This window comes from Klebsiella sp. G-Nf4 (assembly GCF_002810615.1).
GTDB classification, from domain to species: Bacteria; Pseudomonadota; Gammaproteobacteria; order Enterobacterales; family Enterobacteriaceae; genus Klebsiella; species Klebsiella variicola.
On the sequence record NZ_PION01000003.1, the window covers coordinates 1 to 228,432 of the forward strand.

The 228,432-nt window shown below is 58.2% G+C and carries 211 protein-coding genes, 1 other RNA gene, 7 pseudogenes and 1 riboswitch (1 of these 220 only partly in view); of the genes and pseudogenes, 82 read left to right on the forward strand and 137 right to left on the reverse strand.

The genetic code is table 11. From position 1 onward, the window contains the following. Positions 1 to 91 precede the first annotated feature (91 nt). Positions 92 to 223: non-coding RNA, RtT sRNA (locus tag CWM57_RS08235), on the forward strand. 158 nt (positions 224 to 381) lie between these two features. On the opposite strand, the gene CWM57_RS08240 is transcribed toward CWM57_RS08235, so the two are convergent. After that, positions 382 to 825 (reverse strand): Lrp/AsnC family transcriptional regulator, encoded by a 444-nt coding sequence (locus tag CWM57_RS08240; RefSeq protein WP_074385532.1) that lies wholly within the window; start codon positions 823 to 825, stop codon positions 382 to 384. Between the two features lie 107 nt (positions 826 to 932). On the opposite strand from CWM57_RS08240, the gene CWM57_RS08245 reads away from it, so the two are divergent. Further along, positions 933 to 1,829 (forward strand): DMT family transporter, encoded by an 897-nt coding sequence (locus CWM57_RS08245; RefSeq protein ID WP_012541354.1) that lies wholly within the window; start codon positions 933 to 935, stop codon positions 1,827 to 1,829. Here the strand turns inward: CWM57_RS08245 and narI are convergent. From narI to CWM57_RS08270, 5 genes are all read right to left on the reverse strand, one after another. Further along, positions 1,826 to 2,503: a respiratory nitrate reductase subunit gamma gene (gene narI, locus CWM57_RS08250; protein ID WP_100675428.1), complete on the reverse strand. Its 678-nt coding sequence runs from the start codon at positions 2,501 to 2,503 to the stop codon at positions 1,826 to 1,828. The genes CWM57_RS08245 and narI overlap by 4 nt on opposite strands. Continuing rightward, complete coding sequence (narJ, locus tag CWM57_RS08255) at positions 2,503 to 3,213, reverse strand: nitrate reductase molybdenum cofactor assembly chaperone (RefSeq protein ID WP_100675427.1); 711 nt, start codon at positions 3,211 to 3,213, stop codon at positions 2,503 to 2,505. The genes narI and narJ overlap by 1 nt, the downstream gene beginning before the upstream one ends. Beyond that, complete coding sequence (gene narH, locus CWM57_RS08260) at positions 3,210 to 4,745, reverse strand: nitrate reductase subunit beta (protein ID WP_061154198.1); 1,536 nt, start codon at positions 4,743 to 4,745, stop codon at positions 3,210 to 3,212. The genes narJ and narH overlap by 4 nt, the downstream gene beginning before the upstream one ends. Then, positions 4,742 to 8,485: a nitrate reductase subunit alpha gene (locus CWM57_RS08265; protein ID WP_100675426.1), complete on the reverse strand. Its 3,744-nt coding sequence runs from the start codon at positions 8,483 to 8,485 to the stop codon at positions 4,742 to 4,744. The genes narH and CWM57_RS08265 overlap by 4 nt, the downstream gene beginning before the upstream one ends. A 405-nt stretch (positions 8,486 to 8,890) precedes the next feature. Beyond that, positions 8,891 to 10,279: a NarK family nitrate/nitrite MFS transporter gene (locus tag CWM57_RS08270; RefSeq protein ID WP_061154196.1), complete on the reverse strand. Its 1,389-nt coding sequence runs from the start codon at positions 10,277 to 10,279 to the stop codon at positions 8,891 to 8,893. A 311-nt stretch (positions 10,280 to 10,590) separates the two neighbouring features. Here CWM57_RS08270 and narX point away from each other — a divergent pair, with 311 nt between their 5' ends. Together narX and narL are read left to right on the forward strand one after the other, a co-directional pair. After that, on the forward strand, positions 10,591 to 12,369 hold the full coding sequence (narX, locus tag CWM57_RS08275; RefSeq protein ID WP_100630687.1) for a nitrate/nitrite two-component system sensor histidine kinase NarX: 1,779 nt from the start codon (positions 10,591 to 10,593) through the stop codon (positions 12,367 to 12,369). Between the two features lie 10 nt (positions 12,370 to 12,379). After that, positions 12,380 to 13,030 carry a two-component system response regulator NarL gene (gene narL / locus CWM57_RS08280; protein ID WP_002910198.1) on the forward strand — a complete coding sequence of 217 codons (651 nt, stop codon included), beginning with the start codon at positions 12,380 to 12,382 and terminating at the stop codon, positions 13,028 to 13,030. Here narL and CWM57_RS08285 read toward each other — a convergent pair. From CWM57_RS08285 to nasR, 7 genes are all read right to left on the reverse strand, one after another. Continuing rightward, positions 13,027 to 14,409: a YchO/YchP family invasin gene (locus tag CWM57_RS08285; RefSeq protein ID WP_100675425.1), complete on the reverse strand. Its 1,383-nt coding sequence runs from the start codon at positions 14,407 to 14,409 to the stop codon at positions 13,027 to 13,029. The two genes, narL and CWM57_RS08285, sit on opposite strands and share 4 nt — an antisense overlap. 151 nt (positions 14,410 to 14,560) lie before the next feature. Beyond that, a complete protein-coding gene (locus CWM57_RS08290; protein WP_100675424.1) occupies positions 14,561 to 17,167 on the reverse strand; it encodes a nitrate reductase in 2,607 nt (868 codons plus the stop codon). Further along, positions 17,167 to 21,234 carry a nitrite reductase large subunit NirB gene (gene nirB, locus CWM57_RS08295; RefSeq protein WP_100675423.1) on the reverse strand — a complete coding sequence of 1,356 codons (4,068 nt, stop codon included), beginning with the start codon at positions 21,232 to 21,234 and terminating at the stop codon, positions 17,167 to 17,169. Before nirB ends, CWM57_RS08290 begins: the two co-directional genes overlap by 1 nt. A gap of 10 nt (positions 21,235 to 21,244) precedes the next feature. Beyond that, entirely contained in the window at positions 21,245 to 22,033 is a 789-nt protein-coding gene (locus CWM57_RS08300; protein WP_004145418.1) for an ABC transporter ATP-binding protein, read from the reverse strand. Between the two features lie 9 nt (positions 22,034 to 22,042). Then, positions 22,043 to 22,927 (reverse strand): nitrate ABC transporter permease, encoded by an 885-nt coding sequence (ntrB, locus tag CWM57_RS08305; RefSeq protein WP_023290141.1) that lies wholly within the window; start codon positions 22,925 to 22,927, stop codon positions 22,043 to 22,045. Position 22,928: 1 nt separating this feature from the next. Further along, positions 22,929 to 24,185, reverse strand: a complete 1,257-nt coding sequence (locus tag CWM57_RS08310; RefSeq protein ID WP_032733486.1) for a CmpA/NrtA family ABC transporter substrate-binding protein — start codon at positions 24,183 to 24,185, stop codon at positions 22,929 to 22,931. Between the two features lie 242 nt (positions 24,186 to 24,427). After that, on the reverse strand, positions 24,428 to 25,609 hold the full coding sequence (nasR, locus tag CWM57_RS08315) for a nitrate regulatory protein NasR (protein ID WP_100675422.1): 1,182 nt from the start codon (positions 25,607 to 25,609) through the stop codon (positions 24,428 to 24,430). A 68-nt stretch (positions 25,610 to 25,677) separates the two neighbouring features. On the opposite strand from nasR, the gene CWM57_RS08320 reads away from it, so the two are divergent. Both CWM57_RS08320 and CWM57_RS08325 read left to right on the forward strand, forming a co-directional pair. Next, on the forward strand, positions 25,678 to 26,031 hold the full coding sequence (locus CWM57_RS08320; protein WP_074385522.1) for a DsrE/DsrF/TusD sulfur relay family protein: 354 nt from the start codon (positions 25,678 to 25,680) through the stop codon (positions 26,029 to 26,031). Between the two features lie 238 nt (positions 26,032 to 26,269). Continuing rightward, on the forward strand, positions 26,270 to 26,512 hold the full coding sequence (locus tag CWM57_RS08325) for a DUF1883 domain-containing protein (RefSeq protein WP_002910387.1): 243 nt from the start codon (positions 26,270 to 26,272) through the stop codon (positions 26,510 to 26,512). 56 nt (positions 26,513 to 26,568) lie between these two features. Here the strand turns inward: CWM57_RS08325 and CWM57_RS08330 are convergent, their stop codons facing one another. Together CWM57_RS08330 and chaB are read right to left on the reverse strand one after the other, a co-directional pair. Further along, the gene (locus CWM57_RS08330) at positions 26,569 to 27,249 is read right to left on the reverse strand and encodes a gamma-glutamylcyclotransferase (protein WP_074385521.1); all 681 of its coding nucleotides are present in this window, start codon (positions 27,247 to 27,249) and stop codon (positions 26,569 to 26,571) included. 136 nt (positions 27,250 to 27,385) lie between these two features. After that, positions 27,386 to 27,616, reverse strand: a complete 231-nt coding sequence (gene chaB / locus CWM57_RS08335; protein ID WP_008804392.1) for a putative cation transport regulator ChaB — start codon at positions 27,614 to 27,616, stop codon at positions 27,386 to 27,388. Between the two features lie 263 nt (positions 27,617 to 27,879). Between chaB and chaA the strand changes: the two genes are divergently transcribed. Further along, positions 27,880 to 28,980, forward strand: a complete 1,101-nt coding sequence (gene chaA, locus CWM57_RS08340) for a sodium-potassium/proton antiporter ChaA (protein WP_074385520.1) — start codon at positions 27,880 to 27,882, stop codon at positions 28,978 to 28,980. Positions 28,981 to 29,065: 85 nt separating this feature from the next. On the opposite strand, the gene kdsA is transcribed toward chaA, so the two are convergent. The 6 genes from kdsA to hemA are packed head-to-tail and all read right to left on the reverse strand — an operon-like array spanning position 29,066 to position 34,397. After that, positions 29,066 to 29,920 (reverse strand): 3-deoxy-8-phosphooctulonate synthase, encoded by an 855-nt coding sequence (kdsA, locus tag CWM57_RS08345; protein ID WP_061154187.1) that lies wholly within the window; start codon positions 29,918 to 29,920, stop codon positions 29,066 to 29,068. 39 nt (positions 29,921 to 29,959) lie between these two features. After that, positions 29,960 to 30,772, reverse strand: a complete 813-nt coding sequence (gene sirB1 / locus CWM57_RS08350) for an invasion regulator SirB1 (RefSeq protein WP_074385519.1) — start codon at positions 30,770 to 30,772, stop codon at positions 29,960 to 29,962. 3 nt (positions 30,773 to 30,775) lie between these two features. Beyond that, positions 30,776 to 31,168: an invasion regulator SirB2 gene (gene sirB2, locus CWM57_RS08355; protein WP_008804389.1), complete on the reverse strand. Its 393-nt coding sequence runs from the start codon at positions 31,166 to 31,168 to the stop codon at positions 30,776 to 30,778. Beyond that, the gene (gene prmC, locus CWM57_RS08360; protein WP_100675421.1) at positions 31,168 to 32,016 is read right to left on the reverse strand and encodes a peptide chain release factor N(5)-glutamine methyltransferase; all 849 of its coding nucleotides are present in this window, start codon (positions 32,014 to 32,016) and stop codon (positions 31,168 to 31,170) included. The genes sirB2 and prmC overlap by 1 nt, the downstream gene beginning before the upstream one ends. Further along, complete coding sequence (prfA, locus tag CWM57_RS08365) at positions 32,016 to 33,098, reverse strand: peptide chain release factor 1 (RefSeq protein WP_061154184.1); 1,083 nt, start codon at positions 33,096 to 33,098, stop codon at positions 32,016 to 32,018. The genes prmC and prfA overlap by 1 nt, the downstream gene beginning before the upstream one ends. A 42-nt stretch (positions 33,099 to 33,140) precedes the next feature. Beyond that, on the reverse strand, positions 33,141 to 34,397 hold the full coding sequence (hemA, locus tag CWM57_RS08370; RefSeq protein ID WP_012541339.1) for a glutamyl-tRNA reductase: 1,257 nt from the start codon (positions 34,395 to 34,397) through the stop codon (positions 33,141 to 33,143). A gap of 271 nt (positions 34,398 to 34,668) precedes the next feature. On the opposite strand from hemA, the gene lolB reads away from it, so the two are divergent. From lolB to dauA, 4 genes are all read left to right on the forward strand, one after another. Continuing rightward, positions 34,669 to 35,280, forward strand: a complete 612-nt coding sequence (gene lolB, locus CWM57_RS08375; RefSeq protein WP_008804385.1) for a lipoprotein insertase outer membrane protein LolB — start codon at positions 34,669 to 34,671, stop codon at positions 35,278 to 35,280. After that, positions 35,280 to 36,128 (forward strand): 4-(cytidine 5'-diphospho)-2-C-methyl-D-erythritol kinase, encoded by an 849-nt coding sequence (gene ispE / locus CWM57_RS08380; protein WP_162678277.1) that lies wholly within the window; start codon positions 35,280 to 35,282, stop codon positions 36,126 to 36,128. Before lolB ends, ispE begins: the two co-directional genes overlap by 1 nt. Positions 36,129 to 36,311: 183 nt before the next feature. Then, complete coding sequence (gene prs, locus CWM57_RS08390; RefSeq protein ID WP_002910407.1) at positions 36,312 to 37,259, forward strand: ribose-phosphate diphosphokinase; 948 nt, start codon at positions 36,312 to 36,314, stop codon at positions 37,257 to 37,259. Between the two features lie 250 nt (positions 37,260 to 37,509). Next, a complete protein-coding gene (gene dauA, locus CWM57_RS08395) occupies positions 37,510 to 39,189 on the forward strand; it encodes a C4-dicarboxylic acid transporter DauA (protein WP_071787626.1) in 1,680 nt (559 codons plus the stop codon). A 215-nt stretch (positions 39,190 to 39,404) separates the two neighbouring features. Here the strand turns inward: dauA and ychH are convergent, their stop codons facing one another. Next, complete coding sequence (gene ychH / locus CWM57_RS08400; RefSeq protein WP_002910437.1) at positions 39,405 to 39,680, reverse strand: stress-induced protein YchH; 276 nt, start codon at positions 39,678 to 39,680, stop codon at positions 39,405 to 39,407. A gap of 272 nt (positions 39,681 to 39,952) precedes the next feature. Here ychH and pth point away from each other — a divergent pair, with 272 nt between their 5' ends. Beyond that, positions 39,953 to 40,537, forward strand: a complete 585-nt coding sequence (gene pth, locus CWM57_RS08405; protein ID WP_004180389.1) for an aminoacyl-tRNA hydrolase — start codon at positions 39,953 to 39,955, stop codon at positions 40,535 to 40,537. 117 nt (positions 40,538 to 40,654) lie between these two features. Then, positions 40,655 to 41,749, forward strand: coding sequence for a redox-regulated ATPase YchF (gene ychF / locus CWM57_RS08410; protein ID WP_008804380.1), 1,095 nt, complete (start codon positions 40,655 to 40,657; stop codon positions 41,747 to 41,749). An 82-nt stretch (positions 41,750 to 41,831) separates the two neighbouring features. Here ychF and CWM57_RS08415 read toward each other — a convergent pair whose 3' ends face one another. The 25 genes and pseudogenes from CWM57_RS08415 to tssK all read right to left on the reverse strand — a co-directional run bounded on the left by CWM57_RS08415 (position 41,832) and on the right by tssK (position 66,620). After that, a complete protein-coding gene (locus CWM57_RS08415) occupies positions 41,832 to 42,161 on the reverse strand; it encodes a DUF1869 domain-containing protein (protein ID WP_100675420.1) in 330 nt (109 codons plus the stop codon). 83 nt (positions 42,162 to 42,244) lie between these two features. Beyond that, positions 42,245 to 43,159, reverse strand: coding sequence for a sugar ABC transporter substrate-binding protein (locus CWM57_RS08420; RefSeq protein WP_061154179.1), 915 nt, complete (start codon positions 43,157 to 43,159; stop codon positions 42,245 to 42,247). Positions 43,160 to 43,290: 131 nt separating this feature from the next. Then, complete coding sequence (locus tag CWM57_RS08425) at positions 43,291 to 44,694, reverse strand: VasL domain-containing protein (RefSeq protein WP_100675419.1); 1,404 nt, start codon at positions 44,692 to 44,694, stop codon at positions 43,291 to 43,293. A 19-nt stretch (positions 44,695 to 44,713) separates the two neighbouring features. After that, entirely contained in the window at positions 44,714 to 45,157 is a 444-nt protein-coding gene (gene tssE / locus CWM57_RS08430; protein ID WP_074385511.1) for a type VI secretion system baseplate subunit TssE, read from the reverse strand. 2 nt (positions 45,158 to 45,159) lie between these two features. Beyond that, on the reverse strand, positions 45,160 to 45,696 hold the full coding sequence (gene tssJ / locus CWM57_RS08435) for a type VI secretion system lipoprotein TssJ (RefSeq protein WP_100675767.1): 537 nt from the start codon (positions 45,694 to 45,696) through the stop codon (positions 45,160 to 45,162). Continuing rightward, complete coding sequence (gene tssG, locus CWM57_RS08440) at positions 45,677 to 46,693, reverse strand: type VI secretion system baseplate subunit TssG (RefSeq protein WP_165784171.1); 1,017 nt, start codon at positions 46,691 to 46,693, stop codon at positions 45,677 to 45,679. The genes tssJ and tssG overlap by 20 nt, the downstream gene beginning before the upstream one ends. Positions 46,694 to 46,722: 29 nt before the next feature. Then, positions 46,723 to 48,486 carry a type VI secretion system baseplate subunit TssF gene (gene tssF, locus CWM57_RS08445; RefSeq protein WP_074385508.1) on the reverse strand — a complete coding sequence of 588 codons (1,764 nt, stop codon included), beginning with the start codon at positions 48,484 to 48,486 and terminating at the stop codon, positions 46,723 to 46,725. A gap of 133 nt (positions 48,487 to 48,619) precedes the next feature. After that, entirely contained in the window at positions 48,620 to 52,030 is a 3,411-nt protein-coding gene (locus tag CWM57_RS08450) for an ImcF-related family protein (protein WP_100675417.1), read from the reverse strand. Continuing rightward, a complete protein-coding gene (locus CWM57_RS08455) occupies positions 52,014 to 53,141 on the reverse strand; it encodes a type VI secretion protein (RefSeq protein ID WP_100675416.1) in 1,128 nt (375 codons plus the stop codon). The genes CWM57_RS08450 and CWM57_RS08455 overlap by 17 nt, the downstream gene beginning before the upstream one ends. 3 nt (positions 53,142 to 53,144) lie before the next feature. Further along, positions 53,145 to 53,411 (reverse strand): PAAR domain-containing protein, encoded by a 267-nt coding sequence (locus CWM57_RS08460; RefSeq protein ID WP_008804370.1) that lies wholly within the window; start codon positions 53,409 to 53,411, stop codon positions 53,145 to 53,147. Positions 53,412 to 53,708: 297 nt separating this feature from the next. Next, entirely contained in the window at positions 53,709 to 53,966 is a 258-nt protein-coding gene (locus CWM57_RS28300) for a DUF6392 family protein (RefSeq protein WP_100675415.1), read from the reverse strand. A 52-nt stretch (positions 53,967 to 54,018) separates the two neighbouring features. Further along, positions 54,019 to 54,159, reverse strand: coding sequence for a DUF6392 family protein (locus tag CWM57_RS28305; protein WP_157847514.1), 141 nt, complete (start codon positions 54,157 to 54,159; stop codon positions 54,019 to 54,021). A gap of 114 nt (positions 54,160 to 54,273) precedes the next feature. Beyond that, positions 54,274 to 54,501 (reverse strand): DUF6392 family protein, encoded by a 228-nt coding sequence (locus tag CWM57_RS08470; RefSeq protein WP_165784161.1) that lies wholly within the window; start codon positions 54,499 to 54,501, stop codon positions 54,274 to 54,276. A gap of 133 nt (positions 54,502 to 54,634) precedes the next feature. Beyond that, the gene (locus tag CWM57_RS08475) at positions 54,635 to 55,528 is read right to left on the reverse strand and encodes a formylglycine-generating enzyme family protein (RefSeq protein ID WP_100675414.1); all 894 of its coding nucleotides are present in this window, start codon (positions 55,526 to 55,528) and stop codon (positions 54,635 to 54,637) included. A gap of 21 nt (positions 55,529 to 55,549) precedes the next feature. Further along, a complete protein-coding gene (locus CWM57_RS27530) occupies positions 55,550 to 55,666 on the reverse strand; it encodes a hypothetical protein (RefSeq protein WP_004217423.1) in 117 nt (38 codons plus the stop codon). Positions 55,667 to 55,711: 45 nt separating this feature from the next. Then, positions 55,712 to 56,605 carry a formylglycine-generating enzyme family protein gene (locus tag CWM57_RS08480; RefSeq protein ID WP_100675413.1) on the reverse strand — a complete coding sequence of 298 codons (894 nt, stop codon included), beginning with the start codon at positions 56,603 to 56,605 and terminating at the stop codon, positions 55,712 to 55,714. 21 nt (positions 56,606 to 56,626) lie between these two features. Further along, a complete protein-coding gene (locus CWM57_RS27535; RefSeq protein WP_004217423.1) occupies positions 56,627 to 56,743 on the reverse strand; it encodes a hypothetical protein in 117 nt (38 codons plus the stop codon). A gap of 45 nt (positions 56,744 to 56,788) precedes the next feature. After that, positions 56,789 to 57,679 (reverse strand): formylglycine-generating enzyme family protein, encoded by an 891-nt coding sequence (locus CWM57_RS08485; RefSeq protein ID WP_074385502.1) that lies wholly within the window; start codon positions 57,677 to 57,679, stop codon positions 56,789 to 56,791. 21 nt (positions 57,680 to 57,700) lie between these two features. Then, a pseudogene (locus CWM57_RS28140) lies at positions 57,701 to 57,781 on the reverse strand (hypothetical protein); the annotation flags it as partial. A 215-nt stretch (positions 57,782 to 57,996) separates the two neighbouring features. Beyond that, positions 57,997 to 59,059, reverse strand: a pseudogene (locus CWM57_RS08490) (hypothetical protein). A 921-nt stretch (positions 59,060 to 59,980) separates the two neighbouring features. Beyond that, complete coding sequence (locus tag CWM57_RS08495; RefSeq protein WP_100675412.1) at positions 59,981 to 62,467, reverse strand: DUF2345 domain-containing protein; 2,487 nt, start codon at positions 62,465 to 62,467, stop codon at positions 59,981 to 59,983. A gap of 150 nt (positions 62,468 to 62,617) precedes the next feature. Further along, positions 62,618 to 62,742, reverse strand: a pseudogene (locus tag CWM57_RS28145) (hypothetical protein). 186 nt (positions 62,743 to 62,928) lie between these two features. Further along, positions 62,929 to 64,626 (reverse strand): OmpA family protein, encoded by a 1,698-nt coding sequence (locus CWM57_RS08500; protein ID WP_100675411.1) that lies wholly within the window; start codon positions 64,624 to 64,626, stop codon positions 62,929 to 62,931. A gap of 3 nt (positions 64,627 to 64,629) precedes the next feature. Further along, the gene (gene tssL / locus CWM57_RS08505) at positions 64,630 to 65,283 is read right to left on the reverse strand and encodes a type VI secretion system protein TssL, short form (RefSeq protein WP_012541320.1); all 654 of its coding nucleotides are present in this window, start codon (positions 65,281 to 65,283) and stop codon (positions 64,630 to 64,632) included. Next, positions 65,280 to 66,620, reverse strand: a complete 1,341-nt coding sequence (tssK, locus tag CWM57_RS08510; RefSeq protein ID WP_100675410.1) for a type VI secretion system baseplate subunit TssK — start codon at positions 66,618 to 66,620, stop codon at positions 65,280 to 65,282. Before tssK ends, tssL begins: the two co-directional genes overlap by 4 nt. A 629-nt stretch (positions 66,621 to 67,249) precedes the next feature. Here tssK and CWM57_RS08515 point away from each other — a divergent pair. Beyond that, positions 67,250 to 67,579: a gamma-glutamylcyclotransferase family protein gene (locus CWM57_RS08515; RefSeq protein WP_100630697.1), complete on the forward strand. Its 330-nt coding sequence runs from the start codon at positions 67,250 to 67,252 to the stop codon at positions 67,577 to 67,579. A gap of 57 nt (positions 67,580 to 67,636) precedes the next feature. Here CWM57_RS08515 and CWM57_RS08520 read toward each other — a convergent pair whose 3' ends face one another. From CWM57_RS08520 to dgoR, 6 genes are all read right to left on the reverse strand, one after another. Further along, positions 67,637 to 68,584 (reverse strand): 2-hydroxyacid dehydrogenase, encoded by a 948-nt coding sequence (locus tag CWM57_RS08520; protein ID WP_008804356.1) that lies wholly within the window; start codon positions 68,582 to 68,584, stop codon positions 67,637 to 67,639. Next, a complete protein-coding gene (locus CWM57_RS08525) occupies positions 68,581 to 69,894 on the reverse strand; it encodes an MFS transporter (protein WP_061154175.1) in 1,314 nt (437 codons plus the stop codon). Before CWM57_RS08525 ends, CWM57_RS08520 begins: the two co-directional genes overlap by 4 nt. Before the next feature lie 94 nt (positions 69,895 to 69,988). Next, positions 69,989 to 71,137, reverse strand: a complete 1,149-nt coding sequence (gene dgoD, locus CWM57_RS08530; RefSeq protein ID WP_023322864.1) for a galactonate dehydratase — start codon at positions 71,135 to 71,137, stop codon at positions 69,989 to 69,991. After that, positions 71,134 to 71,751, reverse strand: a complete 618-nt coding sequence (locus CWM57_RS08535; protein ID WP_023340379.1) for a 2-dehydro-3-deoxy-6-phosphogalactonate aldolase — start codon at positions 71,749 to 71,751, stop codon at positions 71,134 to 71,136. Before CWM57_RS08535 ends, dgoD begins: the two co-directional genes overlap by 4 nt. Next, positions 71,696 to 72,613, reverse strand: a complete 918-nt coding sequence (locus tag CWM57_RS08540) for a 2-dehydro-3-deoxygalactonokinase (RefSeq protein ID WP_012541312.1) — start codon at positions 72,611 to 72,613, stop codon at positions 71,696 to 71,698. The genes CWM57_RS08535 and CWM57_RS08540 overlap by 56 nt, the downstream gene beginning before the upstream one ends. After that, positions 72,610 to 73,299 (reverse strand): D-galactonate utilization transcriptional regulator DgoR, encoded by a 690-nt coding sequence (gene dgoR / locus CWM57_RS08545; protein ID WP_100675409.1) that lies wholly within the window; start codon positions 73,297 to 73,299, stop codon positions 72,610 to 72,612. Before dgoR ends, CWM57_RS08540 begins: the two co-directional genes overlap by 4 nt. A gap of 368 nt (positions 73,300 to 73,667) precedes the next feature. Here dgoR and CWM57_RS08550 point away from each other — a divergent pair, with 368 nt between their 5' ends. Further along, positions 73,668 to 74,207 (forward strand): DUF2058 domain-containing protein, encoded by a 540-nt coding sequence (locus CWM57_RS08550; protein ID WP_012967804.1) that lies wholly within the window; start codon positions 73,668 to 73,670, stop codon positions 74,205 to 74,207. A 25-nt stretch (positions 74,208 to 74,232) separates the two neighbouring features. Here CWM57_RS08550 and CWM57_RS08555 read toward each other — a convergent pair whose 3' ends face one another. Next, positions 74,233 to 74,931, reverse strand: coding sequence for an RluA family pseudouridine synthase (locus CWM57_RS08555; RefSeq protein WP_100675408.1), 699 nt, complete (start codon positions 74,929 to 74,931; stop codon positions 74,233 to 74,235). A gap of 190 nt (positions 74,932 to 75,121) precedes the next feature. Here CWM57_RS08555 and CWM57_RS08560 point away from each other — a divergent pair, with 190 nt between their 5' ends. Beyond that, positions 75,122 to 75,604 (forward strand): cold-shock protein, encoded by a 483-nt coding sequence (locus CWM57_RS08560; protein ID WP_012541308.1) that lies wholly within the window; start codon positions 75,122 to 75,124, stop codon positions 75,602 to 75,604. Between the two features lie 112 nt (positions 75,605 to 75,716). After that, complete coding sequence (locus CWM57_RS08565) at positions 75,717 to 76,616, forward strand: LysR family transcriptional regulator (protein ID WP_100675407.1); 900 nt, start codon at positions 75,717 to 75,719, stop codon at positions 76,614 to 76,616. Here CWM57_RS08565 and CWM57_RS08570 read toward each other — a convergent pair. From CWM57_RS08570 to CWM57_RS08580, 3 genes are all read right to left on the reverse strand, one after another. Further along, positions 76,591 to 77,400 carry a substrate-binding domain-containing protein gene (locus CWM57_RS08570; protein ID WP_165784162.1) on the reverse strand — a complete coding sequence of 270 codons (810 nt, stop codon included), beginning with the start codon at positions 77,398 to 77,400 and terminating at the stop codon, positions 76,591 to 76,593. The two genes, CWM57_RS08565 and CWM57_RS08570, sit on opposite strands and share 26 nt — an antisense overlap. Positions 77,401 to 77,411: 11 nt before the next feature. After that, the gene (locus CWM57_RS08575) at positions 77,412 to 78,707 is read right to left on the reverse strand and encodes an MFS transporter (RefSeq protein ID WP_074386166.1); all 1,296 of its coding nucleotides are present in this window, start codon (positions 78,705 to 78,707) and stop codon (positions 77,412 to 77,414) included. A 305-nt stretch (positions 78,708 to 79,012) separates the two neighbouring features. After that, complete coding sequence (locus CWM57_RS08580; protein ID WP_012541307.1) at positions 79,013 to 79,945, reverse strand: LysR family transcriptional regulator; 933 nt, start codon at positions 79,943 to 79,945, stop codon at positions 79,013 to 79,015. Positions 79,946 to 80,045: 100 nt separating this feature from the next. Between CWM57_RS08580 and CWM57_RS08585 the strand changes: the two genes are divergently transcribed. After that, positions 80,046 to 80,522 carry a GNAT family N-acetyltransferase gene (locus CWM57_RS08585; RefSeq protein ID WP_012541306.1) on the forward strand — a complete coding sequence of 159 codons (477 nt, stop codon included), beginning with the start codon at positions 80,046 to 80,048 and terminating at the stop codon, positions 80,520 to 80,522. Positions 80,523 to 80,571: 49 nt separating this feature from the next. Here CWM57_RS08585 and pckA read toward each other — a convergent pair whose 3' ends face one another. Continuing rightward, entirely contained in the window at positions 80,572 to 82,215 is a 1,644-nt protein-coding gene (pckA, locus tag CWM57_RS08590) for a phosphoenolpyruvate carboxykinase (ATP) (RefSeq protein ID WP_012541305.1), read from the reverse strand. A 283-nt stretch (positions 82,216 to 82,498) separates the two neighbouring features. Between pckA and CWM57_RS08595 the strand changes: the two genes are divergently transcribed. Next, the gene (locus CWM57_RS08595; protein ID WP_008804342.1) at positions 82,499 to 83,392 is read left to right on the forward strand and encodes a LysR substrate-binding domain-containing protein; all 894 of its coding nucleotides are present in this window, start codon (positions 82,499 to 82,501) and stop codon (positions 83,390 to 83,392) included. Positions 83,393 to 83,397: 5 nt separating this feature from the next. Here the strand turns inward: CWM57_RS08595 and CWM57_RS08600 are convergent, their stop codons facing one another. From CWM57_RS08600 to CWM57_RS08620, 5 genes are all read right to left on the reverse strand, one after another. Beyond that, complete coding sequence (locus CWM57_RS08600; RefSeq protein ID WP_023290181.1) at positions 83,398 to 84,117, reverse strand: ABC transporter ATP-binding protein; 720 nt, start codon at positions 84,115 to 84,117, stop codon at positions 83,398 to 83,400. Beyond that, positions 84,114 to 84,989: an ABC transporter ATP-binding protein gene (locus CWM57_RS08605; RefSeq protein ID WP_061154166.1), complete on the reverse strand. Its 876-nt coding sequence runs from the start codon at positions 84,987 to 84,989 to the stop codon at positions 84,114 to 84,116. Before CWM57_RS08605 ends, CWM57_RS08600 begins: the two co-directional genes overlap by 4 nt. Beyond that, the gene (gene livM, locus CWM57_RS08610) at positions 84,986 to 86,272 is read right to left on the reverse strand and encodes a high-affinity branched-chain amino acid ABC transporter permease LivM (RefSeq protein WP_074385495.1); all 1,287 of its coding nucleotides are present in this window, start codon (positions 86,270 to 86,272) and stop codon (positions 84,986 to 84,988) included. Before livM ends, CWM57_RS08605 begins: the two co-directional genes overlap by 4 nt. A gap of 9 nt (positions 86,273 to 86,281) precedes the next feature. Further along, positions 86,282 to 87,196, reverse strand: a complete 915-nt coding sequence (locus CWM57_RS08615) for an ABC transporter permease subunit (protein WP_004175489.1) — start codon at positions 87,194 to 87,196, stop codon at positions 86,282 to 86,284. Positions 87,197 to 87,305: 109 nt separating this feature from the next. Then, positions 87,306 to 88,364: a branched-chain amino acid ABC transporter substrate-binding protein gene (locus tag CWM57_RS08620; protein WP_162494489.1), complete on the reverse strand. Its 1,059-nt coding sequence runs from the start codon at positions 88,362 to 88,364 to the stop codon at positions 87,306 to 87,308. A gap of 289 nt (positions 88,365 to 88,653) precedes the next feature. Here CWM57_RS08620 and CWM57_RS27545 point away from each other — a divergent pair, with 289 nt between their 5' ends. Then, a complete protein-coding gene (locus CWM57_RS27545) occupies positions 88,654 to 88,800 on the forward strand; it encodes a hypothetical protein (protein WP_004225356.1) in 147 nt (48 codons plus the stop codon). Positions 88,801 to 88,851: 51 nt separating this feature from the next. On the opposite strand, the gene pflB is transcribed toward CWM57_RS27545, so the two are convergent. The 5 genes from pflB to tdcA form a co-directional block, all read right to left on the reverse strand. Further along, entirely contained in the window at positions 88,852 to 91,146 is a 2,295-nt protein-coding gene (pflB, locus tag CWM57_RS08625) for a formate C-acetyltransferase (protein WP_100675766.1), read from the reverse strand. Between the two features lie 28 nt (positions 91,147 to 91,174). After that, positions 91,175 to 92,380 carry a propionate kinase gene (tdcD, locus tag CWM57_RS08630; protein WP_074385494.1) on the reverse strand — a complete coding sequence of 402 codons (1,206 nt, stop codon included), beginning with the start codon at positions 92,378 to 92,380 and terminating at the stop codon, positions 91,175 to 91,177. A gap of 27 nt (positions 92,381 to 92,407) precedes the next feature. Continuing rightward, on the reverse strand, positions 92,408 to 93,739 hold the full coding sequence (gene tdcC / locus CWM57_RS08635) for a threonine/serine transporter TdcC (RefSeq protein ID WP_004200322.1): 1,332 nt from the start codon (positions 93,737 to 93,739) through the stop codon (positions 92,408 to 92,410). A gap of 25 nt (positions 93,740 to 93,764) precedes the next feature. After that, positions 93,765 to 94,754 (reverse strand): bifunctional threonine ammonia-lyase/L-serine ammonia-lyase TdcB, encoded by a 990-nt coding sequence (tdcB, locus tag CWM57_RS08640; protein WP_002910762.1) that lies wholly within the window; start codon positions 94,752 to 94,754, stop codon positions 93,765 to 93,767. A 93-nt stretch (positions 94,755 to 94,847) separates the two neighbouring features. Continuing rightward, positions 94,848 to 95,786 (reverse strand): transcriptional regulator TdcA, encoded by a 939-nt coding sequence (tdcA, locus tag CWM57_RS08645; protein ID WP_100630704.1) that lies wholly within the window; start codon positions 95,784 to 95,786, stop codon positions 94,848 to 94,850. 756 nt (positions 95,787 to 96,542) lie between these two features. On the opposite strand from tdcA, the gene CWM57_RS08650 reads away from it, so the two are divergent. Genes CWM57_RS08650 through CWM57_RS08670 form a run of 5 tightly spaced genes read left to right on the forward strand, consistent with a single transcriptional unit; the run spans position 96,543 to position 101,256 of the window. Further along, positions 96,543 to 97,631: an ABC transporter ATP-binding protein gene (locus tag CWM57_RS08650; RefSeq protein WP_100675406.1), complete on the forward strand. Its 1,089-nt coding sequence runs from the start codon at positions 96,543 to 96,545 to the stop codon at positions 97,629 to 97,631. Further along, positions 97,624 to 98,253, forward strand: a complete 630-nt coding sequence (locus CWM57_RS08655) for an ABC transporter permease (protein WP_074385493.1) — start codon at positions 97,624 to 97,626, stop codon at positions 98,251 to 98,253. Before CWM57_RS08650 ends, CWM57_RS08655 begins: the two co-directional genes overlap by 8 nt. Beyond that, positions 98,253 to 98,921 carry an ABC transporter permease gene (locus tag CWM57_RS08660; protein WP_004203269.1) on the forward strand — a complete coding sequence of 223 codons (669 nt, stop codon included), beginning with the start codon at positions 98,253 to 98,255 and terminating at the stop codon, positions 98,919 to 98,921. The genes CWM57_RS08655 and CWM57_RS08660 overlap by 1 nt, the downstream gene beginning before the upstream one ends. A gap of 60 nt (positions 98,922 to 98,981) precedes the next feature. Next, positions 98,982 to 99,881 carry an ABC transporter substrate-binding protein gene (locus tag CWM57_RS08665; RefSeq protein WP_100675405.1) on the forward strand — a complete coding sequence of 300 codons (900 nt, stop codon included), beginning with the start codon at positions 98,982 to 98,984 and terminating at the stop codon, positions 99,879 to 99,881. 58 nt (positions 99,882 to 99,939) lie between these two features. Next, positions 99,940 to 101,256, forward strand: a complete 1,317-nt coding sequence (locus CWM57_RS08670) for an LLM class flavin-dependent oxidoreductase (RefSeq protein ID WP_227520638.1) — start codon at positions 99,940 to 99,942, stop codon at positions 101,254 to 101,256. 47 nt (positions 101,257 to 101,303) lie between these two features. Here the strand turns inward: CWM57_RS08670 and CWM57_RS08675 are convergent, their stop codons facing one another. The 3 genes from CWM57_RS08675 to CWM57_RS08685 all read right to left on the reverse strand — a co-directional run bounded on the left by CWM57_RS08675 (position 101,304) and on the right by CWM57_RS08685 (position 104,366). Further along, positions 101,304 to 102,104 carry a phosphate/phosphite/phosphonate ABC transporter substrate-binding protein gene (locus CWM57_RS08675; RefSeq protein WP_042947078.1) on the reverse strand — a complete coding sequence of 267 codons (801 nt, stop codon included), beginning with the start codon at positions 102,102 to 102,104 and terminating at the stop codon, positions 101,304 to 101,306. Then, on the reverse strand, positions 102,097 to 103,083 hold the full coding sequence (locus tag CWM57_RS08680; protein WP_165784163.1) for a fatty acid desaturase: 987 nt from the start codon (positions 103,081 to 103,083) through the stop codon (positions 102,097 to 102,099). The genes CWM57_RS08675 and CWM57_RS08680 overlap by 8 nt, the downstream gene beginning before the upstream one ends. A 74-nt stretch (positions 103,084 to 103,157) precedes the next feature. Continuing rightward, positions 103,158 to 104,366, reverse strand: a complete 1,209-nt coding sequence (locus CWM57_RS08685; RefSeq protein WP_100675404.1) for an ROK family transcriptional regulator — start codon at positions 104,364 to 104,366, stop codon at positions 103,158 to 103,160. 214 nt (positions 104,367 to 104,580) lie between these two features. On the opposite strand from CWM57_RS08685, the gene CWM57_RS08690 reads away from it, so the two are divergent. From CWM57_RS08690 to CWM57_RS08710, 5 genes are read left to right on the forward strand one after another with little or no spacing between them, the layout of a single operon-like run. Beyond that, positions 104,581 to 105,825: an extracellular solute-binding protein gene (locus tag CWM57_RS08690; RefSeq protein WP_008804325.1), complete on the forward strand. Its 1,245-nt coding sequence runs from the start codon at positions 104,581 to 104,583 to the stop codon at positions 105,823 to 105,825. 9 nt (positions 105,826 to 105,834) lie between these two features. After that, positions 105,835 to 106,743 (forward strand): carbohydrate ABC transporter permease, encoded by a 909-nt coding sequence (locus CWM57_RS08695; RefSeq protein ID WP_012541290.1) that lies wholly within the window; start codon positions 105,835 to 105,837, stop codon positions 106,741 to 106,743. Further along, positions 106,733 to 107,572: a carbohydrate ABC transporter permease gene (locus CWM57_RS08700; RefSeq protein ID WP_008804323.1), complete on the forward strand. Its 840-nt coding sequence runs from the start codon at positions 106,733 to 106,735 to the stop codon at positions 107,570 to 107,572. Before CWM57_RS08695 ends, CWM57_RS08700 begins: the two co-directional genes overlap by 11 nt. 2 nt (positions 107,573 to 107,574) lie before the next feature. Continuing rightward, positions 107,575 to 108,537: a carbohydrate kinase family protein gene (locus CWM57_RS08705; protein ID WP_100675403.1), complete on the forward strand. Its 963-nt coding sequence runs from the start codon at positions 107,575 to 107,577 to the stop codon at positions 108,535 to 108,537. After that, the gene (locus CWM57_RS08710; protein ID WP_100675402.1) at positions 108,524 to 109,609 is read left to right on the forward strand and encodes an ABC transporter ATP-binding protein; all 1,086 of its coding nucleotides are present in this window, start codon (positions 108,524 to 108,526) and stop codon (positions 109,607 to 109,609) included. Before CWM57_RS08705 ends, CWM57_RS08710 begins: the two co-directional genes overlap by 14 nt. A 61-nt stretch (positions 109,610 to 109,670) precedes the next feature. Here CWM57_RS08710 and CWM57_RS08715 read toward each other — a convergent pair whose 3' ends face one another. The 5 genes from CWM57_RS08715 to CWM57_RS08735 form a co-directional block, all read right to left on the reverse strand. Next, positions 109,671 to 110,417, reverse strand: a complete 747-nt coding sequence (locus CWM57_RS08715) for a proteasome-type protease (protein ID WP_100675401.1) — start codon at positions 110,415 to 110,417, stop codon at positions 109,671 to 109,673. A gap of 16 nt (positions 110,418 to 110,433) precedes the next feature. Next, positions 110,434 to 111,249, reverse strand: coding sequence for a transglutaminase family protein (locus CWM57_RS08720; protein WP_061154154.1), 816 nt, complete (start codon positions 111,247 to 111,249; stop codon positions 110,434 to 110,436). Then, the gene (locus CWM57_RS08725) at positions 111,246 to 112,175 is read right to left on the reverse strand and encodes an alpha-E domain-containing protein (RefSeq protein WP_002910835.1); all 930 of its coding nucleotides are present in this window, start codon (positions 112,173 to 112,175) and stop codon (positions 111,246 to 111,248) included. The genes CWM57_RS08720 and CWM57_RS08725 overlap by 4 nt, the downstream gene beginning before the upstream one ends. After that, entirely contained in the window at positions 112,169 to 113,608 is a 1,440-nt protein-coding gene (locus CWM57_RS08730) for a circularly permuted type 2 ATP-grasp protein (RefSeq protein WP_004180417.1), read from the reverse strand. The genes CWM57_RS08725 and CWM57_RS08730 overlap by 7 nt, the downstream gene beginning before the upstream one ends. A gap of 182 nt (positions 113,609 to 113,790) precedes the next feature. Further along, positions 113,791 to 114,705 (reverse strand): alpha/beta hydrolase, encoded by a 915-nt coding sequence (locus CWM57_RS08735; RefSeq protein ID WP_100675400.1) that lies wholly within the window; start codon positions 114,703 to 114,705, stop codon positions 113,791 to 113,793. A gap of 197 nt (positions 114,706 to 114,902) precedes the next feature. Between CWM57_RS08735 and CWM57_RS08740 the strand changes: the two genes are divergently transcribed. Further along, positions 114,903 to 116,636 (forward strand): alpha,alpha-trehalase, encoded by a 1,734-nt coding sequence (locus tag CWM57_RS08740; RefSeq protein ID WP_100630709.1) that lies wholly within the window; start codon positions 114,903 to 114,905, stop codon positions 116,634 to 116,636. A 260-nt stretch (positions 116,637 to 116,896) separates the two neighbouring features. Continuing rightward, positions 116,897 to 119,017: a TonB-dependent siderophore receptor gene (locus CWM57_RS08745; RefSeq protein WP_100675399.1), complete on the forward strand. Its 2,121-nt coding sequence runs from the start codon at positions 116,897 to 116,899 to the stop codon at positions 119,015 to 119,017. A 48-nt stretch (positions 119,018 to 119,065) separates the two neighbouring features. On the opposite strand, the gene emtA is transcribed toward CWM57_RS08745, so the two are convergent. Continuing rightward, entirely contained in the window at positions 119,066 to 119,677 is a 612-nt protein-coding gene (emtA, locus tag CWM57_RS08750) for a membrane-bound lytic murein transglycosylase EmtA (RefSeq protein WP_008804313.1), read from the reverse strand. Between the two features lie 175 nt (positions 119,678 to 119,852). On the opposite strand from emtA, the gene ldcA reads away from it, so the two are divergent. Both ldcA and CWM57_RS08760 read left to right on the forward strand, forming a co-directional pair. Beyond that, positions 119,853 to 120,767, forward strand: coding sequence for a muramoyltetrapeptide carboxypeptidase (gene ldcA, locus CWM57_RS08755; RefSeq protein WP_100675398.1), 915 nt, complete (start codon positions 119,853 to 119,855; stop codon positions 120,765 to 120,767). A 92-nt stretch (positions 120,768 to 120,859) separates the two neighbouring features. Continuing rightward, a complete protein-coding gene (locus CWM57_RS08760; protein ID WP_074385480.1) occupies positions 120,860 to 122,593 on the forward strand; it encodes a potassium/proton antiporter in 1,734 nt (577 codons plus the stop codon). A 16-nt stretch (positions 122,594 to 122,609) separates the two neighbouring features. On the opposite strand, the gene dadX is transcribed toward CWM57_RS08760, so the two are convergent. The 3 genes and pseudogenes from dadX to CWM57_RS27550 form a co-directional block, all read right to left on the reverse strand. After that, a complete protein-coding gene (gene dadX, locus CWM57_RS08765) occupies positions 122,610 to 123,680 on the reverse strand; it encodes a catabolic alanine racemase DadX (protein WP_022065918.1) in 1,071 nt (356 codons plus the stop codon). A gap of 9 nt (positions 123,681 to 123,689) precedes the next feature. Next, entirely contained in the window at positions 123,690 to 124,988 is a 1,299-nt protein-coding gene (locus tag CWM57_RS08770; RefSeq protein WP_008804309.1) for a D-amino acid dehydrogenase, read from the reverse strand. A gap of 98 nt (positions 124,989 to 125,086) precedes the next feature. After that, positions 125,087 to 125,221, reverse strand: a pseudogene (locus CWM57_RS27550) (hypothetical protein); the annotation flags it as partial. Between the two features lie 88 nt (positions 125,222 to 125,309). Here CWM57_RS27550 and CWM57_RS08775 point away from each other — a divergent pair. After that, positions 125,310 to 126,842, forward strand: a complete 1,533-nt coding sequence (locus CWM57_RS08775) for a SpoVR family protein (protein ID WP_004203310.1) — start codon at positions 125,310 to 125,312, stop codon at positions 126,840 to 126,842. A gap of 74 nt (positions 126,843 to 126,916) precedes the next feature. Here CWM57_RS08775 and fadR read toward each other — a convergent pair whose 3' ends face one another. Beyond that, on the reverse strand, positions 126,917 to 127,636 hold the full coding sequence (gene fadR, locus CWM57_RS08780; RefSeq protein ID WP_012541278.1) for a fatty acid metabolism transcriptional regulator FadR: 720 nt from the start codon (positions 127,634 to 127,636) through the stop codon (positions 126,917 to 126,919). Between the two features lie 249 nt (positions 127,637 to 127,885). On the opposite strand from fadR, the gene nhaB reads away from it, so the two are divergent. Further along, positions 127,886 to 129,436 (forward strand): sodium/proton antiporter NhaB, encoded by a 1,551-nt coding sequence (gene nhaB / locus CWM57_RS08785; protein ID WP_074385478.1) that lies wholly within the window; start codon positions 127,886 to 127,888, stop codon positions 129,434 to 129,436. Positions 129,437 to 129,564: 128 nt separating this feature from the next. Next, positions 129,565 to 130,095 carry a disulfide bond formation protein DsbB gene (gene dsbB, locus CWM57_RS08790; protein WP_074385477.1) on the forward strand — a complete coding sequence of 177 codons (531 nt, stop codon included), beginning with the start codon at positions 129,565 to 129,567 and terminating at the stop codon, positions 130,093 to 130,095. Positions 130,096 to 130,228: 133 nt separating this feature from the next. On the opposite strand, the gene CWM57_RS08795 is transcribed toward dsbB, so the two are convergent. The 3 genes from CWM57_RS08795 to CWM57_RS08805 form a co-directional block, all read right to left on the reverse strand. Next, entirely contained in the window at positions 130,229 to 130,675 is a 447-nt protein-coding gene (locus tag CWM57_RS08795; protein WP_061154143.1) for a YcgN family cysteine cluster protein, read from the reverse strand. A 94-nt stretch (positions 130,676 to 130,769) separates the two neighbouring features. Continuing rightward, complete coding sequence (locus CWM57_RS08800; RefSeq protein WP_012967776.1) at positions 130,770 to 131,429, reverse strand: fumarylacetoacetate hydrolase family protein; 660 nt, start codon at positions 131,427 to 131,429, stop codon at positions 130,770 to 130,772. 16 nt (positions 131,430 to 131,445) lie between these two features. Then, positions 131,446 to 131,727, reverse strand: coding sequence for a YcgL domain-containing protein (locus CWM57_RS08805; RefSeq protein WP_004203320.1), 282 nt, complete (start codon positions 131,725 to 131,727; stop codon positions 131,446 to 131,448). Between the two features lie 126 nt (positions 131,728 to 131,853). Here CWM57_RS08805 and minC point away from each other — a divergent pair, with 126 nt between their 5' ends. The 3 genes from minC to minE are packed head-to-tail and all read left to right on the forward strand — an operon-like array spanning position 131,854 to position 133,664. Continuing rightward, on the forward strand, positions 131,854 to 132,555 hold the full coding sequence (gene minC / locus CWM57_RS08810; RefSeq protein WP_008804301.1) for a septum site-determining protein MinC: 702 nt from the start codon (positions 131,854 to 131,856) through the stop codon (positions 132,553 to 132,555). Between the two features lie 23 nt (positions 132,556 to 132,578). Further along, positions 132,579 to 133,391 (forward strand): septum site-determining protein MinD, encoded by an 813-nt coding sequence (gene minD / locus CWM57_RS08815; RefSeq protein ID WP_008804300.1) that lies wholly within the window; start codon positions 132,579 to 132,581, stop codon positions 133,389 to 133,391. Between the two features lie 3 nt (positions 133,392 to 133,394). Further along, positions 133,395 to 133,664: a cell division topological specificity factor MinE gene (gene minE, locus CWM57_RS08820; protein WP_004103270.1), complete on the forward strand. Its 270-nt coding sequence runs from the start codon at positions 133,395 to 133,397 to the stop codon at positions 133,662 to 133,664. Between the two features lie 77 nt (positions 133,665 to 133,741). Here minE and rnd read toward each other — a convergent pair whose 3' ends face one another. The 5 genes from rnd to CWM57_RS08845 form a co-directional block, all read right to left on the reverse strand. Next, entirely contained in the window at positions 133,742 to 134,857 is a 1,116-nt protein-coding gene (rnd, locus tag CWM57_RS08825) for a ribonuclease D (RefSeq protein ID WP_162678272.1), read from the reverse strand. A gap of 81 nt (positions 134,858 to 134,938) precedes the next feature. Next, positions 134,939 to 136,624, reverse strand: coding sequence for a long-chain-fatty-acid--CoA ligase FadD (gene fadD / locus CWM57_RS08830; RefSeq protein ID WP_074386165.1), 1,686 nt, complete (start codon positions 136,622 to 136,624; stop codon positions 134,939 to 134,941). Positions 136,625 to 136,829: 205 nt separating this feature from the next. Then, positions 136,830 to 137,411, reverse strand: coding sequence for a Slp family lipoprotein (locus tag CWM57_RS08835; protein ID WP_008804297.1), 582 nt, complete (start codon positions 137,409 to 137,411; stop codon positions 136,830 to 136,832). 38 nt (positions 137,412 to 137,449) lie between these two features. Further along, positions 137,450 to 138,145 carry a tRNA (adenosine(37)-N6)-threonylcarbamoyltransferase complex dimerization subunit type 1 TsaB gene (gene tsaB, locus CWM57_RS08840; protein ID WP_008804296.1) on the reverse strand — a complete coding sequence of 232 codons (696 nt, stop codon included), beginning with the start codon at positions 138,143 to 138,145 and terminating at the stop codon, positions 137,450 to 137,452. A gap of 145 nt (positions 138,146 to 138,290) precedes the next feature. Then, entirely contained in the window at positions 138,291 to 140,201 is a 1,911-nt protein-coding gene (locus tag CWM57_RS08845) for an ATP-dependent DNA helicase (protein WP_061154139.1), read from the reverse strand. Between the two features lie 131 nt (positions 140,202 to 140,332). On the opposite strand from CWM57_RS08845, the gene CWM57_RS08850 reads away from it, so the two are divergent. Then, entirely contained in the window at positions 140,333 to 140,677 is a 345-nt protein-coding gene (locus tag CWM57_RS08850; RefSeq protein ID WP_061156348.1) for a RidA family protein, read from the forward strand. Here the strand turns inward: CWM57_RS08850 and CWM57_RS08855 are convergent, their stop codons facing one another. After that, positions 140,678 to 140,875 carry a YoaH family protein gene (locus CWM57_RS08855; protein ID WP_100630713.1) on the reverse strand — a complete coding sequence of 66 codons (198 nt, stop codon included), beginning with the start codon at positions 140,873 to 140,875 and terminating at the stop codon, positions 140,678 to 140,680. A gap of 88 nt (positions 140,876 to 140,963) precedes the next feature. On the opposite strand from CWM57_RS08855, the gene pabB reads away from it, so the two are divergent. From pabB to CWM57_RS08875, 4 genes are all read left to right on the forward strand, one after another. After that, complete coding sequence (gene pabB / locus CWM57_RS08860; RefSeq protein WP_074385473.1) at positions 140,964 to 142,319, forward strand: aminodeoxychorismate synthase component 1; 1,356 nt, start codon at positions 140,964 to 140,966, stop codon at positions 142,317 to 142,319. 3 nt (positions 142,320 to 142,322) lie between these two features. Beyond that, the gene (locus tag CWM57_RS08865; RefSeq protein WP_008804292.1) at positions 142,323 to 142,901 is read left to right on the forward strand and encodes a CoA pyrophosphatase; all 579 of its coding nucleotides are present in this window, start codon (positions 142,323 to 142,325) and stop codon (positions 142,899 to 142,901) included. A 162-nt stretch (positions 142,902 to 143,063) separates the two neighbouring features. Continuing rightward, positions 143,064 to 144,428 carry an L-serine ammonia-lyase gene (sdaA, locus tag CWM57_RS08870; RefSeq protein ID WP_100630714.1) on the forward strand — a complete coding sequence of 455 codons (1,365 nt, stop codon included), beginning with the start codon at positions 143,064 to 143,066 and terminating at the stop codon, positions 144,426 to 144,428. Positions 144,429 to 144,610: 182 nt separating this feature from the next. Further along, positions 144,611 to 146,182 (forward strand): EAL domain-containing protein, encoded by a 1,572-nt coding sequence (locus tag CWM57_RS08875; RefSeq protein ID WP_100675397.1) that lies wholly within the window; start codon positions 144,611 to 144,613, stop codon positions 146,180 to 146,182. 33 nt (positions 146,183 to 146,215) lie between these two features. Here CWM57_RS08875 and yoaE read toward each other — a convergent pair whose 3' ends face one another. Continuing rightward, positions 146,216 to 147,775, reverse strand: coding sequence for a CNNM family cation transport protein YoaE (gene yoaE / locus CWM57_RS08880; protein ID WP_061154129.1), 1,560 nt, complete (start codon positions 147,773 to 147,775; stop codon positions 146,216 to 146,218). A gap of 446 nt (positions 147,776 to 148,221) precedes the next feature. Between yoaE and manX the strand changes: the two genes are divergently transcribed. The 5 genes from manX (at position 148,222) to mntP (ending at position 152,421) form a co-directional block, all read left to right on the forward strand. Next, positions 148,222 to 149,193, forward strand: a complete 972-nt coding sequence (gene manX, locus CWM57_RS08885) for a PTS mannose transporter subunit IIAB (RefSeq protein ID WP_061154128.1) — start codon at positions 148,222 to 148,224, stop codon at positions 149,191 to 149,193. Positions 149,194 to 149,249: 56 nt separating this feature from the next. Continuing rightward, positions 149,250 to 150,050, forward strand: a complete 801-nt coding sequence (locus tag CWM57_RS08890; RefSeq protein WP_004203359.1) for a PTS mannose/fructose/sorbose transporter subunit IIC — start codon at positions 149,250 to 149,252, stop codon at positions 150,048 to 150,050. Between the two features lie 12 nt (positions 150,051 to 150,062). Then, positions 150,063 to 150,914 carry a PTS mannose transporter subunit IID gene (locus CWM57_RS08895; RefSeq protein ID WP_061154127.1) on the forward strand — a complete coding sequence of 284 codons (852 nt, stop codon included), beginning with the start codon at positions 150,063 to 150,065 and terminating at the stop codon, positions 150,912 to 150,914. A gap of 62 nt (positions 150,915 to 150,976) precedes the next feature. After that, entirely contained in the window at positions 150,977 to 151,435 is a 459-nt protein-coding gene (locus CWM57_RS08900; RefSeq protein WP_061154126.1) for a DUF986 family protein, read from the forward strand. Positions 151,436 to 151,634: 199 nt separating this feature from the next. Further along, a riboswitch (yybP-ykoY riboswitch) is annotated at positions 151,635 to 151,737 on the forward strand. Positions 151,738 to 151,854: 117 nt separating this feature from the next. Beyond that, positions 151,855 to 152,421 carry a manganese efflux pump MntP gene (gene mntP, locus CWM57_RS08905; protein ID WP_061154125.1) on the forward strand — a complete coding sequence of 189 codons (567 nt, stop codon included), beginning with the start codon at positions 151,855 to 151,857 and terminating at the stop codon, positions 152,419 to 152,421. A 3-nt stretch (positions 152,422 to 152,424) separates the two neighbouring features. Here the strand turns inward: mntP and rlmA are convergent, their stop codons facing one another. The 7 genes and pseudogenes from rlmA to mgrB form a co-directional block, all read right to left on the reverse strand. Further along, the gene (rlmA, locus tag CWM57_RS08910; RefSeq protein WP_100675396.1) at positions 152,425 to 153,219 is read right to left on the reverse strand and encodes a 23S rRNA (guanine(745)-N(1))-methyltransferase; all 795 of its coding nucleotides are present in this window, start codon (positions 153,217 to 153,219) and stop codon (positions 152,425 to 152,427) included. A gap of 61 nt (positions 153,220 to 153,280) precedes the next feature. Next, positions 153,281 to 155,029 (reverse strand): peptidoglycan glycosyltransferase FtsI, encoded by a 1,749-nt coding sequence (gene ftsI / locus CWM57_RS08915; RefSeq protein WP_061154123.1) that lies wholly within the window; start codon positions 155,027 to 155,029, stop codon positions 153,281 to 153,283. A gap of 187 nt (positions 155,030 to 155,216) precedes the next feature. Beyond that, a complete protein-coding gene (gene cspE / locus CWM57_RS08920) occupies positions 155,217 to 155,426 on the reverse strand; it encodes a transcription antiterminator/RNA stability regulator CspE (protein ID WP_001062678.1) in 210 nt (69 codons plus the stop codon). Positions 155,427 to 155,511: 85 nt separating this feature from the next. Continuing rightward, positions 155,512 to 155,583 (reverse strand): annotated as a pseudogene (locus CWM57_RS08925) (DUF2627 domain-containing protein); the annotation flags it as partial. 97 nt (positions 155,584 to 155,680) lie between these two features. Further along, entirely contained in the window at positions 155,681 to 155,890 is a 210-nt protein-coding gene (locus CWM57_RS27560; protein WP_165784164.1) for a hypothetical protein, read from the reverse strand. A 284-nt stretch (positions 155,891 to 156,174) separates the two neighbouring features. Beyond that, complete coding sequence (locus tag CWM57_RS08940) at positions 156,175 to 156,465, reverse strand: YebO family protein (RefSeq protein WP_100675394.1); 291 nt, start codon at positions 156,463 to 156,465, stop codon at positions 156,175 to 156,177. A gap of 74 nt (positions 156,466 to 156,539) precedes the next feature. Then, on the reverse strand, positions 156,540 to 156,683 hold the full coding sequence (gene mgrB, locus CWM57_RS08945) for a PhoP/PhoQ regulator MgrB (RefSeq protein ID WP_002911375.1): 144 nt from the start codon (positions 156,681 to 156,683) through the stop codon (positions 156,540 to 156,542). Between the two features lie 159 nt (positions 156,684 to 156,842). Between mgrB and CWM57_RS08950 the strand changes: the two genes are divergently transcribed. Next, positions 156,843 to 157,082 carry a YobH family protein gene (locus CWM57_RS08950; RefSeq protein WP_008804283.1) on the forward strand — a complete coding sequence of 80 codons (240 nt, stop codon included), beginning with the start codon at positions 156,843 to 156,845 and terminating at the stop codon, positions 157,080 to 157,082. A 58-nt stretch (positions 157,083 to 157,140) separates the two neighbouring features. On the opposite strand, the gene kdgR is transcribed toward CWM57_RS08950, so the two are convergent. Next, the gene (kdgR, locus tag CWM57_RS08955) at positions 157,141 to 157,932 is read right to left on the reverse strand and encodes a DNA-binding transcriptional regulator KdgR (protein WP_100675393.1); all 792 of its coding nucleotides are present in this window, start codon (positions 157,930 to 157,932) and stop codon (positions 157,141 to 157,143) included. A 177-nt stretch (positions 157,933 to 158,109) separates the two neighbouring features. Here kdgR and CWM57_RS08965 point away from each other — a divergent pair, with 177 nt between their 5' ends. Beyond that, a complete protein-coding gene (locus CWM57_RS08965) occupies positions 158,110 to 159,480 on the forward strand; it encodes an MFS transporter (protein ID WP_074385468.1) in 1,371 nt (456 codons plus the stop codon). Between the two features lie 69 nt (positions 159,481 to 159,549). On the opposite strand, the gene htpX is transcribed toward CWM57_RS08965, so the two are convergent. The 4 genes and pseudogenes from htpX to CWM57_RS08985 all read right to left on the reverse strand — a co-directional run bounded on the left by htpX (position 159,550) and on the right by CWM57_RS08985 (position 164,006). After that, complete coding sequence (htpX, locus tag CWM57_RS08970) at positions 159,550 to 160,434, reverse strand: protease HtpX (protein WP_008804280.1); 885 nt, start codon at positions 160,432 to 160,434, stop codon at positions 159,550 to 159,552. A 234-nt stretch (positions 160,435 to 160,668) separates the two neighbouring features. Beyond that, positions 160,669 to 162,717 carry a carboxy terminal-processing peptidase gene (gene prc / locus CWM57_RS08975; RefSeq protein WP_061154119.1) on the reverse strand — a complete coding sequence of 683 codons (2,049 nt, stop codon included), beginning with the start codon at positions 162,715 to 162,717 and terminating at the stop codon, positions 160,669 to 160,671. 19 nt (positions 162,718 to 162,736) lie between these two features. Beyond that, on the reverse strand, positions 162,737 to 163,411 hold the full coding sequence (gene proQ / locus CWM57_RS08980) for an RNA chaperone ProQ (protein WP_032741230.1): 675 nt from the start codon (positions 163,409 to 163,411) through the stop codon (positions 162,737 to 162,739). A gap of 81 nt (positions 163,412 to 163,492) precedes the next feature. Beyond that, positions 163,493 to 164,006 (reverse strand): annotated as a pseudogene (locus CWM57_RS08985) (GAF domain-containing protein). Positions 164,007 to 164,138: 132 nt separating this feature from the next. Here CWM57_RS08985 and yebS point away from each other — a divergent pair. The 5 genes from yebS to CWM57_RS09010 all read left to right on the forward strand — a co-directional run bounded on the left by yebS (position 164,139) and on the right by CWM57_RS09010 (position 170,231). Beyond that, positions 164,139 to 165,422 (forward strand): membrane integrity lipid transport subunit YebS, encoded by a 1,284-nt coding sequence (gene yebS / locus CWM57_RS08990; RefSeq protein WP_074385466.1) that lies wholly within the window; start codon positions 164,139 to 164,141, stop codon positions 165,420 to 165,422. Beyond that, a complete protein-coding gene (locus tag CWM57_RS08995; protein ID WP_061154116.1) occupies positions 165,391 to 168,024 on the forward strand; it encodes a PqiB family protein in 2,634 nt (877 codons plus the stop codon). The genes yebS and CWM57_RS08995 overlap by 32 nt, the downstream gene beginning before the upstream one ends. Before the next feature lie 129 nt (positions 168,025 to 168,153). Continuing rightward, positions 168,154 to 169,587: a 16S rRNA (cytosine(1407)-C(5))-methyltransferase RsmF gene (gene rsmF, locus CWM57_RS09000; RefSeq protein WP_100675392.1), complete on the forward strand. Its 1,434-nt coding sequence runs from the start codon at positions 168,154 to 168,156 to the stop codon at positions 169,585 to 169,587. 115 nt (positions 169,588 to 169,702) lie between these two features. Further along, on the forward strand, positions 169,703 to 169,942 hold the full coding sequence (locus CWM57_RS09005; protein WP_002911393.1) for a YebV family protein: 240 nt from the start codon (positions 169,703 to 169,705) through the stop codon (positions 169,940 to 169,942). 97 nt (positions 169,943 to 170,039) lie between these two features. After that, positions 170,040 to 170,231 carry a YebW family protein gene (locus tag CWM57_RS09010; protein ID WP_002911395.1) on the forward strand — a complete coding sequence of 64 codons (192 nt, stop codon included), beginning with the start codon at positions 170,040 to 170,042 and terminating at the stop codon, positions 170,229 to 170,231. Here CWM57_RS09010 and pphA read toward each other — a convergent pair. Next, positions 170,228 to 170,881, reverse strand: coding sequence for a protein-serine/threonine phosphatase (gene pphA / locus CWM57_RS09015; protein ID WP_100675391.1), 654 nt, complete (start codon positions 170,879 to 170,881; stop codon positions 170,228 to 170,230). The two genes, CWM57_RS09010 and pphA, sit on opposite strands and share 4 nt — an antisense overlap. Before the next feature lie 156 nt (positions 170,882 to 171,037). Here pphA and CWM57_RS09020 point away from each other — a divergent pair, with 156 nt between their 5' ends. Together CWM57_RS09020 and CWM57_RS27565 are read left to right on the forward strand one after the other, a co-directional pair. After that, positions 171,038 to 172,006 carry a VirK/YbjX family protein gene (locus tag CWM57_RS09020; protein WP_077268376.1) on the forward strand — a complete coding sequence of 323 codons (969 nt, stop codon included), beginning with the start codon at positions 171,038 to 171,040 and terminating at the stop codon, positions 172,004 to 172,006. Between the two features lie 103 nt (positions 172,007 to 172,109). Continuing rightward, positions 172,110 to 172,253: an Ecr family regulatory small membrane protein gene (locus CWM57_RS27565; RefSeq protein WP_142667623.1), complete on the forward strand. Its 144-nt coding sequence runs from the start codon at positions 172,110 to 172,112 to the stop codon at positions 172,251 to 172,253. Between the two features lie 641 nt (positions 172,254 to 172,894). On the opposite strand, the gene CWM57_RS09030 is transcribed toward CWM57_RS27565, so the two are convergent. Genes CWM57_RS09030 through yobA form a run of 3 tightly spaced genes read right to left on the reverse strand, consistent with a single transcriptional unit; the run spans position 172,895 to position 174,497 of the window. Then, positions 172,895 to 173,233 (reverse strand): YebY family protein, encoded by a 339-nt coding sequence (locus CWM57_RS09030; RefSeq protein ID WP_008804271.1) that lies wholly within the window; start codon positions 173,231 to 173,233, stop codon positions 172,895 to 172,897. Positions 173,234 to 173,249: 16 nt separating this feature from the next. Then, on the reverse strand, positions 173,250 to 174,119 hold the full coding sequence (copD, locus tag CWM57_RS09035) for a copper homeostasis membrane protein CopD (RefSeq protein WP_100675390.1): 870 nt from the start codon (positions 174,117 to 174,119) through the stop codon (positions 173,250 to 173,252). A 3-nt stretch (positions 174,120 to 174,122) separates the two neighbouring features. After that, on the reverse strand, positions 174,123 to 174,497 hold the full coding sequence (yobA, locus tag CWM57_RS09040) for a CopC domain-containing protein YobA (RefSeq protein ID WP_074385461.1): 375 nt from the start codon (positions 174,495 to 174,497) through the stop codon (positions 174,123 to 174,125). 113 nt (positions 174,498 to 174,610) lie between these two features. On the opposite strand from yobA, the gene CWM57_RS09045 reads away from it, so the two are divergent. Both CWM57_RS09045 and exoX read left to right on the forward strand, forming a co-directional pair. Further along, a complete protein-coding gene (locus CWM57_RS09045) occupies positions 174,611 to 174,841 on the forward strand; it encodes a DNA polymerase III subunit theta (protein WP_012541260.1) in 231 nt (76 codons plus the stop codon). A 78-nt stretch (positions 174,842 to 174,919) separates the two neighbouring features. Then, positions 174,920 to 175,579 (forward strand): exodeoxyribonuclease X, encoded by a 660-nt coding sequence (exoX, locus tag CWM57_RS09050; RefSeq protein ID WP_074385460.1) that lies wholly within the window; start codon positions 174,920 to 174,922, stop codon positions 175,577 to 175,579. A gap of 3 nt (positions 175,580 to 175,582) precedes the next feature. On the opposite strand, the gene ptrB is transcribed toward exoX, so the two are convergent. The 3 genes from ptrB to CWM57_RS09065 form a co-directional block, all read right to left on the reverse strand. Continuing rightward, entirely contained in the window at positions 175,583 to 177,643 is a 2,061-nt protein-coding gene (ptrB, locus tag CWM57_RS09055) for an oligopeptidase B (RefSeq protein WP_100675389.1), read from the reverse strand. Positions 177,644 to 177,763: 120 nt separating this feature from the next. Next, entirely contained in the window at positions 177,764 to 178,426 is a 663-nt protein-coding gene (locus CWM57_RS09060; protein WP_100675388.1) for a tellurite resistance TerB family protein, read from the reverse strand. Between the two features lie 149 nt (positions 178,427 to 178,575). After that, positions 178,576 to 178,923 carry a YebG family protein gene (locus tag CWM57_RS09065; RefSeq protein WP_100675387.1) on the reverse strand — a complete coding sequence of 116 codons (348 nt, stop codon included), beginning with the start codon at positions 178,921 to 178,923 and terminating at the stop codon, positions 178,576 to 178,578. 135 nt (positions 178,924 to 179,058) lie between these two features. Here CWM57_RS09065 and purT point away from each other — a divergent pair, with 135 nt between their 5' ends. Further along, the gene (gene purT, locus CWM57_RS09070; protein ID WP_100675386.1) at positions 179,059 to 180,237 is read left to right on the forward strand and encodes a formate-dependent phosphoribosylglycinamide formyltransferase; all 1,179 of its coding nucleotides are present in this window, start codon (positions 179,059 to 179,061) and stop codon (positions 180,235 to 180,237) included. 57 nt (positions 180,238 to 180,294) lie between these two features. Here the strand turns inward: purT and CWM57_RS09075 are convergent, their stop codons facing one another. From CWM57_RS09075 to CWM57_RS09090, 4 genes are all read right to left on the reverse strand, one after another. After that, positions 180,295 to 180,936 (reverse strand): bifunctional 4-hydroxy-2-oxoglutarate aldolase/2-dehydro-3-deoxy-phosphogluconate aldolase, encoded by a 642-nt coding sequence (locus tag CWM57_RS09075; protein ID WP_002911423.1) that lies wholly within the window; start codon positions 180,934 to 180,936, stop codon positions 180,295 to 180,297. Between the two features lie 38 nt (positions 180,937 to 180,974). Next, positions 180,975 to 182,786 carry a phosphogluconate dehydratase gene (gene edd, locus CWM57_RS09080; protein ID WP_100675385.1) on the reverse strand — a complete coding sequence of 604 codons (1,812 nt, stop codon included), beginning with the start codon at positions 182,784 to 182,786 and terminating at the stop codon, positions 180,975 to 180,977. 222 nt (positions 182,787 to 183,008) lie between these two features. Next, on the reverse strand, positions 183,009 to 184,484 hold the full coding sequence (gene zwf / locus CWM57_RS09085; protein WP_008804260.1) for a glucose-6-phosphate dehydrogenase: 1,476 nt from the start codon (positions 184,482 to 184,484) through the stop codon (positions 183,009 to 183,011). A 10-nt stretch (positions 184,485 to 184,494) separates the two neighbouring features. After that, complete coding sequence (locus tag CWM57_RS09090) at positions 184,495 to 184,644, reverse strand: hypothetical protein (protein ID WP_004145554.1); 150 nt, start codon at positions 184,642 to 184,644, stop codon at positions 184,495 to 184,497. A gap of 159 nt (positions 184,645 to 184,803) precedes the next feature. Between CWM57_RS09090 and CWM57_RS09100 the strand changes: the two genes are divergently transcribed. After that, the gene (locus CWM57_RS09100) at positions 184,804 to 185,709 is read left to right on the forward strand and encodes a MurR/RpiR family transcriptional regulator (RefSeq protein ID WP_162677299.1); all 906 of its coding nucleotides are present in this window, start codon (positions 184,804 to 184,806) and stop codon (positions 185,707 to 185,709) included. A gap of 125 nt (positions 185,710 to 185,834) precedes the next feature. Continuing rightward, positions 185,835 to 187,277, forward strand: coding sequence for a pyruvate kinase (gene pyk, locus CWM57_RS09105; RefSeq protein ID WP_074385455.1), 1,443 nt, complete (start codon positions 185,835 to 185,837; stop codon positions 187,275 to 187,277). A 62-nt stretch (positions 187,278 to 187,339) separates the two neighbouring features. Here pyk and CWM57_RS09110 read toward each other — a convergent pair whose 3' ends face one another. Then, positions 187,340 to 188,674, reverse strand: a complete 1,335-nt coding sequence (locus tag CWM57_RS09110) for a 2-hydroxycarboxylate transporter family protein (protein ID WP_100675384.1) — start codon at positions 188,672 to 188,674, stop codon at positions 187,340 to 187,342. A 419-nt stretch (positions 188,675 to 189,093) separates the two neighbouring features. Between CWM57_RS09110 and CWM57_RS09115 the strand changes: the two genes are divergently transcribed. The 3 genes from CWM57_RS09115 (at position 189,094) to dcuR (ending at position 192,570) form a co-directional block, all read left to right on the forward strand. Beyond that, complete coding sequence (locus tag CWM57_RS09115; protein ID WP_061154102.1) at positions 189,094 to 190,041, forward strand: AEC family transporter; 948 nt, start codon at positions 189,094 to 189,096, stop codon at positions 190,039 to 190,041. A gap of 62 nt (positions 190,042 to 190,103) precedes the next feature. Beyond that, positions 190,104 to 191,789 carry an NAD-dependent malic enzyme gene (locus CWM57_RS09120; RefSeq protein WP_100675383.1) on the forward strand — a complete coding sequence of 562 codons (1,686 nt, stop codon included), beginning with the start codon at positions 190,104 to 190,106 and terminating at the stop codon, positions 191,787 to 191,789. Positions 191,790 to 191,853: 64 nt separating this feature from the next. Further along, a complete protein-coding gene (dcuR, locus tag CWM57_RS09125) occupies positions 191,854 to 192,570 on the forward strand; it encodes a two-component system response regulator DcuR (protein ID WP_100630724.1) in 717 nt (238 codons plus the stop codon). Positions 192,571 to 192,600: 30 nt separating this feature from the next. On the opposite strand, the gene lpxM is transcribed toward dcuR, so the two are convergent. The 3 genes from lpxM to znuA all read right to left on the reverse strand — a co-directional run bounded on the left by lpxM (position 192,601) and on the right by znuA (position 195,969). Next, positions 192,601 to 193,572: a lauroyl-Kdo(2)-lipid IV(A) myristoyltransferase gene (gene lpxM, locus CWM57_RS09130; RefSeq protein WP_008804253.1), complete on the reverse strand. Its 972-nt coding sequence runs from the start codon at positions 193,570 to 193,572 to the stop codon at positions 192,601 to 192,603. A 117-nt stretch (positions 193,573 to 193,689) separates the two neighbouring features. After that, complete coding sequence (gene mepM / locus CWM57_RS09135) at positions 193,690 to 195,009, reverse strand: murein DD-endopeptidase MepM (RefSeq protein WP_061154098.1); 1,320 nt, start codon at positions 195,007 to 195,009, stop codon at positions 193,690 to 193,692. Between the two features lie 15 nt (positions 195,010 to 195,024). Continuing rightward, on the reverse strand, positions 195,025 to 195,969 hold the full coding sequence (znuA, locus tag CWM57_RS09140; RefSeq protein ID WP_074385451.1) for a zinc ABC transporter substrate-binding protein ZnuA: 945 nt from the start codon (positions 195,967 to 195,969) through the stop codon (positions 195,025 to 195,027). A 110-nt stretch (positions 195,970 to 196,079) separates the two neighbouring features. Between znuA and znuC the strand changes: the two genes are divergently transcribed. After that, positions 196,080 to 196,799, forward strand: a complete 720-nt coding sequence (znuC, locus tag CWM57_RS09145) for a zinc ABC transporter ATP-binding protein ZnuC (RefSeq protein WP_228958578.1) — start codon at positions 196,080 to 196,082, stop codon at positions 196,797 to 196,799. Then, positions 196,799 to 197,584 carry a zinc ABC transporter permease subunit ZnuB gene (znuB, locus tag CWM57_RS09150; protein ID WP_100675382.1) on the forward strand — a complete coding sequence of 262 codons (786 nt, stop codon included), beginning with the start codon at positions 196,799 to 196,801 and terminating at the stop codon, positions 197,582 to 197,584. The genes znuC and znuB overlap by 1 nt, the downstream gene beginning before the upstream one ends. 63 nt (positions 197,585 to 197,647) lie before the next feature. Here the strand turns inward: znuB and ruvB are convergent, their stop codons facing one another. From ruvB to aspS, 6 genes are all read right to left on the reverse strand, one after another. Then, positions 197,648 to 198,658, reverse strand: coding sequence for a Holliday junction branch migration DNA helicase RuvB (gene ruvB, locus CWM57_RS09155; RefSeq protein WP_061154095.1), 1,011 nt, complete (start codon positions 198,656 to 198,658; stop codon positions 197,648 to 197,650). An 8-nt stretch (positions 198,659 to 198,666) separates the two neighbouring features. Beyond that, a complete protein-coding gene (gene ruvA, locus CWM57_RS09160; RefSeq protein WP_002911454.1) occupies positions 198,667 to 199,278 on the reverse strand; it encodes a Holliday junction branch migration protein RuvA in 612 nt (203 codons plus the stop codon). A gap of 79 nt (positions 199,279 to 199,357) precedes the next feature. Further along, positions 199,358 to 199,879 (reverse strand): crossover junction endodeoxyribonuclease RuvC, encoded by a 522-nt coding sequence (gene ruvC / locus CWM57_RS09165; protein WP_061154094.1) that lies wholly within the window; start codon positions 199,877 to 199,879, stop codon positions 199,358 to 199,360. A gap of 34 nt (positions 199,880 to 199,913) precedes the next feature. Beyond that, the gene (locus tag CWM57_RS09170) at positions 199,914 to 200,654 is read right to left on the reverse strand and encodes a YebC/PmpR family DNA-binding transcriptional regulator (RefSeq protein ID WP_061154093.1); all 741 of its coding nucleotides are present in this window, start codon (positions 200,652 to 200,654) and stop codon (positions 199,914 to 199,916) included. A 27-nt stretch (positions 200,655 to 200,681) separates the two neighbouring features. After that, entirely contained in the window at positions 200,682 to 201,125 is a 444-nt protein-coding gene (gene nudB / locus CWM57_RS09175) for a dihydroneopterin triphosphate diphosphatase (protein ID WP_002911477.1), read from the reverse strand. Position 201,126: 1 nt separating this feature from the next. Further along, on the reverse strand, positions 201,127 to 202,914 hold the full coding sequence (aspS, locus tag CWM57_RS09180; RefSeq protein WP_061154091.1) for an aspartate--tRNA ligase: 1,788 nt from the start codon (positions 202,912 to 202,914) through the stop codon (positions 201,127 to 201,129). Positions 202,915 to 203,181: 267 nt separating this feature from the next. On the opposite strand from aspS, the gene CWM57_RS09185 reads away from it, so the two are divergent. The 5 genes from CWM57_RS09185 to cmoB are packed head-to-tail and all read left to right on the forward strand — an operon-like array spanning position 203,182 to position 206,795. Next, positions 203,182 to 203,748, forward strand: coding sequence for a hydrolase (locus CWM57_RS09185; RefSeq protein WP_100630728.1), 567 nt, complete (start codon positions 203,182 to 203,184; stop codon positions 203,746 to 203,748). Continuing rightward, positions 203,745 to 204,563: a DUF72 domain-containing protein gene (locus tag CWM57_RS09190; RefSeq protein WP_100675381.1), complete on the forward strand. Its 819-nt coding sequence runs from the start codon at positions 203,745 to 203,747 to the stop codon at positions 204,561 to 204,563. Before CWM57_RS09185 ends, CWM57_RS09190 begins: the two co-directional genes overlap by 4 nt. A gap of 52 nt (positions 204,564 to 204,615) precedes the next feature. Next, entirely contained in the window at positions 204,616 to 205,011 is a 396-nt protein-coding gene (locus CWM57_RS09195; protein ID WP_008804243.1) for an MAPEG family protein, read from the forward strand. Positions 205,012 to 205,050: 39 nt separating this feature from the next. Further along, the gene (gene cmoA / locus CWM57_RS09200) at positions 205,051 to 205,794 is read left to right on the forward strand and encodes a carboxy-S-adenosyl-L-methionine synthase CmoA (RefSeq protein WP_061154088.1); all 744 of its coding nucleotides are present in this window, start codon (positions 205,051 to 205,053) and stop codon (positions 205,792 to 205,794) included. After that, positions 205,791 to 206,795, forward strand: coding sequence for a tRNA 5-methoxyuridine(34)/uridine 5-oxyacetic acid(34) synthase CmoB (gene cmoB, locus CWM57_RS09205; protein ID WP_100630731.1), 1,005 nt, complete (start codon positions 205,791 to 205,793; stop codon positions 206,793 to 206,795). Before cmoA ends, cmoB begins: the two co-directional genes overlap by 4 nt. 81 nt (positions 206,796 to 206,876) lie before the next feature. Here cmoB and cutC read toward each other — a convergent pair whose 3' ends face one another. Together cutC and CWM57_RS09215 are read right to left on the reverse strand one after the other, a co-directional pair. Continuing rightward, positions 206,877 to 207,620 carry a copper homeostasis protein CutC gene (gene cutC / locus CWM57_RS09210; RefSeq protein WP_074385445.1) on the reverse strand — a complete coding sequence of 248 codons (744 nt, stop codon included), beginning with the start codon at positions 207,618 to 207,620 and terminating at the stop codon, positions 206,877 to 206,879. A 76-nt stretch (positions 207,621 to 207,696) separates the two neighbouring features. Then, entirely contained in the window at positions 207,697 to 208,266 is a 570-nt protein-coding gene (locus CWM57_RS09215; RefSeq protein ID WP_008804239.1) for a VOC family protein, read from the reverse strand. A 235-nt stretch (positions 208,267 to 208,501) separates the two neighbouring features. Here CWM57_RS09215 and argS point away from each other — a divergent pair, with 235 nt between their 5' ends. Further along, positions 208,502 to 210,235: an arginine--tRNA ligase gene (argS, locus tag CWM57_RS09220; RefSeq protein WP_061154085.1), complete on the forward strand. Its 1,734-nt coding sequence runs from the start codon at positions 208,502 to 208,504 to the stop codon at positions 210,233 to 210,235. Positions 210,236 to 210,296: 61 nt separating this feature from the next. Here the strand turns inward: argS and CWM57_RS09225 are convergent, their stop codons facing one another. After that, a complete protein-coding gene (locus CWM57_RS09225) occupies positions 210,297 to 211,436 on the reverse strand; it encodes a glycoside hydrolase family 105 protein (protein WP_061154084.1) in 1,140 nt (379 codons plus the stop codon). A gap of 4 nt (positions 211,437 to 211,440) precedes the next feature. Then, positions 211,441 to 213,024 (reverse strand): MFS transporter, encoded by a 1,584-nt coding sequence (locus CWM57_RS09230; RefSeq protein WP_061154083.1) that lies wholly within the window; start codon positions 213,022 to 213,024, stop codon positions 211,441 to 211,443. Positions 213,025 to 213,376: 352 nt separating this feature from the next. Between CWM57_RS09230 and uspC the strand changes: the two genes are divergently transcribed. After that, positions 213,377 to 213,805, forward strand: coding sequence for a universal stress protein UspC (uspC, locus tag CWM57_RS09235; protein WP_008804235.1), 429 nt, complete (start codon positions 213,377 to 213,379; stop codon positions 213,803 to 213,805). 23 nt (positions 213,806 to 213,828) lie between these two features. Here uspC and otsA read toward each other — a convergent pair whose 3' ends face one another. The 5 genes from otsA to CWM57_RS09260 all read right to left on the reverse strand — a co-directional run bounded on the left by otsA (position 213,829) and on the right by CWM57_RS09260 (position 219,728). After that, positions 213,829 to 215,253 (reverse strand): alpha,alpha-trehalose-phosphate synthase, encoded by a 1,425-nt coding sequence (gene otsA / locus CWM57_RS09240; RefSeq protein ID WP_074385444.1) that lies wholly within the window; start codon positions 215,251 to 215,253, stop codon positions 213,829 to 213,831. After that, positions 215,228 to 216,016, reverse strand: a complete 789-nt coding sequence (gene otsB / locus CWM57_RS09245) for a trehalose-phosphatase (RefSeq protein WP_061154081.1) — start codon at positions 216,014 to 216,016, stop codon at positions 215,228 to 215,230. Before otsB ends, otsA begins: the two co-directional genes overlap by 26 nt. A gap of 161 nt (positions 216,017 to 216,177) precedes the next feature. Beyond that, a complete protein-coding gene (araH, locus tag CWM57_RS09250; protein ID WP_004203438.1) occupies positions 216,178 to 217,158 on the reverse strand; it encodes an L-arabinose ABC transporter permease AraH in 981 nt (326 codons plus the stop codon). A 14-nt stretch (positions 217,159 to 217,172) separates the two neighbouring features. Continuing rightward, a complete protein-coding gene (gene araG, locus CWM57_RS09255) occupies positions 217,173 to 218,687 on the reverse strand; it encodes an L-arabinose ABC transporter ATP-binding protein AraG (RefSeq protein ID WP_100675380.1) in 1,515 nt (504 codons plus the stop codon). Positions 218,688 to 218,747: 60 nt separating this feature from the next. Beyond that, on the reverse strand, positions 218,748 to 219,728 hold the full coding sequence (locus CWM57_RS09260; RefSeq protein WP_002911518.1) for an arabinose ABC transporter substrate-binding protein: 981 nt from the start codon (positions 219,726 to 219,728) through the stop codon (positions 218,748 to 218,750). Between the two features lie 890 nt (positions 219,729 to 220,618). Here CWM57_RS09260 and CWM57_RS09265 point away from each other — a divergent pair. Then, positions 220,619 to 221,128, forward strand: coding sequence for a non-heme ferritin-like protein (locus CWM57_RS09265; RefSeq protein ID WP_100630736.1), 510 nt, complete (start codon positions 220,619 to 220,621; stop codon positions 221,126 to 221,128). A gap of 293 nt (positions 221,129 to 221,421) precedes the next feature. Continuing rightward, positions 221,422 to 222,933 (forward strand): MFS transporter, encoded by a 1,512-nt coding sequence (locus CWM57_RS09270; RefSeq protein WP_165784173.1) that lies wholly within the window; start codon positions 221,422 to 221,424, stop codon positions 222,931 to 222,933. A gap of 37 nt (positions 222,934 to 222,970) precedes the next feature. Here CWM57_RS09270 and CWM57_RS09275 read toward each other — a convergent pair whose 3' ends face one another. Then, entirely contained in the window at positions 222,971 to 223,222 is a 252-nt protein-coding gene (locus CWM57_RS09275) for a DUF2766 family protein (RefSeq protein WP_002911524.1), read from the reverse strand. 150 nt (positions 223,223 to 223,372) lie between these two features. Between CWM57_RS09275 and CWM57_RS09280 the strand changes: the two genes are divergently transcribed. Further along, the gene (locus tag CWM57_RS09280; RefSeq protein WP_100675379.1) at positions 223,373 to 224,794 is read left to right on the forward strand and encodes an MFS transporter; all 1,422 of its coding nucleotides are present in this window, start codon (positions 223,373 to 223,375) and stop codon (positions 224,792 to 224,794) included. Positions 224,795 to 224,831: 37 nt separating this feature from the next. On the opposite strand, the gene CWM57_RS09285 is transcribed toward CWM57_RS09280, so the two are convergent. Next, positions 224,832 to 225,470 (reverse strand): RpiB/LacA/LacB family sugar-phosphate isomerase, encoded by a 639-nt coding sequence (locus tag CWM57_RS09285; RefSeq protein WP_061154076.1) that lies wholly within the window; start codon positions 225,468 to 225,470, stop codon positions 224,832 to 224,834. 243 nt (positions 225,471 to 225,713) lie between these two features. Between CWM57_RS09285 and CWM57_RS28150 the strand changes: the two are divergent. Further along, positions 225,714 to 225,824: pseudogene (locus tag CWM57_RS28150) on the forward strand (hypothetical protein); the annotation flags it as partial. A gap of 56 nt (positions 225,825 to 225,880) precedes the next feature. After that, on the forward strand, positions 225,881 to 226,378 hold the full coding sequence (gene ftnA / locus CWM57_RS09295; protein WP_008804225.1) for a non-heme ferritin: 498 nt from the start codon (positions 225,881 to 225,883) through the stop codon (positions 226,376 to 226,378). 36 nt (positions 226,379 to 226,414) lie between these two features. Here ftnA and CWM57_RS09300 read toward each other — a convergent pair whose 3' ends face one another. Then, a complete protein-coding gene (locus CWM57_RS09300) occupies positions 226,415 to 226,654 on the reverse strand; it encodes a YecH family metal-binding protein (protein WP_061154075.1) in 240 nt (79 codons plus the stop codon). Positions 226,655 to 226,844: 190 nt separating this feature from the next. Between CWM57_RS09300 and tyrP the strand changes: the two genes are divergently transcribed. Continuing rightward, entirely contained in the window at positions 226,845 to 228,056 is a 1,212-nt protein-coding gene (tyrP, locus tag CWM57_RS09305; protein WP_074385438.1) for a tyrosine transporter TyrP, read from the forward strand. A 26-nt stretch (positions 228,057 to 228,082) separates the two neighbouring features. Here the strand turns inward: tyrP and CWM57_RS09310 are convergent, their stop codons facing one another. After that, positions 228,083 to 228,432: the 3' portion of a YecA family protein gene (locus CWM57_RS09310; RefSeq protein ID WP_100675378.1), read on the reverse strand. Its footprint extends 319 nt past the window's final position; only the last 350 of its 669 coding nucleotides appear in the window; the start codon falls outside the window, past its right edge; its stop codon occupies positions 228,083 to 228,085.

The following is a 228,432-nucleotide window of genomic DNA, read 5'->3' on the forward strand; positions in this document are numbered from 1 at the left end:
AGTTATCCTTCCCCCACTACTGTTGCACTCTCTTCAGCCACCTGTGCTGCTATCTCCTCGCTCGCGCTTCGCTTAGCGAGGCTACACGCTATATTCTACCCCACGGGGAAGGATGAGAAGCTTCGACTAAGGTTCGACTCGAGCGTAGCGAGAGAACGTTGCCGCAGGCAACGGCCCGAAGGGCGAGGCGCTTTAGCGCCGAGTTATCCTTCCCCCACCACCATCCTCTTAAAAAACACCTCAATCCAATTACTCTACGATATTCTATATTCTGCCCTACGGGTTGTACTGCTACCTCCTCGCTCGCGCTTCGCTTAGCGAGGCTACAGGTGGTGCCGTTTGGTAGCCCGGACAGGTGCGCAGCACCGTCTCCGGGAAAACTCACAGCGGTGGCAACCGCCGTTTTACCGGCGAGCTTTTCACCACCGAGGTGTTACACTGCGCATACTCGGCCAGACCGTCCAGCAGGGTATCCAGCTGGGCAATATCGCGCACCACGAGGCGCATCACGAAACAATCTTCCCCGGTCACTTTGTCACTTTCAATGCATTCCGGCATCGCCTGGATATATTTATCCACTTTCTGCAGCAGCCCAGGCAGCGGCCGGACCCGCACCAGCGCCTGGAGGCTGTAGCCCAGCGCGGCGAGATTCACCTGCGCCCCATAGCCCTGAATGACGCCTCGCTCCTCCAGGCGCTTCACCCGCTCGGCCGTGCTCGGCGAGGTCAGCCCCACTCGCGCGCTTAATACCTTTAGCGAGACTCTGGCATCCTGAGTCAGGCAAGTGAGGATCGCCCGGTCAATTTCATCAAGTACGTCATTCATGTTTTTCACCTAATTATAAAAGGCATTCGCCTCTTTCTACCTTAATTCAGCCATATCACCCTGTCAGGGTTTTTCGCACAATAACTGAAAAATGGTGGAGGTGAAAAATGCAACTTACCCGCGGCGTCTGGCAAATGAGCCTGGCAATGATAATCTCCGGCTCGATCGGCGCGTTCGTGCTGCTCTCTGGTTTGCCGGTGATGGATGTGGTGTTCTGGCGCTGCCTGATTGGCGCGCTAACCTTGCTGGTGTTTATCGTGTTAAGCGGCCAGCCCTTCAGCCGGCTAACGCGTTTCACTCTCGCTCTGGCGGTGATTGGCGGCGCGGCGCTGGTCGTCAACTGGCTGCTGCTGTTTGCCGCCTATTCGCGGATCTCAATCGGTATGGCCACCGTGGTCTATAACACCCAGCCGTTTATGCTGGTACTGATGGGGATGGTGCTGGGGGAACGGGTCAGCGCCGTGAAATGGGGATGGCTACTGCTGGCCTTTGGCGGCGTAGTGATCCTGTTGTCAAGCGAGCTGACGTCCGCGCATGGAGAGGGGCTCACTACCGGCGTTTTGCTGGCGCTGGGCGCGGCATTCTTCTATGCCCTGACCGCCATCATCGCGCGCAAACTGCATCCGCTCCCCGCACAGCATATCGCCTTCATTCAGGTTCTCGTTGGCGTCGTGATGCTGCTGCCGCTGGTGCATGCCCCCGAATGGACGGCCAGCTTCCCCTGGCGCTACCTGCTGATCCTCGGCATCGTCCATACCGGGATCATGTATCAGCTTTTATATAGCGCGATACAGAAACTGCCGACGCCCATTACCGGTTCGCTCTCCTTTATTTATCCGCTGGTGGCAATGGTGGTCGACTATCTGGTCTTCCACCATGCGTTGACCCCTGTGCAGTTGATTGGCGGGATGCTTATTCTGTTTGCCGCCGCAGGCAATAACCTCGGCTGGGGCGAAAAAAAACCCCGCCGCGGCGGGGTCAGTGAGCAGTCGCGGGCCAGTTAGCGACGGGCGCGGACAATCTGGTATTTGCGCGTCAGATATTCGACCGGCGCGCTCCAGATATGAACCAGACGGGAGAACGGGAACAGCAGGAACAGCGTCATCCCCAGCACCAGGTGAACGCGGAAAATAAACGCCACGCCATCCAGATGCTGTGATGCACCGCCGTGGAACGTCACCACCGACTGCGCCCAGCCAACCAGCTTCATCATTTCACTGCCGTCCATATGCTGGGCTGAGAATGGGATCGTCAGCAGGCCGAGCGCACACTGCACCATCAGCAACGAAAGGATCAGAATATCCGCTCCGGTGGTGGTGGCGCGAACGCGCGGGCTGAGCAGACGACGCTTGAGCAGCAGTAACCCACCCACCAGGGTCATCACGCCGCAGGCGCCGCCGGCGATCATCGCCATCTTCTGCTTGACGTCGATCGGCAGAAAGGACTCATACATCCAGTGCGGGGTCAGCATGCCGAGGAAGTGGCCGGCGAAAATACCCAGGATGCCGATATGGAACAGGTTCGATGCCAGGTTCATCCCCTTACGGTCCAGCATCTGGCTGGAGGCGGCGCGCCAGGTGTACTGGCCATAGTCATAGCGCAACCAGCTGCCGAACAGAAACACCGAGCCCGCAATGTACGGATAAATGTCAAAGAAGAACATATTCAGGAAGTGCATTATTGCTGTCCTCCGTTAGAGATATTCAGATATTGCGGGGCCACGGCTCCGGCAAAACGACGCTGGTGAGCGGAGATCTCCGACTCGCCGCAGCCCTGGTCGGCAAAGAATTTGACCTGTTCTTCTTCCCAGACTGCGTCCAGCGCCTGCGGCGTATCGTCGCGCGCCTCGTCGGCAATCTTCTCCGCCACCTTCTGACTGTCGACCTGGGTATTGGCCAGCTTCAGCAACAGCTCGAACAGCACCGCATAGCGACTTTCGCGCTGCTGCAAGCGTGCGCTGAGCAAGCCGAGGATCGGCGCAACGTCCCGCAGGCCGCCGAGCGCTTCCTCTTCCGGCAGTTGCGCCAGATACTCCAGATACAGCGGCAGGTGATCCGGCAGCTCATGGCTATCCAGCAGCAGACCGTGGCGCTCATACTGCGTCATCAGGTCCACCATCGCCTGCCCGCGGTCGCGGGATTCGCCGTGCACGTGTTCAAACAGCAGCAGCGAGGTAGCGCGGCCGCGGTCAAACAGTTCGCTATACGCCGACTGGGCGTCCAGCGGATCCTGAGCCACTAGATCGCGCAGGAAAACACCCAGCGCGTGGGCATCCTCTTTGCTGAGTTTCTCTGATGACGCGAGCGCCTCGAACATCTCTTGCTGATGCTGCCATAAGGCAGCGTCAGGGTATTCGAGCAGACGCGACATAATCACGAGTTCAATCATGCGTGCGGCTCCGTTTTGCTGGTGACGTCAATCGCGTCGATACGACGGCTGTTGAACAGGTTGAACTGGCTATCAGAGCCGTGGCAACCATCGCCGAAGGTAAAGCCGCAGCCGCTCTTCTCCGGGAAGGCATCGCGAGCCTGTTCACGATGGCTGCTCGGCACCACGAAACGATCTTCATAGTTAGCGATGGCCAGATAGCGGTACATCTCCTGGGCCTGCGCTTCGCTCAGCCCCACCTCTTCCAGCGCGCGGGTATCGACGACGCCGTCAACGGTTTCCGCACGCTTATAATGACGCATCGCCAGCATGCGTTTCAGGGCCAGCAGGACCGGCTGGGTATCGCCCGCGGTCAGCAGGTTCGCCAGATATTGCACCGGAATACGCAGGCTTTCCACGTCCGGCAGAATACCGTTGCTACCCAGTTCGCCAGCGTCCGCAGCCGACTGAATTGGCGACAGCGGCGGCACGTACCAGACCATTGGCAGGGTGCGATATTCCGGGTGCAGCGGCAGGGCCAGCTTCCAGTCCATCGCCATTTTGTAGACCGGCGACTGCTGCGCGGCCTCAATAACGCCCTGCGGAACGCCATCTTTTAACGCCTGTTCAATCACTTTTGGATCGTTTGGATCGAGGAACACGTCCAGCTGGCGCTGATACAGATCTTTCTCGTTCTCAGTACTGGCGGCGTTTTCAATCGCGTCCGCGTCGTACAGCAGGACCCCGAGATAGCGGATACGGCCCACGCAGGTTTCGGAGCACACCGTCGGCATTCCGGATTCAATACGCGGGTAACAGAAGATGCATTTCTCGGACTTCCCGCTCTTCCAGTTGAAATAGATCTTCTTGTACGGGCAGCCGGTGATACACATCCGCCAGCCGCGGCACTTGTCCTGGTCGATCAGGACGATACCGTCCTCTTCACGCTTATAGATGGCGCCACTCGGGCAGGTCGCGACGCAGGCCGGGTTCAGGCAGTGCTCGCACAAGCGCGGCAAATACATCATGAAGGTGTTTTCGAACTGACCGTACATCGCCTTCTGCATGTTGTCGAAGTTCTGATCTTTGGCGCGTTTTTCGAACTCGCCGCCGAGGATCTCTTCCCAGTTCGGACCGCTGGTGATCTTGTCCATCCGCTGGCCGGTGATCAGCGAGCGCGGGCGGGCGATCGGCTGATGTTTGCTTTCCGGCGCGTTATGCAGATTCTGGTAGTCATAATCAAACGGCTCGTAGTAATCATCGATCCCCGGCAGATGTGGGTTGGCGAAGATTTTACCCAGCAGCATCGCGCGATTGCCCATGCGCGGCTGCAGTTTACCGTTGATTTTGCGGATCCAGCCGCCCTTCCATTTTTCCTGGTTTTCCCAGTCGTTCGGGAAGCCAACGCCAGGTTTGCTCTCCACGTTGTTGAACCAGGCGTATTCCATCCCTTCCCGGCTGGTCCAGACGTTTTTACAGGTCACCGAACAGGTATGGCAGCCGATGCACTTATCGAGATTCAGCACCATGCCGACTTGTGAACGAATTTTCATTTTACGCTCTCCTGTACCTGGTCGTTGCCTTCGCCGTCTAACCAGTTAATGTTCTTCATCTTACGTACCACTACAAACTCATCGCGGTTGGAGCCGACGGTACCGTAGTAGTTAAAGCCATAGGCCAGGTGGCCGTAGCCGCCGATCATGTGGGTCGGTTTTGGCGTAATACGGGTGACGGAGTTGTGGATCCCCCCGCGCTGACCGGTGATTTCAGAGCCCGGCAGGTTCACGATGCGTTCCTGGGCGTGATACATCATGGTCATCCCGGCCGGTACACGCTGGCTCACCACCGCGCGCGCCGTCAGGGCGCCGTTGGCGTTAAACACTTCGATCCAGTCGTTATCTTCGATACCCAGATCTTTCGCATCCGCTTCGCTCATCCAGACGATCGGCCCGCCGCGCGACAGGGTCAGCATCAGCAGGTTATCGCTGTAGGTCGAGTGGATACCCCATTTCTGGTGCGGGGTCAGGAAGTTCAGCGCCTTCTCCGGGTTGCCGTTGGACTTCTCGCCCATCACCGCTTTCACCGAACGGGTGTCGATTGGCGGACGATAGACCAGCAGGCTTTCACCAAAGTCGCGCATCCACTGATGATCCTGATACAGCGACTGACGGCCGGACAGCGTACGCCACGGGATCAGCTCGTGAACGTTGGTATAACCGGCGTTATAGGAGACATGCTCGTCTTCCAGGCCAGACCAGGTCGGGCTGGAGATAATCTTCCGCGGCTGCGCCTGAATATCGCGGAAGCGGATCTTCTCATCTTCTTTGTTCAGAGCCAGGTGCGCGTGCTCGCGACCGGTGATCTCGCTCAGCGCTTTCCACGCCTTCACCGCCACCTGACCGTTGGTCTCCGGCGCCAGGGTGAGGATCATTTCCGCGGCGTCGATGGCCGTTTCCAGCTTCGGCTGGCCTTTCGCCGGGCCTTCGGCCTTGGTGTAGTTGAGCTTACGCAGCAGATCCATCTCGCTCTGGGTGTTCCAGGCGATGCCTTTCCCGCCGTTGCCGATGGTTTCCAGCAGCGGGCCGATCGAGGTGAAACGTTCGTAAGTCGCCGGGTAATCACGCTCAACCGGAATAATATGCGGCGCGGTTTTCCCTGGGATCAGGTCGCATTCGCCTTTTTTCCAGTCTTTCACGTCAAACGGCTGCGCCATTTCCGCGGCGGAATCGTGTTGAATCGGCAGCGTAACGACGTCGGTTTCTTTGCCGAGGTGGCCGACGCAGACTTCAGAGAATTTCTTCGCGATACCTTTATAGATATCCCAGTCGCTCTTTGATTCCCAGGTCGGGTCAACGGCGGCCGACAGCGGGTGAATAAACGGATGCATGTCCGAAGTATTCATGTCGTCTTTTTCGTACCAGGTGGCGGTCGGCAGCACGATGTCGGAATAGAGACAGGTGCTCGACAGACGGAAGTCGAGGGTCACCACCAGATCCAGTTTGCCGTCGAGGCCGTTATCCCGCCATTCGACTTCTTCCGGCTTCACGCCGCCCTGCTTGCCAAGGTCTTTGCCCTGAATGCCGTTCTCGGTACCCAGCAGGTACTTGAGCATATACTCATGGCCTTTACCGGAGGAGCCGAGCAGGTTGGAGCGCCAGATAAACAGGTTACGCGGGTGGTTTTTGCCGTTTTCCGGCTGCTCGGCCGCAAAGCGAATCGAGCCCTCTTGCAACGACTTCACGGTGTAATCGACCGGGGTCATGCCGGCTTTTTTCGCTTCATCAGCGATACGCAGCGGGTTCACCCCTAACTGCGGCGCAGACGGCAGCCAGCCCATGCGCTCTGCGCGCACGTTAAAGTCGATCAGGTGGCCGCTGTAACGGGATTTATCCGCCATCGGCGACAGCAGTTCCTGCGCAGTCACAGTTTCATAGCGCCACTGACTGGAGTGGTTATAGAAGTACGAAGTACTGTTCATGTGGCGTGCCGGACGCTGCCAGTCGAGGGCGAACGCCAGCGGCTGCCAGCCGGTCTGCGGACGCAGTTTTTCCTGGCCCACATAGTGCGCCCAACCGCCGCCGCTCTGACCGACGCAGCCGCAGAAGATCAGCATATTGATCAGGCCGCGGTAGTTCATGTCGAGGTGGAACCAGTGGTTGAGGCCCGCCCCGACAATAATCATCGAGCGACCATGGGTCTTATCAGCGTTATCGGCAAATTCGCGTGCAGTGCGGATGATATGCGCGCGGGAGACACCGGTGATCTTTTCCGCCCAGGCCGGGGTGTAGGCTTTCACTTCATCGTAGCCGGTGGCACAGTTATCATCGTTCAGACCGCGTTCCAGGCCGTAGTTCGCCATGGTCAGATCGTAAACGGTGGTCACCAGCGCGGTGGAACCATCGGCCAGTTGCAGGCGTTTTACCGGCAGTTTGTGCAGCAGAATGTTTTCGAGGTCGACTTTGTTGAAATGCTCAGAACCTTCGCCGCCGAAGTACGGGAAGCCGACGTTCGCGACCTCGTCATGGCTACCCAGCAGGCTCAGACGCAGCTCAATCTCTTCGCCAGTTTTACCGTCGCGCTGTTCGAGGTTCCATTTGCCTTTGTCGCCCCAGCGGAATCCGAGGGAACCGTTCGGTACGGTCATGTCGCCCTTCTCGTCAAAGGCGACGGTTTTCCATTCCGGATTGTTTTCCTGACCAAGGGAATCCACGAGGTCGGCCGCGCGCAGCGTGCGGCCGGCGGCGTAATAACCGTCGCGCTCCTCAAGCATCACCAGCATCGGCATGTCGGTATAGCGGCGAACATAATCGGTGAAGTACTGGCTCGGCTTATCGAGATGGAACTCGCGCAGCATCACATGGCCCATCGCCAGCGCCATCGCGGCATCGGTACCCTGCTTCGGCGCCAGCCACAGATCGCAGAGTTTGGCGATTTCGGCGTAGTCCGGAGTGATCGCCACGGTTTTGGTGCCTTTGTAGCGGACTTCGGTAAAGAAGTGGGCATCCGGGGTACGGGTCTGCGGCACGTTGGAGCCCCAGGCGATAATGTAGCTGGAGTTATACCAGTCCGCCGATTCGGGGACGTCGGTCTGTTCGCCCCAGGTCATCGGCGAAGCTGGCGGCAGGTCGCAGTACCAGTCGTAGAAGCTCAGGCAGGTACCGCCGATCAGCGACAGATAACGGGCGCCGGAGGCGTAGGAGACCATCGACATCGCCGGGATCGGCGAGAAGCCGGCCACGCGGTCCGGACCGTAAGTTTTCACGGTATAGACGTTGGAGGCGGCAATCAGCTCATTCACTTCCTGCCAGGAGGAGCGGACAAACCCGCCGCGACCGCGAGCCTGTTTGAAGCTTTTGGCTTTATCGGCATCTTCAATAATCGAGGCCCATGCCTCAACCGGATCGCTATGCTGAACTTTCGCTTCCCGCCACATCTTCATCAGACGTTTACGCATCAGCGGATATTTCAGGCGGTTAGCGCTGTACAGATACCAGGAGTAGCTGGCGCCGCGCGGGCAGCCGCGTGGTTCGTGGTTTGGCAGATCCGGACGGGTGCGCGGGTAGTCAGTCTGCTGCGTTTCCCAGGTCACCAGACCGTTTTTCACATAAATCTTCCAGCTGCATGAGCCGGTGCAGTTGACACCGTGAGTGGAACGCACAATTTTGTCATGCTGCCAACGTTGACGGTATCCATCCTCCCAGTCCCGGTTGGTGTTTAGAAGCTGGCCGTGCCCATCGGCAAAGGTTTCACCCTTCTGTTTGAAGTAGCGAAACCGGTCCAGGAATTTACTCATCGGGTTTCTCCTGATATGGAGCCTGACGGCTCTCTGATAAATCGACATTGCTGGATTTGCAGCGAAGGTAACGCTATGAAAGAGGGCGAGAATTGATGGCGATCAATCCGGACTGGCTTGCTAAAGCGGAGGGAAACTGCAATTACCACCAAGGTGGTAGGAAACTCAATTTTTTAACTTAATGTTTTTTAATGTTTTTTAACGAAAAATGGGTCGCCTGGCTCGAGATTGTTCACCGGGGAGGTATTAAGGGGTAGAGCGGTGACGCTGGCAAGCAGTCCCTTCCCGGCTCAGTGGCCAAAACGAATAAAACCGCCCATTAGTATGTTGTAACTAATTAAGCCAGTAAAAAAAGGCGCCTCCTTTGGGAGTACGCCTTTACGAAGCGACATCGACTATGGCGGATTACTGACGCTTACGGCCGTATACCGCCCAGGTGATCACCACGCAGGCAATATAGAAGACGAGGAAGATTTTCATCGCGCCGGCCGGCGAGCCGGTCAGATCCAGCGAAATGCCGAACGCTTTCGGGATAAAGAAGCCGCCGATGGCGCCTATCGCCGAGATAAAGCCCAGCGCTGCCGCGGTATCGGTCGCCGCCTCGCGCATCGCCTGCGCTTCGCTACCCCCCTGGGCCTTCACGCGGTCCATGGTCAGCTTACGGAAGATCACGGAGATCATCTGGAAGGTGGAGGCGCTCCCCAGCCCGGCGGTCAGGAACAGCACCATGAACACCGCGAAGAAGGCGATGAAGTTGCCGCCCTGGCCGTTAGTCGGCAGGGTCAGGAACAGCAGCGCGCAGAAGACAGCCATCACCACGAAGTTGACCAGCGTCACGCGAGTCCCGCCGAGACGATCGGAGATCGCCCCGCCCATCGAACGCGCCAGCGCGCCAATAAAGGGGCCGAAGAAGGCGTAGTGCAGGATCTGCACGTCCGGGAACTGGGTTTTCGACAGCATGGCGAAGCCGGCGGAGAATCCGATGAAGGAGCCGAAGGTGGCCAGATAGAGCAGCGCCATGATCCACAGATGCAGGCGTTTGAGCACAGGCAGCTGTTCGCTCAGCGAGGCTTTAGAAGCCGACAGGTCATTCATAAAGAACCACGCCGCCAGAGTGAAAATAATCAGGAAAGGTACCCAGATCCACGCGGCGTTTTCCAGATACAGCATTGAGCCGTCAGGCTGCTCGCTGCCGGTCCCGCCAAAAATGGCAAACACAGAGACCGACACCACCAGCGGTGCGACCAGCTGCATCACGCTGACGCCCATATTACCGAGGCCGCCGTTGACGCCGAGCGCCCCGCCCTGCTTCGCTTTCGGGAAGAAGAAGCTGATGTTGGCCATACTGGAGGCAAAGTTGGCCCCGGCGAAGCCGCACAACAACGAGATAATCACGAAGACGCTAAACGGCGTGGAAGTATCCTGGACCGCAAAGCCCAGCCAGACGCACGGAATAATCATGATCCCGGTGCTGAACGCCGTCCAGCGACGGCCGCCGAACAGCGGCACCATAAAGGCGTAAGGCACGCGCAATAAGGCGCCAGACAGCGCCGGCAGCGCGGTCAGCATAAACAGCTGATCGGTCGTAAACTGAAAGCCCACTTTGTTGAGATTAACGGCGACGGCGCTGAACAACATCCATACGCAGAACGCCAGTAACAGACAGGGAACGGAGATCCATAGATTACGGCTCGCCACACGGTGACCGCGCTGTTGCCAGAATTCAGGATCTTCAGGGCGCCAGTCGGTAATGACCGAGCGGTTAGCCTTCTCCGGTAGGGAAGATTGACTCATAGATACCTCTGATTATTCATATTTCCTGCCGCTACCTTAGGGGTTGCCCGGGGCGGTAAGTTGATATAAATCAAAGGAAAAGCGCGCACTAATTTGTGCAAAAATAAACCATGCTCCGAAGTGAGTAGAGAATGGTGAGGAAAAAAGTGTGGTTTATCACGCGGCTGCCGGGTTGCGTATAACCCCACCCCCAATAGCGCCTACCACCGACAATTAAGGAGTAACTCTTTAGGGGTATGGGTATACTCCAGGGGATAGCCGAGAATAAGCGCCACTCCCGGAGAGATCACCGGTCAGGAGCCACGCATTCCATGTTAAAACGTCTTTTTACTCCGCTGACGCTGGTCAATCAACTGGCGTTAATCGTGCTGCTCGCCACCATTATTGGCGTCGCCGGCATGGCGATCTCCGCGCGCCTGGTGAACGGCGTCCAGGGCAGCGCCCACGCGATTAACAAGGCCGGTTCATTGCGTATGCAAAGCTACCGGCTGCTGGCGGCGATCCCGCTGAATGAAAACGATCAAAAGCTGGTGGCGGACATGACCGCCACCGTCTTCAGCCCCGAGCTGCAAAATTCCGCCCGCCGCGACGGCCAGGAACAACAGTTAAAAGCGCTGCAGCAATACTGGCAGCAGGCGCTGGCCCCCGGCATGCAGCGTGCGGTTAACCAGGCGGAAGTGGCCCAGGATGTCGCCGACTTTGTCGATCGTATCGACCAGCTGGTCACGGCATTCGACCACACCACCGAGCAGCGTATCGAGCGGGTAGTCTGGATCCATCGCATCCTCGCCATTGGTATGGCGCTGCTGCTGATTTTTACCATCATCTGGTTACGCGCCCGCCTGCTGCGGCCGTGGAAACAGCTGCTGGGCATGGCGCGGGCGGTCAGCCAACGCGATTTCACCCAGCGGGCGCACATCAGCGGGCGTAACGAAATGGCGACCCTCGGCATGGCGCTGAATAACATGTCGGAAGAGCTGGCGGAAAGCTACGCCGTGCTCGAGCGGCGGGTGCAGGAGAAGACTGCCGGGCTGGAACAGAAGAACGAGATCCTCGCTTTCTTATGGCAGGCCAATCGCCGGCTGCATGCCAGCGCCCCGCTCTGCGAGAGGATTTCACCGGTACTGAATGGCCTGCAGGGGCTGACGCTGCTGCGCGATATCGAGGTACGGGTTTACGACCTGGAAGACGAAGATAATCACCAGGAGTTTACCTGCCACTCGGATTATGAATGTGATGATAAAGGCTGCTACCTCTGTCCACGCAATCTGCCGCCTCTACCGGATGGCGGAACAACGCTGAAGTGGCGGCTATCGGATGCGCATAATCAGTACGGCATTCTGCTGGCGACGCTGCCGGTTGGCCGCCATCTCAGCCACGATCAGCAGCAACTGGTGGATACCCTGGTGGAACAACTGACCAGTACCCTGGCGCTGGACCGTCATCAGGAGAAACAGCAGCAGCTGATCGTCATGGAAGAGCGGGCCACTATCGCCCGCGAGCTGCACGACTCCATCGCCCAGTCGCTGTCCTGTATGAAGATGCAGGTCAGCTGTCTGCAGATGCAGGGCGACGCCTTACCGGCGGAGAGCCGCCAGCTGCTGGGGCAGATTCGCAACGAGCTGAATACCTCCTGGGCCCAGCTGCGGGAGCTGTTAACCACCTTCCGCCTGCAGCTGACCGAGGCGGGCCTGCGCCCGGCGCTGGAGGCCAGCTGTCAGGAGTACAGCGCCCACTTCGGATTTACGGTACAGCTTGATTATCAGCTTCCGCCGCGCTTTGTACCGTCGCATCAGGCCATTCACCTGCTGCAGATCGCCCGCGAAGCGTTAAGCAACGCCCTGAAGCATGCCAGCGCGACCGAAGTAACCGTGACGGTGTCACAACGCGATAATCAGGTCCGTCTGGTGGTGGCGGATAACGGCCGCGGCGTGCCGGATCACGCCGAGCGGAGTAACCATTACGGTTTAATTATTATGCGGGATCGCGCCCAGAGCTTGCGCGGTGACTGTCAGGTACGACGCCGGGAAACCGGTGGAACCGAAGTGATCGTCACGTTTATCCCGGAAAAAACGTTTTCCATCCAATAAGGAGACCCCCATGAGTCAACAGGAACGGGCAACCATCCTTCTCATTGACGACCATCCGATGCTGCGCACCGGCGTGAAACAGTTGATCAGCATGGCGCCGGACATCCAGGTGATTGGCGAGGCCAGCAATGGCGCGCAAGGTATCGAGCTGGCGGAATCGCTGGATCCGGACCTGATCCTGCTCGACCTCAATATGCCGGGCATGAATGGCCTGGAAACGCTGGACAAACTGCGTGAGAAATCGCTTTCTGGCCGGGTGGTGGTCTTCAGCGTCTCCAACCATGAAGAGGACGTTGTCACCGCCCTGAAGCGCGGCGCCGATGGCTATCTGCTGAAAGATATGGAGCCGGAAGATCTGCTGAAAGCGCTGCAGCAGGCCGCCGCCGGAGAGATGGTATTAAGCGAAGCGTTAACCCCGGTGCTGGCCGCCAGCCTGCGCGCTAACCGCGCCACCTCCGATCGCGACATCAGCCAGCTGACCCCGCGCGAGCGCGACATCCTCAAGCTGATCGCCCAGGGACTGCCGAACAAAATGATCGCCCGTCGCCTGGATATCACCGAAAGCACCGTCAAAGTACACGTGAAGCACATGCTGAAGAAAATGAAGCTCAAATCCCGGGTGGAAGCCGCGGTATGGGTCCACCAGGAGCGAATTTTCTAAGGCGAGTCCGTCCAGGAGACGCCTGGCGTGGTGAACTTGACCAGCGGCTCGGTCAGCGCCAGAGCGATCTCATTGGAGGAGACGCGCTGCCCCTGTTTATCCTCCACCACCACCGACAGGCGCCAGCGGTTCGCGGCGCCCGGTTCACTGTTCCACACCGGCATGATCACGCTCCAGCCATCCGGGCTGGCGCCATCCACCGGCGGCGTCAGGCTAAGCGCCTGGGTGTCACCCTGCCAGTGCAGCGCCTTGATACCGTGCAGGCTATGGATCTGCAGCTTCAGTTGCACCGTCTCTCCGGACTGCAGATCCCAGGGCGGCGTGGCCAGATAGACTGTCAGATTTTTGCGCTGACGATACTCCACCACCGGCAGATTATCCCGCTCCGGACTATCGAAGCGGCTCCCGCGCAGTGAGTTGCTGATCGCTACCTCGTCTGCGGCCAGCTGCTGCTTAAGGGGTACGCCAAAGCGGTAGTTTAGCTTCAGGCCCACATTGTTCTGGCTGACGCCATTTTCCCCCTGCTTATGCTTAGCGGTAACGGTGACCAGCGGGACCGGGGTGTAATTTAGCCCAACGGAGACGGCCACCGGATTATGGTAGCCGGTGCCGGTGTGAAAAAGATCGACGCTATCGCCGAAGTACTGTTCGACGCTGACGCTGGTATTAATGTGCTGGTAGAACGGTAGCCGCGCCTGGGCGGTGACGTCATACCCCGCGGCCATCCGCTGCTCCTGGGTCTGATTATCGCGCAGTTGCCAGTCGCCCAGCGGATGGTAGTAGTTTGCCGACAGCCGGAGATATTCTCCCCACGCCTCCGCGCCGACGCTGCCGCGCGCCAGGCTTTCGCTCAGCACTTTGTCGTAAAACGAGTTATAGCCCAGCAGCCAGCCACCGACCCGCCAGCGCTGGCCAAGTCCAATGTTGCCCACCAGATCGTTCTCGCGCCGGGTCACCGAATACTGGTTCCAGGTCAGGTAACGGTCGTTATCCTGCAACGGCACAAACCAGCTCCCTTTACTGCCGGTGAACTTACCCTCTTTATCGACCAGCAGGTCGACATTGGCGTTGCCCCATGATGACAGCCAGCTCTCCAGCTCATGGCTCACTTCATTGCCGATTTTGCTGATGGCGAACAGCTGCGCCTGCTCGCCTGCCGTCAGTCCGTTATCGCTCATGCTGGCCTCGCCAAACTTCTTCGCCACTTCGGCAAAGTGCCGGGCATCGTCATCGACCTGGGGAGCAATCCCCATATCGGGCAGCGGATCTTGCGCTGGCGTGGGGCGAGTGGTGTCGCTGGCGGTCAGCGCCCAGACGGGAACGCCCGGCAGCAGCAGGAGACAGGTCAACGTTGGCAACAAACGGAAGGACACAGGCATCAACAGATTTTGAGCAGGCTCACAAAAATGGGAAGAAGTGTTAGTTTATCGTGTTTTCCCTGCTCCCGCAGCCCTGTGGGCAATTCCAGGAATATGCTGAAACCGGTTGGGCAACATATCACCCAACCGGCGCCGTCACTGCGTGCCACCGTTACGCCTGGGTTCGGGTTCGTTGCGCCGCCAGCAGCGCGTTAAGCTCCGGCACGCAGGAGCCGCAGTTGGTCCCGCATTTCAGCTTCGCCCCCAACGCCCCAACGCTGGCGCAGCCGCTGGCGATAGCCTCGCTAATTGACCGTTCCCCCACGCCAAAGCAGCTGCAGACGATCCGCCCCCGCGGGGCGACGGCGGCGCCCGGTCGGCCGCTAAGCAACGCATGTCGCTGGACGGCATCGGACGGCGGCGCGGCAAAGGCGGCGCTTATCCATGCGCTATCCACCACCGGCTCGCGCGCATCGCTCCACCAGCCGAGCATCAGCCTCCCCTGATGCCAGGCCAGCAGGTTCCATACCACGCCGCCTTCAGCCACCTGTAGCTGCCAGCCGCGCTGCGCGCACCACGCGCTGATCCACTGTCGGGCAGACGCCTCCCCAGCCAGCGAATAGTGCAGCACGCCAGGCGCTGCCCGCCGCCGCCAGTGCCAGGCCGCTGGAAACGGCAGCGGTTCGCGACAAAGCAGCTCGCTGTGCCAGGAAGGTTGCCAGGCGGCGATGGCCACCGCCGCCTGTTTACTTTCCGGCTGGCCGGAATACGGGTCCGTGACGGCGGCCAGCAGGTTATTCACCCGCCCCTGACGGGCAAACTGATTGTTCCAGTGCATCGGAACAAACAGCGAGCCGGGGCGCTGCCCTTCACTGATCGTCACTTTCGCCACCATCACCCCATGCCGCGACCAGATCCGCGCCAGCCCGTCGGCGGGAAGCTGGTAGCGAACGGCATCCTGCGGCGCCACCTCCACCACCGGCTCCGCGATGTGCTGCATCAGCCGCGGCACCGTGCCGGTGCGGGTCATGGTGTGCCACTGATCGCGGATCCGCCCGCTGTTGAGGATCAGCGGATAAAAACCATCGGTTGTCGCCCGGGTCGGTTGAGGCGTCACCGGCACCATCCGCAGCCTGCCATCGCCATGCCAGCCGCGCGCGATATCCCAGGCGGCCTCGCTGCGGCTGACCGGCCAGCGCACCGGCGCCATGGCGTCCCACGCCTCACGGCTGAGATCCGCCAGCGCGCCGATATCAAAGGCCCGCTGACCGTCGTTTTCGAAACCGGACAGCGCCGCATGCTCGCGGAAGACGTCATGCGGATGCTGCCAGGCAAACGCCTCGCGATACCCCAGCGCCTGCCCCACTCTGGCGATGATCCACCAGTCCGCTTTCGCCTCCCCCGGCGGCGGCAGAAAGCTGCGCTGACGGGAGATCCGCCGCTCCGAGTTGGTGACCGTGCCATTCTTCTCGCCCCAGGCCAGCGCCGGAAAGCGGATGTGGGCGAAACGTCCGGTATCGGTCTGGGCGGCGACATCCGAGACGATCACCAGCGGACAGGCGGCCAGCGCCTGGCTCACCGCGTGGCTGTCAGGGAGCGACACCACCGGGTTGGTACCCATGATCCAGACCGCTTTGACCTCGCCGCGGCCAATGGCGGCAAACAGCTCCACGGCGGTCAGCCCCGGGGTCTGCGCCAGCCGTTCCGTCCCCCAGAAGCGGGCCAGCCGCTGCAGATCGTCTGGCACAAAATCCATGTGCGCCGCCAGCATCGTCGCCAGCCCGCCGACTTCGCGGCCGCCCATGGCGTTGGGTTGACCGGTCAGCGAAAAGGGGCCACAGCCGCGGCGGCTATACTTCCCGCTGGCCAGATGGACGTTGATGATTGCGTTACATTTGTCGCTGCCGCTGGCGGATTGATTGATTCCCATGGTGTAGAGGGTGATCGCCCGCGGGGCGGCGATGAACTCGCGATAGAAGGCCGCCACCTCATCGGCAGCCAGGCCGCAAAAATCCGCCACCTTCGCCACGTCCCAGCCACTCGCCTCGGCCAGCGCCTGCGAGCCATCGCGAAAGCCATCAACGCAGGCACCGGCTTGCACCAGGGCGTTAAGTAATCCCACAAACAACCCACCATCGCTTCCCGGGGCCAGCGCCAGATGGCGGTCGGCGATCTCGCAGGTGGCGGTGCGTCGGGGGTCGATCACCACGATCCGCAGCCGGGGATTATCCCGCTTCGCCTGTGCCAGCCGCTGGAACAGCACCGGATGCGCCCAGGCGGCGTTCGAGCCGACCAGCACCACCAGATCGCTGTTTTCCACATCCTCATAGCTACAGGGCACCACATCGGCGCCAAAGGCCCGCTTGTAGCCGGTCACCGCTGACGACATGCACAGCCGCGAATTGGTATCGATGTTCGCCGCGCCGATAAACCCCTTCATCAGCTTATTGGCGGCATAGTAATCCTCCGTTAACAGCTGGCCGGAGGCGTAAAAGGCCACCGCCTGCGGGCCGTGCTGGTCGATGACCTGTTGCAGGCGCGCAGCGGCCTCCGCCAGCGCCTGAGGCCAGGCTACCTGTTGGCCGTCGACCTCCGGCGCCAGCAGCCGCCCCGCCAGGCCCGTGGTCTCCCCTAATGCCGCCCCTTTGACGCACAGGCGGCCGAGGTTCGCCGGATGCTGATCGTCGCCGCGCACGCTCACCTGCCCCGCGTCATCCACGCTCGCCAGTACGCCGCAGCCCACACCACAGTAAGGACAGGTCGTTCGGATGGTCTGCATCAGGAGGCCTCCGCGCGCGCCAGCAGCTGCTGGCTGCCCACCCACACTTTGCCGTTTTCCACTTTTACCGGCCAGGCGCGTACCGCCTGTTCACTGCCGTCGCACGGCCAGCCGTCGCGCAGGCGAATCCGCTGTTTGTACAGTGGGGAGATCACCACCGGCTCGCCGCCGACGTCCCCTAACAGCCCGCGTGACAGGACGTTGGCCGCGCTGCCCGGCTCGCGGTTGTCCAGGGCGTAGACCCGATCGCCGAAGCGGAACAGGGCAATCTGCCGCTCCCCTAAGCGGGCGCCGATCCCCGCCTGCGCCGGGATGGCGTCAAGGTCGCATACCGCCTGCCACGGCCGGGATGGGAGTTCGCCTTCGGGCAACGTCTCAGTCAGCAACAGCTGCGGCTGACCACGCAGCTCGTGGCGCTGCACCGCCTCGTCCGGCTGGTCGCTGTTCACGAAGGAGCGGAACAGCGCCAGACGCTGCGGATCGTTGAGGGTGGTCTGCCACTCGCACTGGTAGCTGTCGACGATCCTGGCCATCTCCTGCTCCAGCTCCTCGCCAAGGCCGAGACTATCCTCCAGCACCACCTGCCGCAGATAGGCGACGCCGCCCTCCAGGTTATCCATCCAGGTGCTGGTCCGCTGCAGGCGATCGGCGGTACGGATATAGAACATCAGCAGACGATCGATGCTGCGGATCAGCGTCGCTTCGTCGAGATCGCTGGCAAACAGGTCGGCGTGACGCGGTTTCATCCCGCCGTTGCCGCAGACGTACAGATTCCAGCCTTTATCGGTGGCAATCACCCCGATATCTTTCCCCTGGGCTTCGGCACATTCGCGGGTGCAGCCGGAGACCGCCATCTTGATTTTGTGCGGGGCGCGCAGCCCTTTATAGCGATGCTCGAGCCGCACGGCGAGCCCGGTGGAGTCCTGCACGCCGTAGCGACACCAGGTTGAGCCGACGCAGGATTTCACCGTGCGCAGCGACTTGCCGTAGGCATGGCCGGTTTCAAACCCGGCGTCGGCCAGCTCGCGCCAGATAGCCGGCAGCTGTTCCAGCCGCGCGCCAAACAGATCGATACGCTGGCCACCGGTCACTTTGCTGTAGAGCTGGTAACGTTTGGCGATCTGCCCGATGGCGATCAGCCCGTCCGGCGTCACTTCCCCCGCCGCCATCCGCGGCACCACCGAATAGGTTCCGTCCTTCTGAATGTTGGCGAAATAGCGGTCGTTGGTATCCTGCAGCGGCAGGTGCGCCGGCTTCAGCAGGTACTCGTTCCAGCAGGAGGCCAGCACCGAGGCCACCAGCGGTTTGCAGACATCACAGCCGTGTCCCTGGCCGTAGCGGCTAATCAGCTGCTCGAAGGTATGGATATGGTTGACCCGCACCAGATGGTAGATCTCCTGGCGCGACCACGGGAAATGCTCGCAAACGTCTTTTTTCACTTCGACGCCCTGCTCCGCCAGCTGGTACTCCATCACCTGTTTCACCAGCGCGCTACAGCCGCCGCAGCCGGTGGCCGCTCTGGTGCAGCTTTTTATCGCCGCCATATCCCCCGCCCCATGGTTCACCGCCTGGCAGATATCGCCTTTGCTGACGTTATGGCAGGAGCAGATCGGCGCGCTGTCCGGTAGCGCCGCGACGCCGAGCGCCTTCGGTGCGGCGCCCTCCAGCGCGGGCAGGATCAGGCTCTCCGGACGCGGCGGCAGCGCCATGCCGTTCAGCATCATCTGCAGCAGCGTGGCATAGTCGCTGGCCTCCCCCACCAGCACACCGCCAAGCAGGGTTTTGCCGTCCTGACTGACGACGATTTTTTTGTAAACCTGCTGCGGACCGTCGGTCCATTGATAGCTCTGACAGCCCGGCGCACGCCCCTGCGCATCGCCAAATGAGGCCACGTCGACCCCCAGCAGCTTCAGTTTGGTACTCATGTCGGCGCCGCTAAAGCAGGCGTCTTCTCCTGCGAGGGTGGCCGCGGCGATACGCGCCATCTGATAGCCCGGCGCCACCAGTCCGTAAATTTTATTGTCCCACAGGGCGCATTCGCCTATCGCCAGCACGTCCGGGTCAGAGGTGCGGCACTGGCCGTCGATGTGAATACCCCCGCGTTCGCCCACCTGCAGCGCGCAGCCGCGGGCCAGCGCGTCCTGCGGACGGATCCCCGCCGAGAAGACCACCATGTCGGTCCGCAGCGCGCCGCCGTCGGCAAAGTTCAGCCGCAGGCCGTCGGCCTCACGCACGATGGCGGTGGTCGCTTTGCTGGTATGCACTCCCACGCCGAGGGCGACGATCTTCTCCCGGAGCATCGCCGCCCCGCCGTTATCCAGCTGGACGGCCATCAGGTTCGGGGCAAACTCCACCACGTGCGTGTCCAGCCCCAGCTGTTTCAGGGCGTTGGCCGCCTCCAGCCCGAGCAGGCCGCCGCCGATCACCACCCCGGTCTTCGCCGCGGCGGCATGGGCGGCGATACGGTCGAGATCGTCAAGGGTGCGGTAGACAAAGCACCCCTCGAGATCGTTGCCAGGGATCGGCGGAACAAAGGGATACGAGCCCGTCGCCAGCACCAGTTTATCCCAGTGGGTTTCATGCCCCTCGGCGTCCCGCACCAACCGCGCGTCGCGGTCGATCGTCGCCACCGCCTCGCCGAGGCGGAGTTCGATGCCGTGCTGGTGAAAGAAATCATCGGCCACCAGCGACAGCGATTGAGCGCTGCGCCCGGCGAAATATTCGGAGAGATGCACCCGGTCGTAGGCGGCGTAACGCTCTTCGCCAAACACCACGATTCGATATTGCTGATGCAGGTTGCGGCTCACGCATTGTTCGAGAAAATGGTGGCCGACCATGCCATGTCCCACCAGCACTAATACAGGTTTCGTCATCGTCATTATTCCTGCAGCCTGCGGCTGCGTTGAAGAGGGGTCAAAAAGCCAGTCCGCGGTGGCGGGCTCGTCGCTGTCCAGGCGCGCGGTGAGCGCGGCGGCGGCGGTGCAGTCGCCCATCAGCAGCACGCCGCGCAGGCGGCCGTCGCGCAACAGCAGGCGACGGTAGTGGCGATCGATGGGGTCCCAGCTGGTATAGATGTCATCCTGTTCGCCGGCCTGCTGCTCCCCAGCGCCAAAGAGTTCAATGCCGGTAACCTTCAGGCGGGTCCCGGCGTCCTGCCAGACAAAGCCCTCGCCGGGGGCGCCGCACAGGCGATCCGCCAGTACTTCGGCCTGGCGCAGGCAGGGAGCTACCAGCCCCCAAGTCTGGCCGTCAATTTCGCAACATTCCCCGATGGCGCTGATCCCCGGCAGCGAGGCGGCCATCTGGCGGTCAACCACGATCCCCCGCTGGCACAGCACGCCGCTCTGCGCCGCCAGACGGCTGTCGGGCTGCACGCCGGCGGCCAGCACCACTCTGGCGGCGCGGAAAGCGCGCCCGTCCGCCAGCCGCACACCATCCTCTTCGATGGCGGCGATCCGGCATTCCAGCACGCAGCGGATGCCGCGCGCTTCAAGCTGCTGCCTGAGCTCATCGGCGGCAAAAGCGTCGGTCAGCGGCGCCATTAATCCGCTGCCGCGATGCAGAAGAGTGACCTCCCCGCCATGGCGACGCAGCGCCGCCGCCGCTTCCACACCGAGTACTCCGCCGCCAATCACCACCGCCGGCCCGGGTATCGCCAGAATTCGTTCCACGTCCACCAGGGTGCGGAAGGGGATAACCTGCGGACGATCACGGCCCGGCAGCGGCGGGATAAAGGGCCGCGAACCGGTGGCGAACACCAGCTCGTCCCACGGCAGCCAGGTTTCCGCGATGCGCAGCCGCCGTTGCTCAACATCGACTTCATCGACCGCCTCGCCGGATCGCAGGCACACCCCGTGCCGGGTGTACCACTCCGCCGGCAGCAACGGGAGCTGCGCCGCCGTTTTTTCGCCAGCCAGCAGCGGCGAGAGCTGAATGCGGTTATAGGCCGGGTGCGGCTCGTCGCCGACGACGGTAATGGCAAACCGCGCGGGGTCGCGCTCAACCAGTCGCTGCACCAGTCGGGTGGCCGCCATGCCGTTACCGATCACCACCAGTCGCCGCGTCATGACCGCCCCCTTACGCCGCTTTCGGCTGTTTTTCATACAAAAAATGCAGGATCTGCTGACGCAGATGGTGATACCGGCTGTCGTCCGCCAGCTGAACGCGGTGACGCGGACGCGGCAGATCGACCGCGAGGATCTCACCGACCGTCGCCGCCGGACCGTTGGTCATCATCAGCACCCGATCCGAGAGCAGCACCGCTTCATCAACGTCGTGGGTGATCATGACGATGGTGGTATTAAGCTCCTGCTGAATATGCATCACCGTGTCCTGAAGGTGAGCGCGGGTCAGCGCGTCCAGGGCGCCGAAGGGCTCATCAAGCAACAGCACCTTCGGCTTCATCGCCAGCGCCCGGGCGATACCGACCCGCTGCTTCATGCCGCCGGAGATCTCCCCGGGACGTTTGTGCAGCGCATGCCCCATCTGCACGCGTGCCAGGTTGTGTTCGATCCACTCCCGGCGCTCACTCTTGCTCATGGTGCGACGGAACACCTGATCCACCGCCAGCGCCACATTATCGAAACAGCTCAGCCACGGCAGCAGCGAGTGGTTCTGGAAAACCACCGCCCGCTCCGGCCCGGGCCCGGCGATTTCCCGGTTATCACACAGCAGTCCGCCCTCGGTGGGCGTCGTGATCCCGGCGATCAGATTCAGCAGGGTCGATTTTCCGCAGCCCGAGTGGCCAATCAGACTGATGGTCTCCCCTTCGACGATATCGAAGGAGACATTCTGCAGCGCCAGGAACTCGCCGCTGGCGGTGTTAAAGCGCTGGCTGACGGCCTGCACCTGAATTAATGGTTTCATGTTGGCTCCTTATTTTTCCTGCCAGCTAAAGCGGCGGGCGAGCAGCATCAGACCCTGCTCCAGCAGCAGGCCGACGACGCCGATAATGACGATGGCGATGATGATGTTTTCCACATTGAGGTTGTTCCACTCGTTCCAGATCCAGAAGCCGATCCCCAGCCCGCCGGTGAGCATTTCCGCCGCCACGATCACCAGCCAGGCGATGCCGATGGAGAGACGCACGCCGGTGAGCACCGCCGGCAGCACCGCCGGAAAGAGAATTTTGCGCATCACCGTCCACTCCGAGAGCTGGAGGACTCGGGCGACATTGAGATAGTCCTGCGGGATCCGCCGCACGCCTTCCGCGGTGTTGATCACCATCGGCCAGATGGAGCAGATAAAAATGGTCCAGCTGGAGGCCGGCTCCGCCTTCTGGAACAGCAGCAGGCCAATCGGCAGCCAGGCCAGCGGGCTGACCGGGCGCAGCAGGGCAATCAGCGGATTAAACATGCGGGCGAAGAACAGCGAACGGCCGATCAAAAACCCCAGCGGAATGCCCGCCAGCGCCGCCAGGCCGAAGCCCACCGCTACGCGCTGCAGGGAGGCCAGCACGTTCCAGCCGATGCCCATGTCATTGGGCCCGTCCTGATAGAACGGATCGGCAAACAGCGTCAGCGCCGAGTCCAGCGTGCTCAGCGGCGTGGGAAAGCCTTTGCTGTGCATCGCCGCCAGCTGCCAGGCCAGCAGCAGCACCCCCAACCCCAACAGCGGGGGCAGCAAGCGCTGAGTGAGCTCACGCAACCAACGCGTGACGGTTGGCGTGGTACGCCGGACCTGCACCGGCGGCAGGATAATCACTTCGCCAGGCGCGTTCTCCACGCTGACGACCGGTTGCTTACGTTGTGCCTGCTTCATCTCATGCCCCCTTACGTTGAATGGCAAAATGGCGGGCGTAGCCTTCCGGGTCGGACCCGTTCCAGACCGTACCGTCCATCAGTGTGCTGCTGCGCATCGTGGCTGCCGGTGCGCTGATCCCGCCGACCGCCTGGGCGGCAGCCTGCCAGACGTCGATGCGGTTAATGCGTGACGCCACCGCGAGGTAATCCGGAGCCTGCTTCAGCAGTCCCCAGCGGCGGAACTGGGTGAGGAACCACATTCCGTCCGACAGCCAGGGGAAACTGACCTCGCCCCCGGCCCAGAAGCGCATCGGATGGGCATCCTGCCAGCGGCGGCCGAGGCCGTTGTCATACTCCCCAAGCATCCGGCCGGTGAGGTACTGCTCCTTGGTATTGAGCCAGCCGCGTCTGGCGAGCAGGCGGGCCGTCTCCTGAGTGTTCTCCGGCGAGGCGGCGATCCAGCGCTGCGCCTCCATCAGGGCCGCCACCAGCGCGCGGGCGGTGTTCGGGTTGCGTTCCACCCAGTCGCGACGGGTGCCCAGCACCTTTTCCGGATGCTCGGGCCAGATATCCTGGGAAGTGGCCGCGGTGAAGCCAATGCGGTCGTTAATGGCGCGGGCGTTCCACGGCTCGCCGACGCAAAAGCCGCTCATATTGCCGATGCGCATGTTCATCACCATCTGCGGCGGCGGCACCACGACGGTGCGCACATCGTTAAAGGGATCGATGCCGGCGCTCGCCAGCCAGTAGTAGAGCCACATGGCATGGGTGCCGGTGGGAAAGGTATGGGCGAAGGTGTAGCTGCCCGGCGCGCTGCGGTCGATCAGCCGTTTCAGCCCGCCGAGGTCGGTTACCCCTTTCTCCTGCAACTCGCCGGAGAGGGTAATCGCCTGGCCATTACGGTTGAGGGTCATCAAATTAGCCATCGCCTGCGGCTTGCTGGCGATCCCCAGTTCAAGACCGTACAGCAGGCCGTAGAGAATATGTGCCGCGTCCAGTTCGCCGGCCACCAGCTTGTCGCGCACCGCCGCCCAGCTGGCTTCCTTACTCGCCACCAGGGTGATGCCATACTTTTTGTCAAACCCCTTCGCCGCGGCGATGGCCAGCGGCGCGCAATCGGTCAGCGGAATAAATCCGACCCGCACGCGGGTTTGCTCCGGTTTGTCCGATCCGCCGGCCCATGCGGCCTGCATCACACCCGGCAGCAGCATCGCGCCGCCCAGCGCGGCCCCTGCCTGCAGCAAGCGCCGCCGGGAAATTGAAAACTTGTCGCTCATATCCGCTCCACCACGCGCAAAAAAAAAGCGCCCGACAGTGCATACGCACTGCAGGACGCCTTTATCCACGGACACCCGAACCGCCATTGGTTCGTTGTCCGGACTTTTATTCACTCAATAAGTAATGCAAACGGGATGCCAGCTTTGGCAATGGCGCGCTGGCGGGCTTTTTCCCAACGTTGGCCGGTTTTTCACGTAAAAGTGCACCGCCGGCAGGCAAAGAATGCCCATCGATTGTGCATCTACTCCTTTGGTGTTAGCGGCCAAATCGCCTTCACCATCAGCAGCGCGCGGGCTATCTCAACCATGCGCTGGTTTTTGTCCATGGCCATCTTGCGCAGCGTCTGCCAGGCCTGCTCCTCCTGCATTCCCTGGTGCGTCATCAGCAGGCTTTTCGCTTTTTCTATCAGCTTGCGTTCTTCGAGCGCGTCTTTCAGCGAGGCCAGCTGGCTGGAGAGCTGCTGTAGCTCATAGGCCTGCTGGCGCACCAGCGGCAGCAGCTGTTTATCCAGATGCGGCGTCAGGGTATCGACTTCCTCGCCGGGCAGCCAGCCAGGCGCGTCGTCCACTAACAGCGTGTCGGTGGCGTTCAGTAGATCGTCGATCAATTGCTCTTCCACTTCGCGCAGGTGTTCAAGCCGCTGGGTTTGCAGGCCAAACCAGCGCAGCGCCGTTTCCCCGCCGTCAGCGGCCGGCTGGCGGGTGCAGGCGATCCGCCGCAGCTGCTCAATGTCCAGGCCGGCCTGGCATTGGGTGATAAACAGCTGGACGGTCGCCGGGCTGCCCAGCGCCTGAAAGCTGTCGAAGCAGGGCTGCTGACCGTCAATACGGTCCACCAGCTGCTGGCGCAGGCTGTCGCTGAACTCGCCGCGGGTAAAGCCCAGAGCGCCCAGCGCGCGCTCCTGACCCACCAGCTCTTTACCCTGCATAAAGCTGTACAGCGCGACCATGCGGCCGGCCACCGGCGGATCGTCAATGCTGTCATTGAGCTGCGGGACGATGTTCAGCAGATGGCGGATGACACGGCTGAACTGCTCCGTCGCGGCTTCCGCGGCAATCTGCCGGCGGGCGATCTGCTCACGCAGCGCCGGAAGCTGCAGCAGATCGCCAACCGCCCTGGCAATACGCCAGCACAGCGCGCTGCCGGCGACCGTACGTGCTCGTTCGAGGCTGGCATAGAACAGCGCTAACCGCTCATCAACCAGCGCCCCGCCCGCCCGACACTCCGCCGCATACAGTTGGCCGCCCGAGCAAAGAAAAATATTCGACGCCCCGCGCTCACACTGCAGCATATGCACCAGCGCGCTGAGCTGGCTGGCCAGTTCCCCCAGTTGGCTAAGCTGCTGAAGCTGTTGTTTTTGCAGGCGACGCGCCAGCTGTAGCCAGGCTGTCACATCGTCCGCGTGACCAGTCGTATTATTCATACCCCTCCTCCGGGTTAACGCTTTATACTGCGGTAAAGCAATAACCGTGCCTTTAAGAAGGAGTTTGTATGCAACGTATTGTGATTATCGCCAACGGCGCCGCCTATGGCAGCGAATCCTTGTTCAACAGCCTGCGCCTGGCCATTGCCCTGCGCGAGAAACAGTCCGACCTCGATCTCAAGCTGTTTCTGATGTCTGATGCCGTCACCGCCGGGCTGCGCGGGCAGAAGCCGGCGGAAGGATACAATGTGCAGCAGATGCTGGAGATCCTCACCGCCCAGCAGGTGCCGGTGAAGCTGTGCAAAACCTGCGCGGACGGTCGCGGCGTCAGCGCGCTACCGCTGATTGACGGCGTAGAGGTTGGTACCCTGGTTGAGCTGGCCCAGTGGACGCTGGCGGCAGATAAAGTGCTGACCTTCTGAAGATAGGCTGTCGAACGGGATGAAATGTCACGTATTGGCGCTTGAAGAGGCAAAAAAAACGTTAGCTGAATGCTTTCAGGAACAACGTCATTTTTGTTTAATCTTTATCCCTTTTTTTGATCAAAATCAGCATCCCGACCCGCGGCGTTTGATGTGATGCACAGAGCAAAGTGTGAACAATATCACGCGAGGACTGGGTGGGCAGGATGCTGTAGCGGGACAGAGACGGGGTACAAAAATGGCGATGGTTAAAGCAAGTTTGACGTTGTTTGGTGGTGACACACTGGTAGTGCGGTGCTCAGAGCGCTGCCATATTCATCTCATGAGCGCGAAGGTTCCGGGCGACAGCCATGCGGATATTCTGAGCGTGCAGGATCGGGACAGCGCCTATCTGACGGTGCCCTACAGCGGCACATGGAACGTGCTTATCGACAGTCACAGCCAGTCACTGGAGCACTCCATCAGCTACGTTCCGGCCTGACCGTCACTTCCAGAACTTACGCCCGGCCATGCCGGGCGTTTTTCTTTTCCGCGCACTCAGGCCAGGCCTGGCGTCGGACTCTCGCCCAACAGCGCGCGTACGCTGGCCACGAGGTCATCAAGACTGGCATCGTGCATACCCAGCGTGCTCAACGCCTGCTCAAGTGAAAAAAGGTACTGGGCGTTGGTGCCGAGCGGGCCGCTGGCCCGGGCGATCAGCGGGGCGATAACCTGGGCACTGGTATCCGGTTCAAACAGCGGATGGCGCGGATCCATAATAAACACCAGGGCATTCACCGTCCGTCCGTCGTCCAGCTCCAGCTTGCACCAGGTGGGCAGATAGCAGCCGGTGATCATCTCCCGCTTCCACAGCAGGGTCAGCTCTTCTTCCAGCGTGTCGTCAGGCAGACGATAGGCAACGCCGGTGGTCCGGCCGCCCTCTTTGAGAGCCAGCATACGTCCCGGCTGGCAGGCGCTACCGCGCCCGGCGGTCAACCGCAGGCAAAACGCACGGTGCCAGCCCGGCAGCGTGCCGGTGCAGGACTCGCGATAATTGAGCGCCGGGTTCCAGATAAGCGAACCGTAGCCAAAGATCCATACTGAGCCATCATCCGGACGACAGGCCAGCGTCGCCGCCAGCGAGGCTGCACGTTGTTCTGCCGACCAGAGTAGCGATTCCTCAATAGCGCCAAACGCTGTCTTACAATCCGCATTCATTAAGAAATCACGAGTTAACACTGTTTACTACCTCCGCCACTGCCCGCTTCCCGGCGTTCATCTCATGCATCCGTCAATATTGCTGAAATATTATCCAGCTTTATCTTTCAATAAGCAATGCGCGGGGCGCTGGCAAGCATAAAAGCGGCGTCAGCAATTATTTTTTCTTATGCCACTTATCGTCATCGCCTTTCTCGTAGCTGTTCTTCACCGCCGCCCAGGCGACTTTGTGCGCCGTCTCTTCGCGGCTGGCGTCATCGCGCCGCTCATCTTTATCTTTATATTGATCCCAGGCGCTGTTAAACGCTTCTTTATAAATTTCCTGCGCATGAGCAGGCAGAACATGCTGAACGCTGTCGGGGAGTTCTTGTTTATTGCGATAGGGCATACTGACCTCCTGTTTGAGCATTAAATTTAAGTCTGGTACGCAAGCGGCTGGCTATCAACGTCAAAATGAGTAGAAAAATTATTTTAGTAATTATCTGAATAGTAAGAACTAAATAGTGGTAAACATAAATTATAATAAACTAATCAAGATATCACTCGATACCCGTAAATTTAAGTAAAAAACCAGCGGCAATTTATCAAAATCTGTTACTTTATCGCCCTACGTTTTTATAATTATAACACCTGCATAAATGGAGATGGTTCATGACCCATGCACATGAGGCGGTAAAAACCCGCCATAAGGAGTCTTCCCTCGTCTTTCCGGTGCTGGCGCTGGCGGTGCTGTTTTTCTGGGGAAACAGCCAGTCACTGCCAGTGGTTATCGCGATTAATATCCTCGCGCTGGTCGGTATTTTAAGCAGCGCTTTCAGCGTGGTCCGCCACGCCGACGTCCTCGCCCACCGCCTGGGCGAACCCTATGGCTCCCTGATTTTAAGCCTGTCGGTGGTTATCCTTGAGGTCAGTCTGATCTCCGCCTTAATGGCCACCGGCGACGCCGCGCCGACCCTGATGCGCGATACGCTCTACTCCATTATCATGATCGTCACTGGCGGTCTGGTCGGTTTCTCCCTGCTGCTGGGTGGGCGTAAATTCGCCACCCAATATATGAATCTGTTCGGCATTAAGCAGTATCTTATCGCCCTGTTTCCGCTGGCGATTATCGTGCTGGTCTTTCCAATGGCGCTGCCGGGCGCAAACTTCAGTATCGGGCAATCACTGCTGGTAGCGGTGATCTCGGCGGCCATGTACGGCGTTTTCCTGCTGATTCAAACCAAAACCCATCAGAGTCTGTTTGTTTATGAGCATGAAGACGACGGCGACGATGACGACCCGCATCATGGTAAACCGTCCGCCCACAGCAGCGGGTGGCATACTATCTGGCTGCTGGTGCACCTGGTGGCGGTGATCGCAGTCACTAAAATGAACGCCAATCCGCTGGAAACGCTGTTGACCAGTATGAATGCCCCGGTGGCCTTTACCGGCTTCCTGGTGGCCCTGCTGATCCTGTCGCCGGAAGGCCTTGGTGCCCTCAAAGCGGTGCTCAACAATCAGGTACAGCGAGCGATGAACCTGTTCTTCGGCTCCGTGCTGGCTACCATCTCGCTGACGGTGCCGGTGGTCACCCTCATTGCCTTCCTGACCGGCAATGAGCTGCGCTTCGGCCTCGGCGCCCCGGAGATGGTGGTGATGGTCGCCTCGCTGGTGCTGTGCCATATCTCCTTCTCCACCGGGCGCACCAATGTACTGAACGGCGCGGCCCACCTGGCCCTGTTCGCCGCCTATCTGATGACCATTTTCGCCTGACCCGCTTTCCCGCCCGGCGGAGTCCGGGCGAAAAAAAACCTGCCGGTTTTGACGCCGGCAGGTTTTTTCATTGACGCAGTCAGGCTTACTTGCTGGTATCCAGCTCGTCGAAGCTTTTCACCAGATCGTCAATCGCTTTCATCTGCTTGAGGAACGGCTCCAGTTTATCCAGCGGCAGCGCGGACGGGCCGTCGCATTTCGCGTGCTCCGGATCCGGATGCGCTTCGATAAACAGACCGGCGATACCTACCGCCATACCGGCGCGAGCCAGTTCGCTCACCTGCGCACGGCGGCCACCGGAAGCAGCGCCAAACGGGTCGCGACACTGCAGCGCGTGGGTGACGTCAAAAATGACCGGCGAGTTGTTGGAGGCTTTCTTCATCACGCCGAAGCCGAGCATATCCACGACCAGGTTGTCGTAACCGAAGTTAGCGCCGCGGTCACACAGAATCACTTTGTCGTTACCGCCTTCGATAAACTTATCGACGATGTTGCCCATCTGGCCCGGGCTGACGAACTGCGGCTTCTTGACGTTGATCACCGCCCCGGTCTTGGCCATCGCTTCCACCAGATCAGTCTGGCGCGCGAGGAAGGCCGGGAGCTGGATCACGTCCACCACGTCAGCCACCGGCTGCGCCTGGCTGGCTTCATGAACGTCGGTGATGATTTTCACGCCAAAGGTCTGCTTCAGCTCCTGGAAAATCTTCATCCCTTCTTCCAGACCCGGACCACGATAGGAGTGGATGGAGGAACGGTTGGCTTTATCAAAGGAGGCTTTGAAAACGTAGGGGATGCCAAGCTTCTGCGTAACGGTCACGTAATGTTCACAGATGCGCATCGCCAGATCGCGAGACTCCAGCACGTTCATCCCGCCGAACAGCACGAACGGCAGGTCGTTTGCTACGTTGATATCACCAATGCTAACCACTTTTTGTTTCATAAGTTCGCCTTATCAGGGTGTAACCGGAATGGTTCCAGACTAATGCAATGTAATTTGTTTGTGCGAAATCGTGTTGATCTGTGCGCGGATCATCTCGCTGATCGGATCTTCCGGACACTGCTCAACGAAATAGCTTAGATCCAGCAGCGCCACGTGATCGCAGTCCAGCTGGGCGTATATCAGCCCACGATCGCGGATCTCGTACGGATCTTCCGGGTTAAACTGCAGCAGCGCCTCACTGGCGCGCAGGGCCAGCTCCATCTGCCGCTCTTCCATCAGCGCCGACTTCAGGGTATCCAGCAGTTTGCGGATCACTTCGGCGTTGTCGGCTTCGTCGAGATCTTCATTAAACAGTTCCGCCACCGGCCCGATGTTGCCCTTCAGCCATACCTCCAGGGTATGTTCGTCAAGGGTATCTCCGTTAAACGGATTAATCAGCCACATCTCTTCGCTGGTTTCCGGGTCCGCACGCAGCAGCATCTGGGTCGGGAAGATCACCGGCACCACGGGTAACCCCAGGCGCTGAGCGATCCACAGCAGGATGGCACCTAACGATACCGCGCTGCCCTGGCGGTTGATCAGCACTTTATCCAGCCACAATGCGTCGGAAAGACGATAAATGCCCTGCGAAGCGCCAAAGCCCCACTCTTTGTAAAACAGCGCCAGCAAGCGTTCTATCTGGCGTTCCTGGTCCCACGAAGTCGCAATCTCTTCCTGCGCCAGGCGCAGCAGCCGCTGCAGCTCTTCCTCGACAAAATGCGTCGGAAAATCGTCGCGGACCTGCTCAGAAATGAGGACCATGCCATCACATAATGGCGCTTTGTTAAATTCGAAATCCGCTAATGACCCCATGCCCTACCCCAGTATCGGTATTCTTGTGATGGCGAGTTGAATGATAATAAACAACACCACCAGCGCCAGCAGAAACGCGATAAAGCGGCTCTGCTGACTGCGCGGACGACGTCGGCCCAGCGCGATAAAACCTAATGCGATGTAAATGATAACGCCAAACAGCTTTTCAGTCAGCCATGCGCCGTCTTCGGTGAACGGCAGGTAGTGCGTTATCGCCATTAAACCCGCACCGCTGAGAAACAGCAGCGTATCGCTGCAGTGCGGCGCAATTCGCACCCACCGCTGGTTCAGCAGCGGGCTCTGGTGATACATCCACCAGTAACGTAAAACGAACAATCCTACCGACACCACCACGCTGGCGATGTGCAGGTAGAGGACAGCCGTGAATAAGTTCATCAGCCAACGTTCTCCATGTCGGGTAAGTGTCCGAGAGTCAGACGTTCATTGTCGCCATAGTCGCGACAAGTTGAGACGTCGAGATAGCCCGCTTCGCGGAACAGGGCGCGAACTGCCTCGCCCTGGGTCCAGCCATGCTCCAGCAGCATCCAGCCGCCGGGCTGCAGATACTGCCGCCCCTCGCGGATAATCTGCGCCAGATCGGCCAGCCCCTGGTCGGCAGCGACCAGCGCCGTCAACGGCTCAAAGCGCACATCACCCTCGGCGAGATGCGGGTCGGCGGCGTCGATATAGGGTGGATTACTGACGATCATGGCGAAACGCTGCCCGGCCAGCGCGCTAAACCAGTCGCTTTGCCGTATCGTCACGTTAGCGATGCCCAGATGGGCGGCATTGCGCAATGCCAGCGCCACGGCGTCCGGCATCACATCCACCGCGGTGACCTCACAGTCCGGACGCTCGCTGGCCAGCGCCAGGGCAATGGCGCCGGTCCCGGTGCCAAGATCGAGAATACGGCACGGCGCGGCAGGCAGTCGCGCCAGCGCTTGCTCCACCAGACACTCGGTATCCGGACGGGGGATCAGCGTCGCCGGGGAGACAAACAGCGGCAGCGACCAGAACTCACGCTGCCCAACCAGATGGGCGATGGGTTCCCCGCGCTGGCGACGCTGCAGGAGCGCCTCCAGCGTCGTCGCTTCGTCAGCAGACAGCATCGTTTCGCCGAAGGCCAAAATCCAGGTGCGCGCCCGGCCGGTAACATGTCCCAGCAGGATCTCGGCATCGCGTCGCGGGCTGTCGCTTTCACGTAGCCGGGCAATCGCCTGCTGCAGCCAGGCCTGAAAGGTCATCATTCCTGCTCGGACAGCGCCGCCAGCTGATCGGCCTGATATTCCTGAACAATCGGCTCAATCAGCATATCGAGTTTGCCTTCCATGGTTTCATCCAGACGGTAAAGCGTCAGGTTGATGCGGTGGTCGGTCACGCGCCCCTGTGGGAAGTTGTAAGTACGGTTGCGGTCGCTACGATCGCCGCTGCCCAGCAGGTTACGGCGCGTGGAGGCTTCCGCCTGCTGACGCTTGGCCACTTCGGCGGCGCGGATACGCGCCCCCAGTACAGACAACGCCTTGGCTTTGTTTTTATGCTGGGAACGTTCGTCCTGACACTCCACCACGATGCCGGTCGGCAGGTGAGTAATACGGATAGCCGAGTCGGTGGTGTTGACGTGCTGACCGCCCGCGCCGGAGGAGCGGAAGGTATCGATGCGCAGATCCGCCGGGTTAATGTCCGGCATTTCGGCTTCCGGCAGCTCCGGCATCACCGCCACGGTGCAGGCGGAGGTGTGGATACGCCCCTGCGATTCGGTGGCCGGCACACGCTGCACGCGATGGCCGCCAGATTCAAATTTCAGCCGACCATAAACGCCGTCGCCGCTGAATTTGGCGATCACCTCTTTGAAACCACCGTGTTCACCTTCGTTGGCGCTGAGGATTTCCACCTGCCAGCGGCGCGATTCGGCGTAGCGGCTGTACATGCGGAACAGATCGCCGGCAAACAGCGCCGCTTCGTCACCGCCGGTTCCGGCGCGCACTTCCACGAAAGCGTTACGCTCGTCATCGGGATCTTTCGGCAGCAGCAGCACCTGCAGCTGTTGCTCCAGCTGGTCGCCTTTATCTTTGGCGTCACGCAGCTCTTCCTGCGCCATTTCGCGCATTTCCGGATCGTCGAGCATCATCTGCGCAGTTTCGATATCCTCCTGCACCTGACGCCAGTCGGTATAACAGCGCGCCACATCGCTCAGTTGAGCGTATTCCCGCGACAACGCGCGGAATTTATCCTGATCGGCAATCGTCGCGGCATCGCCGAGCAGCGCCTGCACTTCTTCATGGCGCTCGTACAACGCTTCCAGTTTGGCAACAATAGAAGACTTCATAGGCGTGAATTCACCCTGTCCTGAAAATAAGAGAAAGGTGCGCTATTCCAGCCCGAGGCTGTTGCGCAGAATATGCAGGCGTTCGTCGTCCCCGTCACGGGCGGCCTGCTGAAGAGATTTGGTTGGCGCGTGGATCAGGCGGTTGGTCAGCTTACGCGCCAGATCCTGCATAATTTCCTGGGCATCACCGCCCTGCTCCAGCGCGGCCAGCGCCTTCGCCGTCAGTTCCTCACGGACCTGCTCAGACTGAGAACGGTATTCGCGAATGGTCTCGCTGGCGCTCTGCGCGCGCAGCCAGGCCATAAATTCGCTGGTTTCCTGCTCGACGATCGATTCCGCCTGCACCGCCGCGGCCTTACGCTGCGCCAGGTTGTGCTGAATGATGTTTTGCAGATCGTCGACGCTGTAGAGGTAGGCGTTGGCCAGCTTGCCGACCTCTGGTTCGACATCGCGCGGGACGGCGATATCCACCAGCAGCATCGGCTGGTTACGCCGCGCCTTAAGCGCGCGCTCCACCATACCTTTGCCGATGATCGGCAGCGGGCTGGCGGTGGAGCTGATAATAATGTCGGCCTCTTTCAGCCGTTCGTCGATATCGCTGAGGGCAATCACCTCGGCGCCCACTTCGTCCGCCAGCGCCTGGGCGCGTTCGCGGGTGCGGTTGGCAATCACCATTTTGCGCACGTGATGTTCGCGAAGATGGCGCGCCACCAGTTCGATGGTTTCACCGGCGCCGACCAGTAACACGGTGACGCTGGAGAGCGATTCAAAGATTTGCCGCGCCAGGGTACAGGCGGCGAACGCGACGGAAACGGCGCTGGCGCCGATATCGGTTTCGGTACGCACACGCTTTGCCACCGAGAACGATTTCTGGAACATCCGCTCCAGTTCGCTGACGTTAAGATGACCGCGGCTGGAATCAGCAAACGCTTTTTTCACCTGGCCGAGGATCTGCGGCTCGCCCAGCACCAGCGAATCGAGGCCGCTGGCGACGCGCATCAGATGGCTGACGGCGTCGTTATCCTGGTGCCAGTAGAGGCTCTTACGCAGGTCTTCTTCGTTGAGGCCGTGATAGTTGCACAGCCAGCGGATCAGCGCTTCCTGCAGATTGTCCTGCTCTTCGACGCTGAGATAGAGTTCCGTGCGGTTGCAGGTCGACAGCACTACCCCACCCTGCACCATCGGCTGAGCCAGCAAGCTCTCCAGCGCCTGATCGAGCGTTTCCGGCGAAAACGTCACACGTTCTCGCAGGTCGACCGGCGCTGTTTTGTGATTGATGCCAAGAGCTAAAAGGGTCATTGTGAGGGAGTAGTACCAGCGTTGCTAAGGTTAGTCTGAGTGCATCATACAGGATGCGCGTAATCAATAAAAGAGAGGCTCCCCTTTTGGAGTAATAGCCAAAGCAAGACCGCCATTAACGTTAATTTTTTGATTTCAGACAACTTGAACGTAGACGCTATCGCCCGGCGACGCTAGCATTAAGGGTTATAAATGTAACCTGCTACACAAATCGGCCCGCTGTTCCCCTGCCGCCGTTTTTCCCTGTAGACATCAAGGATTTGTCATCATTATGAATCGACTGTTCCGCTTGCTGCCGCTGGCCAGCCTCGTCCTCACCGCCTGTTCTCTTCATACGCCGCAAGGGCCTGGCAAAAGCCCGGATTCGCCGCAGTGGCGTCAGCACCAGCAGGCTGTTCGCAGCCTCAACCAGTTCCAGACTCGCGGGGCGTTTGCCTATCTTTCCGATGAGCAAAAAGTCTATGCTCGCTTCTTCTGGCAACAGACCGGCCAGGACCGCTATCGCCTGCTGCTGACCAACCCGCTGGGCAGCACCGAGCTGTCGCTGACCGCGCAGCCAGGCAGCGTGCAGCTGATCGATAACAAAGGCCAGACCTACACCGCCACCGATGCCGAAGAGATGATCGGCCGCCTGACCGGGATGCCGATCCCGCTGAACAGCCTGCGCCAGTGGATCATCGGCCTGCCGGGCGACGCCACCGACTATTCGCTGGACGATCAGTACCGTCTGCGTGAACTTAACTACACGCAAAATGGCAAAACCTGGCACGTCACCTACGGCGGCTACACCAGCGATACCCAGCCAGCCCTGCCGTCTAATGTCGAGCTGAACAATGGCGCTCAGCGCATCAAGCTGAAGATGGATAACTGGATCGTGAAATGATGAGCCGCTGGCCCTCTCCTGCAAAACTGAATCTGTTTTTATATATCACCGGCCAGCGAGCCGATGGTTACCATACCCTGCAGACGCTGTTTCAGTTTCTCGACTATGGCGACACCTTGACCATCGAACCGCGAACTGACGGTCAACTGCGCCTGCTGACGCCGGTGGCCGGCGTGCCGGACGAGGAGAACCTGATCGTTCGCGCCGCGCGTCTGCTGATGCGTGCCGCCAGCGAAAGCGACCGCCTGCCGGCGGGGAGCGGCGCCGATATCAGTGTCGACAAGCGCCTGCCGATGGGCGGCGGTCTGGGCGGCGGCTCATCCAATGCCGCCACCGTGCTGGTGGCGCTCAACCATCTGTGGGGCTGCGGTCTCTCGGAAGAGGAGCTGGCGACCCTGGGCCTTCAGCTGGGGGCCGATGTGCCGGTCTTCGTGCGCGGTCATGCCGCCTTTGCCGAGGGGGTCGGTGAAATTCTGACGCCGGTGGATCCCGAGGAAAAATGGTACCTGGTAGCCCACCCGGGGGTCAGTATTCCGACGCCCGTCATTTTTCGCGACCCGGAGCTACCACGAAATACCCCGCGCCGGTCAATTAATACGTTATTAAATTGTGAATTCAGCAACGATTGCGAGCTTATCGCAAGAAAACGTTTTCGCGAGGTTGATGCAGCGCTTTCCTGGCTGTTAGAATATGCGCCGTCACGCCTGACCGGCACAGGGGCCTGTGTGTTTGCTGAATTTAACACCGAATCCGCTGCCCGTCAGGTGCTGGACACTGCCCCGGCATGGCTAAATGGCTTTGTAGCGCGCGGAGTTAACCTCTCGCCGCTCAAGCAGGCCCTGCTCTGAATCCTGCGCCGTGATGGCGCAACGATAACGAGTCAACCGGGGAAATTGAGTTACGGTGACAACGTCACCCTGTTCCAGACGTTGCATCGTGCTCTTTAAATACACCGACTGGATCGAATGGCGCCAGCCCGCACATTATTGGCCCACTCATCCACCACTGGACGCATGCCTGAGGTTCTTCTCGTGCCTGATATGAAGCTTTTTGCTGGTAACGCCACCCCGGAACTAGCACAACGTATTGCCAACCGCCTGTACACTTCTCTTGGCGACGCCGCTGTAGGTCGTTTTAGCGACGGCGAAGTCAGCGTACAAATCAATGAAAACGTACGCGGTGGTGATATTTTCATCATCCAGTCCACTTGTGCTCCCACCAATGACAACCTGATGGAACTGGTTGTTATGGTTGATGCTCTGCGTCGTGCTTCGGCAGGTCGTATCACCGCCGTTATCCCTTACTTCGGTTATGCTCGCCAGGACCGTCGTGTTCGTTCTGCTCGTGTGCCAATCACCGCGAAAGTGGTGGCGGATTTCCTGTCCAGCGTCGGCGTTGACCGCGTGCTGACCGTTGACCTGCACGCAGAACAGATCCAGGGCTTCTTCGATGTGCCAGTTGATAACGTGTTCGGCAGCCCAATCCTGCTGGAAGATATGCTGCAGCTGAACCTGGACAACCCGATTGTGGTTTCTCCGGACATCGGCGGCGTCGTGCGTGCCCGCGCTATCGCTAAACTGCTGAATGACACCGATATGGCTATCATCGACAAGCGCCGTCCGCGCGCCAACGTCTCCCAGGTGATGCATATCATCGGCGACGTGGCTGGTCGTGACTGCGTGATGGTCGACGATATGATCGACACCGGCGGCACCCTGTGTAAAGCGGCAGAAGCGCTGAAAGAGCGTGGCGCGAAACGCGTATTCGCTTACGCAACGCACCCGATCTTCTCCGGCAACGCTATCCAGAACATCAAAAACTCTGTGATTGATGAATTTGTCGTCTGCGATACCATTCCGCTGGCACCAGAAATTAAAGCGCTGGATAAAGTGCGTACTCTGACGCTCTCCGGTATGCTGGCTGAAGCTATTCGCCGTATCAGCAATGAAGAATCTATCTCTGCTATGTTCGAACATTAATCGAGCCGAGCATAAAAACCCGCTGCGGCGGGTTTTTTTGTCTCTGAATTTTTAATTCTTCCACAAAATCATTCGGCATGCGTCAAGGCGGCAAGTGAATGAATCCCCGGGAGCGTACAGGCAGTACGTGACCGAGGTAAATGAACCCAGCCAACACAGAGGCATCCCGAAGGATGACGTGGAAATGACCAATGCCTCCTTCACCTGCCATTTAGTTGACAGATGATGCGCTCATGGATGAAACATTATTGTGAACAGATTATTTTCCTCACATGTGATGCCTTTCCGCGCCCTCATCGACGCTTGTTGGAAAGAAAAGTACACCACGGCCCGCTTCACGCGTGATCTGATCGCCGGGATCACCGTCGGGATCATTGCGATTCCGCTGGCGATGGCGCTGGCGATTGGCAGTGGTGTGCCGCCGCAGTACGGCCTCTATACCTCCGCGGTGGCAGGGATTGTGATCGCCTTAACCGGCGGGTCGCGCTTTAGCGTTTCCGGCCCAACCGCCGCCTTTGTGGTGATCCTCTATCCGGTCTCACAACAGTTTGGCCTGGCGGGGCTGCTGGTGGCGACGCTGATGTCGGGGATCTTTTTAATCCTCTTTGGCCTGGCGCGCTTTGGTCGTCTGATCGAATATATCCCGCTGTCGGTCACCCTCGGTTTCACCTCCGGGATCGGTATCACCATTGGTACCATGCAGATTAAAGATTTCCTCGGTCTGCAGATGCCCCATGTGCCGGAGCATTATCTGCAGAAAGTGGCAGCGCTGGCGATGGCCCTGCCAACGATTAACCCCGGCGATGCCGCCATCGGCGTCGTCACCCTTGGCACCTTGATCCTCTGGCCGCGGCTGGGTATTCGTCTGCCGGGCCACCTTCCGGCGCTGCTGGCCGGCTGCGCGGTGATGCTGGTGGTTAATTTGCTCGGCGGCGATGTCGCCACAATTGGCTCGCAGTTCCACTATCAGCTGGCGGATGGCACTCAGGGCAACGGCATTCCACAGCTGCTGCCGCAGCTGGTACTCCCCTGGGATATGCCGGGCTCAAACTTTACCCTGAGCTGGGCCTCGCTGCAGGCTCTTCTACCTGCCGCCTTCTCCATGGCGATGCTCGGGGCCATTGAATCTCTGCTGTGCGCGGTGGTGCTCGATGGCATGACCGGTACCAAGCACAAAGCCAACAGCGAGCTGATTGGCCAGGGGCTGGGCAACATTGTCGCGCCGTTCTTCGGCGGGATCACTGCCACCGCGGCGATTGCCCGCTCGGCGGCGAACGTCCGCGCCGGCGCCACATCGCCGGTGGCCGCCGTGATCCACGCCCTGCTGGTGATCCTGGCGCTGCTGATCCTCGCCCCGCTGCTCTCCTGGCTGCCGCTGTCGGCGATGGCCGCCCTGCTGCTGATGGTGGCATGGAACATGAGCGAGGCGCATAAAGTCATCAATCTGCTGCGCCACGCGCCGAAAGACGACATCGTGGTGATGCTGATGTGCATGTCGCTGACGGTACTGTTTGATATGGTGATTGCTATCAGCGTCGGGATCGTACTGGCCTCGCTGTTGTTTATGCGTCGTATCGCACGCATGACCCATCTGGCACCAGTCAACGTCGAGGTGCCAGACGATGTGCTGGTGCTGCGGGTGATTGGCCCACTGTTCTTTGCCGCCGCCGAGGGCTTGTTCAACGACCTGGAGACCCGGATCGCCGGCAAGCGCATCGTGGTGCTGAAATGGGACGCGGTGCCGGTTCTCGACGCCGGTGGTCTGGATGCCTTCCAGCGCTTTGTGAACAAACTGCCGGAAGGCTGTGAGCTGCGCGTATCTAACCTCGAGTTTCAGCCGCTGCGCACCTTAGCGCGCGCCGGCGTCAAGCCGCTGCCCGGACGTCTGAGCTTCTACCCCGATCGTCAGGCCGCGCTGGCTGACCTGTGATCCCCCGACGGCAGGCCTCTGCGCCTGCCGCCGCCTGATATAACGCCATGATCAAGCATAAAACCGGGCGCAATATTTGTCTGCGGGCAACATTGGTAACGACGATATCTGGACAAAACAGGGTGTAAGGCGACGGGAACAAAACGAAGATGAAAGAAACGAAAACATGAAGATGCATCGGCCGTTACCGGCCGATGCGGAAAATCATTTTGCGGTTAGCTGTGGCGATGCTGATTACGACGGCAGCGTTTATCATAGTGGCGCACCCACCAGTAGCGGTCGCTGACCTGCTCGTGGCCGCCAATACGGGCACCGGCCAGCCAGAGCACGGCGCCAACGAAGATGCTTAAGATTGCGCCATGCGCAAAGAATTGCGGCAGGTTAAGCTGCGGAAGCTGGTTCAGAATGGAGTAACCTACCCCCACAACCATCACCACCAACCCTAACCCCATGAGTACGTTACCGAGTAACGAAGCGTTTTTGCGTTTCATGTGTCACCTCCGGACTTTGGGTTGCCAGGGAATATCCCCAAATCTTATAGGTGTAGTATAGACAGGGTCCCTGCCCTGGAGTGCGCCCACGATCACATTAGTGAACACCGATTAGACAAATATTTACAAATAAGCCTCTGAACAATATCAAATTCTAATGATTCAGGTGGGTAATCATCAATGCTGGTATTGTCTCGTGGGCAGAACTTTGTCAAGCGCGCCCGCAGACAGTACACTACGCGGCAGAGAATGCCCCATGCAGGATAGAAAACGTGACCATTAAACTGATTGTCGGCCTGGCCAACCCCGGTGCGGAATATGCCGCCACCCGGCACAACGCTGGCGCCTGGTATGTGGATTTACTGGCGGATCGCCATCGTGCGCCGCTGCGCGAAGAGAGCAAGTTCTTCGGCTACACCTCGCGCATCAATCTGGCGGGCGAGGACGTTCGCCTGCTGGTTCCTACGACGTTTATGAACCTCAGCGGTAAAGCGGTGGCTGCAATGGCGACCTTTTATCGCATTAACCCGGATGAAATTCTGGTCGCCCATGATGAGCTGGATTTGCCGCCGGGGGTGGCGAAATTCAAGCTTGGCGGTGGCCATGGCGGCCACAACGGCCTGAAGGACATCATCAGTAAGCTCGGCAATAACCCGAACTTTCACCGCTTACGCGTCGGGATCGGCCATCCGGGTGACAAAAACAAGGTTGTCGGCTTTGTACTCGGCAAACCGCCGGCCAGCGAGCAGAAACTGATTGATGATGCCGTCGACGAAGCGGCGCGCTGCACCGAAATCTGGTTAAAGGACGGGCTGACCAAAGCTACCAACCGCTTACATGCCTTTAAGGCGCAATAAGCCGTTGTCGTGCGGCATTTTTGTCGCGCACCGTGTATAATAGGCAAAGCTATTCAATTTTCTGCAATCTGTTGCTTATAACAGATTGATTATCCAAAGATTAAGGTGATTTAAATCATGGGATTCAAATGCGGTATCGTCGGTTTGCCCAACGTCGGCAAATCCACCCTGTTCAATGCGCTCACCAAAGCGGGTATTGAAGCGGCCAACTTCCCCTTCTGTACCATTGAGCCGAACACCGGTGTCGTACCGATGCCCGATCCGCGTCTGGACAAGCTGGCTGAAATCGTCAAACCGCAGCGCATTCTGCCGACGACGATGGAATTCGTTGATATCGCGGGCCTGGTGAAAGGCGCGTCCAAAGGCGAAGGTCTTGGCAACCAGTTTCTGACCAACATCCGTGAAACCGAAGCCATCGGCCACGTAGTTCGCTGCTTTGAAAACGACAACATTATCCACGTTAACAACAAAGTGGATCCGGCTGACGACATCGACGTTATCAACACCGAGCTGGCACTCTCCGATCTGGACACCTGCGAGCGCGCTATCCACCGTGTGCAGAAGAAAGCTAAAGGCGGCGATAAAGACGCTAAAGCTGAGCTGGCGGCGCTGGAAAAATGCCTGCCGCAGCTGGAAAATGCCGGCATGCTGCGTTCACTGAAAAACCTGACCGACGAAGACAAAGCGGCAATTAAATACCTCAGTTTCCTGACGCTGAAGCCGACCATGTATATCGCCAACGTCAATGAAGACGGCTTTGAGAATAACCCTTATCTCGATAAAGTCCGTGAAATTGCCGCCGCCGAAGGTTCTGTGGTCGTCGCCGTTTGCGCCGCCGTTGAGTCCGATATTGCCGAGCTGGACGACGCTGACCGCGACGAGTTTATGGCCGAGCTGGGTCTCGAAGAGCCAGGCCTCAACCGCGTGATCCGCGCCGGTTACGAGCTGCTGAATCTGCAGACCTACTTCACCGCAGGCGTGAAGGAAGTTCGCGCATGGACCATCCCGGTCGGGGCAACTGCGCCGCAGGCGGCCGGTAAGATCCACACTGACTTCGAAAAAGGTTTTATCCGCGCGCAGACCATCGCCTATGAAGACTTTATTACCTACAAGGGCGAACAGGGTGCAAAAGAAGCCGGTAAAATGCGTGCAGAAGGCAAAGACTACATCGTGAAAGATGGCGATGTGATGAACTTCCTGTTCAACGTCTGATCCCGCTGGCTGGCGTTTTCGCCACCACCGCGCCATAAAAAATCCACGCAGCGGCGTGGATTTTTTTTTCCCGGACGGCACGCTACTCCACAATATGGGTCTCTTCAGCCGCCTCATAGCCATCAACGATCTGCACAATTTTCTTTAACTCGCCCTCGATGAAAGCCGGGGTGGAGCTTTCCCCTGAGGCCGGGTGATGAAGCTCGACCGAGATGCCGCTGGCGGCATTGGTCAGTGACAAGCTGATCTCCTGCTGGCCCGCCGCTGACGATGGCCGCCCGATTTGCTGTACGATGGTCGCCGCCGCCGCGCGCGTATCAACTTCCGCGAGATGCCCCCACCTCATTTCAACATGTCCCTGCTGCCCTGCCTTTATCACCTGCAGCGTATAGCCGCTTCTTGCCGTTGCCATGTCTTTTCCTCCGGTTTCGTTGCCCGGGCGTCACATTATCAGCCCGGTTTTATCAGCAAAGTTCGTTCACGTGCGCCTTGCCGTTAATGACTCTTTTCCACATAGGTCTGCATGTTTTCTTTGGTCACTAACTCAAACGGGATCCAGACATGAGACTCGACTTTTTCTCCTTTAATCAGCTTCAGCGCTACCGCTAAGGCCGTTTTGCCCTGACCGACGGCGTCCTGGAAGACCGTCACCTGGATCTTATCGCTGGCCAGGGCTTTCAGCCCGTCCGGCGTGGCGTCGATCCCACCGATCAACAGCTTCTTCTGGCTCTTCTCCAGCGCCATCGCCGCGCCAATCGCCATCTCGTCGTTGTTCGCCGCCACAATATCAATCGCTTCCCCGTTGCCTGTCCAGTTCTGCATCAGATCCATTCCCTCGCTGCGGGAATAGTTGGCCGGCTGTTTCTGCACCACTTTCATTGCCGGATACTTGGCAACCACCTGCTCCACGTCTTTGGTTCGCTGCAGCGCGCCGGCGTCAGTGAGATTGCCGATCATGATGGCGACATTGCCTTTGTAGTTCGCCAGCTTCGCCAGCGCCTCCATCTGCAATGTACCGGACTCCCGCTCGTCCGAACCGACAAACACCACGCCAGGCGGTAACGATTTATCACCCGGCGTCCGGTTCACATACACCAGCGGCATTTTGGCCTGCTGCGCCATCTTCGTCAGCTGCGGGGTGCTGGCGGAGTCCACCGGGTCGACGATAATCGCGTCCACGCCGGAGGCAATGAAGCTTTGCACCTGGTCGGCCTGGCGTCCGGTGTCGCCGCGGGCGTCTTCAAACTGCACGTCGACATGACGGGCGCGGGCCTCTTTCTCAATGGACTGGCGGATAATGGTGAGAAAGTTTTGATCGAAGTAAGCCATTGAGACGCCGATCTTCTCCGCCAAAGCCGAGGCGGAACTGGCCAGTAACCCCACTAACAGGATGATTTTACAGTGCTTCATAGCATACCCTCAGAGGCCGAAATGAAATTTTCAATATAAACACAAATGGTATATTTAAATCATTTTCAGACTACGAAGGGCGTTCTGTTCTTGCAATAAGGATGTAAAGAAAATGTTGCCATGCGCACACTTTATTTCACCGCCTCACTCACCGGGGGCCCATCGGTAGGGGGGATCGCCGCGGGCGGCGACTGCTTTCGCTTCAGCAGGGCATACTCCACTATCAACTGTTGCAGATGCAGCTTCGCGAGGCTTTCCCGGGCGGCAGGCCAGGGTTGATCAACGGGAACCGCGGCCAGCTGGCGCAGCTGCTCCTCCAGCGGAACGGCGCGGTTAAACGACTGCATGATGGCAAACACTGCGGTTTTCAGTTCGCTCACCGTGAGGTATCTCCCCTTCTGTTCGTCGAGGGCATTGAGCTGGCCGGCGAGCCGCTGCAGCTGCTGCATTCCCTCGGACCAGCCGGTGAGGTTTTCCGCGGGCAATGCGGCAGCGCTCAACTGCTGCCGCCACTGCTGCGCCAGCGGTTGTGCTTGATCCGGCCAGCGGCTCAGAGCCTGCCGGACCAGCTGGTCGCCGTAGCTTACCGCCCAGTCCGGCGCCAGGCGGGCGAGCTCGCCAAGCTGGCGCTGCGTCTGAGGCAGATCCACCGGCATCAGGGGAGATGCCCCCGGCAGGCCCGGTATCACATTTTGGGTCACCGAAATGGGCGGTAAATCGGACTGACGCAACGCCAGCCATCCACCGACGGCGATGCCCGTCACCGCCAGCATGGTGACCATCCCGGCGACAAACGGCTTCCAGCGCGGCGCGGGTGCCGGAGAAGACGCCACCACTGGCGCGGGCCGCTTTGCAGGTAAAGGCGGCGCAAGCGGCTCAGCCTTTGGTCTACGTTTTAGTTCTGGCACTGGTTCAACCTTTGCCGCATCCTCTTCGCTGACCAGAGCGCCGGGAAGTTCCGCGTCAGACACCGCCACCGGCGGCGCGGTGGGGAGCGCTGGCGCAGGGTCGAGATTCTCGAAGCGGCTTACCGTGCTGTGCAACAGCGCCCGCAGGTCGCTCAGCGGGTTTTCAGGCGCGATCTCAAGGTGCTGGAGCACTGCGTCGAAGCTTTGCAGCGAACGTTCAGCCTGACCAAGCGACTCGAGATCCGCCGGGGCGAGACTCAGCGTGCGGATCACCTGCCGCAGCCGCTTGCTCAGGGTGCGGAAGATCTCTGTCCGGGCCGGGAGCGCCTGCGGCCACAGGTTTTTACCCTGGTGGGCCAGCAGCGACTCCATCAGCGACAGCCCCTCGTGGATCCCTGCCAGCCCGCCCAGCCGGGCGCGGGCCAGCGTATACCAGGCGACAGTCTGCAGATCCGCGCCGTGATGCTCTAGCAGCGAGCGGGCAAGCTGCTCGGCATACGGCCAGTTAATATCCGGCCGCGCCGGGTGGCTGAGCTTGTTCATTTCCGCACGCAGAGCAATAAAATCAGCCAGCGTGCGCGGGTCGCCACCGGTTTTATAGTGGCGGTCGTGGTGTGTTGTCATCATGATGTCTTTCAGCGAGAGATTAGAGGGCGGAGCGGGCGTCAAGGTACTGCTGGCGTTTGAGGTGGCGGATCAACACCCTGCCCTCGGGCATAAACTCCGTGCCGTAACGCACCAGGCCAATATCCTTCAGCTCCGCATCAATGGCATAGCGCAGTTCGCCGGGCGCATGCTGATCGAGCATCACCACCGCGATCCGCTGCAGGCGCGGTTCGTATTTCAGCAATACCGCCGACAACGTGCTCATCAGCTGGTGCGCCGACGCCGGCATGCCCTGGAGGATAGCGGTCATATCCGGCAGGCCGTAGTCCGGCAGATGCGCCAGCGTTCCAGCCCGACAGTTGAGGATGCGCTGCATGTTATCGAGCACCGACAGGATGACCTGATCCGTTTCGCTGACAGTATTCAGGTCAATCCCGCCGGCGAAATTGCCGTACAGGATGTCATACAGGGAGGGACGAGGCATTTTCACTTCTCCTTAAGCGGGTGCAGCGTCAGTTGATTTTGGCTGGCTTCGATAATGCGCGGCTTCGCCGGGTCAAGATCGTCCCGGGTGAGTACCAGCCGCCAGCTGTTTTGCGTCAGGTCTGGATCGATAAACATGGCCGCCACCGCCACAAACTGCGCGCGGGTTTCCATGGGCATATCGACGGTCACCGATTCGCCCGGGCGCAGGCGAACATCTTTTTCCGCCACCCGGTCCGCCTGTAGCGCCTGACCATCGCCGGCAAACAGCGACGGGTAGTCAGTATTGTCAAACGCCTGCCGGTCCTTAAGCTGGTAAATACGCACCACCGTCGCCAGGGAGGCGCCTTTGGCGTTGTTATTCACGCCTTCCCGGGCGCGAAGATCCAGATGCAGGGTTTTCACCTGGGGGTAAAAAATGGACTGGGTCACGGAAACGGCGCCGTCTTTTACGGTCTGCGTCAGGCCGCAGCCGGTTAAGACGGTAACCATGAGGAATGCCAGCAACCTGGCGGAGGGTTTAACTGCGGTAATCACCATCTTCATCGCTCTCCCTGCGGTGGATATTTTCCCGGACGCGCTGATAGCGCCCCAGATAAATCGTGATCCTGTCGTCAGCCTGTTTCTGCGCATCCAGCGGACGTAACACAGCGGTACGGCCAAGCTGGACGGCATGCGCCTGCTGGCAGCAAAGTTGCGCATCCGGCAGTAAATGGCGGGCGACGCAAAGCTGTAGCCGCACGTCGAGATGAGATCCGAGCCAGACGTGCAGGAGCGCCATCAGGTCGCTGAACAGTTCGCCGCCGGGCAGCCAGCCGCGGACCTCATCAGGCTTTTCCGTCGCCAGCTGCAGCAACACCTGACTGTTCACATCCGTGGCGTGGGTTCCCATCACTGGCCTATGTTGCAGGCTAACCGGCTGGCGGACGCTCATCGTTAATGGCTGCGACAAGGGGATACGGCACGGATCGTGGTGGTACACCGTCGCCCGGGTCCCCGGGGCCAGGAGCGCCACCAGCGCCTCCATACCTTCCCCGGATCTCCCCGGCAGTATCATCACCGGCAGCAGCGCCAGAAATCGCGACAGCGGCGCTGCGGCAACGGCGGCACATCCCGGTATGCCCAGCCCCGCCAGGCCCAGCAGATACTGCGAGGTGTTGTCCGTGCCCCCCGCCCGAAAGGTTGCCGGGTAGGAATATTTGCGCCAGATACGGTAATACTGGGCGATCAGACGATGGTTAAAGATATCGAGGAAATCCTCGGTCGCCTCGACGCCTTCCCGCCGTTGCGCAATGTCATCGCTATAGTGGGTCGGCAGCGGGGATTCCACGCCGTAGAGCCCCATAAAAGCAACGCGCACCGCCGGCGGTCGGGGCGGTTCAGGAGCGTCCATTCCACGGATTTCGCCGGCCGGGAAACCCATCCCCGGATGCGGGCGAAAGCGTATGGGCTCATCACCCAACTGCCAGTCGCTGCCGATGACCGGCGCCTTCGGCTGGATCTTCTCCAGCAACTGGCAGAAGCGGTAAAAATTCATGTACGGCAACTGAGGCCGGAGCTGCGCCATCAGCCGGGCAGGCGCAGACTGTGATTCTCTTTCCACCGGATACATTTCCCTTCAGGTTGAACGATGAGCGTTAGCTGGTTGAACTGATTCATATCGGCATACAGCGCGAAAAAGCGGTTGAGCATGTCGCCAAACAGGTGGACATCGCCCGCGCCGGTAAATCCGCTACCGTCGAGCGTCACTTCGATATCCAGCCCGCGCAGCAGGAATCCCTGTTCGAAACGCTGAATTCGGTGATGGCTGACCGCCAGAATAGCGTCCAGACGACGGTTATTGAGCTCATCCTCCCGCCAGTTGTAGAGCGACAGCGTACCGCGCAGTACCTCGGCGCTGCTCATCATGTTGAGAAAACGGGTGCCCAGATGGCTCATGACCCGCCAGTGGTAGCGGTCTTCCGCCGGGGGATATACCGGCAATGTGGGCTTACAGAGATTGCGGACGGTAAGCGGCGTGGCTGATATCGACTCACAGCGATCCAGCAGCGTGCTCTGTAGCGCCCGGCGCGGCAGCTGGCCGTTAGTGCCGGTGATGCGCAAGGAGACCGTTTCCCGCGCCAGCGCCCGGTCGGCCTCCCATTGCTGTCCGCCGAGGATAAGCCAGGTGTCGTGCATACCGGTAACGCCCCGCTTGACGCGGGTGTGGTAGTAGCGCTCCGGCGCATGGCGACGCATCATTCCCCCCTGGTGACGAAAGCGGGTGAAAGGCACATAGCGCGCCTCCCCGGTGCGCCCGGAGCCGGTCACGCTGTCGACAGAATAGATTTCGGTATGCCCGTCCTGCAGGCGCTTCGGACGCAGGAGGTATTCGCTCTCCAGCCCGCTGATGGTCAACGGATCGGCCTCAAGGGTAAACAGGTTAATCACTGGCACACAGTGCAGGCGCAGGCTGCTTGCGCTGACGGGTAAATCGCTTTGCCAGACCTCGCTGAACACCACCTCAAGCGTGAAATGCGATATCCCCGCCGGCAGGGTGATGTTTTCCAGGCCATTTAGCTGCACGAACATAAATTTTTCGCGAAAGGTGAAATACTCGAGCAGCAACTGATAGCCGCTGAAAGCGCTCTCCCCCTTCGGCCATAAACGATCCTCCTCGCTGAATCCCCCCGGGGAAAAATAGCCGTCGAGGCTTATCCGCTCTGTCTGACCCGGCAGGCGCAGGAACAGCGCGGCCTGGCGTCGGGTCAGCCACTGATGGAGGGCGCTGCCGGTAACGGCGTCTTCCCCCAGGTACAGCGGCAGGCGGCGGAGATCGGTCTGCGACCAGTCCGCCAGCTCGCTACAGGTGAAGCGTAGCCGCAGGACCGAACGTCCGTCCGGCTCCGCCGTCATCACCGCCTCCTCTATCGCCAGCGGATTAAGCGTCAGATCGCGGGTGGTTCGGTACCGGCACACGGTATTTTTCGGCCCCAGTGGGCGGGAGCTTATCTCAAACCCGGCGGGCACCGTTTCCGCCATCTTCATCGCCGGCAGCGTTGGGGTCAGCGCCACGATCGATAACGACGGAATGGTGCGCAAATAGTGCGGCCACAGCATGCTGACCAGCCCCTCGGTCAGCTCCGGCAGATCATCATCAATTTTTTCGCGCAAGCGACCTACGGAAAAGGCAAAGCCTTCAAACAGGCGCTCAACGTAAGGGTCCGGCGTACCGGCTTTATCGAGATCCAGCATCGCCGCCCGATCGGGGTGAGCCTGCGCGAACGCTTTTGCCGCCTCGCGCAGGTAGCGCATTTCAGCGTCAAAATATCGCAGGGTTAAATCGTCCATTATGAATATTCCATTATTCGTCTACAGGGAGACACGCAGCATGGCTGCGCGGTCAGATTAGTTGGCCGCCGGGCGGCCATGAGCAGAGGAGGCCTGGCGTTGCAGGTCAACGCCAATCAGTGAGGGAGAAGGTTCAGTATCCCTCTTCGCCGGGTATATCGTCGGTCAGCGGAACACGCTCAGCAGGCGCGCGCACGCTGAATATCGTCTCCGGTAGCGTAAAGTTTCGCAGGGCCAACAGCGCCAGCGGTCCTTCCCCCGCCTCGGTACGCAGGGTGTAGTTCAGCAACAAACCATCCGGCGCTTTCCAGCTCAGGCTCCAGCTGCTGCTCGTTCCGGGATAAGCGCTGACTACCGCCTTATCCAGCAGTCGGATCCACCCCCAGGCGCCCGGGAAATCGCCATACTGGCGGGTGCCCGCCCGGGTACTGATCCAGCTCAGACTGGCGCCCGGCGCTTCGGTGTCGGCGGGCCAGCTGAACCGCCGCCAGGTCGGCATCTGGTTCATATAGACAAGTTTCTGACTGTCGATGACCAGCTCCGTCTGCATCACGCCGTCCGCGGTGCCGGGGCGAAGCGCAAAATGCAATCCCGCTTCGCCGTTGGCGAACGCGACGTCGGAGAGATGGCTCAGGGTATTCATCGCCTGCAGAAAGGCCGGGTTAAATGTCAGTCCCTGAGCATTGATACTGTCCGCCATCCAGCGGCTCCCCTCTTTATGCAGCACACCGTTCAGCCGGGTCTGCAGAAAGCGGGCGATGCGCCCGGTCTCGCTATTAAGATATTTTGCCAGCAGCGGTAGAGAGACTTCACTGCTGGTATTTTTAAAGGGGTAGCGACCGCCAAAAGCGCTATTCCAGTCCTCCACCACCGCGCTGCGCCACTGGGCGTTGAGACTTTCCGCCGCCGGGGTCAGCACCTGCTGCCAGGCCTGCTCCATCGGGCGAACAAACAGCGTCTGCCCAAAACCACTCCACTGCTGGCCCAGTCCCGCCGCCACCAGGCTGCCGTAGTCGCGCGTTTCGGTTAAATCCACGGCCTTGCCCTGGAACACCGTCTGCGCAAGCAGGCGGGTCATCGCCTGCGGGTCGGTGGCGTTGGTGACCTGCTGCAGGCGCAGACGCACCTGGGTGACGCGGGTCAGGAAGGTCTGCAGGCTAAGACGGCTGGTGGGCGTCCCGCCGTCGCGATTGTCCAGCAGCGCCAGTACGGGCCCGAAGGTAGCATCCAGAGGACCGCGCGCGCCGGACCGTTGATCGATGGCGGGCGGGTTGTCACGGTTGAACAGCTGCCTGGCCGATTTGACCAGCGAATCGGCGATGGCTTCCCCGGTCTGGCCGGTTCGCCCCTGCACGCTCAGGGTGTTCATCAGCGCCACCAGCGGCGACTGGCGCACATCGGCCATCAGGGTCAGCTGGTCAATGGCATCAGAGAGGGTCGCCGCGCGCTGCCAGCGCAGACTGTTGAGAAAATCCAGCCAGGCGCCGCTGAAATCAGCGAAATAACGCTCCGCCAGCCTGGCTCGCAGAGCTTCCGGCGACGTCGACTGCGCGGCAGTCTGCTTCGTATCGCTCAACACCCAGTCCATTTCATCGCGGCGCTCCGCGACCACTTTCTCAATGGCCGGCTGCACGGCCTGCTCCCAGGCCTGACGGGTAAATATTCCCGGCACCACCTCATCAGTGCTGAACAGACGCGAAGCATCGGTGTCCGCAGTCATATCCGCCAGGCGCATATCGGCATACTGATTCGCCACCTGCGCGAGCATCTTCTGGTAAAGCGTGGACTCACTGTTGCGCTGGCCCATCTGTCGAATTAACCGTGTGCGCACCTGGCTGACCAGACCGTCATCGACAGGCAGACGCCACTGCGGATGCGACACCAGACTGGCGGCATAAAATGCCAGCAGCGAAGGGCCGCTACCCTGCCAGACGCCGTCCGCCACGCCGGAACGCTGCGGCCGCTCGCGCATCAACGCTCCCGCAAACCACGCAGCATCCATTCTCTCCGGGCGGGCCAGCATCAGGTACAGTTTCAACTGGTCGTAAGCGGTCTTCGTCATCGTCTCACGCAGCGGGCTGTCCGGCGGCAGCTGTGCGAAGGCGTTCAGCTGCCGCTGAAGGTGCGCTGCTGCCGCATCGCGCAGCAGCGGCTGCGCCATCTCCCCGTAGCGCGGGAACAGCGCCGCCAGCAGGTCATCATTCTGGCTGAGACCACCGCGGGCATACCACGGCGCGCCGTGCTGTGAGCGGTATTCCAGTTGAGAAAGCGTTTTCTGTAACGCGGAGAGCGCATGCAGGCGTACGGCCAGCGGCTGTTTCCCCGCCGATACCTGCTGCACCTGCTGCTGTGCGGTCGCCACCAGCTCGCGGTTGGCGATAAAAGAGACCAGCAGAGTGGCGGCCCAAAGTAACATCAGGGCGGCGGCGGCCACGCTCATCCCACGCATCCAGTTGACTCCCTGTTTGCGCGGACGTAGACCGGCTGGCAACCACAGCACAGAGTCTGGTATCGTTTCCCAGCGGTTATCCCGTCCCCAGTGATGACTGACACTGCGACCAGCCTCTACTGACGCCTCACTAAATACCACCCCGGCCAGCGGCAATGGTCTGTATGGATTAAGCAGTATCGATAACGATTCCACCACCGCTTCCGCTTCCCGAGTCAACTGGTCGGCCAGCGCGAGTAAAAAATTGTGCTGTGGTTGCCCGCATATCTGCTGGATGCCCTGCTCTATCAGTAACGGCGCCAGGGCAGTGAACTGTTCGGCAACTATTTGCGGCGTACAACCTGCGGGTAACAGGCAGCCTACAGGCTGAGTGATACGTCCATTTTTTTCGTTGCCCCCCTCATACAGCGACCAGACGTATAGGGGAAGTTTCCAGCCAAGAGCTTCGTAGCGTAGCTTCAGAGAGTGAGACACATTGTCCATTTCATCTGGCGTGAGCCTGGGCTTCGTTCTGTTCATCGTTGTCAAAACGCCGTCAAAGCCCGATGTTACCCACACCATACCATCAGCCGGGCGATAACGCAGTTTACGCAGCGCTGTGAACCAGGCGTTATCTACCGCTGCCCCAGGGTCTCCCCCCCACAGCAATAATGTACCCTGATCTTCTTGCCAGAGTTCCTGCGTGAGCTTTGGGGTCAGTTGTTCTACGTCTCTGACTGAGCCAATTATCAGCAGAATACGGACTTTGCGGGACCAGGCGCGTCCATACTGATAGCGTAGAATCTGGTGAATTTCCCCCACCGTAATATGATGGGGAGGTGTCAGCGCCACGCGCCCTTCTTCGCCGGGTAAGACGTTGGCCTGCTGCGACTGCCGGCGATATAAACTCTCCTTCACACGGCGGGACATTGCAGGAAGATAAAAAACAAATACCAACGCCAGACAGACCAGGACAAACGCCAGTACCTGCTCGCCCCGCGTATTGATATTCAGCATGCCGCCATAGCGGGTGATCCCCCACCATATTGCAGCCATCCCGGCCAACGTAAGCCCGGCCAGGCCAAACCGGCCCAGGCCATTACCCGGTATATTCATCTTCACTCCCTGTGGTGATGGTACTGATAAAATGTTCCTGTTCGCTGGAAAATAACGCCAGCAGGGGCTGTTTACGGAGGCTGACCAGATCGGCTGCCAGCGCGGTCAGGAGCCAGGGCGCTGCGGGTCCCGGAATACCGCACCATTTTTCCAGCAGCGCGATATCTTCAGCTTTCCATGGGGTATGCATTTTGCCGCCCTGCGTGATAAGCGCGGCGCTTCTTTCCGTCCATTTTTTTGCGTCCCCGATAACGGAGGGCGTCTGGCAGGCGACAGTCTGGGTTTCCAGAAACAGGGTGATATCGTCTTCAAAGTTCGTCATATCTAAGGGCATAGGACGTAACAGCCGTGATGAGTGCGGCAGAGGGTATTTTTGCGCCACATCATCGCTGGTCAGCAGCAGCACGGCCAGCCCGTCGGAGTATGCTGTACCACCGTTGAGCTGGATGACCAGGAGTAGATTGACCGTCAGTACAGGCTGCTTCAGGCGCTCCTCCACTTCCGACAGTGAGAATGAGCGGCCAGGAATGTGTTCTTTCCAGAGATTACTGAAACTGCTGGTCAGCTCAGGCGAGGGATTATCCGTGATCAGGGTGACATGCAGCGGTAGCTCTTCCGGTAGGCACTGCACGCGCTCTTCTATACTGGTCAGCAGCGCATGCATCGCACTCAACTGCACGGGCTCTTCTGCCGGAAGGTAATTAATCCTGCGGGTAAGTCCGTATTGCTGAGGCCGCTCACTCCCCCAATGCGCCGCAGAAGTATGATCCGGCAACAGCACTGCACTGCCCAGAACGGCCAGCCAGCGCCCGGCCCAGTCTTCCCACCTCTGCTGTCCGTATTCCGCCTCTTTCAGCAAGAACTGATGCGCTTTCAGATCCCTGTCCCGCAGGTAGCAACGCAGACAAAAAATCAGCAACCAGCATCCTGCAGGCATCAGGGATACCCACCAGATATTTATCACTGAGAGAATTTTTACGGTGCCGGAAGCATGGAGGATAAAGAGCAGGATACCGATAATCGCCATCAGTACACCGGCAAACAGCCATCGGGTCAGTGAAGGAGCCGATGGCTGCTCCATGGTCAATGCTTTTGTTCGTACCCAGCCCATTTTTTATCCTATCGCGCATTCCGGCGCGCCGGAAATCACCTGGCAACCGCACTGACATTTGCAGCCATCGACCACGATGGCTTTATCATCGGAAGACCATTCCGGCGCTCCCTCAATAATGGCATTAGTGCCATGTCCCGGAATCGGGCAGCTGACTTTATCCCCCACCAGCGCTACGGGCTTTCCATTTACAATCATGGCGGAGGATGCGGAAATAACAGCACCGCCGTGCGTGGTTTTATCGCCGAGTAATACAAAACCTTTGGACATTGAATTTCCTTTTATATATCAGCGATACAGTAATTGTTAATTAGAATACTCAATCGCATCTATTTCAACCTAAAGAGTGAGGCAATAACATTTAATAACAGACAAAAACCGGCTACTCCTATCAAAGAAAGAATAATAAACATAAAATAATATCTGGAATATCTGCACGCCTCTCTTTACTTAATATATACTTCTTCCCCCAGGTGATATCCCCTACATTAATAACTTTTCACTTCGAACGCCAATTGCCAGACGACCTTATACTCGCGAGATCCGCCTTAATTTCTATTGCATGCTCTATACAATAAAAAATACACTAACAACAAAATAATCAGAATTATAAGAAAATAAAACAGACATTTTCTGATTAGGTGGCAACAGTGGGTATACCTCGCTAATACGACGACTATAGCTCTCTATCGTTTTGCGTTCGCCATAACCTATGGGAGATCCGAAGCGTTCGCGCATCCATCGCTGCGTCATTACTGATTCAAGACTAAATGGCAGCGGATTAGGAAATAGCCAAGCCGTTTTTTTTTCATCTTCTAACCGCAAAGTCACTTCCTCAAGATTTTTTCTAGTTATTGATAAAAGATAAAAATATTCCTTACCGCCTCATATCCAGCCTGAAAATATCATCACCAACAGTAATCGTTGGTTTTGTTTTGTAGGGAATTAAACCTTGTTCATAAATATCCTGATAAGGTTTACCTAATTGCTTCACAAGTGTTTCGATATCAATATTCATTTGCCACAAAGTCGCTTTTTCTCCAGCGCAATATGAATCTCCTTTGCTCGCTTCAGTGGATAAAAAGTCACGGTTTCTGCAAATAAATCATTGTTATAGATAAATCCGACAGAACTATTTTGATGAGGCATAGGTAAGGTATATATCTCCTCCCCCCCTATAAGCAGTCATAACAATTTTTGCTTCAACGTAAACCATCGGAAATCCTAGATAAGCCCGCACCCACTGCTGAATCATAACTCGTTCCAGACCAAACGGCATAGGATTAGGAAACAGCCAGTCAGTTTTGGCTTCATCTTCAAACCTTAACATTACTTCTTTCAGATTTTTAATGAGCACCACTTTTTTCCGTTGACAATCATCGTTGATGATGATGAAATAATTTCACTACTGTACATGATTTTACCATCCATTAGAAAAAAACCTTATATGTTGAACGCCACCGATTTTTTAAAATAAGATATAGCATCACACATTATTTATTAACGACACAACGAAATACATACTGCGGACCAACACCATATTTTTCATAGTCATCGTCTTTATCGATCTTCGGAACTGGCAATTTTGATTGCCTGAACATGGTTAAAGCGTACTGTCTGTCGCCGCCAATATATCCACGCAGGACTTTTTTAGTACCCTGCGCAGGCCCCTGAGGATCGTTTACCGGAGAATGAGAGTAATAATCTGCTGCATACCAGTCATTAGTCCATTCAGAGCCACTAAGCCCCATATCATACAGACCCAGGGGGTTTGGGGGATATTTGCCTACCGGGTAAAATGGGAAACCAAAACCATCTGTATATTTATCTAATTCATCTTTACCCGGAACATTTTTTCCAGGTAAATAGTCACCATTATTTGTTGGAAACTGAAAATATTGACCTCTGGATCTTGCTGCATATTCCCATTGCGCCTCTGTTGGTAAATCAATCTTTTTACCAGACTCCTTACCTAACCACTGACAATAGTCTTTTGCCTGTTGCCAGGTAACACCAACAGAATAATATCCTTTTTGCAAGGATGGATAATTTTTTAAAAAAATATGGATGGGTGCTTTTTTTACCCCTGTTATCTGCAAATATTTATTATAATCATCATTGGTGATTTTGTATTTTGATATCGAAAAATCGCTTAATACAACCTTATGCAATACCTTATCATCCTGGTTTATGCTGAAAGGCAGTTTTTCACCGACTAACGGCCCAAAATCCCCCATTAAGAACTCGCCGCCCTTAACGGGAACCATGTCAGAAAGCGACTTAGCAACAAGCGCTTCAGACAAGGTTTCACGCTTGCCAGTACTCTTCTGGTCGCACCCGAGCAGTAAACTGGCAGCAACAGAAGCAACTACGATTAATTTTCTCATCTTATCACCTAAGCCTTTGCATCAGGCAGTCATTGTCCCCGTCGGGTGCTGGTCGTCGATCATGGCCAGATATTCTGACATCAGGCTATCCGGGACAGGTTTAAATAGTCTCTCCGGTTTATTGGAACATTCATTCAACGTTGTTGCTCCGGTTAAAATGATATATGTCACCACCAAACGACATTATTTATTGATGACGCAACGGAAAACATACTGCGGACCAACACCATATTTTTCATAATCATCGTCTTTATTGATCTTTGGAACTGGCAAATCTGATTGTCTGAACACGGTTAAAGCGTATTGTCTGTCACCGCCAACATTCCCGCGGAGGACTTTTTCGGTCCCCTTTACGGGTCCCTGAGGATCGTTTACCGGAGAATGAGAGTAATAATCTGACGCATACCAGTCATTGGTCCATTCTGAGCCACTAAGTCCCATATCATACAGACCCAGGGGGTTTGGGGGATATTTCCCCACTGGATAAATAGGAATACCTGCTCCATCAGTATATTCACTCAGCTCATCCTGGCTGGGGATGTTTTTACCGGGCAGGAACTCACCATTATTCGTTGCAAACGGAATGTATTGCCCTCTGGATCTTGCTGCATATTCCCATTGTGCTTCTGTCGGTAAATCAATATTTTTATCGGACTCCTTACCTAGCCACTGACAATAATCTTTTGCCTGTTGCCAGGTCACACCAACAGAGTAATCACCTTTTTGCAAGGATGGGTACTCTTTTACCAGAATATTAATGGGAGGTTTTTTTATTCCTGTTATCTGCAGATATTTATTATAATCATCGTTGGTAACTTTAAACTTTGATATCGAAAAATCGCTTAATACAACCTTATGTAATACCTTATCATCCTGGTTTATGCTGAAAGGCAGTTTTTCACCGACTAATGGGCCAAAATCCCCCATTAAGAACTCGCCGCCCTTAACGGGAACCATGTTAGAAAGCGACTTAGCAACAAGCGCTTCAGACAAGGTTTCACGCTTGCCAGTACTCTTCTGGTCGCACCCGAGCAGTAAACTGGCGGCAACAGTAGCAACTACGATTAATTTTCTCATCTTATCACCTAAGCCTTTGCATCAGGCAGTCATTGTGCCCGTCGGGTGCTGGTCGTCGATCATGGCAAGATATTCTGACATGAGGCTATCCGGGACAGGTTTAAATAGTCTCTCCGGTTTATTGGAACATTCATTCAACGTTGTTGCTCCGGTTAAAATGATATATGTCACCACCAAACGACATTATTTATTGATGACGCAACGGAAAACATACTGCGGACCAACACCATATTTTTCATAGTCACCATCAACTTCTTCTGGGAGTGGTGAAGCAGATTGTCTAAACATAGTCAATGCGTACTGTCTGTCACCGCCAACATTCCCGCGCAGGACTTTTTTAGTACCCTGCGCAGGCCCCTGAGGATCGTTTACCGGAGAATGAGAGTAATAATCTGCTGCATACCAGTCATTGGTCCATTCAGAGCCACTGAGTCCCATATCATACAGACCTAAGGGGTTTGGCGGGAACTTCCCTATTGGATAAAAAGGAAGCCCAATACCATCAGTATAACTATCCAGTTCGTCCTGGTTCGGGAAATTTTTCCCGGGTAAAAGCTCACCATTGTTGGTAGCAAACGGAAGATACTGCCCTCTGGATCTTGCTGCATACTCCCATTGCGCCTCTGTCGGCAAATCAATTTTTTTACCGGACTCCTTACCTAACCACTGACAATAGTCTTTTGCCTGTTGCCAGGTCACATTTGCTGAATAATCATCGGATAATAAAGATGGATGATTTTTCATAAATGGACCTACCGGCAGTGCTCTTTTATTAGTAAGTTTTGTATACTCTTTATAATTCTTATTAATAACCTTATATTTTGATATTAAAAAATCACTTAACACAACCTTATGTAATACCTTATCATCCTGGTTTATGCTGAAAGGCAGTTTTTCACCGACTAACGGTCCAAAATCTCCCATTAAAAATTCGCCGCCCTGTACGGCGACCATGTCAGAAAGCGACTTAGCAACAAGCGCTTCAGACAAGGTTTTACGCTTTTCAGTACTCTTCTGGTCGCACCCGAGCAGTAAACTGGCGGCAACAGAAGCAACTACGATTAATTTTCTCATCTTATCACCTCAGCCATTGCATCAGGCAGTCATTGTCCCCGTCGGGTGCTGGTCGTCGATCATGGCAAGATATTCTGACATAAGGATGTCAGGAATGGGTTTAAATGGCTCATCCGGGTCAACAAAAACCGGGAGGTTATTATGCAATAAGGTGAGCTTTTCGCCATAATTGGTGTAGAAAAAAAATTTGTGTTCCCCGATACCTAAAAAGTTAATCACATCTTTTTCATTCAGTTCTTTATTACCTTTCTTCTCCCCTGGCGACAACGTCAAATGCTGCATAACATTGTTATAATCTGCCTGACTTTGTACCCACTTCAGTGCCATAAACACCGCTTGCTTTCGCCTCTTGAGAGGACCGAGCTTCCAACTGTTAACGGAAAAAAAATCATTATTTTGATTGCGAGGGTCAAGCCAGTCCACCCAATTCTGATCAATTAATGTGGCAATCACTGCCCCTTTTGTTTCTGGAGGAGTATATTTTAGCTGATCCGGATTAGACAAAATACTATACATTAAATCAATTCGTTTTCCCTCATCACTAATCTGATTACTCAAGTTAACTAACACTCTAGTTACATCGATGTACATCGCATCAATTGCCTGTATCCCTTGCGCAGCCATAATAATAGGAATTGCACATAAAGATCGAAAGGCATCCCCTGCCATCATCTGCTCAAGCTTCTGATAATCAACATTCCTTAGCATAAGCATAAAACTCTTCATAAAAGCCGCAAAGCTGCTGCCATCAACTTCAAAACCGACTTCCCCTTTGGCCCCCACTCCCCAACATAAAGCCGCTTTACAGTAAATACGAAAACGTCCCTGAATATAGGTGATATAAAAAACCCCACTTCCCCCAGCGCCTGCCTGCACCGTCATCCCCGCTTCCAGTTTGGCTATCGCGGCAAACTTCTTCTCTTTATTGACAATGGGTTTGTTATCTTTCTCGACACCTATAGCTACTGGCGTATCATCAGGATGCGGGTCAAACCACTCAATGGCACCACTGATATTACCTCCCGCCTGAGCACCAACAAAAACACCAATTTCACCTCCCCCCTGTGCTTCAGGTATCGTTGAGGTCTTTAAATTCACCTGCTGCTGTCCTGGCAACGGTGGAGCAGTCAGGGTTGCAGGACGGCCTTTAATGCTATAGCCCTTTCCCATTTCTCCACTCCAGTCTACTGTCACCCCTAATTCAATTGCAGCACTGGCACCAACGCTACCTGACAATACCAGTTTCATGGCAAAACGCAGCGCTCCCATATTACAGACACCATCCGGTGTCTGTGGCGTCACTTTTTTCGCCGGAAATAAAAGGCTGACACCTAACCTGTCCGGCAGGTACAGGGCCATTTCGGCCTTCGCCTCCCCCAGTGCAAAACTGGCATGACCTTCAATTTTGCCCTCCAGTTTTTTTTCTGACGGATTATATTCCGCTGATGCACCCGCTCCATGGCTGTAGCGCAATAGTTGAGCCTGCGCGCTGATATCAACATACTGGTGATATACAGATTCGTCGACTTTACCATCCCCCTTTGGCCAGGTCAGAGATTTGTTCATTTCCTCTGCCCAGTGACTGACAATAACATTCGTATCGTCAACAAGATCGAATTTCAGTGAAACAGGTACGTTACTTAGTTGTTTTTTTAGTTCTGCTGTATCTATTTTTCCCTGACGTATGGTTTTATTAACCTGATTACCATTCGAATCCTGAGAAACAATAGTTTTGTTTTTATATTTTATGAAACTGGCTTCACCACTTTCTTTATCAACTTCGCTGAGCTTATATGTTCGCCACTGGTGTTTTATTTTATCGGAACGCACATAAGTTATCTTGAACCCTTTCACTGTGTTATTTTTAAGCGGAATAAGTTCCATTATACCAATGGCAGTATCTTTCATTTTATCATTAAGCAATTCCCCCTCCGGAGGATTCGCTGTTAGTGACATAAGCTCTTTCCGCAAAGCCTGATTTGCTTTGTTTAAGGCTTCATAGGCTTTAGTGATTTCACTTTCAAATTTTCTTGCTGGCACTCTGCCTGCCTGAGTGATTGCTTCAAAATTAATATCATCAAGATTTTTTTGCGCCTGTTTCTGAGTTTCAAGCAAGCCAGACAGAAAATCATGCTCCTGTTCGATAATTTTAGTATCTGAAGCCTCCAGAAAAAGCAATGTTGCGCTACCTGGGTGAAAATAACATTCTGGGCCATATTTTCCTTTTACAACCGTTCCCGTCCCTTGTACCGATGTTTTACTTTTCTCTTCTCCGGTAGCCATATGCTATTCCTTCATTCTTTAAAGTAATTCTATATGCAGGGCATCAGGCAGGGCAGTATAAACTGCAACAGTTTTACCTTCCGCATCGGTCCTGCCTTCAAATACTTTACCTTCACCGGTTGTTATCCTGTACCGGGTAAAAGGTAAAATCTCCCCGGACTCTTCATCTTTTGCAGTAAAAAACTCACTGAAACCGACGGGAAGCTCAGGTTTGTTTGCATCATAATCAGCTGCGCCCATTTTCTGCACATTGGCCGATTTCAGCAGAATATTCCCAGGGCAGCCCAGCTCGATATTGCCACCACTTAGCCTGATATACGCTCCCGCACAGTTCACCACCAGTTCCTCCGCCGCCGTGATTTCTACTCGCCCTTCCACGCTGGTCATGGTGATATCCTTTTTCGCCGTCGCCTCCAGCGCATCATCCTGCGCCTGGATTTCCATCTTTCCCTTCGCCGCAAACAGCTTCATCCCCGCCTTTCGCGCCAGCAGGCTGACGGCTTCTCCCGCCGCCACCGTAAAACGTTTCAGCGCGCTGATGTCCGTATTCTGCTGTGACACAATCCCCACACAGGCGCTACCCGAAGACAACCGTACCGCCTGCGGACTGCTGATGCTCACGCCCTGCGGCGCATTCAGCACTATCCCCGGCTGCGCCAGCTCTTTCAGCGCATCGTTCAGCGTCTGCTGGTTGCCGGTATCCGATGGCAGGGCCTGAGCCGATTCCGCTGCCGACGCCAGGCTTTTCGCAATACCCAGGGCATTTTCAAGCTGCGCAATCGCCTCCTCCATTGCCAGCATCCTGTCGCCTGCCGAAGGCTGTTTATCCGCACTGATAAACACCCCCGCACCGCCCCGGATGCTCACCCATTTATCCGTACGCAGTTCCGCACCCTCGCCCCGCAACTCCCTCTGCGCATTCACGTTATGCCCCAGGTTCAGCTGCGTCTTGCCGCCGTACTCGGTGCTGAGCTTGATATGCTCCTCGCCGCGCTTATCCTCCATTCGCAGCTTATTATTGGCCGGAGTACGAATCACATTGCGGGTGCTGTTTTTCTCCGTCACAGGGTCGACATGCCGCGAGTCGTGCAGCGCATGCGCAATATACGGCCGGTCAGGGTCGCCTTCGTGGAAAGCAATCGCCACCTCCGTGCCCTGGATCAGCGGGAAGTGAAAGCCGTACACGTCGCCGCCGTAGGGTTTGGCGAGACGCACCGGCATGCTTTCCTGACCCTGCCCTTTCTCCTCTCTGTCAGCGTCAAATTTCACCCGGTACAGGCCGGACGCATCCTGCCAGGCGTAGATATCATTCGCCTTCGCGCTGGTCACCCGTGCCGTCATGGTGCCAGTCACCTTCGGGCGCGGCAGCAGCGGCGGACGCCAGCACAATGTTTCGCTGTAGGGCACCGCCAGCAGGGTCACCCGCAGCGCCTCCCGGCGGCTGGCGGTAAAACCGGTGCCGGTGATTAACAGCGGATCCTGCACGGGCGCAGGCAGGGTCGGTGGGAGGCTGTCGGTAACGGTCAGCACCTGAGCCGGCGCCAGCCAGGCTGCAGTACTGCTCGCGGTAATGAGCGTCTGGTGAGCCAGAAAACGCTCATGGTCGAGACGGGCATAAAAGTTGGCGGTCTCCGTTTGCGGGTCGATTTTATCGCCACGCTCCCGGTGGCGAAGCTTATAGTGGTATACCTCACCATAAGTGATGCCTTCACCATTTCCCTGGGTCATATCCGCTGTTGCCGACTGGAGAACGCTCTGCGCATCGCGGGGGTTATAATCCCGGGTAGTAACGTTCGCCTCTACGACATTGTGCGTGATGTTCAGACCCCATATCGATTCCGCACCGCTGTCGCTCATCCCGGACGGGCTGTTTACAGGGAGTGTTTTATCGAACATCAGCGCCCGCTGCGCGTCGGCGAAGTGGACCACTTCGCTCTGGGCCTCTTCCTGCAGAGTGAAGAAATAAAATATCCCCACCTCTGCCAGCAGACGCTGGATAAATGCCAGGTCGCTCTCCTGATACTGATTAATTTGCTCGCGCCGCGGATAGTGTTGCTTGAGATTAAACTCATACTCCCAGTCATGCAGGTGATGTTCCTGCAATACCTGCTCCACCACCTCCGGCACCGATTTGTTGACGAAAAAACGATGGCTGCGAAACTGTTTATCCAGCAGGGAGAGAAAAGGCTGGAGGGTTATCTGATAGGTCGACTGATCTTCAGAACGATTGACGCGCCGGAAGGTGGTAATCACACCATGGACGCGTTTGCAGTCCGCCAGCTGCTGCAGTGCGCCGCCGCCCATCGTCAGCATGGCGGGTTTGCTCAGGAACTGTGCGGCATCGATGTTTTTCTCTGCGCTGGTAAACGTAATGGTGTAATAATAAAGTTCACTCAGCTTTTCTGCACCACTGAATTCTTCCACATCCAGCGATGCGGTACATGAAGGAATATCCAGCTGGTAACGGTTAAGGGTGGTGCCGGTAATTATTGAAAAGGTATCCATTATATTCCTGTTTTACTCCGCAGTAATGACCACCAAAAATCAATTAACAGGATGCACTGTTTAATTTTGTTTAATGATAATCATCTCATTCATCATAAATATATTTATGTGCATATCGATATCTCAGATACCCCACCAGGAATTTCATAACTAAAAGGAAACCCCAGAGATATTTATATTCACTGACTGCGAAATAAAAAAAGCAGCCAGAAACCGGAACCTTCAACGTTTATCGCCGCCAGCCTTTCTCTGGCACTGTCCTTAGCGCTATCCATACTGATCTCCTTTATCCATCCCCTTTCCTGCGCTTCATCCCCGCAGAGGCCCCGCGTTGCCGACAAGATTGACTGGCTGCAGGCACGCTACCGCCCATCGCTGTTTCCTGTTTATCAGGGACCCGTAGCGCACAGGGTCAGGCAGGCATAATGTTGTTGTTCAACGTCCGCGATCGGGTTCGCGGGTTACTCGGTTTCGTTTTTTAAGGCGTCAGACCCGGCTCCTGACGTATTAGCCGTGCCCGGCGTCAGACAGGCGTCCTTCTGCGGGACCAGACTGATCTCCACCCGGCGATTTTGCGCCCGCCCTTCTGGCGTCTCGTTGCTGGCGACAGGATGACTTTCGCCGTAGCCCTGCACCGCAAAACAGCTCTCCGGCACATCGCCGGTATCGCGCATCCAGTCGCGGACCGCCTCGGCACGCTTCAGGGAGAGCTGTTGATTGGATCTATCGTTGCCGATGCTGTCGGTATGGCCTGCCACCACGATCAGCCAGCCGGGTTTCGCCTTAATGCCCAGCAGCGAATTCACCAGCAGCTTTGTCGAACCCGGTTTCAGCGTCGATTTGCCGGTATCGAACAGCGCCATGCTATCGAGGCGGATCGTCTGCGGCCCCTGCACAACCTGCTTAATGACCGGACGCGGCGGCGGGGGCGGCGCCCAGTCATTGATAGCGGCTTCCACGAAGGGGATCAGCCGCATCCCCTGATACAGCCCCAGCCGGTAACGCAACGGCTCTCCCCGGCGCAGCCAGTCATCCAGCTGGCGGCTGTCGGTACGCAGACGCTGCTGCGCCTGCAGCTTCGGCGTCGGCGGCGTGCCGCTGAGGCGGTGATACACCGCCAGATGATCGCCGACGCTGCGCACCAGGCGCTGGTTGTTGATAAAGGAAGCCAGCATCGCCAGCGCCAGAAAGAGGAAGCCCACGCCAGCGGCAAGACCGGCATCGCGCATCCGGCGGCTGACCCCGTGGCGGTGCGGCAGTGACGACAGAAGAAGATCCGGCAGCGGGTGAGGACCTGGCGCCGCGGCGTTGCCCGGGGAGAGCGTGGTGATCCCGGCGATTTGCTGTTGCCAGAGGTTATTTGCCACCGCCGCCACCGGTGTCAGGCAGATGCCCGCGGCACACAGGTTCAGCGGAGGAAGTTCCGCCTGCCGGGCGCGGAATGGCCGGAAAAGAGCGTTTTCGGCCAAGGTCAGAATGCTCTCCAGCCACAGCGTCTGATGCAGGCGTGAGGCAGGGCTGCCCTCCCGCAGCCACTCGGCAACCGACTGGGGCACTTGACCCTTCTGCTGCACCTGGAAACCAGGCCTCTCCGGCGTGACGGTAAACCAGCGGCTTTCCCCTGCCTGGCCGCCTGGCGGCGTCACCCAGAACACGCTCCACACCGGCGGCAGACCGTTTAGCCAGGTTCGGCACTGAACGATACTCCGCCGCCAGTCGCGTAGCGACTGCGCCAGTTGCTCCCCGGAGGGGTGGTGCTCCGGTACCACCGCCAGCAGCACGGAAACCTGCGATACCAGCGCCGGACGCGCCGCCGCCAGGTACTGGGCCAGCAGCGGCAACTGCTCCGCGCTGTCTCCCCGTAGATACCAGCCGTGACGGGTTTCGCAGTGCGCCGAACGCCCGGGAAACAGACCGTCGGTATCCCCGCAGACCAGAACCACCGCCCCCTGAAAATCCTCGGGCGGCAGGACGATTTCCGATCGCTGACGGCTGACTGCCCGGCGACGCTGACGCCAGAGCGCCGCGCCGCCCACCAGCAGGATGCACAGACTGACGATCACCTGGTTGCCGATGGACAGCGGCCAGAAGCCCAGCACCAGCCACAGGGCCAGGATGACGGTCAGTAGCGTAAGCAGACGACGGGCGTTATCACGCATCTCTTATCCCTGCCCTGCTATCTTCGCCACCATCTGTGACAGCACGGCGGAGAAGGTCAACCACAGCGCGGCCAGCGCCACAATGCCAACCGCCCAGCCGCACCAGTACATCCGCCGTCCGCTGCGCAGCCGGGAGGCACGAACCACCACCGGCGCCTCCTGGGTCAGGCTGAACGGCGGGACCCGCGCGCCAAGCGCATGCGCCACGTCCTCACGCCGTTCGTCATCCTGGGCGCGGTACTGCCCGACAAACCCCAGTTGCAAAGTACGATAGAAACAAGTCAGCACTGCCGCATCCGCCGTGGGCTCTCGCAGCAGCTGGCGGATCCGTTCCCAGAGCTCTTCCCCGGCGTTGAGAGTGCTGAAAAAACGCGCCTGCAGCGGATCCTTGCGCCACCTGCGGTAGCCATCATCCTGACTGGCGCGGTTGAGGACGCTCTCATCGAGCAGCGCGCAGTAGGCATAGAGCATCTGCTCAGCGCTGGTGTCACTGATTCCTGCCGCCGTCAGCGCCTCGCGCGCCTCGGTCACCCATCGACAGGCCTGACGATAGAGCGCCTCGCCATCGGTCACCGGCTGGCCGCAGCGTAACTGGCTGACCATCAGCCAGCCCGGGTAAAAAGTTTTGTTGATCAGATCGCTTTCAGAGGTATTCATGAGCGCAGTACCGCAAAGAGTTCAAGTTTCACGTCGCCAAGCGATTCCGGGGTATAGAAGGTGCAGTTGCCGGCCTCCAGCATCGCGCGGGCGGCATCGGTGGAGAGATCCAGAGCGAAATATTGGTTTTCCAGACGTAGCGGAATGGCCGCCGGCACGTGGCTCAGCGGTTTGATCGCGATGCCGCTGAGGGCAATGTTGACGACCTCGGCGACATCATCATGGCTACCCGCCTTACAGAGCTGCGGAAAGCGGCTCTGTAGCTGGTGAGGGGGGAGTGAAGAGCGCACCGACAGATAAAAATCCGCCCCCTCGCGCAGTCGCGCATCGTGTAGCCTGCCCCGCCAGATCTCCCGGTCGGCGCCCTGCTCCAGAGCGATGGCGATCACCCTTGAGGGCAGGCTGACTTCGAGCAGCGTATCCAGCAGGGCAAACAGCGGCGGGAATACCTGCTCCGGCGAGGCATGCCGGTAGCGGGGGATAGCTTCCAGATGATGTTCAAGGGAGAAGGTCATCAGACTGCCGGCCAGCCTGGCCAGTTCACGATAGAGCAGCTCCGGATGGCGCGAAGGGTCCTGATGCAGCTCGCTGAGCACCGGCTCGGCGCTGTTCAGCGCGTTGAGCAGCCAGAACAGGGAAACATCCGCCACGGCAAAATCAGCCATCCGCGCATTGCTTTCACGGCGCATGGCCATCAGGCGTCTGCGTCGGGCCTGCAGGCGATGTAACAGCTCGCCCAGCTCACTGATCAGCGTCGGGCTTGCCGCCAGCGACAGCAGCGGCGGGATGAATTCCGGGTCAACGATCCACTGCCCCTGGGCATCGCGCACCAGACGCGCTACCGGGCAGGTAAGGAAGGCCGCATTTTCCTCGGTGGAGAGACGCAGCGTCAGCGCGTGCCGCAGAACGGCCAGCTCGCTGCGTTCATGGCCGGCCAGCTCCTGCACGGTCACCTGCTCGGCGCGCCAGCGGCGCGGGCGGGCGCTCTCCTGGCCGTCATCAAGATTGCCGCCGCTGGCGCTGAGCAGCGGCAGAGCAAGTACAACCTCCACGCTGTCCAGCATCACGCCCGATACATCACGGACCGGTGGCAGAGTATCCGCCAGCTCGGTGTCAATCAGCGTTCCGTCGGCGAAACGCACGATCAGCCGGGTGGCGTTGAGCCGGGAAAGGGTGAGCGCGCTGGCGTCAAACTCCGCGCGCAATACCCCCCACGGGTGGGCGAGCGCCATGCGGGAGACCGTATCGGCGACGTGCGCATCCCAGCGAGCCTGTTGCTGAAACTGCTGCGGGACCAGAAAAGCCCCGTCGCGCCATAATGGGCGGAAAATCTTCATTGCACCTCCTGTGCCTTTCGCTTTCATCTGTTTGCAGACAGGACCAAATGCCGCGGCGGATATCCTTCATCCGCCGTACGTTCGCCTCAGCCTCTGCCTTTGCTCTGGCCTGTTCATCACTAGCGGTTTTTCTCCCGAACGTCGTTCGGCTCGATTTATTGCCTGCCGCTTCAGGGAAAGGAAATATCAACTCTGCCCGCGAGGGTTTAGAAGTCAGATGGTATTCTTTGTACAAGGGAGGTTTATCATAAAGCGAAAAAGCCAGGGGAGGTAACGCCTGGCCCTAAATAATATCTGAATTCAACCTACGGCTGCTTTTATGGCTCTTGTTTAATCCATTGAGAAGGAATATTCCATAAGCTATCGTTTTATTATTTCCCCATTGAATGTTAATTAGCGAATTAGTCTCTCCGTCAGGCTTATTTATATTGATCTTAAATATAAATAATAAAAATATCATCGCAATCGATATAGCTTCATTAGCGCTGAGGCCAAAGCGTTCCCCGGCATCAGAGAGATGCCCGGAGGGTTGCCCCGCCCCACCCGGCCATTGCCAGGCGCTGAATTACCCCGTATTTTGGTTTTCCGCTCCGCTGTGGGCGGGTATCAGGGCGAACGAGAGAGAGAAAATGAAACCGCTATTTGTCTATGGGACGCTCTGTCCCGGTCGCAGCAATGCGCATATTCTGGAGGCGATCGGGGGCGAGTGGCGTCCCGGCTACGTCACCGGCACCTTTTACGCGCGCGGCTGGGGCCCAGCCGCCGATTTTCCGGGGATCGTCCTCGACGCTCACGGCCCGCGGGTCAACGGCTATCTGTTCCTGTCCGATCGGCTGGCGGCGCACTGGCCCATGCTGGACGACTTTGAGGAGGGGTACGATCGGGTGCCGGTGGAGGCGACCACCGACGATGGACAGCAGGTCAGCGCCTGGATTTATCAGCTTCAGCCCCGGGAGTAATCCCCGCCGCGAACGCGCTGTACAATACAGCAGCCCAGCGCGTTCACGGCTTTGCGGTCAGTCCGCCAGGCTTTCCGCCACTGGAGTCACCAGCGCCTTCTTCTCAGCCCAGCAGGCAACGTTATCGAGCACCAGTTGCGCCATCGCCGCGCGGGTACTCCAGGTGGCGCTGGCCATATGCGGTGTGACGACCACATTACTGCGCTGCAGCAGCCCGGCCGGTACCGCCGGTTCATGGCTGAAGACATCCAGCCCCGCCCCGGCGATAATCCCGCTCTCCAGCGCGGCAACCAGCGCGGGCTCATCAATCACGCTGCCGCGCGAGATATTGATGAGGATCCCTTTCTCCCCCAGCGCCGCCAGCACCGGCTGGTTAATGAGCCCCTGGTTTGCCGCCGTTCCCGGCGTGCAGATAACCAGAAAATCACTCTCCGCGGCCAGGGTCAGCAGATCTTCCCGCCAGGCATAATTTAGCGCCGGGAGACGCTTGCGGTCATGATAAGCAATCTGCATGGCGAACCCCTCGCAGCGCCGGGCGATGGCCTGGCCGATGCGCCCCATGCCCACGATGCCGACCCGCGAACCGGAGACTTTTTGCGTCCACGGAAAACCGCCCGCCGCCCACTCGCCCGCTTCGATAAACTTGTGGGCGGCGACGATCTGCCGCGAGGTCGCCAGCATCAGGCCCAGCGCCAGATCCGCCACATCGTCGGTTAACACCCCCGGCGTATGGCTGACCCGCACCTGGTGCTCTGCAGCCGCCTGCACATCCACGCCGTCATAGCCGACGCCAAAGACGGCGATCAGCTCCAGCGCGGGCAGGCTGGCGATCAGCTCTCGCGTCACGGTGGCTTCGCCGTTGGTGATGAGCACGGTAAAGGTGCCGGCCAGTGCGCGAAAGTCGGCGTCGGTGAGTGCTGTCAGCTCCACGAGGTGATAGCGTCGCGCCAGTTCCGCGGTCAGGGCATCCGGGAGCGAGGCCTGTTTTAACACGTTCAGTTTCATAGCTTATCTTCTTTCAGAGAGTGGAAGGCGGAGGGTTTCTGGCCGCTCCGGGAGACGATGATGCCGATAACTCCGCCGAGGGCCAGCGCCACGGCGACGATCAGCAGTCCGGAGTGATAGCTGTTGGTCAGGTCCTTAATCTTCCCGAGCAGCGGCGGCAGGCCTAAGCCGACAAAATTGGCGATGGTGTTGATAAATGCAATGGAGGCCGCGGCCGCCACGCCCGCCAGCTTCTCGGTGGTCACCGCCCAGAACACCGGCGTTAGCGCGAAATTAAAGCCCACGGTGAGCACCAACAGCAGATAGGCAACCAGCAGGTTGCCGGCATAGATGGCGACCGCCAGCGAGAGACCGGCCAGAATCAGCGGCAATCCCATATGCCATGCCCGCTCGCCGGTCAGATCCGAATGACGGCCATTGAGGTACATAAACAGGCAGGCGAAAATAAACGGCACCGCGGACAGCAGACTAATGACCACATCGCTCTGCTCGCTGACCATACTTTTGAGGATCAGCGGTAAGAAAAGCGTGATACCAATGGAACCGAACGCCTGCAGAAACCAGACCAGACTCAGCAGGAGTACCACTTTATTTTTCAGCGCACTGAACCAGGAGGCGTGTTGATTGACCACCGCGCCGCGGTTATCAGCGGCAATCTGCGCCGTCAGCCAGCCTTTCTCCGCCTCAGAGAGCCAGGCCGCCTTTTGCGGGCTGGAAGGCAGCAGCCAGAGCACCAGCGCCCCCAGCACGATGGCGGGAACGCCTTCAATGGCGAACAGCCAGCGCCAGCCGGCAACATCGGCAATGCCATGCATATTTAAAATCAGCCCCGAGACGGGCAGCCCGATGATCGACGCCAGCACCGATCCCATATAAAAGAACGACATCGCCCGCGCCCGGTTGCGCTTCGGAAACCAGCAGGAGATATAGTAAATAATCCCTGGGGTGAATCCCGCCTCCGCCATGCCGAGTAAAAAACGCATAATATAAAGCTGGGTCGGCGTCTGGACGAACGCCATGCCGGCGCTCACCATTCCCCAGGTGATCATTATTCTGGCGATCCAGATCCGCGCCCCCACCCGGGTCATGATCAGGTTGCTGGGAATTTCGAAAATAATATAGGAAATATAAAACATGCCGACCCCAAGGCCGTACATGCTGGCCGTTAATCCCAGATCGGCGTTCATTTGCAGCGCGGCAATTGAAATATTGGTTTTATCAAGATTGGCGACAAAATAGCAGATAATAATAAAGGGGATGATTTTGCTGTTTAGCTTTTTTAATGTAGAAGTACAGAGTTCAATGCTCATAATAATAACCCCATGACTTTGCCTCGGGCAGGGGAAGACCGCCCGCGCCAGGCAAAGATTGATATTAAGAATCGCAGCAGGTATTAACCGGGGACTACCACTCGGCGACCACGCCATCGGCAAGGCGCCAGACGGGGTTCCGCCAGTCAGGAGCGCGTCGGCTCATCTCAATCACTTTCTCTTCGTCGATGTCGACCCCCAGCCCCGGTTTCATTAACGGCTTAAAGTACCCCCCCTCCATATTGAAATCGGCTTTGTTTTTCACGAAGTCGAGTAACTCGGCGCCCTGGTTATAGTGGATCCCCATGCTCTGCTCCTGGAAGACAGCGTTGTAGGAAACAAAGTCCACGTGCAGACAGGCGGCCAGCGCGATGGGGCCTAACGGGCAGTGCGGAGCCAGCGACACGTCCGCCGCTTCCGCCATACCGGCGATTTTGAAGCATTCGGTGATGCCGCCGGCGTGAGAGAGATCGGGCTGCAAAATAGCCAGGCCGCCGGCCTCCAGCACCCGCTTGAACTCAAAGCGCGAGAACATGCGCTCGCCGGCGGCCAGCGGGATCGCAGTTTGCGCCGCCAGCCGCGGGTAGTACTCCGCCTGCTCGGCCAGCACCGGCTCTTCGATAAACAGCGGCCGATAGGGTTCCAGCTCTTTAATCAGCAATTTCGCCATCGGCGCGCTGACGCGACCATGGAAATCGAGGCCAAATTCAATGTCGTTGCCAAATGCTTCGCGGATCTGCGCCACCGTGTTCACCGCCGCATCCACCGTGCGCGAACTGTCAATCATCCCCATTTCCTGACAGCCGTTGAGTTTGAAGGTATCAAACCCCATCCCGCGCAGCGTCTTAATCCCGGCAATGACCTCGGCAGGCCTGTCTCCTCCCACCCAGCTGTAGGCTTTGATTTTATCGCGCACCAGGCCGCCCAGCAGCTGCCAGACCGGCGCATTTAACGCCTTCCCTTTGATGTCCCACAGCGCCTGGTCAATACCGGCGATCGCGCTCATCAGGATCGGTCCGCCGCGATAAAAGCCGGCGCGGTACATGACCTGCCACAGATCGTTGATCCGCGCCGGATCCTGGCCAATCAGATAGTCCCCCAGCTCATGTACCGCCGCCTCCACGGTGCGCGCCCGGCCTTCGACGATCGGCTCGCCCCAGCCGACTATCCCCTCGTCGGTTTCAATCTTGAGGAACATCCAGCGCGGGGGTAAACGCCAGGTGGTCAGTTTGGTTATTTTCATTTCACAGCCTCTTGATACGCCCTAACAAATGCGGCGGCCTGCTCTGCGGTCCGCGTTACCGGCTGACCGGCGCGATAGAGATCGCTGCCCAGCCCCGCGCCCGCACAACCGGCCTCGATCCATTGCGCCAGGTTTTCCGGCGTGACGCCGCCGACCGCAAATACCGGCACCGACGCGGGCAAAACCGCTTTCAGCGCCCTGATGTAGTCGGGACCAAACGCCGAAGAGGGAAAAATCTTCAGCGCCTGCGCCCCGGCCTCCAGCGCGGTAAACGCCTCGCTTGCCGTCGCGCAGCCGGCGCAGACGGTCATCCCGTGCCCGACGGCCCGGCGGATCACCGCCGGCTGCACATTGGGGGTCACCACCAGCCGCGCCCCAAGCTGCGCCAGCCGATCGACCTGCGCTTCCTGCAGCACCGTTCCGGCGCCAATCAGCGCCTGCGCGCCGTAGGCCTCGACCACGGCCGGGATGCTCTGCTGCCATTGCGGTGAATTGAGCGGGATCTCCACGGTGTCGAACCCGGCGGCGATCGCCGCGCCGACGTGCGCCAGCGCCTCGTCAGGGGTGATGCCGCGCAGAATAGCGATCAGCGGAAGTGAGGTTTGCCACTGCATGTACGATGCTCCTTATACCAGCCAGAAAGGCATCGTCGCCCGACACTGTCGTCACCTGGCGGCCCAGCAGCTGAAATGCCTGCTGATAGCGCGCGGAGAGGGACGGGCCGGCAACGATCGCGATAGCCTGTTCGTCGGCAATGAAGGCGCGCATGCTGGCCACCTCCGCGCCAATTAACAGGCCGGATAGATACTCGCTCACCTGCTCCCGGGCCAGCGCCCCCAACAGGTGCGCGGCGCGGGTCTCAAAAAGCTGTGGCAACACCGCGGGCGCGGCCAGGCCGCGCGCCAGCCCGGCGTGAAAGGCCGCCGGCGCAGCCTGCTGCTCGGGTAATCCCGCACCGATCAGGGAGTGCGTCAGCAGCAGATGGTGCAGTTCGCCGGTCATCACCGTGCGAAAGTCCTCAATCCGCCGGCCGTCGGTTTTGACCCATTTGCAATGGGTGCCGGGCATGACGTACACCGCCGCAGGGGCCAGCAGGCGTGCGCCGAGGAGCTGTGTCTCTTCGCCGCGCATGACGTTGTGGTGGTCTTCGCGGGAAGTGCAAAGCCCGGGGACAATCCAGATCCCTTCATCTACGGCGGTCAACTGGTTGCCAATGGCCGTGAAATCGGCGGGAAGCGGTAAATAGGGCGCGTTCTTCCAGCCCACGTTGCTGCCTACCATTCCCGCCATGACCACTGGGGTACGCCCCTCGCGCCAGCCATGGATTTGTGTCGCTAACACCGCTGCCGGCGATTGACCGTTCAGGCGGGCGATCCCCGCCGCCGACTGTCGGCTGTCGAGGCAGCGTTCGCCCTCAAACAGCCAGGCGCGAAAATTGGTCGATCCCCAGTCAACAGCGATGTAGCGAGATGTCATGTGATTTCCTTCAGTCTTCGTGTCGGGCTGGCGATCATGGTGAGCGCCGCCTGCTCTGCCGCGTTGCTGTCCTGATGGCGAATCGCATCGAACAGCGCTTTATGTTCCTGGAGCGTTTGCGGCATGTTGGCCTCATCCCCCATCCAGGTCCGTTCAAATATCGCGCGCTGCAGCGAGCTAATCGCCACGCTGAGCTGCTGCAGCACCGGGTTATGCACTGACGCCAGCACCGCTTCGTGATAGCGAATGTCGGCTTCATTAAAGGCATCGCGCTGCTGGTTGTTGGCGATCATGTCATTCAGCGCCGCCTCAATCTGCGCCAGATCGCTGGAGGTGGCCCGCTCTGCCGCCCAGCGGGCTATCGCCGGCTCCACCAGATTACGCACTTCGCTCATCGCCGCGATGAGCCCCGGGTCTTCATCCTGTTCCAGCGCCCATTGCAATACGTCGCTGTCGAGGAAATTCCACTGGCTGCGCGGCGCGACGAAGGCGCCGCGATAGCGTTTCATCTCAATCAAGCGCTTCGCCTCCAGCGAGCGAAAGACTTCGCGGATGATGTTGCGGGAGGTGGCAAACTCCTCGCACAGCTCAGCCTCCGCCGGTAGCGCCGCGCCGGGAAGATATTTGCCGCTCACAATCTGGCGGCCCAGGGTCACCATCAGCCGATCGGTTTTAGTCAGGTTCATAGCGTGTCCTTAACGGGGTTATGCCCGGTTACTTTACTCCGTTCAGCGCATTTCCACCCGGTCTGGTAGTACAAACGTGAACCTGTTCATCCTTGCCTGCGACACATAGTAGTACTATTAATAAAAATTGTACTACAATCTAGATCACAAAAAAGACAATCCATAACAAAAAAGGATCGTCGGCATGCCAAAAATGGTGGCGACGATCCTTCGCCGGGGACGGGAAAGATGAGCCTGCGAGGCGGGGTTAACGCGGCTTCGGCGGGGGGCTGTCAGGCTAATCGGGGTAACGAACGGTAGGTAGTCTGGCGTCGTTTCGGCCAATGCAGGTATACTTGGCAGATGTTTCCTCAGTTTCAGACATGCAGATGACAAAACTCACCTTACAAGAGCAGATGCTCAAAGCCGGCCTGGTCAGCAGCAAAAAAATGGCTAAAGTCCAGAGAACGGCGAAAAAATCCCGCGTTCAGGCCCGTGAGGCCCGGGAAGCGGTGGAAGAAAATAAAAAAGCTCAGCTGGAGCGCGATAAGCAGCTCAGCGAGCAGCAAAAGCAGGCGGTGCTGGCGAAAGAGTATAAAGCCCAGGTGAAGCAGTTGATCGAGATGAACCGCATTACGGTCGCCCGGGGCGATATCGGCTTTAACTTCACCGATAATAATCTGATCAAAAAAATCATGGTCGACAAGACCACCCAGACCCAGCTGATTAACGGCCGTCTGGCGATTGCCCGCCTGGCGGTGGATAACAAGCCCGAAGGTGAATACGCGATTATTCCGGCGGTGGTGGCCGAGAAAATCGCCCAGCGCGACGCCAGCAGCATCGTGTTGCACAGCGCCCTGAGTCAGGATGAGCAGGATGAAGACGATCCGTACGCCGACTTTAAGGTGCCCGACGATCTGATGTGGTAACCCCGGGCTTTCTCGCCGCGGGCGATCAGAACGGGCTCGCCTGCTGGATATGCATCAGCTCATGGCTGACGGGGTGGACAAAGCGCAGTTCGCTGGCGTGCAGCATCAGCCGCGGAGCCTGTTCCGTGCCGGGCAGCTCCCGGCCACCGTACAAATCGCAGCCAAGGATCGGATAGCCCAGCAGCTGGCAGTGGATGCGCAGCTGATGGGTGCGCCCGGTCTCCGGGGTAAGCGCCACCCGGGTTAACGCCAGCGCCCTCTCCCCATCCCGTGACTGATACAGGCGGTCAATGACCCGATAGCGCGAACGCGCCGGTTTGCCGTGCCGGGCGCAGAGCGACATGCGCGGGAAACGGGCCGGATCTTTGGCGATTGCCGCCTCCACGATCCCCTCGTCTTCCGCCAGGTGGCCGCACAGCAGCGCCGTATAGACCTTTGCCACCGTGCGCTGGCTGAACTGCTGACACAGCAAGGCGTTAACGTCTTTGTTGCGGGCCACCACCATCAGACCGGAGGTACCGAAGTCCAGGCGGTGCACCAGGGTGCAGCCCGGAAAGCGCTGAACCAGCCGGTGATGCACGGAGTCAAGGTTGCGCGGATCTTTGCCCGACAGGCTCAGCAGCCCGGCGGGTTTATTGATCAGCAGCAGGTGTTCGTCCTGATACAAGAGGGTGATCTGTTCGCGGCACGGCGGCGCGACAAAGGTATCGATAATGGTGGACATCAGGCGGCCCGAAGAAGGAGTGGCTGGCGATAGTACCCCATTTTGGCCGCCGGCACGATGCTGGCGCACAATCCGCCCTCGCGGCGGCGTCATTTATCACCCACACTTATCGCAAAGGCATGGCCTGCACAGGCAATGTGCTTTACACTGCGCGCTGCAAAATTTGTGTTAACCAACGAGTAATACGGTAATGGCGATGAACGGAACAATCACAACGTGGTTTAAAGATAAAGGTTTTGGATTTATCAAAGATGAAAACGGCGAAAATCGTTATTTTCACGTGATTAAGGTCGCCAATCCTGATCTTATCAAGAAAGACGCGGCGGTGACTTTCGAACCTACCACCAACAATAAAGGGCTGTCGGCCTACGCGGTGAAGGTCATTCCGGAGAGCAAATATATCTATATTGCCGGCGAGCGGCTGAAGCTGACCTCCATTAAATCCTATGTGGTGTACCATGAGGAGGAGCCGGTCGAGACCCGCGTCGATAAAGAAAACGCGGTGCTGTCGGTCGGGCTGCTGATGAACAGCATCCGGCCAAAATCCACAGTGCAGCCGGGAGAGATGCGTTCGGTGAAAAAGCTGGCGATCACCACCTTTCAGGGGACAACCCTGATCTTCTCGGAAGACGAAATCGATATCGATGCCACGGTAAAACTGCTTAAGGTGTAAGCCCCGGCGCGCGGTTTCCCGCGCGCCCGAAGACCTGCCCGATATGCTACCCGCCATCGCCCCTCGCCGGACGGGGCGATGGCGCCAGACAGCCGATAAGGATGCCGCCGCCATGCCCGTAAATTTTGACTTCAACGATCTCTACGCCTTTCGCGCCCTGATGGAATATGGCAGTTTTCGGCTGGCGGCCGAATCCATCTGCCTGTCGCAGTCGGCCCTTAGCCGACGCATCGAAAAGCTGGAGACGGCGCTGGGCAACCGGCTGTTCGAACGTACCACCCGGCGGGTGACCCTCACGCTGTATGGGCAGAATTTTGCCGAACGTTCGGAGCAGCTGCTGGCCCATGTCGAGACGGTGCTGGCGGATATCAGCCAGGTCAGCAAGGCGCGCACCGGGCTGGTGACGGTGGCGACGGTGCCCTCCGCCGCCTACTACTTTATGCCGGAAATCATTCGCAGCTTTCAGGCGCGTTATCCCCAGGTGCGCATCCGGTTGACTGACAGCAGCGTCGGCAATGTGATCGAGGCGGTCAGCAGCGGACAGGCTGACTTTGGCCTCTGTTTTGCCAAAAACCTGCCAGCCAGTCTCGAATTCACGCCACTGGCCGACGACCGCTATGTGGCCGCCTGTCGGTACGATCATCCGCTGGCGCGCAAGACGCACCTTAGCTGGCAGGCGTATTTTGAACAGGATTATATTGGCCTGGATCGGGTCTCGGGCAACCGGACGCTGCTTGACCGGGAGCTGGCGCATCTGACGCCGGCGCGGCCAAGTATCTGCGAAACCCGCCACGTCACCACGATGCTGGGGATGGTGGAAGCGGGCATCGGCATTGCCGCCGTGCCCGCGATGTCGATGCCCGCCGGGGAGCATTCCGTTCTCCGCGCTGTGCCGCTCACTGACCCGGTGGTCACGCGTACGGTAGGCCTGATCCGCCTCAGCGGCCGTATTCAGTCCTACGTGGCGGCAGAGCTGGAGAAGCTGATTATTGAACAGTATCCTTCTGGCTGACCGGCGCGGCGGCTGCCACGCTTCGCATACCGGTGGCGTGGATGGTCTCCTGCGCCGCCGGTGAGGCCAGATACGCCAGCAGCGCCTTGCCTTCCTGCGGGTGGTCGGCGCTGATGGTCACCGCCCCGGCAAAGCGGGTGATGTACTGCAGGTTATCCGGCAGTTCGCCAACGAAGGTCACGCCGGGTACCGGCAGCAGTTCGCTCACCTGCTGAAAACCGATCGCATACCGTCCCTTCGCTACTTCCGAGGCCACCGGAATGCGCTCCACCATCTGCGCTTTGCTCTGCATCGCGTCATCAATGCCCAGGGTGTGGAACAGCGTCGAGCTAACATAGCGTCCGCTGGCGCTGTCGGAGTAAGCGACCGACGGCGCCGCCAGCAGCGTCGCCCGCAGCTGGTCTGCGCTGTGGATAGCCGGCAGCGGCGCCCCCGCCTTCACCACCACGCCGATCGGCGAGTCGGCCAGCTCCCGGCGCGAATCCGGTTGTGTACGGCCCGCTTTCTCGAGGCTGGTCAGCGCGTCCCCGACCATAATCACCACGTCCGCGTGTTCGCCCCGCGCCAGGCGGTTAGGGATCGCCTGCGGCGTTTTCCCCATCGACGGGCCGGGGATCACCACGAGGTGGTTGCCGGTTTGTTTTTCCCACGCCGGGGCCAGCTTTTCCAGCGCCGCTTTGAAGCCGCCGGAGATCATCACGGTGACCTCTGCGGAGAGCGCGCTGCCGCCGGTGGCGGCCAGCAGCAGCGTGGCCAGCAGGGTTCCTGTCGTTTTACGCATCATCTTCTCCCTGATTAACGTGCTGTCTGCAGCGCAACGGCGCTACGGCGATAGAGATAACAGGTGGCCAGCAGGCCGCAGACCGCGGCAAAGCTCATCCAGTAGCCGGGAGACGCTTTATCACCGGTATACTCGATCAGCGCCGTGGAAATCACCGGCGTGAAGCCGCCAAATACCGCGGTCGCCAGGCTGTAGGCCAGCGAGAAACCTGCCACGCGCACTTCGGCGGGCATAATTTCGGTCAGCGCCGGGATCATTGCCCCGTTGTACATGCCGTAGATAAACGACAGCCACAGCAGCACGCTCAGCATCATCAAAAAGCTCGGCGCGTTCGCCAGCAGGGTCAGCGCAGGCCAGGCGGTAGCCAGCGCCAGCAGGGTCATGGCAATCAGCACCGGTCGGCGGCCAAAGCGGTCAGACAGCGCCCCGCCCACTGGCAGCCAGAAGAAGTTGGAAATCGCCACCAGCAGCGTAACCAGCAGGCTGTCAGAGGCGCTGAGCATCAGCACCTTTTTACCAAAGGTCGGCGCATAGACGGTGATCAGGTAGAACGCGGTGGTGGTCATCGCCACCATCATCATCCCGGCGATAACCACCTGCCAGTTCGCCAGCAGCGTGGCGAACACCTGGCGCATCGCCAGATGATGGCGGCGGGCCGTAAACTCCTGGGTCTCCTCCAGCTTACGGCGCAGGACAAAAATGAACGGTACGATCAGGCAGCCGAAGACGAACGGAATGCGCCAGCCCCAGCCGCTGATGGCGCTCTGCTCCAGCACCGCGTTGAGGGCAAAGCCCATCGCGGCCGCCACCATGATGGCAACCTGCTGACTACCCGACTGCCAGCTGGTGTAAAAGCCTTTGCGGCCCGGCGTGGCGATCTCGGCCAGATAGACCGACACCCCGCCCAGCTCGGCGCCAGCGGAAAAGCCCTGCAGCAGACGGCCGATCAGCACCAGCAGCGGCGCCCACAGGCCAATGGTCTGGTAAGAGGGGATCAGCACGATCAGGAAGGTGCCGGTGGCCATGATCGACAGGGTGACGATCAGCCCCTTGCGCCGCCCCACCTTGTCGATGTAGGCGCCAAGAACGATGGCGCCGATGGGGCGCATCAAAAAGCCGGCGCCAAAGACCGCGAAGGTCATCATCAGCGAGGCGAATTCACTGCTCGCCGGAAAAAAGGTATGTGCGATGTAGGTGGCATAAAACCCGAACAGGAAAAAGTCGAACTGTTCGAGAAAGTTACCGGACGTGACGCGCAGGATGGCGCCGATCCGGTCACGGGTACTCATCAGTGAGGTTGTCGAATGCATGCAGGTCTCCAGTTTGTTATCCACGCGTTGTCGCGCGCCTGTTGCTGAAGACTGAAACAGAACCGGGAACGAAATAAGCGTAATAAACGCATCCATTAATGCATTTTACGCATGAATAACATTTAACTAATTAACATTACTTTTACATACAATCATTTAACACATGCCGTGCTAACCACGCCGCGGGTGACGGCGAAAAAGTCAGTTTTCCGTTTTGTGACCGAGGCCAGGATACGTCGCCGTGGGTTGACGGCATAAAAACCCTGGCCTGGGGTGAGGATACACGCTGCCGGCCGCAAAGCGCGTCAGGAAGCGGAAGCGGCGGACTCCCCCACCAGCGTCTGCAACAGAGCGATCAGCCAGCGGGTAGCCTCGCGTTTCCCGCTGCGTTGGTGAGCGTAAATCTTGACGTCAAACGGCGGAACCGGAAACGGCAGCGGGAAAATGGTCAGCCGGGCGGCGCGGGCCATCGTCTCCGCCGCTCGCCGGGGCAGCGCCATCAACAGGTCGCTCTGCTCAATAATGAAGGGCGCGCTCAGCATCGAGGGGGTTTTCATCGCCACCTGCCGCGAATAGCCCTGCCGCTCAAGCTCACAGTCCAGGACCCCCTGCTGCTCATTCCACGGGGTCACCACCAGATGACGGGCCGCAAGGTAGGCGTCCAGGGTCAGCGCCGTCCGGTCGGCCTGGCTGATGACCACATATTCGTCCCGCAGCCAGTTAATCTCCTCAAGATCGGGATGGGCTGGCTCGTCAGGGGTATTGAACCCGAGGGCCAGGTCGACCTCGCCCGCCAGCAGCTCGGTCAGCGCCGGGCTGTGGGGCAGATAACGGAGCTCAAACCGCAGCCCAGGCGCCTCACGCTGCAGGTGGTGCATCAGCGTCGGAAAGACGCAGAACGCGGTGAAATCGGTGATCGCAATCTGCATGCAGTCGGTGCTGGCGGCCGGCACAAACGCCGCCGGCGGCGTCAGCTCCTGGTTAAGAAACTTCAGCGCCGAAGCAATAGAGGGCGCCAGCTGGCTGGCATAGACGCTGGGGCACATCCGGTGCCCTTCGCGATAGAACAGCGGGTCGTTGAGGGCGCTGCGCAGCCGGGAAAGCGCGTGGCTCAGCGCCGAGGTGCTCATCGCCAGCTCTTCCGCCGCCAGGCGCACCGAGCGGGAGCGATAGACCGCGTCAAAGACCGGCAGCAGGTTGAGGTCAATCCGGCGCAGGACAGGATGCATAATATTCATCGTTTGCTGATTTCATTGCACTTAATTCTTTTCACAATACCGCTTATCCTCAGGGTCAGCAATTTTGCTCTCTCTTTTGACTATTGATACAGGACGCCCCATGAGCATCACGATCCGCCAGGCCACCCCGGACGACGCCACCGCTATTTACGACATGATTTATGAACTCGCGGTCTACGAGAAAGCCCCTGAAGAGGTGGTGACGACGGCAGAGGAGATCAGAGAGACGCTGTTTGCCAGCGGCAGCAAAACCGAAGCGCTGATCTGCGAGGTGGCGGGCAAAGCGGTGGGCTACGCGGTGTTCTTCACCAGCTATTCCACCTGGCTTGGACGCAATGGTATCTATATGGAGGATCTGTACGTCACCCCCGACTTTCGCGGGATAGGCGCCGGAAAAGCGCTGCTGAAAACCATCGCGCAATATGCTGTACAGCGTCAGTGCGGGCGTCTGGAGTGGAGCGTGCTCGACTGGAACCAGCCGGCGATTGATTTCTATCTGAGCATTGGCGCGCAGCCGCAGGATGAGTGGGTGCGTTATCGCCTCACGGGCGATGCGCTGCGGGCCTTTGCGGAGTAAAGCGGCTCGCCAGCAGGTCGGCGCCAGGCGTCGACCTGCTGGCCGCGGATCAGGCTTCGACCGCGCTATTCTGCAGCTGCGGACCGGCCAGCGCCAGACGCGCGCCCGCTTCGGTATCGCTGTACTGCTTAAAGTTATCCATAAACAGCTGAGCCAGGCTCTCGGCCTTCTCCTGCCACTTATCCGCTGAGCTCCAGCCATTGCGCGGATCCAGCACCGCGCTGTCTACCCCTGGAATGCTCTGCGGGATCGCAAGACCGAACACCGGGATGGCCTCATCGCGCAGCGGGCCGGTAGTGCCGTTGAGGATCGCGCTAATGATGCTGCGGGTATCGCGCAGCGACAGGCGTTTGCCCTCGCCGTTCCAGCCGGTGTTGACCAGCCAGGCTTCCGCACCGGATTCCGCCATCTTCGCCGCCAGTACGCTGGCGTACTGGGTTGGGTGAAGCAGCAGGAACGCCGCGCCATAGCAGGCGGAGAAGGTCGGCGTCGGCTGGGTAATGCCGCGCTCGGTACCCGCCAGCTTCGAGGTGAAACCCGACAGGAAATGGTACTGCATCTGCTCGGTGGTCAGACGGGAGACCGGCGGCAGGACGCCAAACGCGTCGGCGGCAAGGAAAATCACCTTCGACGGATGGCCCGCACGGGACACCGGCTTGACGATATTGTCGATATGCGACAGCGGATAGGAGACGCGGGTGTTTTCGGTTTTGCTGCCGTCGGCATAATCCACGCTGCCGTCAGCGCGCACCACCACGTTTTCCAGCAGCGCATTGCGGCGGATGGCGCCATAAATCTCCGGCTCCGCCTGCGGGTCGAGATTGATGGTCTTGGCGTAGCAGCCGCCTTCAAAGTTAAACACGCCGTCATCGTCCCAGCCGTGCTCGTCATCGCCAATCAGCTGACGATGCGGATCGGTCGACAGGGTGGTTTTGCCGGTCCCGGAGAGGCCGAAGAACAGCGCCACGTCCCCTGCTTCGCCACGGTTGGCCGAGCAGTGCATCGACGCGATGCCTTTCTGCGGCAGCAGGTAGTTCATGACCGAGAACAGCCCTTTCTTCATTTCGCCGCCGTACCAGGTGCCGCCGATGAGCTGAATACGCTCGCTGAGATTAAAGGCGACGAAGTTCTCGGAGTTCATCCCCTGCGCCTGCCAGTTGGCATTGGTGCAGCCCGCGCCGTTGAGCACCACGAAGTCTGGCGTAAAGCTGGCCAGCTCGTCTGCGCTCGGCACGATAAACATGTTTTTGACAAAGTGAGCCTGCCACGCCACCTCGGTAACGAAGCGTACGCCAAGGCGAGTGTCCGGGCTGGCGCCGCACCAGGCGTCGATGACGTACAGTTTTTTACCGCTCAGCTGGCCCGCGACCAGGCTTTTCAGGCTGCGCCACACGTCTGGCGATAACGGTTTATTGTCATTGCGGCCGAGGCCGGAGTCTGCCCACCAGACGGTGTCGCGAGTCTGTTCGTCGCGGACGATATATTTATCGCGCGGTGAACGGCCGGTGAAGATCCCGGTATCAACAGCCACAGCGCCAGAGTCGGTCATCACGCCGCGGGCCGCGCCGGTCAGCTCAGGAGCGGTTTCATGTGCAATAAGCAAATCGTAATCAGGGTTGTAAAAGAATTCGCCGCTTGCATTAATCCCCAGCTCCTGCAGAGCCATTTTAACTGATTCAATTTGTTGTGACATGGAACTCCTGACAAACTATTTAAGGTAAGAGGCCTGGGTTATTCATTGCTTTCGTCATCGTCGCCGGCGATTTAATAAGATAAGTCCTGGACAATAAAATAAAGCAATAAATAACCGTGAGTCGCGATTTCATATCGTGCTCATGTAGGGTCGCCGATATGCATTCATAAATCTCAACTTTCCAAAAAATGTTAACACCTGTCGATAATTATGTTAATTGCATAGTTTCTATGCGCTATGCTAAAATTGCATAGCCTTTATTACGTTTTTGAGGACTGGATCGGTGTTGGCAAATCTGGAAGTAAAATGGCTGTATGATGTGATTGCCCTCGAGGAGTCGCGCAGCTTTACCCTGGCGGCCAAAGCCCGCAACATCTCTCAGTCCTCGTTCAGCCGGCGCATCCAGTCGCTGGAGGCCTCCCTCGGATTCAGCATCTTCGATCGTAGCGCCAACCCCCTGCAGCTGACCAACCGCGGGAAAATTTTTGTCGGCTATGCGCGAAATATGCTCGATGACATGGATTTTCAGATCAGTCGTATTAAGGGGTTAAATAACACGACCCAGAAAATAAGAATCGACGCGGCCCCTTCGCTGTCGGTGTTATTGCTGCCGGAAATCATCGCCGGTTACACCGACCGTAAAAATAAGACTTTTCATGTTGAATCGATTAACGTCAACGACGCCGTATTTAATCTGAAAGAGGGAAAAAGCGATTTTATCCTCTCCTTCTATAATGAAGAATTAATGAACTATCCGTTTATTAATCATAAAATTTTTGATTCTTACCTGCACCTGGTCTCCCCCTGCGACGAACATGGCCGCCCGCTGTTTCATTTACATCGCGGCGTGCTGCCGCTGATGAAATACGCCAACGACAGCTATATGGGGCGCCAGGTCAATCAGGTGATCGACCGTACGCCGGAGATCACCTTCTCCCTTACGTTTGTCTCTTCCATGAGCGAGCTGCTCAAGCGCATGATCCTCAATGGCGACGGCGTGGGCTGGCTACCGCAATACTCTATTCAGCGCGAGCTGGACGAAGGCCGACTGACGATCCTCGATGACCGCCTGTCGCTGCCCATCGGCGCCTGGCTCTACCGCTCCGGCTCGCGGCTTAACCAGGCCGCCGAACGTTTCTGGCAGCACATTAAAACCCGTAACGAACCGCGGGAATAACCCCCTCAGCCGCTGATCCCCAGATATGCCTTACGCACCTCCGGGTCGTTGAGCAGCGCCTGGCCGCTGCCGCTCAGGCGGATCTGGCCGTTCACCATCACATAGGCGCGGTCCGACAGGTTAAGGGCATGGCGGGCATTCTGCTCCACCAGAAACAGCGTCATCCCCTGGGCCGTCAGCTCGCGCAGGATCTGAAAAATCTGCTTCACCACCAGCGGCGCCAGCCCCAGGCTCGGCTCATCCAGCAGCAGCAGGCGCGGTCGGCTCATCAGCGCCCTGGCGATGGCCAGCATCTGCTGCTCGCCGCCGGAGAGGGTCATCGCCCGCTGTCCCCGCCGCTCTTCCAGCCGGGGGAACAGCTGGTACATCCGCGCCTTGTCTTCGGCCTGATAGCGGTTGCCGATGGCAATGGTCCCCATCAGCAGATTCTCCTCGACGGTCATATCGGGAAAGATGCGCCGCCCTTCCGGGGCCTGGGCGATACCGTTGCTGGCGATAAAGTGGGTCGATTTCCGGCTGATCGCCTCCCCGCGATAGAAAATCTCCCCGCCGGCAATGCGCGGCTGGCCGAAGACCGACATCAGCAGCGTTGATTTACCGGCGCCGTTGGCGCCGATCAGCGCCACCGTCTCCCCCTCGTTGACGGTGAGGGAGACCTGCTTCAGGGCCTGGATCGGCCCGTAGAAGACATCCACCTCATCAAAAGCAAGCAATGGCTGGCTCATCGGCGCGTCTCCTCTTCCTCAGCGCCAAGATAGGCGGCAATCACGCTGGCGTTGGCCTGGATCGCCTGCGGCGCGCCGCGGGCGATGACGTCCCCGTGATCGAGGACGATGATATGATCCGAAATCTCCATCACCATCCCCATATCATGTTCGATCAACAACACCGTAATGTCGTGCTGCTGGCGCAGAAAGCGAATAATCCGGCTCAGCGCCTGGGTTTCCACTGGGTTAAGGCCGGCGGCCGGCTCGTCCAGACAGATCATCTCCGGGCGGGTACACATGGCGCGGGCGATCTCCAGCCGCCGCTGCTGTCCGTAGGAGAGGGTCCCCGCCAGACGGTTGGCGCAGTCCACCATCTCCACCACCTCCAGCCAGTAAAAAGCGCGGTCCAGCGCCTGACTCTCCGCCTGCCGATACCCGCGGGTATTGAGGATCCCGGCCAGCAGATGGCGGTTAACCTGGGTATGCTGGGCCACCAGCAGGTTCTCAATCACCGACATCTCGCGGAATAAGCGAATGTTCTGGAAGGTGCGCGCCAGGCCAGCGCGGTTCACCAGATGGGTGCCACCGAACATCTTGTAATAGATCCGCCGTCCCAGCTGCGCCGGGTGAAGAAAATCGTCCGGGTGAAGCTTCTGCCCCAGCACCTGAATAACATCGGTGACCTTTTCCCGCGCCCGCAGCACGATACTGCCCCCCGTCGCCCGGTAAAAACCGGTCAGGCAGTTAAACACCGTGGTCTTGCCCGCGCCGTTGGGGCCGATCAGGGCGGTGATCGACCCCCGCTCCACCTCCAGATTGACATCATTCAGCGCTTTGATGCCGCCGAAATGCATCATCAGATGCTCAACGCGTAAGATGCTGTCGGTCATGGCGCGACTCCTTTTCGCAACGCAACCCCACTGCGGCTGGTGCGCACCAGGCCGCGCGGCCGCCAGATCATCATCACCACCATCAGCACGCCGAACAGCAGCACCCGATATTCGTCAAAACCGCGCAGCAACTCCGGAGTGACCGTCAGGACAAACGCCGCCAGCACCACTCCCAGGGTGGAGCCCATTCCCCCCAGCACCACGATCGCCAGGATCAGCGCCGACTCAAAAAAGGTGAACGACGTCGGGTTAACAAACCCCTGATAGCTGGCGAAGAACACCCCGGCGATGCCGGCGGTCGACGCGCCGAGCATAAACGCCGAGAGCTTCACCAGCACGTGGTTGAGCCCCATTGCCCGACAGGCGATCTCATCCTCGCGCAGCGCCTCCCAGGCGCGGCCGATGGGCATCCGCGTCAGACGATGTTTCACCAGCAGTACCAGCATCACCACCAGGCACAGTACGGCGTAGAGGAAGATAAATTTCAGGTTGGGGTTGTAGCTGACGTGGAAAAACTCATGGATGGGGATGCCGCCATCCTTAGCCCGGCGGGTAAACTCAAGGCCAAACAGCGTGGGGGACGGCACCGGTACGCCGTTGGGCCCCCCGGTGAAGCTCACCCAGTTGTTGAGCACCAGGCGGATAATTTCGCCAAAGCCGAGGGTGACGATGGCCAGATAGTCGCCATGCATGCGCAGCACCGGAAAGCCCAGCAACGCCCCGGCGAGGGCCGCCATCACCGCCCCCAGCGGCAGCATCGCCCAGAAGCCGAGGCCGAGGTACTGGTAGCCCAGCGCCAGGCCGTAGGCGCCGATGGCGTAGAACGCCACATACCCCAGATCGAGCAGACCCGCGAGGCCCACCACAATATTCAGCCCCAGGCCAAGCAGAACGTAGATCAGGCCGAGGATCGCCACGGTCAGCAGGTATTTGCTGGCGAGAAGCGGAAAGGCGATGGCCAGGACCACCAGCAGCGGCATTATCCAGCGCAGCCGCGAGCGGTAGCCCGGCGGCCGGACGTACACCCCGTCATCTGCCCCCTCAAAGCGGGCAATAAAGGCTTTTCCCCGACCACTCTGCAGCAGCAGGCTGAGCGCCAGCCTGCCGGCCATCACCACCGCCACCAGGATCGCCACCCGCGCGGGCGCGAGTGTAAAACCATACCCTTTGAGCACCACGCCGACGATCGGGCCAAAGACAATTAACGCGCAAAGACCGGCCAGCACGCTGTCGATCAGCGCGCTTTTGATATCCCGCGCAGGCTGGCGCGTAAATTCACCCATAAAGCCTCCTTAGACCTTGGCCACCAGCGGACGTCCCAGCAGCCCCTGCGGGCGAAAAATCAGGATCGCCACCAGCAGCGCAAAGGAAAAGACATCTTTGTAATCCGAATTCACCAGCCCGGCGAACTGCGCCTCGGCCACCCCGAGCAGCAGTCCGCCCAGCATCGCGCCAGGCAGCGAGCCGATCCCGCCCAGCACCGCGGCGGTGAAGGCTTTGATGCCGATAATAAATCCGATATAGAAGTCGAAGGTGCCGTAGTTCATGGTCACCAGCACGCCGGCCAGACCGGCCATCGCCGCGCCGATGACAAACACCAGGGAGATCACCCGGTCGGTATTGATGCCGAGGATCGCCGCCATGCGCCGATCCTGCTGGGTAGCGCGACAGATGCGCCCCAGCCGGGTGTACTGGATAATCCAGGTCAGGATCAGCATCCCCACCAGCGCCGCGACGAGAATAAACACTTTGGTCCAGGTGATCTGCACCACCCCATCGCCCACCGTCATGCGCAGCGCGCCGCTGAGCAGCGTCGGGATCCCCTGCTGGTTCGGCCCCTGGCTCAGCTGGACATAGTTCTGCAGGATCAGCGACATTCCGATAGCCGAGATCAGCGGCGCCAGCCGCGTCGAGTTGCGCAGCGGCCGGTAGGCGATGCGCTCGATCGCCCAGCCATATACGCCGGTGACCACGATGGTGAACACCAGGGTGGCGAAAATCAGCAGCGGAAAGGAGTGGATCCCGAAGAAAGAGAGCAGCGCCAGGCCGATGGCGCACAGATAGGCGGAGACCATATACACCTCGCCGTGGGCGAAGTTGATCATGCCGATGATCCCATACACCATGGTGTAGCCGATGGCGATTAAGCCGTACACTGCGCCCAGCGTCAGCCCATTGATCAGTTGTTGCAGAAAAAACGCCGTCATAGCCCCTCCAGCCGCCAGGCAGACGGCCGCCGGGTTCCGTTCCCGGTCGACCGCCCTCATGTGACGATTCGCAAGTCAAAAGGACAGAGCGTCCTCAGGTCGTGGCCGATCAGAGCTGGTGATATTTGCCCTTGTCGTCCCACTGATAGACCACGTAGTCGGACACCTTGAGGTCGCCTTTGCCATCCCAGGCTTTCTTGCCCATCACCGTATCGACGTCGTGGCTCTTCAGCCAGTCGCTGGCTTTGGCGTTATCGGTACCCACGGCGTTCCAGGCCGCGGCAATGGCCTGAATGGAAGCGTAGGCGTAGAGGGTATAGCCTTCTGGTTCAAAGCCGCTGGCGCGGAACTTCTCGATCACCGCTTTGCCTTCCGGGAGGGTGCGCGGGTCCTGACCAAAGGTCATCAGCACGCCGTTGGTGAACTGCGGCCCGCCGGCGGCCGTCACCAGCTCCTCGGTGACGATACAGTCGCCGGAGAAGAATTTAGCCTGCACCCCCTGCTCGCGCATCTGACGCACCAGCGGGCCCGCCTCAGGGTGACAGCCGCCAAAGTAGACCACGTCCGGCTTGAGGGCGCCGATCTTGGTCACCAGGGCGTTAAAGTCTTTTTCACCGCGGGAGAGGCCTTCGTACAACACTTCTTTGGTGCCCCGCTTCGCCAGCGCCGCGCGGGTGGCATCGGCCAGCCCCTGACCATAGGTGTCTTTATCGTGGATGACGGCAATTTTCTTCGCCTTCAGCACATCCAGCATATAGTTGGCGGCAATCGCCCCCTGCTGATCGTCACGACCACACATGCGGAAAAGGTCCTTCATGCCGCGCTCAGTGATCTGCGGGTTGGTCGAGCCGGGGGTAATGGTCAGGATCCCGGCTTCGTCATATACCTCGGAGGCCGGCATCGTTGAGGAAGAGCAAAAGTGCCCCACCACGGCAGAGACTTTCGCTTCGTCCACCAGCCGGTTGGCCACCGCCACCGCCTGCTTCGGTTCGCACGCGTCATCCCCCTGCACCAGCACAATCTTTTCGCCTTTGATGCCACCGGCGGCATTGATATCGGCCACCGCCTGCGAGGCCCCCTTCCAGTACTGGGCGCCGTAGGTGGCGTTGGGTCCGGTAAAGGGCCCGGCGACGCCGATCTTCACGTCTGCCTGGGCGTAAAAGGCCATGCTCATACAACCTGCTATCACAACATGAAGCGTCATTGTTTTCAGTTTCAAAGACATTCGGATATTCCTCAGCGATGTAAAGCCTGGCGTCATGGAATGACGCAGAAAATATCACTTACTGTGTGGTGCCGACGTTGGCGCAGCGCCAGGACGGCCAGGGTGGAAGAAGCAAAAATCCCGCCAGGTAGAGAGGTCGCGCCGGAGCGCGGACGCCCCGGTCAGTGCGCACGCGACGGCAACCCGTGCCGCATCCGGCAAGGGCGCATTCCCTTTCAGGTCAGGAGATCGGTTGCCATCACGTGGCGAGCCGGACAACGCGGTATCCGTACCGGCCCGTGAGCTAAACATAGATGCAGTTAGCGGTCGCTGCGCGCCAGCGTGGTGCAAAAATGCGAATATGATCAACAGTGGTGATTATTTTGTTGCGGTAATGTGAAGATGATAACAGGAGAGCCCGTTAAAGGCTCTCCTGTGGCCTGGCGGCCGCTCAGAGTTGGCTGGTGAACGTTCGGGAGATCACATCCTGCTGCTGCTCGCGGGTCAGCGCGTTAAAGCGGACCGCATAGCCGGAGACGCGGATCGTCAGATTCGGATACTGCTCCGGGTGTTCTATCGCATCGAGCAGCTTTTCCCGGTTCAGCACATTGACGTTAAGATGCTGTCCCCCCTCCACCGTCTCCTCGTGGTGGAAGTAGCCGTCCAGCAGCCCCACCAGGTTGTTTTCCTGCGCCGACGGGGCTTTGCCGAGGGCCGCCGGCACGATGGAGAAGGTATACGAAATGCCATCTTTAGCGTAAGTAAACGGCAGTTTCGCCACCGAGGTCAGCGACGCCACCGCCCCTTTCCGGTCGCGGCCATGCATCGGGTTGGCCCCCGGGGCGAACGGCGTCCCCGCCCGACGTCCGTCCGGCGTATTGCCGGTTTTCTGTCCGTATACTACGTTGGAGGTGATGGTCAGGATCGACTGGGTCGGCACCGCCTGACGCCAGGTGGGGAGCGCCTGAATTTTGCGCATAAAGCGCTCCACCAGGTCGCAGGCGATGGCATCGACCCGATCGTCGTTGTTGCCGTACTGCGGATAATCGCCCTCAATGACAAAGTCCACCGCCAGCCCGTGGTGATCGCGCACCGGCTTCACCCGGGCATACTTTATCGCCGACAGCGAATCCGCCGCCACCGACAGGCCGGCGATGCCGCAGGCCATCGTGCGGTAGACGTCGCGGTCGTGCAGCGCCATCAGCGCCGCCTCGTAGCTGTACTTATCATGCATACAATGGATGATGTTCAGCGCGCTGATGTACTGCACCGCCAGCCAGTCCATAAAGTGGTCGAGGCTGGCCATCACGGTGTCATAGTCCAGCACCTCATCACGCAGAGGGTCGGTTTTCGGCCCCACCTGGATCTTCAGTTTCTCATCCACCCCGCCGTTAATCGCGTAGAGCAGCGTTTTGGCGAGATTGGCGCGGGCACCGAAGAACTGCATCTGCTTGCCGATCACCATCGGGCTGACGCAGCAGGCGATGGCGTAGTCGTCGCTGTGAAAATCGCTGCGCATCAGATCGTCGTTCTCATACTGCAGCGACGAGGTGGCGATAGAGACCCGGGCGGCATATTTTTTAAACGCCACCGGCAGCGCTTGTGACCAGAGCACGGTCAGGTTGGGCTCTGGCGCCGGCCCCATGGTGTGCAGAGTATGCAGGTAACGGAAGGTGGTTTTACTGACCAGGGTGCGACCATCCAGCCCCATGCCGCCCAGCACCTCCGTCGCCCAGATGGGATCCCCGGAGAACAGCGTGTCAAATTCCGGGGTGCGCAGGAAACGCACCATGCGGATCTTCATGATGAAGTGGTCAATGAGCTCCTGGGCCTGCTGTTCATTGAGCCGACCCGCCCGCAGATCGCGTTCGATATAGATGTCGAGGAAGGTGGCCGTGCGCCCCAGCGACATGGCGCCGCCGTTCTGCGACTTCACCGCCGCCAGGTAGGCGAAGTACAGCCACTGCACCGCCTCCCGGGCAGTGCGCGCCGGGTGGGCGATATCGCAGCCGTAGCGGGCCGCCATCTCCTGCATCTGCTGCAGCGCGCGCCGCTGTTCGGCCAGCTCTTCGCGCAGGCGCAGGGTGGCCTCCAGCGCCTCGCCGCGCTCCAGGGCTGGCTGCAGGTCGGCAAACTGCAGCTCACGTTCGCGAACCAGATAGCGGATGCCGTACAGCGCCACGCGACGGTAATCGCCGATGATCCGTCCGCGGCCATAGCCGTCCGGTAGCCCGGTGAGCACCCCCGACTTGCGACAGCGCAGCATATCCGGGGAATAGACGTCAAATACCCCCTGATTGTGGGTCTTGCGCAGCGCCGTAAACTGATACTCAAAGTCGGGATCCATTTCGCGGCCATAGGCCTCGAAGGCGCTTTTGATCATATTGATGCCGCCAAAAGGATGCAGGGCGCGCTTCAGCGGCTGGTCCGTTTGCAGGCCGACGATCCTTTCCAGTGGCTGGTTGATATAGCCCGCCGCGTGGGCGGTGATGGAGGTGGCGACATTGGTGTCGAAATCCACCGGCGCATGGGTGGCGTTCTCGACGCGGATCCCGGCCATTACCTGCTCCCAGAGGGCGGTGGTCGCTGGCGTCGCGTCGGCGAGGAAAGACTCATCGCCCTCGTAAGGGGTGTAGTTATGCTGAATAAAATCGCGGACGTCGATCTGCGTTTGCCACGCCGTACCGCGAAAGCCCTGCCAGGCCTCGGCGTATCGTACATCCTGGGTATCGATATCTACTTTCATGAACATCGTCTCTCTACAGAATAAAAAGTCAGGCCAGCGCCGCCGTGTGGATCCGCCCTAAGCGGATCGCATCAAGGGCAATCATGCGCTCTTCATTGGTAGGAATAACCGCGCAGCGCACCCGGCTGGCGTCGGCGGAGATCAGGCGTTCGCCGACCGAATTAGGCTGTTGGTTGCGGGCGACGTCCATCTCAAGGCCAAAGACCGCCAGCCGCTCGCTCACCAGCCGACGGATCAGCACCGAGTTCTCGCCAATCCCGCCGGTGAAAATAATGCCGTCGAGACGCTGCAGCGCGGCGGCGTGACCGGCAATATGACGGGCGATGCGATGGACAAAGGTTTTAATCGCCAGGCGGGCGCGGGCATGGCCCTCATGCCACGCCTGCTCCAGCACCCGCAGGTCGGAGGAAAGGCCGGAGATCCCCAGCAGGCCGGAGGCGGTGTTGGCCACCCGCTCCAGGTCGCTGAGGGTCTGCCGGGTTTCCCCGGCAATCCACGCCATGGCGCCGAAGTCGACATCGCCGCTGCGGGTGCCCATCATCAGCCCCTCCAGCGGCGTCATTCCCATCGAGGTGTCCACGCTGCGGCCGTTGCGCACCGCGCAGATCGAGGCGCCATTGCCCAGGTGGGCGATCACCAGGCCGCTCTCCTGCTCCGGCAACCCGAGCAGCGCCAGGGCGCGCCGGGACACATAGCGGTGCGAGGTACCGTGGAAACCGTAGCGGCGTACCCCGAGGTTCTGGTAATACTCCCACGGCAGACCATAGAGAAAAGCTTCCGGGGCCAGGGTCTGGTGAAAGCTGGTATCAAAGACCGCCACCTGCATCACTTGCGGAAACAGCCGCTGCGCCGAGGCGATGCCGCTGAGACTGGCGTAGTTATGCAGCGGGGCCAGGGACGATACCTGGCGAATGTTAGTGATAACCTCCTCGCTAATAATGACCGACTCGGTGAAGAGGTCGCCGCCGTGGGCAACGCGGTGGCCAATCAGGGCCACGCTGTCGATGAGGTCGCGTTGGGCTAATGCCCCGGCAATCGCCTGTAGGGCGCCTTCATAGCCGCGCTGCGCCAGCGCCACCGGCTCGCCGCCGTTGAGCGAGAGAAACGCCCGTTCCGCGTTGATGCCCTCGGCCACGCCGTTCAGCAGGCAGTCGCAGCTGGCGGCGTCCAGTACGGAAAATTTGATCGACGACGAGCCGCAGTTAATCACCAGTACTACCGGAAATTCAGTCATGTTGTACTCCGCGTGGCCTGAGCCGGATTAGAACAGTTTGTAAACGATATTGAGGATGGTCAGCAGACCAATGGCGGTCACAAAGAGGTTATCGAGACGGCCACGGTATTTGGCCAGCGAAGGCGCTTTACGAATGGCGTACATCGGCAGCAGGCACAGCAGCGAGGCGATAATCGGCGCGCCCATGGCCTCAATCAGGTCGAGGATATTGGGGTTGGCATACGCCACCACCCAGGTCGAGCCCATAATGAACACCATGCTCAGGGTATTGAGCTTGCCGCTGGAGACCCGGGTTTTATCCCCTTTATAGCCGAAGCGCAGGATCAGACCGTTCAGCCCCTCGAGGGTGCCGAGATAGTGGCCGAAGAACGATTTGAAGATGGCCACCAGGGCGATGATCGACGCGCCATACTCCAGCAGGGTGGCAAACGTGGATTTGGTGCCCGACATCGAGGCAAAGTGGTTCGCCAGATAGGAGAGCACCGGGATATTTTGCGCCTTGGCGTCCGCCATGTTCTGCGGCGAGAGGGTAAACAGGCAGCTGAAGGCGAAGAACATCACCACCGCCACCATCAGCATGCTGGCCCGGGAGATGATCTGTGAGCATTTGCGTTCGGTATACTCCCGGCCAAACTGCGCTTCATACTCTTCGCGTTTGGAGACCACAAATGAGGAGACGATCGGCGAGAAGTTAAAGGAGAACACCATGATGGAGATGCCCAGCCATACCGTCACCAGAATGCCGTCGTGACCGGTTAAGGCGATATCGCTGAGGTTGACCTGGTCAATCACCGCGCTATTCCAGTAAGGGATCAGGGACAGGGAGATCACCACCAGGCTGGCGATAAACGGCCACACCAGATAGCTCATCACCTTGACCATCAGGTCTTTACCAAACCAGATGACAAACGCCATCAGCAGCAGCAGGAGCAGCGCCACCACCCCGCGGTTGAGGGCCGGCATCTGCAGCTGGTTCTCCCAGAAGGTCATAAAGGTATTGGTGATCGTGACGCCATAAATCCACAGCAGCGGGCAAATGGCGAAGAAGTACAGAAAGGTGATCACCACCCCGCCGGTTTTGCCAAAATGCTCTTCCACCGTTTCGGTGATATTGCCGGAGGGGTTAGCCCCCGACAGGCATAGCCGGGCCAGCGCCCGATGGCAATAAAAGGCGATGGGATAGGCCAGCACCAGCATCACCAGGATCGGGATCAGCCCGCCGAAGCCAGCGCGAATAGGGAAAAACAGCACCCCGGCGCCGATAGCGGTGCCAAACAGGCCCAGGGTCCAGGTGGTGTCAGATTTACGCCAGGACGAAAGGCTTGTCTGGCTGGATGCAATGCTCTCAGTCGTACTCATATCCTGTCCTCACTTATGTATTGAATTAAGCGTCAACAAAACCCGTAATTTGCGATACCCGCGAGAGATCGATATTGCCCCCGGAAATCAGGCTGACCGTTTTGCGGTTCTGGATATAGCTGTCTAGTTTGCCGCTTAATAACGCGGCGCAGGCCAACGCCCCGGCCCCTTCGGTGATCACTTTATTGCGCTGAATTAAGGCGACCATGCTCTGGCGAATGTCGTCCTCACTGACCAGGACGATGTCATCCACCAGCTGGCGGGCGATTTCATAAGTCAGTTTCCCTGGCCGGGCGACATCGCAACCATCGGCTAAGGTGCCGGCGTGGCGATGGCTGGTGATCTCCCCGGCATACCAGGAGGCGGCCATCCCGTGAACATTTTCTGACTGCACGCCAATAATGCGGATCGTCGGGTTAATGGATTTAATCGCAATCGCGATGCCGGCAATTAATCCCCCGCCGCCAATCGGCACGATGACATTATCCACGTCATACAGATCTTCTAATATTTCGAGACCAATCGTTCCCTGCCCGGCAATCACCTGCGGGTCGTCATAGGGGGGAATAAAAATACGCCCCTCAAGTTCAACAATATCGCTGGCTTTGGCGAGGGTATCGTTAAAGTTATCGCCATGCAGGACTACCTCTGCCGAATAATCGCAGGTGGCGGCGACTTTCGATTTCGGCGCCCCTTTCGGCATCACCACTTTCCCGTCAATGCCGAGCATGGCGCAGGAGAGCGAGACCCCCTGCGCATGGTTGCCCGCCGAACAGGCCACCACCCCTTTGCGTTTTTCCGCCGCGGTTAAACCGCAGAGCTTATTAAAGGCGCCACGGATTTTAAATGATCCCGTGCGCTGCATATTTTCGAATTTAAGGAATATTTCCCCCTGGCAGCGTTCGCTAAAATAATTCGAGCGGGGCATGCCCGTTTTATATATTTTTCCCGCCAGGCGTTGCTTCGCCTCGAGAATATCGTCAATGGATACCGGAAGATCGTAGGTAATATGCATGATGGCCTCTGTATCTTAATATAAAGTCAATGACCGGGCGTCATCCTGCTGATAACAGCGAGGAAGTGTGTTGGGTTATTTAATCAATATCAGTCAGGCAATTTCTATTGGCTGCCAGTGGCGGTTGCCCTGCCCCGAAGAGTACTGTTTCGCCATCTCCACCAGCGACGCCGCCGCGGTTTTAAGCCGGTAATTCTTCGACCATACCGCCGCATAGCGCGCTACCGGCAAGGCCTCTTTAATGGGGATGGTGACAAACTGACTCGAGCCGAACGGCGTGGTCATGTCGCAGGGGATCACCGTCAGAAAATCGGCATTGAGTACCAGGTTATAGATCGTCACCACCGAATCGGTATTGACGATATTTTCGCGGCGGATGCCGCTGCGCTGCAGGGTGGCCAGCAGTTCGCTGTAATAGCCCATATTGGTCTCCGGCAGCACCCACTGCTCATGCTGGAGCGAGGCCAGGCGGACGGTGCCGTTGCCGATCCGCGCCCGGTTCGCCACCAGCACAAACTCAGACTCAAACAGCGGCTCGACGTGCAGGTCCTGCAGTTTCATCTCATCACTCAGCGTCCCGATGGCGAAGTCGAGACGCCCGTCGCGGATCGCCGGTAAAAAAGCGGAGAGCTGCGCTTCATACATCGATACCCGCGCCTTCGGGAAGGTCATTTTAAACTGATGCACCATCTCCGACATAAAGGTAAACCCGACCAGCGAAGGGAAACCAAAGGAGACATCCACCACCGCGCTGTTGGTCAGAGCATTCATTTCATTGACCATATTTTTCATTTCACGGGTGATCGCTTCTGACCAGTTGAGAAATACCTGCCCGGCCTCGGTGAGCGAGACGCCGGTATTTCGCCGGACGATTAATTCGCTGCCAAAATAACTTTCCATGTCACCAATGATTTTACTGACCGCCGGCTGAGTGAGTCCTAACACTTTTGCTCCGGCCCCGATTGACCCGCTGCGGATCACTTCCTGGAAAACCACCAGATGCTGTGTTTTAGGCAGAGAAAAAGTATTCATCGCGTCTCACTTTCATTCCTTTGTTGACGGCGGAAAGTGTAACAAATCGCGATTGCCGGGTTATGTGAGAGCTCTCACAAAGGCTCCGCCGCGGCGGATAGCCAGACTTCGCCAACAAAAATAAAAACACTAAAATCATTAAGTTATAATAAAAATGAGTATTCTTTATGCGACTTCCGGCGTGCGCGAATGCGGGGATAAAAATAATTGATGGCGATAACAGCGCCGCTAAAATGACGATAAAAAATACGCCTTTTGTACGCTATTCGACCATCACTGTCAGGCTGGTGGAAAATCCCAAAATTAAATTAATGCTGTAAACAATAAAAAGCAGACGTAATAAACGCCGTTATTTAACGACAAGCCGGTTGGGCATCACATTTTATCCCCAGCGGTTGGGGAAAATGCGCGGTCATTATTTACACCAAAGAAACATTAAATTCACAATCTTGTTTTTCTTGGCGGCGGACGGCGCTGCTTTTTCCGCCATATCGCAGGCGGTCATACCTTGATTAAAATCAACCCTGGTAATTTATCTTTTACGGTGGCCGCTTGAGAGTCATTTGTGTTGCCGATCACAAATCCATAAAACAACTTCCCGGCCTCTCTTCCATAGCAACTGATTAACCAGCTTTTCACTATGCAAATGCAAATAACGTATTTGCCCTCCCCGCAGGCGCTCTGTAGTTTGAGCCAGGATCCCGGCGCCAGTTTATCCGGGTCAGGACTTTATTATTCAGAGTGTTAAATTCCGCCATGATAAAATTAGCGCATCTTTTTAAAACCTATCCAGGCAGCGCCCAGCCGGCCATTCGCGACCTCAGTCTGGATATTGATCATGGCGAATTCTGCACCTTCGTCGGCCCTAGCGGCTGCGGAAAAACGACTATCCTGCGGATGATTAACCAGCTGGATATTCCCGACAGCGGCGACGTCTATATTCAGGGCGTCCGCCTCGCTGACGCTGATATTATCCAGATCCGCCGCCAGATCGGCTTCGTGATGCAAAGCGCTGCGCTCTTTCCCCATCGTACCGTGGCGCAAAATATCGCTACCGTGCCGCGGCTGGCGGGCTGGAGCAAAGCGCGGATCCGCGCGCGGATTGACGAACTGGTGGCGCTGATGTCGCTCGATAGTCATCTGCTGCACCGCTATCCGCATCAGCTCTCCGGCGGCCAGCAGGGGCGTGTGGCCATCGCCCGCGCTATCGCCGCCGATCCGCCCATTTTACTGATGGATGAGCCTTTCGCCGCCATCGACCCGGTGGTCCGCGAACGCCTTCAGGATGAGCTCTTGCTCCTGCAGCAGCGGCTGCAGAAAACCATTGTATTAGTGACCCACGACATCAATGAAGCGATCCGCCTCGGCGATAAAATCGCCATTTTCCAGGAAGGCGGCGTGCTGGCGCAGTTTGATACCCCCGACCGTATTCTGGCCCACCCGGCGAGCGAGTTCGTGCGCCGCTTTATTGGCCCGGAACCCAATCTGAAGCGGCTGGGCATGATACAGGTCGGCCAGCTGCCGCGTCACGATGTCCCCCTGCTCGACGAAGCGCTGACGCCGATCGCCAGCGCCCATCCACCGCTGGCCAGCCCGTTGCGTCTGGTGCTTGACCGCCAGCGACGCCCGCTGCACTGGTTTGATCCGCAGCGGGGCCTCACCCTGCCGGTGGAGCGCCCGCTCGCCAGCAGCCACAGCCTGCGTTTTGCCTACAGCGCGCTGCTCGACGTGGCGACCGGCGTGCTGGTGCATGTGGATGACGAAGGACAATACCAGGGGGCGGTATCCCACACCCTGCTGCAGCAGGTGCTCGACGGCGCGGTGGGGGTGCGATCTCATGATTGACTGGGGTTGGGTTATCGATAACCGCGCGATGATCGGCGATCTGCTCTGGCAGCATGCGCGGATGGTCCTGCTGGCCCTGCTTTTCGGCTCCCTGCTCACCGGCGGCCTGTTAGCGGTGACCTTACGCTGGCCCGCGACGGCGCAGCCGCTCATCACCCTGTGCGGCGTGCTCTTTACCATTCCCTCGCTGGCGCTGTTTATTTTATTGCTGCCGTTTACCGGGCTGTCGCTGACCACCTCGCTGATTGGCCTGACGCTGTACTCCCTGCTGATCCTGCTGCGCAACGTGCTGGCAGGCATGGAGAAGCTGCCGCAGGCGGCGCTGGAGTCCGCGCGGGCGCTCGGCTACACCCGCGGGTTCCGCTTCTTCGATATCGAGCTGTGGCTGCTGCTGCCCTCTCTGTTTGCCGGGCTGCGCATTGCCTCGGTGACGCTGGTCGGCCTGGTCACCGTCACGGCGCTGATCGGCCAGGGCGGGCTGGGGCAGCTGCTGCTGGCGGGTTTTAATCAGGACTTTCTGACGCCGATTGTCGTTAGCCTGGTCCTGAGCCTGCTCCTGTCGCTGGTCTTTGACGGGCTGATTGCCCGTCTTGGCGACTGGCTAACGCCGTGGACCGAATGATGACGCTGCTTCTCGCCACCTTTCACTGGCTAACCCAGCCGGAGCACTGGCTGGGTGACGAGGGCATCTTGCTGCGCCTCGGCCAACACCTTTATTACGTGCTGGTCAGTATGGCCGTGGCCTGCGCCATTGCCCTGCCGCTCGGCATTGCGCTGGGCTACTGGCGCAAAGGCGCCTTTGTGGTGATCAACCTGTTTAATCTCGGCCGCGCCATTCCGTCGTTAGGGCTGATTTTATTATGCATCATTGTTTTTGGCTTTAACGATATCCCGGTGCTGGCGGCGCTTATCGCGCTCTCGATCCCGCCCATTCTCACTAACACCTGGGTGGGGATTTATCACGCCGACCGTCCACTGTGCGATGCGGCCATCGCGCTGGGCATGACCCCCTGGCAAAGCCTGTGGCAGGTGCGGATCCCGCTGGCGGCGCCACTGATCCTCGCTGGGGTGCGCACGGCGCTGGTTCAGCTTATCGCCACGGCGGTGGTCGCGGCCTATGCCGGTCTGGGCGGGCTGGGACGTTTTCTGATCGACGGCCTCGGGCAGCGGGATATCCCGCAGGTGATCGGCGGCTCGCTGGTGGTTTCCCTGCTGGCGATAGGCGGTGAACTGCTTTTCGCCCGCTGCGCCGGCCGTCTGGTTCATCGCCGTATTGCCGCGCCTTATTAGCGTGAAACTGACATGACCCCAGCGCCTGGGGCTGATTAACCTGAAAATAAAAGAGGTATTATGAAGCAATTATTTGGCAAGGCCGTCACCGCCCGTCGATTTCGTCTCTCGCTGCTGGCTGCCGGGCTATTCAGCCTGAGCGTTAGCAGCCTTGCCGCCAGCGTCACGGTGGGCGGGGCCAACTTTACCGAAAGCTCCATTCTCGCCAACATCTACGCCAGCGCGTTAAAGAAAAATCATATCGAGGCCAACACCCGTCTCAACCTTGGCAACCGGGAAATTATTATTCCGGCGCTGCAGAGCGGTGAGATTGATATCGTCCCGGAATATCTTGGCGCTCTGCTCAATTTTTATAACGGCAAAACCGAGGCCACCAGCCAGCAGGCCGTTAGCGCTGAGCTGGCCCAGGCCCTGCCCGACGATTTCACCCTGTTGACCCCGGCCCCGGCCACTTCGATCACCGCCTGGGCGGTACGTGCCGAGACCGCGGAGAAATACCATCTGCGCACCCTCTCCGACCTGAAGCCCGTCGCCCCGCAGCTGGTGATCGGCGGACCACCGGAGCTGGCGGTACGCGCCCTGGGCCTGCCGGGGCTGAAGCGCGTCTATGGTCTTGAGTTCAAAGCGGTGAAATCGCTGGACATGGGCGGACCGCTGACCCGGCTGGCGCTCAATTCGGGCAAAATCGACGTCGCGACGGTCGTCTCCACCCAGGGCAACCTGGCGAAGGAGAAATGGGTGGTTCTGGAAGATGATAAACATGAGCAACCGAGTCAGAACGTGGTGCCGCTGGTGCGCAAAGCCAGCCTGACGCCGGAGATCAGCGCCGTGCTCAATGAGGTTTCCGGCAAGCTGGACAATGCCACGCTGATTGCCCTCAACCAGCAGGTGGATCTCCAGCATAAAGATCCGGCAGCCGTCGCCGAGCAATGGGTTAATGCCAACCTCCCCCAACACTGACCGTCACCCCGCCACGGATGGCGTTCAGCCGCGAGTCCACGCTATGTCTACCCGACACATGATCCTGAACCTGTTCTTTTATAACCCGCAGGGGGATTACCGTTTCTCCTGGCGTCACCCTGACGCACCAGAAGCGGAAATATTTACCCTCAACTATTACGCCAGTCTGGCGCGCAAGGCCGAAGCGGCGACCCTGGACGCTATCTTTGTCGCCGACCATATCGCGGTGTGGGATACGGTGCCCAGCGGCCTGACCCACTATGCCAACGCCCGGCTTGAACCCCTGACGCTGCTCTCCGCCCTCGCCGCGGTGACGGAGCATATCGGTCTGATGGCCACCGCGTCGACATCCTATAACGAACCCTATAACCTGGCGCGCTACTTTGCCTCGCTGGATTTCCTCAGCAATGGCCGGGCCAGCTGGAATGTGGTGACGTCGTGGCTGGAAGAAGAGGCGGCAAACTTCGGTCTGGAGCAGCTTCCCCGCCACGGCACCCGCTACCAGCGGGCCAATGAATTCATCGACGTGGTCACTCGCCTGTGGGATTCCTGGGAAGATGGCGCGGCGATCTTCGATAAAGCGCACGGATTATTCGCCGATGCCGGCAAGGTGCATCACCTCGACTATCAGGGCGAGTACTTTCGCGTGCGCGGCCCGCTCAACGTCCCTCGCCCGCCGCAGGGCCATCCGCTGCTGGTGCAGGCTGGCTCTTCAGAGGCGGGAAAAGCGCTGGCCGCCGCCTGGTCTGATATGCACTTCGTGTTTATTCACTCGATCGCCGAGGGGCTGGCCTATCGCGAAGAGATGAACCAGCGGCTGCGTCAGCACGGGCGAGATCCGGCCCATTTCAAAATTATCGCCGGGGTCCTGCCGGTGGTGGTGAATTCCAGCGAGGAAAAGGCGGCCCGCCAGCAGCTTAACGAGCAGCTGATGAGCGACCAGATGGCTATCGACCTGCTCTCCTCTTATCTTCGGATGGATCTCAGCACCCTGCCACGGGACCAACCCCTGCCGCCGCTCCCCGATGAAGAGAGCTTTGATGGCATCCGCACGGCGCTGAAGCTTATCCGCCAGTACGATCCGCGGCTCACCCTGCTGGAGTTGGGGAAATTGTTATTACAGAGTTCCGATAGCTGGCTGCTGCTGGGCAGCGCCGAGGAGATTGCCGCCACCTTAACGGAGACCTGGCAGGCGGGCGCCGCTGATGGGTTCAACCTGATGTTCCCGCTGCTGCCGGGAGACTTTGACCGCTTTGTTGACCAGGTGGTGCCGATTCTGCAGCGTAACGGCGTTATGCGCGATCGCTATCCACCCGGCACCCTGCGTGAAAAGCTCGGTCTGCCCGCGGTGGAAAACCGCTTCACCGCGCCGTAGCCCGGCGTGGCCCGCCCCGGCACAGACCGCTGGCCGGGGCATTTTACCTATAGCTGGCTGACTCCCAGCGCCGCGGCCTCATCCCGCCACGCCAGCAGCGGCGCATAGGCCTCCCGCGGCATATCGCTATAGCCGCAGATCAGCAAGGCATCGCACAGGGGACGATAGCGCGCATCGCTCACTAACTGCTGGAGCGCCTCGCGCAGGCTATTCAGCGTCGCCGCCGGAGTGGCGCCGGCGGTGATCAGCGGCAGCCCTGGCGCGGCCGGGCTCCAGCCGATCGCCACCAGGCCTGCCAGGGCCTGCGGCTGATGGCGCTGCAGCAGCGCGTAGGTCACGCAGTCTATGGCGGCGATATCGGCGTTTTCCTGCTGCAGCTCGCGCAGCGACTGCCGATGGCTGCCGCTGAACACCACCGCCGAAAAAAATCGCCCCTCCCGGGAGAGCGGCGCGACCATTTTACGCAGCACGTTGTAGCCGGACTGCGAGTGCTCGGCATTGCACGCGGCCCGACGGCCAAAAAAGTCCCCCAGCATCCGGTGACTATCCGCTTCGCGGACCACCAACAGGCTGCGGTAGCGACGCCCTTCACAACCGGGCGCGGCGTAGTGGAAACAGCCCACCGTCTGCACCTCCGGCAGCTGGGTCACCAGCGGGTAGCCGCAGGTCTGGCTCAGCAACAGCGTCGGCTGGCGCCAGTGGTCCAGCAGATCCTCGGGGTCAGCCGCCGGAGGGTCTCCCGTCACGGTCACGCCGCGTTCGGCCAGCAGCGACTGCACCGCCTGCCACAGGGCCTGGGTCTGTTGACGGTGGATGGCATACATCGGGAAGGTCATACGTTCAGCCATGTTCTCCTCCCGCTTGCGCCTGCTCGCCAAAGCCCGGATGGGCGTTCACCGCCACCGCCCGGCGGCCAAAATGGCGTCGCCACTCACCGTACCCGCGCACCAGGAACCCCTGATTACGCTGCAGATAAGCCGTCTGGCGATGCAGATACAGCCGACGTAAACCGTACCAGGGGACGCCGGGCAGGTCATGATGCACCGCATGGTAATTGAGATTGAGGAACAGCACCCGCCAGGGGAGCCCGGCCTCGTTGATCACCGAGCGGGCCAGCGGGTCATCCGCGGCGCGGTGTTCGAGAAAAGAGCGCACTTTGGTCAGGGCCAGCGCCGGGTAGCTCACCGCCAGCACAAACCACAGTGGGGAAAAACCCTGCGCCGCCATCCAGGTCAGCAGGCCCGTCAGCAGCAACAGATGCAGACTCCACATGGCGATAGCGCGGCGGTCACCCTCGCGGAAAGCCCGCAGCGCGCTGTTCAGGGTATGAATAATATCCATCAGCGGCGCCAGCAGCAGACGCCCCCAGAAGGTGTTGCGCAGGTGGATAAGGCGGCGCTGCCAGGCAGAGAAGCGCTGCCAGCTTTCCGCCGTCACATAGTACGATTCAGGGTCGTCCTCGGGGTGCGTCAGCAGATGGTTGCGATGGTGCGCCAGGTGGCTGTCGCGGTAGATGCCATAGGGATACCAGACCGCCAGCGGCAGCGTCCCCAACAGCTGGTTAAACCATGCCAGCCGGGTGGGATGCCCATGGATAAGCTCGTGCTGTAAGGACATATACCAGGTGGTAAACCAGATCAGCAGCAGCGTGGCCGGCATCAAACCCAGCGTCTGCCAGCCCGCCACGCAGGCAAACCAGCCGCCGTAAACCGTCACTATCAGCAGCCATGTCGGCAGCTCGCTGCGCCACAGCCAGCTGCGCGCCAGCTGGCGGATCAGGATGCGCTGTTGGTCATCCACATAGACAGCCGTCTTCTTTTCCGTCACTTCCGATACCTTGCCCTGTTGCCTCATTCCCTCCGAAGATGTGAGATAACACGTTAAATAACAAAGTATTTAATTTACTTAGCTTTGCCAAAAAGCGCGTTTGTATTCACCGCTTTCATCAACACCTGAAACTGCGGATTAAATTCATCAAAGATTGGCAGCGCAGCGGCGCCCAGCGCGGCGGTATCGGTGCCGGTCATCCCCATTTTGACACGCTGCGCCGGCAGGTAACGCCCGCGCACAGACTGATACAGCGGCGGCAGCCGCGCCAGCACTTTCTCCAGCAAGGGGGCGGGCATCATACCGCCCACCACCACCGTCTCGGCATCGAAGACGCACTCCAGCAAATTGATCGCCTGACGCAACGGCGCCAGGATGCTGATGATCCACTGGTCGAAAAGCGCAGCGTCCACCGACAGCAGATCTTCCGGCAGCGCGCGATAGGGGTCGAGGCCGCAAAACTCATAGGCCGCCTGCAGCGAAACATAGCGCTCAAGGCATCCCTCATTCCCGCAATAGCAAGGGCGACCGTTCGGCGCGACCACGATATGCCCGACCTCACCGGCGTTATGGGCATGGCCAGTATACACATGACCATCGGTAAAAATACCGGCGCCCAGACCGGTGCCAATATAGAGATAGACAAAAGAGTTGAGCTGCCGCGCCACGCCGTGAAAGCGTTCGCCAATGGCGGCCACCGTGGCGTCGTTTTCGAGGGTCACCGGCAGGCCGCTGAGTCGCCCGAGCTCCGCCGCTACGTCGACCCCTTCCCAGCCGTTGAGCGTCGTGGGCCCCGTCGACGAGATCCCTTCCACGCCAAACGGCCCCGGCATCACGACCCCCATCCCCAGCACCCGCGACCAGTCCAGCGTCGGCAGCGCACGGATCTCATCCAGCACCTCAGCGAGGCGGGCAAAGGTCGCACCAGGCTGGGGCTTTTGCACCAGAATGAGTCGGCGAAAATGGACCTCGCCGGCCAGATCCACCAGCACCACAATCAGCGTCTGATGATCAAGATGGATGCCAATTGACCAGGCGCTGGCGGGATTGAGGCTCACCGGCACCGCTGGCTGTCCACGGCCGCTGGCGCGCCGCGGTTGGTGGCTGGTCAGGAGATCCATCTGCTCCAGCTCCGCCACAATATTCGACACGGTCTGCGGGGTCAGCGCGGTCAGCCGCGCCAGCTCGGCGCGGGTCAGCTCGCCATGTAAACGCACCGCCTCAATGATCACCCGGCGGTTATGGACCCGGGCATGTTCAAGGTTTGTACCTGATGTTTTCATCGTTTCCCTTCCAGGCTGGACTGGTGAAATTTTAGCCGGCATCACAGTTCTGACAACGACCCGCGCAGGCGAGCCTTCGCGATGGCATACCCTTTGCTACGCTTAGTGCTGGGGCCACTCGGGAGATGTTGCCGATAGTGTCGCCCTGATTAAATCAATCAAATTGATTTAATAAATCATAACCCCTTTCAGTACAGCACAGCGGAGAGCAAAGATGAAATACCACAGCGCACTACGGGTCAACGCCTGTCTGCTGGCGATGCTCGTTATCAGCGGGAGCGTCAGCGCAGCGACCCAGATTAATGCCCTGTTCATGACCCAGGCGGCCTATAGCGAAAACGACATTCGCGCGATGACCAGTGACTTCGAAAAGCAACACCCTGACGTGAAGGTCAACCTCGAATTCGTCCCCTATGAAGCGCTGCACGACAAGATCGTCGCCGCCCGCGGCGCGGGGGGTAACGGCTACGATGTGGTGCTGTTCGACGCGATCTGGCCGGCGGAGTTTAGCCGCTTTGATCTGCTGCAGGATGTCTCCTCACGGATTGCCGCCGACGAGCGCGAAAAGATTTTCCCCGGGGCGATGAATACCGTGGTGTATCAAGGCAAAACCCTCGGCATGCCGTGGATCCTCGACACCAAATATCTGTACTACAACAAAGCCATGCTGGACAAAGCGGGGATCAAAACACCGCCTGCCAGCTGGCAGCAGGTAATGGACGACGCCAAAGTGCTTAAGGACAAAGGGATCGTTAAATATCCTCTGGTCTGGAGCTGGTCGCAAGCGGAAGCGCTGGTCTGCGATTACACCACCCTCGTCTCCGGCTTCGGCGGGAGCTTCTACCAGAACGGCAAGCTCGATTTTTCGACGCCCGCCTCGCTGAAAGCGGTCACGCTGATGAAAACCTCGCTCGATCAGGGGCTGAGCAACCCGGCCTCACGTGAATACCTTGAGGAGGATGTGCGTAAGGCTTTCTCCAATGGCGACGCCGCCTTTGCGCTCAACTGGACCTATATGTACAACATGGCCAACGATCCGAAACAGAGTAAAGTCGCAGGTGATGTTGGCATTGTCCCCGCCCCAGGCGATACCCCGGATAAACCCGGCGCCGTCAACGGTTCAATGGGGCTGGGCATCGCCAAAGCCAGTCAGCATCCGGAAGAGGCCTGGCAGTATATTCACTATCTGACCTCCCAGCCGGTACAGGACAAGTATGCCAAACTGAGCTTGCCGGTGTGGAAAGCCTCGTACCAGGATCCTGCCGTTGCCAAAGGCCAGGAAAGCCTGATCGCCGCCGCCGACAAGTCGTTGAACGTGATGCTCTCTCGTCCCGAAACGGCAGATTACTCGCGCCTGTCAAATACCCTGCAACAGCAGCTTCAGTCAGTATTGCAGGGTAAAGCCACGCCCGACGTCGCCCTCAAGGCGGTCGACACCAGCGCGGCCCGTCTGCGTTAAGGAGGCATGATGCTGAGTCTGCAACGACGCGAGCATCGTCAGGCATGGGTGCTGTTAGCGCCCATGCTTATCGCGATGTTTATCCTCACCGCATGGCCGCTGGCGCGCACGCTGTGGCTGAGTTTTACCGATACCGCGCTGGCGGGAAGCGGCGAGGCGACCCACTATGTCTGGCTGGATAATTATCTTTATGCCCTGACCGACCCGGACTTTCGCGCGGCCTTCGCGCGAACGCTCTATTTCACCGTGGTCTCGGTGGCGATTGAGGGGGCGATCGGCGTACTGGTGGCGCTGTTGTTGAATCAGCGTTTTGTCGGGCGAAATGTCCTGCGGGTGCTGGTGATCCTGCCGTGGGCGTTGCCGACTATCGTCAACGCCATGATGTGGCGGCTTAACTTTAATCCCGACTATGGCAGCGTTAATGCCCTGCTCAGCCAGCTGGGGCTGATTGACAGCTATCGCAGCTGGCTGGGTTCGCCGGATTCTGCGCTGCACGCGGTGATGCTGGCGGATATCTGGAAAAACTACCCGCTGGTCACCCTGCTGGTGCTGGCCGCCCTGCAGTCCGTTCCCGACGATCTGTACGAGGCGGCGCGGCTCGACGGCGCCTCGGCCTGGCGGCGTTTTCGCGCCATTACCTTTCCGGCCATTGTGGGTCCCCTTGGCGTCGCGCTGGTGCTACGCACCATCGATGCCTTCAAAGTGTTCGACATTATCTATGTGATGACCCGCGGCGGCCCGCTCGACAGCACCAAAACGCTGAGCTTTTTTGTTTATCAGGAGTCCTTCAGCTACCTGCGCGCCGGCAGCGGCGCGGCCTACGCCATGCTGATGAGCCTGATGTGCGCCGTGCTGATAGCCCTGTATCTGTTTTTGCTGCTGCGTCAGCGGCGCCGGAGTGTTGATGATGAAGCGTAAAGGGTACATCGTGCTGCGTTACCTGGCGGCGCTGGCGGTGGCGATCTCGATCCTCGCCCCGATGCTGTGGCTGTTTTTGATGAGCGTCAGCACCACCGCGGACCTCACCCGCGTCCCGCTGGAATGGCTCCCGCGGCAGTGGGACTTCAGCCGCTATGGCCACCTGCTGTCGCTGGCCCCTGGCGAACCCGGGGCGCTGTTTCTTCCCGCGCTGGGCAACAGCCTGCTGGTGGCCGCCGGCGCGACGCTGGTGTCGCTGTTGCTGGCGATCCCCGCCGCCTTCAGCTTTTCCCGTTATCCCGGCCGCGACGGCTGGCTGTACGCCGGCCTCGGCATCTATATGGTGCCGCCCGTGGCCTTTGTGCTGCCGCTCTATTTTATTCTGGAACACTTTGGCCTGCTCAACACCCGCAGCGGGCTGGTGCTGGTCTACTGCTCGCTGATCGTGCCGTTTCTGACGTGGATGGTCAAAAACCAGTTCGATACCCTGCCGCAGGATATCGAGCAGGCGGCCCGGCTTGACGGTCTGCGCATCTGGCAGGTCCTGCTGCGCATCACTCTGCCGCTGGCGAAACCGATGCTTGGCGCCGCCGCGCTGTTCGGCTGGCTGCTGGCGTGGGACGAGTTTTTCTATGCGCTACTGTTCACCAGCAACCTCGCCGCCCAAACGCTGCCGGTGACCATCGCCGGCTTCACCGCCGGCCGCGCCACCGATGACGGACTGGTGGCGGCGGTCGGCATACTGGCCTCAGTCCCTCCGCTGTTGATTGCTATCTGGCTGCAAAAATCGCTGGTCAGCGGCCTCACCAACGGGGGAAGTAAAGGATAACTATGGATAACACCAGGACACCTGTGCTCTATATCGTGGGCAATTACAATATTGACTTAGTGATGGGAACCCTGACCCACTGGCCTGCCCAGGGGACTGAGATGATGCTCGAGCACAGCGCGCTGCGGCCCGGCGGCTCTGCCGGCAACTGCGCGCTGGCCGCCGCCGCCATGCAGCTTCCGCACTGCGCGGTCGGCTGTCAGGGCGACGACGCGTTTACTCCGTGGCTGGCGGCACAGTTTCCCGGCGGCAGCGATCGCTGGCCGCAGTATCCCTGTGAAACTTCGCTGACGGTGGCGATCACCCATCCCAACAAAGAACGCTCCTTCCTCAGCAACCACGGACATATTACCCGCCTGACCGCCGGGGATGTGCTGAGCCAGCTGCCGGCCGCCGCTGGCGAGGGCGATATCGTGTTGCTCTGCGGTACCTTTCTCTGTACCGGGCTGCTGTCCGACTATCCGCAGCTGCTCGCCACGCTCCGCCAGCGCGGGTTTACCCTCGCCGTCGATACCGGCTGGCCACCTCAGGGCTGGAGCGACCCGCTGCGTCATGAGGTCGACCGCTGGCTGGGCGACTGCGACTGGCTGTTGCTCAACGACCTTGAAACCCTGCAGCTGGCCGGCCACCTGACCCTCGCCGAAGCCGCCACAGCCCTGGCGGCACGGCTCAGCGGCCGCGGCGGGTGCGTGGTGAAGCGCGGCGCCGACGGCGCGGACTGCTGGACGACCGACGGCCATCACCATGCGCCGACCCGGCCAGTCACCGTGATCGATACCATCGGGGCTGGCGACAGCTTTAACGCAGGATTCCTTGCCGCACTGCTGAGCGGTAAACCTGCGGCGGCCGCGCTGCGCTGGGGAAATACCGTCGCCGCGCAGGCGATCGGCACCTCCCCCCGCCGCTATCCCGACTGGCATACCCTGCAACATCACCTTGAGGAGGCCACCGATGGCCAGTGTTGAACTGATCGATGTCGCCAAGCGCTACGGCAAACAGACGGTGCTCCAGCCGCTGGACCTCACCATCCCCGACGGCAGCTTTACCGTGCTGGTGGGTCCTTCCGGATGCGGCAAGTCGACCCTGCTGCGCCTGCTGGCCGGTCTCGAAACGCTTTCCGGCGGCACCATTCTGATGAACAAGCGGCCGGTCAACGATCTGGATCCGGCCGACCGCGATGTGGCGATGGTCTTTCAGAGCTACGCGCTCTACCCCCACCTGACGGTGGCGGAAAATCTCGCCTTTCATATGCAGGTCAAAAAGGTGGATAAGCAGTTACAGAAAAGCAAAGTGCAGCAGGTCGCCAACCTGCTGGGGATTGATAAACTGCTGGCTCGCTATCCGCGTGCGCTCTCCGGGGGCCAGCGCCAGCGGGTGGCGATGGGCCGGGCAATGGTCAGAAACCCCCAGGTTTTCCTGTTCGATGAGCCGCTGTCGAACCTTGACGCCCAGCTGCGGATGGAGCTGCGCGCGGAGATCAAATCCCTTCACCAGCGCATCAATACCACCATGATCTATGTCACCCATGACCAGGTGGAGGCGATGACCCTGGCCGATCAGATTGTGGTGATGCGCGACGGGCAGATCGTCCAGCAGGGGGCGCCGCTGGCCATTTACGACCAGCCCTGCAATACCTTCGTCGCCCGCTTTATCGGCTCCCCGCCGATGAATCTCCTGCCCGGTCAGCGCGCCGTGCGCGACGGCCAGCCCGGCGTCGCCTGCGGCGCGCTGTGGTTTCCGCTGGCCGAACGCTGGCATCAGGCCGTGGCGCAGCAGGGCGATGCCCCGCTGATTGTCGGTCTCCGTCCACAGGATATTCTGCCGGATGCGCATGGCGCGCCGGCAACGGTAAACATCATGGAGGTGACGGGGGAATCCACCCTGCTGCATCTCGACTGGCAGGGTTTTCCGGTGCATGTGCAGGTTGCCGGCAGGGTGGCGGTCGCGGCGCAGCAGACGCTGGGGCTGACTCTCCGCCGCGAAAACCTGCATCTGTTTGATGCCGCCAGCGGCGAGCGGCTGGCGGAGACGCGCTAAGGGCGAAGGGAGCCGGTCATCATCCGTGTGGCCGGGCTCCGGGCGAGGTCGTGTTCCAGGGCTACTCCTCTTCCCGCTCCGCTGGGATCCAGGTCGGCAGCGTCTGGAAGGTGTGCAACAGCCCTTCGGACCACGCCTTGCGGATGCGGTTGAAGTAGGGATCGCTGTCGGTGATGCGATGCTGCCCGGCACTGCTCAGGCTGCCGCTGCGGTAGAGCAGCGTATCCAGCGGCAGGCCGACGGACAGATTACTGCGCAGCGTCGAGTCAATGGAGATCAACGCGCAGCACATCGCCTGCTCCAGCGGCGTATCGACGGTCAGCACCCGATCGATGATCGGCTTGCCGTACTTGCTTTCACCAATCTGGAAATAAGGCGTGTCGCGGGTGGCTTCAATAAAGTTGCCCTCCGGATAAATATGGAACAGACGATGGGTTTCGCCGGCGATCTGGCCGCCAAGCAGCAGGTTGCAGTTGAAGTTGGTGTTACTGCAGTTCTGCTGGTTGCTGCTGTCGCGCTGGATCACCTCCAGCAGCGTTTTACCAATCAGCATCGCGGCGTCGTAGAGGGAAGTGACCTGCATCAGATTCGGCTCCTGCTGGGTACGGATGCGCGCGCTGAGCAGGCTTATCACGCTCTGGGTGGTGGCCAGGTTGCCAGCGGATTGCAGCACCAGCACCCGTTCCCCCTCCTGATAGAAAACGTGCAGCTTTTTAAAAGTGGCAATATGGTCGACGCCCGCGTTGGTGCGGGAGTCGGAAGCAAACACCAGTCCATCCGCCAGGCACATGGCCACACAGTAGGTCATTGCGGTTTTTCCCGTATTATTGCTGCTGCGCCTGCTGGCTTTGTTCGCGCACTTCAGCGTTGGTTAACATAATCTCCCCGCCGCCGCCCAGCCGGGTGCCCCGTACCGGGCAGGCGTCGAGATAATCCAGCCCGGTCGCCAGCCGCAAATGCTGATTCAGACGACGGGTATTATTGGTGATATCAAACGACAGCCAGCGGCCGTCGAGCCAGACTTCCGCCCAGGCGTGCATCGCCACATGCTGAGCGTTGTCGCTGTAAACATAGCCGCTGACGTAGCGCGCCGGGATCTCCAGCGCGCGGCAGCAGGCCAGAAAAACATGGGTATGATCCTGGCACACCCCCTTCGCGCGGGCGAAAGCGTCGGCGGCGGAGTCCTGCACCTGGGTCGCGCCGGGGGAGTATGGCATTCTTAACAGCAGATCCGCCATCAGTTGATTCAGACTTTCTTCCGCTGCATCGGGACGATAGAGGCGCTGGGCAAACTCACGGATCGCCGTATCGGCGCGGGTTAGCGGCGTACAGCGCAGAAAAACCAGCGGCGACAGCAGCTCGGCCTCTTCATCACGCGTCTCTTCCCCTTCGTCGGCGATATCGACAATCCCGCTGGCGCGGATAGTGATCTCCTTGTGCGGGTTATCCAGCGTCAGCACATGCAGCACATTGCCCCAGCCGTCGGTGGTGGTCACCGCCGCCCCGTCCGGCAGGGTCAGCGTCCAGGCGGTGATGGTCTGCCGGCCGGTACTGCGCGGCGTCAGGCGCAGATACTGGGTGGAAAACTTCACTTCTTCATCGTAGCCATAGCGGGTGAGATGATCGATGACCAGTTTCATAAGGCCTCCAGATAGGTTTGTCTGATGCTGTCGGACAGCGCGTTAATTCTCGCCAGCAGGCCGTTAAGGGTGGTCTGCAGGTCCGCCTGCGCCAGGTCGTCGCGGGTGCTGAAGCGCAGGTCAACGTTGAGCTGATGGGCCAGGCGCAGCGGTTGATAGGAGCGATCGTTGGCGATTTTCTCCAGCTCGCCGACCAGATCGGCAATGCTGGCGCGCAGCGAACGCGGAATATCGTTACGCAGGATCAGCAGCTCCATCACCGTTTCACGACTGACCGGCTGGCGGTAGAGGCTGTTGTAGGCTTCGCGGGCGCTGACCGCATTGAGCAAGGTATCCAGTCGATAGTATTCCCGCACCGGATCCGGGTCGTTGGTCAGTTGTTGATCCTTAATCAGCAGCAGTTGGGTGGTGGCAAACGCACGCTCAATCAGCGTGCCGATACCGATAAAGCTCAGCGCGTCGTTGCGCAGCAGCGTGCCGATCACCGCCCCGCGAAACAGATGCACCCGCTCTTTCACCCACTCGAAAAAGCCGTCGCTCCCCAGTTCGCCCAACCCCTGCTGGCGCAGGGTTCGCAGCTCGATTCGGGTGGCGTTGATGCTCTCCCACACCTCGGCCGACAGACTGCCGCGCACCGCGTGCGCATTGTTCCACGCCATCTCCACGCAGCTGTAAATACTGCAGGGGTTGTTGCCATCGAGGGCAAAAAAGTTGAGCAGGTTGCTCATGGTAAAACGGGCATGGCGCGCCTGAAACAGCTCGTGGGTCATCGACAAATTCAGCGGCAGCGCCAGATCCCGCGACTGCTGGCTGTGGCGGGGGATCATCGATAATTTCCAGGTCACGTCCAGTACCCGGGCGTAGCTTTCCGCCCGCTCGAGATAGCGGGCCATCCAGAACAGTTCACTCGCCGTACGACTTAGCATGATGCGTCATCCTCCATCACCCAGGTATCCTTGGTTCCGCCGCCCTGCGACGAGTTGACCACCAGCGACCCTTCGGTCAGCGCCACGCGGGTCAGGCCGCCGGGCACCAGCCGCATCTCCTGCCCGGACAGCACGTAGGGCCGTAAATCGATATGTCGCGGCGACAGACCTTCATCAACGAAGGTGGGACAGGTCGACAGCGCGAGGGTGTCCTGGGCGATATAGTTGGCCGGATTGGCCAGCAGGCGCTGGCGGAAGGCCTCTCGCTCCTCTTTGGTCGAACGCGGGCCAACCAGCATGCCGTAGCCCCCGGCGCCATGGACCTCCTTGACCACCATCAGCTCGAGATTACTCAGCACATAGCGCAGGTCCTCTGCTTTCCGGCACTGCCAGGTGGGGATATTACTGAGGATCGGCTGTTCACCGAGGTAAAAGCGGATCATCTCCGGAACGTACGGATAGATTGATTTGTCGTCGGCGACGCCGGTGCCGATGGCGTTGGCCAGCACCACGCCGCCGGCGCGATAGACTGACAGCAGCCCCGGTACGCCAAGCATCGAATCGGCGCGGAAGGCCAGCGGGTCGAGCCAGGCGTCATCGATGCGGCGATAAATCACATCCACCCGCCGCGGCCCCTCGGTGGTCCGCATATACACCGCGCCGTTCTTAATGAACAGGTCGGCGCTCTCCACCAGCTCGACCCCCATCTGCTGCGCCAGGAAGCTGTGCTCGAAGTAGGCGCTGTTGAAGCGCCCCGGGGTCATCACCACGACGCAAGGGTCATCCACCAGCGAGCTTTCGCGCAGGGTCTGCAGGAGGTAGCTCGGGTAGCGCTCCACCGGCGCAATGTGATGCTGTTCGAACATCTCCGGATAGAGGCGCATCATCATCTTACGGTTTTCGAGCATGTAGGAGACGCCAGACGGCGTACGCAGGTTATCCTCCAGCACGTAGTACTGACCGTCGTTATTGCGCACCATATCGACGCCGGTGATATGGGCATAGGTGTTGTTTGGCAGGTTGATGCCCTGCATGCACGGCTGATACTGCTCGTTGGCCAGCACCTGCTCGGCCGGGATCAGCCCCGCGCGCAGGATATTCTGCTCATGATAGATGTCATAGAGGAAGGCGTTCAGCGCTTTCACCCGCTGGCGAATACCGCGGTCAATGCGCTGCCACTCCCCGGCGGGTATGATCCGCGGCACACTATCAAACGGGATCAGCCGCTCGGTTCCCTCATCCTCGCCGTACACGTTAAAGGTGATGCCGATACGGTGAAAAAGCAGTTCCGCTTGCGCTTTTTTCTGCCGGATAGAGAATTGATCAGTGTTGCGAAACCATTGCCACCAGGCATTATAGTGCGGCCGCTGTTCACCCTGCGCGGTCAGCATCTCGTCATAATAATGCCCGTCAGGTAGCGTAATTTTAATCATGGCTATCCCCTCCGGTTGTACTCACTTTGTGGTAATCCCGGTAAGAGATAAGCATTAATTATGCCAGGTCCTCTGCCGCCGCGGCGTTGTGCAAATCTGTTCTGACCCGCCGTCTGGTTGTGCAAAAAATCGCCAGAACAGCCGCCCGCGCCCGGCTACGGTTGCACCGTCGTGAGGCAGCGCTACGGTTTTTGCGCCATCGTGGACGCCAGCGCCTTCAGCCAGGCGGCATAGGCCGTGGGCCAGGCGGTCGTCGGCGTTCCCGGGCGCCCCATACCAAAGCCATGGCCACCGCGGGTATAGCGGAAAAGCTGCACCGGAACCTGATGCTGGCGGCAGGCGTCAGCCATCACCAGTGTATTGTGCGGATCGGAAACCGGATCGTCCTGTGCCTGCACCAGGAAACAGGGCGGCGTGGCCGTTGTCACCCAGGTTTGTACCGACCAGGCGCGGTCGGCCGCCTCGCTCGCCTGCGGCCCCACCAGCAGACGATGGGTCGCCGTATGGCTCCAGGGTGGCAGGAGCGTGATCACCGGATAGATCAGCGCGGCGCCGTCGGTGGTGGCGGGCTGGTGGTCCAGCGCATCCACCGGCGGGTAGCTGGCGAACGTCGGCCGACAGGCGGCCATCCCCAGCAGATGTCCCCCCGCCGAAAAACCGAGCACGCTGACCTGCGATTCCCGGGCGCGGACCAGCCGCAGAGCTCGCTGCGCATCCTGCAGCGGCGCCAGCGCACCGGCCTGCCAGCCCTCCCCCGGCAAGCGGTAGCTCAGGACATAGGCGGTATAGCCGTGCGCTGTCAGCCAGTGCGCCGCAGGCCAGGCCTCACTGCCCATCTCGATCCGCTGGTATCCGCCGCCGGCCGCCACCAGCACCCCGTGGCCAGTGGCCCGGGCGGGTTGCCAGACCGTCAGCACAGGACGAGCGATATGGCTCAGCGCGCCGCGGGCGGATAACCGAGACTCGCCCCCCGGCCCGCCTCCGCCCGGCGGTTGATCCGGCCACAGCGGCAGCGTCAGCGCCGGAGCAGTGGCCGCCGCGCCCCGCGCCGCAGACAGCGCGGCGGCGCTGAACAGAAGAAATTGACGTCGATTCATGACTGGCTCCCGGGCGCGTTGGCTTGCCTGTAAGCCTAACCGCTTTGCTGGCGGTTGTATCAGAAAACCTGACAGGTAAATCCTCTGTTTTCGCGCAAAATGTTACCCCTGACACGCGCAGCGGCAGATATTCGTCTAAGGTTTTTGGATGGCCAAACGTCGTGGCCCGCAGTCGATAATGATAAGGAGAACTCCCCATGACGAGTACTGATGCACATCGTCCCGCTGCTTTGCCCTGTTCCCTGCGCCTGGCGATCGGCGGCGCCCTGCTCGCTCTGATGAGCCTGAATGTCCAGGCGGAAGACGGCAAAACCGCACCGCCCCCCTCGCCGGATATTCTGCTGGGCCCGTTATTCAATGATGTCCAGAGCGCGAAGCTCTTTGCCGATCAAAAAACCTTCGCCGACGCGATCCCTAACAGCGATCCGCTGATGATCCTTGCCGATTACCGGATGCAGAAAAACCAGGCCAGCTTTGACCTGCGCCACTTCGTCGAGCTGAACTTCACGCTGCCGAAAGAAAATGACACCTATGTGCCGCCCAAAGGGCAAACCCTGCGTCAACATATCGATGGCCTGTGGCCGGTCCTGACCCGCAGCACTGTCGAGGTGGAAAAATGGGACTCGCTGCTGCCGCTGCCTAAGCCCTACGTGGTCCCCGGAGGACGCTTTCGCGAAGTCTATTACTGGGACAGCTATTTCACCATGCTGGGTCTTGCCGAAAGCGGTCACTGGGATAAAGTCGAAGATATGGTCGCCAACTTCGCCGCGGAAATTGACACCTGGGGCCATATCCCCAACGGCAACCGTACCTATTACCTCAGCCGTTCGCAGCCCCCCTTCTTCTCCTTTATGGTGAGCCTGCTGGCAACGCACGATGGCGACCAGGTGCTGAAAACCTACCAGCCGCAGCTGGAGAAGGAGTATCGCTACTGGATGGCCGGGGCGGACGCGCTGGCCCCCGGCAGCGCCGACAAACGGGCGGTGCGGATGGCGGACGGCGCGCTGCTCAACCGCTACTGGGACGATAACGACACTCCGCGCCCCGAGTCCTGGCTTGACGACGTCAAAACCGCCAAAAGCAACCCGAATCGTCCGGCAACCGAGATCTATCGCGACCTGCGCTCCGCCGCCGCCTCCGGCTGGGATTTCAGCTCCCGCTGGATGGATAATCCGCAGCAGCTCGCCACCATTCGCACCACCTCGATTGTCCCGGTCGATCTCAATGCCCTGATGTTCCATCTGGAGAAAACCCTCGCCCGCGCCAGCAAGGCATCCGGGGACAGCGCTGGCGCTACGCAGTACGATGCGTTGGCTAACGCCCGCCAGCAGGCCATCGAGAAATATCTGTGGAATGATAAAGAGGGATGGTACGCCGATTACGATCTGAAAACCCACAAGGTGCGCAATCAGCTGACCGCGGCGGCGCTGTTCCCGCTGTACGTCAATGCGGCGTCACGCGAGCGGGCGACGAAAGTGGCCGCCGCCGCTGAGTCGCGCCTGCTTAAACCCGGCGGGCTGACCACCACCACCGTCAACAGCGGCCAGCAGTGGGACGCCCCGAACGGCTGGGCGCCGCTGCAGTGGGTGGCGGTCGAGGGCCTGCAAAACTACGGCCAACAGAAGATCGCCATGGAGGTCAGCTGGCGCTTCCTGAGCAACGTTCAGCATACCTATGACAGCAAGCAAAAGCTGGTGGAGAAGTATGACGTCAGCTCGACCGGCACCGGCGGCGGTGGAGGGGAATATCCGCTACAGGATGGCTTTGGCTGGACCAACGGCGTCACCCTGAAGATGCTGGATCTGATCTGCCCGCAGGAGAAACCCTGTGACGCCCTGCCCGCCACGCGCCCGGCGGCGGCCCCTTCCGCGCAGAGCAAGCCAGCCGCCAACGACCCCGCGCCGGCGGCAGCGCAAAAGACCGGCGCCTGACGCTTTTCCGGTCCGTCCCTCCCCCTACCAAAATCAGTAGGGGGAGTTATCTCCCTGCTGACTACGGCCCCGCGCAGCCCCGCTCTGCGGCCCGCGGGAAGCACGTCACTCCCCCCATCGCCCTGAACCGGTCACCTTTCGCTTGATCACATAAATACAAACAATAATAATTCGCATTACTTTTTAACGAACAATGACAGATTCGTTTTTCACGCGGCGGCGTACAGGAGTACCAGACCGCGTTGGTTCAGGATGATCTTATGAACGTGGCTATTTCCCGAAAACGCCCGAGGCTGCTGTACGCCCTCGTGGTCACCCTTCCCCTCACCGCGCAAGCCGAAGAGACGGTGGTGGTCACTGCCAGCCCGCCGGCGTCCGCCAGCGCGCCGACTGAAGGCTACAGCGCCAGCACCTCGCTCGGGGCAACGAAAACCGACCAGCCGTTAATCACCACCGCCCAGTCGGTATCGGTGGTCACCCGCCAGCAGATGGCGGACCAGGGGGCGAATACCATCAGCCAGGCGCTGGAATATACCCCGGGGGTTTACTCCAGCTTCGGCGGCGGCGCGACCCGGTTCGACGCCATCTCCCTGCGCGGCTACCACGGCGGCGACGTCGATAACCTGTTCCTCGACGGTATGCGCCTGATGAGCGACGGCGGCAGCCATAACGTTGTGCAAATCGACCCGTGGTTTATCGAACGCGTCGATGTGATCCGCGGCCCCTCCTCCGCGCTCTACGGGCAGAGCGTGCCGGGCGGCGTGGTCAACCTGACCTCCAAACGCCCGCAGTTCAGCCAGCAGGGCCACGTCCGCCTGACCGGCGGTACGCAAAATACCAAAGGCGCGGCCTTCGATTACACCGACGCCATCAACGAGCAGTGGGCATGGCGGCTGATCGGTATGACCCGCAGCAGCGACACGCAGTATGACCATACCCGCGAAGAGCGCTACGCCATTTCACCTTCCCTGCTATGGCAGCCGGACAGCGACACCTCGCTGCTGCTGCGCGCCTATCTGCAAAAAGATCCTTCCGGCGGCTATCATGGCTCTTTGCCGCTGGACGGCACCCGCTACGCGCACAATGGTCGTAAGCTCTCCCCCAGCACCAACGAGGGCGATCCGGGCGATGGCTATCAGCGCCGCCAGCAGATCTACAGCTATGAGTTTGACCACCAGTTCACCGACGTCTGGTCGGTCTATTCCGCCGGGAGCTACACCCATACCAACGTCTCCCTCGATCAGGTCTACCAGGTCGGCTGGATAGATGACAGCGACATGCTGGCCCGCGGCTACAGCGGTTCGCGCGGTTCGCTGGACGGCTGGTCAACCGATAACCGCCTGCGCGCCGATTTCAATACTGGCGACCTGGCGCATACTCTGATCCTCGGCGCCGAATATCATCGCTTCCGCAACGATCTGTGGACCGGCGCCGGCGGTGCGGCGCCGCTAAACCCGTTTAGCGGCTATACCGCGCAGACCGGGCATACCGTCACCTACAGCGATGACAATCATCGCCGCTACTACCAGACCGGGCTGTATCTGCAGGATGAGATGGTCTGGAACCGCTGGCATGTGGATGTTTCCGCTCGCTACGACCGCATCGTCTCCCAGCAGGTCAGCGATACCTTCGGCACCTCAAACCGCCGTTCAGACGACCATATTAGCGGCCGCGCCTCGCTGTTGTACGCCCTGGACAACGGCCTTTCGCCCTATCTGAGCTACAGCCAGGCGATCACCCCGGCGATGCTGCCGGGCGCGGACGGCAAACCGTTGAAACCGACCACCGCCGAGCAGGTCGAAGCCGGCCTGAAGTTCCAGCCGCCGGGCAGCCGCGACCTCTACAGCATCGCAATTTACGACCTGACGCAAAAGGATGTCGCCACCCGCGACCCGAACATCGCCACCGCCACCTATATTCCGGCGGGTAAGGTCCATTCCCAGGGCGTTGAGCTGGAAGCACACCACCAGATCACCCCGCAGCTGAGTACTATCGCCTCGTATACCTGGAATCGTCTGCGCTTCCAGGACACCAAGGACGGTACCGACAACAACACGCCGCAGCTGACCCCGGATCAGATGGCCTCCTTCTGGGCGCGCTATCAGTTCCCGGCGGGGATCTCGGTGGGCGCTGGCGTCCGCTATATCGGCAAACAGTGGGCGGATGATGCGAATACCGAACGGCTACCGTCGGTCACGTTGATGGATGCCATGATGCGGGCCGACCTCGGCGTCTGGTCGCCGGGGCTGAAAGGCGCTTATGTGCAGGTTAACGCCAACAATATCGGCGACCGCGAGTATATTTCCGGCTGCTACGGCACCGGCAACTGTTACTGGGGAGCAGAGCGCAGCGTTATGGCCACCGTGGGCTACGATTTCTGAGGACTGAGGACGTGGCCTCCGGGAGACTCCCGGAGGCCAAACGAGGGATTACATGGCGTCCAGCGCTTTCTGCAGTTTCCAGATATAGCGCGGCGCCTGCGGTGCCGGGTGTTTCTTCACCACATGCTCGAAGAACTCATCGGCGTCGAGATCGTTAATCTCATCGATGGCGTCCTGGCGGTCCGACGAGAAGGTGCGCAGCAGGGCGCCAGCGCCGTTGGCATAGGAGACCACCACCGCGTAGCGCATCACCTGCGGGTCTTTGATCCCCGCCAGCGGACCGTTCTCCAGAATGCTCAGGTAGGCGGCCCCCATCGAGATATTCCGTTCCGGGTTTTTCAGCTCACTGACCGACGGCTCGCCGCGCCAGCCCATACGCCGGTAGACATCGCGTCCGGAGGTCGACGGCTTGAGCTGCATCAGCCCGACGGCGCCGGATTTACTCACCACCGCTGGATTACCGCCCGACTCGATGGCGATGATCGCTGTGATCAACTGCGGATCCACGCCCCAGGCGGCGCCGGCTTTTTCACTGATCGGCATCCACTGCATCGCCCGCTTCACCGGGACCTCGGGGTTCCACGGCGGATTGGTGTAATCATGTTTCGAACTACAACCGGCCAGAAAAACGACTAAAATAAGCAACCATCTCAATTTCACACATCTATCCTTATCTACCCAAACGCCATCATGCTGCAGAACGACGGCAGCGGTACGTCCCCCGCCTGCCGACAACCTGAAGGATGACGGGTGCGGACTGAAGTTAGCCACCTGGAGATGACAATCGCCATTCCAGGCGGCATCATAACCCTTTCATTCATAGCAAGGAATTATCATGTCTCAGTTTTATCTGGTCGCGCCATCGGGTTATTGCATCAACCAGCAGGCGGCAGCCCGCGGCGTCGAGCGTCTGCAGCAGGCCGGACATGAGGTGGGCCACCAGCAGGTCATTCCCCGCCGGCAGCAGCGTTTCGCCGGGACTGAACATGAACGCCTGGCCGATATTAACCAGCTTGCCCAGTTGCCCGGACGCAACCGTATCGTCCTCGCGGTGCGCGGCGGCTACGGCGCCAGTCGCCTGCTGCCGCATATCGACTGGCACGGACTGATTGCCCGCCAGCAGCGCGACCCGCTGCTGATTTGCGGCCACAGCGATTTCACCGCTATCCAGTCGGGCCTGCTGGCTACGGGCAACGTCATCACCTTCAGCGGGCCAATGCTCGCGGGCAACTTCGGCGCGGAGACCCTCGATCCGTTTACCGAGCACCATTTCTGGCAGGCGCTACGCCAGCCGGAATTTACCCTCGAATGGCCGGGCGAAGGGCCGAACTGCCGGGTGGAAGGTACCCTGTGGGGGGGAAATCTGGCGATGCTGACCTCGCTTATCGGCACGCCGTGGCTACCGGCGATCCGCGACGGCATCCTGGTGGTGGAGGATATCAACGAGCACCCGTTCCGCGTCGAGCGCATGCTGCTTCAGCTGTTGCACAGCGGCGTGCTGGCGGCGCAGAAAGCGGTGATCTTTGGCAGCTTCACCGGCAGCGCGCCAAACGACTATGACGCGGGGTACGATTTGCCGCAGGTCTTTGATTACCTGCGCCAGCAGCTCTCCCTGCCGTTGATTAGCGGACTGGAGTTTGGCCACGAGCAGCGCACGGTGACCCTGCCGCTGGGCGCCCGCGCGCGACTGGTGAATCAGGCAGCCACCACCACTCTGACGATCAGCGGCCACCCGGTGCTGACAGAATAAATTTCCCGGACGCATAGGCGGATCCCCTGCGAATTGTTAAAATAGTGTCACTTTTAGCCATTTTTTCACGCCAGTCAGGGAGTACGTGAACATTGGACGCCGCTGCGGTCATTAGTCTGTTTATTCTGGGTTCTGTTTTAGTAACCTGCAGTATCTTATTGAGCTCCTTTTCTTCGCGCCTTGGCATCCCGATTCTGGTCATCTTTCTGGCCATCGGGATGCTGGCAGGCATTGACGGCATCGGTGGCATCCCCTTCGACAACTACCCCTTCGCCTATATGGTGAGTAACCTGGCGCTGGCGGTGATCCTGCTGGACGGCGGGATGCGCACCCAGGCCAGCTCCTTTCGCGTCGCACTGTGGCCCGCACTATCGCTGGCGACGGTCGGGGTACTGATCACCTCGGCGCTAACCGGGATGATGGCGGCCTGGCTGTTCAAGCTGGATATGATCGAAGGCCTGCTGATCGGCGCTATTGTCGGCTCCACCGACGCCGCGGCGGTCTTCTCGCTGCTCGGCGGCAAGGGGCTCAACGAGCGCGTCGGCTCAACGCTGGAGATTGAGTCAGGCAGTAACGACCCGATGGCCGTCTTCCTGACCATCACCCTTATCGAAATGATCCAGCAGCACCAAACCGGCCTCAGCTGGATGTTCGCCGTGCATATCATTCAGCAGTTCGGCCTCGGGATCGCCATCGGCCTCGGCGGCGGCTACCTGCTGCTGCAGATGATTAACCGCATCGTACTGCCCGCCGGACTCTATCCGCTGCTGGCGCTGAGCGGCGGGATCATGATTTTTGCCGTCACCACCACCCTCGACGGCAGCGGTATCCTTGCCGTCTATCTCTGCGGCTTTCTGCTGGGCAACCGGCCGATCCGCAACCGACACGGCATCCTGCAGAACTTCGACGGCCTGGCGTGGCTGGCGCAGATCGCCATGTTCCTGGTGCTGGGCCTGCTGGTGACGCCATCCGACCTGCTGCCTATCGCCATCCCGGCGCTGCTGCTGTCGATGTGGATGATTTTCTTTGCCCGTCCGCTGTCGGTGTTTGCCGGCCTGCTGCCGTTTCGCGGCTTTAACCTGCGCGAACGGGTGTTTATCAGCTGGGTTGGCCTGCGCGGCGCGGTGCCCATTATTCTCGCGGTATTCCCGATGATGGCCGGGCTGGACAACGCCCGTCTGTTCTTCAATGTCGCCTTCTTCGTGGTGCTGGTGTCGCTGCTGCTGCAGGGCACCTCGCTGTCGTGGGCGGCGAAAAAAGCCAAAGTGGTGGTGCCGCCCATCAGCTGGCCCATCTCCCGCGTCGGGCTGGATATTCACCCGGAAAACCCGTGGGAGCAGTTTGTCTATCAGCTGGGCGCCGATAAATGGTGCATCGGCGCGGCGCTGCGCGATCTGCATATGCCGCCGGAGACGCGGATTGCGGCACTGTTTCGCAACAATGCCCTGCTGCACCCCACCGGCAGTACCCGCCTGCGGGAAGGCGATATCCTGTGCGTCATTGGTCGGGAGCACGACCTGCCGGCGCTGGGCAAAATGTTCAGCCAGTCGCCGCCGGTGGCGCTCGATCAGCGCTTTTTCGGCGACTTTATTCTTGATGCCGAGGCCCGCTTCGCCGATGTGGCTCAAATCTACGGCCTCGATGGCGGAGAGGAGTTCCGCGAGCATCAGCAGTCGCTCGGGGAAGTGGTGCAGCAGCTGTTGGGCGCAGCGCCGGTGGTGGGCGACCAGGTGGAGTTCGCCGGGATGGTGTGGACGGTGGCAGAAAAAGAGAACGATCACGTGCTGAAGGTCGGGGTGCGGGTCGCGGAAGACGAGGCGGAGTGATCCGCCCCGGAATAAGTTACAGGGTCACAACCGGCACCCGCGGCGCCAGGGCGCACATCAGCTCATAGCCGACGGTGCCGCTGCTGGCCGCCACGTCGTCGATTTTAATCTCTTTGCCCCACAGCTCGACCGGCGCGCCGATCCCGGCCTGCGGACAAGGCGTTAAATCGACCGCCAGCATATCCATCGATACGCGTCCAACGGTGGTGGTGCGTACGCCATCCACCAGCACCGGCGTGCCGCTCGGCGCCACCCGCGGATAGCCATCGGCATAGCCGCAGGCGACGATGCCGATCCGCTGCTCCTGGGTGGTGCGGTACAGGCCGCCATAGCCAATCGCCTCGCCGGGGCGCAGGTTCTGCACGCCGATGATTTCGCTGCGCAGCGTCATGACCGGCTTCAGCCCGGTGTTCGCGATGTCCTGCCACTGCCCGGAAGGCGACGCGCCATACAGCACGATGCCCGGACGCACCCAGTCAAAATGCGCTTCCGGATGCCAGAGAGTCGCCGCCGAGTTGGCCAGCGAGCGCGGGCAATCCAGCCCCTCCGCCGCCTGTTCAATACGGCGCATCGGCTCGACAATCCCCTGCGGGTTCTCCGCCTCCGCGAAGTGCGACATCAGCGTCATTTCTCCGACGTTGCTTATCGCCCGCAACTGCTGCCAGACGGTATGCACCCGCTCCGGCATAAAGCCCAGCCGGTTCATACCGCTGTTCACCTTGAGATAGATATCAAGCGGCGCGCGCAGCTTCGCCTGCTGCAGCGCCTTAATCTGCCAGTTGCTGTGGACGCTGGTGGTTAAGCGATATTGATCGAGCACCGCCAGCTCATCGGCATGGAAGAAGCCCTCCAGCAGCAGGATCGGACCTTTCCAGCCCTGCTCGCGCAGCAGAATCGCCTCTTCCAGGTTGAGCAAGGCGAAACCATCCGCCCCGCTTAACGCACTCCATACGCGCGCCACGCCGTGGCCGTAGGCGTTGGCCTTGACCACCGCCCACAGGCGCGACCCGGGGGCCGCGCGACGCACTATCTGTAAATTCTGCCGCAAGGCCAGCAGGTCGATGCTGGCCACTACCGGACGGGTCATGCAAGCTCCTTAGTTGTGTGCGCCATGCAGATGCTGTGGGCGCGCCGGGGTGAAGCCGGGGCTGTAGCGGGCGACCGCCAGATCGTCGTAAGGGATCGCCGGCGTGCGCCCGGAGATCAGATCGCTGATAAGCTGCCCGGAACCACAGGCCATGGTCCAGCCAAGCGTGCCGTGGCCGGTGTTGAGCCACAGATTTTTATACGCCGTGCGTCCGACCACCGGCGTGCCGTCCGGCGTCATCGGCCGCAGGCCGGTCCAGAACGTCGCCTGCTCCACGTGGCCGCCGCGTGGGAACAGGTCGCGCACCACCATCTCCAGGGTTTCGCGACGCGGCTGCAGCAGCGCTTTGTTAAAACCGACGATCTCGGCCATGCCGCCGACGCGAATGCGCTGATCGAAACGGGTAATAGCGATTTTGTATGTCTCATCAAGGATAGTGGAAACCGGCGCGCCGTCCTCCTGGGCAATCGGAATGGTTAATGAGTAACCTTTCAGGGGATAGACCGGTATATCCACCAGCCCTTTAAGCATCGCCGTTGAGTAGGAGCCGAAGGCCATCACATAGGCGTCGCCCTTGATAATCTCATCGCCGCATTTCACCCCGGCAATGCGATCGCCCTCCTGCAGCAGGGCGTCCACGGCGGTGTTGAAGCGGAAGGTGACCCCGGCCTGTTCCGCCATCGCCGCCAGACGGGTGGTAAACAGCTGGCAGTCACCGGTTTCATCATTGGGCAGGCGCAGGCCGCCGGTCAGTTTATGGCTGACTTCCGCCAGCGCCGGCTCCACCTCCGCCAGCCGCTTCGCTTCCAGCAGCTGGTACGGCACGCCGGCATCTTCCAGCACCGCGATGTCGCGGGTGGCATTTTCATACTGTTTGGCGGTCCGGAACAGCTGAAGTGTCCCGCCCTGACGTCCTTCATACTGAATGCCGGTGGTGTCGCGCAGCGCTTTCAGGCAGTCGCGGCTGTACTCCGCCAGGCGCACCATACGGCCTTTGTTCTCCATATAGTGGCGGGTGTCGCAGTTACGCAGCATCTGCCACATCCACTTCAGCTGGAACGACGTGCCGTCAAGGCCTATCGCCAGCGGCGCATGGCGCTGAAACATCCATTTGATCGCCTTCAGCGGCACCCCCGGCGCCGCCCAGGGCGCCGCATAGCCGGGAGAAATCTGCCCGGCGTTGGCCGCGCTGGTCTCCTCTGCCGGGCCAGGCTGACGGTCGATAACCGTCACCTCATGACCCGCCTGACTCAAATACCACGCGCTGGCTACCCCAACCACCCCACTTCCCAGTATGACGACACGCATAGCGACTCCGTAACAGTTAAAGAACAATCATCTAATTACAAATTGATAACTCAGTTGAAAATATTATTCAACATACGCTTTATTTATGGTGACTTAACTCACAGCAAACCGCACCAGCCCTGCGCTGCGAGATTTACGATCTCATGCTGCGCTTTATTTTTACCCAGCATTAAATTCTGTAAATAAGCGCAAAAAACGGCTTTGAGATGGGGAAATCGCGAAGAAAAGAAATTGTCTGACGATACAGTTTGCCATCCGGTGTTCTATGCTTGTTTAGAGGTTTTCCGTTCAGAGAAAACCAACAACAACGAGGGCGCGCTAATGGCTACGATTGACTCCATGAACAGGGACACCACCCGTTTAAGCGATGGACCCGACTGGACGTTCGAGTTACTGGAGACCTACCTGGCCGAAGTGGACCGGGTCGCCAAGCTCTATCGTCTTGACACCTACCCGCACCAAATCGAAGTCATTACTTCCGAGCAGATGATGGACGCCTACTCCAGCGTCGGCATGCCCATCAACTATCCTCACTGGTCGTTTGGCAAAAAATTCATTGAGACTGAGCAGGCCTATAAGCACGGTCAGCAGGGCCTGGCGTATGAGATAGTCATCAACTCCAATCCTTGTATCGCCTACCTGATGGAAGAAAACACCATCACCATGCAGGCGCTGGTCATGGCGCACGCCTGCTATGGGCATAACTCGTTCTTTAAAAATAACTATCTGTTTCGCAGCTGGACCGACGCCAGCTCGATCATCGACTACCTGATCTTCGCCCGCAAATACATTACCGAGTGCGAAGAGCGCTATGGCGTCGACGAAGTGGAGAAACTGCTCGACTCCTGTCACGCGCTGATGAACTACGGCGTCGACCGCTATAAACGTCCGCAAAAAATCTCTCTGCAGGAGGAGAAAGCGCGGCAGAAAAGCCGGGAAGAGTATCTGCAAAGCCAGGTGAATATGCTGTGGCGCACCCTGCCGAAGCGCGAGGAAGAAAAAGCGATTGAGTCCGCCCGTCGCTACCCTTCCGAACCGCAGGAGAACCTGCTGTACTTTATGGAGAAGAACGCCCCGCTGCTCGAATCGTGGCAGCGCGAGATCCTGCGCATCGTGCGTAAAGTCAGCCAGTATTTCTACCCGCAGAAACAGACCCAGGTGATGAACGAGGGGTGGGCGACCTTCTGGCACTACACCATCCTCAACCATCTCTATGATGAAGGGAAAGTGACGGAGCGCTTTATGCTGGAGTTTCTCCACAGTCACACTAACGTGGTGTTCCAGCCGCCGTACAACAGTCCGTGGTATAGCGGGATTAACCCCTACGCGCTGGGCTTCGCCATGTTCCAGGACATCAAGCGCATCTGTCAGTCGCCGACGGAAGAGGACAAGTACTGGTTCCCGGATATCGCCGGTTCTGACTGGCTGGAAACGCTGCATTTCGCGATGCGTGATTTCAAGGACGAAAGCTTTATCAGCCAGTTCCTGTCGCCGAAGATCATGCGCGATTTCCGCTTCTTCACCGTGCTCGACGACGATCACAACAATTATCTTGAGATCTCGGCGATTCACAACGAAGAGGGCTATCGCGAGATCCGCAACAAGCTCTCGGCGCAGTATAACCTCAGCAATCTTGAGCCGAACATCCAGGTGTGGAACGTTGACCTGCGCGGCGACCGCTCGCTAACCTTGCGCTATGTGCCGCACAACCGCGTCCCACTGGACAAAGGCCGGCGCGAAGTGCTGAAACATGTGCATCGTCTGTGGGGATTCGATGTGCTGCTGGAGCAGCAGAACGCCGACGGCAGCATTGAGCTGCTGGACCGCTGCCCGGCGCGCCCGAACGCGCTATAGCATTGCGGGACGATGAAAACGACGAAGGGGGCCATTGGCCCCCTTATGTTGTTTATCGATCGCTAATATCCGGCTTAACGCATATTCATGGCTAAATCGCCGGGCAGCGATTTCTGCATCCGATGCCAGATCTCCCCGCTGTCATGGCCGTAGCGACGGACCAGCTCGTACACCTGATCGTGCAGGCCGCCTTCGCACACCTTCGCCAGCTGATGATAAAAGCCCAGCGCCAGGCTGCGCGCTTCCGGGCTGGAGAAATAGTGGCGGCCGATGCGGGTATACAGCCCCTTCATGCCGTTGAGGATCAGGCCGTAAATCGGGTTGCCGGAGGCAAACGCCAGACCACGGAAGATGTTGTAATCGAGGTCGGCAAAGGCGTCGGCGTGATCTTCCACTTCCCGGGCGCTGTCCAGTACCGCCAGCGCTTTATCCGGATGCTGACGGAACGCGGTGCGAATAAAAATCGTGGAAATATTGGTGCGCACGGAGAGCAGGTTATCAATCAGCTGCGGCACGCTGTCGTGATCGAGACGTGCCAGCGTTTCGAGGATATTCAGCCCGGAGGTCTCCCAGAAGTTGTTCACTTTAGTGGGTTTGCCATGCTGAATGGTCAACCAGCCGTCACGCGCCAGACGCTGCAACACTTCGCGCAGAGTGGTGCGGGTAACACCGATCAGCTCAGAAAGCTCGCGTTCAGCGGGGAGAATCGATCCAGGTGGGAAGCGGTTATTCCAGATGCTCTCAATGATATACTCTTCCGCGAAACCCGCAGGGCTCTGCGCCTTAATGACCATAATAATATTTCCATTACACATTGTTGCAATTGCACTCATCATACCAGAGCCGCTATAGCGCAGATAGCATCGCAAGTGAATTAAAAAGGGATCGCCGTTTCATTTTCCGTTTTTACTTTGCGCTTTTCCTTATCTCCCGTCACCGCCGCCGCGGTGCGAAGAAAGTTGCTTCTCATTTTGCTCAACTGGTACTCTTGCCAATAGTTACGCACAAAATCATGTACTAATTTGACGGGGAAGGATTCTGTCGTGGAAATTTCATATGGCCGCGCGCTGTGGCGCAATTTTCTTGGCCAGTCGCCTGACTGGTACAAGCTGGCGTTAATCATTTTCTTAATCGTAAATCCGCTGGTGTTTGCCGTGGCGCCGTTTGTCGCCGGCTGGCTGCTGGTCATCGAGTTTATCTTTACCCTCGCCATGGCGCTGAAGTGCTACCCGCTGCTGCCGGGCGGCCTGTTGGCGATTGAAGCACTGCTGATCGGCATGACCAGCCCGGCGCATGTGCGGGAAGAGATCGCCGGCAACCTTGAAGTGCTGCTCCTGCTGATCTTCATGGTGGCGGGCATCTACTTCATGAAACAACTGCTGCTGTTCGTCTTCACGCGCCTGCTGCTGGGGATCCGCAGCAAGATGCTGCTGTCGCTGGCCTTCTGCCTGGCGGCCGCTTTCCTCTCCGCCTTTCTCGATGCGCTTACCGTAGTGGCGGTGGTGATTAGCGTCGCCGTTGGGTTCTACGGCATCTACCATCGCGTCGCTTCGGCTCGCCCTGATGATAACGATCTGCTGGACGACAGCCATATCGAGCAGCACTACCGCGAGGTGCTGGAGCAGTTCCGCGGCTTTCTGCGCAGCCTGATGATGCACGCCGGCGTCGGGACCGCCCTCGGCGGAGTCATGACCATGGTTGGCGAACCGCAAAATCTGATTATCGCCAAAGCGGCGGGCTGGCATTTTGGCGAGTTCTTTATCCGCATGGCGCCCGTCACCTTGCCGGTGATGGTGTGTGGGCTGTTGACCTGCCTGCTGGTCGAAAAGTATCGCCTGTTTGGCTACGGCGAACCGCTGCCGCCCGCGGTGCGGAAGGTGCTGCAGGACTTTGACGACCGCAGTCGCGCCCAGCGCAGCCGTCAGGAGCAGTTGCGGCTGATTGCCCAGGCGGTGATTGGTGTCTGGCTGATCGTCGCCCTCGCCTTTCATCTGGCCGAAGTCGGGCTCATTGGCCTGTCGGTGATCATCCTCGCCACCACGTTTTCCGGGGTGACTGATGAGCACGCCATTGGCAAGGCGTTCACCGAGGCGCTGCCCTTCACCGCGCTGCTGACGGTGTTCTTTGCCATTGTGGCGGTGATCATCGACCAGCAGCTGTTCACTCCGGTCATTGAGTTTGTGCTGCAGGCCTCGCCGCACGCACAGCTGTCGCTCTTTTATCTGTTTAACGGCCTGCTGTCGTCCATTTCGGATAACGTTTTTGTCGGCACGGTCTACATTAACGAAGCGAAAACGGCCCTCGAACATGGCGTTATCAGCCTGCCACAGTTTGAGATGCTGGCAGTGGCGATCAACACCGGTACCAACCTGCCGTCGGTCGCCACCCCCAACGGCCAGGCGGCATTCCTGTTCCTGCTGACCTCCGCGCTGGCGCCGCTGATCCGACTCTCCTATGGCCGCATGGTATGGATGGCGCTGCCCTACACCATCGTACTGACGCTGGTCGGCCTGCTGTGCGTCGAGTTCACCTTGATGCCGGTCACCAACTGGCTGCTGGCGCACGGCTGGGTGACCACGCCCACGCTACCCTGACCCGATCCTGGCCCGGATCCATCCGGGCCATTCAATAACCCGTTACGTAATATTTTCTGCCGGGCCGCTGGCGTCGGTTCGGTTTTCGTTTACACTGCCATGATTTAGCATCTTCCAGGGAAATGATTATGTTGCAATATTTAAACCAGTGCTCAAGGGGACGCGGTGCCTGGCTCCTGATGGCATTGACCGCTTTTATTCTCGAACTCGTTGCGCTGTGGTTCCAGCATGTGATGCTGCTGCAGCCGTGTGTGATGTGTATTTACGAACGCTGTGCCCTGCTCGGCATCATGGGCGCGGGGCTGGTGGGCGCCATCGCGCCTAAAACGCCGCTGCGCTATGTCGCCATGGTGATCTGGTTGTACAGCGCAATACGTGGACTGCAGCTGGCGTGGGAGCATACGATGATCCAGCTGCACCCTTCGCCGTTCCAGACCTGCGATTTCGCCGCCCGCTTCCCGACCTGGCTGCCGCTGGATAAATGGCTGCCGCAGATGTTTGTTGCCTCCGGCGACTGTTCGGTACGTCAGTGGCAATTTCTGTCGCTGGAAATGCCGCAATGGCTGGTCGGTATTTTTGCTGCCTATCTGGTGGTCGCCATCCTGGTGATCATTGCTCAGCCGGTCAAAATCAAAAAACGCGATCTGTTTGGCCGCTAAGTCGCTGCGTGTACAGCACAAGATGAAACGCCCTGCGGGGCGTTTTTTTATGCCAGCAGCCGGTCGCTGAATCATATCCTGCCTGTCTCAAGGCGCACATGATGTCACCTGCGAAGAAAGCGCGATCTGGCGTTTACAGCGCCCTGTCAGGCAGATTGAGGATATGGTCCTGCCAGTCGACGACGGTGGACTCGGGCACCGCAATATGGCGAACAGAGATGCGTTCACCGTGCATTGCCGCTTTTGAACCGGTCAACAGCGGATGCCAGGCCGGCAGCGGTTTGCCCTCCGCAAGCAGGCGATAGGCGCAGGTCGGCGGCAGCCATTCGAAGGTTGGCAGGTTTTCGCGGGTAAGCTTGATGCAGTCTGGCTCGTACTCGAAGCGACGCTCGTAGTTACGGCACTGGCAGGTTTTGATATTGAGCTGACGGCAGGCAACGTTGGTGAAGTAGATTTCATCGGTGTCTTCATCCATCAGCTTGTGCAGGCAGCACTGGCCGCAACCGTCACACAGCGATTCCCACTCCGCGTCGGTCATTGCATCCAGTGTTTTTTGTTGCCAGAAAGGTTGTTCGCTCATCGGAGTGTCCGTCGTTGCCAGTTAAGGGTGCACCTTATAACCAGTCTGGCACGCCGATGCAAGTTTTGCCGCCCCAAAAGGCGGCAAGCAGCGCTTACAGCACGCGGGTGGTGAGCGACAGGCCGTTGAAACCCACTTCCAGCTCGTCACCACTGTGCAGCGGCCCCACCCCTTCCGGGGTGCCGGTGAGGATCACATCCCCGGCTTTGAGGGTAAAGAAGCGCGACATGTAAGCGATCAGCGGCACAATCTTATGGATCATGTCGGCAGTGGTTCCCTGCTGGCGCACTTCGCCATTAATCTTCAGGCTTAACGGCGTATTCTGCGGGTCACCGTGGAACTCAGCGGCCGGGATAAAGCCGGAGATCGGGCTGGCGTTATCGAAGCCTTTCGCCTTCTCCCACGGCTGCCCGGCCTTTTTCATCTTAGCCTGCAGGTCGCGCAGGGTGAGATCCAGCGCGACGCCATAGCCGGCGATCCCTTTCTGCACATGTTCTTCCGTTGCCTGACGCAGCGTACTGCCAATCAGCACCGCCAGCTCGACTTCGTGGTGCACTGAGCCCAGCCCTTCAGGAAGCACCAACGGCTGACGGAGATCGCACAGCGCGGTCTCAGGTTTAATAAACAGCACCGGCTCTTCCGGCGTCGCACTGCCCATTTCCTTGATGTGTTTTGCATAATTACTGCCGACGCAAACCACTTTGCTCACTGGATAATCCAGAAGCGCACCCTGCCAGTTATGATGTTGGTACATTATTTTCCCTCATGGGTTAATCGGATTGTTTCCCCTGTTCCGCCAGGTGTTTCTTTAGTAGATTTTCAGATGGCGGGGGAAGTTGCAGGTAATAGCCCTGCTCGCTCAACGCCTGTTTCACTTTTTCCAGGTCGGCGTTAACCAGCTTTTTGCGCCCATCCAGCGGCAGCAGCATCGCCATTTGCGGCGTGCCGAAGCCGCGCATTAGCTCGTCAGGAACGCGTGAGAAATCGTCCTTTTTTTCGACATATAAATAGGTTTGTTCACGTTTAGTACTTCGATAGATCACACAAAACATAGTTTTACTCGGAATTAGACCCGTGGTCACTTGCCTCAATATATGAGTGACTATAACATGCCTTTTAGTCTTCGGAATATCACCGCACTTCTGCGGTTGATAAACAGCAAATTGAGTAAGGCCAGGATGTCAAATACGCCAATCGAACTTAAAGGCAGTAGCTTCACGTTATCTGTCGTTCATTTGCACGATGCAAATCCCGAGGTTATTCGTCAGGCGTTAGAAGACAAAATCGCCCAGGCTCCCGCCTTTTTACGCCATGCTCCGGTGGTGGTGAATATCGCCAGCGTGGAGGAGGAGGTCGAATGGCGCGCCATTAACGAGGCCATCGCCGCGACCGGTTTACGCATTATGGGCGTCAGCGGATGCAAAATCCCGCGCCTGAAAACCGAAATCGATCGCGCCGGGATCCCGTTATTAACCGAAGGGAAAGAGAAAGCCCCTCGTCCGGCACCGTCCGAACCCACCCCTCCGCCGCCGCCAGTTGCTAACCAGATCACAAAAACGCGTTTGATTGATCAACCGGTACGTTCCGGTCAGCGCATTTATGCGCCACACTGTGATCTTATTGTTACAAATCATGTGAGTGCCGGTGCGGAACTTATCGCTGACGGCAATATCCATGTATATGGCATGATGCGAGGACGCGCGCTGGCAGGCGCCGGTGGCGACAGAGACGCCCAGATATTTTGTACCCACCTTGCGGCGGAGCTGGTCTCCATCGCCGGGGAATATTGGCTGAGCGATAACATCCCGGCCGAATTTTATGGCAAAGCGGCACGCCTGCGTTTAGGTGAAAGCGCTTTGACAGTTCAACCGTTGAATTAATCCCTTTTTAACAAGGAATTTCTATGGCACGCATTATTGTTGTGACTTCGGGTAAAGGGGGCGTTGGCAAGACCACCTCCAGCGCGGCCATCGCTACAGGTTTGGCCCAGAAGGGAAAGAAAACCGTCGTTATCGACTTCGACATCGGCCTGCGTAACCTCGATCTGATTATGGGCTGCGAACGTCGCGTCGTTTATGATTTCGTCAACGTCATCCAGGGCGATGCCACGTTGAACCAGGCGCTGATCAAAGATAAGCGCACGGAAAATCTCTACATTCTCCCGGCCTCTCAGACCCGGGATAAAGACGCCCTGACCCGCGAAGGCGTCGACAAAGTTCTCGAAGAACTGAAGAAAATGGACTTCGATTTCATTGTCTGTGATTCACCGGCAGGTATCGAAACCGGTGCGCTGATGGCCCTCTACTTTGCTGATGAAGCCATTATCACCACCAACCCGGAAGTCTCCTCCGTTCGCGACTCCGACCGTATCCTTGGCATTCTCGCGTCGAAATCCCGTCGTGCGGAAAATGGCGAAGAGCCGATCAAAGAGCACTTACTGCTGACCCGCTACAATCCAGGCCGCGTCAATAAAGGCGATATGCTGAGCATGGAAGACGTGCTGGAAATTCTGCGCATTAATCTGGTGGGCGTGATCCCGGAAGACCAGTCAGTTCTGCGCGCATCCAACCAGGGTGAGCCCGTGATTCTGGATGCCGCGTCGGACGCAGGCAAAGCCTATGCCGATACCGTTGAACGTCTGCTCGGAGAAGAACGCCCTTTCCGCTTCATTGAAGAAGAGAAGAAAGGATTCCTCAAACGCCTGTTCGGAGGATAAATTATGGCTTTACTCGACTTTTTTCTCTCGCGAAAAAAGAACACGGCTAATATTGCGAAAGAACGCCTGCAAATCATCGTCGCCGAGCGTCGCCGCGGCGACGCGGAGCCGCACTACCTGCCGCAGTTGCGCAAAGATATTCTGGAAGTGATCTGTAAATACGTGCAGATCGACCCGGAGATGGTCAGCGTGCAGCTGGAGCAGCGGGATGGTGATATTTCGATTCTTGAGCTGAACGTGACCCTACCCGAAACGGAAGAGTCGAAACCCTGACCCTGTTGTTCCGCTCCGAAAAAAAACCGGCAACGCCCTGCGCTGCCGGTTTTTTATTGCCTGGAACTGGCCGTTCGTTAACGCGGATAGTCGTTTAACAGCGACTTCAGCCGCTCGGCCATCAGTTCGCCGCGCCAGCCGGAAATCAGCTCAGGCTCACCGGCTTGCGTTTTCAACTGCCAGTGCCAGTTCAGCAGCTGGTTGATCTGCCGACGCGAGGCCAGCAGTTCCGCGCTCACGCCCTTATCGGCACTCACTTCCTGCACCAGCGCTTTAATATCTTTAAAGGCTTTGCGGTAACCTGGCATGTCAATGAGGTTCTGCAGCGGCGCCGGCAGGGCCGATTCCGGCAGCGCCTGGGCTTTCTCGACCAGGCTAATCAACGTTTTGCCGTGGAAGCGAATTTCACTACCGGACAACCCGAGGCTGTCGAGCTCGCCGAGGCTGGTGGGCATATAGCGCGCCACGCTCCACAGATGCTCTTCCCGCACCACAAAGTTCACCGCCAGGTCGCGCTCACGCGCTTTGCGCAGACGCCACTCTGCCAGCAGCTGCAGGCAGCCCAGCTGGCGGGTACGCAGCTGCCAGGCGTTGCCGATGTCGCGCCAGGCCTCGGCCGGGTCGACCACCTCCTGACGGCGCTGCTGCATCAGACGACATTCGTCCAGCGCCGCCGATAGCCAGCCTGCGCGGTCGGTCTCCGCCATTAATTGGCTGGCGATCGGCAACAGGTACCAGACGTCAGCTGCGGCGTATTCACACTGACGCTCGGTCAGCGGGCGCGCCAGCCAGTCGGTGCGGGATTCACTTTTATCCAGCGCCACTCCGGAATACTCTTCCACCATGGAGGCAAAGCCCCAGGACATCGGGCGGCCGCAGAACGCCGCCAGGATCTGGGTGTCGATCAGCGGCTGCGGCATCAGGTTGAACGCATTGAGGAAGACTTCTAAATCCTCGCTACCGGCATGCAGGTATTTAGTCACATCCTGGTTAAGCAGCAGCTCACGCATCGGCGCCCAGTCGCTAATCGTCAAGGGATCGATCAGAGAGACCTGAGTGCCGTCGAACAGCTGCAGCAGGCCCAGCTGCGGATAGTAGGTGCGAGTGCGGACAAATTCCGTATCCAGAGCAACGGTGGAGGCCGCGCTTGCCGCTTCGCAGACAGCGCGCAGGCCATCGTCGGTGGTGATCATCTGATAGTTCAAAGCATACTCTCTTAACTTGCGCCCATAAAAAACGCCGGCGTAGCCGGCGTCAGGCGACTCATTCGTTACTTAGCCTTTATTGTCCACTTTAGCGCGCGCTTCGTCACGCAGTTCTCGCCGCAAAATTTTCCCGACGTTGGATTTCGGCAGTTCGTCACGGAATTCCACCAGCTTCGGCACTTTGTAGCCGGTGAGATGGCGGCGGCAGAACGTAATCAGCGCTTCTTCGGTTAACGCGGCATCTTTCTTGACCACGAAAATCTTCACCGCTTCACCGCTGCTGCCGGACGGCACGCCGATGGCCGCCACTTCGAGGACGCCGCTGTGCTGCATGACCACATCTTCGATTTCATTCGGATAGACGTTAAATCCCGACACCAGGATCATATCTTTTTTCCGGTCAACGATACGCAGGAATCCCTCGTCATCCATCACCGCGATATCCCCGGTGTGCAACCAGCCGTCTTTGATAATCTCATCCGTCGCGTCAGGACGCTGCCAGTAGCCCAGCATCACCTGCGGCCCCTTGATACAGAGCTCGCCCGGCTGACCCGGCGCCACTTCGTTATCGTCGTCGTCCACCAGTTTGGCTTCAGTGGAAGGCACCGGCAGGCCAATACTGCCGCTGTGGTAGTCGATGTCGTGCGGGTTGACGCTGACCAGCGGCGAACACTCGGTCAGGCCGTAGCCCTCCAGCAGATATTGTCCGGTCAGTTTTACCCAGCGCTCGGCCACCGCCTGCTGCACCGGCATCCCACCGCCGGCGGACAGGTGCAGCGAGGAGAAATCAAGCTGCTGAAACTCTTTGTTGTTCAGCAAGGCGTTGAACAGGGTATTGACCCCGGTCATGGCGGTAAAAGGATATTTCGCCAGCTCTTTCACCAGCCCGGGAATGTCGCGTGGGTTGGTGATCAGCAAATTTTGCCCGCCCAGTTCGATAAACAGCAGGCAGTTCATGGTCAGGGCGAAAATGTGATACAGCGGCAGCGCGGTCACCACGAACTCTTTGCCGCGATGCAGCAGCGGGCCGTAGGTGGCATTGACCTGCTCGAGGTTAGCCAGCATGTTGCGGTGGGTCAGCATCGCCCCTTTGGCCACGCCGGTGGTGCCCCCGGTGTACTGCAGAAACGCCAGATCTTCTGGAACGATCTCCGGCTTCACGTACTGCATGCGGTAGCCATGCTGCAGCGCGCTGCGAAACGAGATGGCATCCGGCAGGTGGTACTTCGGCACCAGGCGCTTGATGTACTTGACCACAAAGTTCACCAGCGTGCCTTTGGCGGTGGAGAGCTGGTCGCCCATTCGCGTCAGGATCACGTGCTTAACCTGAGTTTTCGCCACCACTTTTTCCAAGGTATGGGCAAAGTTGGAGACGATGACGATCGCCGCCGCGCCGCTGTCGTTGAGCTGATGCTCCAGTTCACGCGGGGTATACAAGGGGTTGACGTTGACCACGATCATCCCGGCGCGCAGGATGCCAAACAGGGCCACCGGATACTGCAGCAGGTTAGGCATCATCAGGGCCACGCGATCGCCCTTCTGTAATCCTAACCCCTCCTGAAGGTAAGCGGCGAAGGCGCGACTACGCTCTTCCAGCTTACGGTAGGTCATCACTTCACCCATATTGATAAACGCCGGTTGGTCGGCGTAGCGGGTGGTGCCATGTTCAAACAATTCAACCAGGGATTGATAGCGGTCAGGGTTTATCTCCGCAGGAACATCTGCGGGATAACGGTTTAGCCAAACCTTTTTCACTGCATCACCTCTGAAATAGTTATTCGTCGTCATCACAGCCCCTGGCAAATACATTTTGTTAACATTATATTAACTCAGCGTACCAGTTTATTAATTAGGCAATGAGCAGGTTGCGAAGCGCGTCACTATTTTTTTTCTTATTCGACTGAAAACAAAGAAACAGCGGACCGGCCGCTGTTTCTTTGAACTAACATAAACAACAAAATCATTCGGTTACGACGTTTCTCACCTCAGCAGGGCCGGGGTTGTACCAGCCCCAGCCGCCATAGCCGTAACCCCAGGGGCGCGGACCCAGCATCCACGGATCGATGGGCTGCGGGGGCATCACCACCTGCTGCACCACGTTCCAGCGTTTGTAACCGATGGCGTTCATCAGCATAAATTTATACGGCGTGCTGCCCACTTTGCCGTCGACCACGCCGGCAATCGGCCCGACCACGGTGACCAGCTGGCCGCGGTAGTCGACCGGATCGAGGAAGCCGTTAACGTCGGCATAGATCCGCCCACGAGACGGTTCGCCCAGCACAGGCCGTGCGCCGCTGTCCAGCGGTACGGTGGCGATTTCTAAGCGGGTTTTACCCTGCTGGTTCTGCACATTGACCACTTTGCCGCCAAAGCGTGCTTCCTGGCCAACGTACAGCTGCGGCGCGTTCATCACCCGCACTAAATCCTGCTGCGGCGTAGGGCTGGTGCCTTTGATGGCATCCGGCACTGACACGCAGCCGCTTAGCGCAACGGCAACCGCCGCGGCTAACAGCCAGCGAACGCCCTGTTTTTGACCCGCCATGATGCGACTCCTTTTCTCAGTCTTCTTGTTACTGAGATTCACTCGCGGCCTGGAAGTTTCTTCCACGCCACCTCGTTTCGCAAATAAACCGGCTCCGCTTTCTCCACGGCCACGGTTTTCCCCGCCGCCAGCAGGTAACAGGCTAACGGCAGCATATCCTCCGCCGCCGGCAATTCAATTTCGCCGCTGCTTAAGGTCAGTCCGCTCGCTTTCGCCAGATCCGGCCACGCCTGCCATCCGGTGCCGACGGTGGCCCATTCGCCGGAAAGCTGTGCCAGCCGTTCGGCTACCGCTTCCGGTTTGAGCACCGCTTCCGTCTCTTCGCCATGCCAGACGCCCTGCTCGTCGCGCTGGTACTCGGCCCAGTAGACTTCGCCCATCCGCGCGTCAATAGCCGCCAGCACGCGGGTGGCGCCGGTTTTGCGCCAGGCGCCCTGCGCCATGGTGGCCAGCGTGGAAACGCCGATCATTGGCAGCTCAGCGCCCAGCGCCAGCCCCTGAGCGATACCGATCCCGATGCGCACGCCGGTAAAGCTACCCGGACCGCGGCCAAAGGCCAGCGCGTCCAGCTCGGTCAGCGTGGCGCCGCTCTCGGTGAGGACCTCCTGCACCAGCGGCAGGATACGTTGGGTATGTTCGCGGGGACAAATTTCGAAATGAGCACTAAGGGTGCCATCATTCCACAGCGCCGCGGAGCAGGCCTCTGTGGCGGTATCGATAGCCAAAATTCGCATGGGTGGTCACGCTCTCGTTACATAGTTCAGGCCTTCAGGCAGCCTGTTTTCCGGCAAACGGCCAACCCGCCGCCATGCCGCCCGAAGTCTATTGGGAACCGCTAATTAACAAAATGGCGCGCAGCTTAACACATTTTAGTGCGGATTACCTTGCCGGCGGCACGGCGAGGAAGCGCACCGCCCGGCGGATATCGCGGGTCCGCGGCGCAGGAGGTAAGCTGGCCAGGAACACCGCGCCGTAGGGGCGCATCACCAGCCGGTTGTCGCAGATCACCAGCACCCCGCGATCGTCGATATCGCGGATCAGACGCCCCACCCCCTGTTTGAGGGTAATGACGGCTTCCGGGAGCTGTACTTCATCGAACGGATCGCCGCCGCGCAGCCGACAATCTTCCATGCGCGCTTTTAACAGCGGGTCGTCCGGCGAAGTAAACGGCAGCTTATCGATGATCACCAGCGACAGCGCATCGCCGCGCACGTCGACCCCTTCCCAGAAGCTGCTGGTGGCCACCAGCAGGGCGTTGCCGGCGCTGACAAACTGCTGCAACAGCTGACCTTTGCTGGTCTCCCCCTGCAGCAGCACCGGTAGCGTCATGGTGGCACGGAACTGCTCCGCCAGATCGCGCATCATGGCGTGCGAGGTACACAGCATAAAGCAGCGACCGTCGTTGGCCTCGATCAGCGGCTTGAGCATCGCCGCCAGGTGGCGCGCCGCGCCAGGCTGGTTTGGCAGCGGCAGATTGCGCGGCACGCAGAGCAGCGCCTGATGTTGATAATCAAAGGGGCTCGGCAGCAGCAGGGACTGCGCCTCGTCGATTCCCAGCCGGGCGGTGAAGTGGTGCAGATCGTCGTTCACTGACAGCGTCGCTGAGGTAAAGATCCAGCTTCCCGACTTCTGCGCCATCACCTCTTTAAACTTCTCGGCCACGGTCAACGGCGTCAGGGCGAGAGTAAAGTGGCGCGAGGTGCACTCATACCAGTAGCTGTAGCCCGGCTGGTTAATCTCTTTCAGCCGCTTTAAGCGCCCGCGATAGAGAGTGGCGCGCTCAAAAGCGGCGTCGAGCAGCGCCGAACGGCCCAGCGAAAGTTTGGCAACGTCGTAACACAGTTCAAGGGCGTCATCGAGCAGCAGCAGCGCGCGCTGAATGTGGCTATCCGCCAGCAGTTCGCGCAGGTTGCCGCGATAGCCGGGATCCCCCAGTTGCAGGCGAAAATCCTGCGCGCTTTGCGCCAGGCGGTCGGCGCATTTTTGCAACTGCTGGGTGTCTTTCAGTTCGGTGCGGTAGGCAATGGTGATGTCTTTCGCCAGATCCAGCAGCTGGCGGCTGGAGAGCGACTGACCAAAGTACTGACTGGCAATATCCGGCAGCTGATGGGCTTCATCGAAGATCATCACTTCCGCCTCGGGGATCAGCTCGGCAAAGCCGCTCTCTTTGACCACCATATCGGCAAGAAACAGATGATGGTTGACCACCACCACGTCGGCGTCCATCGCTTTTTTACGCGCCTTCACCACGAAGCAATCTTTATACAGTGGGCAGTCGCTCCCGAGACAGTTATCGTTGGTGCTGGTGACCAGCGGCCAGGCCTGGGAGTCTTCCGCCACGCTGGCGCAGGTGCTGATATCGCCATCCTGGGTTTGGTTCGACCAGGAGCGCAGGAGGATTACATCGCTGAGGGTTTGTACCGGCAGATCGCCGCCCGCCAGCGCCTGCTGCTCAAGACGTTCGAGGCACAGGTAGTTGGAGCGCCCTTTGAGCAGCGCCAGTTTACCGGTGAATTTGAGCGCTTTGGCGACGGTGGGCAGATCGCGGCTGTAGAGCTGATCCTGCAGCGCTTTCGAGCCGGTGGAGATAATCACCTTTTTTTTCGCCCGCAGCGCAGGCGCCAGGTAAGCGTAGGTTTTACCGGTTCCGGTCCCCGCTTCCACCACCAGCGGTCGGGAGGCCTCAATCGCTTCGCTAACGGCTATCGCCATCTGGCGCTGCGGCTCGCGCGGCTTAAATCCCGGTATGGCTTTGGCTAGCTGGCCGTCTGCTGCAAAATCGTCGATCACATTGCCCCCTGGTTATTTGGACAGTGATTATGTCAGGGAGGACGGCGTTTCGCCAGTCCGGGTAGTGACGCGAGCGGAACATTATGGCAGTCTTGCCGCAGCCGAATGGAATGCTCACAGAGGAAAAAGACATGACAATTACGCGTATTGATGCCGAAGCCCGTTGGTCAGACGTGGTGATCCACAACCAGACCCTGTACTACACCGGCGTGCCGACAAATCTCGATGCCGACGCCTTCGAGCAGACCGCCAACACCCTGGCGCAGATTGACGCGGTGCTGGAAAAACAGGGCAGCGACAAGTCGCGTATTCTTGACGCCACCCTCTTCCTCGCCGATAAAAGCGACTTTGCGGCAATGAACAAAGCCTGGGACGCATGGGTGGTGGCTGGTCATGCCCCGGTGCGCTGCACAGTGGAAGCGACGCTAATGAACCCGCAGTATAAAGTTGAGATCAAAATTATCGCCGCGGTGTAATTAATCGTCCTCATCTTCGTCTTGATCTTCATCTTCAAAGCGCGCTACGATCCGCTCGCCGGTATGATTAGCGCGCAGCTCTTCCGCCACCAGGGCAATCGCCTGGCCGCTGCTCATCCCCTGGGACATTAGCTCATGGATACGTTCGACCGCTTTTTGCTGTTGCTCGTGGCTCAGCGAAGGTAAACCTGCAAACATCTTTTACTCCTGCTACATTGTGGGGCGTAATTATTTCACGCCGTCCCCGCCTACGCCAGAGGGATGGCAACGTTCAGGATCGAGAAAGATGTTGTCCCCCGCGATTATTACCCTGCCCTGGCGCCCGGATGCGGCCGAACACTATTTTGCGCCGTTAAGCGCCCTGCCCTGGGCGATGCTGCTGCATTCCGGCTTTGCCGACCATCCCCATAACCGCTTTGATATCCTGGTGGCTGCCCCGCGCGCCACGCTGTTGACGCGCGGTGAACAGACGTGGGTCGATGACGGCGAAACCGTTTTGGTCTCCGCGGAAGATCCGCTGCAACTGCTTCAACAGCAGCTGGATCGTCAGCCTTTCACGCCACAGCCCGATGACGATCTGCCGTTTCTTGGCGGCGCACTGGGGCTATTCGGATACGATCTGGGCCGTCGCTTTGAGCGACTTCCGGACTATGCGCAGGCCGATATCGCGCTGCCGGATATGGCGGTGGGGATTTATGACTGGGCGCTGATTGTCGACCATCAGCGCCAGCAAATTTCGCTGCTCAGCTATGACGATCCGCAGCAGCGCCTGCAGTGGCTGCTGGCGCAATCACGTCCGGCGAGGGAACCCTTCACCCTGACCTCTGCCTGGCAGTCAAATATGAGCCGCCAGCAGTACGGCGAGAAATTTCGCCAGGTGCAGGCGTATCTGCACAGCGGCGACTGCTATCAGGTCAACCTCGCCCAGCGTTTTCAGGCCAACTATGTCGGTGATGAATGGCAGGCTTTCCGCCAGCTGAACGTTGCCAACCGCGCGCCCTTTAGCGCCTTTATTCGCCTTGAGGAAGGGGCGATTTTAAGCCTGTCGCCGGAGCGTTTTATTCAGCTGCGCCAGGGGGCGATCCAGACGCGCCCGATAAAAGGTACCCTGCCGCGGCTCGATTCGCCGCAGGAAGATGCGCGGCAGGCTGAGAAGCTGGCGAATTCGCCGAAAGACCGCGCCGAGAATTTAATGATTGTCGACCTGATGCGCAACGACATCGGCCGCGTCGCCGTGCCGGGCAGCGTGCGGGTACCCGAGCTGTTCGTGGTGGAGCCGTTCCCGGCGGTCCATCATCTGGTCAGCACCATCACCGCCCGCTTACCGGCGACGCTGCATGCGAGCGATCTGCTGCGCGCCGCCTTCCCCGGGGGGTCTATCACTGGCGCCCCGAAGGTCCGGGCGATGGAGATTATTGATGAACTGGAACCTCAGCGACGTAACGCCTGGTGCGGGAGCATCGGCTACCTGAGCTATTGCGGCAATATGGATACCAGCATCACCATTCGCACCCTGACGGCCTGGCAGGGGCAGCTGTATTGCTCCGCCGGGGGCGGTATCGTCGCGGACAGCGAGGAAGATGCGGAATATCAGGAAACTTTTGATAAAGTTAATCGTATCCTGCACCAACTGGAGAACTAGACCATGGCGGACCACGCCCTCAATCTGGATGATTTTCTGTCCCGCTTCCAGCTGCTGCGCCCCCAGCCTTCGCGCCACGCGCTCAATCAGCGGCAGGCGGCGGTGCTGGTGCCGATCGTGCGCCGCCCGCAGCCCGGCCTGCTGCTGACCCAGCGTTCGCCGCTGCTGCGCAAGCACGCCGGTCAGGTCGCCTTTCCCGGCGGCGCGGTAGATAATACCGATGCGACGCTTATCGCTGCTGCTCTGCGCGAAGCCCAGGAAGAGGTCGCGATCCCGCCGGAAGCCGTCGAGGTGATCGGCGTTCTGCCGCCGGTGGACAGCGTCACCGGTTTTCAGGTGACGCCGGTGGTGGGCATTATTCCCCCCAATCTGCACTATCATGCCAGCCAGGACGAAGTCTCCGCGGTATTTGAAATGCCGCTCGCCGAAGCCCTGCGTCTGGGGCGCTACCATCCGCTCGACATCCACCGTCGGGGTAACGACCACCGCGTCTGGCTCTCCTGGTACCAGCATTATTTTGTCTGGGGAATGACCGCCGGGATCATTCGCGAACTGGCGCTGCAAATTGGCGCTCGACCTTAGCTATACTGATTATGAGAGAGCGCTCTCACTATTAGTAAAATCGCGGTTATCCATTAGTTTAATTCATGTGAATAGTTCAACTGGCAGCGCGCTTCCCTCTTACACTATGCGCAGTTATTACATCGTTACCGCACCCGCGGTAACCCTGTCAGGAGTATTATCGTGATTAGTCTATTCGACATGTTCAAGGTGGGGATTGGTCCCTCATCTTCCCACACTGTTGGCCCGATGAAGGCCGGTAAACAGTTCGTCGATGACCTGGTCGAAAAAGGATTGCTTAATGCGGTGACCCGTGTGGCGGTTGACGTCTACGGTTCACTGTCATTAACCGGCAAAGGCCACCATACGGACATCGCTATTATCATGGGACTGGCGGGCAATCAGCCCGATACGGTCGATATTGACGCGATCCCGGCATTTATCCGTGACGTCGAGGCGCGCGGCCGACTGCTGCTGGCCAACGGGCAGCAAGAAGTCGACTTCCCGGCCGATGACGGCATGCGTTTTCGCAGTGACAATCTGCCGCTGCACGAAAACGGCATGACCATTCATGCCTGGGCCGGCGAGAAAGAGATCTACAGCAAAACGTATTACTCGATTGGCGGCGGCTTTATCGTCGACGAAGAGCACTTCGGCAAAGAAGACGCCAACGAATTGCAGGTTCCCTACCCGTTTAAATCGGCACAGGAAATGCTGGCATACTGTAAAGAGACCGGCCTGTCGCTCTCCGGCATGGTGATGCAGAACGAACTGGCGCTGCACAGCAAAAAAGAGATCGAGGACTATTTCGCCAACGTCTGGCAGACCATGCGCGCCTGTATCGACCGCGGGATGAACACCGAGGGCGTGCTGCCGGGTCCGCTTCGCGTGCCGCGTCGCGCCTCGGCGCTGCGTCGTCTGCTGGTGGCCAGCGATAAGCTCTCCAGCGATCCAATGAACGTCGTTGACTGGGTCAATATGTTCGCGCTGGCGGTCAATGAAGAAAATGCCGCCGGTGGCCGCGTAGTGACCGCGCCGACCAACGGCGCCTGCGGCATCGTTCCAGCCGTACTCGCCTATTACGATCACTTTATCGAGTCCGTCAGCCCGGAGATCTATATTCGCTACTTTATGGCCTGCGGAGCGATCGGCGCGCTGTACAAGATGAATGCGTCCATTTCCGGCGCGGAAGTCGGCTGTCAGGGTGAAGTGGGCGTTGCCTGCTCGATGGCGGCGGCAGGTCTGGCTGAACTGCTGGGCGCCAGCCCGGAACAGGTTTGCGTGGCGGCGGAGATCGGCATGGAACACAACCTCGGCCTGACCTGCGACCCGGTCGCCGGCCAGGTGCAAGTGCCATGCATTGAACGTAACGCCATCGCCTCTGTCAAGGCGATCAATGCCGCGCGAATGGCGATGCGCCGTACCAGCGAACCGCGCGTCTCGCTCGACAAAGTGATCGAGACCATGTACGAAACCGGCAAAGACATGAACGCCAAGTATCGCGAAACCTCCCGCGGCGGCCTGGCGATTAAAGTTCAGTGTGACTAAACTGTTCGCCTTCCCCTGCGCCCGCAAAACGCGCAGGGGGATAACATGGGTTACTGAAAGCTCCCTGATGCGCCTTCACCGGCGCATTTTCTTTTTTCTATACCTGGCGATATTCTGCCACTACAATTGCTCTATTAAATAAGCCACGCTTAACCACTCGTCCTGTCGACAGGGTGTCGCACATGCAGACTGCACAAAAAGTCATTACGGCCTATCGTCGCAAACGCATTATTGTCTGCCTGCTGGTAGCCTTGCTAACCCTGGGTACCACCTTAGCTATCCGATTTATTTCGCAGCGTAGCGTAAATGAAGAGTATATTCGTACTGCCGCCAGCCAGCGGGTCACGGCGCTGAATAATATCCTGCGTCCGCTAAGCGCAGAGCGGGCGACGCTACTCTCCCTGGTCGACAAACCCTGCATGGATATTCATCTCACGCTGCGCAAAATGGCGGCCTCGCTGCAGACGGTCCGCTCCGTCGCGCTGGTGGCGTCAGGGATGATCTACTGTTCCAGTATCTTTGGGCAACGGCAGGCGGATCTGCACCAGCTGCAGCCCGCTCTTCCGGCTCACCACCCCTTACTGCTCTTTTCTACCGACAATTCACTGCTCAAAGGCACGCCGGTGCTGATCCAGTGGTATCCGGCCTCGGAAAGCGGCTTCGACGGCGTGATGTTAATTGTCAATATCGAGCTGCTGGGAACCTTAATTCTCAAGGAAAAATCGCCCCTGATCAGCGACGTCAGCCTGCAGGTTGGCGACCATTATTTTATCAGCGGACTCGGCCTGATTGACAAAGCGCACGCCCCGCAGGCGTCGGTGATTTATCGCCAGCGCTCCACAGAATTTCCCTTTACCATCAACATTAACGGTCCGGGCGCCTCGACTATCGCGCTGGAGGAGCTGCCTGGTGAGCTGCCGCTGGCCCTTATCTTCAGCCTGTTGATGACCGGCATCACCTGGCTGGCCACCGCCGGCAGAATGAGTTTCTCGCGAGAGATAAGCCTCGGCATCTCTGCCCGGGAGTTTACGCTCTGGTGCCAGCCGCTGCAGGATGCGCGCAGCGGACGCTGCTGCGGGGTGGAGATCCTGCTGCGCTGGAACAACCCCCGCCGCGGGGCGATTTCGCCAGAAGTGTTTATTCCCATCGCCGAAGGGGACAATCTGATTATTCCCCTCACCCGCTACGTGATTGCCGAAACCGCCCGCCGCCTGGACGCTTTCCCCAGCGACCGCCATTTTCATATTGCGATTAATGTCGCCGCCCGTCACTTTGCCAATGGTTTACTGCTCCGCGACCTGCACAATTACTGGTTTAGCGTCAACCCGGTACAGCAGCTGGTGGTCGAGCTCACCGAGCGCGATGTCCTGCAGGATGGCGACCAGCACATGGCTGAACATCTGCACTTCAAAGGGGTCCAGCTGGCGATAGATGATTTTGGCACCGGTAACAGCTCACTCTCGTGGCTGGAAAAACTGCGTCCGGACGTGCTGAAGATTGACCGCTCGTTTACCAGTTCCGTCGGGATAGACAGCGTCAATGCCACGGTGACGGATATTATTATTGCCCTCGCCGATCGTCTGAATATCGTTACCGTTGCCGAAGGGGTGGAGACGCTGGAGCAGGAAAGCTACCTCAGAGGCCACGGCGTCGATGTACTGCAGGGATTTTATTACGCCCGGCCGATGCCGGTTGAGGCGTTTCCGGCGTGGCTGGCAGACAGAGAGGGACAGAAAACCGAGTGGGCAGAATAGCTCGCCGGCCCCAGGGGCCGGCGAGCAGGGCAATTACTCTTCTTCGTCGCTCAGTGGACGAGTGACCACCGCGCGGACCAGGTCGACCCGGTAATCATTCGCTTCCACCACGGTAAACTGCAGCGGCGGTAGCGACACGGTGTCGCCAATACGCGGGATATGGCCATTGACGGCGATCACCAACCCGGCCACCGTGGCAATATCCTCATCTTCATTGACCAGCGCATCCAGTCCAAGCGCCTGCTGCAGCGCATGCAGGTCGGTCGACCCTTTGATCAACCAGCCATCGCCGTCAATGACGATCTCCGGCGTCTCATCGGCATCCGGGAATTCACCGGCGATGGCTTCAAGGACGTCCAGCGGCGTCACCAGTCCCTGCACCATGCCAAACTCGTTGGTCACGATGACAAAGCTGCCGCGCGCACGGCGCAGAACCCCGAGCAGATTGATCGGGTCCAGCGTTTCCGGGACGACAATTGCCGGAGAGGCTGAGGCCAACGCCGCAATGTTCTCACCCGCCTCCAGGGCCACCAGCAACTCTTTCGCCCGCACGATACCGATGATTTCATCCAGTTCTCCGCGGCAGACCGGAAACAGGCTGTGCGGCGACGAGAGCAGCTGACGACGAATTTCATCGTCACTCTGTTCGGCGTCAACCCAGCTGATTTCTCCGCGCGGGGTCATAATACCGCGCAGAGAGCGCTGGGCCAGCGTCAGCACGCCGTTAATCATGTAACGCTCTTCTTCGGCAAACGCCCCTTCCGGAACCGGTATGGCTGCCGGGCTGTCGGCGTCATGGCTAGCAGAGGCTTGTTTCCGGCCCCCCATCAGACGCAGGATCGCATCCGCGGTACGGGCACGCAGCGGCAGCGTCGACTGATGTCGGACAAAGTTGCGCCGCGCCACCTGGTTAAAGAACTCGATGATGATCGAGAAACCGATCGCAGCGTACAGATACCCTTTCGGAATATGGAAGCCAAACCCTTCCGCCACCAGGCTCAGGCCGATCATCAACAGGAAGCTCAGACAGAGCACCACCACCGTCGGGTGCTGGTTGACAAAGCGCGTCAACGGCTTCGACGCCAGCAGCATCATGATCATGGCGATCACCACCGCCGCCATCATCACCGGCAGATGGTTAACCATCCCGACCGCCGTGATCACCGCATCCAGAGAGAAGACGGCGTCCAGCACCACGATCTGCAGTACCACCACCCAGAAACTGGCATACCCTTTACCGTGACCGGCATCGTGCTGGCGGTTTTCCAGCCGCTCATGCAGTTCGGTCGTCGCCTTAAACAGCAAGAAGATCCCGCCGAGCAGCATGATGAGGTCGCGCCCGGAAAAGGAGAAATCGGCGATGGTAATCAGCGGCTTCGTCAGGGTCACCATCCAGGAGATCACCGACAGCAGCCCCAGGCGCATCACCAGCGCCAGCGACAGGCCGATCAGTCGGGCTTTATCGCGCTGCTTCGGCGGCAGTTTATCCGCCAGGATGGCAATGAACACCAGGTTGTCGATACCGAGCACAATCTCCAGAACGATAAGCGTCAACAGGCCGGCCCAGATTGAGGGATCCATTAACAATTCCATGTACGACTCCGGTTAGCGGCAAGCTGAGTCATCGCCATGTCATGCATGGGCGCGACAATAGGTGCTGAGAGAAAAGCGTGATGCGTGGAGGTGGCAACCAGGTGCCAGAAAGTGAAAAGACGTCGATGACGGTCCATACTGCGGGCTATGCCCTATACTCCTGAGTAATTAAACGGAAGTTAAACATAGCAAAATATAGATCGAAATTGGAAAAAATTTACCTGAATTTGCAATAACTAAGGCTATTTTTTGCGCTGCAAAATTATTACCAGGCGATGCCTGATTAACGGATCTTCATCACATTAATTATTTTTTCACTGTCTAAAATAATTCGCGGTAGTAACTATTTTCTATCTTACACCCTAACTGAATCGATTTTGTCCTCAAGAGTGATTCAGGATGTATCAAAGCAGATGATGCATTCACGATAATAAAGGAGGTAGCAAGTGACGATTGCTATTGTAATAGGCACACATGGTTGGGCTGCAGAACAGCTGCTGAAAACAGCAGAGATGCTGTTGGGCGAGCAGGAAAACGTTGGCTGGATCGATTTCGTTCCGGGTGAAAACGCCGAAACGCTGATCGAGAAATACAATGCCCAGTTGGCAAAACTGGATACCAGTAAAGGCGTGCTATTTCTCGTCGATACATGGGGAGGCAGCCCGTTCAACGCTGCGAGCCGCATTGTCGTCGATAAAGAGCATTACGAAGTTATCGCTGGCGTCAACATCCCGATGCTGGTGGAAACCTTCATGGCCCGCGATGACGACCCTTCGTTTGATGAACTGGTCGCCTTAGCGGTAGAGACCGGTAGCGAAGGCGTGAAAGCGCTGAAGGCCAAACCGGTAGAAAAAGCGGCTCCCGCGCCAGCCCCTGCCGCGGCGCCAAAAGCCGCCGCGCCGGCCAAACCGATGGGCCCGAACGACTATATGGTGATTGGCCTCGCGCGCATTGACGACCGTCTGATCCATGGTCAGGTCGCCACCCGCTGGACCAAAGAGACCAACGTCACCCGCATCATCGTCGTCAGCGACGAAGTCGCCGCGGATACCGTACGCAAAACCCTGCTGACTCAGGTTGCGCCGCCAGGCGTCACCGCCCACGTCGTGGATGTGGCCAAAATGATCCGCGTCTACAACAACCCGAAGTATGCCGGACAGCGCGTTATGCTGCTGTTTACTAACCCGACTGACGTTGAGCGTATCGTCGAGGGCGGCGTGAAAATCACCAGCGTCAACATCGGTGGTATGGCGTTCCGCCAGGGCAAGACCCAGGTTAACAACGCGATTTCTGTCGATGCTAAAGATATTGAGGCGTTTAAAAAACTGAACGCACGCGGTATCGAGCTGGAGGCACGTAAAGTGTCCACCGACCCGAAACTGAAAATGATGGATCTGATCGCTAAGGCTGATAAATAACCTTGCCGATCGCGCCCCAGTTTTCACTTTAAGACTTAATCAACAGGAGAAGTACAATGGAGATTACCCTTCTTCAGATTGTGCTGGTGTTCATCGTCGCGTGTATTGCGGGTATGGAGTCGGTACTAGATGAATTTCAGTTCCACCGTCCTCTGGTCGCCTGTACGCTGATCGGTGCCGTTCTCGGCGATATGAAAACCGGTATTATCATCGGCGGTACGCTGGAAATGATCGCCCTGGGTTGGATGAACATCGGTGCGGCGGTTGCCCCTGATGCCGCACTGGCGTCCATTATTTCCACCGTTCTGGTTATTGCCGGCCATCAGAGCATCGGTGCCGGTATCGCGCTGGCTATCCCGCTGGCGGCGGCAGGCCAGGTGCTGACCATTATCGTTCGTACCATCACCGTAGCCTTCCAGCACGCGGCGGATAAAGCGGCGGAGAATGGCAACCTGACCGCCCTGTCGTGGTTGCACGTCTCGTCCCTGTTCCTGCAGGCGATGCGTATCGCTATCCCGGCCGTTATCGTGGCGATTTCCGTCGGTACCAGCGAAGTCCAGGGCCTGCTGAACGCGATCCCTGAAGTGGTCACCAGCGGTCTGAACATCGCCGGCGGTATGATCGTGGTTGTCGGTTATGCGATGGTCATCAACATGATGCGCGCAGGCTACCTGATGCCGTTCTTCTACCTCGGCTTCGTCACCGCCGCCTTCACCAACTTCAACCTGGTGGCTCTGGGTGTGATTGGTGCGGTCATGGCTATCCTCTACATCCAGCTGAGCCCGAAATATAACCGCGTCGCCGGTGCGCCGGCTCAGGCGGCTGGTAACAACGATCTCGATAACGAACTGGACTAACAGGTGAGCGAAATGGTTGATATGACTAAAAATACCACCGAGAAAAAACTCACTCAGAGTGATATTCGTGGCGTGTTCATTCGTTCTAACCTGTTCCAGGGTTCATGGAACTTCGAACGTATGCAGGCGCTGGGCTTCTGCTTCTCTATGGTTCCAGCGATCCGTCGCCTGTACCCGGAGAACAACGATGCGCGTAAGCAGGCGATTAAACGTCACCTTGAGTTCTTCAACACCCATCCTTACGTTGCCGCTCCGGTACTGGGCGTAACGCTGGCAATGGAAGAGCAGCGCGCCAATGGCGCAGAGATTGACGATGGCGCCATCAACGGCATCAAAGTCGGTCTGATGGGGCCACTGGCCGGCGTCGGCGACCCGATCTTCTGGGGTACTGTGCGTCCCGTGTTCGCGGCCTTAGGCGCTGGGATCGCGATGAGCGGTAGCCTGCTCGGTCCTCTGCTGTTCTTTATCCTGTTCAACGCGGTGCGTCTGCTGACCCGTTACTACGGCGTTGCCTACGGTTATCGTAAAGGCGTGGACATCGTGAAGGACATGGGCGGCGGTTTCCTGCAGAAACTGACTGAGGGGGCGTCAATCCTCGGCCTGTTTGTGATGGGGGCACTGGTTAACAAGTGGACGCACGTGAACATTCCGTTGGTGGTGTCAAAAATCACCGGTTCTGACGGACAGGTTCACGTCACCACGGTGCAAACCATCCTCGACCAGCTGATGCCGGGCCTGGTGCCGCTGCTGTTGACCTTCGCGTGTATGTGGCTGCTGCGCAAGAAAGTTAACCCGCTGTGGATCATCGTTGGCTTCTTCGTCATCGGTATCGCGGGCTACGCGGTCGGCCTGCTGGGTCTGTAATTTTCAAGCTGTACGCCGGGGGCTTGCCCCCGGCTTTTTTTTATCAGGAGGAACGCAAAGCAATGACATTCACTGACCTGGTGATCTTTCTGTTTATCCTTGCGCTACTGGCCTACGCGGTGTACGACCAGTTCATTATGCCGAGGCGGAACGGCCCGGTGCTGCTGGCCATCCCCCTGCTTCGCCGCAGCCGTGTTGACGGCCTGATCTTTGTCGGCCTCACTGCCATTCTGATCTATAACAACATTACCCAGCACGGCACCGCGATCACCACCTGGCTATTATCTGCCCTGGCGCTGATGGGTCTCTATTTATTCTGGATGCGCACACCGAAAATCATTTTTAAACCGCGCGGCTTTTTCTTCGCCAACGTGTGGATAGAATATCCGCGAATTAAAGAGATGAATTTATCCGAAGACGGCGTACTGGTGATGCAATTAGAGCAACGGCGGCTGCTGATTCGCGTACGAAATATCGACGATCTGGAGAAGATATACAAACTCCTCCTTTCAACTCAATGAGTTAAGAATATAGCCAGCGCTATATCTTTCCAGCATTCGTCTGGAAAAACATATAGCCATGGCTATATTTCCCCGCCTCCTCTTGCCTTTTTTATTAACTATTTATTTACTTATAAATTCAAATGAAAATCGTTATCATTTGGTTATTAAAATAGCCATCTTCTGTTATTGTTTTATATTCTAAAAATATGTTAAGGTTGCGCCCGTCGTTGGGGAGTAGCCGATTTCCTGTTTGCCAGGAAATGTACGTGTCAACATACTCGTTGCAAAACGTGGCACGTACGGGTTGAAGTGATTCAATCAGGCGAGACCATAGATACATCACTGCTGTACGTATTGCTCAGCCATTGAGCGGCTCCGCGTATATTTACTGGGGGCAGCGATGTGTCATATGGATTATCCCCGGTCAGGACACGCACATGAATTTATCCGCTACCATTCTTCTCGCCTTCGGCATGTCTATGGACGCCTTCGCGGCCTCTATCGGCAAGGGTGCCACCCTGCACAAACCTAAATTCTCAGAAGCCATCCGTACCGGGCTGATTTTTGGCGCCATCGAAACCCTGACCCCGCTGGTCGGCTGGGGACTCGGCATGCTGGCCAGCCAGTTTGTCCTCGAGTGGAACCACTGGATTGCCTTTATTCTGCTGGTGTTTCTCGGCGGGCGAATGATCGTGGAAGGTTTTCGCGGCGACAGCGACGAGGTGTGTGAAGCGCCTCGCCGTCATGGTTTCTGGCTGCTGGTCACCACCGCCTTCGCCACCAGCCTTGACGCGATGGCCGTTGGTGTGGGTCTGGCCTTCCTGCAGGTCAGCATTGTGACCACCGCGCTGGCGATCGGTTGCGCGACGTTTCTTATGTCGACGCTGGGGATCATGGTCGGTCGCTTTATCGGCCCGCTGTTAGGCAAACGGGCCGAAATCCTCGGCGGTATTGTGCTGATTGGTATCGGCAGCGAAATCCTCTGGAGCCATTTCGCCGGCTAAGCCTTATGCCTCTCGCTGCCAGCAATGGATCATGAAATCGGTCTGACAGCCAAATGTCGCCTGCTGACGCAGCGCGGCGTGCACCTCAGGCTTAGCCCGCCACGCGAACGGCGTCATCTGCAGCAGCGCCTGCGCTTCATCACCGGTCAGCGTCATCGGATAGGCCAGCTGCTGCTGAGCATCCAGGCGGAACCCCGGCATCGCTTCCGTCTTCAGCTCATGAAGACGAACTTCATCGTAAATCAGCCCTTTCAGCTCCAGCAAATGGCGTGGACCCGGCGTGGCGGTGATTACCCATCCGCCAGGACGCACCACCCGCGCCAGCTCTTCGGCATTGCAGGGCGCGTAAATACGCACCACCGCATCGAAACTGTCGTCGGAGAACGGCAGGCGCTGGCTGGAGGCCACGCAGAAACTGACCTCTGGATAGCGTTTTGCCGCCGCGCGAATCGCCGGCTTCGACACGTCCAGCCCCCAGCTGCGGCTGGCGATGGCGGCAAACGCGTGGGTGTAATACCCTTCGCCACAGCCGATATCCAGTAAGTCCGCTGGGGCGTAGTGCTGCAGCCGCTCGGCGATCGCCTCCCGTAGCGGCTGATAATGACCCGCATCCAGAAACGCCCGCCGGGCCTGCATCATCTCTGCGCTATCGCCAGGATCGCGTGACCGTTTGAACTGCACCGGTAGCAGATTGACATACCCCTCTTTCGCCAGATCGAACTGATGCCGCTGCGGGCAGGAATAGTGGTTGTCGCTGCGGCTTAGCGGCGCGTGGCAAAGGGGGCAACTGTATGACATGACGGCTCCGGTGTCGCTGAAAGGGCGAAAGTGTAGCGCTATTCGCCCCCGCAGACCACTGTTACAGCGCCGGTGCCAGCGGATGGCTGTCGTGCATCACGATCAGATTCTCCGCCCCTTGCGGCATACCGTCCGGCATCACATTTTCCAGCCGCAGGACATCACCCATGATCTGGCTGAAGACCGGCGCGGACACCGCCCCGCCGTAATAGGAACCATTGCTCGGATCGTTCATCACCACCACCAGGGCAAACTGCGGGCGACTGGCGGGCGCCACACCGGCGGTATAGGCCACATACTTGTCGATATATTTTCCGTCCGGGCCGATTTTCTTCGCGGTCCCGGTTTTTACCGCCACCCGATAGTCGCGCACCGCCGCTTTGGTCCCGCCCCCGCCCGGGAGCGCCACGCTCTCCATCATATGCTCCACGCTGTGAACAATGTTCTCCGGCATCACCCGTGTGCCTATCACCGGCGGATCGATGCGGGTGATCGACAACGGTCGTTCAATACCGAAACCACCGATAGTCGCGTAGACGTGCGCCAGCTGGAGCGGCGTCACCATTAATCCATAGCCGAACGCGAAGGTGGCACGATCCAGTTGCCCCCAGTAGCGACGATGCGGCATCAGCCCGGCGCTTTCGCCGGTCAACCCCAATCCGGTCGGCTCGCCGAAACCGAATGCCTGATAGGTATCAAGCAGATGCTGCACCGGCATAGCGAGCGAGAGATGCGACACGCCGGTATCACTGGATTTTTGCAGGATCCCGGTCAGACTCAGCTCCGGATAATAGCCAACATCACGGATACGGTGGCCGTCGAGGACAAACGGATGGGTGTCCACCACGCTGTCCGGCTGGACAATCCCCTGCTGGAGCGCGGTCATGATCACCAGCGGTTTAACGGTCGACCCGGGTTCGAAGGTGTCACTGATGGCGCGGTTGCGGAAATCATCCAGCGTCGCGGTATCGCGATTGTTCGGATTGAAGTCCGGGTAGCTGGCCATCGCCAGAATCTCGCCGGTATCAATTTTGATCAACACCGCCGCCCCGGATTCCGCCTTATTCCAGCGAACAGCATTGTCGAGGGCATCTTCGGTCACTGTCTGCAGGCGTTCATCAATACTCAGTTGCAGATTGTGCGCCGGAACTGGCGGCACTTCGGTAATATTTTCAATAACATTGCCATGTTTATCTTTGCGCACCAGACGTCGGCCGGGTTTGCCGGTCAGCTGGGCATTAAAGCTTTTCTCCACCCCTTCGATGCCCTGATTATCGACGTTGGTAAAGCCCAGCAGATTGGCAGCCACATGTCCTGCCGGATAGAAACGTCGCGATTCATCGCGCAGATAGACGCCCGGGAGATGCAGTTTATCAATCCACTCCGCCTGCTCCGGATTGATCTGACGCGCCAGATAGAGAAAACGGGCGTGCGGATGGCTCTGTACCCGCTGGGCCAGCTCCCCGAGGTTGAGATGTAGTGCTTCGGCCATTGCCTGCCAGCGAGGACCATAGCCAACCCCACCCTTCTCCATGGTAGTTTGCGGGTCGATCCAGATAGCGCTGACCGGTACGCTCACCGCCAGCGGTCGGCCTTCACGGTCGCTAATCATGCCGCGCTCTACCGCCACGGGCTCTTCGCGCAGAGAACGCATATCTTCTTGTTTTACCAGATTATCGGGAGAGATAATTTGCAGCCAGCCCACGCGGGCCAGCAGCAGTCCCAGACAACCAAGAATGGCCACACACAGTAACCCGAAGCGAATCGGGGTAAAGCTGGCGGAGGACTTCATTTTTTTCTTTAGCACCATAGCTCCGGCATTATTTTGCAACCATCTGATTTAACAGAAAATTAGCAAAACAGACTGCTACACAATGCTAATAAAGTTGAGTATTTGCAACAAGACGCGACGGGAGGGGGTAAAATGACATGCTTTGCAATAAAAACGCAAAAGCCCCGCGCAGGCGAGGCTTTTATACAAGAAGAGTGGTCTTGTATCAGATAGCAGTTACGTTAACTGCAGCCGGACCTTTCTGGCCGTCCTGAATTTCGAACTCAACGTTCTGGCCTTCAGCCAGAGTTTTGAAGCCGTTACCCTGGATAGCGGAGAAGTGTACGAACACGTCTTTGCTGCCATCAGCCGGAGTAATGAAACCAAAACCTTTAGACTCGTTGAACCACTTAACTTGACCTTTAATCTTTGCCATTTGCAAAATTCCTTAGACTGTTTTCTTCGCCTGCTGGCGTTTACATAGATAAAACTGACACATAACTGCATGAGGCACTAATTTAAGGTTCGGCAGAGAAGCGGTATTCAACGACAACGTGTTTACTCAGGACTTCTTTACTGAAAATGCCACACATAAACAGAACTGTACCTCGTTTAACCCGAAACGTGTTATCACATACTACGTAAATAATGGCAAGCCATTTTTAAACGTGTCACGATCGTTCGCACAAATTATAAGGTAATCATTTGATCGCCTGCACATTTATGCGTCTTTGCCGCCCCTGGCAAGGCACTATAGCGTTCGCTAATATCACCTGGTTGCTGCCTCATTACTGCAACTTTTTTACCATAGCTCAACAACTTCGCTTCGTCCAGGTATGTACGTATACGAACCGCCATACTGACGCCGGTGCGCTGAAGGCGATGAATATTGATGCGCATATTTAGTCATAACAGCAGACGAAAAATCGCTAAAGCCACGCCAGTGTAGTGATAATAAAACCTGTTAGTCGCCACGCTAAAAATAGTGCTAATTCTGCACCTTAATAATGAAAAAATGATGACAGTGTCACATTCCATAGCAATAAACGTGGCGGGGATGACTTTATTTACAGCGTGTAATAAAGAGAATATTGCGCTGAGAAAGGAATAATGGAATAAGAATAAGATATTACTGCCAGCTATCATGCAGGTGCGCACCTTATGATGCACACCTGTCGAGGTACTTAGCGCTCTGCCACCAGGCGGATAAACTCATCCTCCCCTTTCGCCTTACCCGCGACGGTTGGCTCAGCCACGTCCTCTTTTTCCGGCACATTGGCTTCACAGAGGCGACGTAACAGCGCATTCTGCCGCTTTTGCTGATCCAGCAGCGCTTGCAGCAGTTCTATCTGCTCGTTCGCCCGCGAACTGGCGCGGTTGACGAAGAACCATAACAACAGACCGACAAGCAGCAACGCGACGGACACGGCCAGCGATGCCAGATTTAAGATCCCAGGATTTAGTAACTCACTCATTTCACCACCTCAAAGAGAAGGCGTTCATTCTACCACCCACACCGCAGAAGGAAATCAGTCGTCAGAAAAATGTCTTACCACGGGATGAATTTATTGATAGTGCAAATGCCGCTGAAAAACTGAACATCCTGGTCGCACATTACGTTAAGCATCTGAGTCCACAGCAACAGGCAGCCTGCTATGATGACTATCAGTAAAACCCACCGTAATTTTTTCACTCCACTCTCCGCTTTAGTACTTTATGTCGCCAGGATAACACGGCCTTCTTAAACCGCGGCTAACTGTAATACGAAAGGCAAGTTTAGGAATCATCGACTTGTTTCAAAACGTGTTCGTGTCAAAATCACGGCAAGGATCATACAAATAATGAGGCATCAATGCGATTAATCATTCGTACTATTGTCGTCGTGGCTATCTTATGGATTGGCGTATTATTAAGCGGCTATGGCGTATTATTCCACAGTGAAGAAAACGTCGGTGGTCTGGGTCTTAAGTGTCAGTATCTCACCGCCCGTGGGGTCAGTACCGCACTTTATGTGCATTCCAACAGCGGTGTGATCGGCGTCAGTAACTGTCCCATTCTGCGCAAAAGCGCAACCGTGGTTGATAACGGCTAAAATTGGTCCGGCGAGCGCGACAATAGCACCGCGCTCGCCGGATGTTTCAGCTACCGCGTCAGAACGGGTAGTCGTTGTATCCCATTTGCTCAGAAATCTTACGCGCTGCCTGGTGCAGCATCGCCACGTATTCATGCAAACGTTCTTCTGAGAAACGTAGCGTCGGGAAAGAGATGCTCAGTCCGGCGATAACCACGCCGAAACGGTCGAACACCGGGACTCCGATGCAGCGCAGCCCCTCTTCCTGCTCTTCGTTATCTTCGCCATATCCCTGCTCGCGTACGCCATCCAGTACCTTAAGCAGCTCCTCCGTGCTGGTGATCGTCCGCCCGGTGCTGCGCTTATACTCCACGCCCTCGAGGATCTGCTCAACTTCACTGCGATCGCGCCAGGCCAACAGCACCTTACCGATCGCGGTACTGTACAGCGGGTTGCGGCGGCCAATGCGCGAGTACATCCGCAGGTTGTACATTGAGTCAATCTTGTGGATGTAGACAATGCTGTCTTCATCCAGCGCGCCGAGGTGAATAGTCTCTTTCGTCAGTCGCGAGAGTTCGCGCATCTGAATATCCGCGCTGCGCACCAGGTCGACGTTCTGCAGCGCGCGTGCGCCCAGCTCGAACAGCTTGAGCGTGAGGGAGTATTTCTCTGACTCCCCTTCCTGTGCCACATAGCCCAGTGATTTCATGGTCTGTAAAAAGCGATAAACGGTGCTTTTCGACATCATGACGCGCTGGGACAGTTCGGTAATGCCAATTTCACGCTCTTCACCCAGCGCCTGTAAGATGCCAAAAACCTTCAATACCGAAGAGACAGAATCTGGCTGTTTATCCAAATCTGCACCTGCCATTTATCACCTCGTCGTAACTGTTTTATAAAATTTAGAACCGGTTTTTATTATAAATTCGCCGCCTCTGCGCCGCAATCATTCTTCTGCCACTTCGTTACAAATCTGCGACATACTGCGGATTAATCAATGCTAAACTCATCATTCAAAAAACCGTTTCATTTAAGACTTATATTCACCATGGATAAAAATTCTTCCGATGGCGTGCCGCTGCCGCAACGCTATGGTGCCATTCTGACCATCGTGCTTGGGCTGACCATGGCCGTGCTCGACGGGGCTATCGCCAACGTCGCGCTCCCGACCATCGCTAGCGATCTTAACGCCTCGCCGGCGTCGTCAATCTGGATCGTCAACGCCTACCAAATCGCCATTGTTATCGCCCTGCTGCCGCTCTCCTTCCTCGGTGATATGGTCGGCTATCGCCGCATCTATAAGATAGGCCTGGTGGTGTTTATCTTTACCTCGCTGGCCTGCGCGCTGTCGCGTAGCCTCGAAATGCTGACCTTCGCCCGCGTCGCTCAGGGGCTGGGCGGCGCCGCGCTGATGAGCGTGAACACCGCGCTAATCCGCCTGATTTATCCGCAGCGCTTTCTCGGACGCGGCATGGGCATTAACTCCTTTGTCGTCGCGGTCTCATCGGCGGCAGGCCCGACTATCGCCGCGGCGATCCTTTCCCTCGCCTCATGGCAATGGCTGTTTTTAATTAACGTGCCTCTGGGGATCGTCGCTTTTGTTCTGGCCATGCGCTTTCTGCCGCCCAACAGCGCACGCAGCAAAATCATCCGCTTCGATCTGCCAAGCGCCATCATGAACGCCCTCACCTTCGGATTGCTGATCACTGCGCTCAGCGGGTTCGCCCAGGGACAGTCTGTTCAACTGGTGCTGTCGGAAGTGGCCGCCATGCTGGTGGTGGGCTTCTTCTTTGTTCGCCGCCAGCTCAGCATGCCCGTCCCACTGCTGCCGGTCGACCTGTTGCGCATCCCACTCTTCTCGCTTTCTATTTGCACCTCCATCTGTTCCTTCTGTGCGCAGATGCTGGCGATGGTTTCCCTGCCCTTCTTTCTGCAGTCAATGATGGGACGCAGCGAAGTGGAGACCGGCCTGCTGCTGACACCGTGGCCGCTGGCGACCATGGTGATGGCGCCGCTGGCGGGCTATTTGATTGAGAAATGCCATGCGGGGCTGCTGGGGGCCATCGGTCTGCTTATTATGGCCTGCGGCCTGTTCGGCCTGGCGCTACTGCCCGAGTCGCCGTCCGATCTGGATATCATCTGGCGCATGGCGCTGTGTGGCGCCGGTTTCGGGCTGTTCCAGTCACCGAATAACCATACGATTGTCGCCTCGGCCCCGAGTCATCGCAGCGGTGGCGCCAGCGGGATGCTGGGCACCGCCCGCCTGCTCGGTCAGAGCACTGGCGCGGCGCTGGTCGCCCTGTTGTTCAACCTGCTCGGCAACAGCGGCACCCATACTGCCCTGCTGCTGGCTGGTATTCTGGCCACCGTTGCCGCATTGATTAGCGGTCTGCGCGTCACCCAGCCGCGCGCGGCCTGATAAACGGCGGCAAAAAAAATCCGCAGCTTTCGGGCTGCGGATTTTTATTTTTAGCGTCGGACCGACGAATTACTTCAGATACTCACCGCTACGCAGGGCTTCAATACGCTTATCCAGCGGCGGGTGAGTCATAAACAGCTCGCTCATGGATTTCGCTTTACCATTGATGCAGAACGCCATCATGCTGCTGGCTTCCTGCGGCTCATAGCTGGTTTTCAGTCGCTGCAGGGCTGCAATCATCTTCTCGCGGCCCACCAGTCGCGCCGAGCCGGCGTCAGCGTGGAACTCGCGATGACGAGAGAACCACATGGTGATAATGCTGGCCAGAATACCGAACACCAGCTCCAGCACCGTGGCAACGGCAAAATAAATTAACGGGTTGCCATTGCTGCTCTCCCCTTCATCTTCCCGGTTGCCGCCGAGGAAACCGGCCGCAATCTGGGCAATCACGCGGGAGATAAAGATAACGAAGGTGTTCACTACCCCCTGGATCAGCGTCATGGTGACCATGTCGCCATTAGCGATGTGGCTGATTTCATGGGCAATGACTGCTTCCGCTTCATCACGACTCATGTTTTGTAACAGCCCGGTACTGACGGCGACCAGCGAGGCGTCGCGACGCGCGCCGGTGGCAAAGGCGTTGATATCAGGCGCGTGGTAAATAGCCACCTGCGGCATGGCAATGCCCGCCTGCTGCGCCTGCTGGGCGACGGTGTGCATCAGCCAACGTTCCGTTTCGTTGCGCGGCTGCTCGATCACTTCCCCACCCACAGACTTCAGCGCCATCCATTTCGACATCATCAGTGAAACGATAGAACCACCGAAGCCGAACAGCAGGGCCATAATCAACAGACCGGTCATGCTGCTGGATTGGATCCCCGTGAGGCTTAACACCAGCCCGAACACGACCATCACTGCCAGGTTCGTCAGCAGGAAAAGCGCGATTCGCATCATAATTTTCTTTTTACCTCAATTTAACAAAACGCACTATGCGATTACCCACATCGTATGGGTCAGACTGCAATTTTCAACCATCAGCCCCCGCTAAGTCACGATAAAAACACAACTTTACATTTTGTAGCATCTTGCTGACAGCGACCGGGCAGGTTGACATTTTGTTAGTTGAGCTGAACGGTAATGACAAAAGCACAAAAAAAACGGGCACCTTCAGAGGTGCCCGTTTGCTATTTATTTACTGGCTGGCGGTTCCACCGCCGGGCGCGCTTTCTCAAGATGCGCCAGGTCTACCGCAATATGGACCGTTTCATCAAGATACGGATCCGGCTCCTGGTAATCCTTCGCCAGGTCATCCAGTTTTTTCAGCGGCGGCTTGCCTTCGCGTTTCAGGCGATCGTTAATCCGCGCCAGACGAATCGCATCATCCTCTTCGTTCTCTTTCTCACGCTGGGCGTAGTTCAGAGAGACGATGTTACGCTTGTCCTTCATCGCGTTATAACGGGCAATATCCTTCATGATGTACTGGAACTCGGGATCCTGCGCGATACGCTCATCATGGCGCTTGAGCAGTTCCGGTCCAAACGGGGTCAGGTCCCCGGACTTCACATAGGTGGCCGCATTGATGCTGTCCCACGGCAGGGCGTTGTCTTCATACTGCTCACCGGTCTCACGATCTTCATTACCGGTTGGCATCATGATATCCGGCGTCACGCCTTTACGCTGCGTACTGCCGCCGTTAATGCGGTAGAACTTCTGGATGGTGTACTGGACGGAACCTAAGGCTGGCCAGTCCGGACGCAGCATCTGATCGTAGATACGATTCAACGAGCGATACTGCTGTACCGTCCCTTTACCGAAGGTCGGCTCGCCAACGATCAGCGCGCGGCCATAATCCTGCATCGCTGCGGCAAAGATCTCAGACGCCGAGGCGCTAAAGCGGTCAACCAGCACCACCAGCGGCCCTTTGTAATAGACCACGCCATCGTTGTCGCTGTCTTCGCGGACCTTGCCATTGTTATCCCGCACCTGCACCACCGGGCCGGACGGAATAAACAGACCCGAGAGCGATACCGCCTCGGTCAGCGCCCCGCCGCCATTGCTGCGCAGATCAATGACGATACTGCTGACGTTCTGTTTTTCCAGCTTCTGCAACTGCACTTTCACGTCATCGGTCAGGCCAACGTAAAAGCCCGGAATATCCAGCACACCGACTTTTTCTTTACCGACGGTTTTCACCGACATCTTCACCGCGCGGTCTTCCAGACGGATCCGCTCGCGGGTCAGAGTCACGATACGCGTCTTGGCTCCTTTGCCAGCCGGCAGGATCTCAAGGCGCACTTTGCTGCCCTTCGGCCCTTTAATCAGCGCGACAACATCATCCAGACGCCAGCCGATGACATCAACCATCGGCTTCCCGGTCTGGCCAACGCCAACGATGCGGTCGCCGACACTGATCGCTTTGCTCTTCGCGGCCGGACCGCCCGCCACCAGCGAATTGATGACGGTGTAGTCATCATCCATCTGCAGGACAGCGCCGATCCCCTCGAGAGAGAGGCTCATCTCAGTGTTGAACTGCTCGGTATTACGTGGAGACAGATAGTTGGTGTGCGGGTCGATTTCGCGAGCGAAGGCAGTCATCGCGAGCGAGAAAACATCTTCGCTGTTGGTTTGCGCCAGACGACGGATCGCGAACTTATAGCGACGGGTTAAAGTATCGCGGATCTCTTTATCGTCTTTACCCGCCAGCTTCAGGCTTAACTGGTCAAACTTAACCTTGGCGTCCCACAGCGTGTTCAGCTCGGCCTCATCTTTTGGCCACGGTGCTTTGGAGCGATCGAGGTTGAAATTATCGTTGCCGGTAAAGTCCATCGGACGTTCCAGCACCTTCAGCGCATACTGATAGCGCTCAAAGCGACGCTGCTGCGCCAGGTTGTAGAGGTCGTAGAAGACGTCCAGTTTCCCGGTGCGCAGTTCGTCGCCGATTTGGTCTTTTTTGGCCGCAAACTTCGCCACATCGCTGGCCAGCAGCACATTATGGCTGTAGTCCAGCAGGTTCAGATAACGGTCAAAAATCTTTGCCGAGAAGGCGTTGTCGAGATCAAACTGACGGTAGTGAGAGCGGGTAAAGCGCGACGTCACGCGCTCGCTCACCGTCGCGTGCTGCGGCTCTTCTTTTAGCACGGGAATTTGATCTGCACGGGTTATTTCATCAACAGCGAAAGCATGGCCTGCTATTGCCAGCAGGCCCGCAAGCGCGGTGATTTTAAAAAATGTGTTCATGCCTGGCCCGGCCTCCGTTTCAGAACACCAGGTGTTCTGCGCGTACAATCATTGACATACCAGAAGTCAGCTGTACACGAACGCCATCTTTGGTGATTTCCAGAACGGTGGCGTCCATTGCGTTATTGCCTGCTTTTACCTTCAGCGCCTGGCCGACGGTCAGAACGGAAACATCCGATACCGGAGTATGACGCTCTTCACGCGGGGCTTTGGCCGCAACAGGACGCGGTTTACGCTGTTCAGCGCCTTCTTTACGACGCGGCTGCTGAGGACGCGGTTTACGCTCGCGGCGAACCCCTTCATCCTGCTGGCCTGCGGCGGCGGCTTCGCGTTTTTTCGCCTGCTGGGCAGCGCGCTGCGTCTGAACGCGAGCTTTTGCTTCTTCCAGCTGCTGACGCGCATGGGCGATGTGCTGTTCTTCCAGTTCGCCACACGGGTTGCCGTCCAGGTCAACGCGGATAGCGCCGGCTTTCACGCCGTACAGATAACGCCAGCTAGACGTGTAGAGACGTAATGCAGCGCGAAGCTGGGTTTTGCTGAGATTCATCTCACCACCCACTCGCTCAACGAGATCCTGAAAAATACCAATTTTCAGGGGGCGCGCTTCGCCTTCAGCGCTAAAGCACTGAGGGAAACGTTCGGCCAGAAAGGCGATAACTTCTTTACTGCTATTCAACTTAGGTTGATTTTCCATGAAATTTCCTGATTACAACGGACGTAGCCAACAAGCCGCAGGCATGAACAGGCGACATTATAATGACGTCCTCGCTAAATGCTACGTTATCCGTTGATTATCCCACGACACGGGTAAAGATTTTTTGATAATCAGTGGCCGCGATACGTTTTTCCAGTTGCTCGACCAGCGTGCGCAACCCCTGCTCATCTTCAGCGGTGAAGCGGCCGTACGCCGGGCTGTCGATATCCAGTACGCCGATAATCTGGTCGTTCACGCGCAGGGGAAAGACGATTTCCGAATTACTGGCCGCATCGCAGGCAATATGACCATCAAACGCATGCACGTCCTCAACGCGCTGGACCTGGGCTTGCGCCACCGCGGCGCCGCACACGCCGCGACCGACCGGAATGCGCACACAGGCCAGTTTGCCCTGGAACGGCCCCAATACCAGGGTATCGCCTTCCAGAAGATAGAAACCGGCCCAGTTGACTTCGCTCAGCCGCTCGAACAGCAGCGCGCTGGTATTGGCGATCATCGCCAGAAAACTGGTTTCACCTGCCATTAATGCCTGGAAATCGCGGTTTAGATCCGCGTAAAATTCTGTTTTGCTCATTATATCTTCACTTGGTTGTCTTACTGCCTGATACGTACAGCCTACTAAAATAAGCATTAAATGCGCTTAGGCTCAAGATGAATTCATTCATAGGTTAAGATAGTGGGATACATTCATTCCTGTACGTAATAAATGCCGATAAAAACACCAACGATCAAACCTGCGAAGAAGATGGTCGTGCATGCCGTCAGCACGCCGCTTCCCTATGCGCATTATCAGCGCTGTACGCAGTGTGACATGCTCTTTCGCTTACCGGTGCTTAAACGCTACCAAAGCGCCTGGTGTCCACGCTGTAACGCGAAGGTGCGTGATGGGCGCGACTGGTCGCTGACGCGTCTGGGCAGCATGGCCGTTGCGATGCTGCTGCTCATGCCTTTTGCCTGGTCTGAACCTCTGCTGCGCCTGCATCTGCTGGGCGTACGCATCGACGCCAACGTCCTGCAGGGGATCTGGCAGATGACCGCACAGGGTGACCCGCTTACCGCCGCCATGGTGCTGTTTTGCGCGGTGGTCGCCCCGGTGCTGCTGGTGGTCTCGATTAGCTATCTTTGGCTGGGCAACGTGCTGGGGATGAACCTGCGCCCGGTGCTGCTGATGCTCGGCAAGCTCAAAGAGTGGGTGATGCTGGATATCTATCTGGTGGGTATTGGCGTCGCCTCCATCAAGGTGCAGGATTACGCCTTCCTGCAGCCCGGCATCGGCCTGGTGGCGTTTATCTCGCTAACGCTGCTGAGCATCCTGACGCTTATTCACATGAACGTCGAAGAGCTGTGGGAGCGTTTCTATCCTGAACGGCCGGCGACCCGCGCCGATAATAATCTGCAGGTGTGCACCAGTTGCCACTACACCGGCTACCGCGACGCGCGTGGCCGCTGCCGACGCTGCCACACCCCGCTGCATCATCGCCGGCCCCAGAGCCTGCAGCGCAGCTGGGCGGCGCTGGTCGCTTCGATGATTTTCCTCTTACCGGCCAACCTGCTGCCGATCTCGATCATCTATGTCAATGGTGCGCGCCAGGACGATACGATCCTCTCCGGGATAATCTCCCTTGCCAACAGCAATATCGCCATCGCCGGGGTGGTGTTTATCGCCAGTATTTTGGTGCCATTCACCAAAGTTATAGTGTTATTTACCCTCCTGGTCAGCATACAATTCAAGTGTGAGCAGGGGTTGCGCACCCGCATCCTGCTGCTGCGGCTGATAACCTGGATTGGCCGCTGGTCGATGTTGGATCTGTTTGTTATCTCACTCACCATGTCGCTAATAAATCGCGATCAGCTCCTCGCCTTCACCATGGGGCCGGCGGCGGTTTACTTCGGCGGTGCAGTAATTTTAACTATTCTTGCAGTTGAATGGCTGGACAGCCGCTTACTTTGGGACGCACATGAGTCAGGAATCGCCCGCTTCGCAGACTGAAGCCAGAATAAAAACTAAACGCCGTATCTCGCCATTCTGGCTGTTGCCGGTCATCGCGCTGCTGATTGCCGCCTGGCTCATCTGGACCAGCTTTGACGACCGCGGATCGACGATTACCATCGATTTCCAGTCCGCTAACGGCATCGTCCCGGGGCGGACGCCTATCCGCTATCAGGGGGTGGAAGTCGGTACCGTCCAGGATATTAGCCTCAGTAAAGACCTGAGTAAAATTGAGGTTTCCGCCAGCATCAAACGCGATATGAAAGATGCACTGCGTAAAGAGACCCAGTTCTGGCTGGTCACGCCGAAAGCCTCTCTGGCCGGGGTCTCCGGGCTGGATGCGCTGGTGGGCGGGAACTACATCGGCATGATGCCAGGCAAAGGCGATCCCGAAGATCACTTCGTGGCCCTCGACACTCAGCCGAAATACCGCATCAACAACGGCGAGCTGATGATCCACCTGCAGGCCCCTGACCTTGGCTCCCTGAGCAGCGGCTCGCTGGTCTATTTCCGCAAGATCCCGGTCGGTCGCGTGTATGACTTCACCCTGAATGCCAATAATCAGGGAGTCACCATCGATGTCCTGATCGAACGCCGGTTTACCAACCTGGTGAAAAAAGGCAGCCGCTTCTGGAACGTCTCCGGGATCAAAGCCGACGTCGGCCTGAGTGGGGCAAAAGTGCAGCTGGAGAACCTTTCTGCACTGGTGAACGGCGCTATCGCCTTTGACTCCCCCGCCGATTCGCAGGTTGCGGCGCAAAACGATGACTATCATCTGTACGAAGATCTGGCGCATAGCCAGCGTGGTGTGCTGGTCACCCTCGACCTGCCCGACGGCGATGGGCTGAAAGCAGGCTCGACGCCGCTGATGTATCAGGGGCTGGAAGTGGGCCAGTTAAGTAAGCTGAATCTTAACCCCGGCGGCAAGGTGACCGGCGAGATGACCGTCGACCCGAGCGTGGTGACGCTGCTGCGTGAGAAAACGCTGATTCAGATGAAGAAGCCGAAGATCTCCCTCGACAACCCCAGCGTCAGCGCCCTGCTCACCGGCAATACCTTTGAACTGGTACCCGGGGAAGGCGAGCCGCGCAATCACTTCTCCGTCATGCCAGCAGATAAAGCATTGCTGGAGGAACCCAACGTCGCCACCGTCACGCTCTCAGCGCCGGAAAGTTACGGGATTGACGGCGGCCAGCCGCTGGTGCTGCACGGGGTAAAAGTCGGCCAGGTGCTGGAGCGCAAACTGACGGCTAAAGGTGTCACCTTCCAGGTCGCCATTGCCCCGGAATACCGCGATCTCATTCGCGGCGACAGCAAGTTTGTGGTTAACAGCCGTCTGGATGTCAAAGTCGGACTCGATGGCGTGCAGGTGCTGGGGGCCAGCGCCAGCGAGTGGGTCAATGGCGGGATCCGGGTCATTCCGGGAGAAAAAGGCGAAATGCAGAGCAGCTACCCGCTGTACGCCAACCTCGAAAAGGCCCAGGAAAACAGCCTGAGTGAAGTGCCGACCACCACCTTAAGCCTCTCAGCGGAGACCCTGCCTGACGTTCAGGCCGGCTCGGTCGTGCTGTATCGTAAATTCGCCGTCGGCGAAATCATCTCCGTCAAACCGCGCAGTGACGCGTTCGATATCGATCTGCATATCAAGCCGGAGTACCGCTACCTGCTGACCAACAACAGCGTCTTCTGGGCCGAAGGGGGTGCGAAGGTCAAACTTGACGGCAACGGGCTCACCGTCCAGGCCTCGCCGCTGGCGCGCGCCATTAAAGGCGCGATCAGTTTCGATAACCTCAACGGCAGTAGCGCCAACGCGCGGCTGAATAACAAACGTATCCTTTATGCTTCTGAAACGGCGGCACGCGCCGTGGGCGGCCAGATCACCCTACACGCGTTTGACGCCGGGAAGATGGCGGCCGGGATGCCGATTCGTTATCTCGGCATCGATATCGGTCAGATCCAGTCCCTGGAGCTGATCACCGCCAAAAACGAAGTGCAGGCGAAAGCGGTGCTCTACCCGGAATACGTCGGCACCTTCGCCCGGGCCGGGACCCGCTTCTCGGTGATCACCCCGCAAATCTCCGCCGCGGGCGTCGAGCATCTGGACACCCTGTTCCAGTCGTATATCAACGTTGAGCCCGGACGCGGCCCGGCGCGCCGCGACTTTGAGATCCAGGATACGACGATCAGCGACTCACGCTATATCGACGGCCTGAACATTGTGGTGGAAGCGCCGGAGGCGGGGTCGCTTGGCATCGGTACGCCGGTCCTGTTCCGCGGCCTTGAAGTGGGGACAGTCACCGGCCTGTCGCTGGGGTCGATGTCCGATCGGGTGATGGTGAAACTGCGTATCAGTAAGCGCTACCAGTATCTGGTACGCAATAACTCGGTGTTCTGGCTGGCCTCAGGTTACAGCCTCGACTTCGGCCTGATTGGCGGCGTGGTGAAAACCGGAACCTTCAATCAGTTTATCCGCGGCGGGATCGCGTTTGCCACGCCGCCGGGTACGCCGCTGGCGCCAAAGGCTCAGGATGGCAAGCACTTCCTGCTGCAGGAGAGCGAGCCGAAAGAGTGGCGGGAATGGGGCACCGCCCTGCCACAGTAACCCTCACGACCCCTTCTCCCGCCCCGGCCAACGCCGGGGGCGGGAAGATAACCAACCGCACGCCCCGGTGTCCTGCACCGGGGCGTTTGTGCTAAACTGCGCACCCTTTTTTTCTGTGGTGCGCTGCCTGTGGCTGAAAATACTGTCTATTTCCCTGAAGCGTTTCTCGCTCAAATGCGTGCGGCAATGCCCGCGCACCTCTCCTTCGACGACTTTATCGCCGCCTGCCAGCGCCCGCTACGCCGCAGTATTCGCGTCAACACGCTGAAGATTAGCGTTGATGATTTCCTCTCTCTGGTCGCCCCCTATGGCTGGCAGCTGACGCCGGTCCCCTGGTGCGAAGAGGGATTCTGGATCGAGCGGGACAACGACGATGCGCTGCCGCTGGGCAGTACCGCCGAACATCTCAGCGGGCTGTTCTATATTCAGGAAGCAAGCTCGATGCTACCGGTCGCCGCCCTGTTCGCTGATAACCCGCAGCCTGAACGAGTGATGGACGTTGCCGCCGCGCCGGGGTCAAAGACCACCCAGATCGCCGCCCGAATGGGTAACGCGGGCGGTATCCTGGCCAATGAGTTCTCCGCCAGCCGGGTGAAGGTGCTGCATGCCAACATCAGCCGCTGCGGCATCAGTAACGTCGCCCTGACCCACTTCGACGGCCGGGTTTTCGGCGCGGCGCTACCTGAAGCTTTCGACGCCATCCTGCTTGATGCTCCCTGTTCGGGCGAAGGCGTGGTGCGTAAAGATGCTGACGCGCTGAAAAACTGGTCGCCGGAGAGCAACCTCGACATTGCCGCCACCCAGCGCGAACTTATCGACAGCGCCTTCCATGCCCTGCGTCCTGGCGGGACGCTGGTGTATTCGACCTGCACCCTGAATCGCGAGGAAAATCAGGCGGTCGTTCAGTGGCTGCTGTCCCGTTATCCGCAGGCGGTGGAGATCCTGCCGCTGGGAGATCTGTTTTCCGGCGCGGCCGATGCCTTAACCGCTGAAGGGTTTCTGCACGTGTTCCCGCAGATCTACGATTGCGAAGGCTTCTTCGTTGCTCGTCTGCGCAAGACTGCGGCGATCGATCCACTCCCGGCGCCAGGCTATAAGGTCGGCAAATTCCCGTTTGTTCCGCTGAAGGGCCGGGAAGCCGCCGCGGTAACCTCCGCCGCCAACGCTGTTGGCCTCGAGTGGGACGCGGGCCATACGCTGTGGCAGCGGGATAAAGAGCTGTGGCTGTTCCCGCAGGCTATGGAGCCCCTGTTTGGCAAGGTGCGTTTTTCACGCATCGGCGTACGCCTGGCGGAGGTGCACAACAAGGGTTACCGCTGGCAGCATGAGGCGGTTATCGCCTTTGCCGCGCCGCAGCGCGCCTTCGAGCTGACGCAGGAGGAAGCGGAGGAGTGGTATCGCGGACGCGACGTCTATCCGCAGACCGCGCCGCAGCAGGATGAAGCCATCGTGACCTTCCAGGGTGTCCCGCTGGGCCTGGCCAAGCGCGTCGGCTCCCGCCTGAAGAACAGCTACCCGCGTGAACTGGTGCGCGATGGGAAACTTTTTGCCGGCAAGGTGTGACGTCGTGCAAATAATACGCATTTTTTGACTGGCGATTTTCACCCCATTGACTACGCTGAAAAATGACGACCTCAACTGGTCGTACCACAACTCAGCTGAAAAATGGGGTGAAGCGATGAGTAAAACCAATGTCCGCATCGGCGCGTTTGAGATAGACGATGCCGAACTGCACGGTGAACATCAGGGAGAGCGAACGTTAAGTATTCCCTGCAAATCCGATCCAGATTTATGTATGCAGCTTGACGCCTGGGATGCCGATACCAGCGTGCCCGCCATTCTCAATGGCGAACATTCCGTTCTCTACCGTAAACATTACGACCGCCAGTCTGATGCCTGGGTCATGCGCCTTGCCTGACTCAAATGAACCCGTCGCCAGAGACGGGTTATTTATTTCCCCGTCCCGCTGTCATCCCCTACACTAAATAGTATGTGAACCCGAACATGAGGCCAGGATGTTTGCCTTGGTGTTGTTTATTTGCTATCTGGATGGCGGCTGTGAGGACATTGTGGTTGACGTCTACCGCGAGGAAACGCAGTGTTTAGTGGCGATGGAGGATCAGCGGATCCGCCACGGCGGCTGCTATCCGATAGAAGATTTTATTGACGGCTTCTGGCAACCCGCCAGCGAATACAGCGACTTTTAACCTGCCGACTGCAGCGCCACCAGCGTCAGCGCCCCGCCAAACACAGCGCCCGTATCAATATAGTGTTGATTATCGCGTTCGTAAGGCGCGCGAAGCGGCGTATGACCAAACCAGAAATGGTCTGCTCCGGCGATGGCGCCATGACGTCCCGCCAGATGTTCGCTCAGGCGATGACGGCTCCATAATACCCGCTGGGGATCCACCGGCTGCTGCCAGCGATAGACTGACGCCGGATAATCGGCATGGGCGATAACATGCCGGGCATCTGCACACGCAACTTCAATAATCAACGGTAGCCGCTGGCAACGCGCTAACAGCCGGTCGGCTTCGGCCTGCTGCTGCCCGGTGCCCCGGACATACCAGTCGCCGCCGTTCATCTGCCAGAGTGCCATATCCCCGCTCTCCAGCGCCTCCAGCGCCATCTGTTCATGATTCCCACGCACCGCCCTGAACCAGCGGCAGCGCAGCAGGCCGAGGCAGTCAGCGCTCTGCGGACCGCGATCGATCAGATCGCCAACGGAGATCAGCAGATCGGCCCAGGGATCAAAGCGCAACTGGCGCAGTCGGCCCATCAGTAGCGCAAAGCAACCATGCAGATCGCCCATCAGCCAGATATTACGCCAGTCGCTACCATTAATACGTTGATACATATAATTACCTCTCTGCTGTAATTATAGGTAATTGCGCCGGATCCCCGGTGATTTTTATTTACACCTCAATCGATTTTAAACAAACGGGAAATATAGTCGGCCAGAGGATTAAGGTTATCAGAGGCTCGCTTTAAAATAGGAGGAAATAACAACGAGGTGTTTATCGTGACAGACAATAGCCTGCATTCAACCAGCGTGCTTGCGCCGCGCTCGCATCTTATTGCCGATCTGGTGATGGGCAGACTAATACCTGCACCTATCTGGCGGCAGAAAAATTTTCGCCTTAAATTTCTGCTGCGTACGGCGTTATTTTATAGCCCCACCAAAGCGATGCTTGAGTCGCTTAGCGCCCGCGATGATTTTAACCAGCTTCTGGCCGCGCAGGCGACCTTGCCGGGGAAAGTGCACCGTCAGTACCTGACGCGCGATCTTAACGCCTGGCAGCGGGCGATGGCGGTGATAAGTCATTATCGCTACATCGATACCCTGCGGGGGTCGCTGCTGGCGCATGCCATGACCGCGGTGAGCGAGGTCCCGCTGCTGACGCTGAACGGAAAAGACGGCAGCCCGTTCACGCTCTCCGCCTCGTCTGCCGGGAAGGCTGAGCGTGAGGGCGAAACCACGCTGTGGCTACGTGACAACAACAACACCCTGTTGGCCAGCGCAACCTTTAGCGTGACCTGGGACGGTGAAGCCTGGCAGCTGGTCATTGGCGGCCTGCAGGGGCCACGGCGCCACGTTTCCCATGAGGTGATTAAGCAGGCGACTCGCGCCTGCTTCGGCCTGTTCCCGAAGCGCCTGCTGCTGGAGTTCATCTGGCTGCTGGCTGCTCGCAGCGCTATCGAGTCGATTTATGGCGTCAGCGATAATGGCCATGTGTTCCGTGCCCTGCGCTATCGCCTGAGCAAGGGCCGCCATTTCCACGCCAGTTACGACGAGTTCTGGCAGTCCATCGACGGTAAGCCGGAAAGCGCCTGGCGCTGGCGGCTGCCGCAGCGTCTGGAACGCAAACCACTGGAGAGTATCGCCAGTAAAAAACGGGCTGAATACCGGCGTCGGTTCCAGCTGTTGGATCAGCTGGCTGAGCAGGTGGACATCCTGACGCAACCGCGCCATGGCACGTAAATTTCGCTGCCGGTAACGCCGCGCTGACACGCGGCGTTTGCTTATTCGGTACTTATTTCGCTACTATCATGGCCCCAGGCGCCATTGGATAGTGGTTGGCATGATGAGTAAAACCGAAATTTTCCTGCTAATTATTCTTGCGGTCATTCTGCTGGGCTGCGTATGGTTTATTTTTAGCGATGAAATTTGGCTTTTGCTCTGCTATCTCGAAAGTAAGATATACCCCACCTTTAGTGTTCCTGAATAATTTCAGCCGCCGCACATAGCGCATTTGCTTATTATTTTTAGCGACACGGTCGTTCGACGATCGCTAATCGCATGAATTGCCAAATCTATTAGACTTTGCTCATTTTATTTATCATACAAATATGTATACTAGCAGACTTCCGATGTTGGCCCGCCTGTTAACCTGCACGCCGGGCCTGGTTAGGTGCAGGTTTTTTCTTTTCTCTTTCCACCCCAGTTTCAGATCTCTCCTTCCCGACGCAACCCTTCCTCAGGATGCGATTTGTGTGTAAATGGATTGTGTATGCTAAAAACGGTGTGCTATAACGGGACATCCAGAGGCCAGCCTGGGGTTTGACTGACATGATGTCGCTGGCTATTGCGAAAGCAGAAAGTGACAGATAAAAAGAGACCGAATACGATTCCTGTATTCGGTCCAGGGAAATGGCTCTTGGGAGAGAGCCGTGCGCTAAAAGTTGGCATTAATGCAGGCTAAGTCGCCTTGCACTATAAGAATAGTTTAACGCGTCAGCTTTTCCAGTCCGCGGCCAATGTGGTCGTGTAATTCCTGGTAAACGGCTGTCAGCCAGTAAAAAACCGCCACTGCCGTTATCCGGCAAGGGCGGTTTTTTTTATGCTATTACAGTAAGATAACGCGGAACGCTAGCAGAGCTTCTGCGCTCGCTCGATAAATGGCGCGAGGCTCATTTTTTGTCCCGGATGCTGCGGATCGTCGATCTGGATCACCGAGATCGGCTGCGCGGTCGTCTTGCCGGCTTTAACCTGCTGTTCCGCGACGTCATTGAGCGGATACTGGACCAGCGTACTTGGGTTGATGGCGTAAAGCGCGTTACCCGGACGGCAGGTCAACATCACCTCTTCACGGTTGAACGCCCAACTCTCCTTCCCCACTTCAAAGCGGCTCACGGTGATAATTTGCGGCGCCGCCAGAGCAGCCCCGGAGCTTGCCAGTAACAACATGGTCAGAACAATTTTTTTCATGATTTTGCCAGTTAATTCAATAAGGTTCCCAGGTGGCAAACAGACTGACGGCCAGCAGCGCCAGCGTGCCCAGCCCTATCTCAGCCTGCGTGGTCCGCAGGATCAGGCTTTCCGCCCGCGAACCGCTTGCCGACATGCGCGGTACCAGAACATACCTGTTCACTAAGGCAATTACCACCATCCCGGCGACCAGCGCACATTTGATCAACAGCATGCGCCCCCAGGGCGAGGTTCCGATCACCGCCCCCTGGATCAACAGCGCATTGACTATGCCGCTGGCAAGGGTGCCGGCCACTGCCAGATGTCCGTAACGCGAAAAGCGCGCCATGGTATAGATTGCAGCCTGACGCCAGCGCCCCTGCGCCAGACGCAGGCAGTAGATGAAGGGCAACAGGCCGCCGAACCAGCTGGCGACGCAGAAGAGGTGGACGGCATGATTAGTCCGCTGCAGGGCGCCGAGTAAGCCATCGTGCATGGCGGCATGTCCTACCCCGGCGGAAAGCAACAGCTGGGCTGCCAGCAGGGCCATCAGTTGCCTGGCGCCGTGATGAGGACGGATCCACACCACGGTGAGGGCGGACAACGCCAGCAGGATCTGCCAGATCCACACCCCACCGAAGCGGGTACCCGCTACCGCCTGCCAGACGGCGGGCTGCCAGACATCCGCCCAGCCATCGCCCATCATCCCCCCCTGCACCAGATACAGCGCCACGGTTGAGAGCGCGCCGATCAACATCAGGGGGCGCAACAGCGGATAAAAGCGGTGCATCAGCACGCGCCTCAGCGGTACTGGCGCCCACCAGGCGCCATACAGCACGCAGCCAAAAGCCAACATCAGGGTGATAAAGTGCCCAAAACGCAGCGTGATATAGAGCCCGGTCAACATCGATCACTTCACGCTAAAAGTGTATTGCCCTTTGGTTTTATGGCCGTCAACCGAGACCACATGCCATGCTACGGTGTACTCCCCCGGAGGCAACGTTTCCGCCAGGGGTAAGGTGACCTGAGAGGGGTTGTCAGCGCTGCGGGTCAGTTTTCCGGTGGCTACCGCGTGCTGCTGCGGACCGGTGACGACCACGCCGCTGAAGGCCGGTTCGATCCCTTCGGAGAAACTGAGCGTCAGCGTCTGAGGGGGCGCGATCAGCTGTGCACCCGCGGCGGGGATCTGCTGTTGCAGGTGAGCGTGGGCGAAGGCGCCTGCCGCGGTTAACATACCGGCAAACGCAACCGAGAGGCGCAACGCGCGTCCAGCGAGGAGTCGCATATTCGTCATTCCCTTTTGTTATGTCTGTAGGACAGAGAATAACCCTGTATAATGGCAGAGTCGAGCTAAGCGTCAGCGCCTCGACCGGGTTTACCAGCACACTGGAGTTAATAATGGAAAGAAATCTGGCCAAAATTTCGCAAGCTGAGATGGATAAGGTCAACGTCGATCTCGCCGCCGCCGGCGTCGCCTTTAAGGAGCGATACAACATGCCGGTGGTCGCTGATTTGGTCGAGCGTGAGCAGCCCGCCCATCTGCGCGACTGGTTCCGCGAACGACTGATCGCCCACCGGCTGGCGTCTGTTTCGCTTTCCCGACTGCCCTGGGAGCCGAAGCAGAAATAATGCGCGCCCGCCTGCTCCCCGTCGGTTGGCAAGGCCACCCAATTCCTTTACGCTTGTTGTTTTGCTCTGGAGCGAGCCATGTTGCGCGTCATTGATACCGAAACCTGCGGCCTGCAGGGGGGCATCGTCGAAATCGCCTCGGTCGACATTGTCGATGGGCAAATCACTAACCCGATGAGCCATCTGGTGCGTCCTGACCGTCCCATCACGCCGCAGGCGATGGCTATCCACCGTATAACGGAAGAGATGGTCGCTGATAAGCCGTGGATTGAGGAGATTATTCCGCACTATCTGGGCAGTCCCTGGTATGTCGCGCACAACGCCAGCTTTGACCGCCGGGTGTTACCGGAGATGAGCGGCGAGTGGATTTGTACCATGAAGCTGGCCCGCCGCCTGTGGCCGGGGATCAAATACAGCAATATGGGGTTATATAAATCACGTAAGCTGAATGTGGCGACCCCGCCGGGGCTGCATCACCACCGCGCGCTGTATGACTGCTATATCACCGCCGCGCTGCTGCTGGATATCATCAACGTTTCCGGCTGGACGCCTGACGAAATGGCCGATATCACCGGCCGCCCGTCGCTGCTCACCACCTTTACCTTCGGCAAATACCGGGGTAAAGCGGTGGCCGAAATTGCTGAAAACGACCCCGGCTACCTGCGCTGGTTATTCAACAATCTCGACCGCATGAGCCCCGAACTGCGCCTGACCCTCAAACATTACCTCGGGGAATAGTCATCACACTGCCGCTTTCCCCGGCAGTGTCCCCTGCGCCAGGGCAATGAAAAAGGCATACTCCAGCGCCACTCCCTCATAGCTTTTAAAGCGCCCGGATTTGCCGCCATGGCCGGAATCCATATCGGTGCAGAGCAGCAGCAGGTTATCGTCGGTTTTCAGTTCCCGCAGTTTGGCCACCCATTTTGCCGGCTCCCAGTATTGCACCTGAGAATCGTGCAGCCCGGTGGTCACCAGCATATGCGGATAAGCCTGCGCCCGGACGCCGTCGTAGGGGCTGTAGCTTTTCATGTAGCGGTAATAGGTTTCATCCTGTGGGTTTCCCCACTCTTCAAACTCCCCGGTAGTCAATGGAATAGATTCATCCAGCATGGTGGTCACCACGTCGACGAACGGCACCTGGGCTATCACGCCATGAAACAGCTCAGGACGTTCGTTAACGGCCACGCCCATCAGCATCCCGCCGGCGCTGCCCCCCATGCCATAGCAGAGCTGCGGATCGCCGTACCCCTGGGCCAGTAGCGCGTCGCAGACGTCCAGATAGTCATTGAAGGTATTTTTCTTACTCAGAAATTTGCCGTCCTCATACCACTGCTGCCCCAGCTCGCCCCCGCCGCGGACGTGGGCAATGGCGTAGACAAAGCCCCGGTTGAGCAGACTTAGCCGGCTGGCGCTGAAATCGGCATCGATACTCTCGCCATATGAGCCATAGCCATAGACCAGCAGCGGATTGCTCCCTTTGCGGAAATGGTCGCGATGGTAGACCAGCGATACCGGAACCTCGACGCCATCGCGGGCGCTCACCCACAGGTGTTCGCTCTGGTAGCAGCTCGTGTCCAGCCCCTTCACTTCCTGCTGCTTGATAACCCGCCGTTCGCCGGTATCCATATCCAGTTCAAACAGGGTGTCCGGCGTGGTCATGGAGGAATACCCGTAACGCAGGCGCGACGTTTCGGGTTCCGGATTATAGGCAAGCCAGGTGACATAGGCCGGATCGTCAAAGGCGATCCCTACCACCTCCCGGGTCTTGCGGTTAATTTGCCGCAGGCTGGTCAGGCCGCGCTGGCGCTCCTCGACGACCAGCCAGTCGGTAAACAGCGTAAATCCTTCGAGCATCACGTCGTGACGCGGCGGGATCAGCGTGGTCCACTGATCTTCATCGCGCAGCACGGTACGGTAGAGGCCAAAATTCTTCCCCTCCCGGTTGGATCGCAGATAGAACGCGTGCTGATAGTGATCGAGGCTGTATTCGTGATCTTTCCGCCGCGGCAGGAAGCAGACCGGCTCAGCGTCAGGGAGTTCGGCGTTGAACAGTAATGCTTCACTGGTGGTGGCGCTGGAGAGATAAATAACCACGAACTGCTGGGAAGTGGTCTTATGTACGCTGACGTAGAAGGTCTCATCTTTTTCTTCATACACCAGCACATCACTCTGCGCCGCGGTACCCACCGTGTGGCGCCAGACCTGATAAGGCAGCAGCGTGGTGGGATGTTTACGCACGTACCACACAAAGCGGGAATCATTACTCCAGGCAAAGCCGGAGGTGACATTTTCCAGGATCTCCGGGTACCACTCACCGCTGCTAAGGTTGCAGAAGCGCAGGCCATACTGGCGGCGGGAAAGATAATCCTCCGCTACCGCCATCAATTGGTTATTCGGCGCGACACCCAGTCCGCCAAGGGTGTAGAACTCACTCTTCGCCGCCCGCTGGTTGCCGTCAAGCAGGATCTCCCACTCATCCCACTCCTCTTTGAGCACCGACTGGCGCTGATAGATGGCGTATTCACAGCCCGGCTCGTAAACCTGGCGGTAGCGAAAACCGTTTTTACTGTAAGGGGCGGAGACTTCCCGTTGCGGAATGCGGTCGATAATTTCTTTCAGCAGACGTTCCTGCAGGCTGAGCTGCGAATCCATCACCCGCTTGCCGTAGGCGTTCTCCGCGTGCAGATAGTCCAGCACGTCAGGTTGCGCGCGCTCATCGTCGCGCAGCCAGTAATAGTTATCGATGCGTGTATCGCCATGCAAGGTCATGGCGTGAGGGATCCGTTTGGCTTTTGGTGGCATGTTGGTCTTCTGCTGCTTTATCGTGACACAAGAGCATTCAGGCCACACGGCGGCGCCTGAATGATGACGTGTCTATAAGGGTGGCAAAAGACGCGGGCGATGCAAGTGAAACGTGATAATTTAGACGCTTAGCGCTTGTTTTTGTGACTGGATATCCTGTTCTATATCGGCCCGGACATCCTTTGGCAGTGACAGCGCGTCACCCAGCGCGTTCAGATAACTGCGTTCCATAAAGTGGTCGATATCAATGACCGCGCAGCTGACGTAGTAGATCTCCAGTGCCTCCTGCGGATCAACGATGCCCTCCGCCAGACGCTGTGGATCCAGCGGTTGGGCCAGCGCCTGGTCGATCAGCACCCGATCCTGAACGTCAATATTGGCCGCCCGCAGCTGGGCTTCAATATTAGCCCGCTCGTGGTCATCAATATGACCATCGCTCTTGGCGGCAAAAACCAGCGCGGTAATCAGCCGCACGCTGCGCGGATCAACGTCCGCCGGCACGACAGCCGGCGTGCTCGCCTCGGACGCAGGCGCATTTTGAGCGCGCATCTTCTGCTGATACTTGTTCCATAACACCGTACCCGCCACCGCCCCACCGCCTGCCAGCAGCGCGCTGGTGCCGTATTTCGCCAGCAGTTTGCGTGAGGATTTACTGGCCACCAGCAACCCGGCCAGCCCGCCAATCGCACCAGGCAGCAGTGCGCTCCCTTTTGACGACTCGCCTGTCGGTGACGCGCCCTGCTGCCCGAGCAGCGACTGCAGTTGATTAAGCCAGTTAGCCATGGTTTTCCTCTCAGGTGATAAAACACTGCTATCAGCCTAAACGACGCGATGTCAGGAAATGTTAGACCTGGCTAAAGATGCGCAAAGGTGGGCGCGGCAGACAAATCTCTACCCAGCTAGCCAGCCTGGCCATAGCTGGCTGCCGCCAGTCAGGCCACTTTCGCCTTACGCGCTTTGGCAGCCGGTGCAGCCTCGTCATCCGCCGAAGAAGCCTCTTCTGCCGCTGACGGCGCGAGTGAGTCGTGCGCGGGGGCATCCTGCTCCGGCAATCGGCCGACGCGCAGGATATGCTGCAGCGCCTCTTTTCGCTCTGCCAGCCACATCGCCATGGTGTCACGCTGAGCGTCATCCATCTCCAGCGGCGATGCCACCAGCCAGTCATTCAGCACCTCTGCCAGATCGAGCATTTTGTCGTAAGCGTCGGCCTCTTTTTTGCTGGCAAAAGACATTTTTTCCTCACCTTCGCGGATCACAACATATTTAATTTCAACCGCCATGCTGCAGCCTCTCAATACTGTATTTTTATACAGTATAACAAATTTCCTCTCCGGACTCAACTCACGCGCGTAAAGACAGACGCAAACGTTTTCGTTTATAATCGGCGGCATCTTTTTTTACTGCGGAAGAGAGTTATGACTGTATTAGGCACCGCGCTGCGCCCGGCAGCCACCAAAGTAATGCTGTTAGGTTCCGGCGAGCTGGGCAAAGAAGTCGCCATTGAATGTCAGCGTCTGGGCATTGAAACTATCGCCGTCGACCGCTACCCCGATGCCCCGGCGATGCAGGTCGCCCACCGCGCCCACGTCATCAATATGCTGCACGGCGAGAGCCTGCGCGCCCTGATTGAACAGGAAAAACCCGATTACATCGTGCCGGAGATCGAAGCTATTGCTACCGATACCCTGGTTGAACTGGAACAGGCCGGGCAGAAAGTGGTCCCCACGGCGCGGGCGGCAAAGCTCACCATGAACCGCGAAGGCATTCGCCGCCTGGCGGCAGAAGAGCTGCAGCTCCCCACCTCCAGCTATCGCTTCGCCGACAGCGAAGAAGGCTTCCGTGCGGCCGTTACCGAGATCGGTTTGCCATGCATCGTCAAACCGGTGATGAGCTCCTCCGGCAAAGGCCAGAGTTTTATCCGCTCGGCTGACCAGCTCAGCGAAGCCTGGCGCTATGCGCAGCAGGGCGGCCGCGCCGGCGCCGGGCGGGTGATCGTCGAGGGGGTGGTGAATTTCGACTTTGAAATCACCCTGCTCACCGTCAGCGCCGTCGATGGCGTGCATTTCTGCGCCCCGGTTGGCCATCGCCAGGAAGACGGCGATTACCGTGAGTCCTGGCAACCGCAGCAGATGAGCGACCTGGCCCTCGAACGTGCCCAGGCCATCGCCCGCAAGGTGGTGCTGGCGCTGGGCGGTCATGGCCTGTTTGGCGTGGAACTGTTCGTTTGCGGCGACGAGGTGATCTTTAGCGAAGTCTCCCCGCGCCCACATGACACCGGCATGGTGACGCTGATCTCGCAGGATCTCTCGGAATTCGCCCTGCACGTTCGCGCCTTCCTTGGACTGCCCGTCGGCGCTATCCGCCAGTATGGTCCGGCCGCTTCCGCGGTGATCCTTCCGCAGCTGACCAGCCAGAACGTCAGCTTTGGCCAGTTGCAATCGGCCGTCGGGGCTGGCCTGCAGCTGCGTTTGTTCGGCAAGCCCGAGATTGACGGTACCCGCCGCCTGGGGGTAACCCTCGCCGTCGCCGATTCAGTCGAAGAGGCCGTGGCACGGGCTAAAACTGCCGCCGCGGCGGTCATCGTCGAAGGGTAAAGACAAAAAAACCCGGTCGCGTTGCCGCTGACCGGGTTGTCGACCTTGAGGCGCGGTTTACTTCGCGCCTTCCACCGCTTCACGCGCCAGGGTGGTAATGCGATCGTAGTCGCCGGCTTCCAGCGCATCGGCTGGCACCAGCCAGGAACCGCCGATGCACAGCACGCTGTTCAGCGCCAGGTAGTCACGGTAGTTGGCCGGAGAGATACCGCCGGTCGGGCAGAAACGAATGTGGCCGAACGGACCCGCAATCGCCTGCAGGGCTTTCACGCCGCCGTTGGCTTCCGCCGGGAAGAATTTAAACTCTTTCAGACCATACTGCATACCCAGCATCAGCTCGGACACCGTGCTGATCCCCGGGATCAGCGGAATGGTGCCGTCTTCAGTCGCCGCTTTCAGCAGGGATTCGGTCAGCCCCGGGCTGATAGCGAACTGCGCGCCAGCTTCCGTTACCGCTTTCAGTTGCTCAACGTTGGTGACCGTGCCCGCGCCGACAATCGCGTCCGGCACTTCTTTAGCAATCGCGCGGATCGCTTCCAGGGCGCACTCGGTGCGCAGGGTGACTTCCAGCACGCGCACGCCGCCTGCGACCAACGCTTTCGCCATCGGTACCGCATGCTCCAGCTTTTTCACTACGATAACCGGGACAACCGGACCGGAGGTGAGGATTGCTTCTGCTGTTGTTTTCCAGTTTTTCATCAAGATTTTCTCTCGCCAGATCTAGAAATAAAATCGTCTTAAAAAGTGATGCAGGTTGCGCCCTGCTCCGCGCCAGAGAGCTTCTCACGCAGCGCCCCAAACATCTCCCGACCGGTTCCCACGCGCGACGCGCTGAGGTCAGGGATATGCGGCTGACGCGCCGCCAGTTCGGCATCTTCTACCAGCAGCGTCAGTTCTCCCGTCTGTCCGTTCACGCGAATCACATCGCCATCGCGCACTTTGGCCAGCAAACCACCGTCATACGCTTCAGGCGTGACATGGATAGCTGACGGGACTTTACCGGAGGCGCCAGAGAGTCGGCCATCGGTCACCAGCGCTATTTTGAAACGGCGGTCCAATAATACACCAAGTGGCGGCATAAGTTTATGTAATTCTGGCATCCCGTTCGCTTTTGGCCCCTGATGACGGACCACCACCACACAATCTTTATCCAGCAGGCCCGCTTCAAAGGCCGGCAATACGTCGTGTTGGCTCTCGAACACCACCGCCGGCGCTTCAATCACCTGGTTCTCTACCGGGACCGCCGACGTTTTCATCACTGCGCGTCCCAGGTTGCCGCTCAGCACCTTCGTGCCGCCGTGGCGGGAGAACGGTTTCTCGAAGGTCGCGATGACCTGATCGTCAAGCGGCGCTGTCGCCCCTTCACGCCAGTCCAGCTCGCCGTTGTTGAGCCACGGCTCCAGGGTGTAACGCGACAGACCAAAGCCGGCGACGGTGTGAACATCCTCATGCAGCAGGCCGCCTTTCAGCAGTTCGCGCACCAGTACCGGAACGCCGCCCGCCGCCTGGAAGTGGTTGATATCCGCCGGGCCGTTGGGATAGAGGCGCGCCAGCAGCGGCACCACGTCTGACAGGTCGGAGAAATCATCCCAGTTAATGATGATCCCCGCCGCGCGGGCCATCGCCACCAGGTGCATGGTATGGTTGGTGGAGCCACCGGTCGCCAGCAGCGCCACGATGCCGTTGACTACCACTTTTTCGTCGAACATTTTCCCCAGCGGCATCCACTCGTTGCCATTGCCGGTCATGCGGGTGACCTGGCGTGCGGCAGCGGCGGTCAGTGCGTCCCGCAGCGGGGCATCCGGATGGACGAAGGACGATCCCGGCAGTTGCATGCCCATAAACTCGACCACCATCTGGTTGGTGTTCGCCGTGCCGTAGAAAGTACAGGTTCCCGGCGCGTGATAAGAGGCGGCTTCGGACTCCAGCAGCGCCATACGATCCACTTTACCTTCCGCGTACAGCTGGCGAATGCGGACCTTCTCTTTATTAGCCAGGCCGCTGGCCATTGGACCGGAGGGAATAAAGACCGACGGCAGATGGCCGAAAGAGAGCGCCGCCATAGTCAGGCCGGGGACAATTTTATCGCACACGCCGAGGTATAGCGCGCCATCGAACATGTTATGCGACAGGCCGATAGCGGCGGACATGGCGATCACTTCGCGGCTCAGCAATGAGAGCTCCATACCGTCCTGCCCCTGGGTTACGCCGTCGCACATTGCCGGCACGCCGCCGGCCACCTGGCCGACCGCATTGGCGCTATGCAGCGCTTTACGGATGATGTCCGGATAGTGTTCATAGGGCTGGTGAGCGGACAACATATCGTTGTAGGAGGTGATGATGGCGATGTTGTTGCGCAACATGCTTTTCAGAGAGGCTTTGTCGTCAGCCTGACAGGCCGCGAAACCGTGAGCCAGATTGCCGCAGGCCAGTTGCGCACGATGCACGGTGTCGGTTTTGGCCTGGTTAATCCTTGCGAGGTAAGCCGCGCGGGTGTCACGCGACCGTTCGATAATGCGATTTGTTACCCGTAACATTTTCGAATTCATAAAGGCTCCTCAAATTTGTATCTGTCCGGCCGCTGCGTGATGACGTATTTTTGTGCTAAAGGCCACCAACACCAGCGCTCAGGGGCAAAATGTCTGAAAGCAGTGTAATAAAAAAAGCCCCGTGGGTGAATCCTCACGGGGCTTAAAAGATTAAAAAGCGTGCGACTTTCTGCGTCAGATCATGTTACCGGTAAAATAACCCTGACGGATTAGGCGGCGAGCTTACTCGAACTCGTTCCACGAACGGCCGTCACGGGTGATCATCGCCACCGACGCAACCGGTCCCCAGGTCCCTGCCTGATACGGTTTCGGCGCATCGCGGTCGGCAGCCCAGGCTTCGGTGATGGAATCCACCCATTTCCACGCCTCTTCGACTTCATCACGGCGCACAAACAGCGCCTGGATACCGCGCATGGTCTCCAGCAATAGACGCTCATAAGCATCGGCCAGGTGCGTCTGATTAAAGGTCTCGGAGTAGCTCAGATCCAGCTTGGTGATCTGCAGATTATGCTTATGGTCGAGGCCCGGCACTTTGTTCAGCACCTGGATATCCACCCCTTCGTCCGGCTGCAGACGAATAGTCAGCTTGTTCTGCGGCAGCTCCTGCCAGGTCTCTTTAAACAAGTTCAGCTCCGGGGTTTTGAAGTAAACCACTACCTCAGAGCATTTGGTCGGCAGACGTTTGCCGGTGCGCAGATAGAACGGTACGCCGGCCCAGCGCCAGTTATCGATATCGACGCGGATCGCCACGAAGGTTTCGGTGTTACTGGTTTTGTTGGCGCCCTCTTCTTCCAGGTAGCCCGGCACTTTTTTGCCCTGGGCAAAGCCGGCGGTGTACTGGCCGCGAACGGTTTTCTCACGCACGTTGGAGCGATCAATGCGACGCAGGGATTTCAGGACCTTGACCTTTTCATCACGGATGCTGTCGGCGCTGAGATCGGACGGCGGCGACATGGCAATCATGCACAGGATCTGCAGCAGGTGGTTCTGGATCATGTCGCGCATCTGCCCGGCCTGGTCGAAGTAACCCCAGCGCCCTTCAATACCCACCTCTTCCGCGACGGTGATTTCGACATGATCGATAGTGCGGCAGTCCCAGTTATTGACGAACAGGGAGTTGGCAAAGCGCAGCGCCAGCAGGTTGAGGACCGTCTCTTTACCGAGGTAGTGGTCGATACGGTAGACCTGGCACTCTTCAAAAAACTCGCCGACCTGGTCGTTGATTTCACGCGAGGTTTCCAGCGAGGTACCCAGCGGTTTTTCCATCACCACGCGCGCAGGCTTGGCATTGAGCTTCGCTTCGCCCAGACCTTTGCAGATCGCGCCAAAGGTGCTCGGCGGCATGGCGAAATAGTTGATGGTGACACGGTTCTGTTGATCCAGCATCTCACCCAGACGCGTGAAGCCGCTGGTGTCATTAACGTCAAGATTACAGAACTCCAGGCGTCCGCTCAGGGAATCCCACAAACCTTCATCAATTTTTTCCTTCATGAAGGTTTCCAGCGCTTCGCGCACGACTTTGGTGTAAGCCGCTTTATCCCAATCGGCACGGCCGACGCCAATGATGCGGGTGTCGGCGTGGATCTGGCCCGCTTTTTCAAGCTGATACAGGGAAGGCAACAATTTACGTCGCGCCAGGTCGCCCTTCGCGCCGAAAATGACCAGGTCGCATGCCTGGGCCGTTTGCGTTACCGCCATGTCATTCTCCTCAGTTGATAGTCTGGTGCTTCTGCCAGGCTATATTTGTAATTTTCTTACACTGCACTGTACTGTGTTTACGTATTTCCCGAAAGCCTTCCCCTTCGTTTGCGGCGGTAAAACCGCACAGGGTGAAAACATTCGGCGATGATTTGGGCATCTGGCTGATATTGTTCGTTGTTTGTACCTGTTTCAGGTCAGTAAAATACGACTCTGATCATGTAATGAAAAAAAACAACATTATTTCACGTCATTCCTCACCGCTTGCGCTTGCGGAGGGGTATATTCTTGCTAAAACGCCCGATGATTTCACCCATTAATGAAATCGTTTCCATTGATGAGCGCCCTGTTACTAATGAACATGCTGGAAAAAATCCAGTCCCGACTGGAACACCTTAGCAAATCTGAACGCAAAGTGGCGGAAGTGATCCTCGCCACCCCCGCGCAGGCCATTCATTCGAGCATCGCCGCCCTCGCCCTTGAGGCCGGGGTGAGCGAACCGACCGTCAATCGCTTCTGCCGCAGCCTCGAAACCCGCGGGTTTCCTGATTTTAAACTGCACCTTGCCCAGAGCCTCGCGCACGGTACGCTCTATGTTAACCGGAATGTTGATGAAGACGACAGCGTTGAGTCATACACGGGAAAAATATTCGAATCGGCCATGGCGAGTTTAGATCAGGTCCACCATTCTCTCGACATGTCGGCGGTGAATCGCGCGGTGGATCTGCTGACTCAGGCCAAAAAAATCGCCTTTTTCGGCCTCGGTTCCTCGGCGGCGGTCGCCCATGATGCGATGAACAAATTTTTCCGCTTTAACGTGCCGGTCATCTATTCCGACGACATTGTCCTGCAACGCATGAGCTGTATGAATTGCGATGACGATGATGTGGTGGTGATTATCTCACATACCGGAAGAACCAAGAGCCTGGTGGAGCTAGCGCAGCTGGCCCGTGAAAACGATGCCATGGTGATCGCCCTCACCTCCGCCGGCACCCCCCTGGCCCGGGAAGCCACGCTCGCCATCACCCTCGATGTGCCGGAAGATACCGACATCTATATGCCGATGGTCTCCCGTCTGGCCCAGTTGACCGTCATCGACGTGCTGGCGACGGGTTTTACGCTGCGTCGGGGGGCAAAATTCAGAGATAACTTGAAGAGGGTCAAGGAAGCGCTGAAGGAATCGCGTTTTGATAAAGAACAGTTCGTACCCAGTGATAATCAATAAAAGTTGATAACAAGCAGTAACCCATTACACCTTCGATAACGATCCGGCTGTGCGACGTTGCAGGCTGGCGCTACCGAATCCATGTTCACGCAACACCAAAGTTGTATCAGTCAACGGAGTATTACATGTCCAGAAGGCTTCGCAGAACCAAAATCGTTACTACCTTAGGCCCAGCAACTGACCGTGATAACAACCTGGAAAAAGTTATCGCCGCGGGCGCAAACGTAGTGCGTATGAACTTCTCTCACGGCACCCCGGAAGATCATCAGCTCCGTGCCGACAAAGTGCGTGAGATTGCGGCGAAACTGGGCCGTCACGTTGCTATCCTCGGCGACCTCCAGGGACCAAAAATTCGCGTATCGACCTTCAAAGAAGGCAAAATTTTCCTCAATATCGGCGACAAATTCCTGCTCGACGCTAACCTCGGCAAAGGTGAAGGCGACAAAGAGAAAGTCGGGATCGATTACAAAGGCCTGCCGGCGGACGTCGTGCCGGGCGATATCCTGCTGCTCGACGATGGTCGCGTACAGCTGAAAGTCCTCGAAGTTCAGGGGATGAAAGTGTTTACTGAAGTGACCGTCGGCGGTCCGTTATCTAACAACAAAGGGATCAACAAGCTGGGCGGCGGCCTGTCTGCCGAAGCGCTGACCGACAAAGACAAAGCTGATATCGTCACCGCCGCCAAAATCGGCGTCGACTACCTGGCGGTCTCTTTCCCGCGCTGCGGCGAAGACCTGAACTACGCCCGTCGCCTGGCGCGCGATGCCGGCTGCGATGCAAAAATCGTCGCCAAAGTTGAGCGTGCGGAAGCAGTCTGCGATCAGGATGCGATGGACGACGTGATCCTCGCCTCCGATGTGGTCATGGTTGCGCGCGGCGACCTCGGCGTCGAAATCGGCGATCCAGAGCTGGTAGGTATCCAGAAAGCGCTGATTCGTCGTGCCCGTCAGCTGAACCGTTCCGTCATTACCGCCACCCAGATGATGGAGTCGATGATCACCAACCCGATGCCGACTCGCGCGGAAGTGATGGACGTGGCCAACGCCGTGCTGGATGGTACCGATGCGGTAATGCTCTCCGCGGAAACCGCTGCCGGTCAGTACCCGTCAGAAACCGTGGCCGCAATGGCGCGCGTGTGTCTGGGCGCCGAAAAAATCCCGAGCCTCAACGTCTCCAAACACCGTCTGGACGTCCAGTTCGACAACGTGGAAGAAGCAATTGCCATGTCGGCGATGTATGCCGCCAACCACCTGAAAGGCATCACGGCCATCATCACCATGACCGAATCGGGCCGCACCGCGCTGATGACCTCGCGCATCAGCTCCGGTCTGCCGATTTTCGCCCTTTCCCGCCACGAGCGCACCCTGAACCTGACCGCCCTCTACCGCGGGGTGACCCCGGTGTTCTTCGACAGCCAGAATGACGGGGTAGCCGCTGCGCACGATGCCGTCAATCTGCTGCGGGATAAAGGCTATCTCGTCTCCGGTGACCTCGTGGTCGTGACCCAGGGTGATGTGATGAGCACCATCGGCAGCACCAACACCACCCGTATCCTCACCGTCGAGTAAGCCTCGGTGTCGACCTGCCAGCGATGCGGCTGGCAGGTTTTTTTTGCCCAATATCTGGCAGACTACACCATCCAGCTCAACAACAGCGTCGCGGCGATCACCGTTGACGCCCCGCCGATCCGCGTCGCAATCTGGGCAAACGGCATCAACCCCATTCTGTTTGACGCCGAGAGGATGGCCACATCTCCGGTTCCTCCAAGGCCACTATGGCAGCTGGTCACGATAGCGGCTTCCACCGGATACATATTCAGGCGAGCAGCGATAAAGAAACCGCTCAGTGCCATGGCAATAACGATGGAGCCGCAAACCACGACGTAACCAACGGAGAACACCGAGACCACGCTCTCCAGCGGCACATACAGCATGCCCAGGCCGATCATCAGCGGCCACACCAGCGCGGCGGAGACAAACTTGTAGCAGCTATGCGCCCCCAGCTCCATCGCCGCCGGGATAACTTTGGTATATTTGCAGAAGACGGCCGCCAGAATCATCAGCACCGGCCCCGGAATATGCACCACCTTCTCCAGCAGACCACCGACGATGAAAAACGCGCAAATCATCAGCAACCCGGCACCCATGAGCTGAAAATCGGTGGGTTGGGTACTCTGATGTTGCGCAAAGACGCTATTATCGTCATGGCTACGGATCAGCATCCCATTGCCGGATAGCGCCGGACGACGTGCGCCCATGCGCGCCAGAAAACCAGCGCAGATAATGGCGAAAATATTCCCAACCACCGCGGCCGGCGCCAGCTGGGCAACATAGACATCAGGCGTTTGCCCGAGAATGGCCGAATAAGCCAGCGACAAAGGCAGGATCCCTTCGCCGATGCCGCCGCCGATAATTGGCACGATAATAAAAAAGAAGGTGTGGTAAATACTGTAGCCAAATAAGCTGCCCACCAGCAGGCCGGTTAATATTGCCGCCCCGGTCCCCACCACCAACGGGACAAACATACGCACCATTCCCTGGATCAGAATAGTGCGGTTCATTCCCAGAATACTCCCGACGACCAGACAGGCGATGACGAAATAGAGGAGATTGGCCTCTTTCATCAGCAAGTGCACAGTATCGAGCGTATGAGCTTCAAACACGCCAAAGTAGACCAACACTGAGGGCATCATCAGGCACAAGATAGCCGGCCCGCCAATGTCTTTTAATACTGGCACCATGCGGCCAATCTTAGCCAGCGCGAATCCCAGGGTCATAATGACCGCCAGTCCGCCAATCATATTTTTCGGCAGCAGACCCGCACTCGCGGAGAGCGCGACGATCGCAGCGATACCAATAAAGAGCGTTAACGGCACGGCACCAACGTCGATATTGGATAAAAATCGTGTCGATTGCCCGTTCGGTTGGGTTTTATCTATCGGGTGGTTGAGTGAATTATTTTCCATATTTTTACCTGAATGATAAGGAGGTAGCGTAGGGTAGTAACGCAATATTAAAATTTGCGTAGCAACATAAACGAAATAGCACTAAACACCGGCTCAACAAAATACACTCAAAACGGTAGCACAGGCGTTTAAAACAAAAAATGACAAACGGTTTTCCGCTGTCGGCTTTGTGACTAAACCATAAAGTTTATTTTAAGTAATTTAATTTATCGTCATAAAGCTAAAGTTAGCATCATCGATAATATTTGCATCTCATTCAAGCAACTCCATGATTTACCCCTGATTTACCCATTTGTAAGTAAAGTATCCGAGGCGAAATTATTTAAAGGCAGGCGACTGTGATGACTATCACCTTTTAAATATTACGGGATCGCTAGATTGGCGACACAACAACCCAATAAAATATGTCAGGACATCTTATGCCTTCACTACTCTTACAATCCCTTTTCCCATTGGTATTTATCATGCTGCTGGGATGGCTTAGCGGTAAACTAGGCTATACCCGGCGCGAGGATGCCTCCGTTCTTGCCACGGTGGTGATCCGCTTTGCGCTTCCGTTCCATCTTTTTATCGGCGCGTTAAATACCAATCCCGATAAAATTAAAAACTTCACCTTTATGGCGGTGTTAGTCATTGGCCTGATGGGATCCTATTTTCTCACGCTGCTGATCTCACGCTATGTTTTCCGTCATGATATTAAAACCAGCGCGATTCAGTCGCTGGTTTGCGCCTTCCCCGATATGGCCTACTTTGGTGCGCCCGTTCTGGCGGTACTGATAGGCCCGGAGGGTTTTCTCGGCGTGCTTATCGGAAACCTGGTGACCAGCGTATTGATGATCCCTCTGACTATCATCCTGATTCGCATGGGAGACAAGCACGGAAGCGCGGATGAACCCCAGCTTCATGCCGGGCAGCTGATCCTGCAAAACCTGCTGAAAGCCGTGAGAAACCCCATCGTCTGGATCCCGATTTCCGGCGTGTTGCTCAGCCTGGCAGGGGTCCAGTTGCCGCATATGCTCAGTATGCCTATTGAAATGGTGGGTAAAATCGCCGGCGGTCTGTCACTGTTCGCCCTGGGGCTGCTGTTTTACGGCGAACGCCCGACGGTCAATATTCAAACCTGTACCAATATCAGTATCAAAAATCTGATCCAACCGGCAATGATGGCCCTGGCCGGACTGGCCTTTGGACTCAGTCATACCTTAATGCAACAGGTTATTATCATCGGCGCGACGCCTTCCGCCATCGCCGCAGGGATGTTTGCTCTGCGCAGCGATACCTATATTGAGCCGGCCTCATCCTCTATTTTGCTGGGTACCGCCATCGGCGTCGTCACCGAAGGTATCATGATTTATCTCATTTCGTAATCACGGAAATAAAACACCAAGACATCAGGCAATGTTTTAATTTGATATTCAGGAGTCATCCAATGTTAGCCACAGAAACCTTATACACTCCCTATAACGGTGCCGTCCTGCTGGAAAATCCGTTATTAAATAAAGGCCTTGCATTTACCGAAAGTGAACGCACGGCATTTAATCTTCAGGGACTGTTACCCCATAATGTTGAAACCATTGAAGAACAAACCGAGCGCGCATGGGGCCAGTTTTGCCAGTTCAAAAAGAGTATTTCGCGCCATATCTATCTCAGGAATATTCAGGATACTAACGAGACATTATTCTATAACCTGCTGCGCAGCCATATGAAAGAAACGTTGCCGGTGATCTATACCCCGACGGTGGGAGAAGCGTGCGAACATTTTTCAGAAATATATCGCCGGGGACGCGGTTTATTTATTTCCTGGCCTAACCGTCACCAGATTGACGAAATGCTGCAGGGGTTTTCCCGCAATGATATCAAAGTCATTGTCGTGACCGATGGCGAGCGCATTCTGGGGCTGGGCGACCAGGGGATTGGTGGCATGGGGATCCCCATTGGCAAACTCTCGTTATATACCGCCTGCGGGGGTATTCACCCGGCATCCACGCTGCCCATTATGTTAGATGTTGGTACCAATAACCCGCAGCATCTGGAGGATCCACTGTATATGGGCTGGCGCCATCCGCGCATCAGCGACGAGCAGTACCTTGAGTTTATGGACATGTTTGTCCATGCCATTCAGCAACGTTGGCCGAATGTATTACTTCAGTTTGAAGACTTTGCCCAAAAGAATGCCACGCGACTGCTCAACCGCTATCGTCACCAGCTGTGCTGTTTTAACGATGATATCCAGGGTACCGCCGCCGTGACCTCAGGGACGCTGATCGCCGCCGCGGCCGCGGCCGGGACGCCGATCCGCGACCAGCGGGTAGTTTTCCTCGGTGGCGGTTCGGCCGGATGCGGCATTGCGGAAAAAATCATTGCGCTGATGGTGGATGATGGTCTCTCGGAGGAGGAAGCGCGCCGCCGCATCTTTATGGTTGACCGCTTTGGCCTGCTGACGGATGAGATGCCCAATCTGCTCGATTTTCAACGCAACCTCGTCACGCCGCGAGCCAGTATTGCCCACTGGGATACCGAGTCCGCCCAGCTGTCGCTGATGGATGTCGTACGCAACGTCCACCCTACCGTACTGATTGGCGTGTCAGGCCAGCCGGGGTTGTTTAGCGAGGAGATTGTGAAAGAGATGCATCGGCACTGCCCGCGTCCGATTATTATGCCGCTGTCTAACCCCACCTCCCGGGCCGAGGCCCAGCCGAAGGATTTGCTGGAGTGGACCCGGGGAAGCGCGCTGATCGCCACCGGTAGCCCGTTCGAACCCGTCTTCTACGACGGCAAAACCTACGATATCGCTCAGTGCAACAACGCCTATATTTTCCCCGGTCTGGGGCTGGGGATCCTCGCCAGTAAAGCGCAGCGCGTCACCGAAGCGATGCTGATCACCTGCAGTAAAACCCTCGCAGCCCACTCGCCTTTGGCGACCCGTGAAACCGGTGCTTTACTGCCGCCGGTTGAAGAGATTGAAATGATTTCCCGGGCTATTGCCGCAGAGGTCGCTCGCGCCGCGCAGCGGGACGGTGTCGCACCGCAGATTGATGAGGCACAGCTGGCGGCGAATATCGATAAAACCTTCTGGCGAGCGCGCTACACCGCCTATAAACGATCGTCATTCTGATCGTCATTCCTCAACTCATCTTGCGGGAAGTCGGCTGGCTTCCCGCCACACCGGGGAACCACGCATGTTCAATGTGCTGATCGTCGATGATGATCCCATGGTAGCCGAACTGAACCGGCTGTTTATCAGCCGGGTGGCTGATTTTCACTGCTGCGGGGTGGCGGCGACGATCGGCGGCGCCAAAGCGATGCTGAGCCATCTGGCGCAGGTCGATCTGCTGCTACTGGATGTCTATATGCAACAGGAGAATGGCCTTGACCTGCTGCCCTCGCTTCGCGCAGATGCGCGGAATATTGACGTCATCATGATGACATCTGCCGCCGATGCGCTCACGCTACAAACGGCGCTGCACTATGGGGTGGTGGATTACCTGATTAAACCGTTTCAGTTTCCGCGCTTTGAGGAAGCCCTGCAGACATGGCGCAACAAGCGTGAGGTGAAGCAGGCGAAATCCTGTTACGCCCAGGCGGATATCGACACCCTGCTGCGTCGCGGGATCCCGCAACAGGAAAGCGCCCGCCGCTTGCCGAAAGGGCTGACTCCACAAACCCTTCGCCTCGTGTGCCAGTGGATTGACGCCCATCAGGCGCGCGATTTTTCGACCAACGAGCTGGCGGCGGCGCTGCAGATATCCAGGGTGTCATGCCGCAAATACCTGATTTGGCTGGAGCAGATAAACGTGCTCTTCACGACCAATCACTACGGTATCACTGGCCGCCCGGAGTATCGCTACCGGCTTGTCGTCGAGAACGTGATGTTACTGACGCAATATAGCCAGTGAGCCGGGAACGCCCACTGGCTCTCTTTTAGACTACTTCTTTGGGAACAGCTCTTTGCGTTTATAAGGCTCGATTTCACCCGGTTTGCGCGTTTTCAGCAGCTTCAGGATCCAGGTGTACTGCTCGGTGTGCGGCTTAACAAACACTTCCACTTCTTCGTTCATCCGCCGGGCGATCGTCGTATCGTCAGCGTCCAGCAGATCGTCCATCGGCGGGCGGACCAGCACCGTCAGGCGATGCGTTTGGCCATCATAGACCGGGAACAGCGGTACGACGCGGGCGCGGCATACCTTCATTAAACGGCCAATCGCGGGCAGCGTCGCCTTGTAGGTAGCAAAGAAATCCACAAATTCACTGTGCTCAGCGCCGTGATCCTGGTCGGGCAGATAGTAGCCCCAGTAGCCCTGGCGCACCGACTGAATAAACGGTTTGATCCCATCGTTGCGCGCGTGCATACGCCCGCCAAAACGACGGCGCACGGTATTCCACACGTAATCAAAGACCGGGTTACCCTGGTTGTGGAACATCGCCGCCATCTTCTGCCCACCGGAGGCCATCAGCATCGCCGGGATATCCACGCCCCAGGCATGCGGAACGAGGAAAATCACTTTCTCGTTATTACGCTGCATCTCGTCGATGATCTCTTTCCCCTGCCAGTCGACGCGGGCAAGGATTTTCTGCGGATCGCGCAGGCCCAGCTCGGCCATCATCACCATCGCCTGCGGCGCCGAGGCATACATGGCGTCGATGATCGCTTCCCGTTCGTGCTCGCTTTTTTCCGGAAAACAGTACAGCAAATTAATCTGCGCCCGGCGCCGCGAGCTTTTCGCCAAACGCCCTACGAAGCGGCCGAGTTTGCCGAGGATCGGATCGCGAAAGGAAGGCGGCGTCAGCGCGATGCCAGCGAAGGCAAAGACGCCCAGCCACGCGCCCCAGTAGCGCGGCAGTAAAAAGGATTTCTCAAACTTAGGGATAAACTCAATATTATTTTTTTTCGTTTCCATGCCCAATCCGCAGGTCGACTGCTTAATCAAGATAATGGGATAGTGTAGCGAGACGTTGGGTAACCTACAAAAGAAAAAGCCGGCGCCCTGGGGCACCGGCTTTCCACTGACCGGTAGTTAGTCAAACCGCAGCTGCGGGACGACCTCTTTGACCTGCGCCAGGTAATCGGTACGGTCGGAACCGCTCAGCCCTTCGGTACGCGGCAGCTTAGCCGTCAGCGGGTTGACCGCCTGCTGGTTGATCCACACTTCGTAGTGCAGATGCGGTCCGGTAGAGCGGCCGGTATTCCCCGACAGCGCGATACGATCGCCGCGCTTCACTTTCTGCCCCGGTTTCACCAGCAGCTTACGCAAGTGCATATAGCGGGTGGTATAGGTGCGACCATGGCGGATAGCAACATAATACCCGGCAGCGCCGCTGCGCTTGGCCACCACCACTTCGCCATCGCCGACTGCCAGCACCGGCGTCCCCTGCGGCATCGCGAAATCGACGCCACGGTGCGGCGCGACGCGCCCGGTGACCGGGTTCAGACGACGCGGGTTAAAGTTAGAGGAGACGCGGAACTGACGCGCCGTTGGGAAGCGCATAAAGCCTTTCGCCAGCCCCGTCCCGTTACGATCGTAGAATTTGCCGTCTTCGGCACGGATAGCAAAGTAGTCTTTACCATCGGAGCGCAAACGCACGCCCAGCAGCTGACTTTGCTCGCGCTTACCGTCGAGCATTTCACGCGACATCAATACCGAGAACTCGTCGCCTTTTTTCAGCTTACGGAAATCCATCTGCCACTGCATGGCCTTGATCACCGCGCTGATTTCGGTACTGGTCAGCCCGGCGTCGCGTGCGCTGGAGACAAAGCTGGCGCCGACGGTGCCCTTCAGTACATTGTTGACCCAGTCGCCTTTCTGCAGCTCGCTGCTCATTTTAAAACCGTTGTCCACACGGGTATAAGTGCGGGTTTCGCGGCGGGACATCTCCCAGGTCAGACTCTGCAGATCGCCGTCCGCGGTCAGAGTCCAGGAGAGCTGCTGGCCAATCTTCAGATTACGCAGCTCTTTATCGGCGGAGGAAAGCTGGGCGATATCACCCATATCGATACCGTACTGGTTCAGGATGCTGCTGAGCGTATCGCCGGTCGACACCACATATTCGTGACCGCCGGCATCGGTATCGGCCTTCTCGTCGAGCTCATCCTGAGGAATGGCTTCTTCTTCCTGCGGGGCCTGGTCGATCGGCTCGGAGGCTTCCGGCAGCAGGGAACGGATCTCGCTTTTTTCCAGTTCAATGGTTCTGACGATGGGGGCGGATTCCGGGTGGTAAATGTAGGGTCGCCAGACGGCGACCGCTAAGGTAAGAACGCTAAGCGACCCCAACATGACGCGATGAGGTCGTGGCAGATTGTTGAATGCCTGAGTGACAGCGCGGGCTATCTGTTGCACGTATTCACTTCCTCGTTAATCTCCTTTCAGGCAGCTCGAATACTGATTCGCCAGCTGGGTCAGGAATTGTGGGTAACTCGCTTTACCCAACGTAATTCCAGTACCCAGCGGATCCAGGGTTCCCATGCGCACAGAAGTGCCCCGGGCAACAGCTTCGATAACCGCTGGCCTGAACTGTGGCTCAGCAAAAACGCACGTGGCCTTCTGCTCAACCAGTTGTGTTCTGATTTCGTGTAAACGCTGCGCACCAGGCTGTATTTCAGGGTTGACGGTAAAGTGCCCCAGTGAGGTCAAACCGTAGTGTTTTTCAAAGTAACCGTAGGCGTCATGAAAAACGAAATAGCCCTTCCCTTTCAGCGGTGCCAGCTCATTGCTAACCTGCTTGTCAGTTGCCGCCAGCGCGGCCTCGAACTGCTGCAGGTTGCTGTCGAGTTTGGCTCGACTCTGCGGCATAAGTTCCAATAATTTATCGTGGATTGCAACCGCCGAAAGCCGCGCTATCTCTGGGGATAACCACAGATGCATATTGTAAATACCGTGATGGTGATCGCCGTCACTTTTTTCTGCTGCGCCGTGGTCATGACCATGATGATCGTCATCGTCGTCAGCGCCGGTCATCAGCAGCGGCTTCACCCCATCCAGCTCCGCGATGGTCACCTTTTTATTCGCCGCAATGCTTTGCGTCGACTTATCCATAAAGGCTTCCATTTCCGGACCAATCCATACCACTAAGTCTGCGTTCTGTAAGCGTTTTACATCAGAAGGCCGCAGTGAATAGTCATGCTCTGAGGCGCCGTCGGGCAATAGCACCTGAGTATCTGTCACCCCATCGGCGATAGCAGCTGCGATAAAGCCCAGCGGTTTCATGGAAGTCACTACCGCGGCGCTGGCCAGCGGAACCTGCGCGAACAAAAAAACAGCGCCAAGTCCAGCGCAAAGAAGCGTATTTTTATGTAACATAATGCGTCTAGTCATCGAAACGAGTGAATGTGATGTGATATTATAACATTCACTAGCTTGTGCAACCCTAAATTACTATGACAAACCTTGTTACGCTGGAAAATGTGTCGGTGGCCTTTGGCCAACGCCGCGTGCTGTCTGACATCTCGCTGGCACTCACGCCAGGCAAAATATTAACGCTACTGGGCCCGAACGGCGCCGGTAAATCTACCCTTGTGCGGGTGGTTCTGGGGCTGGTAGCACCGACAGAAGGTGTCATCAAGCGGGAAGAACGCCTGCGGATCGGCTACGTGCCGCAGAAGCTGCATCTTGACGCCACGCTGCCACTGACCGTCAGCCGCTTCCTGCGTTTGCGCCCGGGTACCCGCAAAGACGACATCCTGCCGGCACTGAAACGTGTGCAGGCCGGGCATCTGATCGACGCGCCGATGCAAAAACTCTCCGGCGGCGAAACCCAGCGCGTACTGCTGGCCCGCGCCCTGCTCAACCGCCCACAGCTGCTGGTGCTGGATGAACCAACCCAGGGGGTTGACGTCAATGGCCAGGTGGCGCTTTACGATCTTATCGACCAGTTGCGCCATGAACTGGACTGCGCAGTGCTGATGGTATCGCACGACCTGCATCTGGTGATGGCCAAAACCGACGAAGTCCTGTGCCTGAACCAGCATATCTGCTGCTCCGGCGCGCCGGAGGTGGTCTCCATGCATCCGGAGTTTATCTCCATGTTCGGCCCGCGCGGCGCGGAACAGCTGGGGATTTACCGCCACCACCATAATCATCGCCACGACCTTCAGGGGCGAATTGTACTGCGTCGGGGAAACAGCCGCTAATGATTGAACTTCTGTTACCTGGCTGGCTTGCCGGGATAATGCTGGCCTGCGCCGCCGGTCCGCTGGGTTCCTTTGTGGTTTGGCGCCGCATGTCCTATTTTGGCGATACGCTGGCGCATGCGTCGCTGCTCGGCGTCGCTTTCGGCTTACTGCTTAACGTCAATCCGTTTTATGCGGTGATCGCAGTGACCCTGCTGCTGGCCGGCGGGCTGGTGTGGCTGGAGAAACGCCCCCATCTGGCGATCGATACCCTGCTGGGCATCATGGCGCACAGCGCACTGTCGCTGGGGCTGGTGGTGGTCAGTCTGATGTCTAACGTCCGCGTAGATCTGATGGCATACCTGTTCGGCGATCTGCTGGCAGTGACGCCGCAGGATTTGATTGCCATCGCCATTGGCGTAGTGATTGTGATTGGTATCCTGCTCTGGCAGTGGCGACCTCTGCTGGCGATGACCATCAGTCCGGATCTGGCGTTTGTCGATGGCGTGAAGCTGCAGCGCGTGAAGTTGCTGTTGATGCTGGTCACCGCCCTGACTATCGGCGTGGCGATGAAGTTCGTCGGCGCGCTGATCATCACTTCCCTGCTGATTATCCCGGCAGCCACCGCCCGCCGTTTTGCCCGTACACCGGAGCAGATGGCCGCCGTGGCAGTAGGCGTGGGCATGCTGGCGGTCACCGGGGGGCTAACCCTATCGGCCTTCTACGATACCCCCGCAGGGCCATCGGTGGTGCTGTGCGCCGCCGCGCTGTTTATCCTCAGCATGACGAAAAAAGCCGCCAGCTGAAAATGAAAAAGCCCGGTCATGCTGTTGACCGGGCCTCCACACGCACTGCTCTGCCGCAACGCACTATGGCATTTCCGGCGGCGTAATGCCGAAATGATTCCAGGCCCGCACCGTCGCCATTCTTCCCCGTGGCGTACGCTGCAGAAAACCCTGCTGAATTAAATAAGGCTCCAGCACATCTTCAATGGTTTCCCGCTCTTCGCCAATCGCGGCGGCAAGGTTATCCAGCCCCACCGGCCCACCAAAGAATTTATCTATCACCGCCAGCAGCAGTTTGCGGTCCATATAGTCGAACCCTTCCGCATCGACATTCAGCATATCCAGCGCCTGGGCGGCAATGTCGGCAGAGATGGTGCCGTCATGGCGCACTTCCGCGAAGTCGCGCACCCGACGTAGCAGACGGTTGGCAATACGCGGCGTGCCGCGTGAACGACGGGCCACTTCCAGCGCGCCTTCGTCGCTCATCTCCAGTCCCATATGGCGGGCGCTGCGGCTGACAATATGCTGTAGATCGGGTATCTGATAGAACTCCAGACGCTGCACGATGCCAAAGCGGTCGCGCAGCGGCGAGGTCAATGAACCGGCCCGGGTGGTGGCGCCGATCAGGGTAAACGGCGGCAGATCGATTTTGATGGAGCGCGCCGCCGGACCTTCGCCAATCATAATATCCAGCTGATAGTCTTCCATCGCCGGGTAGAGCACCTCTTCCACCACCGGCGAGAGGCGATGGATCTCATCGATAAACAGCACGTCGTGCGGTTCGAGGTTGGTGAGCATCGCGGCGAGATCGCCTGCTTTCTCTAGCACCGGGCCGGAGGTGGTGCGCAGATTCACCCCCATCTCATTGGCGACAATGTTCGCCAGGGTGGTTTTCCCCAACCCAGGCGGGCCAAAAATCAGCAGGTGATCGAGGGCGTCGCCGCGCAGTTTCGCCGCCTGGATAAAGATCTCCATCTGCGAGCGCACCTGCGGCTGGCCGACATACTCTGCCAGCAATTTTGGGCGGATGGCGCGGTCAACGGCCTCTTCTGCGCCGCTGCTGTCTGCCGATACCAGCCGGTCTGCTTCAATCATCCCTTACCTCACAACGCGGCGCGCAGCGCTTCGCGGATTAGCGTTTCACTGTTGGCGTCCGGACGCGCGATCTTGCTTACCATCCGGCTGGCCTCCTGCGGTTTATAGCCCAGCGCGACCAGCGCAGCAACCGCTTCCTGTTCGGCATCATCTGCCGTCGGGCCTGCCGGTGAAGTCAGCACCAGATCGGCCGCCGGAGTGAACAGGTCGCCGTGCAGCCCTTTGAAGCGGTCTTTCATCTCGACGATCAGGCGTTCTGCGGTTTTTTTGCCAATCCCCGGCAGCTTCACCAGCGAGGCGACTTCTTCCCGCTCAACGGCGTTGACGAACTGCTGCGCCGACATGCCGGAGAGGATCGCCAGCGCCAGCTTTGGCCCCACGCCGTTGGTTTTAATCAGCTCTTTAAACAGCGTACGTTCCTGTTTGTTGTTAAAACCATACAGCAGCTGGGCATCTTCACGCACCACAAAGTGGGTAAAGACTATCGCCTCCTGACCGGCCTCCGGCAGCTCATAGAAGCAGGTCATTGGCATATGCACTTCATAGCCGACGCCCGCCGTTTCCAGCAACACCAGCGGGGGTTGTTTTTCGAGAATGATGCCTCTGAGTCTGCCTATCACATGGGGCTCCTGCGTTATGGTCTAAGTATCTGGCGGTATCATAAAAAAAGGCTGGATAGATATCCAGCCTGATTTGCGATTATCGTAAGCGCCCTCGCGCCAGATTGAGCCGGGTCTCACTGATCTGAGCGGCATTCTGGCTAACATGGCAGTGGGTGATGGCAATCGCCAGCGCATCCGCCGCATCCGCCTGCGGATTGGCAGGCAGCTTGAGCAAGGTACGCACCATGTGCTGGACCTGGCTCTTTTCGGCACTGCCGATCCCGACAACGGTCTGCTTGACCTGGCGGGCGGCGTATTCAAACACCGGCAGCGACTGATTGGTCGCTGCAACAATCGCCACTCCCCGCGCCTGGCCGAGCTTTAACGCCGAATCGGCGTTCTTCGCCATAAAGACCTGCTCAATGGCGAAATAGTCGGGCTGGAACTGGGTGATGATCTCCGTCACCCCAGCGTAAATCAGCTTCAGCCGCGACGGCAGATCGTCCACTTTGGTGCGGATGCATCCGCTGCCAAGGTAGCTCAACTGCCGCCCAACCTGGCGGATCACGCCATAACCGGTGACGCGCGACCCCGGGTCAATGCCGAGAATAATAGCCATCACGCGCCTCCGGTTAACCGTGGATGCGACTGCATCACAGGGTGGCTGCGACCTCGTCGGAGATCTCGCCGTTATGGTACACTTCCTGCACGTCGTCGCAGTCTTCGAGCATATCGATCAGACGCAGCAGCTTCGGCGCCGTCTCGGCATCCATATCCGCTTTGGTGGACGGGATCATCGAGACTTCGGCAGCGTCGGCTTTCAGGCCAGCGGCTTCCAGCGCGTCGCGCACGGCGCCCATCTCTTCCCACGCGGTGTAGACGTCGATGGCGCCGTCGTCATAGGTCACCACGTCTTCTGCGCCGGCTTCCAGCGCCGCTTCCATAATGGTGTCTTCATCGCCTTTCTCGAAGGAGATGACGCCTTTCTTGCTGAACAGGTAGGACACGGAGCCGTCGGTACCGAGGTTACCACCGGTTTTGGTGAAAGCGTGACGCACTTCCGCAACGGTACGGTTACGGTTGTCGGACAGACATTCCACCATTACCGCGGTACCGCCAGGGCCATAGCCTTCGTAAATGATGGTTTCCATGTTCGCGTCTTCATCACCGCCGACGCCGCGCGCGATGGCGCGGTTCAGGGTGTCGCGCGTCATGTTGTTAGACAACGCTTTATCAACGGCTGCACGCAGACGCGGGTTGGAAGCCGCGTCGCCGCCGCCCAGACGCGCCGCAGTCACCAGCTCGCGAATGATTTTCGTAAAGATTTTACCGCGTTTAGCATCCTGTGCCGCTTTGCGGTGTTTGGTGTTGGCCCATTTACTATGACCTGCCATAAAAAACTCTCCAAAAAGCGCGCCCTTTCAGGCGGCGTTAATTACAAATTCTTCAATCGCCTGCCGGTTGCTCCACGACTTGGTCAGCGCAGCGGCTTCCGTCGCGCTGACCCAGCGGTAGGCCAGATGTTCGGTGAAGGTAATCTCCCGCTCATGAGGCAGCGCAAGACAGAACCAGAATTCTGTATTGCGCTCTACACCCGGCGCATAGCGATGACGCAAATGAGAAAATATCTCGAACTCCACCGTGCGCTGACAGTCAATTAAGGTCAGTTGCTCGCAGGCAACATCAATGGCGACCTCTTCCTTTACTTCACGCGCGGCGGCCTGCAGCGCGGTCTCTCCTGCTTCCAGGCTGCCGGTCACCGACTGCCAGAACGCGGGATCGTCGCGCCGCTGTAACATCAGCACCCGTTTCGTATCTTCGGCGTAAATCACCACCAGCACCGAAACGGGCAGCTTAAATGACATATTACTTGTTCTCCAGAGACGCTTTTGTCTCTTTCTCCACAACCTGAATACCCAGTTCACCAAGCGAGGCAGGATTCGCGAAGCTTGGCGCTTCGGTCATCAGACAGGCCGCCGCGGTGGTTTTCGGGAAGGCGATAACGTCGCGGATGTTATCGGTACCGGTCAGCAGCATGGTCAGGCGGTCAAGACCGAACGCCAGGCCCGCATGCGGCGGCGTACCGTATTTCAGCGCATCCAGAAGGAAGCCGAATTTTTCACGCTGCTCTTGCTCGTTAATGCCCAGGATGCCAAATACAGTTTGCTGCATGTCGCCGCGGTGGATACGCACAGAACCGCCGCCGACTTCATACCCATTAATGACCATATCGTAGGCGTTGGCTACAGCCTCTTCCGGCGCGGCTTTCAGCTCGTCCGCCGTCATATCTTTTGGCGAGGTGAACGGATGGTGCATCGCCGTCAGGCCGCCTTCGCCGTCGTCTTCGAACATCGGGAAGTCGATCACCCACAGCGGCGCCCATTTGCTTTCGTCAGTCAGGCTCAGGTCTTTACCGAGCTTCAGACGCAGCGCGCCCAGCGCGTCAGCCACCACTTTCTTGTTGTCGGCGCCGAAGAAGATCATATCGCCGTCCTGCGCGCCGGTGCGCTCGAGGATGGCTTCCACGATCTCAGCGGTCAGGAACTTCGCCACCGGGCTGTTGATCCCGTCCATGCCTTTCGCACGCTCGGTCACTTTAATATAGGCCAGCCCCTTCGCGCCGTAGATCTTCACAAAGTTGCCGTATTCGTCAATCAGCTTGCGGGTCAGAGAGGCACCGCCCGGGACGCGCAGCGCCGCCACACGTCCTTTCGGATCGTTGGCCGGGCCGGCAAAGACCGCGAACTCCACGGACTTCAGCAGGTCGGCGACGTCCACCAGCTCCATCGGGTTACGCAGATCTGGTTTATCGGAGCCGTAACGACGTTCGGCTTCGGCGAAGGTCATGATCGGGAAATCGCCCAGGTCGACGCCTTTAATTTCCAGCCACAGCTGACGCACCATCGCTTCCATGATCTCACGCACCTGCGGCGCGGTCATAAAGGAGGTTTCCACGTCGATCTGGGTAAATTCAGGCTGACGGTCGGCACGCAGGTCTTCATCGCGGAAGCATTTAACGATCTGATAATAGCGATCGAACCCGGACATCATCAGCAGCTGTTTGAACAGCTGCGGGGACTGCGGCAGCGCGTAGAATTTGCCTTTATGCACGCGGGAAGGCACGAGGTAATCGCGAGCGCCTTCCGGGGTGGCTTTAGTCAACATCGGGGTTTCGATGTCGAGGAAGCCATGGTCATCCATAAAGCGACGCACAAAGCTGGTGATTTTCGCGCGGGTTTTCAGACGCTGCGCCATTTCCGGACGACGCAGGTCGAGGTAGCGGTATTTCAGACGCGCTTCTTCGGTGTTGACGTGATTGGAGTCCAGCGGCAACGATTCTGAGCGGTTAATGATCGTCAGATCGGAGGCCAGCACTTCGATGGCGCCGGTGGCCATGTCCGCGTTGATGTTTTTCTCTTCACGCGCGCGGACGGTGCCAGTGACCTGAATGCAGAACTCATTACGCAGTTCAGAGGCTAATTTCAACGCATCCGCACGATCCGGGTCGAAAAACACCTGAACGATGCCTTCGCGGTCGCGCATGTCGATAAAAATGAGGCTACCGAGATCGCGACGGCGGTTGACCCAACCACACAGAGTCACCTGCTGCCCAACGTGGGACTGTCGAAGCTGTCCGCAATATTCTGTACGCATGAGATATCCCTTAACTTAGCCGTCGGCGGATTGTCGTCTGCCCTGCAGGCGACGAGGTCGCAGCTTTAGCTGATGTCACAACTGAATGAAAAAAGGCGGCTATTATACTGGAAATTCTGTCGTTCGATAAGTCCGACGCACGATGTACGCTGCTTTGCTGCGCGCTTAACGTCTACACTCACATAAATTAACAATATTTGTTACCCTTTTGCAGAAGCCGCGCAGGTATTGTAGCCGCCTGACAACAGAACAAGATACGGGGATACCATGTTAGAACTCAATGCAAAAAAAACGGCGCTGGTGGTGATCGATCTGCAGGAAGGCATTCTGCCTTTCGCCGGCGGACCACATCGGGCTGACGAGGTGGTGGCGCGTGCCGCTCGCCTGGCAGACCAGTGTCGACAACAGGGTTCACCGGTCATCATGGTCCGCGTCGGCTGGTCGGCCGATTTCGCTGAAGCGCTGAAACAGCCTGTCGACGCTCAGGCCGGGGCGCATACGCTGCCTGAAAACTGGTGGACCTACCCGGCCACGCTCGGTAAGCAGGAGAGCGATATCGAAGTGACCAAACGCCAGTGGGGCGCGTTCTATGGCACCGACCTTGAGCTTCAGCTGCGCCGCCGCGGTATCGACACCATTATTCTCTGCGGCATCTCCACCAATATCGGCGTCGAATCCACCGCCCGCAACGCCTGGGAGCTGGGTTTTAACCTGGTCATCGCTGAAGATGCCTGCAGCGCCGCCTCCGCCGAGCAGCATCAGGGCAGCATGACGCATATTTTCCCGCGCATCGGTCGGGTGCGCAGCACCGAGGAGATCCTCGCCGCGCTATGATTTATATTGGGCTTCCCCAGTGGTCGCACCCGAAATGGGTGCGCCTTGGCATCACCAGCCTTGAAGAGTACGCCCGCCACTTTAACTGCGTGGAGGGCAACACTACCCTGTATGCGCTGCCGAAGCCGGAGATAGTCACCCGCTGGTATGAACAGACCCACGATGACTTCCGCTTCTGCTTCAAATTCCCGGCCACCATCTCGCACCAGGCCGCCCTGCGTCATTGCGACGAGTTAAGCAGTGAATTTTTTGCCCGCCTGGCGCCGCTGGCCTCGCGCATCGGCCAGTACTGGCTGCAGCTGCCGGCGACCTTCGGTCCTCGCGATCTCCCCGCGTTATGGCAATTTCTCGACGGGCTGCCGACGGATTTCACCTACGGCGTCGAGGTTCGTCACCCCGAATTCTTCGCCAAAGGCGAAGCGGAACAGCAGCTCAATCGAGGGCTGCACGAGCGCAACGTTAACCGCGTGATCCTCGACAGCCGCCCGGTCCACAGCGCCGCAGCCACCAGCCCGGCGATGATCGACGCGCAGAAAAAGAAACCCAAAGTGCCGGTACATGCGGTGATGACCGCCCGGCAGCCGATGGTACGCTTTATCGGCGGTGACGACATGGCCCACAACCGGGAACTGTTTCGCGTCTGGCTGCAGACCCTGCCGAAGTGGCATCAGTCTGGCACCCCGTGGCTGTTCCTGCATACCCCTGACATTGCTTACGCGCCGACGCTGGTCGATACGCTGTGGAGCGATCTGCGCACCGCCCTGCCGGCGGCAGGAAATGCGCCGTCGATTCCGCAGCAATCCTCCCTTTTCTGATATCCTGCTATCATAATCGGAGCCATCTGCCAGAGTTAAAGGGAGTTTTCGTATGGTCAGCGCGCTGTATGCCGTTTTAGGTGCGTTATTGTTAGTGAAGTTTTCTTTCGACGTGGTGCGTTTACGCACCCAGTACCATGTGGGCTACGGTGACGGCGGCTTTAGCGAGCTGCAGGTTGCCATCCGCGTTCACGGTAATGCCGTCGAATATGTGCCGATTGGCCTCATTTTGCTGCTATTTATGGAGATGAATGGCGCCCAGACCTGGATGGTGCACGTTTGCGGCATTTTATTGATTGTCGGGCGACTGATGCACTCCTGGGGTTTTCATCACCGCGTCTACCACTGGCGCCGCTCCGGCATGAGCGCGACCTGGTGCGCGTTGTTGCTGATGGTGCTGGCCAATCTCTGGTATATGCCCTGGGAGTTGGTTTTCTCCCTCCGTTAGCGCACAATACGCCGTTTTCGTTTTTTCGGGTTTAACGTTATGTCTCACCGCGATACGCTTTTTTCCGCGCCGATTGCCAGCCTCGGCGACTGGACCTTTGATGAACGGGTTGCTGAAGTCTTCCCCGATATGATCCAGCGTTCTGTGCCCGGCTATTCCAATATCATCTCGATGATCGGCATGCTGGCCGAGCGCTTCGTTCAGCCCAACACCCAGGTTTACGATCTTGGCTGTTCGCTGGGCGCCGCCACCCTTTCCGTGCGCCGCAGTATTAGCCATCCGGGATGTCGCATTATCGCCATCGATAACTCCCCGGCGATGGTGGAACGCTGCCGCCGTCATATTGACGCCTATAAAGCCCCGACGCCGGTCGAGGTGATTGAAGGGGATATCCGTGCGGTGGCCATTGAAAACGCCTCGCTGGTTATCCTGAACTTTACCATTCAGTTCCTCGAGCCAGGCGATCGCCAGGCGATCCTGAATAAAGTCTATCAGGGGCTCAACCCCGGCGGCGCGCTGGTGCTCTCGGAGAAATTCAGCTTCGAAGACTCCCACGTTGGCGAACTGTTGTTCAATATGCATCATGACTTTAAACGCGCTAACGGCTACAGCGAGCTGGAGATCAGCCAGAAACGCAGCATGCTGGAAAACGTGATGCTGACGGACTCCGTGGAAACCCATAAAGCCCGCCTGCGTCAGGCTGGGTTTGAACATGCCGAACTATGGTTCCAGTGCTTTAACTTTGGCTCGCTGGTGGCAGTAAAATCCGGGGAGCAGGCATGATCGACTTCAGTAATTTCTATCAGCTGATCGCCAAAAGCCCGCTGTCTCACTGGCTGGAAACCTTGCCAGCTCAGGTAGCCGCCTGGCAGCGCGAAGCCCTGCACGGCAAGTTTCGCGAATGGGAGCGTGCCGTTGAGTTTCTCCCTGAATTAACGCCCTGGCGTCTGGACCTCCTGCACAGCGTCACCGCCGAGAGCGAAACGCCGCTTAGCGAAGGCCATCAGCTGCGGGTAGAAAATCTGCTAAAAAACCTGATGCCATGGCGCAAAGGGCCTTATTCGCTGTACGGCATTAACATTGATACCGAATGGCGCTCTGACTGGAAGTGGGAGCGTGTCCTGCCGCACCTGTCCGATCTCACCGGGCGGACTATCCTCGATGTGGGCTGCGGCAGCGGCTATCACATGTGGCGAATGATCGGCGCCGGCGCACATCTGGCGGTCGGCATCGATCCCACCCAGCTGTTCCTGTGCCAGTTTGAAGCGGTCCGTAAGCTGCTCGGTAACGATCAGCGGGCGCATCTGCTGCCGCTGGGTATCGAACAGCTGCCGGCGCTGGAAGCTTTTGACACCGTGTTCTCGATGGGCGTGCTTTACCATCGCCGCTCGCCGCTGGACCACCTGTGGCAGTTGAAAGATCAGCTAGCGCCGGGAGGCGAGCTGGTGCTGGAGACGCTGGTGGTCGAAGGGGATGAAAATACGGTGCTGGTTCCGGGCGAACGCTATGCGCAGATGCGCAACGTCTATTTTATCCCCTCGGCGGCGGCCCTGAAAATGTGGCTGGAGAAGTGCGGGTTTATCGATGTGCGCATCGTCGATGCCTGCGTCACCTCGACTGAGGAGCAGCGGCGCACCGAATGGATGACCAGTGAATCACTGGCCGATTTCCTCGACCCGCAGGATCAGCGCAAAACCGTGGAAGGCTATCCGGCTCCGCTGCGCGCGGTGATTATCGCCACCAAACCGGAAACGCAGCAGTCGCTGGCGAAAAAAGCGAGATAAAAAAAGGCCCCTGTTTAATGGGCAGGGGCCTGGTACGGGCAATCATCATATTGGGCGACATGATGTGCAGCAAAAAACCGTTTAACTTCTCCAGGCGGAGATAATCCTTTTCATCTCCGCCACCGCTTCGCCATTAACGGCGTAGCGCCTGTATTCGTCCGCATCAGGATCGGCTGACATCGAAACGCCTGGATGACGAAAGCGCATTTCCGATGGCAACCACTGGCCTGCAGAGCTATGAACCTCTTTCACCCCCGCCTGCAGAAACAGCGGCAGGTTCGCGGCGCGGACTCCCGCACCGGCCATAATGATTGGAGTATCCCCTGCGGCAATAAGTTCCGTAATTAATGAAATACCTTTCTCCGCTGAGGGTTGCTGACCGGAAGTCAGGATACGTTTAATCCCCAGCTCACCCAGTGTATTCCAGGCCTGACGCGGGTCGGCACACAGATCGAACGCGCGATGAAAGGTCACCGCCAGCGGCCCGGCCGCGGCCATTATTTTTTTCATCCGCGGAATATCCACATGGCCATCAGCATCCAGCACACCGGTCACCAGACCAGGGAACCCCAGCTCACGTACCATCTGAACATCGGCAAGCATCGAGGCGAACTCCGCCTCGGTGTAGCAGAAATCGCCACCGCGGGGGCGAATAATCGGATGCACCGGAATGGTCATCGCCTCGTGGACCGAGACCAGCACCCCATAAGAGGGCGTTAATCCCCCTTCCTGCGGCGCGGCGCAGAGCTCGATGCGATCGGCACCGCAGCGCTCAGCCTCCCGGGCGCACGCCGCGCTATAGCAACAGACTTCCAGTACCGCCATTTCCCTCTCCCTGATCCAGACCATCCTTCGAGCATGTCACGATTTCGCGCCACAGACGCCGCGCCGCTTCACACTGTTATGTATCAGCTTGCTCGCTGGCGACGATTTGTTCAATAGACCACGGATGAAATTTCACCGTCACGCTACCGTCGGTCACCGCCAGAGTGGGGTTCGGCAGACGCTCATGCTGCCCTTTCGGCGAACTGGTTTTGACGACGATCCCCGGCTGGCTGAGTCCGTCATCGGCCAGCAGCGCCAGAGCACGGGCATTTAAGGTTGCCGGATCGCCAGGCAGGACAATTTCAATATGCTCCCAGCCTTCATGGGGATAACGCTTTTCACCCGGCCACGGCAGCTCAATGATATGGAAGCGCCAGTGCGCCACACAGACCGGCTCCGCCAGTTTGAACAGGCAAATGGGCCGGCCGTTGATCATATTCTCCGACAGCAGGGTTCCGCACTGTTCCAGACCGCGGCGCCAGCGTTCCGCCGTGGTATTCTGATGACAGCGCAGGGAGATATGGTCGGCATCAAGTCCGGCTATCTCCAGCCCCAGTCGCGCAGTGAAGCGCTGAAGCGCATCGGAAAATCGCGGGAGATCAGCCGTAATATCGGCCAGTTGTTCAATTTGCTGCCAGTTTGCCATGGGTTTACTCGTCAATGATGCTCGTCAGTAATGAAAAGGTAATTTACCGTGTTTCGGCCTGCGGACCAACCGCCGCCCTGCTGACGGGCAACCGAACGGCGATGGATTGCGCACGCCGCCGCGCCGCGCGCAATGCTGACGGACGGGGACAAATGCAGTATACTCCCGCCCTAATTTGTCCACATTATGGCGCCGCCTCCCTCGGGGGCAGGCGCATTACACGTAAGGTATTCCGGTGAATATTCAGGCTCTTCTCTCAGAAAAAGTCAGCCAGGCCCTGATCGCGGCAGGCGCGCCTGCCGATTGCGAACCTCAGGTCCGCCAGTCAGCAAAAGTTCAGTTCGGTGACTATCAGGCCAACGGCGTGATGGCTGTCGCCAAAAAACTGGGCATGGCGCCGCGACAACTTGCAGAGCAGGTACTGTCTCATCTTGACCTCAACGGCATTGCCAGCAAGGTTGAAATCGCCGGGCCGGGCTTTATCAATATTTTCCTCGATCCCGCGTTTCTGGCGGACAACGTCAACCGCGCGCTGCAGTCTGAGCGCTTGGGCGTCACGAAACCGCAGGCGCAGACCATCGTCGTCGACTACTCGGCCCCCAACGTGGCGAAAGAGATGCACGTCGGCCATCTGCGTTCGACCATCATTGGTGATGCTTCAGTCCGTACCCTGGAGTTCCTGGGTCATAAGGTGATCCGCGCCAACCACGTCGGCGACTGGGGCACCCAGTTTGGCATGCTGATCGCGTATCTGGAAAAACAGCAGCAGGAAAACGCCGGTGAAATGGCCCTGGCCGACCTCGAAGGTTTCTATCGCGAAGCGAAAAAGCACTACGATGAAGACGAAGCCTTTGCCGAGCGCGCGCGTAGCTACGTGGTTAAACTGCAGGGCGGCGATCAGTACTTCCTGCAGATGTGGCGTAAGCTGGTCGACATCACCATGTCGCAAAACCAAATCACCTACGATCGCCTGAATGTGACGCTGACCCGCGATGACGTAATGGGTGAGAGCCTGTATAACCCGATGCTGCCGGGGATCGTCGCCGATCTGAAAGCCAAAGGGCTGGCCGTCGAGAGCGAAGGCGCCACCGTGGTGTTCCTTGATGAGTACAAAAACAAGGAAGGCGAACCGATGGGCGTCATCATCCAGAAAAAGGATGGCGGCTACCTCTATACCACCACCGATATCGCCTGCGCGAAGTATCGCTATGAAACGCTGCACGCCGACCGCGTGCTCTATTACATCGACTCCCGTCAGCACCAGCACCTGATGCAGGCGTGGACCATCGTGCGTAAAGCAGGCTACGTGCCGGACGCCGTGCCGCTGGAGCACCATATGTTCGGTATGATGCTGGGTAAAGACGGCAAGCCGTTTAAAACCCGCGCCGGCGGCACCGTGAAGCTGGCCGATCTGCTGGACGAAGCGCTGGAGCGCGCCCGTCGCCTGGTCGCGGAGAAGAACCCGGACATGTCGGCTGACGAGCTGGAAAATCTGGCGAAAGTGGTCGGTATCGGCGCGGTGAAATATGCCGATCTGTCGAAAAACCGCACCACCGATTACGTTTTTGACTGGGATAATATGCTGGCGTTCGAAGGCAACACCGCGCCGTATATGCAGTATGCCTATACCCGCGTGCTCTCCGTCTTCCGTAAAGCCGGCATCGACGAAAACGCGATGAACGATGCGCCGGTGGTCATCGCCGAAGATCGCGAAGCCCAGTTGGCCGCGCGCCTGCTGCAGTTTGAAGAGACCCTCTCCGTGGTCGCTCGCGAAGGGACGCCGCACGTGATGTGCGCCTACCTGTACGATCTGGCGGGGCTGTTCTCCGGCTTCTACGAGCACTGCCCGATCCTCAGCGCGGAAAGCGAGGAGATCCGCAACAGCCGCCTGAAGCTGGCGCTGCTGACAGCGAAAACCCTCAAGCTGGGTCTCGATACTCTGGGTATCGAAACCGTAGAGCGTATGTAACCAGTAACCCGGCGAAAGCCGGGTTAGTTTTATTCGGCTCCCCGCCAGCGGGGCGCTCTGCTCAGAAATATTTACGCAGATACTCGGTCAGACAAAGGATCGCCATCGCCTGGCCATAGGGCATCGAGGTCAGCGGGATCTGGCGATAAAAATCAAGGTCTGACCCCATTCCGGTGCCAAACGAGGTCTGCAGCAACTCCCCCTGCGGCGAAATATTCTGCACAATCCCGCGAATCGCTTTTTCAGCCACCCCGGCATAGTGCTGCCCGACGTAACGCTTGCGCACCGCTTTGAGAATGCCGTAGGCAAAGCCGGCGGTCGCGGAGGCCTCAAGATAAGAGTGCGGATCGTCCAGCAGGGTATGCCACAGGCCGCTGTCGTCCTGGCATTTTGCTAAGGCGGCAATCTGTGCGTCGAGTACCGTCATCAGATAACGCCGTACCGCGTTCCCCTCGGGGAGATCCACCAGCTCCAGAAAATCCGGGATCACCATGGTGAGCCAGCTGTTGCCCCGCGCCCAGCGCGCTCGGGCAAAGTTGTGCCGCCCCTCATAGCTCCAGCCGTGAAACCACAGCCCGGTCTCCCGGTCCATCAGGTTCTGCACATGGAGCAGGAACTGATAGGTCGCCTCCTCCACATACTGCGGGCGATTAAGCAGCTTGCCAATTTTGGCTAACGGCAACACGGTCATCATCAGCGTGTCATCCCACATTTGCTGATGGTTCTCCTCCGCCAGGGTCATGTGCTGCATGCCGCCCTGCTCCGTTCGCGGCATCTCATGCATCGCCCACTCCGCCCAGCTCTCGAGCCACGGCAGATATGCCATACGGCCGGTCTCTTCAAAGCGGTAAGCCAGGGTCAGAAACGGGGCCATCGTATTGACGTTTTTGGTCGTTGCCCCCTCGGCGAAGCGGTCGGCAAACCAGCGATCGATGATATCGCACATCTCGATATCGCCGGTTTGCTGGTAATACTGATAGATGCCGTACAGCCCAACGCCGTGGGTCCACTCCCAGCCGGCCCAGCCTTTGGTATCGATCACGCGCCCGTCATCCAGGCGCAGTAAAAATTGCCCGCTCTCATCCTTAATATTCACCAGGTTTTGCGTCACGTTGCGGATCAGTGCCTGCAGTTCGCTGCGGGCGATAAAACGCTCAGGCTGACACAGTAATGGGCTATGTTTGACCGGCCAAACTTTCATGTTGTTAACCTCGGGTGTATGTCGAATTCAAAGCGCCGCCCTGGGTGAGCCCCGGGGCAGCAGGTTTATGACGATTCAGATAGCCAATATTGTTATTGCCCCACAGGCAGTCGTAAGGCATCCCCGCCAGCATCTCGACCACCGCGCGGTGTTCCGCACGGGTCTGTTCCGGCTGGGCACAGCCGAGATCGCGCATTCTGAGGGTTTCACTGCGCAGGATGCTATGGGTGTGCAGGTTGAGCTTGAAGCGTAGCGAGACGAGGAAGCCGCAGGCTAACACCACCAGGGTGCCGACGCTGAGGATCAGTAAAATGGTATGGCTCACGCCTGGCGGTTGTATTTTTTGCCCGGAAACAAACCCCGACAGTTGCATGATGATGCCCACCAGCATGACCGCCCCCGCCTGCGAGGCTTTGCGAGTCAGCGTCATGATGCCGGCAAAAATCCCTTCGCGGCGCTGGCCGGTGATCGCCTCGTCGACGTCGGCAATATAGGTATAGGTATTCCACGGCACGTAATTAATCCCGCCGCGTCCCAGTCCGGCGACAGCAGAGATGAGCAGCAATAAGGAATAGACGTCGCTCAGTCCGGCGTAATAGAGCAGCGCATACGAGAGCGAGCTCAGGCCAAACAGGACCACCACCATGCGGTAGGACGGCGCGGGGCCAAAGCGAATGCACAGCGGGATCATGGCGATCACCGCGATAAACTGGAAGATGGCCATCGTCCCCAGCAGATTCGAGGCGACAGAGGCTTCCTGCATCAGGACAAAGACCACGTAATAGGTAAACACGGCATTGAAGACGTCCTGGGCGATATAGCCCCCCAGATACATGCCGAGGTGCTGGCGGAAAATTTTTATCCGCAGCGTGGAGCTTAGCTCAATCACCAGGCGATTGAGGCTCTGGGCGAGGGTTAAGTTTTGTTTTTCCGCTTCCGCCCGCAGCGCCGCCTCTGACCACGCCTCACGCGGCCGTTCCCACGTGAAGCACCAGACGAAGGTCAGCATCACCGCGCACAGGACCGAGAACACCAGACTGGCATAAAAGAATGAACTGGCATTGTCTTTACCGAGCCAGGTGAGGAGGATCCCCGGCAGAAAGGAGGCTAAAATCGCCGACATTTGCGCCATCGAGATGCGCGCGCCGGAAAATTTGGTTTTCTGTTTAAAATCATCGGTCATCTCCGGCACCAGCGTTTCGTAGGGCACCAGAATCATGGTGTAAACCATATCAAACAGCAGATAGGTGACGAGGTAGTACCAGAAGCCCATCTCGCCGACCCACATCGCTGAATAGCTGAATACGCACGGGATACCGAGCAGAATAAAGAATTTTCTGCGGCCGAAGCGCTTGCCGAGCCAGGTGGTGCCGAAGTTATCGGTAAGAAAGCCCATCAGCGGGCTCACCACCGCATCCAGCACGCGGGCAGAAGCAAATATAAGCGTGGCCTCTATTGGGGAGAGTCCGCAGAAGGTGGTGTAAAAGTAGAGCAGCCATGCGGCGGTTAGCGCCGTCGTGCCGGCGCCGAGGAAATCGCCCGCGCCGTAGGCCAGGTAGTTAGCCAGTCCAATTTTTCGTGTTTTCATCGCCGTGATCCTGTGTCTTTTATTAAAAGAACGCCGACAATCGTTCCGGATTTGCCACCGGAAGGGAGTGGGTACCTGGCTACACTAAAAGCAGTGAAACGACGTTACCTTTGTGTTTTTGCCACGGAACAACCGCCGGTGGCAAAAGGACAAAGAGACGATGCCTCCACTTCACTCATTTATAAAACAGCATTTCTTTTAAATAAAAAGATGGGTTCATTTATGTGATCTTGTGGAGAAAACACGGACTGGCGAAGAGCGTCGCAAATCACGGGAGCAGCCCTTGCGCCGCTGGGGAAACAGGAGTAAAGAATGGAAGAAAGGGTTATTCCGCGTATCTCAAGGAGGCCTGATGCCTTATTCACATCTGCTGGTTGCCGTCGCGCCAACGCCGGAGAGTCAGATATTAATTAAAAAAGCGGTGTCGATCGCCCGCCCCGTTAACGCGAAAGTGAGCTTTATCACCTTCGCCACGGACCCGGAGATGTATAACCAGTTCGCCGCACCGATGATGGAAAATCTGCGTGAGCTGATGCAGGAAGAAACGCGGGAGTTTCTCAATGAGCTGGCACGTCAGGCGGACTACCCGATAGAAAAAATGACCATCGCCTGCGGCGAACTGGGTCACCATGTCAAAGACTTTTGCCAGTCGCACAAGGTCGATCTGGTGATCTGCGGCAATCACAACCACTCGCTTTTCTCGCGCGCCACCTGCTCGGCGAAAAATATCGTCGGCAGTAGCGGCGTCGATGTCCTGCTGGTTTCCCTTGAAAAGGGCTAACGCCGGTTAGCCCTTTTCCTGAACTAGGCCAGTTTAGGGAAGGTGGCTATCTTCCCCCGCAGGCGGCTCTCCTCGCTGCGCGGCGAAATATGCTGCAGATCGTCGACAAAGCGCGCCTGCCAGTTATGAATATCATTCTCTCTGATCACGTCCAGCATCGCCGAATGACGGGCGATACGTTCCGCCAGCGGCATGCTGAGAGCACGATCCAGCGCGGTGGCCACCTCATCGCGATCGTAAGGGTTGACGATCAACGCGCTGGTCAGCTCCTGCGCCGCCCCGGCAAACTGCGACAGGACCAGCACCCCGGGGTTATCCGGATCCTGCGCCGCGACATACTCTTTCGCCACCAGGTTCATGCCATCACGCAGCGGCGTCACCAGCCCGACGTCAGAGTAGCGGAAGACCTTCATCAGCAGCTTACGGTCAAAATGCTGGTTCAGGTAGTAGAGCGGGGTCCAGCCAAGCTGGCCAAACTGGCCATTGATGCGTCCGGATGCCGTTTCCAGCTGGTGACGGATATCCTGATAGGCCTGCACATCGCCACGGGAAGTGGGCGCAATCTGGGTATAACGGATCTTGCCATGATGCTGAGGGTACTTCTCAAGCAGCGTCTCATAGGCAAGGAATCGCTCCGGCAATCCTTTCGAGTAGTCAAGGCGCTCCACGGAGAAAATATTCTTCACATTTTTCAGCTCATTCTTCAGCTGGGCCAGCTTCGGCGGCAGCGGGCCTTTGGCGTTGCGCGTAATTTCGTCCGGATCGATCCCAATCGGATAAACCTCAGTACTGAACGCCTTACCCCATGCCTGATAGCGTTTGTCCCCGAGATCGGAGAGTCGGGTCTGCATGGCAATGCTGTCAAGAAAGGCGGTTCTGTCGCTTTCGGTCTGGAAGCCCAGCAGATCGTAATCGCACAGTTGCTCCAGCAGCTCGGCATGCGGCGGTAGCGCGTTAAAAATCTCCGGCGTCGGGAATGGAATATGCAAAAAGAAGCCGATCCGGTTGTTCACTCCGCGCTTACGCAGTTCACTGGCGAAAGGCAGCAGATGGTAATCATGGATCCACAGCGTATCGTCTGGCTCGATCAGCGGCAGAAGCTTGTCCGCCAACATCGCGTTGACCCGCAGATACCCCTCCCAGGCTTCGCGCTGGAAGCTGACCAGGTCAAGACGATAGTGGAAGGCCGGCCACAGCACGGCGTTGGAAAACTGGTTGTAATATTCATCATGGTCCCGTTCATTCAGGTTGAACGACGCCCAGGAGATATTTCCGCGGGAGACCTGCTTCAGCGGCTGCTGGTCATCGCCAATTTCGCCGCTCCAGCCAAACCACAGACCCCCCGCCGCTTTAAGTGCCCCCAGGATGCCGACGGCCAGGCCGCCAGCGCTCGATTTTTTATCGTCCGGTAAGGCGATACGGTTAGAGACTACGACTAAACGACTCATGGTCATCCCTCCTTTCGATTTGCGCGTCATACGCCAGATGTTGCACCCACGTCCTTACAGCGGCGGCATCCGCCAACCGCCAGTGCGCCTGAGTTTCCCCTGCGCCGACTTTTACCGACATCCCCTGCAGTTGATTAACCACGCTGAATCCCGCCTCGTCGGTCAAATCATCGCCGACAAAAACCGGTTCGCGACCGGCAAACGGCGCCTCCTGCATGAAGGCGCTGATCGCCTCCCCTTTGTTCACTCCGCGGGGTTTAATCTCCACCACGCACTTGCCCAGCTGCAGTGCCAGCAGCGGGTAGCGCTGAACGATGCGCTGAGCCAGCTCCAGCACCGCGCTCTGCTGCTGCGGAGCCTGACGGTAGTGCAGCGCGAAGGCCATCTCTTTACTCTCCAGCTCGCAGCCGGGAAGCGCCTGCAGCGCCGAGGTCAGTTCAGCCGCGATTTCATCGCGCAGCGCCGACGGCAGAGATACGATATAGGTTTTACCATTGATATCACGGCGTTCTGCCCCGTGAACACCGGCCAGCGGTAGCCGCCAGGGATGGGTTAGCGCGTCAAGTTCAGCCATTGAGCGCCCTGAAATCAATGCCACCGCCCCACCCTGCTGCTGGGCCAGCGCGTTGAGCGCCTGCAGCGTGTTGTCGGGTATCACCACCTGATCGGGGTGCGGTTGGATATCGGCAAGAGTACCGTCGAGGTCAAAGAAAAAAGCGTAGTTTCCGGTTAGCGCAGGCGGTACAGATATCTGGTTATCCACCCTGTTTCCTCCTTATCATGGCCAGCCGAAGCTGGTTGTTAATTATATGTTAGCCATGTAAGTATAGACAGTGTGACCAACCTCGCCATTTTTGATAATTACCGCCAGCGAAACGGGCGCTGGCGGTAATTACTCTGTAGACTTAAAAGTTCGGCCTAAAATCAGGCCGCACGTTTGGCTTTTTGTTTGTAGCGGTCAAAGATCACCGCCGCCAGCAGGATCACACCGCGCACGACGTATTGTGAGAATGGCGAGATGTTCAGCAGGTTCATCGCGTTCTCCACGGTCCCGAGGATCAGGATCCCGGCGACCACGTAGGAGATCTTGCCGATCCCGCCCTTCAGCGATACCCCGCCCAGCACGCAGGCTGAAATAACAATCAGCTCATAGCCAATCGAGGTCATCGGCTGGCCGCTGGTCATCCGCGACGCCAGAATGATCCCCGCGGCGGCCGATACCAGACCGGAGAGAACAAAGATAATAATCTTGGTGCGCACCACCGGGACCCCGGCCAGGCGCGCCGCCTCTTCATTGCCGCCAATAGCCAGCGTATTACGACCAAAGGTGGTTTTGTTTAGTAATAATCCGAAAACCACCAGGCAGGCGACCGTCAGCCAGATTGGCGCCGGCAGACCAAACCAGTTGGCATAGCCGAGGGTGAAGAAACGCTCATCTTCGATCCCCACCGCTTTACCGTCGGAGATAATGTAGGCCAGGCCCCGGACGATTTGCATCGTCGCGAGGGTGGTGATCAGGGCGTTAATCTTCAGGCGCGCAATGACAAAGCCGTTGACCAGGCCACTGACCGCGCCCAGCAGCAGGCCGGCGGCAATCCCCAGCCACAGGCTTTCGCTGAGATTAATCACCACCGCGGTGGTCACCCCGGCGCAGGCGATAACCGACGCCACCGACAGGTCAAAATCGCCGGAGGCCAGGCAGAAGAGCATGCCGCAAGCCACCATCCCGGACATCGAGATCGCCAGCCCCAGCCCCTTCATATTGACGAATGAGGCAAAGTTGGGCACAAAAATAACGCAGCCGATAAACAGCACAGCAAACACCACCAGCATGCCAAACTGATCCCAAATGCGGGCAAAGCTAAAGGCAGAGCGGGTAGCGCCGGACGTAGTCACTGATGACATCATTTACTCCTTACTCAGGCGACAGCCTGACTCACTTTTGGCATCGCAAGGCTTAACGCCTGCTGTTCATTGGCTTCTTCATGCAGCAGTTCGCCGGCGATTTGTCCTTCGCGCATCACCACGATGCGGTCAGCGACGCCCAGCACTTCCGGCAGGTCGCTGGAGGCAAACACCACGGCAACACCTGAGGCGGCGAGGCCATATATCACGTTGTAAATTTCATGTTTGGCGCCGACGTCGATGCCGCGGGTGGGCTCATCGAGCAGGATCACCTTCATCTCTTCCGACAGCCAGCGGCCAAGGATCGCTTTCTGCTGGTTACCGCCAGACAGGTTCATGATCAGCTGTTCCGGGCCCGGCGTTTTAATGTTCAGCGACTGGATATGCTGATCGGCGTTGTCCGCCTCCCAGGCGTTGTTGATCAGGCAGCCAGCGTGAATATGCTTGCGCCGGGCGCTGATATTGATGTTGTCGCGCACGGAGTGAACCGGAATAATCCCCTCCGCCTTGCGATCTTCCGGGCACAGCATCATGCCGGCCCGAATGGCCTGGGCCGGTTTACGAATGTCGACGGGCTGGCCATCGATATACACCTGACCGCCGGTGATCCGCGTCCCGCCAAATAAGCCTTTCATCAGTTCGCTGCGACCGGCGCCCACCAGCCCGAACAGGCCGACAATTTCACCACTGCGTACCGAGAGGCTGACCGGCGTACGCACGCCCGGCGCTTTGACCTCCTCCAGGCGCAGCCGCTCTTCGCCATAGGGGCGAGGCTTCCAGCCGTAAATATCCCCCAGATTGCGTCCCACCATTGCCTGGACCAGCGCGTCATGACTGACGCTCGGCATATCGTCAAAGGTGCAAACATAGCGGCCATCCTTAAAGACGGTGATGGCATCGCTGAGGGCGAAAATTTCTTCCATCCGGTGCGAAACATAGATGATGACCCGCCCCTCCTCCCGCAGTTCGCGGATAACGCGAAACAGGTTGTCTATCTCGCGGGCGGAGAGCGAACTGGTCGGTTCATCGAACGCGATGATCTTGGCGTTGCGCTCCAGCGCTTTGGCAATCTCCACCATCTGCCACTGGCCAATGGAGAGATATTTCAGCGGCGTCTCCGGGTCGATATCCAGCCCCAGATGCTCCAGCTGCAGGCGGGCCTCATAATTGAGCAACGATCGGTTGACGATACCGCCTCTGTGCGGCAGCTGGCCAAGATAGATATTTTCGGCGACGGTCATCTCCGGGATCAGATGCAGCTCCTGGTAGATAATCGCCACGCCAGCGTTCAGCGCCGCCATGGTATTGCTGAACGCCATCTGCTGGCCGCCGATCTGCAGGTGACCGGCGGTCGGGATGTAGTTACCGCTGAGAATTTTCAGCAGCGTCGATTTGCCTGCGCCATTTTCGCCCATCAGCGCGTGGATCTGTCCTGGGTAGCAGTCAAAACTGATATCGGACAAGGCCTTTACGCCAGGGAACGTCATGGTGATGCCGCGAAATGAGAGATAAGGGGTAGACTGTTGCATAACGACTCCGCTCTTCAGCACTCAGCCCCCGCCGCGGCGGGGGCCAGTTCAACCGGGCTGTTACAGCCCTTTTTTCGCCAGCTCTTCTTTGAAGTTATCGCGGGTAATCAGCACCACATCGGTCACCGCCGTAAACTTCGGCGGTTCAACGCCTTTGGTGACCCAGTTGTAGAGCATTTCGCTGGTTTTATAGCCATGAATATCCGGGCTTGGCAGCAGGGAACCATAGAAGCCGGTCGGTTGCGCCTTCGACAGTTCGTTGACCGCATCCACACCGTTGATGCCGATGCCAATCACATCCGGTGCTTTAAAGCCCTGGCCTTCAGTGGCACGCACGCCGCCGAGCACGGTGTTATCGTTCATCCCAACGATCAGCCAGTGTTTCACCTGCGGGTGCTGGACCAGCATTGAGTTACCGGCGTCAAACGCCCCCGGGATATCGTTAGATTTTGTCGGCACGCGGTAGATTTGCGCGTCCGGGAAGCCGGCTGCCTTCAGGGCATCAATGGAGCCGGTGGTGCGACGACGGGCGGTGTCCAGCTCATCGGCGGTGATAGCCATTACCGCAGTGTCTTTGACATCCCAGCCGCGTTTCTGCATCTCTTTATACAGCTCCTGCCCCTGGCGGGCGCCGATTTCGCTGGCCGCCATCATCACCAGCGGCACGCTCTCCATCGGTTTACCTTTGGCGTTGACGAACTGGTCATCGACGGTAATGACCTTCATGTCATAGCCGCGCGCTTTGGCGACAATCGCCGACCCGAGCTTGGGATCGGGGGTACAGATGACAAAACCTTTCGCGCCGCTGGCCGCCAGGCTATCGATCGCGTTGAGGGTTTTCTCACCATCCGGAACCGCAATCTTAATGACGTCAAACCCTAAATCTTTTCCTGCTTTATCAGCAAATTTCCACTCAGTCTGGAACCATGGCTCTTCCGGTTGTTTCACCAGAAAACCCAGTTTTAAATTTTCCGCCATAGCTGATTGTGACATAACCGCAGCGAGACCAATGGCCGCCAGCGCTTTAGTAAATTTGTGCATGGTAAACTCCAGCTTTAATTCGCTTTCATGTAGGGAAAAATCGGAATTAACAATTTTATCGGCATCAAAACAAGGCATTAGAAAAATCACATTCCCCACTGCCGTTGTTAGAGTAGTAATACCCGGAAATTATTTCTCCATACGAGAGCATTATCACATCGCGGAATTACAGTAATTGCGTACATACATTTAGCAAAAAATGACATAAAAAAAGACATAATTGTCATACAATTTTAGCGACATATAGCAGGATCATCTATACCACCAGCAGACTTATCCTTGTGATGTCAGAGGGTGTTTAACGGAGGGTTACAACGCTGTTATCACCGGAGGTTGACGGCGTCGTGAAGGCCGATCGCGTTTTCACTTTTTCCTGTGACAAGCAGCCTCACACGGCTGGGCTACGTGGCCCACTTAATATCGCGAAAAAACGGATCTTTTGCGTAATTTATTCCGAATTGAAAAAAATATATTCCTCTTCAAAAAAAGCCTGCAACAAAAAATAAAAATAATTTTCATTAGCCTGAAACATTACTGTTGAAATAAGTTATTTCGCTCTGTTCTAAGAAAAATTTCGTAGTCAAATATCTATAACTTATCACTAGCCCGATGCCAGCAAGCCCCGCCAACGGCGCATAATCTCAATCCTGACGCTACTCACAAATAATGGTGTAACAAAACGTAAATTACCGCACTTGAGAGTTTTCTTAATTCCATTCAGCGAGTATTCTTAAATCGTCGGCAAACGGGAAAAATTACCCGACCATATGGAATGTGTAGAGTTTTATTATTCTGCAACAGTGCAGCGTGTCACTATTTTATCTTGCGGTTATCCGCAGGATCCGTCGACACGCATCAGTAACCCCTTCCAGGTTAATAAGGATATTTTTATGGCAGTTCCAGGAATGGCACAAAAGCTAAACACCCAAATGAACCTTGAGTTTCACGCCTCTAACGTTTACCTGAATTTAAGCGAGTGGTGCGCCCGGCATCGGTTCGACGGCGCCGCAACATTTTTGCGCACCCGCGCGCAAAGCAGCATCACCCTCACCATGCGCGTGTTTGATTATCTGAAAAAAGCCGGCAGCTGGCCGATAGTGAATCCCGACCACGCCTGTAATCCCGAGTGTACCTCGCTGGAAGATCTGTTTACCCAAACCCTGAGCGATTACCAACAGCGTAGCAGGATGCTGAGCGGTCTTGCCGAAGAAGCCAGAGCGCACAGCGACGATAACACCTGGCGATTTCTGACGCTGCTGGCGGAGGAGCAGCAACAGGATGGTCTGCTGTTGCAAAGCGTGCTTGAGGAAATCCGCAACGCCGATAAAGCCGGTCTCGGGATGGAGCAGACCGATCGGCGTCTGATGGCATTGGTCGGGGAATCGCGGAAGCCACATTAGTCGGACACTTCGCTCTGCCGGGGGAGCGCGACCGCGCTGCCCCGTCTCTCGCTTTAAATCAGTTATGTCAATTTTCCCACCTCATTTATTCCCCAATAGAATAAAAAAGTTTTAGCGCGATCGCATTCCCACGTCACCGCTATCCCTTCTCAGGGATTAGTGAGCGCGGTCACTTTTTATCAAGCCACAAAGAAATATAAAAACAGTGTTTCAAAAATATAAAACACGAGGTTTATTTTTTTATGGCTAGATATACGGCTTCAGCCCCTGAAGGGCTGCAGGGAAGACCGATCTTGTTACGCCATCAGTTAGCTTACGGCGGTGGTAATCTGTTGGGGAGTGGCGCACTGGCGATAAGCGGCGCCTGGCTGCTCTATTTTTATACGACCTTTTGCGGCCTGACGCTGATCGAGGCCTCATTTATCTTCTCCGTCGCCAGCATCATTGATGCTATCAGCAACCCGCTGATGGGTTATCTCACCGATAACTTTGGCAAAACGCGCTTAGGCAAGCGCTTCGGCCGCCGACGTTTCTTTCTGCTAATCGGTATTCCGCTGATGATGTTCTACCCGCTGCTGTGGGTGGAAGGCCTGAGTTTCTGGTACTACCTCTGCACCTATGTGGTGTTTGAGATCATCTACACCTCTATCATGGTGCCTTATGAAACGCTGGCGACAGAGATGACCGATGATTTCTCGCTGCGCTCAAAACTGACCGGCTATAAAGCCATTTTCGGCAAGCTAGCCAACTTCCTTGCGGCGTTTATTCCCGGACAGTTCATTCTGCTGTATGGCAAAGATTCTGCCACCCCTTTCTTCCTCACCGGTCTGACCTACGGCGCTATCCTGATCGTCGCGATTTCCTGCCTGTGGCTGTGCAGCTGGGAGCGCGAACGCGAGGAAGAAGTGGAAACCAGCGCGAAAAAAGGACTACTGAGCACCCTGCTGTCGCTGGCAAAAGATATGCGTTCCACCTTTTACCTGCGCGTATTCCGCAAACATCTCGGTATGTACCTGTGCGGGTTTGGCGCTGAATGGCTGTTTGCCTCCATCTTCACCTATTTCGTGATATTCGTTCTGCAGCATGACCCGGCGATGGTCGCCGGACTGAATAGCCTGAACTCGATTCTGCAGCTGATCTCTACGGCGCTGTTTATCGGCCTGTGCGTGAAAAAGGGCTTCAGCAAACCCTATATCCTGGCGCTGGGGATCGTGATTTTCGCGGTCCTGCTGTATACCTCGCTGTGGTTCTTCCATCTGCCGTCAGGCCTGGCGACGGTGCTGATGTTCGGCATTACCGTGCTGTTCGGCCTGGGTACCGGCGGGGTTTACTACATTCCCTGGACCGTTTACACCTTCCTGGCCGATGTCGATGAGATCTACACCGGACGCCGTCGGGAAGGGATCTATGCCGGCGCCATGACCTTCTCAGGGAAAATTCTGCGCTCGATTGTGGTGTTCTCGATGGGGGCGATCCTGAGCTTCTACGGTTTCCAGTCAAAAGCGCACAGCCAACCGGAAAGCGCGGTGACCGCTATCGCAGTGGTATTCTGCGTCGGGGTGATCGCGTTAGCGTTGGCCGCCATCGTCTTCAGCAAGCAGATGAAGCTGGATCGTAAAGCCCATCTGGTGGTGTTGCAGGAAGTCGCGCGGATCAAAGCGGGCGGAAAAATCAGCGATATCGCGCCGGATGTACGAGTTATCGTGGAAGATCTGGTCGGCCACCGCTACGAAGAGTGTTGGGGCAACAGCAAATTGTTCAAAGATACGGCCCCTGCGCCTGCGCAGACCGTGATTTCCCATTAAAGAAGAAGGCCCCGCCGGTGACCGGCGAGGCCTGTTATTAATGCGTTTCTTCCTGCGGGGTAAACTTCAGCTCAATCAACGCGATCGCTTTTTGCACCGCGCGAAGGGTCACCGGATCGGCAGAGGCCGGATGGCTGGCGAAGTCGATAGCTTTCAGCTGAGTGGTCATTTTTTCACGCACTTCCACGGGCGCAATGACGTCAATGACGTCGAGGATCTGTTTGATAACCAGCTGGCAGGCAACCACATCGGAAACCAGCTCATCGTGTTCGGTAAGATGTTGAGACATTAATTACTCCTTTTTTCAGGAGCGTAATAGTACCCTAAATCGTCACAGATAAAAAAACCTGCCGTCGCAGGTTTTTTTATCTGCCCTACTGGCTGGCGGAACTTCTCCTGCCGCTTTGCCCAGGTTCACACTCTTGATGGCATTAACAACATGACTACCACGATCTCTTCCAGAGACGAACGTGCTTTTTCAGCGCCTGCGCTGCTGGTGGCCGGTGCTTTTTTTATGGAGTTTCTCGACGGGACGGTGATCGCCACCGCGCTGCCCGATATGGCGAAAGATTTTGGCGTCACCGCGGTCGAACTGAATATCGGCATCAGCGCCTATCTGATCACCCTCGCGGTACTGATCCCAGCCAGCGGTTGGATCGCCGATCGCTTCGGCGCTCGCGCTATTTTTACCCTCGCCCTGGCGATCTTTACCCTTGCCTCGGTCTTCTGCGGCCTCTCCACCGAGGTGCATACCTTTGTCGCCATGCGTATCCTGCAGGGGATCGGTGGCGCGCTGATGGTCCCCGTCGGTCGCCTGGCGGTACTGCGAACCACGCCGAAACACCTGCTGATCAAAGCCATCGCTACCCTCACCTGGCCGGCGCTGGTGGCCCCCATTATCGGCCCGCCTTTAGGCGGCTTTATCACCCGCTACGCCAGCTGGCACTGGATCTTCTTTATCAATGTCCCGCTGGGCCTTGCAGCCATCATCCTTGCGCTGCGCATTATCCCTGATATTCGCGAAACGGAACGGCGCTCCTTCGATCTCACCGGCTTTATCACCACCGCAGTCGCGATGGTCAGTCTGGTCACCGCGATGGAACGGCTCGGCGATCGCCAGCCGCAGATCTGGCCGACGCTGGCCCTCGCCGTGCTTGGCTTCGGCTGTCTGGCATATGCTATACGCCACTTCCGCCGGGCGACGGCGCCGATGGTTCGTCTCGACGCGCTACAGGTACCTACGTTCCGGGTGACGATGTACGGCGGCTCGCTGTTCCGCTCCTCCATCAGCGCGGTCCCCTTTCTGCTGCCACTGCTGTTTCAGGTAGGGTTCGGCATGGATCCCTTCCACTCCGGCCTGCTGGTGCTGGCGGTGTTTGTCGGCAATTTGACCATCAAACCCGCCACCACGCCGCTGATCCGCTGGCTGGGCTTTCGCCGGCTGCTGTTGATCAACGGTGCGCTGAACGTCTGTTCACTGCTGGCCTGCGCGCTGCTCACGCCACAGACGCCGGTCTGGGCCATCATGCTGATCCTTTATCTCGGCGGGGTATTTCGCTCTATCCAGTTTACGGGCGTAAGCACGCTGGCTTTTGCCGATGTCCCCGCCGCGCAGATGAGTGATGCCAATACGCTGTTCAGTACCGCGTCGCAGCTGGCTGTGGGGCTGGGGATCACGCTCGGGGCAATTGGTATTCGCCTGGGTGAGCAGGTCGGCGACTGGCTGCACCTTTCCACGCTGCCGGGGATCAGCTTTCGCCTGTCGTTTGTCTTTATCGCGTTGATCTGTCTGGTGGGGATGATCGACAGCCTGCATCTGGCCAAAACGGCCGGCAGCAGCGTGTCGGAGAAGAAGACATAAATGATGGAAGGGCCAGCGGCGCTGGCCCTGATGACGGTTAACCGACGATCTGGCGAACGAAGGCTTCGATGGCTTTATCCTGACAGTTTTCGAAGAAGCACTGCTGGAAGCGTGGGCCGGATACCGCGGTTTTCACCAGCTCCGGATCGATGGCGCGCAGGGTGTCGAGATAGTTTTCTTTTACCACTGCCGCTTTAACCTGGTTGAGGATCCCGGCATTTCGCACCTGCGGCTCTTTGCGCTCCGGCGGATAGCCTTCGCCGTTGCGGCCGGTAAACGCTTTTTCAAAGATAAAGCGTACATTCAGCTCCGCGCCCCAGCCGAAACCTTTGGCAAACGGCAGCGACAGCGCATTACCATTGTTGATCTGAGCAAACAGGAACGCGTCCGCCGGATCGATACAGTAGCCGCAGACCACGCCCGGGTGAATATTCAGCGACATCAGCGCTCCCTGACCGGTACCGCAGCCGGTGACCACGAAGTCGACCGCTTTCGAATTCAGCAGGATGCTGGCCATGATCCCGAGGTGAATGTAGGTCAGATGATGATCGTGCTCATCGCTCATACCGACGTTGTACACCGGGAATCCTTTTTCATCGGCAACGGCGTTAAGCTCCTTAAGGATGATGGCGTTTTTGTTCGCCTGGCTGTTCTCCATCATCAGTGCAATCTTCATGGTTTACTCTCCTGAATGCTGTGCGGGCCTGCCCGCAGAATGTCATTGGCGTTGACTGCACTCTACTACCTGAAAAACAAACTTTCAAATTTTATGAAAAGTTGTTTTAAAAATTACGCAGCGCTTCACACTTTCGCCCTCTCCGCCGGTCCAGTCGCCAGGTCCACGCCCCCAGGCAAGCAACCCCACCTCGCGGTTTGAACTTCGTCAGCCAGTTGGAAGGTCATTTGATTTTCCAATACGATTAATAATAAATTAAAACCATTCTCATTTATTATTAAACTGCCAATGCGTGTTATTCCCATTAGCATTTTAAATAAAACATTTTTAAATTTACTTTTTGCAAATAATTAAATAACAAATTATAGTGGCATCCTATAACATCTATTTTTAATTCCAGGAGCGCGACAATGCTGAAAACGGAAATGATCGACAAACTGAATGAACAGATGAATCTTGAACTTTATTCTTCTCTTCTTTATCAGCAGATGAGCGCCTGGTGCAGTTACCACAGTTTTGAAGGGGCTGCGGCCTTCCTGCGTCGCCATGCCCAGGAAGAGATGACCCATATGCAGCGCCTGTTCGACTACCTGACCGACACCGGTAGCCTGCCGCGCATCAACGCTATCGCCTCCCCGTTTGCCGAATATGCCTCACTGGACGAGCTGTTCCGCCAGACCTATGAGCACGAGCAGTTGATCACGCAAAAAATTAATGAACTGGCGCACGCCGCCATGACCAGTCAGGATTACCCGACCTTTAATTTCCTGCAGTGGTATGTTGCTGAACAGCACGAAGAAGAGAAATTATTTAAATCGGTGATTGATAAACTGACCCTCGTTGGAAAAAGTGGCGAAGGTCTGTACTTTATCGATAAAGAACTGGCGACCCTCGACACACAGAATTAATCTTCCGTGCCGCGACATCCCCATGTCGCGGCCCTTTTAATGCCGGCAAATCTTATTTTCTGCGGTAGTAAAGCCTTCCTCTCTGGCAATAAATTTGCCTTTTTTCTCTAAAAACGCCACCAGCTCTGCGGCGCTTAGATTCGCTGCTGAACAGGTGTGAAACCGCGCCTCTTCGCCAAAGCGATGGCGAATGGCGGCCTCCAGCGAGGCGACCGTCCAGGACTCACCCGAGGCGAGCATCATCTGCAGTACTTCATGACCATGAATAGAAGACATAACCCCTCCTGAAAACCACCAGCTTAGGCCAGCCATGCCATCGGCGCCTTGCGCCAGCGCAGGCTTTCCCCCCTTTAACTTCGTAAAGTTTACATTACACCCCTTGTAACCCTCATTTGACGAATGCCGTAATATCCCCTACTCTGCGCGGCATAATTTATTGTTATTTGCTGTAGGGATAGCGAAAAGCGTGAAAAACCGCACTCTGGGCAGTATTTTAATCGTAGCTGGCACCACTATCGGTGCAGGAATGTTGGCGATGCCATTGGCTGCCGCCGGCGTCGGGTTTACCGTCACGCTGGGTTTACTTTTCACCTTGTGGGCACTGATGTGCTATACCGCCCTGTTGTTGCTGGAAGTCTACCAGCACGTGCCTGCCGACATGGGGCTCGGTTCCCTGGCCGCACGCTATCTGGGCCGCTACGGGCAGTGGATTACCGGGTTCTGCATGCTGTTTCTGCTGTATGCCCTCACGGCGGCCTATATCAGTGGCGCCGGTGAATTGCTCGCTTCCAGCCTCAACCAGTGGCTGGACTGGCAGCTGCCGCCGGCGGCCGGCGTACTGTTATTTACGGCGCTGGGCGGGGCGGTGGTGTGCATCGGTACCTCGCTGGTCGACTTATTCAATCGCTTCCTGTTTAGCGCCAAAATTATCTTTCTGGTGATTATGCTGGCGCTACTGATGCCGCATATTCATCAAGTCAATTTGTTGACGCTGCCGGTTGAGCAAGGCCTGGCGCTGTCGGCCATTCCGGTGATCTTTACCTCCTTTGGCTTTCACGGCAGCGTGCCGAGCATAGTCAGCTATCTTGGCGGCAATATCCGCAAACTGCGCCGGGTATTTATTATCGGCAGCTTTATTCCGCTGGTGGCTTATATTTTCTGGCAGCTGGCGACGCTGGGGAGTATCAACCCTCCCGCGTTCACCGCCCTGCTGGCCAAAAACGCCGGTCTGAACGGACTGCTGGAGGCGATCCGCGAAGTGGTGGCGTCTCCACACGTGGAGCTGGCCGTACACCTGTTTGCCGACCTCGCGCTGGCGACCTCATTCCTCGGCGTCTCGCTCGGCTTGTTTGATTATCTGGCCGATGTGTTTCAACGCAAAAACAGCGTGAGTGGGCGTCTGCAGAGTGGAGCAATCACCTTCCTGCCGCCAGTGGCGTTCGCCCTGTTCTATCCACGCGGTTTTGTTATGGCCCTGGGCTACGCCGGGGTGGCGCTCGCCGTGCTGGCCCTGATGTTGCCTGCTCTGCTGGCAATGAAGAGCCGCCGACAACATCCGCAGGCTGCCTGGCGGGTGGTCGGCGGCGCGCCGGCGCTGTGGCTGGTTCTGCTGTGCGGGATCGGTATCGTGGCGATTCAGTTCAGTATCGTCGCCGGACTGCTGCCTGCGGTGGGATAAAAAAAGGGGCCGGCTGGCCCCTGGTTTTATTTTGCTAAGCAGCACTGCTTATACTTTTTTCCGCTCCCGCACGGGCAGGGATCGTTGCGTCCGACCTTCGCCTCATTTCTGACCGGTTGCTGAACCACCACCGGCTGCGGATTCGCCATCCAGTACTGGTAAAGCGCCAGCGCCGCCGGCGTGATATGCTCGATGCTGTCGATAAACTCATCCGCCGTCAGATTATCCAGCGCGGTAAACTGCGCCTCGCTGCCGTGGAGTGCAATCGCGTCCAGTGCCGGCTGAAGCTCAGCGGGCAGCGTCGACCAGTCGCTCAGCGCTACGCCGCGCAGGTAGCCAAAGCACCACTCTTCGACGATCGTCAGTTCCTGACCTT

Bases quoted from the DNA above. Each gene is read 5' to 3' on its own strand.
- pflB (WP_100675766.1), bottom strand. From the start codon at position 91,146: ATGAAAGTAGATATCGATACCCAGGATGTACGATACGCCGAGGCCTGG.
- CWM57_RS08320 (WP_074385522.1), top strand. From the start codon at position 25,678: ATGCAACGTATTGTGATTATCGCCAACGGCGCCGCCTATGGCAGCGAA.
- tssJ (WP_100675767.1), bottom strand. From the start codon at position 45,696: ATGGTGATTACCGCAGTTAAACCCTCCGCCAGGTTGCTGGCATTCCTC.
- sirB1 (WP_074385519.1), bottom strand. From the start codon at position 30,772: ATGGGGTCATTAGCGGATTTCGAATTTAACAAAGCGCCATTATGTGAT.
- CWM57_RS08475 (WP_100675414.1), bottom strand. From the start codon at position 55,528: ATGAGAAAATTAATCGTAGTTGCTTCTGTTGCTGCCAGTTTACTGCTC.
- narJ (WP_100675427.1), bottom strand. From the start codon at position 3,213: ATGATTGAACTCGTGATTATGTCGCGTCTGCTCGAATACCCTGACGCT.
- cutC (WP_074385445.1), bottom strand. From the start codon at position 207,620: ATGGCGGTACTGGAAGTCTGTTGCTATAGCGCGGCGTGCGCCCGGGAG.
- edd (WP_100675385.1), bottom strand. From the start codon at position 182,786: ATGAATTCGAAAATGTTACGGGTAACAAATCGCATTATCGAACGGTCG.
- minD (WP_008804300.1), top strand. From the start codon at position 132,579: ATGGCACGCATTATTGTTGTGACTTCGGGTAAAGGGGGCGTTGGCAAG.
- CWM57_RS09215 (WP_008804239.1), bottom strand. From the start codon at position 208,266: ATGGCAAACTGGCAGCAAATTGAACAACTGGCCGATATTACGGCTGAT.
- CWM57_RS08740 (WP_100630709.1), top strand. From the start codon at position 114,903: ATGACGAGTACTGATGCACATCGTCCCGCTGCTTTGCCCTGTTCCCTG.
- CWM57_RS08245 (WP_012541354.1), top strand. From the start codon at position 933: ATGCAACTTACCCGCGGCGTCTGGCAAATGAGCCTGGCAATGATAATC.
- tssE (WP_074385511.1), bottom strand. From the start codon at position 45,157: ATGCCTCGTCCCTCCCTGTATGACATCCTGTACGGCAATTTCGCCGGC.
- prmC (WP_100675421.1), bottom strand. From the start codon at position 32,016: ATGACCTTTCAGGCCTGGCTGCAGCAGGCGATTGCCCGGCTACGTGAA.
- CWM57_RS08775 (WP_004203310.1), top strand. From the start codon at position 125,310: ATGGCTACGATTGACTCCATGAACAGGGACACCACCCGTTTAAGCGAT.
- copD (WP_100675390.1), bottom strand. From the start codon at position 174,119: ATGTTGACCGGGCTCTATATCACGCTGCGTTTTGGGCACTTTATCACC.
- CWM57_RS09170 (WP_061154093.1), bottom strand. From the start codon at position 200,654: ATGGCAGGTCATAGTAAATGGGCCAACACCAAACACCGCAAAGCGGCA.
- CWM57_RS08300 (WP_004145418.1), bottom strand. From the start codon at position 22,033: ATGAAACCATTAATTCAGGTGCAGGCCGTCAGCCAGCGCTTTAACACC.
- CWM57_RS08965 (WP_074385468.1), top strand. From the start codon at position 158,110: ATGGATAAAAATTCTTCCGATGGCGTGCCGCTGCCGCAACGCTATGGT.
- nudB (WP_002911477.1), bottom strand. From the start codon at position 201,125: ATGTCATTTAAGCTGCCCGTTTCGGTGCTGGTGGTGATTTACGCCGAA.
- CWM57_RS08655 (WP_074385493.1), top strand. From the start codon at position 97,624: ATGATTGACTGGGGTTGGGTTATCGATAACCGCGCGATGATCGGCGAT.
- tdcD (WP_074385494.1), bottom strand. From the start codon at position 92,380: ATGACTGAATTTCCGGTAGTACTGGTGATTAACTGCGGCTCGTCGTCG.
- CWM57_RS08730 (WP_004180417.1), bottom strand. From the start codon at position 113,608: ATGATTAAAATTACGCTACCTGACGGGCATTATTATGACGAGATGCTG.
- CWM57_RS09265 (WP_100630736.1), top strand. From the start codon at position 220,619: ATGGCAGTTCCAGGAATGGCACAAAAGCTAAACACCCAAATGAACCTT.
- CWM57_RS08615 (WP_004175489.1), bottom strand. From the start codon at position 87,196: ATGACGGCGTTTTTTCTGCAACAACTGATCAATGGGCTGACGCTGGGC.
- CWM57_RS09005 (WP_002911393.1), top strand. From the start codon at position 169,703: ATGAGTAAAACCAATGTCCGCATCGGCGCGTTTGAGATAGACGATGCC.
- CWM57_RS08415 (WP_100675420.1), bottom strand. From the start codon at position 42,161: ATGGCAACGGCAAGAAGCGGCTATACGCTGCAGGTGATAAAGGCAGGG.
- CWM57_RS08995 (WP_061154116.1), top strand. From the start codon at position 165,391: ATGAGTCAGGAATCGCCCGCTTCGCAGACTGAAGCCAGAATAAAAACT.
- CWM57_RS08560 (WP_012541308.1), top strand. From the start codon at position 75,122: ATGGCGATGAACGGAACAATCACAACGTGGTTTAAAGATAAAGGTTTT.
- pphA (WP_100675391.1), bottom strand. From the start codon at position 170,881: ATGTATCAACGTATTAATGGTAGCGACTGGCGTAATATCTGGCTGATG.
- CWM57_RS08835 (WP_008804297.1), bottom strand. From the start codon at position 137,411: ATGGCGGGTCAAAAACAGGGCGTTCGCTGGCTGTTAGCCGCGGCGGTT.
- CWM57_RS08715 (WP_100675401.1), bottom strand. From the start codon at position 110,417: ATGACCTACTGTGTGGCCATGTGCCTGGCGGATGGACTGGTGTTTGCT.
- yebS (WP_074385466.1), top strand. From the start codon at position 164,139: ATGCCGATAAAAACACCAACGATCAAACCTGCGAAGAAGATGGTCGTG.
- kdgR (WP_100675393.1), bottom strand. From the start codon at position 157,932: ATGGCAGGTGCAGATTTGGATAAACAGCCAGATTCTGTCTCTTCGGTA.
- livM (WP_074385495.1), bottom strand. From the start codon at position 86,272: ATGGGTGAATTTACGCGCCAGCCTGCGCGGGATATCAAAAGCGCGCTG.
- prfA (WP_061154184.1), bottom strand. From the start codon at position 33,098: ATGAAGTCTTCTATTGTTGCCAAACTGGAAGCGTTGTACGAGCGCCAT.
- yoaE (WP_061154129.1), bottom strand. From the start codon at position 147,775: ATGGAATTGTTAATGGATCCCTCAATCTGGGCCGGCCTGTTGACGCTT.
- CWM57_RS09010 (WP_002911395.1), top strand. From the start codon at position 170,040: ATGTTTGCCTTGGTGTTGTTTATTTGCTATCTGGATGGCGGCTGTGAG.
- CWM57_RS08480 (WP_100675413.1), bottom strand. From the start codon at position 56,605: ATGAGAAAATTAATCGTAGTTGCTACTGTTGCCGCCAGTTTACTGCTC.
- CWM57_RS08705 (WP_100675403.1), top strand. From the start codon at position 107,575: ATGGATAACACCAGGACACCTGTGCTCTATATCGTGGGCAATTACAAT.
- kdsA (WP_061154187.1), bottom strand. From the start codon at position 29,920: ATGAAACAAAAAGTGGTTAGCATTGGTGATATCAACGTAGCAAACGAC.
- CWM57_RS09030 (WP_008804271.1), bottom strand. From the start codon at position 173,233: ATGAAAAAAATTGTTCTGACCATGTTGTTACTGGCAAGCTCCGGGGCT.
- CWM57_RS08495 (WP_100675412.1), bottom strand. From the start codon at position 62,467: ATGGATACCTTTTCAATAATTACCGGCACCACCCTTAACCGTTACCAG.
- CWM57_RS08270 (WP_061154196.1), bottom strand. From the start codon at position 10,279: ATGAGTCAATCTTCCCTACCGGAGAAGGCTAACCGCTCGGTCATTACC.
- CWM57_RS09100 (WP_162677299.1), top strand. From the start codon at position 184,804: ATGAAATCGTTTCCATTGATGAGCGCCCTGTTACTAATGAACATGCTG.
- mntP (WP_061154125.1), top strand. From the start codon at position 151,855: ATGAATTTATCCGCTACCATTCTTCTCGCCTTCGGCATGTCTATGGAC.
- znuB (WP_100675382.1), top strand. From the start codon at position 196,799: ATGATTGAACTTCTGTTACCTGGCTGGCTTGCCGGGATAATGCTGGCC.
- CWM57_RS09120 (WP_100675383.1), top strand. From the start codon at position 190,104: ATGTTAGCCACAGAAACCTTATACACTCCCTATAACGGTGCCGTCCTG.
- CWM57_RS08890 (WP_004203359.1), top strand. From the start codon at position 149,250: ATGGAGATTACCCTTCTTCAGATTGTGCTGGTGTTCATCGTCGCGTGT.
- tssG (WP_165784171.1), bottom strand. From the start codon at position 46,693: ATGAATTTTTACCGCTTCTGCCAGTTGCTGGAGAAGATCCAGCCGAAG.
- CWM57_RS08520 (WP_008804356.1), bottom strand. From the start codon at position 68,584: ATGAAACTGAACGTGTTAAAACAGGCCTCGCTCCCGGATGCCCTGACC.
- CWM57_RS08685 (WP_100675404.1), bottom strand. From the start codon at position 104,366: ATGAAAACATCAGGTACAAACCTTGAACATGCCCGGGTCCATAACCGC.
- pyk (WP_074385455.1), top strand. From the start codon at position 185,835: ATGTCCAGAAGGCTTCGCAGAACCAAAATCGTTACTACCTTAGGCCCA.
- CWM57_RS08650 (WP_100675406.1), top strand. From the start codon at position 96,543: ATGATAAAATTAGCGCATCTTTTTAAAACCTATCCAGGCAGCGCCCAG.
- htpX (WP_008804280.1), bottom strand. From the start codon at position 160,434: ATGATGCGAATCGCGCTTTTCCTGCTGACGAACCTGGCAGTGATGGTC.
- CWM57_RS08515 (WP_100630697.1), top strand. From the start codon at position 67,250: ATGAAACCGCTATTTGTCTATGGGACGCTCTGTCCCGGTCGCAGCAAT.
- CWM57_RS08580 (WP_012541307.1), bottom strand. From the start codon at position 79,945: ATGAATATTATGCATCCTGTCCTGCGCCGGATTGACCTCAACCTGCTG.
- otsA (WP_074385444.1), bottom strand. From the start codon at position 215,253: ATGAGTCGTTTAGTCGTAGTCTCTAACCGTATCGCCTTACCGGACGAT.
- narX (WP_100630687.1), top strand. From the start codon at position 10,591: ATGTTAAAACGTCTTTTTACTCCGCTGACGCTGGTCAATCAACTGGCG.
- CWM57_RS09045 (WP_012541260.1), top strand. From the start codon at position 174,611: ATGGAAAGAAATCTGGCCAAAATTTCGCAAGCTGAGATGGATAAGGTC.
- CWM57_RS08795 (WP_061154143.1), bottom strand. From the start codon at position 130,675: ATGAGCGAACAACCTTTCTGGCAACAAAAAACACTGGATGCAATGACC.
- CWM57_RS09275 (WP_002911524.1), bottom strand. From the start codon at position 223,222: ATGTCTCAACATCTTACCGAACACGATGAGCTGGTTTCCGATGTGGTT.
- CWM57_RS09060 (WP_100675388.1), bottom strand. From the start codon at position 178,426: ATGGCTAACTGGCTTAATCAACTGCAGTCGCTGCTCGGGCAGCAGGGC.
- ispE (WP_162678277.1), top strand. From the start codon at position 35,280: ATGAGCCGCTGGCCCTCTCCTGCAAAACTGAATCTGTTTTTATATATC.
- CWM57_RS08555 (WP_100675408.1), bottom strand. From the start codon at position 74,931: ATGTCCACCATTATCGATACCTTTGTCGCGCCGCCGTGCCGCGAACAG.
- tdcC (WP_004200322.1), bottom strand. From the start codon at position 93,739: ATGAGTACGACTGAGAGCATTGCATCCAGCCAGACAAGCCTTTCGTCC.
- CWM57_RS09190 (WP_100675381.1), top strand. From the start codon at position 203,745: ATGATTTATATTGGGCTTCCCCAGTGGTCGCACCCGAAATGGGTGCGC.
- CWM57_RS08535 (WP_023340379.1), bottom strand. From the start codon at position 71,751: ATGCAGTGGCAAACCTCACTTCCGCTGATCGCTATTCTGCGCGGCATC.
- CWM57_RS09110 (WP_100675384.1), bottom strand. From the start codon at position 188,674: ATGGAAAATAATTCACTCAACCACCCGATAGATAAAACCCAACCGAAC.
- aspS (WP_061154091.1), bottom strand. From the start codon at position 202,914: ATGCGTACAGAATATTGCGGACAGCTTCGACAGTCCCACGTTGGGCAG.
- CWM57_RS08660 (WP_004203269.1), top strand. From the start codon at position 98,253: ATGACGCTGCTTCTCGCCACCTTTCACTGGCTAACCCAGCCGGAGCAC.
- tdcA (WP_100630704.1), bottom strand. From the start codon at position 95,786: ATGAATACTTTTTCTCTGCCTAAAACACAGCATCTGGTGGTTTTCCAG.
- CWM57_RS08875 (WP_100675397.1), top strand. From the start codon at position 144,611: ATGCAGACTGCACAAAAAGTCATTACGGCCTATCGTCGCAAACGCATT.
- CWM57_RS08805 (WP_004203320.1), bottom strand. From the start codon at position 131,727: ATGTTTTGTGTGATCTATCGAAGTACTAAACGTGAACAAACCTATTTA.
- CWM57_RS08310 (WP_032733486.1), bottom strand. From the start codon at position 24,185: ATGAGCGACAAGTTTTCAATTTCCCGGCGGCGCTTGCTGCAGGCAGGG.
- CWM57_RS08720 (WP_061154154.1), bottom strand. From the start codon at position 111,249: ATGAAACTGGTCATCGATCATCTCACCCGCTATGGCTACGATGAAGAA.
- cmoB (WP_100630731.1), top strand. From the start codon at position 205,791: ATGATCGACTTCAGTAATTTCTATCAGCTGATCGCCAAAAGCCCGCTG.
- CWM57_RS08725 (WP_002910835.1), bottom strand. From the start codon at position 112,175: ATGCTAAGTCGTACGGCGAGTGAACTGTTCTGGATGGCCCGCTATCTC.
- tsaB (WP_008804296.1), bottom strand. From the start codon at position 138,145: ATGCGAATTTTGGCTATCGATACCGCCACAGAGGCCTGCTCCGCGGCG.
- CWM57_RS08940 (WP_100675394.1), bottom strand. From the start codon at position 156,465: ATGAGTGAGTTACTAAATCCTGGGATCTTAAATCTGGCATCGCTGGCC.
- CWM57_RS09260 (WP_002911518.1), bottom strand. From the start codon at position 219,728: ATGCACAAATTTACTAAAGCGCTGGCGGCCATTGGTCTCGCTGCGGTT.
- CWM57_RS08565 (WP_100675407.1), top strand. From the start codon at position 75,717: ATGCCCGTAAATTTTGACTTCAACGATCTCTACGCCTTTCGCGCCCTG.
- CWM57_RS09225 (WP_061154084.1), bottom strand. From the start codon at position 211,436: ATGAAAGTTTGGCCGGTCAAACATAGCCCATTACTGTGTCAGCCTGAG.
- dsbB (WP_074385477.1), top strand. From the start codon at position 129,565: ATGTTGCAATATTTAAACCAGTGCTCAAGGGGACGCGGTGCCTGGCTC.
- CWM57_RS08700 (WP_008804323.1), top strand. From the start codon at position 106,733: ATGAAGCGTAAAGGGTACATCGTGCTGCGTTACCTGGCGGCGCTGGCG.
- CWM57_RS27560 (WP_165784164.1), bottom strand. From the start codon at position 155,890: ATGCGCATCAATATTCATCGCCTTCAGCGCACCGGCGTCAGTATGGCG.
- cspE (WP_001062678.1), bottom strand. From the start codon at position 155,426: ATGGCAAAGATTAAAGGTCAAGTTAAGTGGTTCAACGAGTCTAAAGGT.
- dgoD (WP_023322864.1), bottom strand. From the start codon at position 71,137: ATGAAAATAACCAAACTGACCACCTGGCGTTTACCCCCGCGCTGGATG.
- ruvB (WP_061154095.1), bottom strand. From the start codon at position 198,658: ATGATTGAAGCAGACCGGCTGGTATCGGCAGACAGCAGCGGCGCAGAA.
- purT (WP_100675386.1), top strand. From the start codon at position 179,059: ATGACTGTATTAGGCACCGCGCTGCGCCCGGCAGCCACCAAAGTAATG.
- nasR (WP_100675422.1), bottom strand. From the start codon at position 25,609: ATGAATAATACGACTGGTCACGCGGACGATGTGACAGCCTGGCTACAG.
- dadX (WP_022065918.1), bottom strand. From the start codon at position 123,680: ATGACCCGTCCGGTAGTGGCCAGCATCGACCTGCTGGCCTTGCGGCAG.
- CWM57_RS09300 (WP_061154075.1), bottom strand. From the start codon at position 226,654: ATGTCTTCTATTCATGGTCATGAAGTACTGCAGATGATGCTCGCCTCG.
- ychH (WP_002910437.1), bottom strand. From the start codon at position 39,680: ATGAAACGCAAAAACGCTTCGTTACTCGGTAACGTACTCATGGGGTTA.
- CWM57_RS09185 (WP_100630728.1), top strand. From the start codon at position 203,182: ATGTTAGAACTCAATGCAAAAAAAACGGCGCTGGTGGTGATCGATCTG.
- lolB (WP_008804385.1), top strand. From the start codon at position 34,669: ATGAATCGACTGTTCCGCTTGCTGCCGCTGGCCAGCCTCGTCCTCACC.
- fadR (WP_012541278.1), bottom strand. From the start codon at position 127,636: ATGGTCATTAAGGCGCAGAGCCCTGCGGGTTTCGCGGAAGAGTATATC.
- CWM57_RS08500 (WP_100675411.1), bottom strand. From the start codon at position 64,626: ATGCGTGATAACGCCCGTCGTCTGCTTACGCTACTGACCGTCATCCTG.
- prc (WP_061154119.1), bottom strand. From the start codon at position 162,717: ATGAACACATTTTTTAAAATCACCGCGCTTGCGGGCCTGCTGGCAATA.
- narL (WP_002910198.1), top strand. From the start codon at position 12,380: ATGAGTCAACAGGAACGGGCAACCATCCTTCTCATTGACGACCATCCG.
- narH (WP_061154198.1), bottom strand. From the start codon at position 4,745: ATGAAAATTCGTTCACAAGTCGGCATGGTGCTGAATCTCGATAAGTGC.
- CWM57_RS09285 (WP_061154076.1), bottom strand. From the start codon at position 225,470: ATGAAGATTGCACTGATGATGGAGAACAGCCAGGCGAACAAAAACGCC.
- CWM57_RS08690 (WP_008804325.1), top strand. From the start codon at position 104,581: ATGAAATACCACAGCGCACTACGGGTCAACGCCTGTCTGCTGGCGATG.
- CWM57_RS08735 (WP_100675400.1), bottom strand. From the start codon at position 114,705: ATGAATCGACGTCAATTTCTTCTGTTCAGCGCCGCCGCGCTGTCTGCG.
- CWM57_RS09230 (WP_061154083.1), bottom strand. From the start codon at position 213,024: ATGAAAACACGAAAAATTGGACTGGCTAACTACCTGGCCTACGGCGCG.
- CWM57_RS09115 (WP_061154102.1), top strand. From the start codon at position 189,094: ATGCCTTCACTACTCTTACAATCCCTTTTCCCATTGGTATTTATCATG.
- ychF (WP_008804380.1), top strand. From the start codon at position 40,655: ATGGGATTCAAATGCGGTATCGTCGGTTTGCCCAACGTCGGCAAATCC.
- tdcB (WP_002910762.1), bottom strand. From the start codon at position 94,754: ATGCATATTACCTACGATCTTCCGGTATCCATTGACGATATTCTCGAG.
- ptrB (WP_100675389.1), bottom strand. From the start codon at position 177,643: ATGCCACCAAAAGCCAAACGGATCCCTCACGCCATGACCTTGCATGGC.
- narI (WP_100675428.1), bottom strand. From the start codon at position 2,503: ATGCACTTCCTGAATATGTTCTTCTTTGACATTTATCCGTACATTGCG.
- ntrB (WP_023290141.1), bottom strand. From the start codon at position 22,927: ATGAAGCAGGCACAACGTAAGCAACCGGTCGTCAGCGTGGAGAACGCG.
- lpxM (WP_008804253.1), bottom strand. From the start codon at position 193,572: ATGGAAACGAAAAAAAATAATATTGAGTTTATCCCTAAGTTTGAGAAA.
- araH (WP_004203438.1), bottom strand. From the start codon at position 217,158: ATGTCATCAGTGACTACGTCCGGCGCTACCCGCTCTGCCTTTAGCTTT.
- tssK (WP_100675410.1), bottom strand. From the start codon at position 66,620: ATGAAGATTTTCCGCCCATTATGGCGCGACGGGGCTTTTCTGGTCCCG.
- yobA (WP_074385461.1), bottom strand. From the start codon at position 174,497: ATGCGACTCCTCGCTGGACGCGCGTTGCGCCTCTCGGTTGCGTTTGCC.
- CWM57_RS08325 (WP_002910387.1), top strand. From the start codon at position 26,270: ATGGCGATGGTTAAAGCAAGTTTGACGTTGTTTGGTGGTGACACACTG.
- CWM57_RS08420 (WP_061154179.1), bottom strand. From the start codon at position 43,159: ATGAAGCACTGTAAAATCATCCTGTTAGTGGGGTTACTGGCCAGTTCC.
- proQ (WP_032741230.1), bottom strand. From the start codon at position 163,411: ATGGAAAATCAACCTAAGTTGAATAGCAGTAAAGAAGTTATCGCCTTT.
- znuA (WP_074385451.1), bottom strand. From the start codon at position 195,969: ATGTTACATAAAAATACGCTTCTTTGCGCTGGACTTGGCGCTGTTTTT.
- CWM57_RS09065 (WP_100675387.1), bottom strand. From the start codon at position 178,923: ATGGCGGTTGAAATTAAATATGTTGTGATCCGCGAAGGTGAGGAAAAA.
- chaB (WP_008804392.1), bottom strand. From the start codon at position 27,616: ATGCCCTATCGCAATAAACAAGAACTCCCCGACAGCGTTCAGCATGTT.
- rlmA (WP_100675396.1), bottom strand. From the start codon at position 153,219: ATGTCATACAGTTGCCCCCTTTGCCACGCGCCGCTAAGCCGCAGCGAC.
- minE (WP_004103270.1), top strand. From the start codon at position 133,395: ATGGCTTTACTCGACTTTTTTCTCTCGCGAAAAAAGAACACGGCTAAT.
- CWM57_RS09280 (WP_100675379.1), top strand. From the start codon at position 223,373: ATGACTACCACGATCTCTTCCAGAGACGAACGTGCTTTTTCAGCGCCT.
- hemA (WP_012541339.1), bottom strand. From the start codon at position 34,397: ATGACCCTTTTAGCTCTTGGCATCAATCACAAAACAGCGCCGGTCGAC.
- CWM57_RS08450 (WP_100675417.1), bottom strand. From the start codon at position 52,030: ATGAATATACCGGGTAATGGCCTGGGCCGGTTTGGCCTGGCCGGGCTT.
- CWM57_RS08865 (WP_008804292.1), top strand. From the start codon at position 142,323: ATGGCGGACCACGCCCTCAATCTGGATGATTTTCTGTCCCGCTTCCAG.
- CWM57_RS08290 (WP_100675424.1), bottom strand. From the start codon at position 17,167: ATGCAGACCATCCGAACGACCTGTCCTTACTGTGGTGTGGGCTGCGGC.
- CWM57_RS08695 (WP_012541290.1), top strand. From the start codon at position 105,835: ATGCTGAGTCTGCAACGACGCGAGCATCGTCAGGCATGGGTGCTGTTA.
- CWM57_RS08485 (WP_074385502.1), bottom strand. From the start codon at position 57,679: ATGAGAAAATTAATCGTAGTTGCTTCTGTTGCCGCCAGTTTACTGCTC.
- CWM57_RS08540 (WP_012541312.1), bottom strand. From the start codon at position 72,613: ATGACATCTCGCTACATCGCTGTTGACTGGGGATCGACCAATTTTCGC.
- CWM57_RS08285 (WP_100675425.1), bottom strand. From the start codon at position 14,409: ATGCCTGTGTCCTTCCGTTTGTTGCCAACGTTGACCTGTCTCCTGCTG.
- CWM57_RS08665 (WP_100675405.1), top strand. From the start codon at position 98,982: ATGAAGCAATTATTTGGCAAGGCCGTCACCGCCCGTCGATTTCGTCTC.
- CWM57_RS09090 (WP_004145554.1), bottom strand. From the start codon at position 184,644: ATGCCCAAATCATCGCCGAATGTTTTCACCCTGTGCGGTTTTACCGCC.
- CWM57_RS08425 (WP_100675419.1), bottom strand. From the start codon at position 44,694: ATGATGACAACACACCACGACCGCCACTATAAAACCGGTGGCGACCCG.
- rnd (WP_162678272.1), bottom strand. From the start codon at position 134,857: ATGATCACCACCGACGATGGCCTGCGCGCTGTCTGCGAAGCGGCAAGC.
- minC (WP_008804301.1), top strand. From the start codon at position 131,854: ATGTCAAATACGCCAATCGAACTTAAAGGCAGTAGCTTCACGTTATCT.
- ftnA (WP_008804225.1), top strand. From the start codon at position 225,881: ATGCTGAAAACGGAAATGATCGACAAACTGAATGAACAGATGAATCTT.
- CWM57_RS09075 (WP_002911423.1), bottom strand. From the start codon at position 180,936: ATGAAAAACTGGAAAACAACAGCAGAAGCAATCCTCACCTCCGGTCCG.
- CWM57_RS08600 (WP_023290181.1), bottom strand. From the start codon at position 84,117: ATGAGCCAGCCATTGCTTGCTTTTGATGAGGTGGATGTCTTCTACGGG.
- exoX (WP_074385460.1), top strand. From the start codon at position 174,920: ATGTTGCGCGTCATTGATACCGAAACCTGCGGCCTGCAGGGGGGCATC.
- CWM57_RS08670 (WP_227520638.1), top strand. From the start codon at position 99,940: ATGATCCTGAACCTGTTCTTTTATAACCCGCAGGGGGATTACCGTTTC.
- CWM57_RS08745 (WP_100675399.1), top strand. From the start codon at position 116,897: ATGAACGTGGCTATTTCCCGAAAACGCCCGAGGCTGCTGTACGCCCTC.
- cmoA (WP_061154088.1), top strand. From the start codon at position 205,051: ATGTCTCACCGCGATACGCTTTTTTCCGCGCCGATTGCCAGCCTCGGC.
- nirB (WP_100675423.1), bottom strand. From the start codon at position 21,234: ATGACGCGGCGACTGGTGGTGATCGGTAACGGCATGGCGGCCACCCGA.
- ruvC (WP_061154094.1), bottom strand. From the start codon at position 199,879: ATGGCTATTATTCTCGGCATTGACCCGGGGTCGCGCGTCACCGGTTAT.
- chaA (WP_074385520.1), top strand. From the start codon at position 27,880: ATGACCCATGCACATGAGGCGGTAAAAACCCGCCATAAGGAGTCTTCC.
- CWM57_RS08855 (WP_100630713.1), bottom strand. From the start codon at position 140,875: ATGTTTGCAGGTTTACCTTCGCTGAGCCACGAGCAACAGCAAAAAGCG.
- CWM57_RS08800 (WP_012967776.1), bottom strand. From the start codon at position 131,429: ATGTACCAACATCATAACTGGCAGGGTGCGCTTCTGGATTATCCAGTG.
- CWM57_RS08675 (WP_042947078.1), bottom strand. From the start codon at position 102,104: ATGGCTGAACGTATGACCTTCCCGATGTATGCCATCCACCGTCAACAG.
- sirB2 (WP_008804389.1), bottom strand. From the start codon at position 31,168: ATGAACTTATTCACGGCTGTCCTCTACCTGCACATCGCCAGCGTGGTG.
- pabB (WP_074385473.1), top strand. From the start codon at position 140,964: ATGTTGTCCCCCGCGATTATTACCCTGCCCTGGCGCCCGGATGCGGCC.
- uspC (WP_008804235.1), top strand. From the start codon at position 213,377: ATGCCTTATTCACATCTGCTGGTTGCCGTCGCGCCAACGCCGGAGAGT.
- ldcA (WP_100675398.1), top strand. From the start codon at position 119,853: ATGTCTCAGTTTTATCTGGTCGCGCCATCGGGTTATTGCATCAACCAG.
- CWM57_RS08525 (WP_061154175.1), bottom strand. From the start codon at position 69,894: ATGAGCATTGAACTCTGTACTTCTACATTAAAAAAGCTAAACAGCAAA.
- tssL (WP_012541320.1), bottom strand. From the start codon at position 65,283: ATGAATACCTCTGAAAGCGATCTGATCAACAAAACTTTTTACCCGGGC.
- CWM57_RS08265 (WP_100675426.1), bottom strand. From the start codon at position 8,485: ATGAGTAAATTCCTGGACCGGTTTCGCTACTTCAAACAGAAGGGTGAA.
- CWM57_RS08770 (WP_008804309.1), bottom strand. From the start codon at position 124,988: ATGCGTGTCGTCATACTGGGAAGTGGGGTGGTTGGGGTAGCCAGCGCG.
- CWM57_RS08850 (WP_061156348.1), top strand. From the start codon at position 140,333: ATGACAATTACGCGTATTGATGCCGAAGCCCGTTGGTCAGACGTGGTG.
- zwf (WP_008804260.1), bottom strand. From the start codon at position 184,484: ATGGCGGTAACGCAAACGGCCCAGGCATGCGACCTGGTCATTTTCGGC.
- CWM57_RS08585 (WP_012541306.1), top strand. From the start codon at position 80,046: ATGAGCATCACGATCCGCCAGGCCACCCCGGACGACGCCACCGCTATT.
- ftsI (WP_061154123.1), bottom strand. From the start codon at position 155,029: ATGGTGCTAAAGAAAAAAATGAAGTCCTCCGCCAGCTTTACCCCGATT.
- CWM57_RS08895 (WP_061154127.1), top strand. From the start codon at position 150,063: ATGGTTGATATGACTAAAAATACCACCGAGAAAAAACTCACTCAGAGT.
- CWM57_RS08455 (WP_100675416.1), bottom strand. From the start codon at position 53,141: ATGGGCTGGGTACGAACAAAAGCATTGACCATGGAGCAGCCATCGGCT.
- CWM57_RS09195 (WP_008804243.1), top strand. From the start codon at position 204,616: ATGGTCAGCGCGCTGTATGCCGTTTTAGGTGCGTTATTGTTAGTGAAG.
- CWM57_RS08620 (WP_162494489.1), bottom strand. From the start codon at position 88,364: ATGGCCTTTTACGCCCAGGCAGACGTGAAGATCGGCGTCGCCGGGCCC.
- CWM57_RS08950 (WP_008804283.1), top strand. From the start codon at position 156,843: ATGCGATTAATCATTCGTACTATTGTCGTCGTGGCTATCTTATGGATT.
- CWM57_RS08460 (WP_008804370.1), bottom strand. From the start codon at position 53,411: ATGTCCAAAGGTTTTGTATTACTCGGCGATAAAACCACGCACGGCGGT.
- CWM57_RS08240 (WP_074385532.1), bottom strand. From the start codon at position 825: ATGAATGACGTACTTGATGAAATTGACCGGGCGATCCTCACTTGCCTG.
- CWM57_RS08550 (WP_012967804.1), top strand. From the start codon at position 73,668: ATGACAAAACTCACCTTACAAGAGCAGATGCTCAAAGCCGGCCTGGTC.
- pckA (WP_012541305.1), bottom strand. From the start codon at position 82,215: ATGTCACAACAAATTGAATCAGTTAAAATGGCTCTGCAGGAGCTGGGG.
- dgoR (WP_100675409.1), bottom strand. From the start codon at position 73,299: ATGAACCTGACTAAAACCGATCGGCTGATGGTGACCCTGGGCCGCCAG.
- tssF (WP_074385508.1), bottom strand. From the start codon at position 48,486: ATGGACGATTTAACCCTGCGATATTTTGACGCTGAAATGCGCTACCTG.
- CWM57_RS08605 (WP_061154166.1), bottom strand. From the start codon at position 84,989: ATGACCGACAGCATCTTACGCGTTGAGCATCTGATGATGCATTTCGGC.
- araG (WP_100675380.1), bottom strand. From the start codon at position 218,687: ATGCAACAGTCTACCCCTTATCTCTCATTTCGCGGCATCACCATGACG.
- CWM57_RS28305 (WP_157847514.1), bottom strand. From the start codon at position 54,159: ATGAATATTGATATCGAAACACTTGTGAAGCAATTAGGTAAACCTTAT.
- CWM57_RS08570 (WP_165784162.1), bottom strand. From the start codon at position 77,400: ATGATGCGTAAAACGACAGGAACCCTGCTGGCCACGCTGCTGCTGGCC.
- CWM57_RS08710 (WP_100675402.1), top strand. From the start codon at position 108,524: ATGGCCAGTGTTGAACTGATCGATGTCGCCAAGCGCTACGGCAAACAG.
- CWM57_RS08575 (WP_074386166.1), bottom strand. From the start codon at position 78,707: ATGCATTCGACAACCTCACTGATGAGTACCCGTGACCGGATCGGCGCC.
- dcuR (WP_100630724.1), top strand. From the start codon at position 191,854: ATGTTCAATGTGCTGATCGTCGATGATGATCCCATGGTAGCCGAACTG.
- CWM57_RS27565 (WP_142667623.1), top strand. From the start codon at position 172,110: ATGAGTAAAACCGAAATTTTCCTGCTAATTATTCTTGCGGTCATTCTG.
- CWM57_RS08900 (WP_061154126.1), top strand. From the start codon at position 150,977: ATGACATTCACTGACCTGGTGATCTTTCTGTTTATCCTTGCGCTACTG.